Origin of the sequence: Salinispora vitiensis (genome assembly GCF_000378825.1) — a bacterium.
In the GTDB taxonomy this organism is placed as follows: Bacteria; Actinomycetota; Actinomycetes; order Mycobacteriales; family Micromonosporaceae; genus Micromonospora; species Micromonospora vitiensis.
This window is the reverse complement of sequence record NZ_KB900388.1, coordinates 3851114-4074537: the sequence shown is the minus strand read 5'-3', so window position 1 is coordinate 4074537 and position 223424 is coordinate 3851114. Positions and strand designations below refer to the sequence as shown.

The 223424-nt window shown below is 70.3% G+C and carries 222 protein-coding genes, 1 tRNA gene, 1 pseudogene and 1 riboswitch (1 of these 225 cut by a window edge); of the genes and pseudogenes, 95 read left to right on the top strand and 129 right to left on the bottom strand.

Annotation, left to right across the window (positions count from 1 at the left end; all coding sequences use genetic code 11):
• Positions 1–3607 carry the 5' portion of a glycoside hydrolase domain-containing protein gene (locus SALPAC2_RS0119320; protein WP_018218283.1) on the bottom strand. 290 nt of this gene lie to the left of the window's left edge, so 3607 of the gene's 3897 nt are visible here — the first part of the coding sequence; it begins with the start codon at positions 3605–3607; its stop codon lies beyond the left edge, outside the window.
• A gap of 116 nt (positions 3608–3723) precedes the next feature.
• On the bottom strand, positions 3724–4521 hold the full coding sequence (locus SALPAC2_RS0119315; protein WP_018218282.1) for a class I SAM-dependent methyltransferase: 798 nt from the start codon (positions 4519–4521) through the stop codon (positions 3724–3726).
• Positions 4522–4682: 161 nt separating this feature from the next.
• Between SALPAC2_RS0119315 and SALPAC2_RS0119310 the strand changes: the two genes are divergently transcribed.
• A complete protein-coding gene (locus SALPAC2_RS0119310) occupies positions 4683–5726 on the top strand; it encodes a sodium:calcium antiporter (RefSeq protein ID WP_018218281.1) in 1044 nt (347 codons plus the stop codon).
• Between the two features lie 94 nt (positions 5727–5820).
• Here SALPAC2_RS0119310 and SALPAC2_RS28235 read toward each other — a convergent pair whose 3' ends face one another.
• The 4 genes from SALPAC2_RS28235 to SALPAC2_RS0119290 all read right to left on the bottom strand — a co-directional run bounded on the left by SALPAC2_RS28235 (position 5821) and on the right by SALPAC2_RS0119290 (position 8880).
• Entirely contained in the window at positions 5821–5943 is a 123-nt protein-coding gene (locus SALPAC2_RS28235; protein WP_263404660.1) for a hypothetical protein, read from the bottom strand.
• A gap of 239 nt (positions 5944–6182) precedes the next feature.
• Positions 6183–8426, bottom strand: a complete 2244-nt coding sequence (locus SALPAC2_RS0119300) for a heavy metal translocating P-type ATPase (RefSeq protein ID WP_018218280.1) — start codon at positions 8424–8426, stop codon at positions 6183–6185.
• A gap of 8 nt (positions 8427–8434) precedes the next feature.
• Positions 8435–8647 carry a hypothetical protein gene (locus SALPAC2_RS0119295; RefSeq protein WP_018218279.1) on the bottom strand — a complete coding sequence of 71 codons (213 nt, stop codon included), beginning with the start codon at positions 8645–8647 and terminating at the stop codon, positions 8435–8437.
• 23 nt (positions 8648–8670) lie between these two features.
• Entirely contained in the window at positions 8671–8880 is a 210-nt protein-coding gene (locus tag SALPAC2_RS0119290; RefSeq protein WP_018218278.1) for a heavy-metal-associated domain-containing protein, read from the bottom strand.
• A 97-nt stretch (positions 8881–8977) separates the two neighbouring features.
• On the opposite strand from SALPAC2_RS0119290, the gene SALPAC2_RS0119285 reads away from it, so the two are divergent.
• The 3 genes from SALPAC2_RS0119285 to SALPAC2_RS0119275 all read left to right on the top strand — a co-directional run bounded on the left by SALPAC2_RS0119285 (position 8978) and on the right by SALPAC2_RS0119275 (position 12000).
• Positions 8978–9280 carry a metal-sensitive transcriptional regulator gene (locus SALPAC2_RS0119285; RefSeq protein ID WP_018218277.1) on the top strand — a complete coding sequence of 101 codons (303 nt, stop codon included), beginning with the start codon at positions 8978–8980 and terminating at the stop codon, positions 9278–9280.
• Between the two features lie 43 nt (positions 9281–9323).
• Positions 9324–10676, top strand: coding sequence for a YibE/F family protein (locus SALPAC2_RS0119280; RefSeq protein WP_018218276.1), 1353 nt, complete (start codon positions 9324–9326; stop codon positions 10674–10676).
• Positions 10677–10974: 298 nt separating this feature from the next.
• Positions 10975–12000, top strand: coding sequence for a coiled-coil domain-containing protein (locus SALPAC2_RS0119275; protein WP_026184904.1), 1026 nt, complete (start codon positions 10975–10977; stop codon positions 11998–12000).
• Between the two features lie 70 nt (positions 12001–12070).
• Here the strand turns inward: SALPAC2_RS0119275 and SALPAC2_RS0119270 are convergent, their stop codons facing one another.
• Positions 12071–12811: a carbonic anhydrase gene (locus tag SALPAC2_RS0119270; protein WP_018218274.1), complete on the bottom strand. Its 741-nt coding sequence runs from the start codon at positions 12809–12811 to the stop codon at positions 12071–12073.
• Between the two features lie 311 nt (positions 12812–13122).
• On the opposite strand from SALPAC2_RS0119270, the gene SALPAC2_RS0119265 reads away from it, so the two are divergent.
• Complete coding sequence (locus SALPAC2_RS0119265) at positions 13123–13659, top strand: C39 family peptidase (protein ID WP_018218273.1); 537 nt, start codon at positions 13123–13125, stop codon at positions 13657–13659.
• An 85-nt stretch (positions 13660–13744) separates the two neighbouring features.
• On the opposite strand, the gene SALPAC2_RS0119260 is transcribed toward SALPAC2_RS0119265, so the two are convergent.
• Both SALPAC2_RS0119260 and SALPAC2_RS0119255 read right to left on the bottom strand, forming a co-directional pair.
• Positions 13745–13927 (bottom strand): antitoxin, encoded by a 183-nt coding sequence (locus SALPAC2_RS0119260; protein ID WP_018218272.1) that lies wholly within the window; start codon positions 13925–13927, stop codon positions 13745–13747.
• Positions 13928–14024: 97 nt separating this feature from the next.
• Positions 14025–14672: a dienelactone hydrolase family protein gene (locus tag SALPAC2_RS0119255; protein WP_018218271.1), complete on the bottom strand. Its 648-nt coding sequence runs from the start codon at positions 14670–14672 to the stop codon at positions 14025–14027.
• 150 nt (positions 14673–14822) lie between these two features.
• On the opposite strand from SALPAC2_RS0119255, the gene SALPAC2_RS27600 reads away from it, so the two are divergent.
• Complete coding sequence (locus tag SALPAC2_RS27600) at positions 14823–14999, top strand: hypothetical protein (RefSeq protein ID WP_018218270.1); 177 nt, start codon at positions 14823–14825, stop codon at positions 14997–14999.
• A gap of 47 nt (positions 15000–15046) precedes the next feature.
• On the opposite strand, the gene SALPAC2_RS0119245 is transcribed toward SALPAC2_RS27600, so the two are convergent.
• The 14 genes from SALPAC2_RS0119245 to pdxH all read right to left on the bottom strand — a co-directional run bounded on the left by SALPAC2_RS0119245 (position 15047) and on the right by pdxH (position 31657).
• On the bottom strand, positions 15047–17422 hold the full coding sequence (locus tag SALPAC2_RS0119245) for a glycoside hydrolase family 65 protein (protein WP_026184903.1): 2376 nt from the start codon (positions 17420–17422) through the stop codon (positions 15047–15049).
• Positions 17419–18174, bottom strand: a complete 756-nt coding sequence (locus tag SALPAC2_RS0119240) for an HAD family hydrolase (RefSeq protein ID WP_018218268.1) — start codon at positions 18172–18174, stop codon at positions 17419–17421. Before SALPAC2_RS0119240 ends, SALPAC2_RS0119245 begins: the two co-directional genes overlap by 4 nt.
• A gap of 58 nt (positions 18175–18232) precedes the next feature.
• A complete protein-coding gene (locus SALPAC2_RS0119235) occupies positions 18233–18697 on the bottom strand; it encodes a DUF4442 domain-containing protein (RefSeq protein WP_018218267.1) in 465 nt (154 codons plus the stop codon).
• Between the two features lie 96 nt (positions 18698–18793).
• Complete coding sequence (locus SALPAC2_RS0119230; RefSeq protein ID WP_018218266.1) at positions 18794–20101, bottom strand: ABC transporter ATP-binding protein; 1308 nt, start codon at positions 20099–20101, stop codon at positions 18794–18796.
• A gap of 160 nt (positions 20102–20261) precedes the next feature.
• Positions 20262–22457: a bifunctional glycosyltransferase/CDP-glycerol:glycerophosphate glycerophosphotransferase gene (locus SALPAC2_RS0119225; RefSeq protein WP_018218265.1), complete on the bottom strand. Its 2196-nt coding sequence runs from the start codon at positions 22455–22457 to the stop codon at positions 20262–20264.
• An 8-nt stretch (positions 22458–22465) separates the two neighbouring features.
• Entirely contained in the window at positions 22466–24451 is a 1986-nt protein-coding gene (locus SALPAC2_RS0119220; protein WP_018218264.1) for a DUF5941 domain-containing protein, read from the bottom strand.
• Positions 24448–25197 (bottom strand): ABC transporter ATP-binding protein, encoded by a 750-nt coding sequence (locus SALPAC2_RS0119215; protein ID WP_018218263.1) that lies wholly within the window; start codon positions 25195–25197, stop codon positions 24448–24450. The genes SALPAC2_RS0119220 and SALPAC2_RS0119215 overlap by 4 nt, the downstream gene beginning before the upstream one ends.
• Position 25198: 1 nt before the next feature.
• Positions 25199–26026: an ABC transporter permease gene (locus SALPAC2_RS0119210; protein WP_018218262.1), complete on the bottom strand. Its 828-nt coding sequence runs from the start codon at positions 26024–26026 to the stop codon at positions 25199–25201.
• Positions 26027–26080: 54 nt separating this feature from the next.
• Positions 26081–27478, bottom strand: coding sequence for an L-serine ammonia-lyase (locus SALPAC2_RS0119205; protein ID WP_018218261.1), 1398 nt, complete (start codon positions 27476–27478; stop codon positions 26081–26083).
• A 182-nt stretch (positions 27479–27660) separates the two neighbouring features.
• Complete coding sequence (locus SALPAC2_RS0119200) at positions 27661–28821, bottom strand: acyl-CoA dehydrogenase family protein (RefSeq protein ID WP_018218260.1); 1161 nt, start codon at positions 28819–28821, stop codon at positions 27661–27663.
• A 35-nt stretch (positions 28822–28856) separates the two neighbouring features.
• Positions 28857–29162, bottom strand: coding sequence for a type II toxin-antitoxin system VapB family antitoxin (locus SALPAC2_RS0119195; protein ID WP_018218259.1), 306 nt, complete (start codon positions 29160–29162; stop codon positions 28857–28859).
• 200 nt (positions 29163–29362) lie between these two features.
• The gene (locus tag SALPAC2_RS0119190; RefSeq protein ID WP_018218258.1) at positions 29363–29965 is read right to left on the bottom strand and encodes a nitroreductase family protein; all 603 of its coding nucleotides are present in this window, start codon (positions 29963–29965) and stop codon (positions 29363–29365) included.
• A gap of 13 nt (positions 29966–29978) precedes the next feature.
• Complete coding sequence (locus SALPAC2_RS0119185) at positions 29979–30905, bottom strand: aldose 1-epimerase family protein (RefSeq protein ID WP_018218257.1); 927 nt, start codon at positions 30903–30905, stop codon at positions 29979–29981.
• An 89-nt stretch (positions 30906–30994) separates the two neighbouring features.
• A complete protein-coding gene (gene pdxH / locus SALPAC2_RS0119180; RefSeq protein WP_018218256.1) occupies positions 30995–31657 on the bottom strand; it encodes a pyridoxamine 5'-phosphate oxidase in 663 nt (220 codons plus the stop codon).
• Between the two features lie 239 nt (positions 31658–31896).
• On the opposite strand from pdxH, the gene SALPAC2_RS0119175 reads away from it, so the two are divergent.
• The 3 genes from SALPAC2_RS0119175 (at position 31897) to sepH (ending at position 35654) form a co-directional block, all read left to right on the top strand.
• The gene (locus SALPAC2_RS0119175; protein WP_018218255.1) at positions 31897–33003 is read left to right on the top strand and encodes a citrate synthase 2; all 1107 of its coding nucleotides are present in this window, start codon (positions 31897–31899) and stop codon (positions 33001–33003) included.
• A 265-nt stretch (positions 33004–33268) separates the two neighbouring features.
• Positions 33269–34396, top strand: coding sequence for a phosphoserine transaminase (gene serC, locus SALPAC2_RS0119170; protein WP_018218254.1), 1128 nt, complete (start codon positions 33269–33271; stop codon positions 34394–34396).
• 184 nt (positions 34397–34580) lie between these two features.
• Positions 34581–35654, top strand: a complete 1074-nt coding sequence (gene sepH, locus SALPAC2_RS0119165) for a septation protein SepH (protein WP_018218253.1) — start codon at positions 34581–34583, stop codon at positions 35652–35654.
• A 1-nt stretch (position 35655) separates the two neighbouring features.
• Here sepH and thpR read toward each other — a convergent pair whose 3' ends face one another.
• From thpR to SALPAC2_RS0119140, 5 genes are all read right to left on the bottom strand, one after another.
• Positions 35656–36225 carry an RNA 2',3'-cyclic phosphodiesterase gene (thpR, locus tag SALPAC2_RS0119160; protein ID WP_026184902.1) on the bottom strand — a complete coding sequence of 190 codons (570 nt, stop codon included), beginning with the start codon at positions 36223–36225 and terminating at the stop codon, positions 35656–35658.
• A gap of 31 nt (positions 36226–36256) precedes the next feature.
• Positions 36257–36763: a hypothetical protein gene (locus SALPAC2_RS0119155; RefSeq protein ID WP_026184901.1), complete on the bottom strand. Its 507-nt coding sequence runs from the start codon at positions 36761–36763 to the stop codon at positions 36257–36259.
• 84 nt (positions 36764–36847) lie between these two features.
• Positions 36848–38128, bottom strand: coding sequence for an MFS transporter (locus tag SALPAC2_RS0119150; protein WP_018218250.1), 1281 nt, complete (start codon positions 38126–38128; stop codon positions 36848–36850).
• A gap of 61 nt (positions 38129–38189) precedes the next feature.
• The gene (locus tag SALPAC2_RS0119145) at positions 38190–38639 is read right to left on the bottom strand and encodes a MarR family winged helix-turn-helix transcriptional regulator (RefSeq protein WP_018736822.1); all 450 of its coding nucleotides are present in this window, start codon (positions 38637–38639) and stop codon (positions 38190–38192) included.
• A gap of 114 nt (positions 38640–38753) precedes the next feature.
• Positions 38754–40265 (bottom strand): NCS2 family permease, encoded by a 1512-nt coding sequence (locus SALPAC2_RS0119140; RefSeq protein ID WP_033661797.1) that lies wholly within the window; start codon positions 40263–40265, stop codon positions 38754–38756.
• Positions 40266–40315: 50 nt separating this feature from the next.
• On the opposite strand from SALPAC2_RS0119140, the gene SALPAC2_RS0119135 reads away from it, so the two are divergent.
• Positions 40316–40561 carry a DUF2530 domain-containing protein gene (locus tag SALPAC2_RS0119135; RefSeq protein ID WP_018218247.1) on the top strand — a complete coding sequence of 82 codons (246 nt, stop codon included), beginning with the start codon at positions 40316–40318 and terminating at the stop codon, positions 40559–40561.
• 18 nt (positions 40562–40579) lie between these two features.
• Here SALPAC2_RS0119135 and SALPAC2_RS0119130 read toward each other — a convergent pair whose 3' ends face one another.
• The gene (locus tag SALPAC2_RS0119130; protein ID WP_018218246.1) at positions 40580–41428 is read right to left on the bottom strand and encodes a DUF3027 domain-containing protein; all 849 of its coding nucleotides are present in this window, start codon (positions 41426–41428) and stop codon (positions 40580–40582) included.
• A gap of 85 nt (positions 41429–41513) precedes the next feature.
• On the opposite strand from SALPAC2_RS0119130, the gene SALPAC2_RS0119125 reads away from it, so the two are divergent.
• Positions 41514–43103 carry an MFS transporter gene (locus SALPAC2_RS0119125; protein ID WP_018218245.1) on the top strand — a complete coding sequence of 530 codons (1590 nt, stop codon included), beginning with the start codon at positions 41514–41516 and terminating at the stop codon, positions 43101–43103.
• Positions 43100–43750 (top strand): futalosine hydrolase, encoded by a 651-nt coding sequence (locus SALPAC2_RS0119120; RefSeq protein ID WP_018218244.1) that lies wholly within the window; start codon positions 43100–43102, stop codon positions 43748–43750. Before SALPAC2_RS0119125 ends, SALPAC2_RS0119120 begins: the two co-directional genes overlap by 4 nt.
• On the opposite strand, the gene SALPAC2_RS25080 is transcribed toward SALPAC2_RS0119120, so the two are convergent.
• Entirely contained in the window at positions 43646–44704 is a 1059-nt protein-coding gene (locus tag SALPAC2_RS25080; RefSeq protein ID WP_223874075.1) for a GNAT family N-acetyltransferase, read from the bottom strand. The two genes, SALPAC2_RS0119120 and SALPAC2_RS25080, sit on opposite strands and share 105 nt — an antisense overlap.
• 1108 nt (positions 44705–45812) lie before the next feature.
• Here SALPAC2_RS25080 and SALPAC2_RS0119110 point away from each other — a divergent pair.
• The gene (locus SALPAC2_RS0119110) at positions 45813–47027 is read left to right on the top strand and encodes a hypothetical protein (RefSeq protein ID WP_223874076.1); all 1215 of its coding nucleotides are present in this window, start codon (positions 45813–45815) and stop codon (positions 47025–47027) included.
• On the top strand, positions 47024–47710 hold the full coding sequence (locus tag SALPAC2_RS26430; RefSeq protein ID WP_080636954.1) for a GNAT family N-acetyltransferase: 687 nt from the start codon (positions 47024–47026) through the stop codon (positions 47708–47710). The genes SALPAC2_RS0119110 and SALPAC2_RS26430 overlap by 4 nt, the downstream gene beginning before the upstream one ends.
• A 420-nt stretch (positions 47711–48130) precedes the next feature.
• Here the strand turns inward: SALPAC2_RS26430 and SALPAC2_RS25070 are convergent, their stop codons facing one another.
• Both SALPAC2_RS25070 and SALPAC2_RS0119100 read right to left on the bottom strand, forming a co-directional pair.
• Entirely contained in the window at positions 48131–48433 is a 303-nt protein-coding gene (locus SALPAC2_RS25070; RefSeq protein ID WP_050563132.1) for a cyclic-phosphate processing receiver domain-containing protein, read from the bottom strand.
• A 156-nt stretch (positions 48434–48589) separates the two neighbouring features.
• The gene (locus tag SALPAC2_RS0119100; RefSeq protein ID WP_033661798.1) at positions 48590–49135 is read right to left on the bottom strand and encodes a hypothetical protein; all 546 of its coding nucleotides are present in this window, start codon (positions 49133–49135) and stop codon (positions 48590–48592) included.
• 350 nt (positions 49136–49485) lie between these two features.
• On the opposite strand from SALPAC2_RS0119100, the gene SALPAC2_RS26420 reads away from it, so the two are divergent.
• Complete coding sequence (locus SALPAC2_RS26420; protein ID WP_223874077.1) at positions 49486–49875, top strand: hypothetical protein; 390 nt, start codon at positions 49486–49488, stop codon at positions 49873–49875.
• 344 nt (positions 49876–50219) lie between these two features.
• Here the strand turns inward: SALPAC2_RS26420 and SALPAC2_RS26415 are convergent, their stop codons facing one another.
• Positions 50220–51038, bottom strand: a complete 819-nt coding sequence (locus SALPAC2_RS26415) for a glycosyltransferase family 2 protein (protein WP_080636953.1) — start codon at positions 51036–51038, stop codon at positions 50220–50222.
• Between the two features lies 1 nt (position 51039).
• Complete coding sequence (locus SALPAC2_RS26410) at positions 51040–51867, bottom strand: GntR family transcriptional regulator (protein WP_080636952.1); 828 nt, start codon at positions 51865–51867, stop codon at positions 51040–51042.
• Between the two features lie 684 nt (positions 51868–52551).
• Here SALPAC2_RS26410 and SALPAC2_RS0119080 point away from each other — a divergent pair.
• The 22 genes from SALPAC2_RS0119080 (at position 52552) to SALPAC2_RS0118965 (ending at position 66733) form a co-directional block, all read left to right on the top strand.
• Positions 52552–52788, top strand: coding sequence for a DUF6284 family protein (locus SALPAC2_RS0119080; protein WP_018218237.1), 237 nt, complete (start codon positions 52552–52554; stop codon positions 52786–52788).
• Between the two features lie 28 nt (positions 52789–52816).
• Complete coding sequence (locus tag SALPAC2_RS27595) at positions 52817–52960, top strand: hypothetical protein (RefSeq protein ID WP_018218236.1); 144 nt, start codon at positions 52817–52819, stop codon at positions 52958–52960.
• Positions 52961–52977: 17 nt separating this feature from the next.
• Positions 52978–53280, top strand: coding sequence for a hypothetical protein (locus SALPAC2_RS0119070; protein ID WP_018218235.1), 303 nt, complete (start codon positions 52978–52980; stop codon positions 53278–53280).
• On the top strand, positions 53277–53453 hold the full coding sequence (locus tag SALPAC2_RS27590) for a hypothetical protein (RefSeq protein ID WP_018218234.1): 177 nt from the start codon (positions 53277–53279) through the stop codon (positions 53451–53453). The genes SALPAC2_RS0119070 and SALPAC2_RS27590 overlap by 4 nt, the downstream gene beginning before the upstream one ends.
• Positions 53443–54120, top strand: coding sequence for an NUDIX hydrolase (locus tag SALPAC2_RS0119060; RefSeq protein WP_018218233.1), 678 nt, complete (start codon positions 53443–53445; stop codon positions 54118–54120). The genes SALPAC2_RS27590 and SALPAC2_RS0119060 overlap by 11 nt, the downstream gene beginning before the upstream one ends.
• Entirely contained in the window at positions 54120–54611 is a 492-nt protein-coding gene (locus SALPAC2_RS0119055; RefSeq protein ID WP_018218232.1) for a hypothetical protein, read from the top strand. The genes SALPAC2_RS0119060 and SALPAC2_RS0119055 overlap by 1 nt, the downstream gene beginning before the upstream one ends.
• Complete coding sequence (locus tag SALPAC2_RS0119050; RefSeq protein WP_018218231.1) at positions 54608–55462, top strand: hypothetical protein; 855 nt, start codon at positions 54608–54610, stop codon at positions 55460–55462. The genes SALPAC2_RS0119055 and SALPAC2_RS0119050 overlap by 4 nt, the downstream gene beginning before the upstream one ends.
• A gap of 21 nt (positions 55463–55483) precedes the next feature.
• Positions 55484–55669, top strand: a complete 186-nt coding sequence (locus SALPAC2_RS0119045) for a hypothetical protein (RefSeq protein WP_018218230.1) — start codon at positions 55484–55486, stop codon at positions 55667–55669.
• Between the two features lie 79 nt (positions 55670–55748).
• Positions 55749–55907, top strand: coding sequence for a hypothetical protein (locus tag SALPAC2_RS27375; RefSeq protein WP_018218229.1), 159 nt, complete (start codon positions 55749–55751; stop codon positions 55905–55907).
• Positions 55908–55999: 92 nt separating this feature from the next.
• On the top strand, positions 56000–56167 hold the full coding sequence (locus SALPAC2_RS27585) for a hypothetical protein (RefSeq protein ID WP_018218228.1): 168 nt from the start codon (positions 56000–56002) through the stop codon (positions 56165–56167).
• A gap of 45 nt (positions 56168–56212) precedes the next feature.
• Positions 56213–56374 carry a hypothetical protein gene (locus SALPAC2_RS27580; RefSeq protein ID WP_018218227.1) on the top strand — a complete coding sequence of 54 codons (162 nt, stop codon included), beginning with the start codon at positions 56213–56215 and terminating at the stop codon, positions 56372–56374.
• A 294-nt stretch (positions 56375–56668) separates the two neighbouring features.
• Positions 56669–57136 carry a DUF3307 domain-containing protein gene (locus tag SALPAC2_RS0119020; RefSeq protein ID WP_018218225.1) on the top strand — a complete coding sequence of 156 codons (468 nt, stop codon included), beginning with the start codon at positions 56669–56671 and terminating at the stop codon, positions 57134–57136.
• 87 nt (positions 57137–57223) lie between these two features.
• Positions 57224–57361, top strand: coding sequence for a hypothetical protein (locus SALPAC2_RS27370; RefSeq protein WP_018218224.1), 138 nt, complete (start codon positions 57224–57226; stop codon positions 57359–57361).
• Positions 57362–57702: 341 nt separating this feature from the next.
• Positions 57703–58044: a hypothetical protein gene (locus SALPAC2_RS0119005; RefSeq protein WP_018218223.1), complete on the top strand. Its 342-nt coding sequence runs from the start codon at positions 57703–57705 to the stop codon at positions 58042–58044.
• Positions 58037–60244, top strand: a complete 2208-nt coding sequence (locus SALPAC2_RS0119000) for a cell division protein FtsK (protein ID WP_018218222.1) — start codon at positions 58037–58039, stop codon at positions 60242–60244. Before SALPAC2_RS0119005 ends, SALPAC2_RS0119000 begins: the two co-directional genes overlap by 8 nt.
• A 389-nt stretch (positions 60245–60633) precedes the next feature.
• Positions 60634–60906, top strand: coding sequence for a hypothetical protein (locus SALPAC2_RS0118995; protein ID WP_018218221.1), 273 nt, complete (start codon positions 60634–60636; stop codon positions 60904–60906).
• Positions 60903–61715 (top strand): adenine nucleotide alpha hydrolase family protein, encoded by an 813-nt coding sequence (locus SALPAC2_RS0118990; RefSeq protein WP_018218220.1) that lies wholly within the window; start codon positions 60903–60905, stop codon positions 61713–61715. Before SALPAC2_RS0118995 ends, SALPAC2_RS0118990 begins: the two co-directional genes overlap by 4 nt.
• A 45-nt stretch (positions 61716–61760) precedes the next feature.
• A complete protein-coding gene (locus SALPAC2_RS0118985) occupies positions 61761–62525 on the top strand; it encodes a DUF5131 family protein (RefSeq protein WP_018218219.1) in 765 nt (254 codons plus the stop codon).
• A 147-nt stretch (positions 62526–62672) separates the two neighbouring features.
• Positions 62673–64628, top strand: a complete 1956-nt coding sequence (locus tag SALPAC2_RS0118980; RefSeq protein ID WP_018218218.1) for a DUF3987 domain-containing protein — start codon at positions 62673–62675, stop codon at positions 64626–64628.
• A 268-nt stretch (positions 64629–64896) separates the two neighbouring features.
• On the top strand, positions 64897–65094 hold the full coding sequence (locus SALPAC2_RS25060; RefSeq protein WP_018218217.1) for a hypothetical protein: 198 nt from the start codon (positions 64897–64899) through the stop codon (positions 65092–65094).
• Positions 65091–65291, top strand: a complete 201-nt coding sequence (locus SALPAC2_RS0118970) for a helix-turn-helix transcriptional regulator (protein WP_018218216.1) — start codon at positions 65091–65093, stop codon at positions 65289–65291. Before SALPAC2_RS25060 ends, SALPAC2_RS0118970 begins: the two co-directional genes overlap by 4 nt.
• Positions 65288–66733: a tyrosine-type recombinase/integrase gene (locus SALPAC2_RS0118965; protein ID WP_018218215.1), complete on the top strand. Its 1446-nt coding sequence runs from the start codon at positions 65288–65290 to the stop codon at positions 66731–66733. The genes SALPAC2_RS0118970 and SALPAC2_RS0118965 overlap by 4 nt, the downstream gene beginning before the upstream one ends.
• A 63-nt stretch (positions 66734–66796) precedes the next feature.
• On the opposite strand, the gene SALPAC2_RS0118960 is transcribed toward SALPAC2_RS0118965, so the two are convergent.
• A tRNA-Tyr gene (locus SALPAC2_RS0118960) sits at positions 66797–66880 on the bottom strand.
• A 147-nt stretch (positions 66881–67027) separates the two neighbouring features.
• Between SALPAC2_RS0118960 and SALPAC2_RS0118955 the strand changes: the two genes are divergently transcribed.
• Together SALPAC2_RS0118955 and SALPAC2_RS0118950 are read left to right on the top strand one after the other, a co-directional pair.
• Positions 67028–67522: a YajQ family cyclic di-GMP-binding protein gene (locus SALPAC2_RS0118955; RefSeq protein ID WP_018218214.1), complete on the top strand. Its 495-nt coding sequence runs from the start codon at positions 67028–67030 to the stop codon at positions 67520–67522.
• A 267-nt stretch (positions 67523–67789) separates the two neighbouring features.
• Complete coding sequence (locus SALPAC2_RS0118950) at positions 67790–68548, top strand: DUF5131 family protein (protein ID WP_026184898.1); 759 nt, start codon at positions 67790–67792, stop codon at positions 68546–68548.
• A 31-nt stretch (positions 68549–68579) separates the two neighbouring features.
• Here SALPAC2_RS0118950 and tcmP read toward each other — a convergent pair whose 3' ends face one another.
• Entirely contained in the window at positions 68580–69761 is a 1182-nt protein-coding gene (gene tcmP, locus SALPAC2_RS0118945) for a three-Cys-motif partner protein TcmP (RefSeq protein WP_018218212.1), read from the bottom strand.
• 258 nt (positions 69762–70019) lie between these two features.
• A complete protein-coding gene (locus SALPAC2_RS0118940; protein WP_018218211.1) occupies positions 70020–70736 on the bottom strand; it encodes an SDR family oxidoreductase in 717 nt (238 codons plus the stop codon).
• 241 nt (positions 70737–70977) lie between these two features.
• Here SALPAC2_RS0118940 and SALPAC2_RS0118935 point away from each other — a divergent pair, with 241 nt between their 5' ends.
• On the top strand, positions 70978–71817 hold the full coding sequence (locus SALPAC2_RS0118935; RefSeq protein WP_018218210.1) for a YoaK family protein: 840 nt from the start codon (positions 70978–70980) through the stop codon (positions 71815–71817).
• Between the two features lie 48 nt (positions 71818–71865).
• Here the strand turns inward: SALPAC2_RS0118935 and htpX are convergent, their stop codons facing one another.
• The 7 genes from htpX to SALPAC2_RS0118900 all read right to left on the bottom strand — a co-directional run bounded on the left by htpX (position 71866) and on the right by SALPAC2_RS0118900 (position 79670).
• On the bottom strand, positions 71866–72735 hold the full coding sequence (htpX, locus tag SALPAC2_RS0118930) for a zinc metalloprotease HtpX (RefSeq protein WP_026184897.1): 870 nt from the start codon (positions 72733–72735) through the stop codon (positions 71866–71868).
• Between the two features lie 123 nt (positions 72736–72858).
• Positions 72859–74427, bottom strand: coding sequence for an NADH-quinone oxidoreductase subunit N (locus tag SALPAC2_RS0118925; protein WP_018218208.1), 1569 nt, complete (start codon positions 74425–74427; stop codon positions 72859–72861).
• A 19-nt stretch (positions 74428–74446) separates the two neighbouring features.
• Entirely contained in the window at positions 74447–75958 is a 1512-nt protein-coding gene (locus tag SALPAC2_RS0118920; protein WP_018218207.1) for a complex I subunit 4 family protein, read from the bottom strand.
• Entirely contained in the window at positions 75955–77904 is a 1950-nt protein-coding gene (locus SALPAC2_RS0118915; protein ID WP_018218206.1) for an NADH-quinone oxidoreductase subunit 5 family protein, read from the bottom strand. The genes SALPAC2_RS0118920 and SALPAC2_RS0118915 overlap by 4 nt, the downstream gene beginning before the upstream one ends.
• Positions 77905–77962: 58 nt before the next feature.
• On the bottom strand, positions 77963–78346 hold the full coding sequence (gene nuoK / locus SALPAC2_RS0118910) for an NADH-quinone oxidoreductase subunit NuoK (RefSeq protein WP_018218205.1): 384 nt from the start codon (positions 78344–78346) through the stop codon (positions 77963–77965).
• A complete protein-coding gene (locus SALPAC2_RS0118905) occupies positions 78343–78942 on the bottom strand; it encodes an NADH-quinone oxidoreductase subunit J family protein (protein ID WP_018218204.1) in 600 nt (199 codons plus the stop codon). The genes nuoK and SALPAC2_RS0118905 overlap by 4 nt, the downstream gene beginning before the upstream one ends.
• Positions 78939–79670, bottom strand: a complete 732-nt coding sequence (locus tag SALPAC2_RS0118900; protein ID WP_018218203.1) for a NuoI/complex I 23 kDa subunit family protein — start codon at positions 79668–79670, stop codon at positions 78939–78941. Before SALPAC2_RS0118900 ends, SALPAC2_RS0118905 begins: the two co-directional genes overlap by 4 nt.
• A gap of 238 nt (positions 79671–79908) precedes the next feature.
• On the opposite strand from SALPAC2_RS0118900, the gene SALPAC2_RS0118890 reads away from it, so the two are divergent.
• The 3 genes from SALPAC2_RS0118890 to SALPAC2_RS0118880 all read left to right on the top strand — a co-directional run bounded on the left by SALPAC2_RS0118890 (position 79909) and on the right by SALPAC2_RS0118880 (position 83060).
• Positions 79909–80970, top strand: coding sequence for a glutathione S-transferase family protein (locus tag SALPAC2_RS0118890; protein ID WP_018218202.1), 1062 nt, complete (start codon positions 79909–79911; stop codon positions 80968–80970).
• A gap of 264 nt (positions 80971–81234) precedes the next feature.
• Positions 81235–81861, top strand: a complete 627-nt coding sequence (locus tag SALPAC2_RS25055) for a hypothetical protein (protein ID WP_018218201.1) — start codon at positions 81235–81237, stop codon at positions 81859–81861.
• 488 nt (positions 81862–82349) lie between these two features.
• Positions 82350–83060: an SDR family NAD(P)-dependent oxidoreductase gene (locus SALPAC2_RS0118880; RefSeq protein ID WP_026184895.1), complete on the top strand. Its 711-nt coding sequence runs from the start codon at positions 82350–82352 to the stop codon at positions 83058–83060.
• 11 nt (positions 83061–83071) lie between these two features.
• On the opposite strand, the gene rarD is transcribed toward SALPAC2_RS0118880, so the two are convergent.
• From rarD to SALPAC2_RS0118865, 3 genes are read right to left on the bottom strand one after another with little or no spacing between them, the layout of a single operon-like run.
• On the bottom strand, positions 83072–84019 hold the full coding sequence (gene rarD, locus SALPAC2_RS0118875) for an EamA family transporter RarD (protein ID WP_018218199.1): 948 nt from the start codon (positions 84017–84019) through the stop codon (positions 83072–83074).
• Positions 84020–84048: 29 nt separating this feature from the next.
• Positions 84049–85011, bottom strand: coding sequence for a complex I subunit 1/NuoH family protein (locus SALPAC2_RS0118870; protein WP_026184893.1), 963 nt, complete (start codon positions 85009–85011; stop codon positions 84049–84051).
• Entirely contained in the window at positions 85011–85616 is a 606-nt protein-coding gene (locus SALPAC2_RS0118865) for an NADH-quinone oxidoreductase subunit C (protein ID WP_026184892.1), read from the bottom strand. The genes SALPAC2_RS0118870 and SALPAC2_RS0118865 overlap by 1 nt, the downstream gene beginning before the upstream one ends.
• 177 nt (positions 85617–85793) lie before the next feature.
• On the opposite strand from SALPAC2_RS0118865, the gene SALPAC2_RS0118860 reads away from it, so the two are divergent.
• Complete coding sequence (locus SALPAC2_RS0118860) at positions 85794–86840, top strand: glucose 1-dehydrogenase (RefSeq protein WP_018218196.1); 1047 nt, start codon at positions 85794–85796, stop codon at positions 86838–86840.
• 81 nt (positions 86841–86921) lie between these two features.
• On the opposite strand, the gene SALPAC2_RS0118855 is transcribed toward SALPAC2_RS0118860, so the two are convergent.
• The 4 genes from SALPAC2_RS0118855 to SALPAC2_RS0118840 all read right to left on the bottom strand — a co-directional run bounded on the left by SALPAC2_RS0118855 (position 86922) and on the right by SALPAC2_RS0118840 (position 91001).
• Complete coding sequence (locus tag SALPAC2_RS0118855; protein ID WP_018218195.1) at positions 86922–87488, bottom strand: NADH-quinone oxidoreductase subunit B; 567 nt, start codon at positions 87486–87488, stop codon at positions 86922–86924.
• Positions 87489–87660: 172 nt separating this feature from the next.
• The gene (locus SALPAC2_RS0118850) at positions 87661–89163 is read right to left on the bottom strand and encodes a pyridoxal phosphate-dependent decarboxylase family protein (protein ID WP_018218194.1); all 1503 of its coding nucleotides are present in this window, start codon (positions 89161–89163) and stop codon (positions 87661–87663) included.
• Complete coding sequence (locus SALPAC2_RS0118845; RefSeq protein ID WP_026184891.1) at positions 89160–90653, bottom strand: MFS transporter; 1494 nt, start codon at positions 90651–90653, stop codon at positions 89160–89162. The genes SALPAC2_RS0118850 and SALPAC2_RS0118845 overlap by 4 nt, the downstream gene beginning before the upstream one ends.
• A gap of 42 nt (positions 90654–90695) precedes the next feature.
• Positions 90696–91001: an MGMT family protein gene (locus SALPAC2_RS0118840; protein WP_018218192.1), complete on the bottom strand. Its 306-nt coding sequence runs from the start codon at positions 90999–91001 to the stop codon at positions 90696–90698.
• A gap of 13 nt (positions 91002–91014) precedes the next feature.
• Between SALPAC2_RS0118840 and proB the strand changes: the two genes are divergently transcribed.
• Both proB and SALPAC2_RS0118830 read left to right on the top strand, forming a co-directional pair.
• Positions 91015–92172, top strand: coding sequence for a glutamate 5-kinase (proB, locus tag SALPAC2_RS0118835; protein WP_050563129.1), 1158 nt, complete (start codon positions 91015–91017; stop codon positions 92170–92172).
• Between the two features lie 51 nt (positions 92173–92223).
• Positions 92224–93465, top strand: a complete 1242-nt coding sequence (locus tag SALPAC2_RS0118830) for a glutamate-5-semialdehyde dehydrogenase (protein WP_018218190.1) — start codon at positions 92224–92226, stop codon at positions 93463–93465.
• 31 nt (positions 93466–93496) lie between these two features.
• Here SALPAC2_RS0118830 and SALPAC2_RS0118825 read toward each other — a convergent pair whose 3' ends face one another.
• The 3 genes from SALPAC2_RS0118825 to SALPAC2_RS0118815 all read right to left on the bottom strand — a co-directional run bounded on the left by SALPAC2_RS0118825 (position 93497) and on the right by SALPAC2_RS0118815 (position 97490).
• Positions 93497–94342 (bottom strand): prenyltransferase/squalene oxidase repeat-containing protein, encoded by an 846-nt coding sequence (locus SALPAC2_RS0118825; RefSeq protein ID WP_317889014.1) that lies wholly within the window; start codon positions 94340–94342, stop codon positions 93497–93499.
• Between the two features lie 39 nt (positions 94343–94381).
• Complete coding sequence (gene moeZ, locus SALPAC2_RS0118820; protein ID WP_018218188.1) at positions 94382–95563, bottom strand: adenylyltransferase/sulfurtransferase MoeZ; 1182 nt, start codon at positions 95561–95563, stop codon at positions 94382–94384.
• A 145-nt stretch (positions 95564–95708) separates the two neighbouring features.
• On the bottom strand, positions 95709–97490 hold the full coding sequence (locus SALPAC2_RS0118815) for a hypothetical protein (protein ID WP_020493366.1): 1782 nt from the start codon (positions 97488–97490) through the stop codon (positions 95709–95711).
• 511 nt (positions 97491–98001) lie between these two features.
• Between SALPAC2_RS0118815 and SALPAC2_RS0118810 the strand changes: the two genes are divergently transcribed.
• From SALPAC2_RS0118810 to SALPAC2_RS0118790, 5 genes are all read left to right on the top strand, one after another.
• On the top strand, positions 98002–98661 hold the full coding sequence (locus SALPAC2_RS0118810) for a TetR/AcrR family transcriptional regulator (protein ID WP_018819709.1): 660 nt from the start codon (positions 98002–98004) through the stop codon (positions 98659–98661).
• Between the two features lie 63 nt (positions 98662–98724).
• Entirely contained in the window at positions 98725–98952 is a 228-nt protein-coding gene (locus SALPAC2_RS0118805; protein WP_018218186.1) for a DUF3107 domain-containing protein, read from the top strand.
• A gap of 538 nt (positions 98953–99490) precedes the next feature.
• The gene (locus SALPAC2_RS0118800) at positions 99491–101158 is read left to right on the top strand and encodes a DEAD/DEAH box helicase (protein ID WP_018218185.1); all 1668 of its coding nucleotides are present in this window, start codon (positions 99491–99493) and stop codon (positions 101156–101158) included.
• A gap of 142 nt (positions 101159–101300) precedes the next feature.
• On the top strand, positions 101301–102515 hold the full coding sequence (locus tag SALPAC2_RS0118795; RefSeq protein WP_018218184.1) for a class I SAM-dependent methyltransferase: 1215 nt from the start codon (positions 101301–101303) through the stop codon (positions 102513–102515).
• A gap of 128 nt (positions 102516–102643) precedes the next feature.
• Positions 102644–103060: a helix-turn-helix domain-containing protein gene (locus SALPAC2_RS0118790; RefSeq protein WP_018218183.1), complete on the top strand. Its 417-nt coding sequence runs from the start codon at positions 102644–102646 to the stop codon at positions 103058–103060.
• A gap of 4 nt (positions 103061–103064) precedes the next feature.
• Here SALPAC2_RS0118790 and SALPAC2_RS0118785 read toward each other — a convergent pair whose 3' ends face one another.
• Positions 103065–105239 carry a RecQ family ATP-dependent DNA helicase gene (locus tag SALPAC2_RS0118785; RefSeq protein WP_018218182.1) on the bottom strand — a complete coding sequence of 725 codons (2175 nt, stop codon included), beginning with the start codon at positions 105237–105239 and terminating at the stop codon, positions 103065–103067.
• 102 nt (positions 105240–105341) lie between these two features.
• Here SALPAC2_RS0118785 and SALPAC2_RS0118780 point away from each other — a divergent pair, with 102 nt between their 5' ends.
• On the top strand, positions 105342–106175 hold the full coding sequence (locus tag SALPAC2_RS0118780; protein ID WP_018218181.1) for a hypothetical protein: 834 nt from the start codon (positions 105342–105344) through the stop codon (positions 106173–106175).
• Positions 106176–106202: 27 nt separating this feature from the next.
• Here SALPAC2_RS0118780 and SALPAC2_RS0118775 read toward each other — a convergent pair whose 3' ends face one another.
• Positions 106203–106949 carry an SDR family NAD(P)-dependent oxidoreductase gene (locus tag SALPAC2_RS0118775; RefSeq protein WP_018218180.1) on the bottom strand — a complete coding sequence of 249 codons (747 nt, stop codon included), beginning with the start codon at positions 106947–106949 and terminating at the stop codon, positions 106203–106205.
• A 179-nt stretch (positions 106950–107128) separates the two neighbouring features.
• On the opposite strand from SALPAC2_RS0118775, the gene SALPAC2_RS0118770 reads away from it, so the two are divergent.
• Positions 107129–108463, top strand: coding sequence for a TrkH family potassium uptake protein (locus SALPAC2_RS0118770; RefSeq protein ID WP_018218179.1), 1335 nt, complete (start codon positions 107129–107131; stop codon positions 108461–108463).
• A complete protein-coding gene (locus tag SALPAC2_RS0118765; RefSeq protein ID WP_026184889.1) occupies positions 108453–109121 on the top strand; it encodes a potassium channel family protein in 669 nt (222 codons plus the stop codon). The genes SALPAC2_RS0118770 and SALPAC2_RS0118765 overlap by 11 nt, the downstream gene beginning before the upstream one ends.
• Before the next feature lie 30 nt (positions 109122–109151).
• On the opposite strand, the gene SALPAC2_RS0118760 is transcribed toward SALPAC2_RS0118765, so the two are convergent.
• The 3 genes from SALPAC2_RS0118760 to SALPAC2_RS0118750 form a co-directional block, all read right to left on the bottom strand.
• Positions 109152–110705, bottom strand: a complete 1554-nt coding sequence (locus SALPAC2_RS0118760; protein WP_018218177.1) for a fused MFS/spermidine synthase — start codon at positions 110703–110705, stop codon at positions 109152–109154.
• A gap of 36 nt (positions 110706–110741) precedes the next feature.
• Positions 110742–111755, bottom strand: a complete 1014-nt coding sequence (locus tag SALPAC2_RS0118755) for a coiled-coil domain-containing protein (protein ID WP_026184888.1) — start codon at positions 111753–111755, stop codon at positions 110742–110744.
• Between the two features lie 177 nt (positions 111756–111932).
• Positions 111933–112745 carry an inositol monophosphatase family protein gene (locus SALPAC2_RS0118750; protein WP_018218175.1) on the bottom strand — a complete coding sequence of 271 codons (813 nt, stop codon included), beginning with the start codon at positions 112743–112745 and terminating at the stop codon, positions 111933–111935.
• A gap of 337 nt (positions 112746–113082) precedes the next feature.
• Between SALPAC2_RS0118750 and SALPAC2_RS25050 the strand changes: the two genes are divergently transcribed.
• From SALPAC2_RS25050 to SALPAC2_RS27365, 3 genes are read left to right on the top strand one after another with little or no spacing between them, the layout of a single operon-like run.
• Positions 113083–113433 (top strand): type II toxin-antitoxin system RelE/ParE family toxin, encoded by a 351-nt coding sequence (locus SALPAC2_RS25050; protein ID WP_018218174.1) that lies wholly within the window; start codon positions 113083–113085, stop codon positions 113431–113433.
• 55 nt (positions 113434–113488) lie between these two features.
• Positions 113489–113881, top strand: coding sequence for a helix-turn-helix domain-containing protein (locus SALPAC2_RS26390; protein WP_080636949.1), 393 nt, complete (start codon positions 113489–113491; stop codon positions 113879–113881).
• The gene (locus tag SALPAC2_RS27365) at positions 113878–114363 is read left to right on the top strand and encodes a hypothetical protein (protein ID WP_162561367.1); all 486 of its coding nucleotides are present in this window, start codon (positions 113878–113880) and stop codon (positions 114361–114363) included. The genes SALPAC2_RS26390 and SALPAC2_RS27365 overlap by 4 nt, the downstream gene beginning before the upstream one ends.
• 85 nt (positions 114364–114448) lie before the next feature.
• Here the strand turns inward: SALPAC2_RS27365 and SALPAC2_RS0118740 are convergent, their stop codons facing one another.
• The 3 genes from SALPAC2_RS0118740 to SALPAC2_RS25045 all read right to left on the bottom strand — a co-directional run bounded on the left by SALPAC2_RS0118740 (position 114449) and on the right by SALPAC2_RS25045 (position 116423).
• Positions 114449–115288: an alpha/beta fold hydrolase gene (locus SALPAC2_RS0118740; protein WP_033661823.1), complete on the bottom strand. Its 840-nt coding sequence runs from the start codon at positions 115286–115288 to the stop codon at positions 114449–114451.
• A gap of 63 nt (positions 115289–115351) precedes the next feature.
• Positions 115352–115897, bottom strand: coding sequence for a GNAT family N-acetyltransferase (locus tag SALPAC2_RS0118735; protein WP_026184887.1), 546 nt, complete (start codon positions 115895–115897; stop codon positions 115352–115354).
• Between the two features lie 106 nt (positions 115898–116003).
• Positions 116004–116423, bottom strand: coding sequence for a winged helix-turn-helix transcriptional regulator (locus tag SALPAC2_RS25045; RefSeq protein ID WP_018218170.1), 420 nt, complete (start codon positions 116421–116423; stop codon positions 116004–116006).
• Between the two features lie 120 nt (positions 116424–116543).
• On the opposite strand from SALPAC2_RS25045, the gene SALPAC2_RS0118725 reads away from it, so the two are divergent.
• Entirely contained in the window at positions 116544–117428 is an 885-nt protein-coding gene (locus tag SALPAC2_RS0118725) for an NAD(P)-dependent oxidoreductase (protein ID WP_018218169.1), read from the top strand.
• Positions 117429–117518: 90 nt separating this feature from the next.
• On the top strand, positions 117519–118415 hold the full coding sequence (locus SALPAC2_RS0118720) for an NAD(P)-dependent oxidoreductase (RefSeq protein ID WP_018218168.1): 897 nt from the start codon (positions 117519–117521) through the stop codon (positions 118413–118415).
• 124 nt (positions 118416–118539) lie between these two features.
• On the opposite strand, the gene SALPAC2_RS0118715 is transcribed toward SALPAC2_RS0118720, so the two are convergent.
• Together SALPAC2_RS0118715 and SALPAC2_RS0118710 are read right to left on the bottom strand one after the other, a co-directional pair.
• The gene (locus tag SALPAC2_RS0118715; RefSeq protein WP_018218167.1) at positions 118540–118794 is read right to left on the bottom strand and encodes a Smr/MutS family protein; all 255 of its coding nucleotides are present in this window, start codon (positions 118792–118794) and stop codon (positions 118540–118542) included.
• Between the two features lie 105 nt (positions 118795–118899).
• Positions 118900–119262 (bottom strand): tetratricopeptide repeat protein, encoded by a 363-nt coding sequence (locus SALPAC2_RS0118710; protein WP_018218166.1) that lies wholly within the window; start codon positions 119260–119262, stop codon positions 118900–118902.
• 212 nt (positions 119263–119474) lie between these two features.
• On the opposite strand from SALPAC2_RS0118710, the gene SALPAC2_RS0118705 reads away from it, so the two are divergent.
• Positions 119475–120200 carry a methyltransferase domain-containing protein gene (locus SALPAC2_RS0118705; RefSeq protein WP_018218165.1) on the top strand — a complete coding sequence of 242 codons (726 nt, stop codon included), beginning with the start codon at positions 119475–119477 and terminating at the stop codon, positions 120198–120200.
• A 2-nt stretch (positions 120201–120202) separates the two neighbouring features.
• On the opposite strand, the gene SALPAC2_RS0118700 is transcribed toward SALPAC2_RS0118705, so the two are convergent.
• Positions 120203–122989, bottom strand: a complete 2787-nt coding sequence (locus SALPAC2_RS0118700) for an ATP-binding protein (protein ID WP_033661801.1) — start codon at positions 122987–122989, stop codon at positions 120203–120205.
• A gap of 117 nt (positions 122990–123106) precedes the next feature.
• Entirely contained in the window at positions 123107–123319 is a 213-nt protein-coding gene (locus SALPAC2_RS26385; RefSeq protein WP_026184886.1) for an FmdB family zinc ribbon protein, read from the bottom strand.
• Between the two features lie 38 nt (positions 123320–123357).
• On the opposite strand from SALPAC2_RS26385, the gene SALPAC2_RS0118690 reads away from it, so the two are divergent.
• From SALPAC2_RS0118690 to SALPAC2_RS0118680, 3 genes are all read left to right on the top strand, one after another.
• Positions 123358–124632, top strand: coding sequence for a lytic transglycosylase domain-containing protein (locus SALPAC2_RS0118690; protein WP_033661802.1), 1275 nt, complete (start codon positions 123358–123360; stop codon positions 124630–124632).
• A gap of 71 nt (positions 124633–124703) precedes the next feature.
• A complete protein-coding gene (locus tag SALPAC2_RS0118685; protein WP_018218162.1) occupies positions 124704–125720 on the top strand; it encodes a GNAT family N-acetyltransferase in 1017 nt (338 codons plus the stop codon).
• Positions 125721–125808: 88 nt separating this feature from the next.
• On the top strand, positions 125809–129084 hold the full coding sequence (locus tag SALPAC2_RS0118680) for a lamin tail domain-containing protein (protein WP_018218161.1): 3276 nt from the start codon (positions 125809–125811) through the stop codon (positions 129082–129084).
• A gap of 295 nt (positions 129085–129379) precedes the next feature.
• Here the strand turns inward: SALPAC2_RS0118680 and hemB are convergent, their stop codons facing one another.
• Genes hemB through SALPAC2_RS0118655 form a run of 5 tightly spaced genes read right to left on the bottom strand, consistent with a single transcriptional unit; the run spans position 129380 to position 135057 of the window.
• Complete coding sequence (gene hemB / locus SALPAC2_RS0118675) at positions 129380–130363, bottom strand: porphobilinogen synthase (RefSeq protein WP_018218160.1); 984 nt, start codon at positions 130361–130363, stop codon at positions 129380–129382.
• A gap of 14 nt (positions 130364–130377) precedes the next feature.
• The gene (locus tag SALPAC2_RS0118670; RefSeq protein ID WP_018218159.1) at positions 130378–131958 is read right to left on the bottom strand and encodes a bifunctional uroporphyrinogen-III C-methyltransferase/uroporphyrinogen-III synthase; all 1581 of its coding nucleotides are present in this window, start codon (positions 131956–131958) and stop codon (positions 130378–130380) included.
• Positions 131955–132923 carry a hydroxymethylbilane synthase gene (gene hemC / locus SALPAC2_RS0118665; RefSeq protein WP_018218158.1) on the bottom strand — a complete coding sequence of 323 codons (969 nt, stop codon included), beginning with the start codon at positions 132921–132923 and terminating at the stop codon, positions 131955–131957. Before hemC ends, SALPAC2_RS0118670 begins: the two co-directional genes overlap by 4 nt.
• Positions 132923–134290: a glutamyl-tRNA reductase gene (locus SALPAC2_RS0118660; protein WP_018218157.1), complete on the bottom strand. Its 1368-nt coding sequence runs from the start codon at positions 134288–134290 to the stop codon at positions 132923–132925. The genes hemC and SALPAC2_RS0118660 overlap by 1 nt, the downstream gene beginning before the upstream one ends.
• A complete protein-coding gene (locus tag SALPAC2_RS0118655) occupies positions 134287–135057 on the bottom strand; it encodes a redox-sensing transcriptional repressor Rex (RefSeq protein ID WP_018218156.1) in 771 nt (256 codons plus the stop codon). Before SALPAC2_RS0118655 ends, SALPAC2_RS0118660 begins: the two co-directional genes overlap by 4 nt.
• A gap of 411 nt (positions 135058–135468) precedes the next feature.
• Between SALPAC2_RS0118655 and SALPAC2_RS0118650 the strand changes: the two genes are divergently transcribed.
• Positions 135469–136785, top strand: a complete 1317-nt coding sequence (locus tag SALPAC2_RS0118650) for a sensor histidine kinase (protein WP_018218155.1) — start codon at positions 135469–135471, stop codon at positions 136783–136785.
• A 10-nt stretch (positions 136786–136795) separates the two neighbouring features.
• On the top strand, positions 136796–137437 hold the full coding sequence (locus SALPAC2_RS0118645; protein ID WP_018218154.1) for a response regulator transcription factor: 642 nt from the start codon (positions 136796–136798) through the stop codon (positions 137435–137437).
• A gap of 13 nt (positions 137438–137450) precedes the next feature.
• On the opposite strand, the gene SALPAC2_RS0118640 is transcribed toward SALPAC2_RS0118645, so the two are convergent.
• Together SALPAC2_RS0118640 and SALPAC2_RS0118635 are read right to left on the bottom strand one after the other, a co-directional pair.
• Positions 137451–138098, bottom strand: coding sequence for an HAD family hydrolase (locus SALPAC2_RS0118640; protein WP_018218153.1), 648 nt, complete (start codon positions 138096–138098; stop codon positions 137451–137453).
• 22 nt (positions 138099–138120) lie between these two features.
• Positions 138121–138372: a glutaredoxin family protein gene (locus tag SALPAC2_RS0118635; RefSeq protein ID WP_018218152.1), complete on the bottom strand. Its 252-nt coding sequence runs from the start codon at positions 138370–138372 to the stop codon at positions 138121–138123.
• An 806-nt stretch (positions 138373–139178) separates the two neighbouring features.
• Here SALPAC2_RS0118635 and SALPAC2_RS0118630 point away from each other — a divergent pair.
• The 3 genes from SALPAC2_RS0118630 (at position 139179) to SALPAC2_RS0118620 (ending at position 142282) form a co-directional block, all read left to right on the top strand.
• Complete coding sequence (locus SALPAC2_RS0118630; protein ID WP_018218151.1) at positions 139179–140114, top strand: ECF subfamily RNA polymerase sigma factor, BldN family; 936 nt, start codon at positions 139179–139181, stop codon at positions 140112–140114.
• A 263-nt stretch (positions 140115–140377) separates the two neighbouring features.
• A complete protein-coding gene (locus tag SALPAC2_RS0118625) occupies positions 140378–141262 on the top strand; it encodes a DUF5667 domain-containing protein (protein ID WP_018218150.1) in 885 nt (294 codons plus the stop codon).
• Between the two features lie 147 nt (positions 141263–141409).
• A complete protein-coding gene (locus SALPAC2_RS0118620; protein WP_018218149.1) occupies positions 141410–142282 on the top strand; it encodes an HAD family hydrolase in 873 nt (290 codons plus the stop codon).
• 29 nt (positions 142283–142311) lie between these two features.
• Here the strand turns inward: SALPAC2_RS0118620 and SALPAC2_RS0118615 are convergent, their stop codons facing one another.
• The 7 genes and pseudogenes from SALPAC2_RS0118615 to SALPAC2_RS0118590 all read right to left on the bottom strand — a co-directional run bounded on the left by SALPAC2_RS0118615 (position 142312) and on the right by SALPAC2_RS0118590 (position 147513).
• Positions 142312–143589: an MFS transporter gene (locus tag SALPAC2_RS0118615; RefSeq protein WP_033661803.1), complete on the bottom strand. Its 1278-nt coding sequence runs from the start codon at positions 143587–143589 to the stop codon at positions 142312–142314.
• Positions 143590–143658: 69 nt separating this feature from the next.
• Positions 143659–144519, bottom strand: a complete 861-nt coding sequence (locus SALPAC2_RS0118610) for a lysophospholipid acyltransferase family protein (RefSeq protein WP_018218147.1) — start codon at positions 144517–144519, stop codon at positions 143659–143661.
• Positions 144520–144527: 8 nt separating this feature from the next.
• On the bottom strand, positions 144528–145604 hold the full coding sequence (locus tag SALPAC2_RS0118605) for an NAD-dependent epimerase/dehydratase family protein (protein WP_018218146.1): 1077 nt from the start codon (positions 145602–145604) through the stop codon (positions 144528–144530).
• A 119-nt stretch (positions 145605–145723) separates the two neighbouring features.
• Positions 145724–145825, bottom strand: a complete 102-nt coding sequence (locus tag SALPAC2_RS26375) for a 30S ribosomal protein bS22 (RefSeq protein WP_007465623.1) — start codon at positions 145823–145825, stop codon at positions 145724–145726.
• Between the two features lie 202 nt (positions 145826–146027).
• The gene (locus tag SALPAC2_RS0118595) at positions 146028–146237 is read right to left on the bottom strand and encodes a helix-turn-helix domain-containing protein (RefSeq protein WP_018218145.1); all 210 of its coding nucleotides are present in this window, start codon (positions 146235–146237) and stop codon (positions 146028–146030) included.
• A 164-nt stretch (positions 146238–146401) separates the two neighbouring features.
• Positions 146402–146581 (bottom strand): annotated as a pseudogene (locus tag SALPAC2_RS26370) (ABC transporter ATP-binding protein); the annotation flags it as partial.
• A 14-nt stretch (positions 146582–146595) separates the two neighbouring features.
• Positions 146596–147513: a proline dehydrogenase family protein gene (locus tag SALPAC2_RS0118590; protein ID WP_026184884.1), complete on the bottom strand. Its 918-nt coding sequence runs from the start codon at positions 147511–147513 to the stop codon at positions 146596–146598.
• A 99-nt stretch (positions 147514–147612) separates the two neighbouring features.
• Between SALPAC2_RS0118590 and SALPAC2_RS0118585 the strand changes: the two genes are divergently transcribed.
• Entirely contained in the window at positions 147613–148200 is a 588-nt protein-coding gene (locus SALPAC2_RS0118585) for a CGNR zinc finger domain-containing protein (protein WP_026184883.1), read from the top strand.
• Between the two features lie 32 nt (positions 148201–148232).
• Here the strand turns inward: SALPAC2_RS0118585 and SALPAC2_RS0118580 are convergent, their stop codons facing one another.
• Both SALPAC2_RS0118580 and SALPAC2_RS0118575 read right to left on the bottom strand, forming a co-directional pair.
• Positions 148233–149081 (bottom strand): sugar phosphate isomerase/epimerase family protein, encoded by an 849-nt coding sequence (locus SALPAC2_RS0118580; RefSeq protein ID WP_026184882.1) that lies wholly within the window; start codon positions 149079–149081, stop codon positions 148233–148235.
• Positions 149082–149156: 75 nt separating this feature from the next.
• A complete protein-coding gene (locus SALPAC2_RS0118575; RefSeq protein ID WP_018218141.1) occupies positions 149157–150101 on the bottom strand; it encodes a Ppx/GppA phosphatase family protein in 945 nt (314 codons plus the stop codon).
• Between the two features lie 73 nt (positions 150102–150174).
• Between SALPAC2_RS0118575 and SALPAC2_RS0118570 the strand changes: the two genes are divergently transcribed.
• Positions 150175–150972, top strand: a complete 798-nt coding sequence (locus SALPAC2_RS0118570; protein ID WP_018218140.1) for a hypothetical protein — start codon at positions 150175–150177, stop codon at positions 150970–150972.
• 103 nt (positions 150973–151075) lie between these two features.
• Here the strand turns inward: SALPAC2_RS0118570 and SALPAC2_RS0118565 are convergent, their stop codons facing one another.
• The 3 genes from SALPAC2_RS0118565 to SALPAC2_RS0118555 all read right to left on the bottom strand — a co-directional run bounded on the left by SALPAC2_RS0118565 (position 151076) and on the right by SALPAC2_RS0118555 (position 153978).
• Entirely contained in the window at positions 151076–151759 is a 684-nt protein-coding gene (locus SALPAC2_RS0118565) for a response regulator transcription factor (RefSeq protein ID WP_018218139.1), read from the bottom strand.
• Between the two features lie 20 nt (positions 151760–151779).
• Positions 151780–153063, bottom strand: coding sequence for a sensor histidine kinase (locus SALPAC2_RS0118560; RefSeq protein WP_026184881.1), 1284 nt, complete (start codon positions 153061–153063; stop codon positions 151780–151782).
• Between the two features lie 147 nt (positions 153064–153210).
• Positions 153211–153978, bottom strand: coding sequence for a phosphoglyceromutase (locus SALPAC2_RS0118555; RefSeq protein ID WP_026184880.1), 768 nt, complete (start codon positions 153976–153978; stop codon positions 153211–153213).
• A 186-nt stretch (positions 153979–154164) separates the two neighbouring features.
• Here SALPAC2_RS0118555 and SALPAC2_RS0118550 point away from each other — a divergent pair, with 186 nt between their 5' ends.
• Positions 154165–155427, top strand: coding sequence for an MDR family MFS transporter (locus SALPAC2_RS0118550; protein WP_018218136.1), 1263 nt, complete (start codon positions 154165–154167; stop codon positions 155425–155427).
• A 387-nt stretch (positions 155428–155814) separates the two neighbouring features.
• Here the strand turns inward: SALPAC2_RS0118550 and SALPAC2_RS0118545 are convergent, their stop codons facing one another.
• The 3 genes from SALPAC2_RS0118545 to mshA form a co-directional block, all read right to left on the bottom strand.
• Complete coding sequence (locus SALPAC2_RS0118545) at positions 155815–156513, bottom strand: hypothetical protein (RefSeq protein ID WP_026184879.1); 699 nt, start codon at positions 156511–156513, stop codon at positions 155815–155817.
• A gap of 80 nt (positions 156514–156593) precedes the next feature.
• Entirely contained in the window at positions 156594–157199 is a 606-nt protein-coding gene (locus SALPAC2_RS0118540) for a type III secretion system chaperone family protein (RefSeq protein WP_018218134.1), read from the bottom strand.
• A 79-nt stretch (positions 157200–157278) separates the two neighbouring features.
• Positions 157279–158625: a D-inositol-3-phosphate glycosyltransferase gene (mshA, locus tag SALPAC2_RS0118535; RefSeq protein WP_018218133.1), complete on the bottom strand. Its 1347-nt coding sequence runs from the start codon at positions 158623–158625 to the stop codon at positions 157279–157281.
• A gap of 167 nt (positions 158626–158792) precedes the next feature.
• Here mshA and SALPAC2_RS0118530 point away from each other — a divergent pair, with 167 nt between their 5' ends.
• Together SALPAC2_RS0118530 and SALPAC2_RS0118525 are read left to right on the top strand one after the other, a co-directional pair.
• A complete protein-coding gene (locus tag SALPAC2_RS0118530) occupies positions 158793–159557 on the top strand; it encodes an SDR family NAD(P)-dependent oxidoreductase (RefSeq protein ID WP_018218132.1) in 765 nt (254 codons plus the stop codon).
• A 5-nt stretch (positions 159558–159562) separates the two neighbouring features.
• On the top strand, positions 159563–160360 hold the full coding sequence (locus SALPAC2_RS0118525; protein ID WP_018218131.1) for a methyltransferase domain-containing protein: 798 nt from the start codon (positions 159563–159565) through the stop codon (positions 160358–160360).
• An 81-nt stretch (positions 160361–160441) separates the two neighbouring features.
• Here SALPAC2_RS0118525 and SALPAC2_RS0118520 read toward each other — a convergent pair whose 3' ends face one another.
• Positions 160442–161539 (bottom strand): UDP-N-acetylmuramate dehydrogenase, encoded by a 1098-nt coding sequence (locus SALPAC2_RS0118520; protein ID WP_026184877.1) that lies wholly within the window; start codon positions 161537–161539, stop codon positions 160442–160444.
• 64 nt (positions 161540–161603) lie between these two features.
• Here SALPAC2_RS0118520 and SALPAC2_RS0118515 point away from each other — a divergent pair, with 64 nt between their 5' ends.
• The 4 genes from SALPAC2_RS0118515 (at position 161604) to SALPAC2_RS0118500 (ending at position 165836) form a co-directional block, all read left to right on the top strand.
• The gene (locus SALPAC2_RS0118515; RefSeq protein ID WP_026184876.1) at positions 161604–162365 is read left to right on the top strand and encodes a maleylpyruvate isomerase family mycothiol-dependent enzyme; all 762 of its coding nucleotides are present in this window, start codon (positions 161604–161606) and stop codon (positions 162363–162365) included.
• 72 nt (positions 162366–162437) lie between these two features.
• Entirely contained in the window at positions 162438–163838 is a 1401-nt protein-coding gene (locus SALPAC2_RS0118510) for a GH1 family beta-glucosidase (RefSeq protein ID WP_018218128.1), read from the top strand.
• A 43-nt stretch (positions 163839–163881) separates the two neighbouring features.
• Positions 163882–164889, top strand: coding sequence for a LacI family DNA-binding transcriptional regulator (locus tag SALPAC2_RS0118505; RefSeq protein ID WP_018218127.1), 1008 nt, complete (start codon positions 163882–163884; stop codon positions 164887–164889).
• A gap of 56 nt (positions 164890–164945) precedes the next feature.
• A complete protein-coding gene (locus SALPAC2_RS0118500; protein ID WP_018218126.1) occupies positions 164946–165836 on the top strand; it encodes a GNAT family N-acetyltransferase in 891 nt (296 codons plus the stop codon).
• Between the two features lie 12 nt (positions 165837–165848).
• Here SALPAC2_RS0118500 and SALPAC2_RS0118495 read toward each other — a convergent pair whose 3' ends face one another.
• Positions 165849–166670: an EI24 domain-containing protein gene (locus tag SALPAC2_RS0118495; RefSeq protein WP_018218125.1), complete on the bottom strand. Its 822-nt coding sequence runs from the start codon at positions 166668–166670 to the stop codon at positions 165849–165851.
• A 21-nt stretch (positions 166671–166691) separates the two neighbouring features.
• Positions 166692–166934 (bottom strand): cellulose-binding domain-containing protein, encoded by a 243-nt coding sequence (locus SALPAC2_RS28230; RefSeq protein ID WP_263404656.1) that lies wholly within the window; start codon positions 166932–166934, stop codon positions 166692–166694.
• Between SALPAC2_RS28230 and SALPAC2_RS27050 the strand changes: the two genes are divergently transcribed.
• A complete protein-coding gene (locus SALPAC2_RS27050; RefSeq protein WP_263404657.1) occupies positions 166924–167337 on the top strand; it encodes a hypothetical protein in 414 nt (137 codons plus the stop codon). The two genes, SALPAC2_RS28230 and SALPAC2_RS27050, sit on opposite strands and share 11 nt — an antisense overlap.
• 521 nt (positions 167338–167858) lie before the next feature.
• Here the strand turns inward: SALPAC2_RS27050 and SALPAC2_RS0118475 are convergent.
• The 8 genes from SALPAC2_RS0118475 to SALPAC2_RS0118440 all read right to left on the bottom strand — a co-directional run bounded on the left by SALPAC2_RS0118475 (position 167859) and on the right by SALPAC2_RS0118440 (position 174251).
• On the bottom strand, positions 167859–168746 hold the full coding sequence (locus tag SALPAC2_RS0118475) for an alpha/beta fold hydrolase (protein WP_018218122.1): 888 nt from the start codon (positions 168744–168746) through the stop codon (positions 167859–167861).
• On the bottom strand, positions 168743–169069 hold the full coding sequence (locus tag SALPAC2_RS0118470) for a DUF2516 family protein (protein ID WP_018218121.1): 327 nt from the start codon (positions 169067–169069) through the stop codon (positions 168743–168745). Before SALPAC2_RS0118470 ends, SALPAC2_RS0118475 begins: the two co-directional genes overlap by 4 nt.
• 79 nt (positions 169070–169148) lie before the next feature.
• Positions 169149–169820 (bottom strand): hypothetical protein, encoded by a 672-nt coding sequence (locus SALPAC2_RS0118465; RefSeq protein ID WP_018218120.1) that lies wholly within the window; start codon positions 169818–169820, stop codon positions 169149–169151.
• Positions 169821–169924: 104 nt separating this feature from the next.
• Positions 169925–170572 carry a helix-turn-helix domain-containing protein gene (locus SALPAC2_RS0118460; protein ID WP_018218119.1) on the bottom strand — a complete coding sequence of 216 codons (648 nt, stop codon included), beginning with the start codon at positions 170570–170572 and terminating at the stop codon, positions 169925–169927.
• A gap of 138 nt (positions 170573–170710) precedes the next feature.
• Complete coding sequence (locus SALPAC2_RS0118455) at positions 170711–171670, bottom strand: asparaginase (protein WP_018218118.1); 960 nt, start codon at positions 171668–171670, stop codon at positions 170711–170713.
• Between the two features lie 93 nt (positions 171671–171763).
• Complete coding sequence (locus SALPAC2_RS0118450) at positions 171764–172606, bottom strand: BKACE family enzyme (RefSeq protein ID WP_018218117.1); 843 nt, start codon at positions 172604–172606, stop codon at positions 171764–171766.
• A gap of 110 nt (positions 172607–172716) precedes the next feature.
• The gene (gene ygfZ / locus SALPAC2_RS0118445) at positions 172717–173826 is read right to left on the bottom strand and encodes a CAF17-like 4Fe-4S cluster assembly/insertion protein YgfZ (protein WP_018218116.1); all 1110 of its coding nucleotides are present in this window, start codon (positions 173824–173826) and stop codon (positions 172717–172719) included.
• On the bottom strand, positions 173823–174251 hold the full coding sequence (locus tag SALPAC2_RS0118440; RefSeq protein WP_018218115.1) for a Fur family transcriptional regulator: 429 nt from the start codon (positions 174249–174251) through the stop codon (positions 173823–173825). Before SALPAC2_RS0118440 ends, ygfZ begins: the two co-directional genes overlap by 4 nt.
• 132 nt (positions 174252–174383) lie before the next feature.
• Between SALPAC2_RS0118440 and SALPAC2_RS0118435 the strand changes: the two genes are divergently transcribed.
• The gene (locus SALPAC2_RS0118435) at positions 174384–175250 is read left to right on the top strand and encodes an aminotransferase class IV (protein ID WP_018218114.1); all 867 of its coding nucleotides are present in this window, start codon (positions 174384–174386) and stop codon (positions 175248–175250) included.
• Between the two features lie 57 nt (positions 175251–175307).
• Here SALPAC2_RS0118435 and SALPAC2_RS0118430 read toward each other — a convergent pair whose 3' ends face one another.
• Positions 175308–175901, bottom strand: coding sequence for a nitrobindin family protein (locus SALPAC2_RS0118430; RefSeq protein WP_018218113.1), 594 nt, complete (start codon positions 175899–175901; stop codon positions 175308–175310).
• Positions 175901–176002: a small membrane protein MtfM gene (mtfM, locus tag SALPAC2_RS28385; RefSeq protein WP_018218112.1), complete on the bottom strand. Its 102-nt coding sequence runs from the start codon at positions 176000–176002 to the stop codon at positions 175901–175903. Before mtfM ends, SALPAC2_RS0118430 begins: the two co-directional genes overlap by 1 nt.
• A 13-nt stretch (positions 176003–176015) precedes the next feature.
• Here mtfM and SALPAC2_RS0118420 point away from each other — a divergent pair, with 13 nt between their 5' ends.
• Positions 176016–176390, top strand: coding sequence for a DsrE family protein (locus SALPAC2_RS0118420; RefSeq protein WP_018218111.1), 375 nt, complete (start codon positions 176016–176018; stop codon positions 176388–176390).
• On the opposite strand, the gene SALPAC2_RS0118415 is transcribed toward SALPAC2_RS0118420, so the two are convergent.
• The 3 genes from SALPAC2_RS0118415 to SALPAC2_RS0118405 are packed head-to-tail and all read right to left on the bottom strand — an operon-like array spanning position 176387 to position 178578.
• The gene (locus SALPAC2_RS0118415; protein ID WP_026184873.1) at positions 176387–177166 is read right to left on the bottom strand and encodes an MBL fold metallo-hydrolase; all 780 of its coding nucleotides are present in this window, start codon (positions 177164–177166) and stop codon (positions 176387–176389) included. The genes SALPAC2_RS0118420 and SALPAC2_RS0118415 overlap by 4 nt on opposite strands.
• 51 nt (positions 177167–177217) lie before the next feature.
• Complete coding sequence (locus SALPAC2_RS0118410; RefSeq protein WP_026184872.1) at positions 177218–178069, bottom strand: hypothetical protein; 852 nt, start codon at positions 178067–178069, stop codon at positions 177218–177220.
• A 53-nt stretch (positions 178070–178122) separates the two neighbouring features.
• A complete protein-coding gene (locus tag SALPAC2_RS0118405; protein ID WP_018218108.1) occupies positions 178123–178578 on the bottom strand; it encodes a winged helix-turn-helix domain-containing protein in 456 nt (151 codons plus the stop codon).
• A gap of 254 nt (positions 178579–178832) precedes the next feature.
• Between SALPAC2_RS0118405 and SALPAC2_RS0118400 the strand changes: the two genes are divergently transcribed.
• On the top strand, positions 178833–183185 hold the full coding sequence (locus SALPAC2_RS0118400; RefSeq protein WP_018218107.1) for a S8 family serine peptidase: 4353 nt from the start codon (positions 178833–178835) through the stop codon (positions 183183–183185).
• A 440-nt stretch (positions 183186–183625) separates the two neighbouring features.
• Here the strand turns inward: SALPAC2_RS0118400 and SALPAC2_RS0118395 are convergent, their stop codons facing one another.
• Positions 183626–185698 (bottom strand): HelD family protein, encoded by a 2073-nt coding sequence (locus tag SALPAC2_RS0118395; protein WP_018218106.1) that lies wholly within the window; start codon positions 185696–185698, stop codon positions 183626–183628.
• A gap of 127 nt (positions 185699–185825) precedes the next feature.
• On the opposite strand from SALPAC2_RS0118395, the gene SALPAC2_RS0118390 reads away from it, so the two are divergent.
• Positions 185826–186440, top strand: coding sequence for a TetR family transcriptional regulator (locus tag SALPAC2_RS0118390; protein ID WP_018218105.1), 615 nt, complete (start codon positions 185826–185828; stop codon positions 186438–186440).
• A gap of 368 nt (positions 186441–186808) precedes the next feature.
• On the opposite strand, the gene SALPAC2_RS26360 is transcribed toward SALPAC2_RS0118390, so the two are convergent.
• Together SALPAC2_RS26360 and SALPAC2_RS0118380 are read right to left on the bottom strand one after the other, a co-directional pair.
• On the bottom strand, positions 186809–187810 hold the full coding sequence (locus SALPAC2_RS26360) for a pentapeptide repeat-containing protein (protein ID WP_033661805.1): 1002 nt from the start codon (positions 187808–187810) through the stop codon (positions 186809–186811).
• Positions 187785–188210 (bottom strand): hypothetical protein, encoded by a 426-nt coding sequence (locus tag SALPAC2_RS0118380; protein ID WP_026184869.1) that lies wholly within the window; start codon positions 188208–188210, stop codon positions 187785–187787. Before SALPAC2_RS0118380 ends, SALPAC2_RS26360 begins: the two co-directional genes overlap by 26 nt.
• Before the next feature lie 1405 nt (positions 188211–189615).
• Here SALPAC2_RS0118380 and SALPAC2_RS0118375 point away from each other — a divergent pair.
• Together SALPAC2_RS0118375 and SALPAC2_RS0118370 are read left to right on the top strand one after the other, a co-directional pair.
• Positions 189616–189969: a hypothetical protein gene (locus SALPAC2_RS0118375; protein ID WP_018218102.1), complete on the top strand. Its 354-nt coding sequence runs from the start codon at positions 189616–189618 to the stop codon at positions 189967–189969.
• A complete protein-coding gene (locus tag SALPAC2_RS0118370) occupies positions 189962–190744 on the top strand; it encodes a hypothetical protein (RefSeq protein ID WP_033661806.1) in 783 nt (260 codons plus the stop codon). The genes SALPAC2_RS0118375 and SALPAC2_RS0118370 overlap by 8 nt, the downstream gene beginning before the upstream one ends.
• Positions 190745–190783: 39 nt before the next feature.
• Here SALPAC2_RS0118370 and SALPAC2_RS26725 read toward each other — a convergent pair whose 3' ends face one another.
• Positions 190784–191428 (bottom strand): hypothetical protein, encoded by a 645-nt coding sequence (locus tag SALPAC2_RS26725; RefSeq protein WP_223874079.1) that lies wholly within the window; start codon positions 191426–191428, stop codon positions 190784–190786.
• A gap of 296 nt (positions 191429–191724) precedes the next feature.
• On the opposite strand from SALPAC2_RS26725, the gene SALPAC2_RS25035 reads away from it, so the two are divergent.
• Complete coding sequence (locus SALPAC2_RS25035) at positions 191725–192108, top strand: hypothetical protein (protein WP_018218099.1); 384 nt, start codon at positions 191725–191727, stop codon at positions 192106–192108.
• A gap of 93 nt (positions 192109–192201) precedes the next feature.
• On the opposite strand, the gene SALPAC2_RS0118355 is transcribed toward SALPAC2_RS25035, so the two are convergent.
• Complete coding sequence (locus tag SALPAC2_RS0118355) at positions 192202–192441, bottom strand: winged helix-turn-helix domain-containing protein (protein ID WP_018218098.1); 240 nt, start codon at positions 192439–192441, stop codon at positions 192202–192204.
• A 133-nt stretch (positions 192442–192574) separates the two neighbouring features.
• Positions 192575–192814: a winged helix-turn-helix domain-containing protein gene (locus SALPAC2_RS0118350; protein ID WP_026184867.1), complete on the bottom strand. Its 240-nt coding sequence runs from the start codon at positions 192812–192814 to the stop codon at positions 192575–192577.
• Between the two features lie 20 nt (positions 192815–192834).
• Here SALPAC2_RS0118350 and SALPAC2_RS0118345 point away from each other — a divergent pair, with 20 nt between their 5' ends.
• Positions 192835–193161, top strand: a complete 327-nt coding sequence (locus SALPAC2_RS0118345) for a hypothetical protein (RefSeq protein ID WP_018218096.1) — start codon at positions 192835–192837, stop codon at positions 193159–193161.
• Between the two features lie 27 nt (positions 193162–193188).
• On the opposite strand, the gene SALPAC2_RS0118340 is transcribed toward SALPAC2_RS0118345, so the two are convergent.
• The 5 genes from SALPAC2_RS0118340 to SALPAC2_RS0118320 form a co-directional block, all read right to left on the bottom strand.
• Positions 193189–193524, bottom strand: coding sequence for a DUF1416 domain-containing protein (locus SALPAC2_RS0118340; protein ID WP_018218095.1), 336 nt, complete (start codon positions 193522–193524; stop codon positions 193189–193191).
• Positions 193521–194369, bottom strand: coding sequence for a sulfurtransferase (locus SALPAC2_RS0118335; RefSeq protein WP_018218094.1), 849 nt, complete (start codon positions 194367–194369; stop codon positions 193521–193523). The genes SALPAC2_RS0118340 and SALPAC2_RS0118335 overlap by 4 nt, the downstream gene beginning before the upstream one ends.
• Before the next feature lie 183 nt (positions 194370–194552).
• Complete coding sequence (locus tag SALPAC2_RS28380) at positions 194553–194651, bottom strand: Ms5788A family Cys-rich leader peptide (RefSeq protein WP_317889013.1); 99 nt, start codon at positions 194649–194651, stop codon at positions 194553–194555.
• Between the two features lie 109 nt (positions 194652–194760).
• On the bottom strand, positions 194761–195552 hold the full coding sequence (locus SALPAC2_RS0118325; protein ID WP_018218092.1) for an LmeA family phospholipid-binding protein: 792 nt from the start codon (positions 195550–195552) through the stop codon (positions 194761–194763).
• A gap of 101 nt (positions 195553–195653) precedes the next feature.
• Positions 195654–196685, bottom strand: coding sequence for a hypothetical protein (locus SALPAC2_RS0118320; protein ID WP_026184865.1), 1032 nt, complete (start codon positions 196683–196685; stop codon positions 195654–195656).
• A 242-nt stretch (positions 196686–196927) separates the two neighbouring features.
• On the opposite strand from SALPAC2_RS0118320, the gene SALPAC2_RS0118315 reads away from it, so the two are divergent.
• From SALPAC2_RS0118315 to mshD, 3 genes are all read left to right on the top strand, one after another.
• Complete coding sequence (locus SALPAC2_RS0118315; protein WP_018218090.1) at positions 196928–197647, top strand: winged helix-turn-helix transcriptional regulator; 720 nt, start codon at positions 196928–196930, stop codon at positions 197645–197647.
• A 122-nt stretch (positions 197648–197769) separates the two neighbouring features.
• Entirely contained in the window at positions 197770–198639 is an 870-nt protein-coding gene (locus SALPAC2_RS0118310) for a polysaccharide deacetylase family protein (protein ID WP_018218089.1), read from the top strand.
• A gap of 25 nt (positions 198640–198664) precedes the next feature.
• Positions 198665–199588, top strand: a complete 924-nt coding sequence (mshD, locus tag SALPAC2_RS0118305; RefSeq protein WP_018218088.1) for a mycothiol synthase — start codon at positions 198665–198667, stop codon at positions 199586–199588.
• Here mshD and SALPAC2_RS0118300 read toward each other — a convergent pair.
• From SALPAC2_RS0118300 to SALPAC2_RS0118250, 10 genes are all read right to left on the bottom strand, one after another.
• Positions 199585–200313, bottom strand: a complete 729-nt coding sequence (locus SALPAC2_RS0118300; protein ID WP_026184863.1) for a winged helix-turn-helix transcriptional regulator — start codon at positions 200311–200313, stop codon at positions 199585–199587. The two genes, mshD and SALPAC2_RS0118300, sit on opposite strands and share 4 nt — an antisense overlap.
• A gap of 17 nt (positions 200314–200330) precedes the next feature.
• Positions 200331–201197, bottom strand: a complete 867-nt coding sequence (gene pstB, locus SALPAC2_RS0118295; protein ID WP_018218086.1) for a phosphate ABC transporter ATP-binding protein PstB — start codon at positions 201195–201197, stop codon at positions 200331–200333.
• A gap of 61 nt (positions 201198–201258) precedes the next feature.
• Entirely contained in the window at positions 201259–202179 is a 921-nt protein-coding gene (gene pstA / locus SALPAC2_RS0118290; RefSeq protein ID WP_018218085.1) for a phosphate ABC transporter permease PstA, read from the bottom strand.
• Positions 202176–203123, bottom strand: a complete 948-nt coding sequence (gene pstC / locus SALPAC2_RS0118285) for a phosphate ABC transporter permease subunit PstC (protein WP_018218084.1) — start codon at positions 203121–203123, stop codon at positions 202176–202178. The genes pstA and pstC overlap by 4 nt, the downstream gene beginning before the upstream one ends.
• A 1-nt stretch (position 203124) precedes the next feature.
• The gene (locus SALPAC2_RS0118280) at positions 203125–204081 is read right to left on the bottom strand and encodes a PstS family phosphate ABC transporter substrate-binding protein (RefSeq protein WP_018218083.1); all 957 of its coding nucleotides are present in this window, start codon (positions 204079–204081) and stop codon (positions 203125–203127) included.
• Positions 204082–204368: 287 nt separating this feature from the next.
• Positions 204369–205013, bottom strand: coding sequence for a phosphate signaling complex protein PhoU (phoU, locus tag SALPAC2_RS0118270; RefSeq protein WP_018218081.1), 645 nt, complete (start codon positions 205011–205013; stop codon positions 204369–204371).
• Between the two features lie 180 nt (positions 205014–205193).
• Entirely contained in the window at positions 205194–206066 is an 873-nt protein-coding gene (locus tag SALPAC2_RS0118265) for an NUDIX hydrolase (RefSeq protein WP_026184862.1), read from the bottom strand.
• 52 nt (positions 206067–206118) lie between these two features.
• Entirely contained in the window at positions 206119–207123 is a 1005-nt protein-coding gene (locus SALPAC2_RS0118260) for an inorganic phosphate transporter (RefSeq protein WP_018218079.1), read from the bottom strand.
• A gap of 3 nt (positions 207124–207126) precedes the next feature.
• Positions 207127–207753 (bottom strand): DUF47 domain-containing protein, encoded by a 627-nt coding sequence (locus SALPAC2_RS0118255; RefSeq protein WP_018218078.1) that lies wholly within the window; start codon positions 207751–207753, stop codon positions 207127–207129.
• A gap of 535 nt (positions 207754–208288) precedes the next feature.
• Positions 208289–208795: a DUF402 domain-containing protein gene (locus SALPAC2_RS0118250; protein WP_018218077.1), complete on the bottom strand. Its 507-nt coding sequence runs from the start codon at positions 208793–208795 to the stop codon at positions 208289–208291.
• Positions 208796–208932: 137 nt separating this feature from the next.
• Here SALPAC2_RS0118250 and SALPAC2_RS0118245 point away from each other — a divergent pair, with 137 nt between their 5' ends.
• The gene (locus tag SALPAC2_RS0118245) at positions 208933–210993 is read left to right on the top strand and encodes an ATP-dependent DNA helicase (RefSeq protein ID WP_018218076.1); all 2061 of its coding nucleotides are present in this window, start codon (positions 208933–208935) and stop codon (positions 210991–210993) included.
• Positions 210994–211014: 21 nt separating this feature from the next.
• On the opposite strand, the gene SALPAC2_RS0118240 is transcribed toward SALPAC2_RS0118245, so the two are convergent.
• A complete protein-coding gene (locus SALPAC2_RS0118240) occupies positions 211015–212301 on the bottom strand; it encodes an AI-2E family transporter (protein WP_026184861.1) in 1287 nt (428 codons plus the stop codon).
• A gap of 178 nt (positions 212302–212479) precedes the next feature.
• Between SALPAC2_RS0118240 and SALPAC2_RS0118235 the strand changes: the two genes are divergently transcribed.
• Both SALPAC2_RS0118235 and SALPAC2_RS27570 read left to right on the top strand, forming a co-directional pair.
• Positions 212480–212818 carry a GroES family chaperonin gene (locus SALPAC2_RS0118235; RefSeq protein ID WP_018218074.1) on the top strand — a complete coding sequence of 113 codons (339 nt, stop codon included), beginning with the start codon at positions 212480–212482 and terminating at the stop codon, positions 212816–212818.
• 87 nt (positions 212819–212905) lie between these two features.
• Entirely contained in the window at positions 212906–213073 is a 168-nt protein-coding gene (locus SALPAC2_RS27570; RefSeq protein ID WP_018218073.1) for a hypothetical protein, read from the top strand.
• Between the two features lie 48 nt (positions 213074–213121).
• Here the strand turns inward: SALPAC2_RS27570 and SALPAC2_RS0118225 are convergent, their stop codons facing one another.
• Positions 213122–214633 (bottom strand): PrsW family intramembrane metalloprotease, encoded by a 1512-nt coding sequence (locus tag SALPAC2_RS0118225; RefSeq protein WP_018218072.1) that lies wholly within the window; start codon positions 214631–214633, stop codon positions 213122–213124.
• Between the two features lie 24 nt (positions 214634–214657).
• Positions 214658–214777, top strand: a riboswitch (SAM riboswitch).
• 40 nt (positions 214778–214817) lie between these two features.
• On the opposite strand from SALPAC2_RS0118225, the gene SALPAC2_RS0118220 reads away from it, so the two are divergent.
• Positions 214818–216062 (top strand): aminotransferase class V-fold PLP-dependent enzyme, encoded by a 1245-nt coding sequence (locus SALPAC2_RS0118220; protein WP_018218071.1) that lies wholly within the window; start codon positions 214818–214820, stop codon positions 216060–216062.
• 39 nt (positions 216063–216101) lie between these two features.
• Here the strand turns inward: SALPAC2_RS0118220 and SALPAC2_RS0118215 are convergent, their stop codons facing one another.
• A complete protein-coding gene (locus SALPAC2_RS0118215; RefSeq protein ID WP_018218070.1) occupies positions 216102–217409 on the bottom strand; it encodes an FUSC family protein in 1308 nt (435 codons plus the stop codon).
• 188 nt (positions 217410–217597) lie between these two features.
• Here SALPAC2_RS0118215 and SALPAC2_RS0118210 point away from each other — a divergent pair, with 188 nt between their 5' ends.
• On the top strand, positions 217598–218992 hold the full coding sequence (locus SALPAC2_RS0118210) for an FAD-binding oxidoreductase (protein WP_018218069.1): 1395 nt from the start codon (positions 217598–217600) through the stop codon (positions 218990–218992).
• Positions 218993–219078: 86 nt separating this feature from the next.
• Here the strand turns inward: SALPAC2_RS0118210 and SALPAC2_RS0118205 are convergent, their stop codons facing one another.
• Positions 219079–220890: a glycerol-3-phosphate dehydrogenase/oxidase gene (locus SALPAC2_RS0118205; protein ID WP_018218068.1), complete on the bottom strand. Its 1812-nt coding sequence runs from the start codon at positions 220888–220890 to the stop codon at positions 219079–219081.
• Between the two features lie 112 nt (positions 220891–221002).
• Here SALPAC2_RS0118205 and SALPAC2_RS0118200 point away from each other — a divergent pair, with 112 nt between their 5' ends.
• Positions 221003–223414 (top strand): S8 family serine peptidase, encoded by a 2412-nt coding sequence (locus SALPAC2_RS0118200; RefSeq protein ID WP_026184860.1) that lies wholly within the window; start codon positions 221003–221005, stop codon positions 223412–223414.
• Positions 223415–223424 lie beyond the last annotated feature (10 nt).

The window sequence follows — 223424 nt, the reverse complement described above, 5'->3', positions numbered from 1 at the left end:
CGACCGCGCGGGCCTTCTCCAGCTCCTGTCGGAACACCCCGAAGTCGATGCTGCCGTACCGGTCCTCGCTGTCGACGTACTTCTGCGCCTCGGTGATGGCGGCGTCGAGCGCCGTGGTGTCCACCGGCCCGTCCCCCGGGTCGTCGGGCTGCGGACCGAACTGGAACCAGTCGAAGTTCGACACCCAGTCCTGCCCGTCCGGGGCGTGGAAGACGAAGGTCACGTCGCGGGCCTGCACGAGCGCCTCGGGATCGGTGATCTCCGCCTGGGTGGTGACCCAGTTACCCCAGCTACCGGTGCCGGGCAGCAGCGCCTCGCCCACGACCGGGCCGTCCTGCGTGCCCGCGCGCACCTCCAGGGAGCTCGGGGCGCCGTCGGGCGAGTACTTGCTCGCGTAGTGGATCGCCAGCGTCGTCGGTGCGACGTCGAAGGCGAGATTCCGGTACTGGATCCACGAGCCGTCCCGCACCCCACCGAGGTTGCCGCTGCCGGAGTTCGTCTCGTTCTTCAGGTCGCCGCCCGACCACTCATCGGACTGCTCCCCCTCCAGGACGCGCTGGCCGCCCTCGTCGATGGCCAACGCGGCGGTCATGCCGGTCAGCGACTCGGCGGCGCTGCGCAGCGTCGCCGTGCTGGCGGAGGTGTCGGCGAGCGCCGCCTGGGCCCACCGCACCGCGGCGTCGAACACCCGATAGGAGGCGTAGGAGTAGTTTCCCTGGCGGACCAGAACGGCCTCGGCAACGAGCTCCCGCAGCTGCTGGCGCTCCGCCGCGGCCACCGAGATCGCCAGCGGGGTGCGCGCGGACAGCCCGTCGCCGGTGACCTGGGCGGCGGAGACGCCGCGGGCGAAGGCCGAGTCGGTGAAGGTGAGGTAGAACCGGGCACTCGTCGTGGTCGAGCCGGTCAGCGCCACCCGGACCGTCTTCGCGTTGACGACCTCAACCTTCGCCGAGACGCCGGCCGGCAGCCCGTGGATCGAGGCCGCGCCCGTCTTGAGGTAGTTCGTGCCGGGACGGCCGGCGAAGCGGGCGCCCCCCTCCAGCCCGAGCTTGATCGAGCCATCCAGGGCACCATCGGCGCGAGCGGCGATCGTCGTGTCCGACGCGCGCACGGTGTAGTCGCTCGGCGCGCCGCCGTCGTCGTCACCCGCGGTGCTCATCGAGTACGCCGGCTCGCTGTCGGCACCCCAGTCGGAGGGGGCGGCCCCCATCCGTACGTCGAGGGCGCCGCCCTGGACGAGGGTGTGGTAGTCGAGCCAGGTGTTGTCGAAACTCGCCCCGTTCAGCGCGGCGGACTGGATGTAGTAGTCGTCGGCGGAGACGCCGTCCGCAGAGACGGTGAAGGTGCGCCCGTCCGCGTACGAGATGGTCGTGCGGTCGAAGAACGGCGAACCGAGCTGGTACTCGGACGAACCCGAGGTCACCGGGAAAAGGCCGATGGCCGCGGCGACGAACATCGTCGACATCGTGCCGGCGTCGTTGTCCATGGTGGGCAGGAAGCCACGCGGGTCCAGCTGGTAGACCCTGGTCTTGATCGGCGGGCGAAACTCACCGTCGCTACTCGGGAAGTCGGCGGTGCTGCTGGAGGCGAGGTAGCGGTTCCAGCTCTCCTTCGTGTAGATCGTGCGCACCCACTTCTGGGTGAGGCTCGGCAGCCCCACGTAGTTGAAGAGGTAGGGCGCGTGCAGGTCGACCTCGTTCGCGTTCGAGTGCAGCATGCCGAGGCCGTTGTCCGGGTCGTCCTCGCCGAGGAAGTGCACGGCGCCGCGTTGCCCCGCCGTCGGCCCGCCCATCGCGGCGACGACGCCGGCCAGGTCGTAGACCGGGTACCAGTTGTACTGCCAGAGCGTGCCCTGGTAGAGGTTCGCCGCGCCGAGCCGCTCGTAGTCGGCCTCGATCCAGTCGCCTTCCTCCGCGCGCGGAGTGAGCAGCCCGACCTGGGTGCCGTCCGCCGCCGTCCACGCGTCCGGCTTGTAGAGGTTCGCCATCGGCAGCGCGGCCGCTTCGCGGAGCTCCGTCGCCTCGGCACCGTGACCGAGCGCGTCGGCGATGATCGCCAACGCCCACTGGTCGTAGCCGCGCTGCACCGAGTCGCCGGGGCGGTCTCCCGGGTGCCCCTGGCCCAGCTGGTCGCCGTCGGAGAAGCCGACGTACTCCTTCAGCGCCGGGTACGCCTGATCGAGCCGTTCGAAGCCGGTGAAGCCCTTCGAGATGGCGTCGGCGACGATGACCGCGGAGCGTTCCCAGCGTACGGTCGGCACCGAATGGGTGAGCCCGCCGATGCTCTTGCCGGTGCTAGCCACGTCGGCGAAGAGGTAGATGAGCGACTGGATCATGTCGCGGTACAGCTCGGGGTCGAGGTACGCCAGGACGGAGTACTTGCGGAAGTCGTCCCAGGACGCCCAGCCGTCGTAGTAGGTGAAGTCGTCCACCTGGTGCACCATGCCGTCCACGCCCCGGTAGGTGCCCGAGGTGCTGGTCGCGTTCACCGGGAGCGCGAACATGCGGTAGAGGTGGGTGTAGAAGAGGCGACGCAGGGTGCCGTCCGGGTCGGCCACCGTCGAGGCGGAGATGTCGACCCGGCCGAGACGCTCGTTCCAGACCGCCTTCGTTCCCGCGCGTACCTCGTCGAAGGTCCGGCCGCCGACCTCGGCGACCTGGTCGATCCGCGCCTGCTCCACGCTGATCGGCGACAGCGTGATGCGCAGGCCGATCTCGTCCGCGTCCTCGGGCGCGAAGGCGAGGATGGCGCCGGTGTCGACGCCCTGCCGGGACGCCGCGTCGCCGAACTCGTCCGCTGCCCAGGTGGTGACCGAGGTGACCGGCTGCTCGGTCTCGGCGTGGTAGTGCAGGGCGTAGGAGGCGCCGTAGAAGCTGCCCCGAACCTCACCGGTGAGCGCGACCCGACCGTCGTCGAGCTGCGTGACGTGCACCGACGAGCCGGTCCGGTTCGTGAAGTTGTTGTGCAGGTCGACGACGAGTTCCGGGGTGGCTCCGGCGGGGAAGGCGTAGCGGTGCAGCGCGGTACGCGTCGTCGCGGTCACCTCAGCGTTGATCTCGCCCGGGCCGTTCTCCACGGCGCCGTCCGGGCCCGTGATCTCGCCGAGACTCACCTGGTAGTACCCGGGTGCGGCCGTCTCGGCCTCGTGCGTGAACGGATGTGCATAGGATTCGGTCGATGGCCGGGCGCTGTACTCGACCTGGGTCGGCACGACGAGGATGTCGCCACCGCCGCCGGAGCCGCCGACCCCGTCGAGGTTCGTCTGGGTGAAGCCGGCGATGTGGGTCTGGTCGTGGTCGTAGCCCGCGTGGTTGCGCTCCGGCATGGTCAGCGGGCTGACCTTCGCCAACCCGTTCGGCGCCTGCGCCCCGGGCAGGTCGTTGCCGTAGTCACCGGCGGTCGACACGAACGGGTTGACGAACGAGGTGTAGTCGACCGATGCGTCCTCGACCAGGGTGGCCGTCGCCGGCGCGGCGACCACACCGGTGGACGCAACGGCCAGGACCGCGGTGATCGCGGTGGTACGCAGGCCGTGGCGCCCGCGGTTGGCCCGCCGCCACGGCACGGTGGCGGTTCCACCCTGGGGGTCGGGTGAACGTGGTGGCACAGCAGAACTCCTCACGCCGACAAGGTTTGTCGGCGCTATCCTGCCGGCCCCGGGTGTTCATCCGGTGAACCGCGTGCAGCCACCCAAAAAAGCCGAGGTCACCTGGTCCGGCCGGCTTACCGACTCGCGTTCGGCCGCCGGCCCAGGTGGATGAGGAATTCGTTCTCCTCGACGAAGGTGTCGGTGTCGCTGTACCGGGCCAGGACGGCGCGGACCGCCTCGTCGAACTCGTGGAGCCGGTCGCCGAAGAGTTCCGGTTCGGCGAACGTGGTGGAGTGCAGGTAGCCGAGGATGCTGTTGGCCGTCCAGGTCCGGTGCACCGGTACGACGGTCTCCTCGACCCGGTTGAACGGCGAGTCGCGTAGGGCCTGCAGGTCTGGGCGGCGCTGCCCGTGGAACGTGCCACCACCCGCCCGACGTTGTTCGCCGAGAAATTCTTGGATGACCGCCCGGACCGCCAGTTCCCACTCGTTGTCGGCGACCCAGAAGCTCTTGTCGGCGAAGATGGCGACGGCGCCGTCCCGGCTGATCTGTGCGTCCAGTTGGTTCAGGACCCGCGCCTGATCGAGCCAGTGGAACGTCCGGCAGATCGTCACCAGGTCGGCCTGCCACCCGGCTGGCGGGGTGTACTCCTCCGCGGTGGATTCCTGGAGGCGCAGCTGGGCCTCGGCGGGTAGCCGCGGGCGGAGTGCGCTCTCGGCCGCGGTGAGCATCTCGGCGTCCGGGTCGATGCCGATGATGTCGTCGAACCGGTCCCGCAGCGCCTCCACCACGAGGCCGGTGCCGGTGCCGATGTCGAGCAGCCGTCGTGGCGAACCGGCGGGGACCGCGGCGTCCAGGACATCGGCCACCTCCGTCGGTATGTCCGGCCGGAACTGTCGGTAGAAACCGACAGTTCCATGGAAGATACTCATAGCTGCCTCCTTACGGCAAAGACGTAAGAACCATAGGCATTTGGCTGTTCCGGTAGCGGCGAAACGCACCAACCCGTTCCGGCCAGCCCGCCATCGGGGTTTGCGATCCGGACATCGGCCACCGCGGGATTCGATCGGGCAGATCGGGGAATCCCCGGCCGGTGCCGGACGTACTGACCAGCCTGCCGTGGCCCACCGGGCCGAGCATCGCCGTCTTCGGGGTGGCGGGGATCCTCACGGTGCTGGGCAGCATCCGCCTGGTCGCCCTCGGCGACACACTCGCCGACCGAACCGGCTGGGGTGAGGCGTTCTTCGGCGCCGTCTTCATCGGGCTGGCGACCTCGCTGTCCGGCATCGTGATGACCGCCGTCACCGCGGCGGCGGAGCAGCCGCAGCTCGGCTACAGCAACGCGGTCGGCGGGATCGCCGCCCAGACCACCGCGGTCGCCGTGGCGGACGCCTTCCACCGCCGGGCCAACCTGGAGCACGCCTCGGCATCGCTGTCGAACGTGCTCTTCGGGGTCCTGCTCATCGTGCTGCTCTCGCTGGTCCTGCTCGGCCGCTACGCACCGGATGTCACCGTGGCCGGCCTGCACCCCGCCTCAATCGCCCTGGTCGCCGCCTACCTCGGCGGCCTGCATCTGGTCCGCCGCTCCGGAGCCAGTCCGCTGTGGCGAGCCGTCGCCACCGCCGAGACCCTGCCGGACATCAGCCACGAGCACGGCAGCCTCGACCGGACCAGCTCCAGCCGGCTCTGGGTACGCTTCGCGGCGGTGGGTCTGCTGGTCGCGATGGGAGGGTGGGCGATCGCCCGGGCCGCCGAGAGCCTGGTCCTGGGCACCGGCCTGAGCGCGGGCTTCGTCGGGGCGATCCTGATGGGCGCGGTGAACGCCCTCCCGGAGACGGTCACGGCCGTGGCGGCGGTCCGCCGGGGCGCCCCGACCCTTGCCATCGCCGCCGTCCTCGGCGGCAACAGTCTGGACGCCCTCAACCTGGTCGTCGGCGACGTGGCCTACCGGGGCGGCTCGATCTACCACGCTGCCGGTGACGCTCAGCTCTTCGTGACAACCAGTGCGCTGTTCATGACGGCGATCCTGCTCGGCGGTCTGCTGGTGCGGCAGGCGTACGGCTGGGGGCGGCTCGGCTTCGAGGGCATCCTGCTGCTGACCAGCTACGCGGTGATGACCGTCATCCTGGCCACCTGACCGGCGCCCGGACAGCCGGACCGTCGAAGATGCGGAAGCTGTCGGCCGCGGCCCGGGTGGCGTCGCCGTCGCCGTCGCCAGGGGGCGGTGCGGGTCAGCGGCTCGTCGAGACCGGCGGGGGCGGCGTGGTTGGGCTGCCAGCATCGTGCTGCTCACCGTGACCGCCCAACACCAGCACGGCCAGCGCCGCTACCGCGGCCGCCCGCCGCGCGATCACCACACACCTCGACACCCTGACTCACCCCCGTTTCGCACCGCGACATCCCCGGCTGATGTCACGCCGCCGGACGGCGTTTTCCCTGGCAACGAGTGGACTCGACCAAGGGACACGTTCCGCCGCACGGCGGGGCGGTCCCGGCGACAACTGCCCCAGCGACACAGCAGTCCCGGCAGAACGCGTACCCGCCCGGCAGCGCCGCAAAACGGGCTGGCCGGGCGGGCTTGGGATGCTCCTCGCTACCGGAAACCCCGCAGCCGGAGACTGTTGGCGACCACGAAGACCGAGGAGAAAGCCATCGCGGCCCCGGCGATCATCGGGTTGAGCAGACCGGCCGCGGCCAGGGGAAGCGCCGCCACGTTGTAGGCGAACGCCCAGAACAGGTTGCCCTTGATGATCGCGAGGGTCCGCCGGGACAACCGGATGGCGTCGGCCGCGGCGGTCAGGTCCCCCCGCACGAGGGTCAGGTCGGACGCCTCGATCGCCACATCCGTACCGGTGCCCATCGCCAAGCCGAGGTCGGCCTGGGCCAACGCCGCCGCGTCGTTGACCCCGTCACCGACCATCGCCACCACCCGGCCCTCCCGCTGGAGCCGCTGGACCACCGCCACCTTCTCGGCGGGCAGCACCTCCGCGACCACCTCGTCGATCCCGACCTCGGCGGCGACCGCCCGGGCGACGGTCTCGTTGTCGCCGGTGAGCAACACCGGGTTCAGGCCCAGCTCCCGCAGTTGTCGGAGCGCGAGCGCGCTGGTCGGTCGGACCGCGTCGGCGACCGCGAGCAGCCCGCGGGCCCGCCCGTCCCAGGCCACCAGCACCGCCGTCGCACCGGCGTCCTGCGCCGTGGCACCGGCCGTCACCAGCTCCTCCGGTACGTCCAGTCCCCGCTCCCGCAGCAGTCGGAGCCGGCCGACCAGCACGCGGTGGCCCGCCACCACGCCCTCGACGCCCAGCCCTTCGAGGTTGGCGAAGTCGGTTACCGGCGGCAGGGGCCCCGCCTCGGCCGCACCCGTCGCGACCGCCTGGGCGATCGGATGCTCCGAGGCGGCCTCTAGGGCGCCGGCGAGCCGGAGCAGCTCGGCCCGCTCCACACCGCTCGCCGCGACCACGTCCACCAGGGTCATCCGGCCAGCGGTGACGGTCCCGGTCTTGTCCAGCACGACCGTGTCCACCGTCCGGGTGGACTCCAGCACCTCCGGCCCCTTGATCAGGATGCCGAGCTGTGCGCCCCGACCGGTGCCGACCAACAGCGCGGTGGGGGTGGCCAGGCCCAGGGCACAGGGGCAAGCGATGATCAGCACAGCTACCGTGGCGGTGAAGGCGGCGGTCGGGCCGGCGCCACTGCCCAGCCACCAGCCCAGGGTGGCGGCGGCGAGGGCGATCACGACGGGAACGAAGACCCCGGAGATCCGGTCGGCGAGCCGCTGCACGGCCGCCTTGCCGGACTGCGCGGCCTCCACCAGCCGGGCCAGCTGGGCGAGCTGCGTATCGCTGCCGACCCGGGTGGCTTTCACCACCAGCCGCCCACCGGCGTTGACGGTGGCGCCGATCACGGCGTCGCCGGCCCTGACCTCGACCGGCACGGATTCACCGGTGAGCATGCTGGCATCGACCGCAGAGCTGCCCGCCACCACCATCCCGTCGGTGGCGACCTTCTCACCGGGGCGCACCACGAACTGATCCCCCACCACCAGCTGGTCGATCGGGATGCGGGTCTCCACGTCACCGCGCAGCACCGCCACGTCCTTCGCACCCAGCTCCAGCAGGGTGCGCAGGGCGGCGCCGGCGGTGCGCTTCGCGCGCGCCTCGAAGTACCGGCCGGCGAGGATGAAGGTGGTGACGCCGGCCGCCGCCTCCAGGTAGATGTGGCCCGCACCGCCGCCGGAGACGATGGCGAAGCTGAACGGGTGGGTCATTCCGGGTACGCCGGCCGTACCGAGGAAGAGCGCCCAGAGCGACCAACCGAACGCGGCGAGGGTGCCCAGCGACACCAACGTGTCCATGGTCGCCGCGGCGTGCCGGAGGTTGACCCAGGCGGCCCGGTGAAACGGCAGGCCGCCCCAGACCACCACCGGGGCGGCCAGCGTCAACGACAGCCACTGCCAGTAGGTGAACTGCCACGGCGGCACCATCGCCAGCAGGATCACCGGGACGGTGAGCACGGCCGAGACCCAGAGCCGGTTAGCAAGCCCGCGCAGCTCGTCGGCCGGTTCGGCGGCGGGGGCCGCCGCGGCTGCCGGTGGCGGCGGTACGACGGCGGTGTAGCCGGTCTTCTCGACCGTGGCGATCAGGTCGTCCGGGGTCACCCCGTCGGCGTACGCGACCCGGGCCTTCTCGGTGGCGTAGTTCACCGTGGCGGTGACACCGGGCATCCGGTTCAGTTTCTTCTCGATGCGGGCGGCGCAGGAGGCGCAGGTCATCCCGCCGACCGACAGCTCGATCTGGTTGACGGCCCGCGGTTTCGGGCTGCTCGTGGTGGTCATCGCACTCCCTACCGGTCGGGCCCGCGCTCCGGGGGGTGGGACCCGGGGCCGGGGGCGTCATGCTCGGGGGCGTCGTGCTCTGGGTTGGCGGGCCCGGGTTCGTCGTGGTGAATCTCGACGGCTGGGCTGCCGGGGCCGGTCACCTGACCGACCCCGTACGCCGCGCCGAACACCACCGCGAGACCGAGCAGGAAGGCGGTGAGCTTCGTCGCCGTTTTCATGGGGGCCTCGGTCTCGACGCGGGTCAGGCGTCGACGAGGTCGTAGCCGGCCTCGTCGACCGCGGCGCGTACGGTCTCGGCCTCCATCGGGTGCTGGCTGGTGATGGTCAGCCGGCCAGCGGCCAGGTCGACCTGGACCTGCTCCACCCCCGGCAGCTCACCCACCTCGGCGCTGACCGCGGCTACGCAGTGCCCGCAGGTCATGCCCTGCACCTGGTATGTGGTGGTGACCATGGAAACCTCCCCTTCTGCACCCCCCGGGGTAATACCCCCCAGGGGTAACTATCAGCGACAGTAACATACCCCGGAGGGGTACGTTATTCTGATCCGCATGACCAGACCTGACCCCGCCCCGGTCCGCGGCTACACCGCCAGCAAGGACCAGCTACTCACCCGGCTGCGCCGGGTCGAGGGGCAGGTCCGGGGGATCGAGAAGATGGTCGAGGAGGATCGATACTGCATCGACGTCCTCACCCAGATCTCGGCGATCCAGGCCGCGCTGGATAAGGTGGCGCTCGGGCTGCTCGACGGGCACGCCCGGCACTGCCTGCGCGAGGGGGCGGCCGAGGGGCGGGCCGACGAGATGGCGACCGAGATGATGGCTGCCGTCGGGCGCCTGATGAAGCGCGGCTGACCGCCCCGTCCCGTTACTCGCCCGGTAGTCGTTGGGAGAATAAATGGGCGCCGACCACACCCGACCCGCTCCGTCCACCCCACCACGGGTGCGACGGATTCTCGTCGCGACGGTGGTCCCCCTACTCCTCGCCACCCTGGTCACCGCGGTGGCCCTCTGGCCGCGCGACACCCGCACGGCCGAGGCGGGCAGCGAGCCACCCCGCTACCACGGCACCGTCACGAAGGTGGTCACCGAGCCCTGCCCTCCCAGCCCGGAGGCGGCCGATCTCGGGCTGGGCACCGACGTCGGGCCCTGCGGCGAGGTGACCGTCCGCGTCGAGCAGGGGCCGGACGCCGGCCGGACGGTCAGCACACCGATTCCCGCTGGCCCGGGCGCCCCCGACATCACCGTCGACGACGAGATCATCCTGGTCGAGCTGACCGATCCCACCGACCCGACCACGAGCATGTACACCATCGCGGAGCACCAGCGGGGCAAGGCACTGCTGTGGCTGGTGGCGCTCTTCGCCGCCGCGATCGTGGCGTTCGGCCGCTGGCGGGGGCTCGCCGCCCTCGCCGGCCTGGCGGCGAGCTTCGCCGTCCTCCTGACGTTCGTCCTGCCGGGGATCAGCGCCGGTCAGTCGCCGCTACTGGTCGCGGTGGTCGGCGCCGCCCTGATCATGTTTGTGGTCCTGTACCTCACCCACGGCGTGACCGCGCAGACCTCGGTGGCGGTTCTCGGCACCCTGGGCAGCCTGATCCTCACCGGCCTCCTCGGCTCACTCGCCACCGCCGCCACCCGGCTGACCGGGTACGGCAGCGAGGAGGCGATCACGCTGTCGATCTTCCAGACCAACGTCGACCTACACGGCCTGCTGCTGGCCGGAATCATCATCGGCTCGCTCGGGGTACTGGACGATGTCACCGTCACCCAGGCCGCCACGGTGACCGAGCTGGCGAACGCCAACCCGGGGTTGTCCCGTCGCCAGCTCTACCGCTCCGCCACCCGGGTTGGTCGGGCGCACATCGCCTCCACGGTGAACACCATCGTGCTGGCGTACGCCGGAGCCTCCCTGCCGGTGCTACTCCTGCTGACCGCCGACTCACGGCCGGTGGGCCAGATCCTGACCAGCGAATTCCTCGCCCAGGAGATCGTCCGCAGCGCGGTGGCCACACTGGGGTTGATCGCCGCGGTCCCCCTCACCACCGGGCTCGCCGCCATCGTGACCACCGCCGGTCGCACCGCTGGTGGCATCGCCGGTGGCGAGTCGGGCGGGAGCACCGCGCCAGCGCCGCGACCACGCACCGCTCGCGTCGAGGTGCTGGAGGCGCTCAGCACCGCCCGGCCCGGCCCGGTCGCCTCCGGCGGCGATCGACGGACCGGCGGGGACCACAACACGGAAGACCCATGGTAAAAATACGCGGCGTAACGAACAGAACCCACGGGCCGACTAAACGGGGCCCATATCACCCAACGTGTCGACAATTTCGTGCGATAAGTCGAGTTTGGGGCGTAGCTCGACCAGATGACCGTCAGGTAACCTCGCTGCCGGTCACCGGCAAAGGCGCGTACCGGCACCTGCGGGACCACCGCCCAATCGCCGCGAGGCGAGCCGGGGATGCGGGCAGCCGGAGTACTGCTGCCCCATCAGGGCGCACCTACCGCCCCAACCCGTCAGCTCGCCCAGCCGGCGGTCAACGGAAGGGATCATTGTGACGGCACCCCTACGCCGCTGGTTGACGCCCGTGGCGGCCGTGCTCACCGCGCTGGCCGTGTTCGCCGGGCCGATCCCGGTGTCCGCCACCCCCACCACTCCCCCGCAGCCCTCGGGGCACGACGAGGAGGACGAGGAGCCGGAGTTCCTCGGTGAACTCATCGAGGTCCGCAACCGCGAGTACGTGAAGGCGAAGTCGCAGTTGGCGGAGTCCGAGGAGCGCCAGGTCGCCCTCGAGAAGGAGATCAAGAAGGCGGAGGCCGAGCTGAAGGAGCTCGCCCCCCAGGTGGCGGAGATCGCGACCCAGTCGTACAAGACGGGACGGGTCGGGGCGATATCGACATTGCTGGAAGCAGACACCCCCGACTCCTTCATCGCCCGGGCTACCGCGCTGGATGAGCTGAACCGCGTCAACGACCAGCGCATCAAGGAAGTCAACACGGTCAAGGTTCGCGCCGAGCAGGCCAAGGTGGGAGTCGACGAAGAGGTACGCAAGCAACAGAAGCTGGAGAGCGACCTCGAACGCGGCAAGCTCGAGGCGGAGAAGGCGCTCCGCCTCGTCGGCGGCACCGGGCTCACCGGCGGCCTGGTTGACGCGGAATCGCCGGTCGCCCGGGTCGCCCCGGGACGCAACTCGGACGGCAGCTGGCAGTCGCTGGGCTGCACCGAGAATGACCCGACCACCAGCGGCTGCATCACCGCGCGGACACTGCACATGTACAACGAGGTCAAGCGAGCCGGTTTTGACCGATTCGTCGGGTGCTACCGCTCGGGTGGGCCGTACGAGCACCCCAAGGGCCGGGCCTGTGACTGGTCGCTCCAGAACAGCGGGTTCAGCCCTTGGTACAACAACGACATGCGCATCTACGGCAACAACCTGACGGCATTCCTGGTCCGTAACGCCGACCGGCTCGGCATCTACTACGTGATCTGGAACCGGCAGATCTGGTTCCCGGCCAGTGGTTGGAAGTCGTACAGCGGCCCGTCGAACCACACCGACCACGTCCACGTGTCGTTGCTGTAGGACACCGACGACCTCGGGCCGGTGCCGCGTGATGCGCGGCACCGGCCCGTTGGCGTTTCTTGGGGACGGCTCAGGCGGGAGCGGACGCCTCCGCCCCGGCGCCGCCCGCCGGGGGTGCGCTCGGCGCCGCGAGCCCGACCTCCGTCACGGTCCGCACCGCGCCGGTGGTGAGCTGGTACGACATTCCCACGACCGCGCAGGTCCCGGCAGCCACCGCGGTAGCGACCGCCGCGGAGCGGTCCAGCAGCACGGCCACGGTCCGCTCGACATGGTGGTCCACGATCTGGTTGAGGTCGGTAACCCCGGCGGCCTCGGCCTCGCGGACGCTCGGCAGCACCGCCTCCACGACCGCACGAAGGTGCCCGGAGACCGGTGCGCCGGTGGCCTCAGCCGACCGGGCCGCCTGCACCGCGCCACAGGAGTCGTGCCCGAGCACCACCACCAGCGGGGCCCCCAGCGCGGTGACCGCGTACTCGACGCTGCCGAGCACCTCCGGCCCGATAGCCTGCCCGGCCGTGCGTACCACGAACAGGTCACCCAGCCCGCGGTCGAAGATGAGCTCAACCGCGAGTCGCGAGTCCGAACAGCCGAGGATCACCGCGAAGGGCTGCTGGCCCTCCGCCAGCGCGATCCGGCGGCCGGCGTCCTGGTGCGGGCGGTCCGGAGTTCCGGCGGCAAACCGCCGGTTACCGGCATGTAGCTCGGCGACCGCTGCGTGGGGGTCGACCGGCCGCTTCCGTAGATCGCCGGATTCACCGGCGGACCGCTGAGCTGCACCCGACTGCGCATCGGGTGTTTCGGGGCGATTCATGCCCTTACCTCATCCCTGTGGGAGGCCCCAACCTAAGGCCCGGAGTACGGGACCCTGGGCCGCATCCAACGCTCACATGAAGCAGAAAGCACGTCAAGGCATGCGTGATCTGCGCTTCATATGTTGACCGCGAAAGCCCCCCTCGGGCCGAGGAATGCCCACCGCTTCCGGCCCGTTGTAGCTCCGGAACCCGGAAAACTCCGGCGCCCCAGATCCCCGGACCGTCCGGGCCCCGGCCCGCCGTTCGTGCCGAGCGCCACGCGGTGCTTGCCGTCCCCCACCGGACGTCAGACCCCCAGAGGAGCCCGACCATGAGCACGATCACCCCCACCGACGGCCGCGCGGTCGCCGGGCTGCTGGTCACCGTCGATTATCAGGCCCAGCCCAACTTCTACTACTGCGGTCCGGCGGCGACCCGGATGGCGCTCTCCGCGCTGGGCCGGCAACTCCCGCAGGACGAGGTGGCCCAACGGCTCGGCACCACCCAGGCCGGCACGGACTCCCCCCTGGACGTCACCCGCGTCCTCAACGAGCTGGCCGGAGACACGTACCGAACCACCGAGATACCGGACACGACGGCCAAACCGGATGAGGTTCACCAGCTCCGCGAGGACATCCGGCACGCCCTGACACAGGGACGCGCGGTCGTGGCGAACGTCCGGGGAACCACGGTCGACACCGACGGCACCCCGCACTCGTACGAGGGAGGCCACTACCTGACGCTGGTGGGTTACCGCCCCCAGGACGACCTCCTCCGGGTCGCCGATCCGGCCGCACCGAAGCGCGAATACTGGATGGCCGTACCGAAAGTCGCCAACTGGATCGCCGAACGCGGCTACTCGTCCTGATCGTCGTCGGGCCGGCCTCCCCAGCGGGGAGACCGGCCCGTTCGGCGCGCACCGCGCCGAAACTTCGGATGCGTCAGTGTCAGCGTCAGCGGTTCTTGTCGCCCTCGCCGGTCCGGGACCGCATCATGTCCACGCCGCGATCGACGTGCTCCTTGTACCGGCCGCCGGTGCGCTCGTTGACCATGTCGCCGGCCTTCGCTATGCCCCGGTCGACCTGCTCGTCCTGCTTATCGACGTACTCCCTGGCCTGGTCCATGAATTTCTTCATGTCTCCTCCTAGGGTCGAGGTCTTGCACGTACGGCGTTCCCCGGCGCCCGGGAGCACAAACACGGACCGTGCCGGGACAACGCGCACCGGCCACGGGTCACCCAAGGTGATCGGTGAACCAGGTCGCCGCCGCTCGAGCCACCTCTTCCAGCGCACCGGGCTCCTCGAACAGATGCCCGGCGCCGGGGACCACCGTCAGCTCCGTCAACCCCGGCAGCGCCGCCCGAGCCTGCTCGTTCAGAGTGAGCACCTGATCGTCGCGGCCGCCCACCAGCAGTAGCGTCGGTGCTCGCACCCGGCCCAGCGCCGGGCCGGCAAGATCCGGCCGACCGCCCCGGGAAACCACCGCGCCAACCCCGTCCGGGCGCTCGGCGGCGGCCACCAGGGCGGCCGCGGCGCCGGTGCTGGCCCCGAAGAGCCCGATCGGCACCGCGCCCACCGGCTCTCCGGTGGCCAGCCAGTCGACGATCGCGGACAGCCTGCCGGCCAACCGGCCGATGTCGAACCGCAGCTGCGCGGTGCGCGCGTCGGCCACCTCCTCATCCGGGGTAAGCAGGTCCACCAGGACGGTGCCGAGCGCGCGACGATTGAGGAACTGCGCCACCGCGACATTCCGGGAACTCCGCCGCGAGCTGCCGCTGCCGTGTGCGAAGAGCACCACTCCGGCCGGCTCCGGCGGCACCCGGAGGTCAGCCGTCAGCTGGACGTCCCCCGCCGGAACCGACACCTCACTCCGTACGTCCACAACCCCGGTCCTTCCCACCCGTTCGCCTGCCATGCGTACGCCTCGGGGCCGGTCCGGTCCCGTTTCGCCAAGGCGGGCATCGGGTACCCGGCTGGTGCGGGCAGACCGTACCGGCGCGGGCAGTGCCGGTGATCGATCGGGAGGATCCCCATGGCGCAGCAGCGGGAGTCTCGGCAGCAGGCCGCCGAGCGGGAACAACGAAAGCGCGACGCGAACCGGAACCGGGACTGGGCGGACGAGGCGGCGCGGGCGCGTACCGCCGATGATCCGCGGGCGATGGCGCCGCGGGACGCCGGCGGCCGGCCCTCCCAGGGCAGGAAGCTGTGAGGTGCTGACCCCGGCCGGGTCCCGATCCGGTCCGGCCGGGGCGGGCCCTACGGTTCCCGCTCCGGGAGGCGGATCAGCGGGTCGCGGCCGGGCGGCTGCTCCGGGGTCTGGCTCGGCTCACTGACCGGTGGGGTTGGCCGGGTCGCCGGTTCGGCGCCCGTGAGCTCGACCCGCTCGCCGTGGTGCAGCACCACCAGCGTCTCCTTCGGGTCGCTGTGCTGCAGCGCGTAGGTGGTCTGGTGCGGCTGGATGTCCACCCGAAGCTGGCTCCGGCGCCAGTGCAGGGAGAACTCCAGCCGGCCCAGGCGGCCGGAGAGCCGGGGCGTGAAGCAGAGCGTTCCGTCGTGCTCGCGCAACCCGCCGAACCCGGCGACCAGGGCGATCCACGCACCGGCCAGGGAGGCGATGTGGACGCCGTCGCGGGTGTTCTCGTTCAGGTCGTGCAGGTCCATCAACGCCGCCTCCCGCAGGTAGGTGTGGGCCAGCTCCGGATACCCCACCTCAGCCGCCAGGACGGACTGGGTACAGGCCGACAGCGACGAGTCGCGGACGGTACGGCGCTCGTAGTAGAGGAAGTTGCGCAGCTTCTCCTCCGGAGTGAACGCGTCCCCCCGCCAGTGCATCGCCAGCACCAGATCGGCCTGTTTGATCACCTGCCTGCGGTACAGATCGAAGTACGGATAGTGCAGCAGTAGCGGATACTTCTCCGACGGGGTGTGCAGGAAGTCCCACTCCTGGAACCGGGTGAAGCCCTCAACCTGCGCGTGTACGTCGATCTCCGGGTCGTAGGGGACATGCATGGACGCGGCGGCGTCCCGCCACGCCGCCGCCTCCTCCTCGGTGACGCCCAGATGCTCGGCTTCCTTCCGGTACCGCATCGCCGTCTCCGCGGCGGTGATCAGATTCCGCTGCGCCATCAGATTGGTGTAAACGTTGTCGTTCTTGATCGCGGTGTACTCGTCCGGGCCGGTCACCCCGTCGATGTGGAACTTCCCGTGCCGGTCGTGGTGGCCCAGCGACCGCCACAACCGCGCGGTCTCCACCAGCAACTCCAGGCCGATCTCCCGCTCCAGGTCGGTGTCCTGGGTGGCCTGCACGTAGCGACGTACCGCGTCGGCGATGCCGGCGGCGATGTGAAAGCCGGCGGTACCGGCGGGCCAGTAGCCGGAGGATTCTGGCCCCTCGATGGTGCGCCAGGGGAAGGCCGCGCCCTTCAGGTTGAGCGTACGGGCCCGTTCCCGCGCGATCGACAGGGTGTGATGCCGCCAGTGCAGGGCGTCGCGCACCGCGGTGGGGTGGGTGTAGGTGAGCACCGGCAGCACGAACATCTCGGTGTCCCAGAAGGCGTGGCCGTCGTACCCCGGGCCAGTGAGACCCTTCGCCGAGATCGGCCGGCGCTCGGCCCGGGCACCCGCCTGGAGCACGTGAAAGAGCCCGAAGCGTACCGCCTGCTGCACCTCGGGGTCGCCCTCCACCAGCACGTCGGCGGAGTCCCAGAACTCCTCCAGGTACTCCCGCTGTTCCTGCAGCAACCCGTCCCACCCGTCCAGCTGGGCGGCGGCCAGCGCGGCACCGACCTGGTCCCGCAGTGCCGGCAACGATCGGCGGCTGGACCACCCGTACGACAGGTGTTTCACGACCCGTAGCGTCTCGCCGGGCTTGAGCACGCAGGCGATGGTGGTCCGCACCCAGTCCTCGTACCCCTCGGACTCGATGTTGGTCCGTGCGGTGGTCTGCACCTCGTGCTCCATCGCGGCGGCGAGGCGCAGGCCGGAGACCTTCGTACGGTGGATCAGCAGTCCACCGTCGTGGGTGGTCAGCTCCTCCTCGGCAGATAGCGGCGACTCCAGCACCGCCGCCACCCGTGGGTCCTTGCTCTGGGCCGGCAGGGTTTCGTTGGCCACCAACTCCGACTGGACGATCAGCCGCAGTGGCTTGCCGTCCACCACCTCGACCTCGTAGTTGATGGCGGCGGCGGAGCGCTGCCGGAACGAGACCAGCCGGGTGCTGCGGACGCAGACCTCCCGACCGGCCGGCGAGCGCCAATGCACCGTCCGGCGCAGCGTGCCCTCGCGTAGGTCGAGCACCCGCTCGTGGGCGAGGAGCTCGCCGTATCGCACGTCGAGCGGCTCATCGTCGACCAGCAGCCGGATGATCTTCCCGTTGGTCACGTTGACGAGGGTCTGTCCGGACTCGGGGAACCCGAAGCCGGCCTCCGCGTGCGGCAGGGGGCGTAACTCGTAGAAGGAGTTCAGGTACGTTCCCGGCAGGCCGTACGGCTCGCCCTCGTCGAGGTTGCCCCGCAGGCCGATATGCCCGTTGGAGAGGGCGAACACCGACTCGGACTGAGCCAACACGTCCATGTCCAGCCTGGTTTCTCGGACATGCCACGGCTCGACCGGGTATGCGCGTTCTCGGATCATGCCCCCGGCTCCCGATTCTCGATCAGTTCCGCGAGATCCCGCACGACGATGTCCGCGCCGTGCGCCAACAGGGCATCGGCCTGCCCGACCCGGTCCACGCCCACCACGTACCCGAAGTCACCGGCTCGACCGGCGGCGACTCCGGCGAGGGCGTCCTCGAAGACAGCCGCGTTTCCCGGAGCCACCCCGAGCCGCTCGGCCCCGGCCAGGAAGGTGTCGGGTTCTGGTTTGCCGCGTAACTTCTCGGCGCGGGCGACGAGACCATCAACCCGCACCTCCAGCAGTTCCGCCAGCCCGGACGCGGCGATCACCTCGCCGCCGTTGGCGCTGGCGGTGACCACCGCTCGGCGCAGCCCGGCGTCAGTCACCGCCCGGAGGTACCGCACCGAGCCGGGGTAGGCGTCCACCCCGTGGGTCCGCAACTCCTGGAGCAGCCGGACGTTCTTGCAGTTGCCGAGGCCGTGGACCGTCTCGGCCTCGGGCGGATCGTCCGCTGTCCCCTCGGGAAGCACGATGTCGCGGGAGGAGAGAAAGCTGCGGACCCCGTCGTACCGGGGCCGGCCGTCAACGTATCGCCGGTAGTCCTCATCCGGGTCGAAGGGGGTGAACGGCTCGTCGTTTTCGGCGGCGCGACGCCGCAGGAACTCATCGAACGTCGCGCGCCACGCGGCGTTGTGCACCCGAGCGGTCTGGGTGAGCACCCCGTCCAGGTCGAACAGGCAGGCGGTCACGTGCGCAGGCAGACCCAGCATCGTTCGAATCTATCCAGCCTGGTCGGGGCGCAAACCGTTTCGGCGCTCAACGCGCCGATCAGTGCGGACGAAGCGTCCAGACGATGGTCATCTCCCCGGTGGGCTTGCCCTCCTCGGTGGCGATCTCCACGCCGACCCGAAACTCGGGTCGCTCTCCGGCGTCCAGCTCCGCGAGCACGTCGGCGACCGGCCGATCGAGCCGTGCGGTCGCCCGCACCGGCCCCATGGCGAGCTTCCGGTACGCGATCTCAGCGCTGACGGCGAGCGGCGTCGCCCGGTCGAGCACCGCCGCGAACGCGGCCACCACGACCGCACCGGAGGCCGTCTCGCCGAGGGTGAACATGGCGCCGGCGTGCGGCCCACCGACATGGTTGTGGGTGGCCGGCGTGTCGGGCAGCCGGACCACCGCCCGGATCGCGCCGTCGGCTTCGGGGACCACCTCGACGAATTCGAAGCCCAGCGTACGGGCGAAGGGCACGGCCGCCAGCATGCTGGCGGCCACCTGGCTCGAATCGATGCTCATGCCCGGACATGTTACCGGCCGGTAACCAGGGCGACAAGGCGCCGCCCGCGCCCCGGCCAACGCCGGGGCCACCGTGTAAGCGCCGGGGCGCCCGCGTCAGCGCCAACCGACATCGATCCGGTCGCCATGCTTGTCGAAGAAGTGCAGCGCGTCCATCCGGACCTGGATCGCCAGCTTCTGCCCCGGAGCTACCGCGGGGTAGGGCGCCAACCGCACCGCCAGCTCCGCCGGCCGACCGTGGTGCCGGCCCGGATCGCGAAACACGCTGGCCGGCGTACGGCTCGCCCCGGCCCGCCGCCCCTCGTCCGCCGTACCGGCCCGACCGGTGATCCGCCGCATCACCCGGCCGAACTGACGCCGATCCCGTTGCCCGACCACGCCTCCGTCCGCTGGCACCGCCGCATCGTCCACGACGACGGCGGTAGCGCCGATGTCGAGAAAGGCAAGCGACTCGTGCCCGTGATGCTCCAGGTGGCGGAGCCGGCCGTGCAACACCGGGCCGAGGGCGTTCGGAGTGGTCGGGGTCAGCGCCTCGGCCCGCATGCCGACCACGATCCGCTCGCCGTGATAGCGGCCCACCGCCCGGGCGCGCATGTCGTCCCACGGGAGGTGCAGCGTCTGTTCGCCGAGGTGGAGCGCGACGTGTTGGTCCAGGTGCACGTGGACCGCGGCCTCCAGCAGGTTCATCCGCGGGGCGCCGAGAAACGCGGCGACATAGAGAGTGGCCGGGCGGCCGTAGACCTGGGTCGGGGTGCCGACGTCCTGCAGGACCCCTTTGCGCATGATCGCCAACCGGTCGGCCATCGTCAGCGCCTCGGTCTGGTCGTGGGTCACGTAGAGGGTGGTGACCCCCAGCTCCCGGGTCAGTCCAGAAATCTCCGCACGCAGCTCGGAGCGGAGCCCGCTATCGAGATTCGACAGTGGCTCATCCATCAGGAAAAGCTCCGGCCGACGCACGATCGCACGCCCCATGGCGACCCGCTGACGCTGACCACCGGAGAGCCGTCCGGGCCGACGATCGAGAACGTCGCCGATACCCAACGCGGAGGCGACATCGGCGACCTGCGCACCGCACCGCTCCGCCGCCAGGCCGGCCAGACGCAGCGGAAAGGCGATGTTGTCGCCGACGCTCAGGTGCGGATAGAGGGCAAAATCCTGGAAGACCATCGCCACCGACCGATCCCGGGGCGGCAGGTCGTTGGCGAACTCACCGTTGAGCAGGACCGCACCGGAGGTCGGATCCTCTAGGCCGGCGACCATCCGCAGCACCGTCGACTTGCCGCAGCCGGAGGGGCCGAGCAGCACCATGAACTCACCGTCGTTGACGTCAAGGTTCACCCGGTCAACGGCGAGGGTGCCGGAGCGGAAGACCTTGGTCACATCCTTGAGCGCGACGGTGGCCACCGTTCCTCCCCCACCTCACCAAACTCGGACCTGAACGACTGTGACGAGCCCCACTCGGCATGCCTATCGGATGAACGTTCAATCTTCGCCGCGGGACGCCGCCCCGGCGGGCCCGAACCGCGCAACGCCGGGGAGTGCGTCCGTCCGGCGCGGCGGGGCGCTAGCTGGCCGGGCTGGCTTCGGCGGCATCCACGCCGAAGATCCGGCGGACCACCCGTTCCGCGGCGTGGCCGTCGTCAAGCCGGCAGAACCGGTTCCGGAACCGACGCCGCGCCGCCTCCGCCGACGGCGCCCGCAGCGCACCGGAGCGGAAGAGGTCGAGCAGACCGGCGAAGTCCGTCGCCACCGCCCCCGGCGGCTCGGCGAGCACATCCAGGTAGACGCCGCGGGTCAGCCGGTACGCCGCCCAGTCCGGTGCGTACACGACGATCGGCCGGTCCAGGACGGCGTAGTCGAACATCGCCGACGAGTAGTCGGTGACCAGCACATCGGCGGCGAGATAGAGGTCCTCGACCCGGGCATGGTCGCTCACGTCACGCAGTCGGTCCGGACCGGCCGAATCCGGAGCCGGGGCGGCTCGGTCGTCGAAGTAGTGACTGCGCACCAGCAACCGACCGGCGGGCCCCAACGCGGCGAGGAGCCGGTCCGGGTCGAACGGTGGCCGGTACCCCGGCAGGTGCTCCCGGTGCGTCGGCGCGTAGAGAACCACCTGCTCGCCGACCCCCAGGCCCAGCTCGGCCCGGATCCGCAGCACCTCCTCGGTGGTGGCGGTGGCCAGCCGGTCGTTGCGCGGGTACCCCACCTCCAGCGTGGTGTACGCGGCCGGGTAGGCCCGCTCCCACATCTGGGTGGAGAAGCTGTTCGAGGTGATGCTGTAGTCCCACCGGTCCACCCGGTGCAGCAGCCCCGGGAAGTCCATCAGCGCCCCGACCGGGTAGCGCTGCTGGTCCAGGCCCATCACCTTGACCGGCGTGCCGTGATGGGTCTGCACATGCACGGTGCCAGGTCGTTTCCGGACGAAATTGGGAAAGTTGACGTTGTTGACCAGCCATCGGGCCTGCGCCAACGCCCGGTAGCCCGCGGGGGTGCCGGAGACCACGTAGTCCACGCCCGCCGGCAGCGAATCCACCCGGTCCCGCCGCACGATCCACACCCCCCGCACGTGCGGGGCGAGTCGCCGGGCAGCCTCATAGATGGCCGCCGGATTGCAGGCGTAGCCGCGGTACCAGTAGGCGGCGTACACCGCCAACCGCGGGTCGACCGGCCGCAGCAACTCGGCCCGGTAGTACTCGCGCAGCCCGGCGTCCCGAACCCGCCGGAGGAGCGGCACAGCCCCGCGCCGGGCCTGTCTGGTGGCGTGGGCGGCGATACCCCGGATCCGAGCGGCACCGCGCAGCGCGTTGTACGTCCGCCACCGGCCGGTGGCGACCAGGCGGTGCTTCAGCCCTTCGATCCCGGGCGGGACCGGCTGGCCCTGCGCCGGACGCCAGCGGGCATGGTCGGCGGCGATCCGGACGAAGAAGGCGGGCCGCAGGTCCGCCGGGATCCGCTCCCCGGTCCCGAGCACGGCCAGGTAGTGCCAGATCATCCGTTCGAAGAGGGCCGGGCGGAGGTCGTCTTCGCCCGCATCCACCTCGTCCAGGAGCGTGAACACCCGGTGCCACTGCGCGAAGACCTCGAAGTGCCGGTCCCCCCGGGTTCGGGTGATCGCGCCGGCCCGACGCTGCCGATAGTTCACGCAGACCCGATCCAGCACCCCGATCCGCTGGGCGCGGAGGAGCAGCGGGTAGGTGAACGAGACATCCTCGTACCAGCCGGGGGCGAAGCGCAGCCCGTGCTCGAGCAGGAACTCGCGGCGCAGCACCTTGTTCCACGCGGTGTGCAGCAGGCGGATCAGTTCCGGCCGCTCACGCAGCCGGAACGTCGCCGTCCCGGGCGAGGACGGAAAGACCTCGCGCATCCCGCTCTGGGTGCTGTCCCCGTTCCACCAGGCCCGTACGTGGTCGACGACGAGGACATCCGGGGCGGTGGCGCGCAGCCGCTCGACCACCTCGACGAGGCAGTCCGGGGCCAACCAGTCGTCGCCGTCGACGAACCACACGTACTCCCCGCCGGCCTGGTCCAGGCCGGCGTTGCGGGCTGGGCCGAGCCCCCCGTTCGCCGGCAGCGCGATCGTCCGTACCCGTTGGTCGCGGGCCGCGTACTCGGCCAGGATCTCGCCGCTGCTGTCCGGCGATCCGTCATCGACACCGATCACCTCGATCCCGGCCACCGGCTGCCCGAGGATCGAGTCCAGGCATTCGCGCAGGTAGCCCTGCACCCGGTAGGCCGGGACCACGAAGCTGATCAGTGCCACCCGGCCCCCTAACCCGGTGGGCGACCGCCAACGGCATCTGTCGATCCCACCGTTCGTACGGCGCGGGCCGGCCGAATCACCCAGGCGAGGGCCACGCTCCCCACGAAGACCACTAAAAGGTATATACCGAGTGTAGCCATGCCGATAGCAGCAATTCCGGTGATCGCGGAGAGCGCCAGCACCGCTGACCGCCCTTCCCAGCCCAGCGTGGCATCGTGCAACGGCGGGGCCAGCTTCCGCTTCTCCAGCCGCGCGGTCAGGTCGTAGTGATGCAGGGTCAGCACGAAGACGTACCCGAAGACCAACCCGGCGGGGACTCCCCCGAGCACCCCGACCGCGATCGCGAAGAGATACTCCGCCGCGCGTAGCGCCGCCGGCACCAGCCAGTCCAGCGCCCCGCCGTGCCCGGACCGCGCCCCTGCAGCAGCCAGCAGCAGGCCACCGAGCCCGACCAACGCCGTCCACCGCGGGAGGGACTCCGGACCGAAGAGTGCGAGCCCGAGCAGCACCGCCGACACCAGCACCGCCGACACCGCCAGCCGCAGCGGGCCCGGCCAGCGCGGCGCCGCCCAAGCGCGGGCCAGTGGGCCGTCGTCCCGATGCAGGGAGGTGTCCACTGTGTTCAACACTCCGACCCGCATCGAGCGGGCCCGCAGCAGCCGCAGCGCCGCGGTGTACCCAAGCGCCAGCACCATCCCGGTCAGCACCGCGAACAAGGCGACCCGCTGGTCGAACAAGGCTGCCGCCAGGGCCATCAGCGCCCATCGCTCACCGATCGGGAAGACCACCGTCCGCTTCAGCCAGTAGGTCACCGAACCAACGTCGGCCTGCACCCGGTTGGAGGCGGCACTGAGCCGGGCACCGAACCCACCCCCCGGGGTCACCTGCGGCAGACGGGCTGCCTCGTCGTGCATCGCGCCGTACCAGGTGTCGCTCATGTGGCGGACGGTCTGCAGGGTCATCGCGGCGATCGCCAGGGCCCACCCGTAGCGGAATCCGGCCTGGGTCGCGCCGTAGCCGAGGCCGGCGTAGACGATGAACTCCTTCGCCCGGTCGGCCATGGTGTCGAGCCACCCGCCCCAAGCACTGAAGGTACGGGTGTAGCGGGCGAGTTGCCCATCCACGCAGTCCAGCACGAAACCCAGGTAGAGCAGCACCGCGCCAGCGACCAACGCGGGCCGCCCTCCGGCGCCGAACAGCAGCGCGGCCGCCACCGCGAACGCCACCGAGATCATCGTGACGGTGGTGGGGCTCAGCCGGAGCCGGGCCGCCACCTTCGTCACGTACGGCGACCAAGTACTGACAAAGAAAGTGGTGAAGAAATCGTCTCGTTCCTTCACCGACAGCCGCAGCTCGGCCCGGTCCGGATCAACGGCGGCGACGGCCGCCTCGGCGGCGGCCCGGTCGTCGGCGGCGGCCGGGTCGTCGGCGGCGGCGACCCGGTGCGCGACGAGGAGCCGTACCCGGTGGGCGAAGGTCACCACGTCGCGGGCCACCAGGTTGGCGAAGAGCCGGTCAACGGCGGGCCCGTCGTCCACGGCACCGTGGACCGCGGCGGCTCCCACCGGTACGACCTCGGCGGCGATCGCGCGCGCGGCGGCGACCAGGACCGGCAGGTGGGCCGGATTGACCCGCAGTGCACCGCCGAACACCCCGGTGGCCTCGCCGTCCAGGGCCGCCGGCGCGCCAGCGGCGACCACCTGCCCGCGGTCCTCCCGAACCGCCGTCCGACCGGGCACCGGTGGACCGGCGAGCACCAGCGCCACCGTCGGCTCCGCCGGGCTGGTGGCGAGGTGCCGCAGGACGGCCGTGTGCGCGACCAGATCAGCGCCGGTGACGAGGACCGGACCGGTTGCCGACTCCGCCAGGTCAGCCAGGGTGGCCAGGTCACTGACCAGCCGTACCTCGTCGATCCCCGCGTGGCGGCACTGTTCGGCCAGCCGATCGGCGAGGTCCGCTGATCCGTCGGTGGTCAACACGAGCGCGAGCGTCACCGGGCCACCGCCCCGTGGTACGCGGCCAGCGCCTCGGCCATCGTCCCGTCCACAATCATTCGGCCGGCGTCGAGGTAAAAGCCGCGCCGGCAGAATCGGGTCAGGTCCTGTTCGTTGTGTGATACCAGCACCAGGGTGCGCCCCTCTCCGAGCAGACGGTCGATCGTCGCATAGCACCGCTGGCGGAATTCGGCGTCCCCAACCGCGGTTACCTCGTCCATCAACAGGACGGGGTGCGGCAGGTGCGAAATGATCGCAAATCCGAGCCGGACCTTCATGCCGGACGAGTAATGGCGCACGGACGTGTCGAGGGCCTGCTCCACCTGTTTACCCGCGAACGACACGATTTCGTCCACCCGGCGCCGCAGGTAGCTCGGCGAGAGGCCGTGTAGGCCACCGACCAGGTAGAGGTTCTCCCGGCCGGTCAGGTCGGCGGAGAAGCCGGCGGAGAGCTCCAGCAGCGGGGCGACCGCGCCGCGCACGGTGATCCCACCCTCGTCGGGGATCAGCACGCCGGCGATGAGCCGCAGCAGGGTGCTCTTGCCGGTGCCGTTGCGGCCGATCACGCCGACCGTGTCGCCGGCCTCGATCGAGAAGGAGAGATCCCGTAGCGGCCAGAACCGACCATCGGTACGACCACCGCGCCGCCCCCGGTGCAGGGCGAGGTCCCGCAGCCGCAGTTGCCGACGGCGGTTCCGGACGAAGCGAATGCCGAGCCCCGCTGCTTCGATGATCGGATCGGCCATCTCACAGCTCCTTGAGGACCGCCGGTTCGAGGCGGTGAAACGTCCACCAACCAATGGCGAGTACCAATAGACAGCCGGTAACCGTGGTGCCGAGTAGCCCGGCGTCGGGGAACTCGTCGGGGTACCAGACCGCGTGGTGCAGCTGGAATATCCCGACCAGGGGGTTCAGTTCGTATCCGACCTTAAGCCAGTCGGGCAGGCTGGAGTCCCGAACCAGGCCGAAGGGGTAGATGATCGGCGTGGCGTAGAAGAGCACCCGGACGACCAACCGCATGACCCGCTCGACATCGCGCATCAGCACGTTGGCCGCGGAGAGCAGCAGCGCCAGGCCGACCAGCAGAACGCCCTGGAGGGCGATGGCCAGCGGGAGAGCGAGCACCGACCAGCCCGGGTGGATCCGCCCCGCCACCGCGTACGCCGCCGCGGCCGCCACCAGGAGGGGCAGGCCGGCCAGGTACTCGGCGACCCGCCCGGCGACCCGCCCGATCGGGAAGAACTGGCGGGGCAGGTTCATCGTGGTGATCAACCTCGCCTGGCCGGTCAGCGCGTTGGTCGCCTCGCCCAGCGCCGAGTTGGCCCACATCCAGGCGAAGATCCCGGTGAACAGGAACAACGGGTACGAGTCAGCCGCCTCACCCAGATACCGATCGGTGTCCCGCTCGTACAGCACCCCGAAGACGAACCAGTAGATGGCGCCGAAGCCCAGCGGTTCGATCAGGGACCAGAGATAGCCCAGCGCGGACTGCTGGTACTTGACCGCGAGGTCCCGCCGCACGAGGATGCGCAGCGCGCCCCGGTTTGACCAGAGCGTCCCGACGCCAGCGGCCACCGCGTCGCCTCCTGCCCGGTCCGCGCCACACCCCGCGCGGCGGGCCGGTGGCTTTCAGCACTCGATCACGTTGACGGCGAGGCCGCCGCGTGCCGTCTCCTTGTATTTGACCTTCATGTCCGCCCCGGTCTCCCGCATCGTCTTGATCACCTTGTCGAGCGAGACGTGGTGCACGCCGTCGCCCCGCAACGCGAGCCGGGCAGCCGTGATCGCCTTGATGCTAGCCACCGCGTTCCGTTCGATGCAGGGGATCTGCACGAGGCCGCCGACCGGGTCACAGGTCAGCCCCAGGTTGTGCTCCATACCGATCTCGGCGGCGTTCTCCACCTGCTCCGGGGTGCCCCCCAGCGCCTCGGCCAGCCCGGCCGCCGCCATCGAACAGGCCGAACCCACCTCGCCCTGGCAGCCCACCTCGGCGCCGGAGATGGAGGCGTTCTCCTTGAACAGCACACCGATGGCGCCGGCCGCGAGCAGGAACCGCACCACACCTTCCGCGGTGGCACCCGGCCCGAACCGGTCGTAGTAGTGCAGGACCGCCGGAATGATGCCGGCCGCGCCGTTGGTCGGTGCGGTCACCACCCGGCCACCGCCGGCGTTCTCCTCGTTGACCGCGAGGGCGAAAAGGGTCACCCAGTCCATCGCACGCAGCGGATCCACCGCACCGCGGCCCGCCGTTGACCGCATCGGGTCCGCATCCATCATCAGGCCGCGGTACAGCTCGGCGGCCCGCCGCCGGACCTGCAACCGGCCGGGGAGCACACCGTCGCGTTCGCAGCCGCGGGCCACGCACTCCCGCATCACCCGCCAGATCTCCAGCAGCCCGGCGCGCACCTCCCGCTCGCTGCGCCAGGACAGCTCGTTGGCGAGCATCACCTCGCTGATCGACAGCCCGGTCTCCCGGGTCACGGCCAGCAGCTGCGTACCGGTCGAGAAGGGGTAGCGCACCGGGGTGGTGTCCGAGGTGATCCGGTCCGCCCCCGCCGCCGCCTCGTCCACGACGAACCCACCCCCGACCGAGTAGTAGGTACGGGCCCGGAGCTCGGCCCCGGTCAGGTCGTAGGCGGCGAAGGTCATCCCGTTCGGGTGGTACGGCAGCGACCGGCGGCGGTGCAGCACCAGGTCCCGAGCCGGATCAAAGTCGATCTCGTGGGTGGCGAGCAGCGAGATCCGCTGCTCGGCACGGATCTTGTCGATCCAGCTCTCGACGGCGTCGGTGTCGACCGTCTCCGGCTCCGCACCGGCGAGCCCGAGCAGGACCGCACGATCACTGCCATGGCCGCGGCCGGTCGCCCCCAACGAACCGAAAAGCTCGGCGCGGATCCGTACCGTCTCGCTGAGCAGCCCGTCTGCCTTGAGGCCGGCGACGAACGTCCGGGCGGCACGCATCGGCCCGACGGTGTGCGAGCTGGACGGCCCGATACCGACACTGAAGAGATCGAATATACTGATCATGGCTGCACTTCCTCGCCGTCCTACCCACCGCGCGGATCACCGGCCCGGGTTGACCGCCGACACGGCAGGCCTTCCCGGGTGCCCGGAAACTGTCGGGCCGGCCGGCCAGCCTACCCGCCCCGGCCCCGACCTCCACCCGATACCACAGCCCGCACCGGGGCCATCCCCACGCCGGGGAGCATTCAGGCGAAAGCGGACAGGCCGGTCAGCCGCTGCCCGATCACCAGCTGGTGGATCTCCGAGGTGCCCTCATAGGTGAGCACGCTCTCCAGGTTGTTGGCGTGCCGCAGCACCGGGTAGGCACCGGAGACACCGTTGGCCCCCAGGATCGTGCGGCACTGCCGGGCGATCGCCAACGCCTCCCGAACGTTGTTGAGCTTGCCCACGCTGACCTGGTCGGGGCGGAGCCGGTCGACGTCGGCGAGCCGACCGAGCTGCAACGCCAGCAGGTAGCCCTTGCTCCACTCCACCGCCATGTCGGCGAGCTTCGCCTGGGTGAGCTGGAACCCGGCGAGCGGGCGGCCGAACTGGGTACGGCTGCCCGCGTACTCCAGCGCCGTCTCCAGGCAGTCCCGGGCCGCGCCGAGCGCTCCCCAGACGATCCCGTGCCGCGCCTCGGTGAGGCAACCCAGGGGCGCCTTCAGCCCGACGGCCTCGGGCAGGCGGGCCGATGCCGGCAACCGCACGTCGTCCAGGGATATCTCCCCGGTCACCGATGCCCGCAGCGACATTTTGCGCCGAATCTCGCGCACCGTCACCCCGGGCGTCCTGGTCGGCACGGCGAAGCCGCGGATCCCCTCGTCGGTACGGGCCCAGATCACCGCGACATCCGCGATCGTCGCATTGGTGATCCACATCTTGGTGCCGTGCAGCACCCAGTCGTCGCCGTCGCGGCGGGCCCGGGTGGCCATCGACGCCGGGTCGGATCCGTGGTCCGGCTCGGTCAGTGCGAAGCAGCCGATCGCCTCCCCGGCAGCCATCGTGGGCAGCCAACGCTGCTTCTGCTCCGCGCTGCCGTAGCGCCAGATGGCGTACATCGCCAGCGCCCCCTGCACCGAGACCAGGGAGCGGATGCCCGAGTCACCCGCCTCCAGCTCCAGGCAGGCCAGACCGTAGGCGACAGCCGAGGAGCCGGCGCAGCCGTACCCGGTCAGGTGCATGCCGAGCAGGCCCAGCTTGCCGAACTCCCGGGCCAGCTCGCGGGCGGGCACACGGCCCTCCTCATACCAGCCGGCGACGTGCGGCCGCACCTGATCGTCCACCAGCTGGCGGACGACGGCGCGAATCTGCCGCTCCTCGGCACTCAGTGACGAATCGACGTCCAGCAGGTCGAGAGGGCTCATGGAGACACCTTAACGAAGGCTCAGCCCGCGCCGCTTCAGTCGACCGTCGCGGAAAAGGCGAACACCCGGGCATGGATCTGGTTGCGCTGCTGCAGCGCGGCTCGCAGCGCCCGGTGCAGCCCGTCCTCCAGGTAAAGCCCGCCGTCCCACTGCACCACGTGCGGAAACAGGTCGCCATAGAAGGTCGAATCCTCGGCGAGGAGTTTGTCCAGCGCCAACTCACGCTTCGTGGTGATCAGCTGATCCAGGCGCAGCGGACGCGGAGGGATCTCGGCCCACTGCTTGAGCGTCAGGCTGTGCTCGGGGTACGGACGCCCATCCCGGACCGCTCTGAAGATCACGACGGTTAGCTCCCCTCCCCGCGACCGGCCGCTCCCGGCCCGGCGCCGCTGCTCGCGGCGCCGCTGCTCGCGGCGCCGCGAGCAGCGGCGCCATTGACCGTGTCAGCCTAACCGGCCGAGTCACGCCGCGTTCTACCGCTTTATGACAGTTTCGCCCTGACAGTTCGCTTCCACCAACCGGACAAACGGAGTTTTTCAGACTAACTCCACCGCCCACGTCGGACCACCTCCTCCACCGGGCGACGCCCGCGGCGCAGCGACGAGGATCGTTGATCCACCGCACGGTAGCCGACGGTGACCGCGCCAACCGGCTCATACTCCAACGGCACCCCGAAAGCCGCCCGATAGTCCGCCAGCCGCTGCGGCGGAATACCGAAAAAGCACGCCCCCAGCCCCTCATCAACGGCGGTGAGCAGCATCAACAAGGCGGCGAAGCCGGTGTCGATGTACCAGTAGGGCATCGACCAACGCTCCGCTGACCGGTCCGCCCACCCCTTGTCCGGCTCCGCGTACCGGTCCAGGTACGCCGACCGGTTGGCGTGCGGCACGATGATCAACGGAGCCTGACGCATTCCGGCCAACCAGCGTTCCCGGCCACCCGTGCCCGGCGTGGTCGCCGCCCAGAACCGATCCCGATCCTCGGCGGCCTCCAGCACCAGGAAACCCCACCCCTGGGAGAAGCCCGCCGACGGCGCCCGGATCGCGTGCGCCAACAGCCGGTCCACCACCTCCGGCGGTACCGGCCGATCCGGGTCGTAGTTGCGGACCATCCGACGCCGCCGCACCACCTCGACGAACTCCATCACGCCTCCTCGACTACGCCGGCCGGATGCCCCAGACGCCGCGCCAGGTGTCGCCCGGCCGCAACGTCAGCAGATCCCGGCCGGAGCGGAACGCGTCCGGCGGGCAGGTCATCGGCTCCAGCGCCACCGAACGTCGACGCCGCGACCCGGAGCGGGTGTCCCCGGTAAAGACCTGCCACCAGCCAAACCGCCGGTCCGCCCAGACCCGAATCCGGGTCCCGCCGTCCGGGGCGGCCAGCTCCACCACCGAACCGCCGTCGCCGTCCCGCACCACGTCACCGAAGGTGTCGTCGAGCACCGCCCGGCCGATCCGACGCGACACGGTCCAGTCGTACTCGGTGCCCACGACCGAGGACTGGGCGATCGGAAGTAGCCGCCCGTCCACCTGCAGCCGGCTTCGCGCCGGCAACCGCAGCAGGACATCGTCAACCGAGCCGCCCGGCACCCGCAGGTACGGGTGCACCGCGAAGCCGAAGGGCGCCGCCTCGCCGCCGCTGTTGGTCACCTCATGCTCGGCGCGCAGCCCGTCCGGGCCGACCGACCACCGACTCCGCAGCCGCAACGACCAGGGATAGCCGGGGGTGGCCGCCAACTCACAGCCGAGCGTCACCGCCTCGGCCGACCGCTCCAGCAACTGCCAGGGCACCCAGTTGACCAGCCCGTGGAAGGCCGCGTCGTGCTCCGGATCGCTGATCGCCAGCTGGAGGTCACGGCCCGCGAAGTGGTACTTACCGTCCCGGAGCCGGTTCGGCCAGGGGGCGAGCACCTGGCCGGCGGAGTCCGGGCACAGCTCGGCTGAGGTGTACCCGTCCAGGTGCTCCACCCCGCCGGATCGATAGGTCCGAATTCCGCCACCGACCTCGACGATCACCGCCTCGTGGCCGGCGGCCGCGATGGTCCACTGTGCCCCCGACGGGGCCCACTGCCCGGGGAAGTCCATCCCCGGACCCTAACCGGTCAGACCCGCTACTCGCTGGCGACAGCACCGGTGCGACCCGCTACTCCGGTGCCGGGCCAGCCGCACCTCGGTCACGGCGCCAGCCGCTCGACAACCCAGCCCCCGTCGGTGGCGCGGAACCGCAGCCGGTCGTGCAGCCGACTCGCCCGGCCCTGCCAGAACTCCACCTCGTCGGGGCGGACCCGAAAGCCACCCCAGTGCGGCGGCGCCGGGATCGGCGCCCCGGCGACGAAGCGCTCCACCGTCGCCCGGTAGGCGGCGTCCAGCGCGGCCCGGTCCGGGAGCACCCGCGACTGCTCACTCGCCCACGCCCCGAGCTGGGAGCCGCGCGGCCGGCTGGCGAAGTACGCCTCGGTCTCGGCCCGGTCGAGCCGCTCCACCCGACCGGTCACCACCACCTGGCGCTCCAGCACAAACCAGGGGAAGACCAGGCTCGCGTACGGGCTGGCGGCCAGCTCGGTGCCCTTGCGCGACCCGTAGTTGGTGAACAGGACGAAACCGTCCGACCCATACCCCTTCAACAGCACCGTACGAGCGCTCGGCCGGCCCGCCGCGTCGGCGGTGCCGAGCACCATCGCGTTCGGCTCGGGCAAACCGGCGGCCACCGCCTCGGTGAACCAGCGGTCGAACTGGGTGTACCAGTCACCAGCCAGGTTCGTCTCGGTCAGGCCCAGGTCCGCGGCGTACTCGTTACGCAGGTTCGCCGGCGGCACTGTGTCGCCTGTCACATCCACTCCCCCTCCCAGATGGCGGACCGACCCGTCGTGTCGCTGACAGCCTGCCCGTACACCCAGTGTCACCGACCCCCCGACGGCCGTTCCGTCCGGGGATGTCGGGTGAGGCACAGCGCTCATGGGTCGAAAGTCCCGTAGTCAGCAGGCAAGATGTCACGAACACATCCCTGAGGGTCGCCTAAGGCACGGGCCCGACACGGGCCCGTCCCGGGCGCACCGAGCCAGATCCAGGAGACGACATGGCCGACTTCAAACCGGGGCTGGAGGGCGTCATCGCCTTCGAGACCGAGATCGCCGAACCGGACCGGGAGGGTGGCTCGCTGCGCTATCGCGGCGTAGACATCGAAGATCTCATCGGTCAGATCTCGTTCGGCAACGTCTGGGCCCTGTTGGTGGATGGACGATTCGGCCCGGGTCTACCGCCCGCCGAGCCGTTCCCGGTCCCGGTGCACTCCGGTGACATCCGGGTGGACGTGCAGTCCGCGGTGGCGATGCTCGCCCCGTACTGGGGCCTACACCAGTTGCTCGACATCTCCGACGAGCAGGCCCGCGAGGACCTGGCCCGGGTGTCGGTGACCGCGCTCTCCTTCGTCGCCCAGTCCGCGCGGGGCCTGGGCCTGCCGGCCGTACCGCAGAAGGAGATCGACAAGGCCTCCACCATCGTCGAGCGCTTCATGAAGCGCTGGCGGGGCGAGCCGGACCCGCGGCACGTCAAGGCCGTGGACGCGTACTTCATCTCGGCCGCCGAGCACGGCCTGAACGCCTCCACCTTCACCGCCCGCATCGTCGGCTCCACCGGTGCCGACGCCGCCGCCTGCATCTCCTCCGGCATCGGTGCGCTCTCCGGGCCGCTGCACGGCGGGGCGCCCTCCCGGGTGCTGAACATGCTTGAGGCGGTGGAGCGCAGCGGTGACGCCGAGGGGTACGTCCGGGGCGTACTCGACCGGGGTGAGCGGCTGATGGGCTTCGGTCACCGGGTCTACCGGGCCGAGGACCCGCGGGCCCGGGTGCTCCGCCGCACCGCCAAGGAGTTGGGGGCGCCCCGCTTCGAGGTCGCCGAGGCCCTGGAGAAGGCCGCCCTGGCCGAGCTGCACAGTCGCAAGCCAGACCGGGTTCTCGCCACCAACGTCGAGTTCTGGTCCGCGGTCGTGCTGGACTTCGCTGAGGTGCCCGCCCACATGTTCACCTCGATGTTCACCTGCGCCCGGATGGGTGGCTGGAGCGCCCACATTCTGGAGCAGAAGAAGCTCCAGCGGCTCGTCCGCCCCTCCGCCCGCTACGTCGGCCCGGGCCCCCGCCGGCCGCACGAGGTCGAGGGCTGGGACCAGGTCCCGCACGGCGTCTGACCACCGCCCGGGGGCGGGGCCAGGTTCCACCCGGCGTCGGACCGTCGCCCGAACCGAACCGAGCCAACCGCACCGGCGAGGGTTGTGGCGTACGCCTCAGCCCCGCCGGTGGGACGGGCGGCCATCGGGGCGTCGATGGGTGTAAGGATGAGGACTGGCAGCGCCGCCGGTCGGAGGATCGGCCGTGCGCGCCCAAGGTCGCGCGCCATCGATCCCCGGCACGTCCCCGGCCTCTCCCTCGCCCCTGCGGAAGGATTCCAAGACCGTGGCTGACGCATCGACCATCCGAATTCCCGACGACCTCAAACCCGCCGACGGGCGGTTCGGCTGCGGCCCGTCGAAGGTTCGTCCGGCGGCGGTCTCCGCCCTCGCGGCGGCGGCGGGCGACTATCTCGGCACCTCGCACCGCAAGAGCACGGTCCGCGACCAGGTCGCCCGACTTCGCCGGGGGATCGCCGAGTTTTTCACCCTGCCCGACGGGTACGAGGTCGTCCTCGGTAACGGCGGCACCACCGCCTTCTGGGAGGTCGCCGCGTTCGGCCTGATCCGGGACCGGGCCCAGTTCGCCAGCTTCGGCGAGTTCGGCGCCAAGTTCGCCAAGTCGGTGCAGGACGCACCGTTCCTCGGTGCGCCCACCATCCACCAGTCGCCGGCCGGTAGCGCCCCGAGCCTGGTGGCGGAGGCCGGCGTGGACGTCTACGCCACCCCGCACAACGAGACCTCCACCGGGGTCGCGGTCCCGATCCGCCGGGTGCCCGGCGCGGACGAGGGCGCGCTGCTGTTGGTGGACGGCACCTCCGGTGCGGGCGGTTTGGAGGTCAGCGTCGGCGAGACCGACGTCTACTACTTCGCCCCGCAGAAGTGCTTCGGTTCCGACGGTGGCCTGTGGCTGGCCCTGATGTCCCCGGCGGCGCTGGCACGCGCGGCCGAGGTCAAGGCAAGCGGCCGCTACATCCCGGCCTTCCTCGACCTGGGCACGGCGATCGACAATTCGCGGCTGGAGCAGACGTACAACACCCCGGCCCTGGCCACGATCTTCCTCGCCGCGGAGCAGACCGACTGGATGAACGCGCAGGGGGGCCTGTCCTGGGCGGCCAAGCGCACCGCGGAGAGCGCCGGCATCGTCTACGGCTGGGCAGAGCGTTCCCCGGCGGTGACGCCGTTCGTCACCGACCCGGCGCTGCGCTCCAACGTGGTCGCCACCGTCGACTTCGTAGCCGAGGTGGACGCCACCGCCGTCGCGAAGGCGTTACGCGCGAATGGGATCGTGGACACCGAGCCGTACCGCAAGCTCGGTCGCAACCAGCTACGAATCGCCCTCTTCCCGGCGATTGAACCAGCCGATGTGGAGGCCTTGACCGCCGCCATCGACCACGTGGTCGAACGACTCTGAGCTATCGTCACGGTGGGTGAGCTGCCGCACCCCGGCAGCCACTCACCGTGATCATCATCGCAGCCCAGTCGGGAATCACGGGGTGTCGGTTCCCCCACCTGCGGGCAGATGGGCGTACGGTGGTACGAACGCCCGGGTGGCTCGCCTGTGGCGCGGGGCCAGCAAGGCGGGACGGAGGCAGACCATGCGCCCTGTACGCTTCGTCGCCCTCTCCGAGGACGGCCAGGCACTGGTCCTCACCGACGAGGTTGGGCGACTTCTCGCGCTCCCCCTTGACGAGCGCGTCTCCACCGCCCTGCACACCGAGCCCGGGTCCGCACCCCTGGCGGTGGCCGCCACGCCGGGCACCGATCCGGCTCCCTCGCTGGCCCCACGGGACATCCAGGCCCGGATCCGGGCCGGTGAGTCTGCCGAGGATGTCGCCCGGATCGCGGGCGTCCCCGTTGACCGGGTGCTGCGCTACGCCGGCCCGGTGCTTCAGGAGCGGGCCATGCTCGCCCAGCACGCCCGGCGTACCCGGCTGCGCGGGGCCGAGAAGCCGACCCCGCTCGCCGAGGTGGTCAACGGTCGGCTTTCCCAGCACGGCATCGACACTGAGAAGATCTCGTGGGATGCGTGGCGGCGCGACGACGGGGCCTGGCGGATCGTCGCCACCTGGCCCTCCGGCAAGGCCACCGCGCAGGCCGTGTGGGAGCTGGAGAAGTCCCGGCAGTCGGTCACGCCACACGACGACATGGCGCAGTACCTCTGCGCCGAGCGTCCCATGCCGATCCTCGGGCAGGAACCGGCCGCCGAGCGGGGTGGCCACGGGCTGCCCGGCCCGGCACGGGCCGAGCCCGGCCGCGGTGGGCACGGCCTGCCCGGCCCGCCCGAGCCCAAGCGGCCAAGCCGTGACCCAATCCGCGCCGGTCGGGACGCCCTGCTCGCCACCCTGGACCGCCCGCTCGGTGGCACGTCCGGCCGTAACCTCGAGTCCCGGAGCCCGACCAGCCCAGAGGCACCGCGGCCACGGACGGTCGCTGGCGGCGCGGCGGCGTTGCTCGGTGGCGGCCCGGGTTCGGCCTTCGACGACGACTCGGACGCGCCGAAGGAGGTGCCGGCTGTTCCGTCGCTGGCCGTGCTCCGGCCGCGCCGCACGGGTCCCGCGACGGCGGGCAGCACCGAGTCCGGCGAGAGCAGCAGTAAACCGCGTAAGCGGCTACCGAGCTGGGACGACGTGCTCTTCGGCAGCGCACCGGCCGCCCGCGAGTCCTCCTGACTCAGAGCGGCCAGGCGGCCAGGCGGTGATAGCTGGGGGGCGACCCCGGTTGGCTTCGCGTCAGCACCAGTTCCCGCGCCGGCCACCGGGGGCCCTCGTAGTCCTGTAGCGCGGCGATGTCGGCCGCGACCTCGGTCGATGTCAGTCGGTCGCCGGGCCGGGCCACGGTCAGGTGCGGGCGCAACGGCTTCTCGTCGTGGCGCAGGTCGTTGGCCCGCAGCCGGGACCGGACGAGTCGACCCAGCCGGTGCAGCTCCGCCACCTCGCCCCGCAGGTCCACCCACATGACGGTGGAGCGGCCCTGCCCGAATGTTCCGCCGCCGGCCAGGCGTAGCTGCGGCGGGACTGGCCACGAGTCGCGGGAGCGCCGCGCCGCCTGGTCGAGCGAGTCTTCCACGGCCCCCAACCGGTCCGCTGCCACCGTCGCGAGGAAGGCGAGCGTGATGTGCGCCTGGGTCGGGTCGACGAGGCGGACGCCAGCGGCGGCCCGGCCGATCTGCAGCTCGGTGATCCGCGCACGGAGGTGCTCCACCGCCGCTGGCGGCGGGTATACGGCGACGAAGAGTCTCAACCGGGCCGCCGGTGGCTTCCCCAGCTACCACTCAACGGCGGCGCTGACGGTGCACGGGACGGGCACCGGGCAAGATGAGACCTGCCCGGTGCAGCAGCCCTTCGACCCGTACCCGCTCAATTTCCCGGTCCGCCCCGGCTAGCTCGTCCAGGTGCTGCCTGATTCCGAGGGCCGCGCAGGCCAGCCGAAGCCGATTGTCGTAGCTGGCGAGCGTCGCTTCGTGCCAGACCGTGGCCCGCCCACCGCCGACCTGATGAGCCCGGAGCTGGCGTAGCTCGGTGGCGAGCTGTTCCAGCGGCTGCCGATCCGGCCGGTCCAACCGGCTCAGGTCAATGTTCCGGGTGAGCGCGTCGGCCTCGACCGCACGGTCCAGGCGGGCGACTACCCGCCGCTCCCGCCGTCGGCTCCGCCACCGCGCCCAGCGACAGGCGAATCGGTCAACGAGTTCGTCGGCGCAGATGAGCAGGGCGATCACCATGGGTATGCACACCACGGCAGCGACCATCAGGGGCACTAGTAGCGCACGTCCCACCTCCACGCCCCGACGCTAGGCCCGCTGTGATCACCCTGCCACCGATTTGCCGTAATAAGGCGTTTTGTCTCGTTCTGCCCAGCGCAGGCCTCACACCCGCTCGGTGAGGTAGAAGCGGGGCATCGGCAGCACCCGGAACCGCAGCCGGGCTCCCGAACGGCGCAGCTGCCAGGCCAGGGCGAGCAGCGCGGCGGTGAGGGAGACCAGCCCACCCATCCAGATGCTGGCCCCGGCGCCGTACGTCTCGGCGAGCCAGCCGATGACCGGCGCACCCACCGGGTTGGTACCCAGGAAAACCAGCACCCACAGCGCCATGACCCGGCCCCGGAAGGCGGCATCGGTGCCCAGTTGAATGCGCTGGTTACAGGCCTGAGCGAAGAAGACCGTGGAGAAGCCGGTCGGCAGGAGCAACGCCACCACCAGCCAGTACGTGGGCGCCAGCCCGACCAGGGTGCCGAAGGTGGCGCAGACGACGGCCGCGGAGAGCACCAGCCACACCGAGGGGCGACTGCGGCGCCCGGTGCCGGCCAGGGCCCCGGCCAGGGCGCCCACCGCGAGGGCGCTACTGAACAGACCGAACGAGGCGGCTCCGGTGTCGAAGACGGTCTTGGCCAGCGCGGCGAGGGTGAGCTGGAAATTGAAGAGTGAGGTGGCGATGACCGAGATCAGGACCATCGGCAGCAGCAGGTCCGGCCGGCCCCAGACGTAGCGCAGCCCGTCCACGACCCGGGCCGAGTCCCGCTCCTCGCGCGGCGGTAGCGCCTCGCGGTGCAGCTCGGCGGGGCGCATCCGGATCACGTTCACCAGCGGCGCGATCGAGCTGAGGGCGGTGACCAGGAAGACCGGCCCCACGTCAACGGCGGCGATGGCCAGGCCGGCGAGGGCGGGGCCGACGATTCGCGCGGAGTTGAAGGTGGCCGCGTTGAGGGAGAGGGCATTCGGCAGCAGCGGGGTGCCGACCAGCTCGGAGACGAAGGCCTGCCGAACCGGGGTCTCCACCGCGTTGGCGACGCCGAGGAGGGCAGCGAAGGCGAAAACGTGCCAGAGCTGCACCCGGCCGGTGATCACCAACAGGCTCATGGCCAGGGAGAGGAGAGTCCAGAACAGGTTGGCGGCGAAGAGCAGGACGCGCTTGTCGTACCGGTCGGCGAGGCGCCCGGAGATCAGCGTGAGCAGCAGAACGGGAGCGAACTGGAGGGCGGTGACGATACCGAGGGCGGTGGCGGAGTTGTCGGTGAGCTCGAGGACGAGCCAGTCCTGGGCGATGAACATCATCCAGACGCCGATCAGCTTGATCAGCTGCCCGGAGGCGAATAGCCGGTAATTGCGGACCTGTAGGGACTGGAATATCGTGCTCAGCTTCTTCTGCACTCTTGGTGCGCCTCCCTCGCGTACGCGTCATTGCCGTGACGGCGCAGGCGAGGCGGGCGCTTCAGGTACGGGTGAGCTGTTGCAGAATCTCTGCTGCCTGGCGCAGCGTCTCCCGTTCCTCCGCACTCAGTTCGGCCAGCCGGTGGGCCAGCCACTGGTCCCGAACGCGCTCAAACTGGTCCAGCACCGCTCCGCCCCCCTCCGTCGCGGCGAGGATCACCTGCCGGCCGTCGGTCGGGTGGGGGGTGCGCTGCACGAGGCCGCGCTCCTCCAGTTTCGCGACGATCTTGGTCATCGTCGGCGGTTGGACCCGTTCGACGTCGGCAAGTTCCCGGGGCGTCAGCGCGCCCGCCAGCCGGAGGCTGGTGAGCGCGGAGAGCTGGGTGACCGTCAGGTCCCCAACCGGTCTGGCCTGGCGGACCCGCCGGTTGAGTCGGGTAATCGCATCCCGCAGCTGGACCGCCAGCTGCACCGGTGGCACGCTCTTCGCCGTCACCGTCTGCTCCGTCACTATAGTTAGCCTAACTAATGAGCCTAGCTAACGACATGCGATATGACCAGGCTCACGTGGAGTACGCCCACGCGGGGCGCGGGGCCGGTCAGCTGACCGGCCCCGCGCCCCGCGTCACAGCAGTACCGACTCGATCGGTCCGCGCAGGAAGTACAGCACGAAGAGGGCGGCCACGCCGTACAGCAGCGGGTGCACCTCCCGCGACTTACCCCGAGCGACCTTCATCAACACGTACACGATCACGCCGGCACCGATACCGTTGGAGATCGAGTACGTGAACGGCATCAACACGATCGTGAGGAACGCCGGGATCGCGATCTCGAAGTCGGTCCAGTCGATGGTCCGCACCGCGGTCATCATCAGGAACCCGACCACCACGAGCGCGGTGGACGCGGCCTCGAAGGGCACCACCAACACCAACGGCGTAAGGAACATCGCCAGCAGGAAGAGCGCCCCGGTGACCAGGTTGGCCGCGCCCGTCCGGGCACCCTCCGCGACACCGGCCGCGCTCTCGATGTACGCCGTGTTACTGGACACGCTCGCGACGCCGCCGCCGGCCGCGGCGATCGAGTCGACCAGCAGGATCTCCTTCGCCCGGGGCGGGGTGCCCTGCTCGTCGAGCATCCCACCCTCCTGACCGACCGCCACCATCGTGCCCATCGTGTCGAAGAAGTCGGTGATGATCAGCGTGAAGATGAACATCAGTACGACCAGCCAGCCGGCTCGGCTCCACGAATCGAGCACGTTGAACCGGCCGAGCAGCGACAGATCCGGCACGTCCAGGATTCGGCTCGGCAACTCGGGCACGGTCAACGACCAGCCCTTGGGGTTCGACACCCCGTTGACCACCGACGGGCCGATGTTGCCCAACGCCTCGATGACGAGCGCCAGCCCGGTCGAGGCGAGGATCCCGATCAGGATCGCGCCCTTGACCCGGCGCACCACCAGCACCAGCGTCAGCAGCAAACCCACCACGAAGACCAACATCGGCCAGCTGACCAGCTTGCCGCCGATGCCCAGGCCGACCGGGACGGTCGTGTTCGCAGCGTCCGGGAGCCGCCGGACGAAACCCGCGTCAACCAGACCGATGATGGTCAGGAACAGCCCGATGCCGACCCCGATCGCCGCCTTCATCTGGGTGGGCACCGAGCGGAACACCGCGGTACGCAGCCCGGTCAACACCAGCACCGCGATGATCACACCTTCGATCACCACCAGACCCATCGCGTCCGCCCAGGTCATCTCCGGGGCGATCTCGTACGCGACCAGCGCGTTGACGCCGAGACCGGCGGCGACCGCCAGCGGGAACCGGCCCACCACGCCCATCAGGATCGTCGCCAGGCCGGCGACCAACGCGGTCGCCGCGGCGAGCGCCGGAATCGGCAGCCGTTCCCCGGCGCCGTCAACGGCGGAGCCGAGGATCAGCGGGTTGAGCACCACGATGTAGGCCATCGTGAAGAAGGTCGCCAGCCCACCGCGTACCTCCCGGCCTAGCGTCGAACCGCGGGCGGATATCTTGAAGTAGCGGTCGAAGCCGTTCCGCGGTGTCGCGGGCGGCGTGGCATCGTCGGGCGGGGCTACTGCCATCGGGTCCTCGCAGGTGCTCTCTCGTCTCGTCGGCCGCATCGTCGCAGATCGTCGGCCCGCCAGAAAAACTGATCCCGTACGCTGGCTCCGTGCTGAAGCAGCCGCAACGCCGGACCGAACCGCTCGACCCGCCGATGGTGCCGTTCGCCCTCGCCGGGATGGCGGGCTGGGCGATCGCCGGAGTCGTGCTGCTGTTCTTCCGCGACCAGCTGGTGGAAACCGGTCGCGAGGGCTGGCTCTGGACCTGTCTGGCTGGGTTCCTGTTGGGCCTGCCCGGTCTCGCCGTGATGATGCGGCACGACTCGCACCGACGTCGCCGCCGCGCCGGTCACTGACCCACGTCGACGATCACCTCACGGTTGGCCATTCGACTCCGCCACCTTGGCAGCCTCCGCCACCTCGGCCGACGGGTCGGCCTCGCGCACCGACACGGCCTCCACCGCGCTGTCGTCGTAGACGGTTGGTAGCTCCTCGGCGGGGGTCTCGGGGTTCCCGGCCAGAATCTCCGAGTGCGCACCGCAGCCGTGATCGGCGCTGACCACACGGCCGTCATCCGGAGCGAAGAGGTTGCCGCAGGCGCCAAAGGACTGGCACAGCGCCCCGGCGAGCGGCAGATAGAAGCCGCAGGTCCCGCAGCGGGCAGCCACCGGAGCGGCGGTGGCGATCGGTGCGGTCGGCCCGTGGTCGCCGTCGTACCACCGTTGGGCGGCTTCGCCGCGCCCCTCCCGGGACATCACCCGCGCCCGGCCGAGACCCAACTCCCAGGCGGCCTCCTCGACCGCCGGGTCGTCGGAGAGCAGGTAACCGGGCTGCAGCCGGTCGTCGTCGGGTGGGCTGGGCAGCAGGTCACCCGGGCCGAGGTCACCGGGCTGCAGCCGCTCCTGCCAGGGCAGCCAGCCCGGGGCGAGCAACGCATCCGGCCCGGGCAGCAACACGGCCTCGCACACGGTGACCGTGCGACTGCGGGGCACCCGGGTGACGGTGACAGCCCAGCGCCAGCCGCGATAGCCCGCGAGCCGACACTCGAAGTAATGCGTGACGAGGCGATCACCTTCGACAACGGTCTGGAGATGGTCGCCGACATCCGCCGGGTCAACTTCGGTGATGGCGTCGCGAGCGACCTCGACGGCGGCGGCACAGACCTGGTCGAGACGGGGGGCACGAGCGGAGGCGGACCTGGTCACCCGACCATTGTTCCCCATGCGTGGGACCACCTGACAGGGACTCCCCGAACCAAACACGGCAGTGGTGGCGCGCACACCGGGCTGATGGGTGAGACTGGTGCACATGCCGTCCTCCCTCCACCCCGAGCGCTCCTTCCTCGGGTGGACTGTCGGCACCGGCGTCAAGGCCGTTCGCATGCTGCTGCGCGGTTCGGTCAACAGCGGCCGCTGGATGACCCGGTCAGTGGGGCAGGCCCGCGCCCGAGGCGCCGGCCGGGAAGCCGGCATGATCCGCCTCTTCGACCTGCACGCGCTCTCCTGCGCCGGGGACACCCTGATCGCAATCGGTCTGGCTGGGACGATCTTCTTCAACGTGCCGCTCGGAGAGGCGCGCAGCAAGGTCGCGCTCTACCTGCTGGTAACCATGATCCCGTTCGCCCTCCTCGCCCCGGTGGTCGGCCCGCTGCTTGATCACTTCCGGCACGGCCGGCGGTACGCCCTGGCCACCAGCATGCTCGGACGGGCGTTCCTGGCGTGGCTGATCTCTGACTACATCCACGGCTTCGGCCTGTACCCGGCGGCCTTCGGAGTGCTGGCACTCTCCCGCGCGTACGGCGTTGCCCGGTCGGCTGCCGTACCCCGGCTCCTCCCGGACGGGCTCGGGCTCTCCCAGATCGGGGCCAGAGCCAGCGTGTACGGCACGATAGCCGGCGCCCTGCTCGCACCGATCGGCCTGGCCGCCTTCTGGTTCGGTCCGCAGTGGCCACTCCGGGTCGCATCGGTGATCTTCCTGGTCGGCATGGTCATCGCCCTGCGACTGCCACCCAAGGCGGACTCGGAGCCGCCCGAACGGGTACCGCGCCCGCTGCGGGCGCTCCGACGAAGTTCCAGCGACCGCCCCCTCGGCCGGGGTGGTCCGCACGGCCGACTGGTCATCGCCACCCTGATCGGCGCCGCCACGCTGCGCGCGGTCTACGGCTTCCTGCTGCTCTTCCTGGCCTTCGCGATCAAGGCCGGCGACCTGACCACCGTTGTCTTCGGCCGGGACCTGAGCGACGAGGCCGCCCTCGGGCTAGTCGGCGGGGCGCTGGCGATCGGCAGCTTCCTGGCCACCGCGATCGGCACCCGGCTACGGATCCATCGCCCGGCAGCGCTGCAGTCCAGCGGCATGGTGATCATCGCTGGGGTGGCCGTCCTCGCCACGCTCAAGTTCTCGCTGTTGATGGTCGCCCTGCTCTGCCTGGTCACCGCACTGACCAGCGGCATCGCCAAACTCGCGGTGGACGCCTCGATCCAGGAGCGCATCCCCGAACGGCTGCGGGCCAGCTCGTTCGCCCACTCGGAGACGGCGCTGATGCTCGCCTTCGTCGCCGGCGGCGGGTTGGGTCTCGTCCCGTTCGACGGCCGGCTCGGCATCGCCGTCTCCGCCGGGGTCGCGACGCTCGCCACCGCCCGCGGCATCCTGGTCGCGGGCCGGCTGCGGGCGGAACGGCTGGCTGGCCGGCCGTTGGCGGATGACGAAGTTACCCAGGACGAGTCGCCCCTGACCGAGCCCGCTGCCGACGACCCGACCCCCACCTCGCCCGCCCCGAGACCCGGCACCGGGGGCGACGATGACCCGGCACCACCTGGTTTCCACCTCTACCGCCCGTCGTCGGCGGTGGGCGGGCCGGGCAGTAGCGATGAGGAGCGCCGTCCGGGGCCGATCCCGTGACCGGGGTCCTGGTCGTCACCGCGGTTCCCGCCGAGGCCGAGGCCGTTCGTGCGGGGCGGGGACAAGCGGTCACCGTAGCGCCGGTCGGGGTCGGTCCGGCGGTGGCCGGGGCCGGCACCGCCCGGCTACTGGCCCTAGCGGAGGCCGCTGGCCGCCCGTACCGCCTGGTCGTCAGCGCGGGCGTGGCGGGCGGCTTCCCGGACCGGGTCGAGGTCGGCGGGACGGTCGTCGGCACCAGTGCGATCGCCGCCGACCTGGGCGCCGACTCCCCGGCGGGCTTCATCCCCGTGGACCAGCTCGGGATGCCGGCCGAGTTGCTGGGCGCCGGCCCCGCCATCACCGCGGACCCGAACCTGGTCGCCGCCCTCCGGGCCGCGCTTCCGGCCGCCGCGGTGGGTCCGGTGCTGACGGTCAGCACGGTCACTGGAACGGTCGCCGGGACCGAGGCGCTCCTCCGCCGGCACCCCGACGCGGTGGCCGAGGCCATGGAGGGCTACGGGGTGGCCGTCGCCGCCGCGCAAGCCGGCCTACCCTTCGTCGAATTACGCACCATCTCCAATCCGGTCGGGCCCCGCGACCGGGACGCCTGGCGCCTCCGGGAGGCTCTCGCCGCCCTCACCGAGGTCGCCGCGGCCCTGCCCGGCTGAGGGCCCGGTCGAAGCTGGTCGGGCCGGCGATTGCCGGTCGGGGAGATCGAACCGCAGCGCCAGCAGCAACCCGTCACGCTGCTGTTGATAGCCGCACGCGAGTAGAAATCCGACGCCGTTGCCGCGCGCGACCGCGTGCACGCTCCGCAGGCCGGCTCGGCTCATCTCGGCGCGGAGTAGCGCGATCAACCGGCGGCCGATGCCCATCTCGCGTAGCCGGGGCGCGACGACGACCCCATCCAGGACGAGCGACCGCAGACCACCCAGGTCGTACCCGAGGAGGAGGTCGTCGCTCTGCTCGTGCGCCCGCAACTCGCCCACTCGACGCCCGTCCGGCAGTTCGGCGACCAGCAGCCATGAACTCTCCGGTAGCCCGTCTCGTAGCCGATGTACCCGCAGGGCGTCGGGAAGCCACTGACGCAGCCGCCGATCATCCCGGCGCCGGCGATCCAGGTCGTAGGTGTAATCCGGCACCCGGAGCGGCCAGCGTTCCGGTGGCAGCGAGTACCAGTACGCCCACCACGCCCCCGGCCAGTCCGCAAGGGTGCGGACCCGGCGCACGTCCAGGTGGGCAGGGAAGCGACGTCCGCCCTCGTCGCGCGCCGCTCCGCCAGGGTCGCCGCCGAGGCGCTCAGCGGTTCCGGGTGAACGGGCGACGAGCTCAACACCGACAGCATGGAACAGGCGCTCGACCGTCCGCAGCCGCGGGTCCGCCCCGGGCTGCGACTCAATTCGCGCCAACGTGCTCTTTGGTACGCCCGAACGCTCTGCCAGCTCGCGCTGGCTCAGATCGGCCCGACGGCGCAGGGCACGCAGCGTGGCGCCGAGGTCGAGCCGCGCCGCAGGGTGGAGGCCGGAGCGCACCTCGGGCTGGAGGCCGGAGCACACCTCGGGCTGGAGGCCGGACCACACCTCGGGCTGGAGGCGGGAGCACACCTCGGGCTGGGAAGACACGGGACGATGCTCCCGGGCACGGGCGCGGGCTTCAACGGGCCCGTAAACCTGTGGATAAAGCTGTGGACAAAGAGCATCGAAGTTCAGGCGCGCGGCGGTTCGGCGGAGAGGTAGCTTGACCCGACCGCCAGACCGGTGGGTGGTGGAGCAGGGAAACCGGGGGCAATAAGGCATCCCGGAGCTGTCGAGCTGCCCCAGCAGCGAGACCAACGGCGACGACACTCCACAGCTGTACGGCGCTGCGGCCACCAAACCCAGACCCACCTGCCGCCCAGCGGCACACGCACCCGCCGCCGCACGCACGCCCGCCGCCCCATTCGCGCGCCGCCGTACGCACCCGCTGCCGCACGCACCAACCGACACACGCCCCCGCTGCCGCACCGCACGGCGGACGCCCCCAAATCCGCTGAAAACCGACCTTTCCTGCTTCCCATCGACGGGGCAGCTCGACAGCAAGGCACCGCCAATCCACCCTCGGGCCGCACCCCGGACCGGTACCCCATTCTGGACAAAACTAGCCATATCAACGCCTTTTATCACTATGTTAGGCGTCTAGCGATTAAAACCTTCCCATTCTTACCAAATACCGAAACACCTGGTAAAGCATGATGAATGCTGACACCGCCAGAAACGACAACCGTCACCTATCGATTTAAGTCGAATGCCGAGTTCCACTCCCCTCGATGAGCCACCTCGCCTACCTGCGAAAACCGCAGGGCCGGCCTGCAACAAGGCCCGACAGCACTCGATCGAGCGAGCCGGGTACAGCCACGTCCACTGGACCGCCAACCTTGGCCATTGCCATCGGTCCGACCTCCGCGCAGCCCTGGACAACGGTGAAATTTCTGGCATCCAGGGTGTATGTATCATCGTTGCCCAAGTCAGCCAGGGCAGCCCAGCGTCCGCAACGTCGAAATCAAGGTGCCTACATCTCGATTCGATACTGCAGGAAGCCGACCGGGAAGGTGATTCAAGCCCGACTGGGCAATGCAAGTGAGCAACCAAATCATGCTCGCCCAAATCAGAAACCTCTGACGGCGAGAAACCTTGGGGAGAACAGGAAGCCGTGCCTCGCTTTATTGCATACGTAAGAAGCGCCTCAACACTGATGGGCTACTTCGCGGGTGCCTTGATGTATTTCGCATACGCTTTTCCGAATCAGGACTGGCTAAATCCCAGCCTGGCGATAACGGTTTTCGTAGGCATCTTTCTTCCATACTACTCCCGCATCAGCAACAAGATAGATGAATGGCTGTGCTTTAAAACAGCCTTCGTCACACCGGGCCGACTGGGACGATTCTTGGCTCAGTGGCTCTTCAACCTGGGAGTTTTCTATGTGTTTCTTCACGGTAACGTTATCGCGTTAGCCGACGCTGACGCACTGGGCGGTATATGGGGCATTTCGCTCCTGACCACCGCCGCGTCCCAGGGAATTCAGTACGTCGCCATCACCTTGGCTAATCGGGAGATAGGCAACGTTAACCGCAACGTCGCGTGGGGACTCGCATCCAACATCGTAGTAACTGCGGTAGCGGCTGTCGGTGTGGGCTGGATGCGACCGGTCTTCATCCTCTCCGGACTACTCTTCGGCGGGCTGGTGATTGGCATCGGAATTCTCTCCGATATTCGATCGGTACGTCCACGCACCGGAGGCGTGGGTATCTTCTTTGGCACTTTCAACCCGTTCCATAACACCCACCTTGCCATAGTCAAACAGGCACTCAGTGAGCGAAAACTGGATAAGATCATTATCCACTCCACCATTATTCCGAAGCTTCACGCAGATGCACTGAGTAAGGGTGAAATCACTATTGCGGAGCGCCACAACGGCATGCGGGTGTACGGCCGGACCGAAAAAGCCGACGTCCACGTGAACTACTTCCCCACGGGGAACAAGTTTTACGAATTCGAGACACGAAAGCAAATGATGCAGTGGGCGGTCAAGGAGGAAGGGCTGGCGGACAAGGTGGAGGTACTGTCGTTCCCGGACACGTACCTGAACAGTGGCTTCTACGGCGTGATCCGGAAGATACGGGAGCAGAATCCAGGTAAACGACTACACGGTATCCACGGCAGCGACCTTGGTGGAATGTGGATCAGGCGAATCTACGACGAAGCCGGTTGGCTCTACCCCTATTCGGTTCGCCGTGTGGATCAGGTCTCGGCAACAGCTATCCGCAACGGAAAACAGGGCACCGCGCCCCGGGTGATCGAAGACATTCTTCGCTCCTTCCGCGAAGCCGAAACCACCGTACGGGTGGGAGAACGCGTCTTCCTGATACGCGATGGCCTGCTTGAGGAGAGGGTGGAAGTTTCGTCGTGACCGCCCTTCCTGACAAAACAGCGGGAGACGAGCTGCTCATCAAAATGGTGGAGAATGAGGAGGAGAAGCAAAAAGCCTTCCTGGTTCGCGCCATTGTATACATGCACGAGCAGAATTGTCCGTACCAGGAGGAGTTCGACCTCAACGACTACTCCGCGACCCACATAGTCGGACTACTGGGAGAAGAGCCGGTGCTCGCGGCCCGGATCCGCTACCTGCCAGATACGGCCAAATTCGAACGTGTGGCCATACGCACCAAATACCGAGGAAGAGGGTACGGGCACCAGCTCTTCCGCTTCATGATTGACTTTAGCAGGCAAAAAGGGTACGACCGCCTCTATCTGCATGCCCAGTCTCGATTGCAGCAATTCTACGAAGGCTACGACTTTCACACCGTCGGAAGCCCTTTCGTGTTCTCAGATCATGAGTACGTAGAAATGCTTTCGGAGCGGACCGAACCGGAGCCGCCAGCCCAAGCAACGAGTCCAACTGCATATATCGGCTCAGATCCGATGCGGTTGAACCGCCCAGAAGGGCGACTTGACCAGCCCGGGCCATTGGATGATTCGTTAGCTCGGTTAGAAGAGTCAACCGACTCAGAACGCGCTACCGCCCACGTCCAGCCATCACCATTCAAGGCGAACCTTGTTGCAAGCCTACCGGGTGACATCGGGCACAGCTAAAGGTCCGCTCGAACAACGAAAGCGTTGAGAGGTAAAAGAGCGTAGCTCCCGGTCGGGACAGCGGTTTGCCGAATCACTGTCCCGACCGGGAGACTCTGCCCAGGCTACAACGGCTGCACCTCGCCCGAACGCGAATTTCTGACATCCTTCCAATCCATGGAAAATCGACAGTGACGCACGCGGCCACTGCGCGTCTTGGTACCGTGTTTGAAGGCGATGAAAACTCACCGCCGTCGATATTTCTATCTCCGCGGAAACCCGGAGGCTGTCAGTGACCACGACAATGGAGTCGGCGGGTCATCATGCTGTCGCCGGCTATGCCAATTTTCTGGTGTGGCAATGGTCGAGATCGTTATAGGTGACCCAACCGCACCTTCCCGCAGGGCGGACGGCTTTCGAAGCCTCTTTGACGGGGACCGGTCACTGCGTGGCGGTAGGGGTGTCGAGGTAGGCGACATCCGGCGAGTTCGACGCGATGTTTACGCGGTAGCCCCAACGTCGGAGGGCCTGGGCCATCTTCGCCACTCCGGCTGGGTTGGCGGAGTGGATGTTGATCACACCCACATCGAACGGTCGACCGTCGAAGGCAGCGCGCTCCAGAACCTCGGCAACCGGCCAGATCGTGTCATCCTCGCCGAGGTCATGATCAAGCCATAGCTCGTCCAGCCGTTGATCGTGGCAACGCTCGAGCAGTTCCACGCCGGCTGTACTGGTACGGGCCACGTCCGCACTGCGGCCGTCAACGAATGAGCGTAGGGGCGTCGGCGATCTTGGCTGCTCCTTTGCCTTTGACCTGCTTGTTTTCTCCCCGTCGGTAGCGCGAGCTGGCCGACCGCCCACCATGTGCCCACAAAGGGCAGTCCTGCCCACAGCCCTCCGTCAGGCCGACTCGGAGGAAAGTTCCAGTCCGGCGGGGCGCATCGCATCCTCGTGCATCAGCCGCCCCGTTTCCGCAATGATGCGGTTAACGGCCCACACGTCCTCCAAGCCGGTCGCGTACCCGCCGATGGCGCACATCACCGTCGTGGCCTGGCTTCCGATCCGAAGCCCTCCCGAGATGACCACTTCTCTGTGACTCTTGCTCAATTCGGTCATGGCGAGGGCGAACGGAGTGCCACTCCTGTAACGAGCCGTGTACGTGACCCCAGGTGGAGGTGTGGGCATCGACGAATCCTCCAACGCCATCGCATCGCCTGCCCCTACTAGAATCCGGGCCTCCTCGAACGCGACGTGAGCGCGTTGCAGGAACTTGGCGTAGACCAGGCGCTTCTCGGCGGCCAAGCTCACAGCCAGGCTGATCGCGCCTTGGGCCTTGGTGAGGTCGATCTGATGCCGCCTGCCTGAGGAGGCAGTCCAGACGGTGCCCGCTACACCGGCGACGCCAACCACAGCGGTTGTGACGGGTCCAAGCCACTCCCATGCCATCCCGCCATCATGATGTTTAGACACAAGCTCAGCACGATAGGTGATCATCCGAGCGCATCGCCGATCTTGTCGTTCATGGTGTCGTCTCCCCCGTCGATGCAGTTGGCGTAGACCCGAAGCAGGACGGCGACGCCGTGGCCCAGGCTCCGGGCGACCTCGGTGGGGGCGGGACGCCGGCATTCAGCCAGAGCGAGGCCGCCGCATGCCGCAGGTCGTAGGGCCGGCGGACGAGCGGCGAGACGACGTGAGTTTCGGTCAGCGCCCTCTCTCGGGCCAGCTTCCACCACCGGTCGTAGACCGACTCGGAGAGCTGCCCGCCGTCTGCGGTAGACCGCCTGGTGCTGCCGGTCATGGCCGACGACTCCTCGCGCCGGAGGATCCAGAACGCGTTCTCCTTGATTTACGGCCTGAAGCTGCCGTCTGACATCTACGCGACCTACGCCTTCGCCCCCCGGCTCCAGAACGCCGGCCGTACGCTGCCGAAGGTGCACGTGATCGCGAAGAACCGGCTGACGCAGTACATGGGCCCAGCCTCCGCCTATGCAGCGGTGCTGCGCTCGATCACGGTCGACGTGAAGAAGCTCATGGCGAGCCACTCGGAGATCTCACGTTCGACGACATCGACAACGGCTTGGTCGACATCCGGGACTTCCAGACGACCGGGGTGGTGGCGTTCGCGCGCGGGTGCCCGCTCTACGCCCTCAACTCCGGGAAGTTGGATGTCATGGGACACCGCGTGACTGTCTACGAGGACTACAAACTCAACTGCGTCGAGGCTATGGACAAGCTGACCGCGAGGCTCTAGCTACCCGCCCCGCTCGACGACGCGAATACGACACGACCCGCGAGATCGAGCGGGCTGAAGCGGGACTGAGTGAGACTCACGAAAGAGGCCCCTGACCGGCGTTTGCGCTGGTCAGGGGCCTCTTTTCGCACCTGGTGGCGGGTGAAGGATTCGAACCTTCGAAGCTTTCGCGACGGATTTACAGAGCGCCACGAACAAGCCGTTGACCTGCGAAAACGCCGTTCAGCCCGAGCATGACGACGCAGACACGACGACAAGGCTCAACCAGAGCGTTCCAGGCTAGATCGGCTTCTCCCCCTTAAGCGCCGGTCCGACGTCAACCAGATGGGCGTTCGGGACGAAGCCGCAACTTCCCTGGCCTGCAAAGTTAAGCCCGGTTAGCTGAACCGCCTTGGCCCGCTGAAGCGCGAGACGGCGGCAATCCTCGCTCAGGTGCCGAGTCGCCCCTGATCTCGTAATCTGCTGCGGATGCTGCCGATATAGCCAGGTCACCTTATCTACGTTGCAACCGTCTCCGATCTCAGACAAGGCGGCAAACATTGCGATATCCTCATCCCCTGGCAACCCAACCCATCCGCCAATAGCGCGAAGCGACAATGCTCTGAGCATTAGCCCTGCGCAATGGATCGGCCAATTTCCGCCATGCGACGCAGCCCATCGATTTACGCTTCCCGCCGGAACTGTCCCATACTCAAGGGCGGAATCCCATGGAACTCTGGAACCGTCCGGCATCAGGTCATCAGCTTGCCCAACAGCCCAATGAATGCGATTGTCATCAAAAGCTGGCATGAGCGCGCCGAGCGCGCCAGGCAACAGAACGTCATCCGAATCGAGTACCTGAATCAGATCACCTGACGCCCGGGAGAGGGCAAGGTTTCGCGTCGCCGCTGCACCCAACTGAACGCCGTTCGCCTCATACAGAACTGATTTTACGGTGGCGAACTCATGCGCCAGAGATGGCGCTGCACCGTCTTCCTGAACGACCCACTCAAGCTGCCAACCAGCAGGAAGTTCTTGCTGCTCAACACCGGCGATCGTTTCCTTCAGGTACGCCGCACCCGGCGCGTAAGCGGCTGTAATAATCGATAGGGTCGGCACGCTACTCCCACCTTTTGAGTTGATGGCTATACCGGACAGCCGTACGGTCGGCCGGATAGGTTGAGTCGGCAACCTCCACTACCCGTCCGAGAGTGTCCACGGATCGACTACGCAGACAGAGCAGCGGCACCCCCGGGTCCATGCCCCAATCCTGACGCTGACGAGTGGTTGGCTGAAGCGCAATTATTGAGTTGTCAAGCCGGTCGATCTCTATACCGACGGTGTGCAGTTGATGCCAGTGCCCACCTGGCCATGGCTCGTTCTTCTCGTCTAGCAGCTCTGGGTTCTGCTCGACTAGCGCAACGGGCACATGTGAAACACTTGAGAGGACTAAGCGACCACTATCCCTGTTTACGGTTCGATAGGAACGCCTGAGTAGCTCTGTGCCAACCTTCACATCGAACTCTGTAGCCAACTCATGATCCGCCTGCACCCTTGAATACGTTGCAGTGAATCTAGTTTGGTTGATTGGCATACCGAGAGCCAACTCTACGGCACCCGTCGCTGCGCGCTCTTCTTCAGACTTAAGCGCCAGATCTTTCTGCGTTTGGGCGGCTTCCGGGCTGATCGAGATAGCAAGCTCACTGCGGGTGGGGGGAATTCGCACCCGAGCTCGCGCCCCTCGGCTACTGGTGATGCGACCTTCACCCAGCAAGATCGCGATTGCTTCGCGGACTGTGCCGTCAGCACAACCCCAACGCTCCTGAAGTTGTCGGACCGACGGCAGCGACTGCCCTGGCGCGTACTCGCCGGACGCGATTCGCGCTCGAAGATCGTCGGCAATCTGGTCATGCAAGGGGACGGTACCCAGCGTTCGATCTGGCTGCATTTGTCGGATGCTACCAGCAGGTTCGGGACCTCGGTAGCGAAGTGCTTGCGCACTGGGCCACCATGCCCTAACGTACTCCTCACCTCGGTACCGAGGTACAGAGGTAGCTAACCGGCCGGTCCTCGGGGCGTCGCTTACGCGTTGCCGTACGTCCCGAGATGCCGTGTTCGGTTGATCTTTGACACGTCCATAGAGGCAGCGTTGACCGGCTGCGCTGTAACGAACGGTCAGGCATCCGACCCGGGATCGCTGGGAAGCGACATGCGGAAGGTGCCAGCAGTAAGCGGCCCATAGCGGTCGCTGTACATCGCAGCGCTTTGGCGCTGCTGGCCCCTGACCGGTGAAGCAACACCGGTCAGGGGCACCTACGGCTCTAACAGGGCCGATTCAACGGGCGGTGGTGACGCACCGCCCCTTTTCCGATCACACCTTTTCCGACATGACCTGCCCCCAGGGTACGCCCGCGGGTTGGGTCGCTGATCTGCGAAGTGAGGGCACCGACATGCCGTCTCTTACCGATTCTGTGCGTCTGACGATCTCTGGTTCTGCCTGTTGGCGGGAGTGCCGCGGCTGCGGCGAGATCGCGCCGTTGGCACCGGATCAGACCCGCTGCCGGTCCTGCCGGCCGTCTACCTGTGTTCCCCGCCGCCGGAGCGCGGCGGGCAAGCGTCGGAGGAACCGTAAGTGACTGATCTGGATGGCCTTGATGGGCCGACCTCGACTGACCTGGCCGAGCTCTCGGCGGAGATGCCGCTGATTGAGGCCGAGGTGCTGCTGCTGGACGCGCAGATCGCGGTGTTGCGTCTCGGCCTGACTGATGTGACTCGGCAGCAGGTGCGCCGGGCGCAGCGGCAGGTGCTGCGTGAGGCCCGCGACCTGCTGGCCGCTCGTGCCCCTGGGCCGCGCCGCGATGCGGCCTAACCCCCTGAGCCCCTCTTTGGAGGTTTCGATGCGCAAGATTCTTGCCTGGGCCGTGCTGGCCTTCGTCGCGTTCTACGTAATCAGTAACCCGGGTAACGCCGCGGGCATGGTGCGGCAGGTCGCTTCGGGGATCGGCGAGTTTGCCTCCGCGCTTGCTGGGGGTGGCCAGTGACCACGCCAATCCCTGACATGTTGTTCACCGCCGCAGCGGCGATGGCCTGCGACGGTCTTCCGACACCGCAGTCGGTAACGGTGTCCGACGAGTTCGGGCTGGATTTGGCCTTTGCCACGCACGCCGACCTGCACCGGTGGGTCGTGCATATGCGGCTTTCGGGTACTGCCCGCCACACCCAGCCCTACAACCGGGATGACGTGCCGAAGGTGCTGACCAATGTGTGGGGCGTCTGGCGGGGTGTGCGGGTGCGGTTGCACTGCTGCGAACCCCTCATCGACACCCCGCCGCAGTTCCTGCCTGAGGCGGTTGCGGCGTGAGCGCCACACATCACGTGCTGCTGATCGTGGCCGGCGGCACCGGCATCCCCCTGGCCATAGCCGCGGTCGCCCGGCTGCTGGTGGAGAACCACGCCGAGTCGACCGCGGCCGTGATCCGCCGCGAGCACACCACCCACCCGACCGCCCCGACCGGAGGTAGCCGTGAGCACTGAGCGCACCTTTACCCACCCGTCCGTCCTCGCCGGCATCGCCGCCGGAGAACCGTGGGCCGATCCGACCATGGACCCCACCACCATCAACTGGAACGCCCGCCGGGCTACCGCCGCTATCCCGTTTCCCCTGGTCAATGGGCGGCCGGTCAACCCGTACGCCCCGACCGGAGTGAGGTTCGGCCGCAACGAGTTGGGCCACTGGGGAGAGGCGCAGTGCGCTGACGCCATCGTCATGGCCACCACCCGGCACGGGTGGCCGTGGCTCCTGATGGTTGAGCGCGACGACGACCACGGGTGGGCGCTTCCCGGAGGGCACCTCGACCCGGGCGAGACCGCCCTAGCTGGCGCGGTGCGGGAGCTTGCCGAGGAAACCGGCCTGACCATCGACCCCGGGCGGGAGCCCTACGAGGTGCTGCCCGCCCGGTACGTGCCCGACCCCCGGGCCTCGGACGAGGCGTGGATGGTTACCACCCCCGTCCGGTTCGACCTGGGCGAGTACCTCGGCGCGTTGCCGGACGTGGACGGCATGGACGACGCCCGCCGCGCCGTGTGGGTGCCCGCCCTGGACTACGACTGCGTGGTCGACCACCTGCACGACGGCTACGACGGCGGGGTGTTTCCGGCCCACCGGCCCATGCTCGCCGCCCTGCTGAACGGAGGTGTGTGATGCCGACCTGCCGCCTGACGACGCTGGCCGGTGTCAGCATCCGCGCTACCGGCTCTTCCACTGTCAGCACCGACCGGCGCGGCACGGTGGTGTCCTACACCGGCCACCTGATCATCAACGGCCGCAAGGTGCTCTCACCGGAGCAGATCCGCGCCGAGTGGACCACACGGGGCGCTGCCGCCGTTCACGACGCGGACCGCACCGAACATGTCGACCCGTACGGGCACGCGTGGGCTAAAGGCGTCGCCGGTGCCTACGCGACAGCGGTTTCCCTGCTGAACGCCTGGTTTACGAAGTTCGGGCCGGCTGGGCTACCGCTGGCAGATGTTGTCGCGGGGATCAAGGTCACCCGCGCGGCGATGGTCGAGCAAACCCCGGCCGACATCGGTGAGGCGGACCGTCTGAGCCTGTCGGCCGCTGCGTCGATGCTGCTGCACCTCGCCGACGACCTGGCGGTAACCGCCTCCTACACCTGGGAAGGAGCGTCATGACTGCCCCCACCATCAACGGCAGCACGTACCCGCAACCGGTGGACGACCTGCTGCCTAAAGCGCGCAAGCTGACCCAGGAACTGGAGGCGCTGCCGTCACGAAACCGGCTGATGCGCGAGTTCCGGATCGGACCAGACAAAGCCAAAGCCCTGTTGCAGCTACTCGCCGATGAGCGTGCCCGGCAGGAACAGACGGACACACTGCACACCGCGATGGTGGTACGCGGCAGCCTCGCCGACCGGCCGATCCTGTTCCCGACCGACCCCACCCCCGCCGCCAACACCACCAACACGGACCCGGGCACGCCGCCGGACGAATCGCAGCCCGCCCCAGACACCACCCCCACCCAGCCGGCACCGGCCGATGAACGCAAAGAGCAGCCAGCCCCGGTCGAATCCCCGGACACCAACATCACCGACCCGCCGGCCCGGCCGGCGGTCGTGTGGCCGGTGATCCTGCTGGCCCTGCCGGCTTTCGTAGCGATCTGGTCCGGGTGGGTCGGCCTCGGCGGACTCACCGGGTTCGGCGTGGTCCACCCACTACCGGGCATCTGGGACTCACTGTCCCTGGACACCGCGATCACCCTGCCGATCGGGGTAGAGACCTACGGCGCATACGCCCTCTACGTGTGGCTGTCCGGCCGAGTACCGCCCCGGGCACGCACATTCGCCAAATGGTCCGCGCTCGGCTCCCTCGCGATCGGCGCGCTCGGCCAGGTCGCCTACCACCTACTCGTGGCCGCCGGAGTCACCGTCGCCCCCTGGTGGATCACCACCCTCGTGTCCTGCCTACCCGTCGCCGTGCTCGGCATGGGCGCCGCCCTGGCCCACCTCGTCCGCACCCACGACTAACCCCGCCGCGAAGGAGACCAAATGCCCCGCAAGCAGACCTGGCAGTACCAGCGCAACGGCTGCCCCACCTGCAACGCCACCGGCTCCACCAAACGGTCCTGCCCTCGCTGGAACGACCCCAAGCACACCGCCCGCAACTGCTCGTGCTCCGGCGGCCAGTTCTACGACACCTGCCCGACCTGCCACGGCACCTGCAAGACCCGCTAGCCCCGCCCGGCGACACAGCACACGGCCTAGGAAACCCGCTGTGCCGCCGGCGCCCTTCACGGACAGGAGTCCGATCCGAATGGCCAAGAATACGCCCCCGGCCTGCACCTGCAAGGACACCGGCCGCTGCGGCTACTGCCCCAGCATCGCCGTGACCGCCACCCGCGAGGCCCGGCTCCCCGCCGGTAGCCGCGGCCAGGCCGCCGCTGACCGAATCGCCCGCCGCCACCGCCACTGACCCTGGCCGCCTCCGTCCGGCACCAGCCCCGCGGGTCTGGTGTCGGGTGGTGGCCGCCAGACCGCCTGGACGGCCGGAAGGGAGCGCCCGACATGGGCAAGAGCAAGGACGAGAAGAAGGCCGCGATCCAGCGTCACCGTGATGCCCGGCGTGAGCTGGAGCGGATCAGCCGTAAGAGCAAGGACGTGACAGCGGAGTACCTGGACGCCAACTCCCGCGTGATCGCCGCCGAGAAGGACATTCCCTGGTGGCGGCGCTGACCTGACCCACCGGCCCTTATCCCTCGCATCGGAAGGACCTCTCGCATGTTCGGCACCAAGAAGGAGTACGGCCACCAGGTTACCGAGTCGGGGCGGGTGGAGGTGGTCGAGACGACTCTGCCGCGGCACCTGCGCGGCTACGACGAGTACACCACCCAGACGATCACCGAAGGCCCCCTGACCCGCCTCCTGCGCCGCCGCCGCTAACCCTGACTGCCTCCGTCCGACACCACCCCGGCGGGGCTGGTGTCGGGTGGTGGCCGCCAGAACGTCTGGCCGCCGGAGAGGAACCCGTGAAGATGATCTGCCCGACCTGCGGCAACAGCAGCAACTGGCACAACGTCACCGTCACCAGCTCCGGAGTCACCGCGACCTATGGCAACTGCGGTACCCGGGTCGGCCGGTGAACACCGCCTGCGCCCCGCTCAACCGAGGACGCACCTGCCGCTGCTGCGGCGCAACCGACGCATAGCCGCACCTACCGACCTTGGGAGTCCCCTCATGTTCGCAGATCCGAGTAGCGGGCACGCTGCGACGTTCGCCGCCGTGTTCGTCGCCCTCTACGTCGCTCACCAGGTGGGTGACCATTGGATCCAGTCGCAACACCAAGCCGACCACAAAGGCCGTCCTGGCTGGCCGGGGCGGCTTGCCTGCGCCGCTCACGTCGCCACATACACCCTTACCGCCCTGGTAGCGCTGGTGATTCTGATGGCTGGCACCGGCCTGCGGCTGGACCCGTGGGCGGTCAGCGCCGGACTGACCGTCTCGGCGATATCGCACTACATCGCCGACCGGCGCACCCCCCTCGCCCGAATCGCCGCTGCCCTGGGCTTGGCCCGTTTCTACGCCCTAGGTGCTCCCCGGCCCGACCGAGGCGACAACCCCTCGTTGGGCACCGGCGCCTACGCCCTGGACCAGTCCTGGCACGTGGCGTTTCTGTTCGCCTCCGCACTGCTCTGCGCGGCCTGACCGCTCCCCGTGGCCACCGGCACCCACCGCCCGCCGGTGGCACGCGGGGACCGGTCAGACCGACCGGCCAGCGAAGGAGTGAACGACATGGCGAAGAAGACCTGCTGGTGCGGCAAGCCCGTCGCCTGGGAAGGCGCGGCCCTGTGCACCACACACGACCAGATGCTGGTAGGCGGCCTGACCGGCATCCGAGACATGGTCCAGAAAAAGACCAAAAAGAACTGATCTGACCGCCCCCGTCACCACCGGCCCATCACCCGGTGGTGCGCGGAGGCCGCCAGACCGTCTGGCCGCTGGAAGGGAACCGCAATGTTCGGTCGTACACCGCCGACCGCGTCTGCTGCCGTGCATGTCCTGAACCCCCGCAAAAAGCGCTACGTGGGCTGTGTGGTGTGGACCTCGCCGGCGAGGTGGAGATGCCGGCAGGCACCACGATCACCTGCCCGGTCTGCGCCCGCAAACACAAGTCCTAACCCCGCCCGGTGGCACGGCACCGGCCTCGACAACCACGCCGTGCCACCGGCCCCTCCCGATCTCGCTACTCACACCACAGGAGAGACCCTTTGATGCTGTCACCCATCCAGGCACTACGGCGAGCCGTCGCCCGTGTGCGTCCCCGCCCCCGCTGGTGGCTGGGCACCCCGTTACGGGCCACGATCGCCCCCGCCGCGTCAGGCGGCTACCTGCTGCTCATTCACTGCACGCAGGGAACCGAGTGGGTCAGGACCCTCCCGAGGCGCAACGGCACCCCTGACCGGCCCGATGAGGGCGAGTTCGCTGCCGTGGCCGACGCGCTGACCGCGCGTGGCCTGACGCGCACGTCGCCGTGGCACATCGATTCCGACGCCCGGCTGTGTACCGACATCACCACTACCCGCGCGACCGGCAAGGAGGACCGCCGTGGCTAGCTCCCCTGATGATGGCCGTTTCGACTGGCAGGCCGCCGAAGTGGACCTCACCGACTCCACCATCGGCCCGGACGCCGAGGTGGTGGACCTGGACGTGGCACGGTCGCGCCGTGGTGCATCTGGTAGCCCGCCTGACGAGACCGACGAGGACACCGAGGACGCGGAGAGCGTTGATGACGGTCCAGGCCGTGATGGTGGGCCGGTTGACGCTGCTGAGGACATTCCTCGGGATGTGGTGGCGCGGCAGCGTCAGCGGCGGCCGATTCTGGCTGATTGGGCGCGGTCTGGTCGCGCGTTGCGGGCGGCGGTGCGGCATCAGAGCAAGGACGCCGGCTATGTGGCCGCCTACCACTCGGTGCGGCTACCGAAGTACGCGGCGAAGACGGCCGTGTACGCGCCGATCGGCCTGGTGCGGGGTGCCGGCCGGGCGGTGCACTGGGCTACCGCCGAGGAAGGCAACTGGCATCTGCGGCAGGCCGCCGCGACCCGAGGCGACGCCGACACCTGGATGAAGCTCGACGCCCGGCGGCAACGCCAGAGCGTGTGGCGGTGGTGGGTCCTCGCCGGGGGCACCGGGGCGGTGGTCGCCGGGGTGATCGTGCTCGCGGTGGGGCCCGCCTGGTGGCGGTGGGTTGCGCTGGCGGCGTTGGTGCCGCTGTTGGCCACGCTCGGGCGGCCGGCGGACAAGCCGTTGACCGACCGGGTTACCGAGGGCAGCCGCTACCGCAAGCTCACCGCCGAGCTGGTGCGCCGGGCGCTGACCTCGCTGCAAATGTCGGCCATCAACTCGGCGGTGGCACGGGACGCGAAAGCGATCAGTTTCCCGGTCGACATTCACCGTGACGGGCCCGGCCACCTCGCCGTCGTGGATCTGCCCTACGGCGTGGAGGCCGCCGAGGTGGTGGCCCGCCGCGGCAAGCTCGCCTCAGCGATGCGGCTGCCGCTGGATCAGGTGTGGCCCGAACCGGCACCAGGGCACACGGGCCGGCTGGCGTTGTGGGTCGGGTACGAGCCGGCGTCGCAGATGAAACAGCCCGCGTGGCCGCTGCTATCGCCCTCAGCGAAGGTGGACGTGTTCAAGCCGTTCGCGTTCGCCACCACCCCGAGGCTGGACACGGTCAGCGTGGATCTGATGTTCCGCAACTGGCTGTTCGGTGGTCAGCCCGGCTCCGGGAAGACGTTCGCGCTACGCGACCTCGTGTTGGCCGCCGCGCTGGACCCGCGTACCGAGATCCGGGGCTACGAACTCAAAGGCGTCGGGGACTTCGCCGTCCTTGAGCCGGTAATGGCCGAGTACGGCAACGGCTTTGACGATGACACCCTCGCCCGGTGCTTCGCGTTCATCGAGTGGCTGTATGAGGAGTGCCGCCGCCGCTCCAAGCGCATCGAGCACTACGCCCGCCTCGGCAAGGCCCCGGAGAACAAGGTCACCCCCGAACTCGCATCGCTCAAGGGGTCCGGCCTGCACCCGCTCGTGGCCTGGTTCGATGAGCTGCAAGAGCTGATGACCAGCAAGTACGGCAAAGACGCCGGAGAGCTCCTGGAGAAGGTCATCAAGCTTGGTCGGGCGCTCGGGGTGATCATCCTGATCGGTACGCAGATCCCCGACAAGGACAGCCTGCCCACCGGCATCACCCGCAACGTCAACTCCCGGTTCTGCCTGTCCGTGGCCGACCAGACCGCCAACGACATGATCCTCGGCACGTCGGCCTACAAGAACGGCTACCGCGCCACCGTGTTCCAGCCCGTCAGCGAAGCCGGATGGGGCATCCTGCGCGGCTTCGGCCCCAAAGCCTCAGCAGTGCGCTCGTTCTACGTCGACACCACCGCCGCCGGCCGCGTCGTCACCCGCGCCGTCGCGCTGCGGCAAACCGCCGGCACCCTCCCCGCACCGGACGAGCAGACCCGCGCCGTCGCCCCGGTCGCCGACGTGCTCGCCGACCTCGCCCGCGTCTGGCCCGGTGACGAGAAGAAGGCGTGGAACGAGACACTGTGCGGTCTGCTGGCCGAGCTGCGGCCCGAGGCCTACCAGGGGTGGGAATCAGCGCAACTCACCGCCGCACTCAAGCCCCACACGATCATCAAGGTTGCCGACGTATACGGGCGGCTGCCCGACGGCAAAGAGACCACCCGGCGTGGCATCAGCCACGAACACCTCATCAAAACAATCGCGGAGCGTAACCGCAAACGGTCGAGCTGACGTGACCGCGCAGCCTGCTAGGCCTAGCACCCCAACCTGCTAGGCCTAGCAGAGCTGCTAGCACCCCATCGAAATCATGAGCTGCGGTCTAGTACCTAGCAGCTCACGGCCCCACACACCCAAAAAACCGCCCTGGAGGCCGTTGTGACCCCCCTTCTCACCGCTGCTAGCACCCTCACCGCCGCAACCCTGGCCGTTACGCTCGGTTACGCCGGGCTGTGCTGGATCTCCCCGTTCAAAACCTGCCAACGCTGCGCCGGAACAGGCCACACCACCACCCGCGTCCTTCACCGGCCACAAACCTGCCGCCGCTGCCGCCACGGCATCCGCCTTCGCACCGGCCGACGCGTCGTTAACGTCTTTCGCCGCCTCCGCGCAGAGGCCCACCGATGACCACCATCACCGGCCTGGAAGTGTGGCTGGCCGGCACCCCCGCCGAACTCGACGCCGCCACCCACGCCCTAACCGCCGCCGGCCGGCTCGCCCAGCGTGGCCAACACCACCCGATGGCCGGCGCCGACACCGGCCGATCCCGCCTCTACCTACGCCTCACCATCACCACCACCAACGGCCGACCGGCACGCCTCGCCCGCCGAACCACCACCAGCGACCAGGGCGCGACCGTGCTGCCGTTCCCGAACCGAACCGGAGGTGCCGCGTGAACGTGTTCTCCTACGGCGGCGGGGTGCAGTCAACCGCAGCCCTGGTGCTGGCCGCCACGGGGCGGATCGACTTCCCGGTGTTCCTATTCGCCAACGTCGGCGACGACTCCGAAGACCCCGCAACCCTGGACTACCTAGAGCAGTACGCCAAGCCCTACGCGGCGCTGCACGGCATCCAGCTTCACGAGCTGCACCGTGTCCGACGCGACGGCACGCGGGAGACTCTGTACGGCCGGCTAACCCGCCCCGGTAGCCGGTCACTACCGATACCGGTACGCATGTCCAACGGGGCACCCGGCACCAGATCCTGCACGGCGGACTTCAAAATTCGGGTAATCGGCAAGTGGCTCAAAGCCCACGGCGCCAGTGCCGACACCCCGGCCACCGTGGGCATCGGCATCAGCCTTGACGAGATCGAGCGCGTCAACAACCGCCGGGCCATGCCCTACGAGCAGCCCACCTACCCACTACTCGACCACGACCCGCCACTACGCCGACACGACTGCCAGCAGATCATTCGCGCCGCCGGCCTACCGGTACCACCCAAAAGCGCATGCTGGTTCTGCCCGTTCCGGCGGCCCTCTACATGGGCAGAGACGCGCCGCGACCGACCGGAGCTATTCGCCCGCGCGTGCGCGCTGGAAGACCTACTCAACGCCCGGCGCGGCGTGCTGGGCAAGGATCCCGTCTACCTCACCCGATTCAACCAGCCCCTAGCCACCGCCATCACCGCCGCGCAACACATGCTGCCCGGCTTCGACCCCACCGACAACGACGCGCTGTGTGACAACAGAGCCTGCTTCACGTGACCGCACTGAACGTATGTACGACAAATGTCGATCATAAGAGAGGGGATGGCCGTGGCTAATCACAGTGCGATCGAGTGGACCGAGGCCACGTGGAACCCCACCACCGGCTGCGACCGCATCTCCACAGGCTGCGACAACTGCTACGCCCTAACGCTGGCCAAGCGGTTAAAGGCGATGGGTTCGACGAAGTACCAAAACGACGGTGATCCCCGCACGTCCGGTCCTGGATTCGCGGTGACGTTGCACCCGGACGCGGTAAGGCTTCCGCTGCGGTGGCAGCAGCCGCGGATGGTGTTCGTGAACTCGATGTCGGACCTGTTCCACGCCCGCGTGCCGACCTCGTTCATCCAGGAGGTCTTCGACGTAATGGCGGCAACGCCGCAGCACACCTATCAGATCCTGACCAAACGGGCCGCGCGGTTGGCCAAGGTGGCGCACCTGTTCGACTGGCCCGCCAACGTGTGGATGGGCGTCAGCGTGGAAAACGCCGGGCAGCTCGCCCGCCTAAAGCATCTGCGTCAAGTTCCCGCAGCGGTGCGGTTCGTCTCCGCCGAACCCCTACTCGGACCGTTAACCACCATTGATCTGACCGGAATGCACTGGGTGATCGTCGGAGGCGAGTCCGGGCCGTCCGCCCGGCCGATGGCCCCGGACTGGGCGCGCACAGCGCGGGACCGCTGCGCCGAAGATGGTGTGCCGTTCTTCTTCAAACAGTGGGGCGGCCGCACTCCAAAAGCTGGCGGGCGAACCCTCGACGGACGCATCTGGGACCAGATGCCCTCGACAGACCGGGTACCGGTAGCGGTGTAAGTCAGCAGCGCCGAGTAACCCCAAAACCCTGACTGGCGCGCTTCGCGCCCTCACCACCTGGTGGCCAGCGCCCCGCACGGGGCGCTGGCCACCAGGTCGTCATCACCGTCTTGCCCAGTTCTCACCCCTGTTGGAGGTGGCTTTGCTGTGACTCGACCACCCGCGCATGACCTCGCGGCCGAACGAGCCGTGATCGGTGCCGCTCTACTCGCGCCGAAGGTGGTTGCCGACCTGGCAGCCACCCTCACCCCGGCCGACTTCTACCGGCCCGCACACACCCGACTCTGGGAAACGCTGTGCCACATGCACGCCGCCGCACAGCCGATCGACCCGATCGCGGTAGCGGGCCGCCTCACCGAAACCGGCGACCTCGGCATGGTGGGTGGAGCCCCGTACCTGCACACCCTCATCGCCACCGTGCCCACCGCCGCGAACGCCCCGCATTACGCGCGGATCGTGGTCGAGCACGCCCGCCGCCGCCAGGTCGCCGACCTCGGCACCTACCTCGCCCAACGCGCCGACGACGGCACCGACGTAGCCGACCTCGTCGCTACTGGCCGGGCGATACTCGACCAAGCCTCCAACGGCGCGCAATGGCCGCCGCTGATCCCGCTCGGCGACCACCGACACCTACCCGACTTCCCCAGCCACGCCCTACCCGCCTGGGTCGCCGAGATGGTGCACGGCGTCGCCGAGTTCACCCAAACCCCCGTCGACCTGGCCGGATGCATCGCCCTCGCCGCGCTGTCCACCGCCGCCGGAGGCCGCGCCGAAGTCGAAGTACGCGGGTCGTGGCGGGAACCAACCAACCTGTTCACCGTCGTAGTCTTACCGCCCGGCTCCCGCAAGTCCGCCGTGTTCGCCGCCATGACCGGCCCCCTGCTCGCCGCTGAGAAGGCCCTTGTTGAGCGGACCAAACCGGCGATCGTGGAAGCGCAGCTGGCCGCCCGCGTGGCCGGGAAAGCCGCGGAGAAAGCCGCCATCGCCGCCGCGAACGCCGACGCCGCCGGCCGTGACACCCTCCTCGCCGAAGCGACCGACGCCGCGATGACCGCCGACGCCATCACCGTGCCCGTCCTACCGCAACTCGTCGCCGACGACGTGACCAGCGAAGAAGCAGCCTCCCTGCTCGCCGAACAGAACGGACGCCTCGCCGTCCTCTCCCCAGAAGGCGGAATCTTCGCCACCATCGCTGGCCGCTACTCCGGCACCCCCAACCTCGAAGTCTTCTTGAAGGGCCACGCCGGGGACATGCTGCGGGTCAACCGCCGCTCCCGCCCCTCGGAGCATGTCGAGCACCCTGCCCTCACCCTGGGCCTGGCCGTGCAACCCGACGTGCTGCGCGACATCGCCGACATGCCAGGCTTCCGAGGCAAAGGCCTACTCGCCCGCATCCTGTTCTCCCTGCCTGAGAACACCGTCGGACGACGCAAAATCGGAGCCGACCCCGTACCTGACACCGTGACCGACACCTACACCAGCAACCTCGGCGCGCTGGTGGGCAGCCTCGCCGACTGGACCGACCCTGCCGTCTTGTGCCTCACCCCCGACGCCAACGAACGGGTGCTCGACATCGAACGCGCCGTAGAGCCACGCCTCGCCCCCGGCGGCGCCTGGGGACACATCGTGGACTGGGGCAGCAAATACACCGGCGCCATCGTCCGCATCGCCGGACTAATCCACCTCGCCGAACACCTCCGCGACGGATGGGGCAACCCCATCGCCGCCGACACCATCGACCGCGCCGCACTCCTCGGCACCTACTACGCCACCCACGCCCTCGCCGCGTTCTCCGACATGGGAGCCGACAAGACCACCCACAACGCCCGACACGTCGCCGCATGGATCGAACGAACCGGGGCGACCACCTTCACCAAACGCGAGGCCTTCCGCGCACTCAAATCGGCCCAGCTACCCACCGCCGCAGACTTCGACGCACCACTGGCAGCCCTCGAATCACACGGCTACCTCCGACAGACAGAAACACCAGAGCGTCCCCGAACCGGAGGCCGACCACCCTCCCCGACCTACCTAGTACACCCCCACATACACCAACCCGCCGCACCCGTCCAAGAGCTACCCACACCCCGGCAAACGGCGTAACCGGCCTGCCAGAACTGCCAGAACCGTCACAACCCCCACCCCTCACAGGTTCTGGCAGTTCTGGCGGTTCTGGCAGGCCACATCCACCCCCGCACCAACACGAACCACCACCCCCGCAAGCAAACAGCCACTCACGCCACCCCACTGAGAGCCCCTAAACGAAACAGTCCCAACCATCCACACCAAGACACCCCCGATCTTGGCTCTACGGCGCTCTCCGCGGGCCACCCTGCGCTGCACTGCGACAAATCCTTCCCACCTTGCACAAATGACCCGTGGCAACCGAAAGGCCCTCACCGTGCGAATCAGACTCCACGGCACCCCCGCCGAAACCGCCGCCGCCCTCGCCGCACTCGCCCACGTGCTCGACATCCACCGAATGAGCCGGCCCTACCTCGACCGACCACCATCCACCCACCACCGCATCTACCTGCACGCCACCCCGAGGGAGGAACCCCGCCCATGACCACCCGCCGCACCCCCACCGGGAACCTGCTCACCCTCACCGAAGTCCTGGACGAACTACGCGTACCCCGCTCCACCTTCTTTCGCTGGAAGGCCACCGGCCGCGCGCCCCGAACCATCAAATACCCCAACGGCAGCCTGTATGTCCGCCGCCGCGAACTGGACAACTGGCTCAACGACCACGAAGAGGCAGCGTGAACAGCTACGAGGTACGGGTGTGGAACATCCTGTCGAACCGCAGCCAGAAAAAGCCCAGCTACTCCATCCGCTGGTTCGTCGCAAACAAGCCGTTCCGAAAGACCTATGCCACGCGGGCACTCGCCGAAAGCTTCCGCGCAAAGCTGATCGTCGCGCAGCGGGAAGGCGTTGCGTTCGACAAGGTCTGCGGCCTGCCCGAGCCAATGGCGCGAGCGCTTAACACCCGGTCGTGGTACGAGCACGCCGTGGCCTACGTCGACATGAAGTGGCCCCGCGCGTCGGCAAAGCACCGCAAGGGCATCGCCGAGACGCTGGCCACCGTTACCCCGGCACTGCTCGCGACCGACCGGGGCGTGCCCAGCCACAAGGCGCTACGGGCCGCGCTCTACGGGTGGGTGTTCAACAAGACCCGCCGAGACGCTGGGGAGCCACCTTCCGACCTCGCCGCCGCCGTGCGCTGGCTCAAGGCCAACACCGTCGACCTGGCCGCGCTCGCCGACGCCGCGTTGGTGCGGAAGGCTCTCGACACGCTCGCCCTGCGAATGGACGGTGCCGCCGCGTCAGCCAGCACGATCGCCCGCAAGCGAGCCGTCTTCTCCGGTGCCCTCAAGTACGCGGTTGAGCTGCGGCTACTCGACGCGCACCCAATGACCCTGGTGAGCTGGACCGCCCCGAAGACGGCCGATGAGATCGACCGAGGAGCGGTTGTCAACCCCGATCAGGCACGAGCACTGCTCGCCGAGGTGGGGCGCACCGTGCCCGAGTTGGAAGCGTTCTTCGGGTCCATGTACTACGCCGCGCTGCGGCCCGAAGAGGTGCTTCACCTTCGGGAAGACGAGTACGAGCGGCCCGCCCAGCCTAAGGGGTGGGGCGTACTGCACCTGACCGGCTCGACGGTGGCCGTGGGCCGGGACTGGGGCGACGGAGACGACACCGCCGAGGACCGAGAGCTCAAGCACCGAGCAAAGGCAGCGACCCGGGACGTACCCGTGCCGCCGCCGCTCGTGCGGCTGCTCGACCACCACGTCAAGGAGTACCCGCCGGGATCGAACGGCAAGCTGTTCGTCACCCGGCGCGGCCCCGGCGGGCGGTACGTGCCCACCGCCGGCCAGCCGATCCCGAACAACACCTACGGCAAGGCGTGGCGCGACGCGCGGGCAAACGTGCTCACCCCGGCTCAGCAGCGCTCACCCCTGGCCCGGCGACCGTACGACCTGCGACACGCCGCCGTGTCGCTCTGGCTCAACGCCGGGGTGCCAGCTACCCAGGTCGCCGAGTGGGCCGGACACAGCGTGCACGTCCTCATGCGGGTCTACGCGAAGTGCGTCTACGGACAGGAGGAAGCCGCCCGCCGCCGGATCGAGGCCGCGCTAGGAATCGCGGAAAACGCCGACGCGAATACGACGCGACCCGCGAGATCGAGCGGGCTGAAGCGGGACTGAGTGAGACTCATGAAAGAGGCCCCTGACCGGCGTTCGCGCTGGTCAGGGGCCTCTTTTCGCACCTGGTGGCGGGTGAAGGATTCGAACCTTCGAAGCTTTCGCGACGGATTTACAGTCCGCTCCCATTGGCCGCTCGGGCAACCCGCCAGGGCACCCGCCGCGTCGCGACGCGGCGGCGAGAGCAAGGATAGCGGCTCGCCCCGACGCGGCCGCAACCGGGTACCGTCAGGGGGCGCACGGCTGGCCCGTAGTGCACGTAACAGGACAGACCGCCAGGACAACAGGAGTATCAGCATGGCAGCCAACCCGTCGTTCGACATCGTGAGCAAGGTCGACCGTCAGGAGGTTGACAACGCCCTCCGCCAGACGGAGCGGGAGCTCTCGACGCGGTTCGACTTCCGGGGCACCGGCGCCGAAATCTCCTGGTCTGGTGAGGAGGCGATCAGCCTTCGGGCGGAGACCGAGGAGCGGGTCCGAGCCGCGCTCGATGTCTTCAAGGAGAAGCTGGTCAAGCGGAACATCTCGCTGAAGTCGCTGGACGCCGGGGATCCGCGCGGGTCGGGTAAGGAGTTCAAGGTCGACTGCAAGGTGATCCAGGGCATCGAGACGGACAAGGCCAAGGCCATCAGTAAGAAGATCCGCGACGAGGGCCCGAAGGGTGTCCAGGCGCAGATCCAGGGCGACCAGCTCCGCGTGACCGGTAAGAAGAAGGACGACCTGCAGGCCATCATCGCCATGCTGAAGGGCGAGGACTTCGGCGTAGCGCTCCAGTTCACCAACTACCGGTAAGAAGGCACGCAAGCCTGGTCACCACCCCGGCTACGCAGTGTCACCTGGGCAGGGTCGTCGCCAGTTGTCGTCGTTGGTCGCCCAAGATCGCCCTCCGACGGCCTGGTGGCGGCCGAGCCGCGTCCCACTCTGGGCCTTGCGCGTTGGTCGATTCGGGCGGCGACACCTGCTGTCCCTGTGTTGCTCGCCCGACAGAAAGATCGCCTCTACGCCTTTCATTTCGTACGCACGTTCGACAGAATCGTTCCAACCGGCCGGGGAGTGGTGATGGCAGACAAGAGCTCTATCGAGTGGACCGAAGCCACATGGAACCCGACAACTGGCTGCGATCGCATCTCGCGCGGCTGCGACCACTGCTACGCGTTGACCCTGGCGAAGCGGCTGAAGGCCATGGGGTCGGGCAAGTATCAGACAGACGGTGACCCTCGTACGTCAGGACCGGGCTTCGGAATCGCAGTACACCCCGGTGAGCTGACGTTGCCTCTTCGATGGCGAGAGCCCCGCGTCGTGTTCGTCAACTCGATGAGCGACCTGTTCCACGCAAAGGTTCCCTTCGAATTCGTCGAGCAGGTCTTTGGAGTCATGGCGGCGACCCCGCAGCACACCTACCAGGTACTCACCAAACGAGCCGCGAGGCTTGCAAAGCTCGCTCCCCGACTGACCTGGCCAGCCAACGTCTGGATGGGTGTCTCCGTCGAGGACGACGAACAGACGGAGCGCATCGATCATCTCCGCCGAGTGCCCGCTGCCGTCCGGTTCATCTCGGCCGAACCGCTACTCGGCCCGCTGGACGACCTGAACCTGGAGAGCATTGACTGGCTGATCGTCGGTGGTGAGTCTGGTCCCGGTTGCCGGCCGGTCGATCCCGCTTGGGTGCGATCCCTGCGCGGCCAATGCACTGCCGGCGGTACGGCATTCTTCTTCAAGCAGTGGGGCGGCAGAACGCCAAAGGCCGGCGGTCGCGAGTTGGACGGCCGGACATGGGACGAGATGCCGACAGCGCGGGAACTCACACCGATCGGGTAGAAGCCAGCCTGCGGACAACGGACCACAACCCCTACGGGCGCCGCAGCTGCTCCTTCCAGAAATCGCCCTTGCCCGTATTGGCCACAGATATTCCGCTCAGTTGCTTTACGGCGCTCCGGACGTGAGGGGTGCTTGCCTGGCCTAGAGTCGCGCCGTAGACATCCGGCACGTAATCGGCAGGGCAGAAGGATCCCACCTCGTCCAGCAGCCGTTCGAGGTTCCCCGCTATGATCCTCGTCCACTCGGAGCCGTGATTACTGCTGTGGCTCTCGGGAGTCGGCAACTCGTCATCGCCAAACAACGAGCCCTGCCCGTACCTCTCCCCCTTACGGAGCATGTCCGCCTGCCACGCCACCGACCACTCCACGCCCGCCTTGCCCAGCGAGTCCGCGAAGTGCCAGGCTCCCTCGCTACTGGCCGTGAACAGCGCCAGCACGTACTTCGGTAGAAGATCGGGCCTGGGCCGCACCGGCATCTTGACCGCTCGGTATCTCGTTCCGGCTGTCAAGCGCTTCTCGTACGTGTCACAGACCTCCAGGGCAATCTCGGTAGCTCGCTGCTCGTCGCCTTCGTCCCGAACACCGACAAAGTGTTCTTGCCACCAGTCGCCGCCGAGGAAACGGTCCAGGCGGCCGGCGGTCTTCTGATCCGCCGGCGAAAGCTCCCCGCGCCTGGACCGAGCCACATGTACAGCACGGCCCATCCGAGCGACGCTCAACACGCTGAAGTGGAGCAAGACCTCAGTGGGCGGCCACGACGGCCGACCGAGCAGGGCGGCCTTAAGGAGGTCAAAATCCAACGCGGGGCCGAACGGGTCGAGAAAGACGAACAGCGACGCGCCCTGGGCTCGCCTTAGGACTTCGGAAAGGTGCTCGTCAACCGAACCGGGCCGGAGGACCCGTTCAGCGTCGCCACCCTTCTCGTCGAGCACGCGCTCCAGGTTGGCAAAGTTGTCCGGATTCTGCTCGATGAAGAACCCGAGGACATTGCGGTAGCCCTTGACGAACTCAGCACACCGCGACAGCAGCAGCGGCGAACCCGGCTGCCCGTCGCCGTACTCGCCCCTACCGGCGTAGCCATCGAGGAACACAACCCGGTTACCATCGACGCTTTTGCCCGTCTTCGACGCGAAGACGACCGGGTAGCGGCTCAAGATGCCATGCTTGAAGACGGCAGCCGCCTTCTTTGACTCGAAGAAGTCAGTCCCGGCCACAAGCCCTCCCCGGCGACTACCGCTGGTAGCGCCACGCTAGCGGAAGGTCGCGATAGACGGAAGGTGATGAACCGCCGTGGTGACGCCTTGCACGCCTCGCCAGGAGGGATCGACGCAATGGGCCGAGCCGAATGGCATCCTGGACGGGACGCGTGAGATGGGGCCTCGCTACCCGGCCTGTCGTTGACACACCCCCGCTGGGGAGCCACCGTCGGACGGGCCTGGCGGCGGCCGGACTCTCCGTTGGGCTCGCCACCGTCAGCGCTCCGGGCCCACGACCTGCTCGAAGCGAAACTCGCGGATGAAGCAGTCCCGTGGCTGACTGACCGCGAAGAGTACGCAATCCACAACAGATTGTGCGGTCAGGTCGTCGGATGCCGCCCGTGGACCGTGTTGCACGAAGTCCGGCGGGAAGAGGGAGATGACGCGAATTCCTTCGGCCCGTAGCCGATGGGACATGATCTCGGCGAAGCCGGCCTGGGCGTGCTTGGCGGCATAGAAGGCGGGATGGGCCTCCGAACGGTGGTGGCCGACCTCGCCGCAGGCGGAGACCATGTTAACGATGTCCGGCCGCGTTGAGGCTCGCAGCAGCGCCAGCAGGTGTTTGGTGAGCAGGACCGTGCCGGTCGCGGCGCCGCCGATCGTGGCGATGATGTGATCGTCCTCAGCGTCGCCGAGGTCCGCGCCGGGCAGGTAGCCCGCACCGTTGTTGACCAGGATGTCGAGGTGTTCGGTGCGGTCGGCCAGCGCCGCCGCGAACGCGCGTACCGAGTCGGGGTTGGTCAGGTCGCAGCCGAAGGCCTCGCCGCTCCCCCGCCCCCGCTGTCGGATCATTTCCGTGGTACGTCTGGCTGCCGCCTCGTCGCGGGCCGAGACAAACACCTGCGCGCCATGCTCGGCGAAGGCGGTCGCCAGGAGGCGTCCGGAGTCGCGTCCGGCACCGGTAATAGCAACCCGTAGTCCGTCCAGATTCATTGCAAGATCAGAACAGTTGAAGCTGACGTGAGGTCAAAGTGGGGTCGCCGGCAGTACCACGTCAGGTCTTCGGTGCCCGGCCTGGAGCATGAAAGTCGGCGGCACGGGAAGAAGCGATCCCGGCGAGGGCCGGAACGGCGACGGCCGGAAAAGCGACGGTCGGGCAGGACCACAGCCGGGCCGGACCACAGCCGGGCACAACGACAGCCGACGAGGAGCAACAGGCCGGAAAGGCAGCCGGATGCGGGGGGCGGGGGCGCAGGATGCGAAGTTCGTTCGCCCGGACCTATCCCACCGGGCCGTGGCCCGGCTGCTCGTCGTGCTCGCCACCGCCTCCGGCTGCCTCGACGTCTTCTGTGTGACCCAGCTGGGCGGGTTCTTCGCCAGCGTGATCACCGGAAACCTGGTCCAGCTCGGCCACCATATCGTCGCCATGGACTCCCGCCTGCTCAGCGGCGGGTCGGCAGCGGTCGGCGGGTACGCGATCGGCGTCGCCAGCGGCACCCTGCCGCTACGCCACGCCAAGTTGGGCTGGCGTTCCCGTACGCATCTGGTCATGGTGGTTCAGGTGCTGCTGCTGGTCGGCGTGGCAGGTGGCTGGTGGGCCACCGGGGGGCGCCCCGGATTCGCCGCCACCCTGACCCTGCTCTTCGCCGCCGCGGCGGCCAGCGGGATACAGAGCGTGGTGACGATCAGCTCGGGGATACCGCACGCCACCACGACGTACCTCACCGGATCCCTCACCTCCATGGTGCGGGGGGTGGTCTTCGACCCGCACCGGTTCGCGGCGGGTGCGGCCGGGGTGACCCGGCTGCTGGGGCTCCTCGGCGGCGCGGTGCTCGGCGCGGCGGTACTGCGGGTCGCGCCGCTCTGGGCGCCGGCGCTGGCCGCGGCGCTGGTGGCCTCGGTCTTGGCCACCGCGACGGCCATCAGCCGGTCACGCCGCCGGCTGCCGTCGCGCTCACCGGGCGAAGATGAGCAGCAGGATCACCGTGAGGATCGCGCTGATCAGCACCGAGCCGAGGCAGCCGAGTCGGTTGGAGAAGAAGACGAACACGGAGGTCGTGGTACCCACCGATGAGGGGGTTCAGGCACCGACCCGGGAGGAGGGTGCCTGAACCCCGCCGGTTCAGCGGTGCTGGATGGGGCCGGTGCTGCGGGCCATCTGTTCCAGCCGGGCGACCCGCTCCTCCATCCGGGGGTGGGTGGAGAAGAGCGCCGCCATCCCGCCGCCCTTGAACGGGTTGTCGATCATCAGGTGGGCGGCGCTGGTGAGCTGCCCCTGCGGCGGCAGCGGGCGCGCCTGGGTGCCCTTGTGGATCTTCTGGAGGGCGCTGGCCAACGCCAACGGATCCCGGGTGAGCTGGGCGCCGGAGGCGTCCGCCTGGAACTCGCGGCTACGGCCGATCGCAAGCTGGATCAGCGTGGCGGCGATCGGGCCCAGGATCATGGTCAACAGCAGCACCAGCGGGTTACGCCCCTCCTCGTCGTCACCCCCGAGCCGGATGAAGAACGCCAGGTTGGCCAGGGCGGTGATGATGCCGGCCAGGCCGGCGGCCACGCTGGAGATGAGAATGTCCCGGTTGTAGACGTGCGACAGCTCGTGCCCGATGACTCCACGCAGCTCGCGGTAGTCGAGGATCTCGACGATGCCCTGGGTGACACAGACGGCCGCGTTCTCCGGGTTCCGACCGGTTGCGAACGCGTTGGGCTGTCTGGTCGGACTCACGTAGAGCCGGGGCATCGGCTGCCGGGCCTTGCTGGCCAGTTCCCGCACCATCTGGTAGAGCTCGGGGAACTGTGCCTCATTGACCGGTTGCGCCCGCATCGCGCGCAGCGCGAGCTTGTCGGAGTAGAAGTAGCTGACGCCGTTCATCCCCAGCGAGATGAGGACGGCGATCACCAGTCCGCCACTGCCGCCGAACCAGTAGCCCACCGCCAAAATCAGGGCGGTGAGCAGGCCGAGCAGCGCGGCGGTCTTCAGACGGTTATGGTGCACGGTCACTCCTTCGGTGCGCGGACCGCGTTGGTCCGCTGACCGGTTCAACACCACCGGTACCCGTCAACCATCCGTCATATGGCTGTGAAATGCCTGGTAACGAGGGGTGTAGGCCCGCTGGGGTCAGCGGGCGGCGAGGTCGAGCACGAGCTGCGGGGCGAAGCCGACCACCAGCGCCACGACCGTCGCTACCGCCAGGACCGCCGCGACCGGCTTGGCCCGGACCAGCACCGCTGCCGGTTCGGCCGGCGCCACCGCCGGACCCGTCACCGCCGGACCCGTCGCCGCTGCCGGGTCAGTCGGCGCCGCTGCCGGGGTCGGGTCAGTCGGCACCGCTGCCGGCCGGTCGGTGGACCAGAGCGCGGCGACAACCCGCAGGTAGTAGGCCAGGCCGAGCACCGCGTTGACCGCCACCACCAGGGCCAGCCAGCCGGCGCCGCCGTCAAGCAGCGACCGGACCACGGTGACCTTCGCGAAGAGTCCGGCGAGACCGGGCGGCAGACCGGCGAGCCCGACCAGTGCCAGCGCCAGCCCCACCGCCGCCCACGGCCGGCGCCGGGCCGCGCCCCGCAACTCGTCGAGGGTGCCGCCGTCCGCGCCCGCCGGCCGCAGCGCGACCACGGCCGCGAACGCCGCCAGCTCCAGGACCACGAAGAAGACCGTGTACGCCACCGCTGCCGCGTACGCGGCGGCGCGGGCGTCGCCGGTGCGGCCCGCGGCGAGGGCCAGCGCGCCGAGCGGCGCGAGGATGTAGCCCGCCTGGGCCACCGAGGACCAGGCGAGCAGCCGTACGGTGCGGCGCTGGCGCAGCGCCACCAAGTTGCCGACGGTCATGGTCAACACCGCGAGCAGCGCGAGCACCGGGCCGGTGGTCCGGGCCGGCAGGGCGTGCTGCACCACCGCGAGCAGGGCGACCACCCCGCCGAGCTTCGAGACCGTGGAGAGGTACGCGGCCACCGGCAGCGGCGCGCCGTCGTAGGTGGTGGGCGCCCAGGCGTGGAAGGGCACCGCCGCCACCTTGACCGTCAGCCCCACCACGACCAGCGCCACGGCGACCGTGGTCAGCGGGATGTCGAGCAGCTCCGGCTGCTCGGCGAAGAGCACCCCGAGCCGGCCGAGGTGCAGCGCGCCGGTGGTCGCGTAGAGCAGGGCCGCCCCGAGCAGGCTCAGCGTCGTGGCGACCACGCTGACCACGAAGAAGGTCACCGCCGCCTCGATGCTGGCCAGGCTGCCCCGGCGCAGGCCCACCAAGACGTACAGCGGCAGGGTTAGGGTCTCCAGCGCCACGATCAGGGTGATCAGGTCACCGGCCGCGCCGAGCGCCACCCCGCCGGTCATCGACGCGGCGAGGAGGAAACAGTACTCGCCCACCGGCGTCGCCCCGGCCCGCAGCAGCGGCCCGGAGAGCCCCAGCACGCCCAGGGTGAGCAGCGCGACAAGCACGGCGACCAGGGCGGCCCGGCCCCCGAAGACGTACGAGCAGTCGGCGCCGACGCAGAAGGTACGGCGTTCGCCGCCGCCGCCGACGAGGATCGCGCCGGCGGCGGTGGCGAGCGCACCGAGCGCGGCGGCGGAGACGGTGACCCGCGCCCGGGCCACCAGCAGGTCGGCGAGGAGCACCAGCACCGCCGTCCCGGCGGCCAGGTACGCCGGCAGCAGCGCGATGTTGTCGACGGTCTGCACCATGCTCATGCCCGTACCTCCAGCCAGCTCACGGGCGCCCCGGCAGCAGCGCGTCCACCGGCGCCTGGGCCACGCCCAGGACCAGGATCGGGGCCAACCCCACGGCGAGCGTGAGCAACACCAGCGGCGCCCAGGTCAACAGTTCCGCCCGCGCCACACCCGGCCCGAGCCGCGCCACCGCCGAGCTGGCCCGGCCGTGGGTGACCTGGCGGAGCAGCCGCAGGAGGTAGGCGGCGGTGAGCGCACCGCCGAGCGCCGCCAGGACGGCGAGGGTCAGCCAGAGGGGACCACCGACCTGGACCGCGGCGACCACGGCGAAGGCCTCGCCCCAGAAGCCGGCCAGGCCGGGCAGGCCCAGCGAGGCGACGGCGGCGAAGCCGAGCAGGCCGGCCAGCCGGGGCGCGGTCTCCCGCAGCCCGGACAGGTTGGCCAGGTCACCGGTGTGCGTTCGGTCCTTGATGGCGCCGGCGAGGAAGAACAGCAGGCCGGTGATGATCCCGTGCGCGATGTTGCCGATCAGGGCTGCCCGCAGGCCGGTACCGGTGAGCGTGGCGACACCGAGGAGCACGAAGCCCATGTGCCCCACGCTGGAGTACGCGATCAGCCGCTTCAGCTCGGTCTGCGCCAGGCAGACGAGGGAGCCGACCAGGATCGCCGCGACCGCGAGCACGCCGAGTACCGGCGCGGCCCACTCGGCGCCTTCGGGGGCGACGCCGACCGCGACCCGGATCAGCCCGTAGGTGCCCATCTTGAGCAGCACCCCGGCGAGGATCACACTGCCGACGGTGGGTGCCTGGGTGTGCGCGTCGGGCAGCCAGGAGTGCAGTGGCCACAGCGGGCTCTTCACCGCGAAGGCGAGCGCCAGCAGGGTGAACGCGGCGAGCTGCGGCCCCCGGGAAAGCCCAGTGCCGCCGGTCAGCGCCACGATGTCCGCGGTGCCGGCGGCGGTCACCACCACCAGGACGCCCACCAGCAGCAGCACCGACCCGAAGAGGGTGTAGAGGGCGAACTTGCGGGCCGCCCGGTGCCGGTCCGGCCCACCCCAGCCAACGATGATCGCGTACATCGGCAGGAGGACGACCTCGAAGAAGACGAAGAAGAGCACCAGGTCGAGGGCGAGGAAGGTGCCGAGGATGCCCACCTCGACCACCAGCAGCAACGCCACCAGGGCCCGGCCGCTCCCCCCACTGGGGACCTTCCACAGGGTGAAGCCGCAGCAGAGCAGGGTCAGCAGCGCGGTCAGCACGACCAGCGGCCAGGAGATGCCGTCCACCCCGAGGTGGAAGCGGAGATCCAGACCGGGCACCCAGGGCAGGTCCACCTGATGCCAGGGGCGGAGCGCGGGGCTCGGGTCGGTGCCCGCCCCGCCGGCGTCGCCCCCCGTGACCAGCGGCAGCGCGGCGAGCAGGGTCAGCCCGGCGGCCACCGTACCGACCAGGCGGGCGGCCCGGTCGTGCCGGAGCGCGGCGACGACCACCGCGCCGGCCGCCGGTACCGCCAGCACCGCGACCAGCAGGACCTGCCCCACGACCCCGCTCATGCGTCGCCTCCGATCAACACGGCCGCCAGCCCGATCAGCAGCGCGCCGGCCAGCACACCGGCGGCGGCCCGGGGCAGCGTGGCGCGGTGCCACGCCGCCAGCCCGCCCCCGAGCCACCAGGCGACCCGGCCGCTGCCGGTGACCGCGCCGTCCACCACCACCTCGTCGGCGGTACGCGCGCCAGCGGCGAGCCGCACGATCGGGCGTACCACCAGGGTGTGCTGGAGGTCGTCGAGCCAGAACGCGCGAGCCGAGAGCGGTCGCAGCGGACCCAGCAGCACGGCCGGGTCACCGCCCGGATCTCGTCGCCAGCGGGCCCAGGCGAGCCCCGCCCCGAGCGCCAGCAGGGCGAGCGGCAGCAGCACGGTCGGGCCGACGTGCACCAGCGGGTCGGCGGGCAGCAAGTCCGACGGGCGCTGCCGGGTGGCCGACCCGTACGGCTCGAGCCACCGGGCGAAGGTTCCGGAGAATCCGGCCAGACCGAGCAGCGCCGCCGGGACGGTCAGCAGCAGCACCGGCCAGCGCAGCACCGCGGGCGGGTCGTGCGGCTGACGGAGCGGGCTGCGGGGTGCGCCGAGGAAGGTACGCAGCAGCAGCCGGGTGGCGTACCCGGCGGTGAGGGCGACCCCGACCAGCCCGGCCAGCCACACCGACCAGCCCACCCAGGCCGGCGCGGGGCCGCCGTGCCGGGCGGCTTCCTCGGCGGCGTACAGCACGGAATCCTTGCTGAAGAAGCCGGACAGCGGCGGCAGCCCGGCCAGCGCGCCGAGGCCGATCAGCATGGACCAGAAGGTCACCGGCATCGTCCGGCGCAGGCCACCGAGCTGGGACATCAGCGCGGTACCCGCGGCGTGGATCACCGCCCCCGCGGCGAGGAAGAGCAGCGCCTTGAAGGCGGCGTGGGTGAGCAGGTGGAACAGGGCCGCCGCGGGCGCCCCCACGGCCAGCGCGCCGGTCAAGTAGCCCAGCTGGGAGACCGTTGACCAGGCGAGGACCCGCTTGAGGTCGTCCTGGGCGATGGCGGCGAACGCGCCGAGCAGCAGGGTGATCGAGGCCAGCACGCCGAGCACCGCCAGGGCGACCGGCACCTGCCCGAAGAGGGGGAAGAGTCGGGCGACGACGTAGACCCCGGCGGCCACCATGGTCGCCGCGTGGATCAGGGCGGAGATCGGGGTGGGGCCGGCCATCGCGTCGGGCAGCCAGGTGTGCAGCGGGAACTGGGCGCTCTTGCCGGCCACCCCGGCGAGCAACAGCAGGCAGGCGGCGGTGAGCAGGCCGGTGGCGTGGTCGTGGCTGAGCACGTCGGCGATCCGGAAGCTGCCCGCGGAGACGCCGAGCAGCGCGATCCCGAGCAGGAAGCCGACGTCACCCACCCGGGTCACCAGGAAGGCCTTCATCGCGGCGCCGGGTGCCGCGGGCAGCCGTCGCTCATGGGCGATCAGGAGGTACGAGCAGAGGCCCATCACCTCCCAGCCGATCAGCAGCAGGATGAGGTCTCCGGCGACCACCACCAGCAGCATCGCGGCGGTGAAGAGGCTGATCTGGGCCGCGTACGGCGGGTAGCGGTGGTCGACGTCCACCTCGTCGTGCGGGCCGTTCCGGAGGTAGCCGATCGAGTAGACCTGCACGGCGAGGGCCACCGCGGCGACGGCGACCGCCACCAGCGCCACCGTCGAGTCCAGCCGGACGCCGAGGGTGACCGTCAGGCCGCCGAAGTCGACCCAGGTCCGGGTGGCCTCGGTCGGCGCGTCGAGGGTGGCCAGCAGGGCGACGGCGAGGAGTAACGACAGGGCCGCGCCGGTCGTCCCGAGGGTGATCGCCGCCCGGCGGGCCCGCCGCCGGGCCGTACCGGCTTCCGGGGACGCCGGCGGCAGCAGGAGCCCGAGCAGGCCAGCCACCAGGGGTACGGCCGGCAGCAGCGTGCCGAGCAGGACGGGCGTGCTCACCGGTCTGCCTCCCCAGGGGTGGCCGCCGTGGTGGGCGGGGCGGCCGTGGTGGGCGTGGTCACCGGTCTGCCTCCCCGGTGGTGGCCGCCGTGGCGGGCGGGGGCGCTGACGGCTCGGCCGGGGCGTTCGGCGACGGGGGCTCGGCCAGCGGCACCTCGTCCACGGCCACGCTGGCGCGCATCCGGTAGAGCTGCAGCACGATGGCCAGCCCGACGCCCACCTCGGCGGCGGCCAGCACGATCACGAACAGCGCGAAGACCTGGCCGCCGTGCGGCAGCTGGGACCGAACCGTGGTGTCGGCGGTGACCAGGATCAGGTTCACCGCGTTCAGCATCAGCTCGACCGCGATCAGCACCAGGATGGCGTTCCGGCGGCGCAGCACTCCGTAGGTGCCGAGCCCGAACAGCAGGGCGGCGGTGACGTAGGGGATGACCGGCCTCAACGGGACCGCCTGCCTTCGGTGGAGGTCCCGGTTGGGGTCTCGGTGGGGGTTGCGGCGGGGGTCTCGTCCGCCCCGCTGCCGCCGGCCGGGCCCACCGGTGACCGTCCGATGTCCGGGCGGGACAGGATGATCGCCCCCACCAGGGCGGCGAGCAGCAGCACCGAGAGCACCTCGAAGGGCAGCACCCAACTGCCGAAGATCTGCTCCCCGATCCGTTCGGCGCTACCGGCCGTGGGTAGCGGCACCGACGACCACCGGTACGCGTCCACCAGCAGCGCGGCCAGCCCGAGCCCGGTGCCGCCGCCGATCAGGGCAGCCGGCCAACCCGGTCGGTCCAGGTCGGTGGAGGCGCCGATCGGGGCACGGGTGAGCATCACCGCGAAGAGCAGCAGCACCACCACCGCCCCCACGTAGATCAGCACCTGCACCCAGGCGACCAGCTCGGCGGTGAGGACCAGGTACATCCCGGCCACCGCGGCGAGGCAGAGCACCAGGTAGAGGCCGGCCCGGACCAAGTGCCGGGTGGCTACCGCCAGGGCGCCGGAGCCGACCGCCAGCGCGCCCAGGGCGAGCAGCAGCGCGTCGGTGCCGGTCACGGGGTCGGGCCTTCCCCGGTTGCGGTGTCCCCGGCTGGTCGGGCCCCGGGTCGGGGCGGGGGGCGATCCGCGGCACGGGGCGGGGCGGCCGCCGGGCGTTCGGTGGAGCGGGGCGGGGCGGCCGTCGGGCGCTCGGTGGAGCGGGGCGGAGCGGCCGTCGGGCGCTCGGCGGGGTTGGTCGGGATCGCGGCTTTCCGCGTGGCGGCGGTCTCTTCCTTGGCCGGCTCGCCGTTCGGGTCGTGCGCGGGCGGCGGCGGTACGGTGCCCATCCACTCGCCGAGGTGCTCCTTGTCGTGCAGGAGGTCCTTGATGTCGTACTCGGCGTACTCGAACTCCGGGGACCAGTAGAGCGCGTCGAACGGGCAGACCTCGATGCAGATCCCGCAGTACATGCAGAGCGAGAAGTCGATGTCGAACCGGTCCAGCACGTTGCGCTGCCGGGCGCGGGCCGCCCCGGGCACCACCACCTCCTCCTTGTGCGAGTCGATATAGATGCACCAGTCCGGACACTCGCGGGCGCAGAGCATGCAGACCGTGCAGTTCTCCGCGAGGAGTGCGATCACACCGCGCGAGCGCGGCGGCAACGCCGGGGCGACATCCGGGTACTGCTGAGTGGCCGAGCGGCGGGTCATCGTCTTCAGCGTGACCGCGAGCCCCTTGACCAGGCCCGCGCCGGGAAGGCTGCGCTCACCGTCGGCCGGGTCGCTGCGCTCGCTGGGGTCGGTCATGCCGACCATCCTGCCCTGTGCCCCCCGGCGGGCGCGACCACCACCCGGGTGCGGGCTGCGGCGGACGGCCGGTGCGGGTGGCGACCGTCGGCCGGGGCCAGCTGCGGCTGTCGGCCACCGCCGGCGGGTGACCCATCGGTCGGGCGAGGCGCGGCCGGGTTACGGCGCGACGCTTCGCGCACCGACTGATCCGGCGATGATGGGTGGTGGGCGCATCGCGACGACCAGAGGGGGCGGCGTGACCGAGGGCGCGACGGCGGGCAGCGGCGAGGCGGCGCCGCGCCGCACCGGCGGACGGTACGTCGAGCCGGGCGGCGAGTTCACCCGGGATCAGCGCTACATCGCCACCCGGATCACCGCCGACGGCGGGGACGGCTGGCCGGTGGAGCCGGGGCGGTACCGGCTGGCGGTGAGTCGCGCCTGCCCGTGGGCGAACCGGCTGGTCATCGTCCGACGGCTCCTCGGGCTGGAGGACGTCCTCTCGATGGCGATCGCCGGCCCGACCCACGACCGGCGAAGCTGGAGCTTCGACCTCGACCCCGGTGGCCGGGATCCGGTGCTCGACATCGAACGGCTGGCGGACGCCTACTTCGCCCGCTTCCCCGGCTACGACCGCGGGATCACGGTACCGGCGATCGTCGACGTACCGACCGGGCAGGTGGTGACCAACGACTTCGCGCAGATGAGCCTCGACCTGTCCACCGAGTGGACCGCGTACCACCGTGACGGGGCACCGGAGCTCTATCCGCAGCGACTCCGGGACGAGATCGACGAGGTGAACGCGGTGGTCTTCGCCGATGTCAACAACGGGGTCTACCGGTGCGGCTTCGCCGGCAGCCAGTCGGCGTACGACCGGGCGTACCGGCGGCTGTTCGACCGGCTGGACTGGCTGAGCGACCGGCTCGCCGAACGCCGCTACCTGGTCGGGGAGACGATCACCGAGGCGGACGTACGGCTGTTCACCACGCTGGTCCGCTTCGACCCGGTCTACCACGGCCACTTCAAGTGCAACCGCAGCAAGTTGACCGAGATGCCGGTGCTCTGGGCGTACGCCCGGGACCTGTTCCAGACCCCCGGGTTCGGGGACACCATCGACTTCGATCACATCAAACGGCACTATTACGCGGTGCACGGGGACCTCAACCCGACCGCGATCGTCCCGCTCGGCCCAGACCTGGCGAACTGGCTGACACCGCACGGTCGGGGGGAGCTGGGTGGTCGCCCCTTCGGCGACGGCACCGCCCCACCGCCGCCCCCTCCGGCCGAACGGGTCGAACCCGCACACACCCCCCTGCGCTGACGGACCACGGCATTGTCCTTGGTGATGCCGGCGGCATCACCACACCAGGAGCCCACACCGCCTCGGCGTGGGCCGGACCGGGCCCCCGTCCCGGATACCTCTGCGTTGGCCCAGGTGTCTTCGGGGAGAGCGCGGCGGTATTCCATGGCATCTAGACCAGACAGCCGATTTCAAGGTATGCGTGCCGCTTCTCGCGGGGGCGTAGCTGAGCCGCAACACCCGCCACACTAATTGCTACCCTGCCCGTGGAGAGATCGGAGCACAGTGGGCTATCGGTACGAGACGACCCGGGACGACTACGGCGACTTCGCAAGCGGGGCGGTACTCCGTTCTGCACCCGGCTTTCCCGCCTTCCCCGTGCGGCTCGCGTCCGAGGTGTTCCAACACGCGCTTGACATACGCGGTGGCACCAAACCAATGGTCCTGTGGGATCCGTGCTGCGGCAGCGGTCACCTACTGACCGTGCTTGGGATTTTGCACCGACGGTCGATTGAGCGACTGTTGGCCTCGGACATCGACGCCGCCGCGGCCCTGCCGTTGGCGACAGCCAATATGGATCTGCTCGCCGACGGCGGTCTGGCGGCACGGGCCGTGCAGTTGACCGAGCGGGCGCAACGCTTCGGCAAGCCCAGCTACGCCGCGGCCTCGGCCGCGGCGGGACGGTTGAGCCTCCGACTCAAGGCTGCTGGCGGGCCCCTGCCGTATGCCGTTCGGCAGGCCGACGTCTTCGACCCTACGGCGCTGGCCGCAGCGGTCGGAGACAGCGAACCGGATCTCGTCGTGACCGATGTCCCATACGGCGAACAGACGGAGTGGACCGGCGATCATGCTGGTCGTGGCCTGCAGGAATGCTTTCCGCCGTCGCTTCGGTGCTTCGGCCGGCTGCGGTGATCGGGGTGATCGTGCGGGGGCGCCGGGTTCCGCCGATCGGGGCGGCACGCCCCCGACGGAAACTGAGGGTTGGCACCCGAGCAGCTGCCTTCTTTGTGGCGGCCGACCTCAACGGAACCGGGCCGCCTCACCCATGAACAGTGCGGATTCGACGCGAATACATCAGTAGCGGCGTTTCTGCCGCAGGCACGCGACCCGCAAGTACCTGCGGCACCTGCGGCACCTGCGGCACCTGCAGATAATTTCGTCAATCGTTTCCGGCAGATGGCCAAACTCCTACTCCCACACGAGCAGCAGGTCCGGCGACGCAATCGCCTGCCGCGGCCACCCACCCGCAACCCCGGCCCCACCCAAAGGCTCTCGCCCAAGGCGGCCAAACCCTTCCGACCGTAGCCGCACCCCCAGCACACTGTGAAGCACGACGCCCGCCTCCATTCCCGAGCACACCGTTCTGGACGATCAGCTCCACGGTTTGATCACATAGTCGGATGAACAACGTTGGGAAGCGCGTAGCGGTCGTTACGGGAGCCAACCGAGGACTCGGCTACGCGATCGCGCGGCGACTGGCCGCGCAAGGCCTACATGCGGTGCTGACGGCCCGAAGTGAACAGGCCGCCGAACAGGCTGCGGCGAAGCTTCGCGAGGAAGGGCTGTCGGTTTCGTCGCACCAACTCGACGTGACCGACCCGGCGAGCGTCGTCCGCGTCATGGCAGATACTGGAGTCACTTATGGTCGGCTGGACGTGCTGGTAAACAATGCCGCCATAGCCATCGACCGAGGCCAGCAAGCAAGTGCGGCAGACATGGAGAAGGTTCGAGCAACCATTGATGCCAACCTGATGGGAGCCTGGCGTTGCTGCACGGCGGCCATACCCGAAATGCGCAAACTCGGGTATGGCCGCATCGTAAACGTCACTACCCATATGAGCACCTTCGGGCAGATGAATTCTGGCAGCGTGGCCTACCGAATCTCCAAAACCGGGCTGAACGCCTTGACCTGCATCCTGGCCGCGGAGCTCCATGTGGCGAACATCCTGGTGAACGCCGCCTCACCAGGCAAGGTAGCCACCCGAATGGCCTACGGGAAGGCAGAGCAGACTCCGGACGAGGCTGCCGACACCTTCGCTTGGCTGGCGACACTGCCAGACAGCGGTCCCACCGGGCAGTTGTTCTACCGACGGGAGCCGCTGCAATGGTGATCGTCGAAGGATTAACGACGCAGGGACGGTGAAGTGCCTGCTCCGGGTTGAGCCGCGGCCAAAGCTCCTTCCGCAGGGTGCGGGGGGAAGCGACGGGCGGCGCGGACGGCATCGACGGTGAAGACGGCGAGCGCGAGCCAGACCAGGGCGAAGCCCGCCAGGCGAGCGGGGGGCATCGGCTCGCGGAAGATGATGACGCCGCAGCCGAGTTGGAGGATCGGGGCGAGGTACTGAAGCATCCCGAGACTGGTGAACGGCAGCCGGTTGGCCGCGCCAGCAAACATCAGCAGGGGAATCGCGGTTGCCGCTCCGGCCGAGACCAACAGGGCGGTATGTCCCGCCGACACCGCCCCGAACGCGGCCCCGCCGGTGCCACCCAGCCACGCCAGGTATACGAGCGCGGGTAGGGCGAGGACCGCCGACTCCACGAAGAGCCCCTCGGCGGCGGGTAGGCCGAGGCGCTTCTTGACCAGCCCGTACCCGGCGAAAGTGAACGAGAGGACCAGCGCCAGGTACGGTGGGCGGCCGTAGTCGACGGTCAGCACCACGACCGCCGCCCCACCCACGCCCAATGCCGCCCACTGCGCGGGGCGAAGCCGCTCCCGCAGTACGAACACTCCGAGCAGCACCACCACCAGCGGGTTGACGAAGTATCCGAGGGAGGTCTCCACCACCCGCTCGGAGTTGACCCCGTAGATGTAGGTGCCCCAGTTGAGGGCGACCAGCGCGGCGGCGATGCCGAGCGCGGCCAGGGCCCGCGGTCTGCGCAGCAGCGCGCGCAGGAAACGGTGGTTGCGCATCGCCGCCAGCACCAGCGCGACGAAGACCACGGACCAGACGATCCGGTGGGCCAGGACTTCCAGGGGGCCCGCCGGCCGCAGCAGTCTCATGTAGAGCGGGGAGAAGCCCCAGAGCACGTACGCGCCGATGCCGTACAGGTAGCCGAGCTTGCGGGGCATCACTCCGCAACGCTAAGGGACAGCATGCGCTACAGGGCGATGCGGACGGTGACGGTCAGGACGAGCTGGGCCAGCGACACGGGGACCAGCACCAGCCAACAGAGTCGCTGGAGCTGATCGGCACGCAGGCGTGGGTAGCTGACCCGAAACCAGATGATCACGAAGCTGACCGCGGCGACCTTGAGCAGCGTCCAGAGCCAGCCGAGCTGCGCGTCGGCGAACGGCCCCTGCCAACCGCCGAGGAACAGCACGGTGGTGAGCGCGGCGATCACCACGACCCCCACGTACTCGGCGAGCAGGAAGAACGCGAAGCGCAGGCCGGTGTACTCGGTCAGGTAGCCGAACACCAGCTCCGAGTCGGCGATCGGCATGTCGAACGGCGGCCGCCGGATCTCGGCGAGCCCCGCCACGAAGAAGACAATCATCGCGGGGGCCTGCCAGATCAGCCACCAGGGCTGCCACGCCTCGACAATGCCCGGCAGGCTCAGCGTGCCGGCCGCCATCGCCACCGACGCGGCGGCGAGCACGAACGGCAACTCGTAGCCGAGTAGCTGGGCCGCGGCGCGCAGACCGCCGAGGAGGCTGTACTTGTTGGCGGAGGCCCACGCCGACATCAGCACCGCGACCACGCCGACGCCGACCACGGCGAGCACGAAGAAGAGCCCGATGTCCAGCGGTTGCCCGACCAGGTCGCCGGGCCCGAGTGGGATCACCAGCAGCACCAGCAGGTAGGGCACCAGGGCCACCACCGGGGCGAGCCGGAACACCGGGCGGTCCGCCCCGTCGGGGGTGATGTCTTCCTTCTGGGCGAACTTCACGCCGTCCGCGATCAGCTGCGCCCAGCCGTGGAAGGCGCCGGCGTACATCGGGCCCAGCCGGCCCTGCATGTGCGCCATGATCTTGTGCTCGGCCTGGCCGACCAGCAGCGGCAGGGTGAGGAAGGCGACCAGCACCGCGCCGACCCGGAGCAGCAGCTCCACCCAGGGCGACATCAGGCCGTCCCCCCGCCCTCGGGGGGAGTCGGCGTCGGGCCCCACTCCCCCGGCGCCGGCACGCCCGGTGGGCGCATCGGCCGGCGACCGCCACCGGCCTTGGCCTCGCCCGGCTCCTTCGCCCCCGGCCAGGGTTTGGCCACCCGGGAGGCGAGGACGAACTCCTTACGCAGCGGATGCCCCTCGAACTCCGGGGGCAGCAGCAGCGGCTTGAGGCCGACGTGGTTGACGAAGTCGATGCCGAACATCTCGTGTGTCTCGCGCTCGTGCCAGGCCGCGCCCGGAAAGATGTCGACCACCGAGGCGACCCGTGGCGCCTCGCGGGGCACCCGGGTGCGCAGCAGCAGCCCGTGCCGACGCGTACTGGACCAGAGGTGCACCACCACGTCGAACCCGGCGGCCAACTCGTCCACCGCGGAGAGCCAGTCGAAGAAGTCACAGGCCAGCTCGGCGTCGTCCCGGGCCGCGCGCAGCGCGTCGGTCCAGCTCTCCGCGGGTACGTCAACGGTGGCGCGGGCGTAGGCCTGACCGCCGGAGACCGAGGTGGTGACCTCAACCGGGGCGAGCAACGCGGCCATCCGCTGGCCTACCTCGTCCAGAGTCATGTCGCCGATCCTATGACCCGCTGGGGTCGGTGTGCGTTGCCCAGCGGGGGCCATTCTCCACCGCGCGGGCGGACGGCCGATGGCTCGACCGGGGCGCCGCCGGCCGGTGGGGCTCGACCGGGGGTCCGCGGTGGCATTCGGCGCCAGCGCCCGCCGCCCTCCGCGAAGATGAGGATCATGCGCGCGGTGACGGTCTCTCCCCAGGTCCCCGGCTCGCTCCGCCTGGTTGAGGAGTGGCCCGAGCCGGCCGCCGCGGAGGGCGCGATCCTGGTCGAGGCGCTGGCGGTGGGGATCTGCGGCACCGATCAGGAGATCATCGCCGGCAAGTACGGCGAGGCGCCCCCCGACCAGGAGCGGCTGGTTATCGGGCACGAGTCGCTGGGCCGGGTGCTGGCGGACCCGACCGGCACCCTGCGCCGCGGGGACTTGGTGGCCGCGGTCGTACGGCATCCCGACCCGGTGCCCTGCCGGAACTGCGCCGTGGACGAGTGGGACATGTGCCGCAATGGGCTGTACACCGAGCACGGCATCAAGGGGCTGCCCGGCTTCGCGCGGGACCGGTGGCGGGTGCAGCCACGTTTCGCCGTGCCGCTCGATGCCGCCCTCACCCAGGTGGGGGTGCTGCTGGAACCAGCCAGCGTGGTCGCCAAGGCGTGGGAGCAGATCGAGCGGGTCGGCCACCGCGCCCGGTGGGACCCGCGGAACGTTCTGGTCACCGGAGCCGGGCCGATCGGCCTGCTCGCCGCGCTGTTCGCCACCCAACGTGGACTGACCGTGCACGTACTGGATCGAAACACGACGGGGCCGAAGCCGGACCTGGCCCGGGCGATCGGTGCCAACTACCACGCCGGGTCGGTCAACGAGGTGGACCTCCAGCCGGATGTGCTGGTGGAGTGCACCGGCAACCCGACGGTGGTGCTGGACTCGATGTGCAAGGTCGGCCCGACCGGCATCGTCTGCCTGACCGGCGTGTCCAGCGGTGGGCGGACCATCGACTTCGACGCCGGCGCGCTGAACCGGACGCTCGTGTTGGAGAACACCGTGGTCATCGGGTCGGTCAACGCCAACCGCCGGCACTGGAAGCAGGCCGCGGCGGCGCTGGCCCAGGCCGACCGCTCGTGGCTGGACTCCCTGATCACCCACCGGATACCAATGTCCGACTTCAGGGCCGCGTACGAGGTCAGCGAAGGGAAAATCAAGGTGGTCCTGGACCTCACCGCCTGAGCTGGGGCCGCCCCGGCAGGGAACCGGCTCGGGGCGGCTCGGGGCGGCTCGGGGCGGGGCCAGGACGGGGTCGGGGCGGGGTCAGGACGGGTCGGGCGGGCGGACCGGCGGGGCGGTCAGCGACTCGGTGGAGCGGGGGGCGGGGGCGTCGGCCGGCGCGGCCAAGGCGTCCGGGCGGGGAACCCCGCCGACACCCGCCTCCTCGGCGGCGATCTTCTCTTGCAGCCGCAGGATGCCGTGCAGCAGCGCCTCCGGCCGGGGCGGGCAGCCCGGGACGTACACGTCGACCGGGATGAGCTGGTCAACGCCCTTGGTCACCGAGTACGAGTCCCAGTACGGCCCGCCGCAGTTCGAGCAGGCGCCGAAGGAGATCACGTACTTCGGCTCCGGCATCTGGTCGTAGAGCCGCTTGATGGCGGGGGCCATCTTGTCGGTGACCGTGCCCGACACCACCATGAGATCGGCCTGCCGGGGGCCGTGCGCGAACGGGATCACCCCGAGGCGCATGAAGTCGTGCCGACTCATGCTGGTGGCGATGAACTCGATGGCGCAGCAGGCGAGGCCGAAGTTGAAGACCCAGAGCGAGTAGCGCCGGCCCCAGTTCAACACGAATCGGATCGGCTCGCCCAGCACAGCCGGCACCTGCACCTCGCAGCCTCCCTCGTCCGTTCCCGGTACGACAGTCAACCACAGCGCCCGCGGCGGCGCCCGGCGCAACCGGGCCGGCGTCGAGCATGGCGGCGCCCGACGCAACCGGGCCGGCGTCGACCCGGTTGCGTCGGCAGCAAGCCGGCTGCGCCGCTCGGGAACGTCCCCGCCGTCAGTCGTGAGACCAGGTGGGTCGTTGCAGCAGGCCGACGAACTCCATGAGCAGGCGCTCCTGCAGCGCCGCCGGAACCGCCTCGAGCAGGGTGTTCACCATGGCCATCCGATCCGGCACCGGCTCGGCCGACCCGGCGTCCGCCGTCTCGCCCAGGCCGAGACCGAGCCCGCCGGCCAGGCCGGCGACCAGGTCCGAGGTCAGCCCTTCCGGGGTCAGTGAGCGGGCGAGGGCGAGCAGTTCCGCGGGGAGCGTGACCGGACCGGCCGCCCGGGTCGCCGCGATGGCGTCGGCTAGGTCAACGCCGAACTTCGCCACCGCCGGCGCCACCGACGCGGTCACCGTCAGGTGCACGGTGCGCGGCAGACCGGCGTGGGCGAGCTGCGGTTGGGTGTGCCAACCCCGCGCGGCCAGCTCGTCCACGAGCACGAGCAGGTCCAGCTCCGGATCGGTCGCGGTGAAGCAGATCACGGTCGACTCGGGCTCGGCCACGAGCCGCAGCCCGTCCGCGGCCCGGACGACGTCGGCCAGCTCCCGCACCGCGTCCCGGGTCGCCGCCGCCAGCCGCAGGTAGCCGTCCTCGCCCAGGTGACGCAGGGTCGCGTAGGCGGCGGCGATCGGCCCGCCGGAGCGGGTGGAGGCGATCACCGGGTTGATCATCGTGTAGCCGGGCCAGTCGGCGTGCACGAAGTACTGCGGCTTGCGCAGCTCCGGGTCCCGGTGCAGCAGGATCGACACGCCCTTCGGGGTGTACGCGTACTTGTGCAGGTCCACCGAGATCGAGGTGACCCCGGGTACGGCGAAGTCGAACGCCGGCACCGGTTCGCCGAGGCGACGGAGCCAGGGCAGGGCCCAGCCACCGAAACAGGCGTCCACGTGGCAGCGCACCCCGGCGTCGGCGGCGACCGCCGCGATCTCGGTGACCGGGTCAACGACCCCGTGCGCGTATCCCGGGGCGGAGGCGACGACCAGTACGGTTTCGGGGCGGATCGCGGCGGCGATGGCGGCCGGGTCGGGGCGCAGGGTCTCCGCCGACACCGGCACCATGTCCACGGCCACCCGCAGGTAGTGGCCGGCTTTGGCGAACGCGGCGTGGGCGGTCACCGGCATCACGATCCGCGGTTCGGTGATCTCGGGGTGGGCGTCCCGGGCCGCCTTCACCGCCAGGATCAGCGATTCGGTGCCCCCGCCGGTGACCGAGCCCACCACGTCCGGCGCGGCGGTGCCGGGCCCGCCCCCGAGTAGCTGGGCGGCGGCACCGACCAGAGCGTTCTCCATCGCGAGCAGGGACGGGAAGGCGGTCGGGTCGAGCCCGTTGACGTGGGCGCTCTCCGCGTGCGCGGCCGCGGTCAGCTCATCCAGCCCGGGAACCGCCGGGTCGTAGACGTACGCGAACAGCCGCCCGCCGTGGGTGGGCCGGTCGCCGCTGCGCAGTGCCCGGATGCCGGCCAGAACGCGCTCCGCCGGCAGTCCGTGGGCGGGCAGCCCCGCTTCGTCGATCATTCAGTGGTGCCCTTTCCGTGGGGGTCGGCGACCGTGGTCGCCGCCGAAGGTCCGGATTCGCGAGAAGGTAGCTCCTCCGCGACGGCGTCGAGATCAGCGGGGGTGAGGGAGTAGGGGCGCAGCAGCAGGGTGGCGGCACCGACCAGGATGGCGGGGAGGACGGTGAAGCCGAGGAGGATGCCGAGCCGCGCGGAGTCCGGCTGGGTGGCGGCGGCCCCGGTATCCGACGAGAGGTAGCCGGAGAGCTGGAGCACCAGACCGAAGATGCCCGGCCCCAGCGCCAACCCGAAGGTCTCGCCGGCGGTCCACACCCCGGTGAAGACGCCCGCCTGGCGCCGGCCGGTACGGGCCTCGTCGTAGGCGATGCAGTCGGGCAACATGGCGAGGGCGAAGACCTGCTGGCCGGCGTACCCGACGCCGACCAGCGCGACCAGCAGGTAGATGCCGACGGCGGGGAGCACCTCGGCTCCGACCAGGGCCAGCGCGCCGGCGGCGAAGAGGAGCGCGGCGGTGACCAGACCGGTGCGCTTGCCGAACCGCTGCCCGACCCGGCTCCACAGCGGCATGACCAACAGCGCCGGCCCGACGAAGCAGGCGAACAGGACGGTGGGCCCGCTCTCCGGGTTACGCAGGATCTGGGTGGCGAAGTAGTTCACCCCGGCCAGGATCGTCGCCACCCCGGCGGACTGGATCACGAAGCAGGCCAGGAGCACCCGGAACGGCCGGTTGCGGACGGCGGTCCGGAGTTGGACCCGCAGCGACGGCTCGCTCTCGTGCACGATGCCGACCGGCGCGGACCGGGTGCCGACGAACGCCCCGACCGCGCCCAGCAGGATCAGGGCGGCGACGAAGAGCCCCATCCAGCGGTGCCCGGTGATACCGCCGCCGCCCGCGTCCCGCACCAGTGGGGCCACCGCGCCGGAGACCAGGATGGCCAGCGCCAGCACCGCGATCCGCCAGGTCATCAACCGGGTGCGCTCGGTGTAGCCGGTGGTCAGCTCGGCCGGCATCGCCACGTACGGAACCTGGAAGAAGGCGAACGCGGTCGCGGTGGCCAGGAAGGCCAACGCCACGTAGCCCCCGGCCGCCGCCCCGGCGCCGAACGGCGCTGCGAAGATCGCGGCGAAGCAGACGGCGAGCGCGATCCCGGCGCCGAGGAGGTACGGGCGGCGGGCTCCCCACCGGGAGCGGGTGCGGTCGGAGATCCGGCCGGCGACCGGGTTGACCAGCACGTCCCACGCCTTCGGCAGCAGTACGAGCAGGGCGGCGATTCCCGCCGTCACGCCCAGCGTGTCGGTCAGGTAGGGCAGGAGCAGCAGCCCGGGCACGGTGCCGAAGGCCCCGGTGGCCAGCGACCCGGTGGCGTAGCCCAGGTGCACCCGGCGGGGCAGCGCCTCGCCTCCGGGGAGGCCGGCGGGGTTGCCGGCTGGCGCCGGGCGGGCGGTGGAGCCAGCAGCAGGTGGACCGGTTCCAACCGGCGGCGCGTCCATGGCGCCGAATATTACTCACAAGTATGGCGGCGGTCACATCCCCTACTCCGGCGACCAGCCCGCCGCGCGCAGGTCAACCCGGTCGCCGCGCAGCGGTGTCCCCTCGGCGAGCAGCCGGGCCCGGGCCGAGAGCTCATGCCCGGGCGGCAGCCGGCCGGCCGAGTTCACCACCCGATGCCAGGGCACACCCCCACCGTGGCGGGCCAGGATCGAACCGACCAGCCGGGGGGACGCCCGCCCCGATCGTTCGGCGAGGGCGTCGGCCACCGCCCCGTACGACATCGCCCGGCCGGGCGGGATGCGCTCGACCAGTTCCAGCACCGCCTCGACGTACTCCTCGGGTTCCACGACGCGCCACGATATGGGAACCGGGACGGGCATTGACCGACCGACATCGCAGAATGGGCGGGTGCGCGACAGGGTGACGGCGGCTCGGCGGGTGGTCGTCAAGATCGGTTCTTCCTCGTTGACCACGGCCGCCGGCGGCCTGGATGACGGGCGGGTGGACGCGCTCGTGGACACTCTCGGCGCGCTCGCCACCCAGGGCCGGGAGGTCGTGCTGGTCTCCTCCGGCGCGATCGCCGCGGGGCTGACTCCACTGGGGCTGGCCCGACGCCCCCGGGACCTGGCCACCCAGCAGGCCGCCGCCAGCGTCGGCCAGGGGCTGCTGATCCGGCGGTACGCCGCTGCCTTCGCCCGGCACCGGCGCACCGTCGGTCAAGTCCTGCTCACCGTGGACGACCTGACCCGGCGGGCGCACTACCGCAACGCGTACCGGACCCTGCGCAAGCTCCTCGACCTGGGCGCGGTGCCGATCGTCAACGAGAACGACACGGTCGCTACCGAGGAGATCCGGTTCGGCGACAACGATCGGCTCGCCGCCCTGGTGGCTGCCCTGGTCGACGCCGATCTGCTCCTGCTGCTCTCGGATGTGGACGCGCTCTGGACCGGGGATCCGGCCCGCCCCGGATCGACCCGGATCGCCGAGGTCCAGGACGAACGGGACCTGTCCGGGGTGGCGATCGGCGGTGCCGGCCGGGCCGGGGTCGGCACCGGGGGCATGGTGACCAAGGTGGAGGCAGCTCGGATCGCCACCGGCTTCGGCATCCCGGTAGTCCTGACCTCCGCCGACCAGGCGGCCGCGGCGCTGGACGGCAAGCCGGTCGGCACGCTCTTCCACCCCAGTGAGAGCCGCCCGGCCGCCCGGCTGTTCTGGCTGGCGCACGCCACCACACCGCGCGGCCGGCTGCAGCTGGACCCGGGCGCGGTCGCGGCCGTCGTCAGCCGACGCAAGTCGCTGCTCCCCGCGGGGATCACCGCGGTGCGGGGCGCCTTCACCGCCGGCGATCCGGTTGACCTGGTTGACGTCGATGGGGTGCCGGTGGCCCGCGGGCTGGTCAACTACGACGCGGTGGAGTTGCCCGGTCTGCTCGGACGCTCCACCGCTGAGCTCGCCACGGCCCTCGGCCCCGGCTACGAACGGGAGGTCGTCCACTGCGACGACCTGGTGCTGTTGTAAGGCCGGGCGGCGGCCCGGCACGAGTCCGTCCCCAGATCCCGAGGAGTGCAGATGAGCGTGGTCGAGCAGGCACGACGAGCCCGGACGGCGGCGGCCGAGTTGGCTGTCGCCACGCGGGCCGGCAAGGATGCCGCGCTGCATGCGATGGCTGACGCGTTGGTGGCGCGGACCGCCGAGATCCTGGCCGCCAACAGCGCGGACCTCACCGCCGGAGAGGCCGCTGGGCTGAGCGCGGCCAGCTTGGACCGGCTCGCCCTCGACCCGGCGCGGGTGGCCGGCATCGCCGACGCGCTCCGCCAGATGGCCGCGCTCCCCGACCCGGTCGGCGAGGTGGTCCGGGGCTCTACCCTCCCCAATGGCCTGCAGTTGCGGCAGCTTCGGGTGCCGTTCGGGGTGGTGGGGATCGTCTACGAGGCGCGGCCGAACGTTACCGTTGACGCGGCCGGCATCTGCCTGAAATCCGGCAACGCGGTGCTGCTGCGGGGCTCCTCCTCCGCGGCCCGGTCGAACGCCGCGCTGGTCTCGGTGCTGCGGGACGCGGTCGCCGGCACCGGCCTGCCAGCGGACTCGGTGCAGCTCCTCGACGCCACGACCCGCGACTCGGTGAAGGAGCTGATGCGCGCCCGGGGCCTGGTTGACGTCCTGATCCCGCGCGGCGGTGCGGCGCTGATCCGCGCGGTTGTCGAGGAGTCAACCGTCCCGGTGATCGAGACCGGGGTGGGCAACTGCCACGTCTACGTTGATGCTGCCGCGGACGTGGCAAAGGCCGTAGCGATCACCCTGAACTCGAAGACGCAGCGCCTCTCCACCTGCAACACGGCCGAGTCGCTGCTGGTGCACGCCGCGGTCGCGGACGCCTTTCTCCCCCCGGCGCTGGCCGCTTTCGCCGCGGCCGGGGTGACCGTACACGGCTGCCCGCAGGTCGCCCGGCACTCCACCGCCGTGCTGCCGGCCACCGACGAGGACTACGCCACCGAGTACCTGGCGGCGGAGATCTCCGTCGCCGTCGTCGAGTCGCTGGACGCGGCAGTCGCCCACATCCAGCGGTACGGGACCGGCCACACCGAGGCGATCGTGACCGACTCCCAGTCGGCCGCCCGCGAGTTCGTGGCCCGGGTTGACGCGGCGGCGGTGATGGTGAACGCCTCGACCCGGTTCACCGACGGCGGGGAGTTCGGCTTCGGTGCCGAGATCGGCATCTCCACCCAGAAGCTGCACGCTCGCGGGCCGATGGGGTTGCCGGAGCTGACCAGCACGAAGTACGTGGTCACCGGCGACGGTCAGCTGCGCTGACCGCCCCCGGGACCACGCCCGAGCTGACCGGTCAACGGCAGGCGCGGATCGCGGTCAGCGTCGCGTGGACGTCGAACTGGTGCCCGTCCGCACTCTCCCAGCCCCCATCGCTGCGCTGGGTCTCGGCGAGCCGGCGGCGGGCGCGCACCAGGACCCAGTCCTGCGGGTCCACGCCGACCCGGCGCAGCGTCGCGGCCAGCCAGGCGACGTTGGTCGGGGCCATGTCGCCGATCCGCTCGGCGAGCGCCACCTGGATCCGGGCGGACTCCTGGTACATCTCCTGCCGGAACAGCACCGCCGCGCTCAGCCACCCGGCGGCGAGGAACGACGGCCAGCTCCCGTCCGGGTTCAGCCGGGCCGCGAGGGAGAGCGCGGCGCCGTGCACGACGCCCGCGTACGCCCCGCCGACCCGGGCGTCCAACGGCCCGGCCGCCCGAGCGTCCAGGCCGGCGACGCTGAGCCAGAACGCCGCGCTCGCCGTCAGGTAGAAACCCGCCTCCGGGTCCCCCGGTCGGGCCCATTCGGGGGCGGTGTCGGCCAGCGCGGCGTCCTCTTCCCAGCCCCCCTCCGGTAGCTGGCGCGCGGCGAGCCAGTCCAGCGCCCGTCGGGCCGCCGACCGGCCGAGGGCACCGAGATCGTCGAGCTCGCCGAGGCGGAAACAGGTCGCGTCAACGGAGGCGGTCTCCCCCTCGACGTATGCCGGCCAGCCGCCGGCCGGCAGCTGCCCGGCCTCGGCGACGGCGAGCACCTCCTCGGCCGGCGCCGCGCCGGTGCGTATTCGGGCAAGCCGGGCACGCTCCACCACGTCTCCCCGCGCCACCACGTAACCGATCGCGGCCTCGATATCCACCACGGCGGTCACGCTACCTGGGCAGATGCGTTACGGCTCCAGGGAATCGGCCACCCGCCGGCCCGATCAGTACGCGGGCAGCGATGGATCGACCTGCTTGATCCAGGAGAGGACACCTCCCTGGAGGTGCACCGCGTCCCGGAATCCAGCGGATTTCAGCGCGGCGAGCGCCTCCGCGGACCGGACGCCGGACTTGCAGTGCAGCACGATCTGCCGGTCCTGCGGGAGCTTGACCAGCGCCTGCCCGGAGATGATCTCCCCCTTGGGGATCAGGGTGGCGCCCGGGATCCGGACGATCTCGAACTCGGCCGGCTCCCGCACGTCAACCAGGAAGAGCTCCTTGCCGGCGTCCTGCCACGCCTTCAGCTCGCCTGCGGTGATCGTCGCGTCCGCCGCGGCCTCCTGGGCCTCGGCCGACACCGCACCGCAGAAGTCCTCGTAGTCGGCCAGTAGGTCAGTGACCGTGGGATTCTCGCCACAGAGCGCGCAGTTCGGGTCCTTCCGCACCTTGATCTTGCGGTAGCTCATCTCCAGAGCGTCGTACACCATGAGTCGGCCGACCAGCGGCTCACCGACACCGGCGAGGAGCTTGATCGCCTCGTTCACCTGAATCGAGCCGATCGACGCGCAGAGCACGCCGAGCACCCCGCCCTCCGCGCAGGAGGGCACCATGCCGGGCGGGGGCGGCTCCGGGTAGAGGCAGCGGTAGCAGGGGCCGTGCTCGGCCCAGAACACCGACGCCTGCCCGTCGAACCGGTAGATGGACCCCCACACGTACGGCTTGCCGAGCAGCACCGCCGCGTCGTTGACCAGGTACCGGGTGGCGAAGTTGTCGGTGCCGTCCACAATCAGGTCGTACTGGGCGAAGATTTCCCGAACGTTGTCCCGGTCCAACGCGGTGTTGTGGATCTTCACCTCGACCAGTGGGTTGATCTCACGGATGCTGGCGGAGGCGGACTCGGCCTTGGCCCGGCCGACATCGGAGACGCCGTGGATGATCTGACGTTGGAGGTTGGACTCGTCAACGGTGTCGAAGTCGACGATGCCGAGCGTGCCCACGCCGGCAGCGGCGAGATACATCAGCGCCGGAGAACCGAGACCACCGGCGCCCACACAGAGCACCCGCGCGTTTTTCAACCGCTTCTGCCCCTCGACCCCGATGTCCGGGATGATCAGGTGGCGCGAGTAGCGACGGATCTCGTCAACGGTCAGCTCGGCGGCAGGCTCGACGAGCGGGGGCAGCGACACGGTGAACTCCCCGAGGATCGGCGGTGGCGAACCGCGCCATTGTCGCTCGCCGGGCCGGCAACGGCCATGAGCGGGGACACGTCGCCCGAACTGCGGGAACGGGAATAACCCGCCAACCCGGGGACCGGCCGCCGGAGCGGGTGCGCTACCCGGCGTTCCCGGTGTCGGCGAGCAACGCCTCGAGGCGACGATTCACCGCGGCCAGGGTGGCCCGTACGACCGCCTGGTGGGGGTCGCCGGCGACCAGCGCGGAGCCGGCGAGCTGCTCGACCCAGCCGTCGCAGACCAGCAACACCACGACCGTCGCCACCTCGCAGCTGCCCAGTGGCACCAACGTGGCGTGCTCGACGAAGCAGCGTCCCCGGTCCGGCGGCGACCCCGCCGCACGCAGCAGCTGATCCACCGCGGTGGCGGCCGCCGCCGCGCTGAGCCGGAGCAGGTAGCCATCCACCGCCGGCCCGGTCGCAGAGCCGGCCGCGGGTGCCCCGGCGGCGAGCAGGCGGACCTCGACGGTCGCGTCGAGCCCGAAGGTGCTCACCTGCACATGGTCGAGCACCACCCGAGGTCCGGGCTGGCCACCGGTGTCAAGCGGGCGGGACGGGGTCAGTTCCGTCGCGCCGACCTGCCCCCCGCCGTACGACGTCTCGGCTCTCGCCGGGCCATCGGCGGCCCCGCTGACCGGGGTGGCCGGCGGGTCCACGGCGGCGGGCCGGACCCGATGCGGTCCGTCGGAGTGCCATCGGCGACGCGGCTCCGACCGGGCCGCATCCCGGCGCTCGTTCCGCGACGGCAGGCCAGCCCGGGCCGCTGGCCGGTCGTGGGCCGGCCCGTCCGGCTGCCGGTGGACGGACGACACCACGTCGGCGGGCCCCTCGGACATAGTCTGCGGGGCGGCGGCGAGGCCCATCCGTTCCTGGAGGAGCCGGGCGACGTGCCGACTCACCTCGGCCGGGTCGGCACCGTCGGCGAGGTCCAACCGCAAGCTGTGTGCGCCGGACTTGGTCCGGCGCAACGCCGCGTCGCGGACACCCGCCACCCCACGGACCGCACCGAGAATGACGTCCACGTCGAAGACCTCTGGACGTTCGCGCGGCCCAGCGGGCTCGTCGGCTTGGCGGAGGTGGGTGGCGATCCGGGCGAGTTCCGGGGTCTGGGTGGGCGCCTCGGTAGCTGTCAGCTCCGACACCACCGGCACATCCGGTTCAGCCGGGACACGCTGCGGCAACATCGCGGACGCGGACTCCGGCTGTCGGTCGACGTCGGGCAACGGCGCCGGCCCGGCCGGCTGCTCCGCGATTCGAGGCGCGGGGGCGTCCGTTGGCTGGTGTGCCGACTCGGTGCTGGACTGATGCTTCGGCCCGATGCCGGAGCGATGACCCGGCTCGGTCCGGACCGGCTCGTAGGCCCGCTGCGGCTCGGCCGCCCAGGCTGGACGCGGAATGCTCGGCTGGCGACCCTGGCCCGCATCGGTCGCGTCCGGGTCCGGGACCGGGTCCGGACGGAGCCGGCGCCCGGAGGACTCCCGCTGCTCCCCCGCTGCTTCCCGGGGAGTCCCGCCCTGGAACCGCCGGCCGGTCGGCTCCGCTTCGTCCCAGCCATCCGATTCCGCCCGAGCCCGACGCCCCGGCGGCTCCAGTTCGTCCCATCCATCCGATTCCGCCCGAGCCCGACGCCCCGGCGGCTCCAGTTCGTCCCATCCATCCGATTCCGCCCGAGCCCAGCGGTCGGGCGACGGCGGCTCGGCGTCGGGCTGCGGCGGCGCCCACTCAGCTCCCCAGCTCGGGCCGGACCAGCCCTCCGGTGGCGGTGCGGGCTGGTCGACCATCGGCCGAGGGCCGAACTCGGCGGGCGGATCTGGCCGATCGTCCCGGCCCGCCTCGGATGACCGGCCTCCGGCCAGCGTGGGCGGCTGCTCAGCGGCGGGCACGGGCGCCGACGGCCGGCCGCCACCCGCTTCCTGGGCTGGCGCGCCGGAACGACCCGGCGGCGCACTCACCGGGCCGGGCCGGCTGGTCGGCGCCTCCGGCTCGGGGTGTGGATATCGGTGACCATTGGTCCGGTATCCGGTGCGGTGGGGCCGAGAACCGGTCTCGGCCGCGCCGGGCAGCGGAGCTGGCAGGTCGCCATGACGCGGAGAGGAGTCGACCCAACCAGCGGACGAGTCAGACCGACGCCAGGGTGTGGTCGACTCCGGCGCCCAGCCTCCGGTGGGGGGAACCCACGGACTGTCGGAACGGGGGTGCACCGGCTGTGAACCGGCCTCGTCACCGTGCTCTCCCGGGGTGGCGGCACCGGGTTGCTCTGCATCACTCACCGCGCGCTCCTTGGTCGCCCCCGCTGAGGCTACCGTGTGGTGACAGTGGCGATAAGTTACGGCGGCGGGCCAATTCCGGGACAGGCGGTAACCCTTGACCGGTTCGGGTGATATGCCAGCTCGTATGAAGAACTCGGAGGCTCCCATGACCGCTGTGGGGAACGGCACCCAGACCGCCGGCCGGCCCACCCGCCTGCCCCGTTCCGCCCGCCGCAGACAACTGCTCGCCGCGGCGCAGGAGGTGTTCGTCGCACAGGGCTACCACGCGGCCGCGATGGATGACATCGCCGAACGCGCAGGGGTCTCCAAGCCGGTGCTTTACCAACACTTCCCCGGCAAGATGGAGCTCTACCTGGCGCTCCTTGACACCCACTGCGACACGCTCGTGGCCAAGGTGCAGGAAGCGATGCGCGGGACCCTCGACAACAAGGAGCGGGTCAGCGCCTCGGTCCGCGCGTACTTCGACTTCGTCGACCACGAGAGTGAGGCGTTCCGCCTGGTCTTCGAGTCCGACCTGCGCAACGACCCCGCGGTACGCCAGCGGGTCGAACGGGTCGAGCAGGGCTGCATCGCGGCGATCACTGACACGATTATCTCGGATACCGGTGTGAGCCGGGCCCACGCCGAGTTGCTCGCATCCGGCCTGGTCGGGGCGGCCGAGACGGCGGCACAGTTCTGGCTGGCCAGCGGGCGACAGGTGGCGAAGGCGGAGGCGGAGGCGCTGGTCGCCGCGCTCTCCTGGCGAGGCATCGCGAGCTTTCCACTGCAAGGTGAGTCAGCCTGACCGCCGCCCCCGTGATCGGATAGCCTTCGCAAGGCGGCATTCTCGCCCAGTGGAGGAGGCACAGTGGAGGTCAAGATTGGCGTGCAGTACGCGCCGCGCGAGCTGGTTCTGGAGAGCGCACAGTCGCCGGCCGAGATCGAGCGGATCGTGACCGACGCCATCGCCGGCGACGGCGGCACCCTCTCCCTAACCGACGAGAAGGGGCGACGGGTCATCGTCCCGGTCGACAAGGTCGCCTACGTCGAGATCGCCGAGGCGTCCTCCCGGGCGGTCGGGTTCACCGTCCGCTGACCCGAACCCTGCCACGGCAGGTGCCGAGGCGCTTGCCGTGGCGTGCGTGTGTCCGGCAGGCCGCACGCGACGCCACGCTTCGTACGCCGGGCGCCGGATAGCGGCGAGCCAGCCCTGGAATGGCCCCGGTCCGCCCCGAGAGCCGGCGGACGACCGGCGCCGCCTCGCCCAGCGTGGCTCCTCCGTAGTCGTGGCCACCCCGCCGACCACCTGCTGCTCGGCGTCGGCTCTCCCCGGCCTTTCCCAAGCCTTTCCCGGCCCCACCTGCCGGAATCTAACCAGCGCCGGGGAGGTTCAGGTAGAATAGAACAGTTGCCGTGGGCACCGACCGACGTTCGATCTCGATCCTGGTCCAACAATCGATCTCGTCCAACGATCGATTAGTTCCCGTTTCGATCTGGTCGCAGCCGGCCCGCGGCGCGCGTGCGGCCCGGTCCGGCTCGGCGATTTCGCCACCCGACCGTGTGGCCCGCGCCACACCGTCCGCGCCTCGAGGACTCAACGGGGCGCACCCACGAGAGGGCACCCCCACAGCGAAATGAGCGAACTCACCCACAACCTCATGGACGGCACCGAACTCGCCGCCACCGCACCGGTAAGCCCGGAAGCGCCCACCTTCGCCGAGTTGGGCGCCCGGCAGGAGACCGTTGACGCGCTGAAGGCCGCCGGAATCACTCGGGCCTTCGCCATCCAGGAGTACGCGCTGCCGATCGCGCTGCGCGGCGTCGACCTGATCGGTCAAGCCCCGACCGGCACCGGCAAGACCCTCGGCTTCGGCGTGCCGCTGCTGGAGCGGGTCTTCGCGCCCGCCGAGGGCGGCGACGGCACACCACAGGCGCTGGTCGTCGTACCCACCCGCGAACTGGGCATCCAGGTCGCCAAGGACCTCAAAGCCGCGGGCAGTACCCGTGGTGTACGAGTGCTGCCGATCTACGGCGGGGTGGCGTACGAACCGCAGATCGAGGCACTCCGCACGGGTGTGGAGATCCTGGTCGGTACCCCCGGCCGCCTGCTCGACCTGGCCAAGCAGAAGCAGCTACAGCTGAACCGGGTCCGCGCGCTCGTCCTGGACGAGGCCGACCGGATGCTGGACCTGGGCTTCCTCGACGATGTCGAGAAGATCCTGGCGATGCTGCCGGAAGAGCGGCAGACGATGCTCTTCTCGGCCACGATGCCGGACCCGATCGTCGCGCTGTCCCGGCGCTTCCTGCGCCGACCGATGACGATCCACGCCGGGCACACCGCCGAGACCGGCCCTTCACCGCAGACCCAGCAGCTGGCCTACCGCACCCACTCCCTCAACAAGATCGAGATTGTGGCACGGATCCTCCAGGCCAAGGGGCGCGGCCTGACCATGATCTTCACCCGGACCAAGCGAGCGGCCGACCGGGTCGCCGCGGATCTGGACTTCCGCGGCTTCGCCGTGGCTGCCGTCCACGGCGATCTCGGCCAGGGCGCCCGGGAGCGGGCGCTGCGGGCCTTCCGCACCGGCAAGATCGATACTCTGGTCGCCACCGACGTCGCCGCCCGGGGCATTGATGTCAGCGGCGTTACGCACGTCATCAACTACGACTGCCCGGAAGACCAGGACACGTACACCCACCGGATCGGCCGGACCGGCCGGGCGGGGGCGAGCGGCGTCGCGGTGACCTTCGTTGACTGGGACGACATGCCCCGTTGGCGGATCATCGACAAGACCCTCGGCCTGGAGATGCCGGAGCCGCCCGAGACCTACCACACCTCCCCGCACCTCTACGCCGAGCTGGACATCCCCCCAGAGGTCACCGGCACTCTGCCCACCGGCGCGCGTACCCGGGCCGGGCTCTCCGCCGAGGCCGAGGAGGACCTCGGCGGACGGTCCCGCCGTGGCGATGGCCGCGGGCCCCGCCGGGGCACCGGCCGAGACCGTCGCCGGGGCCGCGGCGGTGACGCCGGTTCGGGCCCTGGTGCCACCACCGAGCCGGGCGAGGCAGCGGAGCGTACCCCCCGCCGGCGGCGCCGCCGCCGGGACGGCGAGGTGGTCACCCCGGGCGAGCCGGCAGTGCCGGCCACCGAGACCAGCGAAGCGGCCACCGCCGACTCGTCGGCCGGTGCGGCGCCGAAGCCACGACGCCGTCGGCGGCGCCGCGGCGGCGGTGGCTCCGACACCGGCACCGCGGCCAAGCAAACCGACACCGGCACGGCGGCCGAGCCAACCGCCGACTGAGCACGCCGCGCCACCGCCGACGTCCCTCGCTGGCACCAGCGGGGGACGTCACGCGCTCAGCCAGCTCCCGCCAGTAGACGGCCCGCGCGACCGCCTGCTGTTGAGCGCCCACCGCCCACCCCCCCCCCCGGAGGATGACACCATGCCGGACTCCCTGCCCGCCGCGCTCGCCGAGGTGCGGACCCTGCTGCTCGACGCCGGGCTCAACCGGGCGGTGGCCGCTGGGCGTCGCCGAGGGCTTCGCCCGTCGGTGCACCGTGCGGAGCTACGGCCGGTCGCCCTCAAATCCGGGCCCCGCCTCCAAGTCATCACCGCGAACGGGAGTGCGCCGCGGACCCGCAACCTCGCCCGGGGCACGGAAGCGGAGGCGGCGGTGGACGCGCTGCTGGCCGAACCCTTCGGCAACTGGCACGTCGAGACCGCAACGACGACCCTGCAGCTCCGGGTCACAAAATCGGGTGCGGCGCAGGTGCACCGTACGGCGGCCCCGCCGGTGACCGAGCCGGTATCCGAGCCGGTCGGCCACGACCGGACGAAGGCCCACCTGCTCGATCCCGGTGACCCGATCTTCACCGTGATCGGTGGGTCGGCGGCCAAGCGGCGGCAGGTGGACGCCTTTCTGCGTGCGCTCGCCGCGACGCTACCGGAGGGGCTCCACGGGCCGCTGCGGGTGGCCGATCTGGGCTGCGGAAACGCCTACCTGACCTTCGCCGCGTACCGCTGGTTGACCCAACAGGGCATCGATGTCCACCTGGTCGGCGTGGATATCCGCGAGGACCAGCGCCAACGCAACACCGAGTTGGCGCGCCGGCTGGGTTGGGCCGATCAGGTGCGTTTCGTGGCGGGAACGATCACCGACGCGGCCGTTGGGCCCAACCCTGATCTGGTGCTGGCCCTGCACGCCTGTGACACCGCCACCGACGAGGCGCTCGCGCGGGCGGTGCAGTGGGGGTCTCGCTGGGTGCTCGCGGCTCCCTGTTGCCACCACGACCTCGCCGCCCAGCTCCGCTCCGAGCCCACCCCACCCCCGTACGAGCTGCTGACTCGGCAGGGCATCCTCCGCGAGCGCTTCGCCGACGTGCTCACCGACGCGGTCCGGGCCGGGCTGTTGCGGCTGCACGGCTACCGGGCCGAGGTGGTCGAGTTCGTCGACTCCCGCCACACGCCGCGCAACCTACTCATCCGGGCCCGCCACACCGGGGCGCCCCCGACTGGTGAGCACTGGTCGCAGTACCGGGCCCTGGTCGACGGTTGGCGGGTCACTCCGCGGCTGGCGACCCTGCTCGGCGAGCCGGCCGGCGCGACGGCGACCAGTGCGACCAGCCGCCCGGCCCCCACCATCAAACCGGCCGACTGACTCTTCCATCCACAGTGGCCGGTCCTCAACCGGGGACTGGCGTACTACCCTCAGACCACGCACTGTCGAATGTCGATTCTCGATGATGCGAAGGCCGCGCCAGGCCGAGGGAAGGAAGATCAGCTGGGATGGCTTCGGGAAAGGGAACCGCGCAGGCAGCGTTCGCCCGCTTCGTCCGGCGCGCCATCGACAATGCCCGCGCCGAGCGCGGCTGGACGGTGACCGACCTGGCGGCCCAGACGGGGGTCGGCCGCTCCACCGTCTTCCGCTGGCTGGCCGGTGACTGGCACGACTACCCCGAGTTGGCCAAGGTACGGGGCTTCTGCGTCGCGCTCGGCCTACCCGTCGCCGCCGCCTTCCGCGCTCTCGGTCTGCCGGAGGTCGGCTCCACGCCGCCCCGGTGCGGCAACGACGGCCCGCTCGAGGCAGATATCCGGGCGATCCTCGAGCGCCTCGCCGACCCGGCGGTGTCGGTCGAGGAGAAGCACCACATCCGGGACCTGCTGCGCTACCTGGCCCAGCGGCCGATCCACCAACCGGACTGAGCCCTCAACCGGCGACCGCCAGGGCAAGCGGAAGCACCTCCGGCGCTCCCGCGCGACGCAGTTCCCGGGCCACCATCGTCATGGTCCACCCCGAGTCGACGAGGTCATCAACGAGCAGCACCGGCCCGGCCAGTCCGGCCAGGGCGCCGGCCAGCTCCGACGACAGGGTCACCGAGCCGTACAGGGCGCGTACCCGTTGGGCGCTGTTGCCGCGTGCTCCGCCCCCGGCGGCCACCGCGACGGTGCCGAGCAGTGGCATTCGCCCCACCGCGGCGATCCGCCCGGCGAGCGAGGAGACCAGTCGGGTGTGACGGGAGCCGACCGCGACCACCCCGACGGGGCGACGCGGCCAGGGGTCAGTGCCGTGCGCCCATTCCCGGAGCACCTCCACCACGGCGGCAACCACATCGTCGGGCGCCGCCACGTCGACCGCGCCCGGCCCGACGAGTTCGCGCAACCGCCCGCCCCAGCCGAGGTCAGAGAGGCGCCCGATGGCCCGACCTGGCAGCGCCTGCTCGGGTTGGGCGATCCGCCCCCGCAGGGGGACATCCACCGCGGCGAGGCCGGTCGGCCAGAGTTTTTTGGGGGCGATCCCGACGCCGGAGCGGCCGAGGAACGCCTCGGCCGCCCGTAGGGTGTCCTCGGAAAGCCCCACGGCGAAGGTCGGTGCGGCACACCGGTCACATCGACCGCAGTCGGTTGCCGCAGCGTCGTCCAGGCACTCCCGCAGATAGCGAAGGCGGCAGCCGGCGGTGGTCGCGTACTCCCGCATCGCCGCCTGTTCGGCGGTACGGGCCGCGGCGACCCGACGCAGCCGGGCCTCGTCGTAGGTCCAGGGTTCACCGGTGGCGATCCAGCCACCCCGTACCCGGCGGACCGCACCGTCAACGTCCAGAACCTTGAGCATCAGCTCCAACCGGGTACGGCGCAGATCCACGATCGGCTCGAGCGCCGGTGTGGAGCGGGGGCGGTCGGTGGACAGGGCGGCCAAAACCGACCGCACCTGATCCTCTGGCGGGAAGGCCAGCGCGGCGAAGTACCGCCAGATCGCGGCGTCCTCGGCACCGCCGGGCAGCAGCAGTACCTCGGCGTGGGCGACGGCGCGGCCGGCCCGGCCGACCTGCTGGTAGTACGCGATCGGCGACGGTGGCGCACCGAGGTGTACCACGAACCCGAGGTCGGGCTTGTCGAAACCCATCCCGAGCGCGCTAGTGGCCACCAACGCCTTGATCTTGTTGTCGAGAAGATCCTGCTCGGCGGCGCGGCGATCCGCGTCGTCGGCCTGGCCGGTGTACGAGGCCACGGAGTAGCCCCGGGACCGGAGGAACTCGGCGGTCTCCGCCGCCGCGGCCACCGTCAACGTGTAGATGATGCCGGAGCCGGGAAGTTCATCCAGGTGATCGGCGAGCCAGGCCAGCCGGTGCGCCGGGCCGGGCAGGTCAACCACACCGAGTCGCAGGGACTCCCGGTCCAGGCTGCCGCGCAGCACTAGGGTCTCGGGCCCCGCACCGGCCCCGGACGCCGCATCAGGCCCGGACGCCATCTCGGCCCCGGACGCCGCACCAAGCTGCTCGGCGACGTCCTGGGTGACCCGGGCGTTGGCGGTGGCCGTGGTGGCGAGCACCGGCGTACCGGCCGGCAGGTTACCGAGGAACGTCCGCAGCCGGCGATAGTCGGGGCGAAAGTCATGCCCCCAGTCGGAGACGCAGTGCGCCTCGTCCACCACGAGCAGCCCGGTGGTGGCGGCCAGCTTCGGCAGTACGGTGTCCCGGAAGTCCGGGTTGTTGAGCCGTTCCGGGCTGATCAGGAGCACGTCCACCGCCCCCGCGTGGATCTCCCCGGTGATCTCGTCCCACTCGTCGATATTCGCGGAGTTAATGGTCCGGGCTCGGATCCCGGCCCGGGCGGCCGCGTCGACCTGGTTGCGCATCAACGCCAGCAACGGGGAGACGATCACCGTCGGTCCGTGTCCGCCGGCGGTCCGCAGCAACGCGGTGGCGACGAAGTAGACCGCCGACTTACCCCAACCGGTGCGCTGGACGCAGAGCACCCGCCGTCGGTCCACCACCAGCGCCTCAATCGCCCGCCACTGGTCCTCACGGAGCCGGGCGTGCGCTCCGGCCAACCGCTGCAGGACTGCCTCAGCCTGCTCGCGTACCGCCGTTCGATCCTGGCCCATCCGGCATTTCTACCAGTGTCCCCGCGCTGGCCGGCGGCCGTCGGCCTACCCGGCTATGTGAGGATCGACTGCGGTAGTCCCTTAGCTGGAGAGGCAGCACGCATGACGCGGCGAACCTGCGCCACCCCCCGGGCCCGGCGGGTCACCGTCGGCTCAGCCACCGTCCTGGCCGCCGGTGTTCTGCTGGCGGGGTGCGGATCGGTTGGTAGCGAGCCGCCACCGCCCCCCGAGCCGAAGGACGCCCTGCTCGCCGCGGTGCCGGGCGAGGAGACACCGGCGTTCCGCTTCTCGGGCGTGGACGCCGCCGGCCGGCGGATCACCGGGGCCGTCGACCCAACCGGCAAGGGGATGGAACTGAACATCGCCCCGGCCGAGGCTGAGGCCGGGGCCGAGAACGAAGACGAGGCCGAGAACGAGGCCGATTTCAGCCTGGCGATGTCCTTCCGGGTAGTTGACCAGCGCTCCTGGTTGAAGGTGCACTTCGAGGACGCGGCCGAGCTGAACGAACTACTCGAGTTGCCGCAGCAGTGGATGGAGCTGGACCAGAGCAAGCTGTCGAACCCGCAGGTGTATGACGGCGCCGACATCGGCAACGCCGGCGTGATCATTCGGGCGGCCGATGCGGTGCAGCAGCAGGCCGATGGCGCGTACACCGGCACGGTCGACCTGACCGCTGGGCCGGAGGTCGCCGAAGCGGTGGCGGAGGTGGACGTCGCCGCGTTGGGCGAACAGGCGACGTCGATCCCGTTCACCGCGGTGGTCGGAGGCGACGGACACCTCGACACGCTGACGATGGAACTCCCCGCCGTGGACGAGCAACCGGCCGTCGAGTACCTGGTGCGGTACTACGACTACGGCGACGCCCCGGCGGTCGCCTCCCCCACCGGCGACGTGACGCCGGCGCCGGACGCGGCGTACGAGATCCTGGGCGAGTGAGCGGACGGCGACGAGGGTCTGCCGCCATCACCGGCCCAGGACCGACCCGCCGTTGACCCCGAGTACCTGCCCGGTGACGTAGCCGGCGGATGGGCCGGCGAGGTAGCGGACCGCCGCGGCGACGTCGGCCGGGGTACCGGCCCGCCCGACCAGCGTGTCCGCGACCCGCCGGTCGTGCCCCTCGGGCGTGATCCGGCCACCGAAGAACTCGGTGTCGGCGACGTACCCGGGGCTGACCACGTTGACCGTGATCTGCTCCGGCCCGAGCCGCACCGCAAGGTCGTACGCCCAGCCGTGTAGGGCGGCCTTCGCCGCGGAGTACGGCCCACCGCCGCCCCGCTGCGCCGCGCTCGAGCTGACCAGAACCACCCGGCCGCCGGGGCGCCGCAGTGCCGGCCGCAGCGCCTCGGTGAGCAGGACGGCGGTGAGCAGGTTCGCCTCGAGGTTGGCCCGCCACTGCTCGGCGACCCCGGCCAGGCTGTCGGGCTCCCCACCGAGATAGCCGCCGGCGTTGTTGACAATCGCGTCGACGGCCCGGCCTTCGACCGCCTCGACGACGCGGGGAACCTGCTGCGGGTCGGTCAGGTCCGCCACCACCGCCCGGACTGCGCCGGGTCGGGCGAGATCCCAGGAGAGTCGAGCCGTGGTGGCCCGCAGCGCCTCCTCCCGCCGGCCCACGACGAGCACATCGAAACCGTCAACGGCGAGCGCTTCCGCGGTGGCTGCCCCGATCCCGGTGCCGCCCCCGCTGATCACGGCCAGCCGTTCGCCCATCCACTGCCCCCTTCGAAGCCGCCGTCGATCAGGAGATTAGCGGGGTCCGCGCGTACCGGGGGGCCACCGGCCACAGGTCAGCCTGAAGCGCCCGCAGAAGACCGATTTATCGGCGCCGGCCGGCCCTCCTGACTGCCATTTCCACCCCACCGCCGACGGCGAAAAGTGAAGATTGTCGGGTGCATTGGCTGTTGCGGCGCCCCGTTCGGCTGGTGCCGATCGGGTTCGGCACCACGATCCTCATCGGCACCCTCGTGCTGATGCTGCCGTGGGCGACCGGCCAGCAGCGGTACACGCCCTTCGCCACCGCTCTCTTCACCTCGGCCTCCGCGGTCTCGGTGACCGGCCTGGCCGTGGTGGACACGCCAAACTACTGGAACGGCTTCGGCCTGGCGGTGATCACCATCCTCACCCAGATCGGCGGCCTCGGCATCGTGACCGGGGCCACCCTGGTCATCCTGCTGGTATCCCACCGACTCGGGCTGCGTAACCGGCTACTCGTGCAGGCCGAGACCGCCCAGTTCGGCCTCGGTGATGTCCGCCGGCTGCTGTTTCGGATCGCTCTCGTCTCACTGACCGCCGAAGCGATCATCACCATCATCTTGACCCTGCGCCTGTGGGGCCGGTACGACCACCCCTTCGGCGAGGCGCTCTGGGTCGGCCTCTTCCATGCCGTACAGGCCTTCAACAACGGCGGCTTCACCCTCTACAGCGACGGGCTGATCGGGCTCTCCAGCGACGCCTGGCTCATCCTGCCGATGGCGTTCGGGGCGCTCCTCGGCGGGCTCGGCTTCCCGGCCCTGTTCGAGGCCGTCCGCGGCCGGCGGCGGCCGGGGCACTGGTCGATCTCCACCAAGCTCACCATCTGGGGCGGCGTGACCCTGCTGGTCGTTGGCTTCCTCGCCCTCCTGGCCGCCGAATGGTCCAACCCGTACACGCTGGGCATCCGCTCGTGGCCGGAGAAGCTCCTCGCCACGTTCGCCCAGAACGCATTCTTTCGTACCGGTGGATTCAATGTGATCAACGTGGAGGCGCTCGGCGAGGAGGGCATCCCGTTGATCATCGCGTTGATGTTCATTGGCGGCGGGAGCGCCAGCACCGCCGGCGGCATCAAGGTCAGCACCTTCTTCCTCCTCGCCTTCGTGATCTGGGCCGAACTGCGGGGCGAGCCCGATGTCACCATCCGCCACCGCCGGGTCGCCACGGCCAGCCAGCGGCAGGCGGTCACGGTGGCGCTGCTCGGCGTGGCCATCGTGACCCTCGGCACGGTGATGTTGATCCTGCTGACCGAGGGGATGCCGCACCATGTGGCGCTCTTCGAGGTGACCTCGGCCTTCAGTACGGCGGGCCTCTCCCTCGGCACTGCCCCCGACTTACCCGACGGTGGACAATATGTACTTATTGTCCTGATGTATATCGGCCGGGTCGGGTCACTCACCCTGGGGTCGGCACTCGCGCTGAACACCCGACGACGGATGTACCGCTACCCGGAGGAGCAACCCCTTGTCGGCTAGGACAGATCAACACAGCGGGGTCATCGTGGTGGGGCTCGGACGCTTCGGCTCCCAGGTCGCCGACACGCTCGTGCAGCTCGATCATCCGGTACTCGCCATCGACCATGATTCGGAGCGGGTGCAGCGGTGGGCCAACCGAATCGACCGGGTGGTGCAGGCCGATGCCACCGAAGAGGGGGCACTGCAACAGCTCGGCGCGGAAGACCTCGAACGCGCCGTGGTGTCCATCGGCGCCTCGCTGGAGGCGAGCGTCCTGTCCGTCCTAGCCCTCGTGGACCTGGGGATACCACAGATCTGGGCGCGGGCCCGCTCGCCGGAGCACGCGAAGATCCTCACCTCGGTCGGTGCGCACCACGTGATCTTCCCCGAGGCGGAGGCCGGCGAACGGCTGGCCCATCTCATCGTCAGCCGGATGCTGGACTTCATGGAGTTCGGCGACGACTTCGCGCTCGCCAAGGTCCGCACCCCGGAGAGCCTCACCGGCCGCCCACTGCGCGAGCTGAACCCGGAGGACCGCCACGGAGTACGGGTGGTGGCGGCGAAACTGGCCGGGAAGCGGTTCCAGGCGGCCACCGACGACACCGAACTGACCTCCGGCAGCATGCTAATCGTGGAGGGCAGCATCGAGCAGGTGCAGTCGTTCGCTGCGCTCGACTGACTCCGGCCAGGGCCCACCGGCCGGCGGCGATCACGCGGTCGCGAGCAGCTGGTCCACCGGGGCGTAGTCGTCGGTCAACACCAGGGCGTCGCCGACGAACTCCTGCAGCGCCGCGCCGTCCAGCACGACCGCGCCCGGGTCAACCTCGCTCAGCCGCTCCCGGATCGCGGCCAGCGGCAACGGCGCGTCCGAGGCGACAATGACGAAGTTGGAGCCCTGCTCACCGGCGAGCGCGGCCGGCGGGGCGATCAGGGCCACCTGCCGGAACTCGGCCGCGACGGTGGCCACCTCACTGCGGATGAAGCGCAGGGGTGGATAGTCGATGACGTTCTGCACGTACCCGCCGCCGGGACGGATCACCCGGCGGATCTCAGCGGCCATCTCCCGGGTGGCGAGATGCCACGGCACCACCAGATGCCCGAACGCGTCCCCCACCACCAGGTCTTGACTCTCCGCCGCCTCCGCCGCGACCAGCATCCGGGCGTCCCCCACCACCGCGCGCAGCTCCGGCCCCTGCCGCAGGCCGAGCTTCTCCTCGCCCAACTCGACCAGCCCGCCGTCAATCTCGAAGACCACGTTCTCGGTGCCCGGCCGGGTGGCGGTCAGATACCGCGGCACGGTGAAGCCCCCTCCGCCTAGGTGCAGCGCGTCCAGCCGGCGCCCCGCCGGTGCGATGACATCGGCGACCGCCCCGATCCACCGGGTGTACGCGAACTCCAGGTGGGTCGGGTCGGCCAGGTCCACGTACGAGTGCCGGGCCGAGTTGAGCAGCAGCGTACGCCCGCCCGGCCGGCCCGGGTCGGTCTCGACGCGGGCGCAGTGGTAGGCCGTCTCGATGTCACACGGGTTCGGGGCAACCGTGGTCAGACCGGCGCCGAGGAGGCCGAGCACGGCCAGGCTGGCCGACAACCGGGCCGGGCCGGTCAGCTGCTCGCCCGCCGTCCGTCGGAGCCACCCGCCGAGGATCAGCCCGCTCAGTCCCAGGGAGACCGCCAGGCCGAGCAGGATCACCGTGCTGGGCAGCGCGGCCACCAACACGAAGCCGGTGACCAGGGTGGCGGTGACCGCACCCAGGGTGCCGATCGAGGAGAGCCGGCCGACGACCTGGCCGGTGCGGCGCAGGTCGGACAGCTGCAGTTTGACCACCATCGGGGTGACCGCCGACAGCAGCATCGCCGGCACGAAGACGGCCAGCGCGACGAGCAGCAGGATCGCGGACGCCGCCCCGCCCCGCAGCACCTCCCCGGCGTACCGGACCGCGGGCAGGGTCACCGCGGTGGCGATACCGGCCAGCACCAGCGCCGGGGCCAGCAGGGTACGCGGGTCCCGGCGGTCTGCCAGCCATCCGCCGGCCCATGCCCCGTACGCGATCGCGGCTAACGCGATGCCGATCACCGAACTGGTCACCTGGAGGGTCACCCCGACGTACGGGCCGACCAGGCGCAGCGCGGCCGTCTCCAGCACCAGAACCGCGCCGCTGGAGAAGAAGACCAGAAACGCGGCCAGCCCTTTGGGCAGGGCGGGACCGGTCGCCGGCCCGAGTCGGGTCGACCGGACGGGAGTCTGGGACGAGGCAGAGTTCACCCGCGCGATAGTACGCAGCGAGGCTGGCCGACCGAGTCAGTACATCGAAACATGAACATGATTGGTGTGGTCAGCGGCGGGGCTCCCGCCGCCGCTATACGCTCGCCAACCGGTATTTGGCATCCATATTTGTCGATACCAGATGACGTACATCACGCCGAGTCGGCTCGCATTGTTCTTCAGGTAGGTCGCCAGCTGGTCACCGTACGCCTTGTCGCCGCCGGTCGCCGTGACGTTCTCGAACCCACCAGAGGCGGCGGAGAAGTCACACGCCCTCCCCTTCGGGTGCTCGCCACCGCCGCCGCTGCGGTAACAGGAGACATACCGTTTGAAACCGTCCGCCTGGGACTGCTTGAGCATGTGCAAGGTGCGCGGAGAGATACAGCCGGAGGTGGTCGGGTCGTTGACCGAGCAGGACTCCGACGGCCAGGAGCCGTCCGAGTTCCGGGGCGCCGGCTCGGCACTGGCCGAACCGCCACCGAACCCGGAGCCGCCACCCGAGCTGACCGCGGCGAGCGCCGTCTCCGCCGCCTTCTTGTTCTTGGCCAGGACGTCGAGCTGCTTCTCCTGCTCGCGGATCTCGGAGTCAATCGCGATCGTGGCGTTCTCCGCCGTCTCCCGGACCTCGGTCAGCTCGCGCACCCGCCGGCCGTCCCGCTGGGCCATCACGTCCAGGTTCATCGCCCGATTCAGGAACTCGTCGGGCGACGTGCTCTCCAACAACGTCGCCACCGGGCCGAGCCGACCCAACCGGTACGACTGTGCGGCCACCTCGCCCACCTGGGCGGTCAGGTCAGCCAGCCGCACCTCGACCGCCTTCAGCTCCGTGGTCAGCTCCTCCTGCCGACGCTTGGAGTTCTTCAGCTCGGCGGTGGCGTCGATGTGCGCTTTGGCGGCGGCCGTCAGCGCATCCCGCAACTTCTCGCTGCCGCCCTCATTGGGCTCGGCCTGGGCCGGCACCGCGCCGAGCAGCACCGCCACGGCCACCGCGGCCGCCACCGCGAGGACAGTCAGCGAACGGGAACCCTCACGGGGCAGAACTATGCGCACGGTGGATCCTTCCCGGCTGCCGTCAGCCCCCACGAACCCCGCTGGTCGGCGGTCCCACCGGCGCCGCGCGGCGGCCAGCGGGCGGAGACCGTCGGTCACGATACCGGACCGACCGCCGCTGCGAGGACCCCTCAATCGGCAGGTTCGATACGTGCTGACGCTGGGTGGTGCAGGTCGTCACGCGCCGCCGAAGAACGCCTCCCGGACCGCTGCCCAGACCCGCTCATCCACCGCGACGAGCAGGCCCTGCCCCTCGACGCCCGGATGGTACTCAGCCCCGTCGAAGCGCCGGGCGACCCCACCCGCGGCCCGGACCAGATGAGTGCCGGGTACGTGGTCCCAGGGCAGGGTGTGCCCGTAGAGCACGAACTGCTGCACCCCGAGGAGCAGGTCCAGATACTCCCGCCCGGCGCAGTGCTGGCCGGGCAGGAGCTCGCCCAACCGCGCCCCGGCCGCCTCCACCCGTGGACGCAGGGCCGCCGGCAGGTAGCGGGACATCGCCGCACCCCGTAGCTGGCCCAGGTCAGCCGGCGCTCCGGCCGTACGCACCGCACGCCCGTTCACGTACGCCCCCGTTCCGGGACGCGTGGCGGCGAGCGTGCCGACCAACGGGTCGAGCATCCACGCGGCGCTCGGTTCTCCGTCTATCAGCAGGGCCACCATCAACACGAACGGCGGGCGACCGGCCGCGAAGTTACTGGTGCCGTCGATCGGGTCCACCAGCCAGACCGGACCGGCCCGGTCCAGGTGCCGCAGCAGCTCCGGGTCCTCGGCGACGGCCTCCTCACCGACCACCACCGAGTCGGGCCGCAGCCGGCGCAGACCCGCGGAGATCAGCTCCTCCGCCCGCCGGTCGGCGACGGTAACGAGGTCGCCGGGGGCCTTCTCCTCGATATCGGCTTCGTCCAGCCGCCGGAACAACGGCAGCACAACCTGGTCAGCCGCCGTACGCAGGAGCGTGCCGACCTCGTCGAACAGGTTCTCAGGCACGGGCGGGACGTCGCTTCTCGACCGCCTCCCGGGCCACCGTCTTCCTCATGCCCCCGTTCTACCGCCTCCCGGTGCCCGCCGGGCCCGTCCAGGAAATCCCCCGCCAACCGACGGCGACAGCCGGGCCGCCACCGCTTGACCGCGGTCCACTACTTCCGGCGGTCACGACCCCGATCTCTGCCTTCACGGCAGTAATCGGCCCTGGCCTTTGCCTACGTCACCAGACCGGACCGAGTTGGACACTCAGCGTTCTATCGACGAAGCTGTCGGCCATGCCTTGTGCATGGTCTAGTTCACACTTCCAGGCCTGGTTGACCAGGGCACCGGGCCCTGGCACATGAGCCGACACTGGGACTTCTACGAGGCGCCCGGCGCGGGTGATCCGGTGCGCCGAGAGATCCTTAAAGCCAGGCTCACGAAGGCGGAGGCCGCCAAGCTCCAAACGATCATGGATCGGGTTTCCGAAGGGCGCACCCGACCTGGCGACGTCAAGCCGCTGCGCGATGGGGTGTTCGAGGTGCGCGTCCGGGTAGGCAAACGGCGACTGAGGTTGGCCTACGGCGAGGGGGCGACCAACCTGGTACTACTGGCGCTCCACTTTTTCCAGAAGCAGCGCCAGAACGAGAGTCGCCACGTCGACATCGCGGTAGATCGTTTCCGTGACTGGCAATCACGACACGACAAGTAGTGTCATTATCGCTTCTAGGCGATACGCTGGGCGGCAACCAAGGGGAGCCAACGACATGGGGAACGAACTTTTCGGTCTACTCGGCCTAGATTCGGACAATCCTCACATTCGGGCCGCCCTGGAAGACGCCCGAGACGTCGAACGCCTGATCGACACACTCGTCGGTCTGCGGGTTGGTCAAGGCCTTACCCAGGCGGACGTGGCCAGCGAGATGGAGACAACTCAGTCGGCCGTCTCGAAATTTGAACGAGCCGGCGGGGATCCAAGAATCTCCACCGTCCAACGCTACGCGAGGGCGTCGGGCGGCCGAGTGCGACTGATAGTAGAGGTTTCTGGCCTTGCCGCATCCTGGAAGGCGAGCTACCACATACCAGCATCCGTCGACAGCGAAAGCGACGAGATGGAAACTCCCGCCGAATTTCACCCCGTGATCAAACTGGCTTCATGACCCCAAAAACTGTCACCACCGCCGCAGAATTCACCTCGCTTCTCAGCCTCGAGAACGTGCGCGTTTACGAGGTAACAGCACGGCGACGTGACGGCTTTGACATGCAAGAGATACCGGTCGACGGTGACTCCTCAGATTTACATGTCCAGCAGGCACTATCCAACGGTGAGTTCATCTTCCGCGCGCAGATAGAGCTACGCGGAAGCAAAGCAGTGATCAAGGTCGACGTTGCGGCGGTATTCGGCCTGACCACACCGGTCAACAGGCCGACGGATCAGGTTCTTGACGACTTTGCTCACCAGGCCGGCCTCCCGACCATAATGCCGTACCTCCGGGTACATGTACAGCAAGCAGCAAGACTGATAGGCGTACCCGCTCCATTACTCAAGCATTACTGGGGCAATGAGTTGCGGCAACTTGAGATCCGCCAGCATCAGCACGAGGAGGGTAAAGAGGCAGGCCGCCCCGAGCCCTCCGCTTAGCGACAACTCTCCCCTTGCCTACCTTCAGACAAGGAACTCGGTGAGGACCAAGCCGACGACGATCCAACGCCCTTAAGAAGCGGCATCAGCTGGCCAGGAACGCCTCGACTGATGCCACGAAGGCCGCCGGATCGTCGACCCAGGGGAAGTGGCCGCATCCCGACTGCGTCACCAGCTCAACGTTGTCGAACAGAGTGGCGAGCTGCCGTACCGCTGCGACGGTCGGCCAAATGTCGTACTCACCGGCGAGCAGCAGGGTCGGTGCGCTGAGTTCCGCCAGGCGCGCGGGCAGCGTCGGGTCGGGTTGGTACTCCTCGTAGAACCCGTCGGTGGCGGCCTGCGCGAACTGGACCGGCTCGGCCGCTGCCTGCGCCTGAGCCGCCGAATTCCAGCGGCCGTACAACAAGGGCGCCGCCTGCCAGCGGTACCGCTCAAGCTCTTCCCGGCTCTTCGCCTCCGCATGCAGCGCCGTCACCGCGGCATGGTGCCACGGCTCATGCGCCCGCCCGGCCAGCACGCTGTCAACCTCGATGTCCGACTGCAACCCGACCACCCGCAGCGACGGGGCGACCAGCACCAGATGGTTCAGCCGCTCCGGATGCCGGGCGGCATAGAGCAGGCAGGTCCCGCCGCTGGCGGAATGCCCGAACAGGTCAACGCTGTCGAAGCCCAGGTGTTGCCGTAGTGCCTCGACGTCGTCAACCAAGCGATCGACACGATAGGTGGCCGGGTCAGCGGGGACGCTCGAGGCGCCAGTGCCCCGGTTGTCCAGCAGGATCAGGGTGCGACAGCTGCTAAGCCCACCCAGCTCTCCCAGGTACTCCACCGCCTGCCCCGGGCCACCAGGGATGCAGACCAGCGGAGGACCGGAGCCGACTGACCGATAAGCCAGCTCGGTGCCGTCATAGGAGCGAAAGCTTTCCACGGAGGAGATACTGCCATAGGTTCCGCGTCCCATGGGGACAGTCCGGACCTTGTCGGCCCATCGTCACAGCGGGTTGAGCATCATCAGCACTTCGTCTCTCGTATCGTCGGGTGCCAAGCGCAGCTTGTTCGGCCATCGGCCGACCTCGCGCCACCCAAGCCGACAATAGAAGTCCTCCAGCCCCATCCGACCCCGGACGGCCAGGTGGAGTTGCTCCAGTCCGAGTTCGTCACGGGCGACGCGGTGCAGTTCGCGCATCAAGGCCACACCGATCCCCCGGCCGCGATAGCCAGGACGGCTCTGTAGGTGGTGGACGCTTCCCCAATGGCAAATCAAGGGGTTCGGGTCGCGACGGAGCAGCACCCATCCGGTGAGCGCGCCCTTGCAGGAGGCAATCAATAGCCGGCCACGCTGTGGCTGGAGTTCAGCAAGTATGGCGTCGGTGGCCGCCGCGACCTCGACGGCCGTCACCGGCGGAAATGGGAAGCCAGCGGCCCCACCCGCGTTGGTCACCTCCACCCAGCAGTCGATTAGATCCTGCCTGAGCAGCGGCGTGACATCCTGCCGCCGCCGAAAGTCGGTAAAGCTGAGTTCCTGGTGTTCGGTCACTCCGGCACTGTTCCAGATCGCCGCGCTGCCGCCAGTCCCTTGCGCCATGCCCGACCACAGCTAAGATCATCTGGAGCCACGTGAGACTCTCCACGCTCCCGTGACGTCATCGCCGGGATGGTGAAACCCGGTTGCCGGAGTGGGACCCCGCGATGGCGGTGTCCTGTGAGGCGTCAATATGGACCGTGTCGGCACCGATGCGGCGGATCCGCTCGGCGCCCCAGTCGCCGAGTGCCTCGAGCGCGGCGTTGAGTGAGACGCCGTGCTCGGTCAGTGAGTATTCGACCTTGGGTGGCACTTCGCGGTAGACCTCCCGATGCACGAGTCCGTCCTGCTCCATCTCGCGCAGGTGCTGGATGAGCATTTTCTCGCTGACGCCGGGCAGCCCTCGGCGCAGCTCGCCGAAGCGCCGGGTGCCGTGACTGTGCAACTCCCACAGGATCAGCGATTTCCACTTGCCCGTGACGACGTCCATGGCGGCATCGATGCCGCAGATGTACGGGCCGCGGCGGTCGACCGTTGCCATGAGTTCCAGCCTCCCTTGGCACTTACCGGAAGGTGAGTACCGCACTTTGAAGTCGGTACTGGTCGACAGTAGCGGTCAAGGCAAGGATCGAAACAGGACAAGCACTGCAAGGAGCACAACATGCGATTGCACTCGGAGCACGTGAGCGTGCTCGGCCTGGGCGCGATGGGCGGCGCGCTGGCAGCGGCCGTCGTCAAGGCCGGGCACCCAACCACCGTATGGAACCGCAGCGCCGGCCGCGCCGGCTACCTCGTCGCGGCCGGCGCGACCGAGGCCGGCACCGCAGCCGAGGCGGTACGGGCTGCCGACCTGGTGGTGGTGTGCCTGTTCAACCACGCGTCGGTCCACGAGGTTCTCGATCCGGTTGCCGCCGACCTCGCCGGCCGAACCATCGTCAACGTCACCACGACCACCCCGGACCAGGCGCGGGAACTGGCCGGATGGGCCGAGAACCTGAACGCCCGCTACGTCGACGGCGGAATCATGGCCGTGCCGGAGATGATCGGCGGCCCCGGCTCCCTGGTGCTCTACAGCGGCGCGCAGGAGGCCTTCGACCGGCACCGGCACGTGCTGGACCACTGGGGCGAGAGCGACTTCCAGGGACCGGACGCCGGTCTCGCCTCGCTCGTCGACCTGGCGATGCTCGCCGGCATGTACGTCATGTTCGCCGGGTTCCTGCACGGCGCGGCGATGGTCGCCCCGGCCGGCATCCCTGCGCGCCGCTTCGCGGCACTCTCCGCACCCTGGCTGACCGCGATGACCGCCGCGTTCGACGGCTACGCCGAAGTCGTCGACGGCGGCGACTACACCGTCCCCGGCCAGCAGAGTCTGACCTTCTCCGACCTCGGCGACATCGTCGACGCGAGCGTTGCGCAAGGCGTCGACCCGGCTGCCGTCGCGATGGTCCAACAGCTCATCCAGCGGCAGATCGACGCGGGTCACGGCGCCGAGGGGTTCGCCCGCATCTACGAAAGCCTGCGCGGATCAGAGGCTGCAGCCCCCTGACACCGCACGAGCGGCGTAAACCACCCGGCCAAGGGTGCCACCGCTGTCGCCCCCTCGACCGGCCCGGTCACAGAGAGCAAAGGAATCACCATGAACACTACCGATCCGCACCAGCCGGTCACCGTCATCGGGCTGGGCCCCATGGGGCGGGCCATGTCCGCCGCGCTGCTGCGCGCCGGACATCCGCTCACCGTCTGGAACCGAACATCCGGCAGCGCGAACGAACTGGTCGCCGCGGGCGCGACCCTGGCCGCAACGCCTGCGGACGCGGTCGCCGCGAGCCCGCTGACCGTCCTCAGCCTGACCGACTACCCGGCGATGTACGCGATCCTCAACGATGCGGCGCAGGAGGGCGCGCTGGCCGATCGGACCGTCGTCAACCTCAGCTCGGCCACGCCCACAGCCTCACGGGACGCCGCCGTCTGGGCCGCCAAGCACGGCACCGACTTCGTCACCGGCGGCGTCATGGTTCCCGCGCCCGCCGTCGGCACCCCTGACGCATACGTGTACTACAGCGGACCACGAGACACCTACGACCGGCACGAGCCGGTGCTGAGCGTGATCGGCAGGCCGAAGTACCTCGGCGAAGACCCGGGCCTAGCGCAGTTGTTCTACCAGGCGCACCTCGACGTGTTCCTGACCTCCCTGTCGAGCCTGCTGCACGCCACCGCGCTCGTCGCCTCGGCCGGAGTCGACCCGGCGGACTTCCTGCCCGACGCGTTGCAGACGCTGACCGGCATTCCGGCGATGGTCGGCGACGGAGCGACCCTAGCCGGCGAGCTCGCGGCAGGCGAACACCCGGGCGACCTCAGCACGGCCCTCATGATGGGTGCCACCGCCGAGCACATCCTGCGCACCAGCGAGGCGTCCGGCGTCGACCCCGAGCTGCCGAAGGCAATCAAGTCGCACTATGACCGGGCGATCGCCGCCGGTCTGGGGAACAAGAACTGGACCGCGCTGTACGAGGTGATCCGGCCGCAACAATGAACCACTCGGTGAAGACCAGGGCAGCGACAATCCTCCGCAAGCCTCTGACGGCCTGGACGCGTCATGATCATGGCTCAACGGCCCTGGTAGCGGCCTGCGGAGCAGGTCAGAGGGCATGTCGTCGCTACTTCCAGCGGAAGTGCACGAAGACCCGGCCGAAATTCTTCGAGTCCTTCTCCACCCGGTGATAGAGCGCCTTGACGTCCTTCTGATCAAGGAACCGCAGCACCCGCTTCTTGAGCTGGCCGGACCCCTTGCCTGGGATGATCTCCACCAGGGTGGCCTTCTTCGCCACCGCCTCGTCGATGATTCCGCGCAGGGCCCGGTCGATGTCGGTGCCCCGGTTGTAGATGTCGTGTAGGTCCAGCTTCAGCTTCACCGCCGGGCCTCCACCGGGTCGATTCCGTTGCCAGCACCATCGTAGGTGGCGGGGCGGGCGAAGGGCCGCCCGGTGATCGGCGCGCAGTAGCCGGACGACTGAGGGTCAGCGGCCGACCCGGGCCTGCACCCGTTGCAGCGCCGTCTGATAGTCGGCGTTGCCGTGGTGCATCGCCGCCGCGATCCGCAGATGCCGAAGCGCGTCCACCGGCCGATTCAGCCGCTCCAGCGTCCGGCCCAACACGTGGTGGGCGTAGTGGTCACTCGGGTCCCGATCCACCAGCTCGCGTAGCTGCTCCTCGGCACGGCTGAGCTGCGCCGAGGAGAAGTACGCCCGGGCCAGCAGTTGACGCACGGCGGTGTTGCCGGGCTCGGCCGCGAGGATGGGCTCGAGCAGCCGAGCCGCTTCGGACGGGTCCCCAGCTTCGAAGTACCGGGTCGCCCGTCGATACTCGGCCAGTAGATCCATCCGACCCCACCCCCTCACGTCGTGTCGGCACCCCGGCACCGGCACCACCACCGGCACGGTGGGGCACCCTGCGGCAGCCAGCCGGCCTACCGGTTGAGGATAGGTTCACCGGCCCGAGGGCGGGAACCCGAAGCGCTCCACGGCCGGTCTCCGCCCGCAAGACCGGGGGCATACCGGGGCGGTTTTCGGGTAACGGGCGGCCGGAGGTGGCCATGGTCGCGCTGACGCTGACCCCGCCCTCAGCCCAACGGCTGCGGGCGGTTGACGAATTCCTCGCCGAGGCCTGGGCAGACCAGGCGCGGCACGACAGCCGGCTGCGGGATCTCGCCGTCGGGGTGGAATTCGACCGGGGAGTAGCCCACCTGACCGGAGAGGTCGACGAGCCGGATGACCTACGTCTGGTACGGGACCAGGTCGGCCGGCTCGCCGGGGTCCTGGCCATCTGGGCGCGGGTCCGGGTCGGGGACCGGGATCCAGTCGTGGTGGACCTGGGCTGCGGGGGGACCAAGCAGTGGCCGGACAACCTGGGCCTGGACATCTTTCCCGCGGTCGGGGTGGACGCGGTAGCCGACCTGTCGCGCACCCTGCCGCTGGCCGACAACTCGGTGGACGTCTTCTTCGCCGTCCACATCCTGGAGCATTTGATCGACTTCCTGCCGTTGGTGGACGAGGCGCACCGGGTGCTCCGACCCGGGGGCGTCCTGCACGTCATGAGCCCCTGGTGGGGACATGTCAACGCGGTCGCCGACCCCACCCACGTACGGCTGCTCGACATCCAGACCATCAAGGGCATCTGCCTGCAACGCCCGCCGGACGCTCCGCGCTGGTACCCCCTGCACGCCGGCTGTGACGGGGCCAGCGTCTTCGCCGACCTGACCCTCCTACCGCCCGGTGCGCCCGCCCCCACCCAGGCCCACCTAGCTCGCTTCTTCGCCTGAGCTCAGTCGGGCTCGGGACCGACCCGGGTGGGATCCGGCGTGCTCGGGGCGCGAAGTGGCCGCTCCAAGGGGCTGGTGAGCGCGGATGGGGCGACTCCAGCGGCGAAACGGGTCGAATCAGCGGCTAGGTCCGGGTGTTCGACGCCGAGGGCGACCGCCGCCGCCTCCCGAATGCCCAACCCCGCGCCCTCGCCGTACGTCCGGTCGAAGGCGACATCGCCGAGCGCCGCGCGCACCTGCGCCTGCCACCGCGCAAGGTAGTCGCCGTTGATGCCCGGCGCCGCGCCCAGGTCGGCCCCCCGTGCCTGCGCCGCGCCGAAGAGACGGGCGGCGGTCAACGGATCACCCCCCGCGGCACAGCGCACCGCGATCGCCTGCATCGTGTCGCAGGCACGGCGGTGGAAACCGTGCGCCATCCGGGACCGCAGCGAGGCCAACAGATGCTCGTGCGCGGCGATCAGGTCGCCCCGGGCGAGCGCCACCAGGCCGAGCAGCATGTCCACCGTCCGGCGGCCCCGTTCCACCGGGCGTCCCGCCTCGACCGGGCGGGCCGCGCCGAGCAGCTCTGCCGCCTCCTCCAAGGCACCCCGACGCCACAGCAACTCCGCGAGGCTGAGGACGGCGAAGAGGGCGTCCTCCACCACGTCCTGCCGCTGCGCCCAGTCGATGACCTCCCGGCACACCTGTTCCGCCTCGGCGAACTGCCCCAGGTCAACCAGGGGAGCCGCCCGGCTGGCCAGCACCCGGGCCAGCAGTTTGGCGTCGCCGGCCCGACGGGCCACCGTCTCCGCCCGCTGCGACAGGAGTAGCTCCGCGCCGAAGTCGCCGTCCGCCCCCGCATGCAAGGAATGGGTGTGCTGCGCCGCCGCCAGCTCCGCGTCCGGGATGCGCTCATCGGTCTCGACGCTCCGGTCGTACAGCCGGGACAACCAGAGCCGGCCCTTCCCGGCCAGGCCCCGCTCCCGCCACCACTGGTCCATCCCGACGACGAGCGCGAGCCCCGCCCGGGCGCTACCGCCCGTCGCGCACCAACGAAGTGCGGCTCGCAGCTCCCCGGCGAGCGGGTCGAACGCGTGCAGCGAGAGCGTTACCGGCCGGCCGTCCGGCCCCAAGCCCAACCGCTGTAACGCGTGTGCGGACCAGGCCACGTGTCGGTTCCGCGCCGCCTGCTCCTCACCCGCCGCCACCAACCGGCCGGCCGCGTAGGCGCGAATCGGGTCGAGCAACCGGTAGGTGCTGCCACCGGCCTCCGGCTCGGCCACCACCATCGACTTCTCCACCAGCACCGACAGCGGATCGAGCTGGTCGCCGCCCAACAGCCACTCCACCGCCGCCAGATCCACCGGCCCGGCGAACACCGCCAGCCAGCGCAGCAGCCGGGCCGCCCCCGGGCCCAACCGCTGGTACGACCAGCGGAGGTTCGCCCGCATGCTGTAGTGCCGCACGACCAGACCGGTCTCGGAATCACCCCGGCCGGCGTCGAGGGCACCCAGAACGTCGTCGAGCCGGTCGGCGAGCTGCCCGACCGAGAGCACCCGCAGCCGGGCCGCGGCCAGTTCGATGGCGAGCGGCAGGCCATCCAACCGGCGTACGACCCGACGCAGGTCCACCCACTCCGCCGGGTCGGGCCGCCGACCGCCCCGCGCCGCCGTGGCGCGGTCGAGCAGCAGGGCAACCGCGTCGCTCTCCGCTCCGGCCACCGGTGGGTCGACCGAGAGTGGAGGAATGCGCCACACCACCTCGCCGGGAAGTCCGAACGACTCCCGGCTGGTCGCGAGCACCCGCACCCCCACCCCACCGGCGAGCAGCTGGGAGATCACCTGGGCGGACGCCGACAGCTGGGCGTCCCCGGTGTCCAGCAGCATCAGCATCCGGCGGGCGGCGGTGTACTCCACCAGGGTGTCCACCATCGAGCGGCCCGGCTCCGGACGGAGGCCGAGCCCGGCGGCGATCGCGTACGCCACCAGCCCCGGCTCTGTCACCGTGGCGAGGTCAACGAACCAGACACCGTCCGGATGGGACTCGACCAGGTCGGCGGCGAGCTCCACCGCCAGCCGGGTCTTGCCGGATCCCCCCGCGCCGACCACCGTGACCAGGCGGTAGCTCTCCACCAACCGGCGCAGCTCGGCCCACTCGGCCTGCCGGCCAACGAACGAGGTGACCGGGGTGGGCAGGTTGTGCGCCGCCGCGTCCGCGGTGCGCGGACGTGGGAACTGCCGCTCCAGACCGGCGGCGGCCAGCTGGAAGAGCCGTTCCCGGTCGTCGAAGCCACGCAGTCGGTGCAGGCCCAGGTCGACTAGGGAGGTGCCGCCGGGCAACGGGTGGGCGTGCCGCACGGTCGCCGCGGAGCAGAGCACCTGTCCACCGTGCGCGGCGGCGGCGATCCGAGCGGCCCGGTGCACCTCCGCACTCACGTACTCGCCGTCGCGGGGCTCGGCCCACCCGGTGTGCAGCCCCATCCGTACCCGCGGGGTGGCCTCCGGGGTTGGCCAGTCGTGGCTGGTCAGGGCACGTTGGGCAGCCAGGCAGGCGGCCAGCGCGGCGGACGCGTCGGCAAAGGCCAAAAAGAACGAGTCGCCCTCGGTGAGCAACTCCGCCCCCTTGGTGGCGACGATGGTCCGGCGCAGCAGGCGCCGGTGTTCCCGCAGCACTGGCCGGTAGGCCGGCCCGAGCAGCTGGGCCAGCCGGGTGGAGCCCTCAATGTCGGTGAAGACGAAGGTCACCCACCCGGTCGGGAGGTGGATCCGTGGCGACATGCGTGGAACCTCCGCCCAGGACGTCTGGTTCATGCTGCCTGAATCCAGTCCGTCACATATCGCGAGAATGACGGCCCGGTTCTGCTCCAACGTGCCACTCCGCGCCGACGTCGGCAAGCGCGGGTGAGACGTTGACGAATCGAAACCGGTTTAGCAGCCGCAGCCCCCACCGCAGCAGCCCCCACCTGCGCTGGGAGCGGTCCCGCCCGATCCGCTACGGCCGATTGTCGCGACTGTGGACAGGAGTTTGACCGTCTCGTCGTGCCCCTGCGGGCAGCGGGCCGGCTCGGCGGCCTGGGCCATGGGTCGATTGACCTCGAAGGTGCCGCCGCAGACGCGGCAACGAAACTCGTACCGGGGCATGCTTCCAGCCTACGACCGCTCCGGACGACCGACCGAACATGGGTAATACTCAACGGGTGGTGGACGGCGAGGAGAACCAGACCATCCCGCCCCTGCGTCCGGCCGCACCGGACGGGGGAGCATCGAGTGGATCCGGCGTGACCGCCGGTCGCCGGCCCCGGCCGGCGCCCCGGCCGCGCCGACCATGGCTGCAACCGCCGACGGACCCGGACCCAGAGCTGACGCGGGTCGACCCCACCGGTCCGGCGACAGGTTCCCACGCGCCCGCCCGCCCCGACGCCGACACCGACACCGACACCGACACCGACACCGACGCGGCCAACGAGAACGAGCCGTCAAGTCCCAGCGAACCGACGGATCCGGCCAACACGAACGAGCCGCAGAGTTCCAGCGAACCGACGGAGCCGGCGCGGGCCGCGAGCACCCGGCGCCGCCGGACCCCCTTCGCGCACGCCCTCCGGGTCTCACCCACCCGACTGACGGTCGGCGCGGCCCGATCGATTGGCCGCTGGTCACGCCGCCCCAGCGGCCAGCTCACCCTCCCTGGCGTTTCCCTGCTGCTCCTGGTCGCGGCGACCGTGACGGCCGGCGCTCTGCTGTTGCCCGCCGTGGTGCCCTCCGGCCCGAACAACGCCGCCGCCACCGCCGACGCGTCGGATCCCGCGCCGGACGGGCTGCCATCCGCTGGCGCCCTGCCCCCCTCCGACGCCACGTTGACCGCCCCGCCCCCCAACCTCGGCCGTCCCGCCGACACACTCACGGGTTGGGCAGCCCAGACCGGCGCGAAGGTCGACATCGCACCGGTCGCGTTACAGGCCTACGGCTACGCCGAGCTGGTCCTCGCCCAGACCAACCCGAGCTGTGGTCTGAGCTGGACCACGCTCGCCGCGATCGGGCACGTCGAGTCGGCGCACGGGCAGGCCAACAACGCCCGGCTCGGCACGGACGGGCGGGCGGCCCCGGAGATCATCGGCCTGCCGCTGGACGGGCAGGGCGGGCGGATGCTGATCCGGGACACCGACCACGGCACGTTGGACCAGGACGCCACCTACGACCGGGCGATCGGGCCGATGCAGTTCATTCCGACCACCTGGGAAGAGATCGGGGCCGACGCGGACAACGACGGCCGCAAGGACCCACACGACATCGACGACGCCGCCCTAGCCGCCGGCAACTACCTGTGCAAGGGCGGCCGGAACCTGACCATCGCCACCGACTGGTGGAATTCCATCCTGTCGTACAACAACGTACGGCAGTACGCTCAGGACGTCTTCGACAAGGCCAACCAGTACGGGCAGGCAAGCCGGAGCTGACGTGATCATCCAGGTTTCCGGGGATTCCCCTACTTCCCCCGAGCAGCGGTAGACGGCAAGCTAGACGGGTGATGATGCGCGAATGGGATCTTAAGACCGCGTCGTCCGCCGAGATGTCGTCCCTGCTGGACACGTTGAACGCGGTCCTCGCCGCCGATCTGCCGCAGGACCCGCCCTGGCAGGGGAGCTTCCTGCGGGAATATCTGACCGAGATGATGCCGGGCGAACGACGAATCGCCTGGGTGGCCGAGGCCAACCCGGTCGAGCCCGGCGGGGTGGCCATCCCGGGGATGGTCAACGTGCTGCTGCTCGGCAGCATCGGCGTGCTCGAGGTGCTGGTGCACCCGTCGGCCCGCCGCAGCGGCCTCGGCCGCGAGCTGGTCCTGGCCGCTGCCCGCCGGGTCTACCAGGAGGGATTTGAGACCATCGGCGTGGAGGTGGTCGGCGACACGCCGGCCGTCGCCTTCTTTCAGACGCTCGGTTTCACCCGAGAGTTCGTCGAAACCCGCGGCGTGCTGGACCTGGCCGGAGTGGACTGGGCGGAGCTGGGCAAGACCGCCGACGGCATCAGCCCGGGGTACGACATCCAGTTCCACCCCGGTGGGCTGCCCGACGAGCTCATCGACGCGTACGCGCGGGCCAAGGCGGAGGCGCGCGATGTCGAGGAGGGCGAGCTCCGCCCCAGCTCCTACGACCCGCAGCGGCTCCGGGACAGCCTCGACTGCCTGCACCGACGGGGGATGACCCCGTACATCGTCCTCGCGCTGCACAAACAGACCGGGGAGGTGGCCGGCCTGACCGAGGTGGTGGTGCCGGCGCAGCATCCGACCCGGGCCGACCAGTACGACACGATCGTCGTACCGGCGCACCGCGGGCACGACATCGACCGGGCGATGAAGGCCCGCATGCTGTTGGAGCTACGCTCTGCCGAGCCGACGCTCACCGAGGTCCAGACCTGGAACGCGCAGGACAACGAGGCGATGCTGAAGGTCAACGCCGAGCTGGGCTACCGCCCCGACCGGGAGTGGTACGAGTACAGCGTTGACGTCGCCGAGTTGGTGCACCGGCGCGACGCCACGCGCCAATAGTTCACCATCAGGACCTTCAGGGGATAGAGCGAGGTAGGGCGCAGCCTCTACCCTTCGCTCGTTCCCATCCACCCACCGTGGAGGCTCCATGCGCCCGCGTCGCGCACTCGCCGTCTTCGCCACCGTCACCGTCACCGCGAGCCTCGCGGCCGTCGGGGTCACACCCCACGCCGCCAGCGCCGCCCCAACCGACCTGTTCATCTCCGAGTACGTCGAAGGCTCGTCCAACAACAAGGCGATCGAGCTCTTCAACGGCACCGGCGCCCCGGTCGACCTCGCCACCGGCGGCTATCAGCTGCTGCTCTACTTCAACGGCTCCACCACGCCGACCACCTTCGCCCTGACCGGCACGGTTGCGGCGGGAGACGTCTTCGTCTTCGCCCACTCATCGGCGAACGCGGCGATCCTCGCCCAGGCCGACCAGGTCACCGGTGCCGGACTCTTCAACGGCGACGACGCGGTCGTGCTGCGCCGCGAGGGCACCGTGCTCGACGCGATCGGCCAGGTGGGCGTTGACCCGGGCAGCGGGTGGGGCACCGGCCTGACCAGCACCGCCAACCACACCCTCCGCCGGCTGGGCAGCGTCGCCTCGGGTGACACCGACCCCGGCGACAGCTTCGACCCGGCCACCGAGTGGGTCGGCTTCGACACCGACACGGTGGACGGGCTCGGCGCGCACCACCTCGGCGGTGATCCGGGAGGCACCCCCGCCACCATCACCTGCGGCGATCCCCTGGTCACTCCGGCGGGCACCGCGGCGTCCCGGGAAGTCACCGCGACCGACCCGGACGATGAGATCGTGGACCTGGCGGTCACGTCAGTTTCCCCGCCGCCGGCCACCGGCGCGATCAGCCGGACGGCGTTCACCCCGGCCGGAGCGGTCGGTGGCACCGCCCGGGCCACCGTCAGCGCGAGCGCCGACTTGGCCGCCGGGGCGTACTCGGTGGTCCTGACGGCGACCGACACCGACGGCAGCACCGCGACCTGCACGCTGCCGGTGCAGGCCACCCGGGAGCTGACGGTGGGCGAGGTGCAGGGCCCGACCACCGACGCCGAGGAGGGTGACACTGACCGCTCGCCGTTCGCGCCGGCCAGCGGCAACGGTTCCAGCAGCGCGCGGTACGACGTCCGCGGAGTGGTCACCCAGCGCACCCTGGCCCGCGACTCCGCCGGCCAGGACCAGCACGGGTTCTTCCTCCAGAGCCGCGCCGACGCGACCGACGGCGACCCCACCAGCTCCGACGGCATCTTCGTCTTCATGGGCTCGAACACGTCGCTCATCGGCGGTTACGTGCCGACCGTCGGCGACGAGGTGGTGCTCCACGCCCGGGTCTCCGAGTACTACCAAATGACGCAGCTCTCCAGCGCCTCGCTGGTCCGGCGGATCTCCACCGGTCTGGACGTGGACCAGGTGGTCGCGGTGACCGACGCGGTACCCCCGGCCGACCTGGCCGACGCGCAACGCTTCTGGGAACGGCACGAGGGGGCCCGGCTGCGGGTTCGCGCGGGCAGTCAGACCGTGAGCGGGCGCACCGTCTTCGCCTCCAGCGCCGACGCCGAGACCTGGCTGGTCGACCGGGATGACCCGCTCCTGGACCGGGGCGACCCGGACACCCGCCGGGTGTTCCGCGACGCGCACCCGCTGGACAACGACCCTACCCAGCTCTTCGACGACGGCAACGGCCAGCGGATTATGCTGGGCAGCCTGGGTGTCAAGGCCGCCAGCGGCGACAACACCACACTGCTGCCAGCGGCGCGCACCTTCGACACGCTGACCGCCGACGCGGTGGGCGGCCTCTACTACTCGTTCCAGAAGTACGGCGTCCAGGTCGAGTCCGCGGCGTTCGCGGCCGGCTTCGACCCGGCGACGAACCACCCGCCGCAGCCGGCCCAGCGGTCGACGGAGTACGCGGTCGCCGCGTACAACGTGGAGAACCTCTACGACTTCCGCGACGACCCCTTTGACGGCTGCGACTTCGCCGGAAACGACGGCTGCACCGGCGTACGGCCGCCGTTCGACTACGTGCCGGGCAGCGAGCAGGAGTACCAGGAGCAGCTCGCCGCGCTCGCCGACCAGATCACCAACGACCTGCACTCCCCCGACCTGATCCTGATCCAGGAGACCGAGGACCAGGACATCTGTGTGGTTGACGGCGGCACGCTGGTCTGTGGTGACACCGATGACGCCGACGGCGCTCCGGACTCGCTCCAGGAGCTCGCGCTGACCATCGCCGACAACGGTGGCCCGGCCTACGCGGCCGCCTACGACCGCAGCGGCGCCGACGACCGGGGCATCACCTCGGCCTTCCTCTACCGCACTGACCGGGTCGCGCTGGCCGAGGCGACCGCCGACGATCCGCTGCTCGGCGCCGCCCCGACCGTCGAGTACCGCGCACCCGGGCTGCCGTCCAACGCCGACGTGCAGAACCCCAAGGCACTCAACGCGGTCCTGCCACCCGATGTGGACACCAGCACCGGCAAGGACGGCGACAACGTCTTCACCCGCGCGCCGCAGCTCGGCCGGTTCACCATCGAAGCCGCCCCCGGTTCGGGAGAACGGCTGACGCTCTGGGCGGCCAGCAACCACTACTCGTCCGGCCCCGACCGCCGGGTGGGGCAGCGCCGGGAGCAGGCCGCGTACGGCGCGGCGATCGTCTCCGCGGTCACGGCGGCGGACCCGGACGCCCGAGTGGTGTTCGGTGGGGACCTAAACGTCTTTCCCCGTCCCGACGATCCGATCGCGACGGCCGCGGATCCGACCCCGTCGGACCAGCTCGCTCCCCTGTACGAGGCGGGGCTGCGCAACCTCTGGGACGATCTGCTCGCCGACGCGCCGTCGTCCGCCTACTCGTACAGCTTCGCCGGCCAGGCCCAGACGCTGGACCACCTTTTCGTCACCGCGTCGCTCCACACTGATCTGGTGCAGATGCGCGCCGCGCACATCAACGCCGACTGGCCGGCGGAGTACGCGGGGGACGGCTCGCGCGGCGCCAGCGACCACGACCCGCAGGTGGCCCGGTTCCGGTCCCGCGCGACACTGACCGTCGCCGACGCCTCGGTGGTCGAGGGCGATCAGGGCCGCGGCGAGCTGGCCTTCACCGTCACCGCCTCGCGGCCCCTCTCCGAGCCGACCCTGGTCTGCGCCCTGACCCTGGGCCGAAGCGCACGGCCGGGCGTTGACTACCGGTCGTACGCCGGGTGCCAGACGCTGCCGGCGGGCCAGACAACGCTGACCTTCCCGGTGTCGGTGTATGGCGACCGGAAACGAGAGACCGACGAGAGGTTGACTCTGCTGGTGGTGGGGGGCCCTGGGCTCCAGATCGCCGATCCGTTCGGCACCGGGACCATCGTCAACGACGACTGACCGCCCACCGACGTCGCCACGGGCGACCTTGTAAGCGTCGGCGACCTTGTAAGCGTCGGCGACCTTGTAAGCGTCGGCGACCTTGTAAGCGTCGGCGACCTTGTAAGCGTCGGCGACCTTGTAAGCGTCACGGCCCGCCGGCCCGGTACTCGACCGGGCCGACGGGCCGTTCCGGTGCTGGGGACCGGGCTGCCGGCGGCCGGACGCGACGGCGGGCCGGCCGGGCGCGACGGCGGGCCGACCGGGCGCGACGGCGGGCCGACCGGGCGCGACGGCGGGCCGACCGGGCGCGGCGTCAGTAGCGCTGACGCAGCAGCTGCGCGGCCTCGACCGCCCAGTAGGTGAGGATGATCTCGGCTCCGGCCCGACGGATCGAGGTGAGCGTCTCCAGCATCGTCTGCTCGCGGTCAATCCAGCCGTTCGCGGCAGCCGCCTCGACCATCGCGTACTCGCCGGAGACCTGGTAGGCGGCGACCGGCACGTCAACGGCGGCCCGGACCGCGGCGACCACGTCGAGGTACGGCAGCGCCGGCTTGACCATCACCATGTCGGCGCCCTCGGCCACGTCCAGCGCCACCTCGCGCAGGGACTCCCGCAGGTTCGCCGGATCCTGCTGATAGGTCCGACGGTCGCCGTCCAGCGTCGACTCCACCGCGTCCCGGAACGGGCCGAAGAACGCGGACGCGTACTTCACCGCGTAGGCGAGGATGGCCACGTCCTGGTGACCGGCGGCGTCCAACGCCCGCCGGACCACGCCGACCTGGCCGTCCATCATTCCGGACGGCCCGACCACGTGTACCCCGGCCTGCGCCTGCGCCACCGCCATGTCCGCGTACGCGGCGAGGGTGGCGTCGTTCGCCACCGACCCGTCGGGCGCCAGCACACCGCAGTGCCCGTGCGAGGTGAACTCGTCCAGGCAGAGGTCGCTCATCACCACGGTGGCATCGCCCACCTCGGAGACGACGTCCCGGATGGCGGCGTTCAGGATGCCGTTCGGCTTGGTCCCGCCGGAGCCGAGCTCGTCCCGTTCGGCCGGCACCCCGAAGAGCATGATCCCGCCGACCCCGGCCTGGACCGCCGCGACCGCTGCCTTGCGCAGCGACTCCCGGGAGTGCTGGAGCACCCCCGGCAGGGACGGCACGGACCGGGGCTCGGTCAACCCCTCCTTGACGAACAGCGGCACGACCAGCTCGGCCGGGTCGAGCCGGGTCTCGGCGACCAGCCGCCGCAGGGCCGGGCTGCGACGCAGCCGCCGGGGTCGATGCTCGGGGTACGGCACGGGGTCCTCCAGGGTCAGCGGAACCGGAGGGCGGTCGGCCCCTGCACCTTCGAGCCGCGCCGCTGCTTCGCCGGCATCGCGGCGAGCTTCTCGCGCAGCTCGACGGCGTAGCCGGCCAGCTCCTCCACCAGGTCGGGGACCGAGGCGTGCGGCGGCTGCACATCAACCCGAAGGCCGAACTCGGTAGCGGTCTCCGCCGTCTTGGGCCCAATAACCGCAACAACGGTACGCGCGTGCGGCTTCCCGGCGATGCCGACCAGATTCCGGACCGTGGACGAGGAGGTGAAGAGCACCGCGTCGAACCCACCCGACTTGATCGCGTCGCGGATCTCGGCCGGCGGCGGCGCCGCCCGAACCGTCCGGTAGGCGGTCACGTCGTCAACCTCCCAGCCGCGCTCGGTGAGCCCGGCGGCAAGCGTCTCGGTGGCGATGTCGGCGCGCGGCAGCAGCACCCGACCGACCGGGTCGAGCACCTCGTCGTGCGGCGAGAACTCGGCCAGCAGCCCCTCCGAGGACTGCTCCCCGGTGGGGATCAGCTCCGGCCGGATCCCGAAGGCGCGCACCGCGTCGGCGGTCGCTTCGCCGATGCAGGCGATCTTCACGCCGCCGAAGTGACGGGCGTCGAGGCCGTGCTCGGCGAACTTCTCCCAGACCGCGCGGACCGCGTTCACCGACGTGAAGATCACCCAGGCGTACCGGCCGTCGACCAGTCCCTTGACCGCCCGCTCCATCTGCGCGGGGGTACGCGGCGGCTCCACCGCGATGGTCGGCACCTCGCAGGGGATCGCGCCGTACGCGCGCAGTCGGGCGCTCATCACCCCCGCCTGCTCCTTGGTCCGCGGGACCAGCACCTTCCAGCCGTACAGCGGGCGGTTCTCCCACCAGCTGAGCTTGTCCCGCTGGCCGACGCCCTCGCCGAGGGTGAGCACCACCCGGCCGGTGAACCCGAGCGCCGCCGCGACGAAGGAGTCCACCGTTGACGTGGTCGTGTACTGGGTCTCGCCGGTGCCGTCCCCGGTCACGCCGACCACGGTCGCGTCGTCGACTCCGGCGGCGAGCAGCCCGTCCCGGATCGCGGCGAGATCCCCGGCGTCCACCGCGAGGGCCAACGGTCCCCGGGTGACGGCGGCGGCCAGCGCCTCGAAGTCGAGCGTGGTGACGTCTTCGACGTCGGCCGCCGTCCGGACCCCGGGCAGCGGCACCCCCGCGTAGGTCGCCACTCCCTCAGCCTGGCCGATGCCCGGGACCACCTCGAACTGGCCGGCGGTTCGGGCGACCGCCTGCACCTCCCGGACCACCGCCTCGTGGCCGAACGGATCACCGGCGACTAGGTGCACCGCGTTCAGCCCGGAACGGGCCGCCGAGATCAGGGCCTTCGCCACGTCGCCCGATCCGCCCTCGGCCAGGGTTAGCTGAGCCTCCTGCTTCGCCTGGGCGCGGACGACGTCGAGCAACGCCTCGGGGACTCCCCGGTCGTATACCACCTGGTCGGCGCTGACCAGGGCGTCGTATCCCCGGCGGGTCAGCAGGCCCGGATCGCCGGGGCCGGCCCCGACGAACGCGATGCGGCCTACGGGCTTACGGGTGCGGGTCATACTGTGCTCCCAAATTGCTGGGTCCCCGGGCCAAGGTTCCGTTGCTGGCCGAGGATCGAGTCGGCGCCGAGGTCGAGCAGATCAGTGGCGAGGGCCTTACCGATCTCCACCGCGTCGGCGGGCGTTCCGGTGCGGGACAGCCGGAGGTCACGAGTGCCGTCCGGACTGATCACCGCCCCGCGCAGGTAGATCTCTTCACCGACGTCGCCTTCGGCGAGTTCGGCGTAGGCGGCGACCGGGGCACTGCACCCGGCCTCCAGGGTGGCGAGCAGCGCCCGCTCCGCCACGACCGTGGCGCGGGACGGTGCATGGTCGAGTACCGCGAGCAGCTCGACCAGAGCCGAATCGTCGGACCGACACTCCACCGCCAGCGCGCCCTGAGCGGGAGCGGGCAGCATCAGCATCGGGTCGAGCGTCTCGGTGATCGTGTCGGCGCGATCCAGGCGGGCCAGCCCGGCCCGCGCCAGGACCACCGCGTCCAGGTCGGCCTCCGGCCCGAGCACGCGCGCCAGCCGGGTACCGACGTTACCCCGGATCGGCTGGACCTCGAGCTGAAGCCCGAGCGCGTGCAGCTGGGCGATGCGACGCAACGCACCGGTGCCGACCCGGGCGCCGGGCGGCAGCTCGGCGAGGGTACGGCCGCCGGTGGCCACGAGCGCGTCCCGCGGGTCCTGCCGGGGTGGGACGGCCGCGACGTACAGACCGGGGGCCGCCGCGCTCGGCAGGTCCTTGTACGAGTGCACCGCGAAGTCGATGGTGCCCGCGGCGAGGGCGTCCCGCAGCGCGGAGACGAACACGCCGACACCGAGCTGGTGCACCGGGGCCGCGGAGCGGTCGCCGGTGGTCACCACCTCGACCAGCTCCACCGGGGTGCCGGTGGCCGCGGTGAGGGCCTTCGCGACCTGCCCGGACTGGGCCATCGCCAGGGCGCTGCCCCGAGTACCGAGGCGTAGGGGGACCTTCATCACTCACCTCCGGTGGGGAGCGGATCGGCGTCACCGCCGAGTTGGGGGTCAACGTCGGGCGCCATCACGTCGGGGACGGTGCCGACCGGGGAGGTCTGCGGCACCTCCAGGTCGAAGAGCTCACGCAGCAGCGCCGCGTACTGGTCGCCGCCGGGCTCGGCAGCGAGCTGGCGGACCCGTACGGTCGGCTGGTGCAGCAGCCGCTGGACGACCCGGTGCACCGTCCGGGCGACCTCGGCCCGCTGGTTGTCGGTCAGGTCCGGACAACGCTGGGCGAGCCGCCCCAACTCGGCCGTGACCACGTCGTCGGCACGGCCCCGCAGGGCGGCCACGGTCGGCGCGACGTCAGCCCCCCGCAGCCAGGTGAGGAAGGCGTTGACCTCGGCGGCGACGATCTGCTCCACCGCGGCGACGTCGGCGGCGACGGGGCCGTCGGCGACCAGTGCCGCCATCCGGTCGATGTCGATCACCCGGACGCCGGGCAGGTCGGCCACGCCGGGCTCGACGTCGCGCGGGACAGCCAGGTCCAGCAGGACCAGCGGCCCCCGGGACGGGTCTCGACCAGTGAGTGCCGGAGCCACCACCGCGCGGGTGAGGACCGCCTCGGGGGCGGCCGTGGCAGCCACTACGATATCCACTGTGGAAAGCGTCTCGGTGAGGTCGGCGATCGGTACGGCAGTCGCGCCGTACGAGCCGGCCAGCCGGGCGGCCCGGTCGGCGCCCCGGTTGGTCACGGTGACCGGCCCGGCACCCAACCGGGTGAGGGTGGCCACGCCCAGCGAGCCCATCGCTCCCGCCCCCACGACCAGCGCGGGACGGCCGGCCAGGTCACTGTCGAGCAGCTCGGTGGCGTGGCCGAGCGCGGCCGTGACGACGCTCTGCCCGGCCCGGTCGATGCCGGTCTCGGAGCGGGCCCGCTTCCCCACCCGGAGCGCCTGCTGCATCAGCTCGTGCAGCAGACGGTCAACGGTGTCGGCCTCCGCTGCCCGGTGGTACGCCTCGCGGAGCTGGCCGAGGATCTGGGCCTCACCCACAACCATGGAGTCCAGCCCGGTGACGACCCGGAAGACGTGGTTGACCGCCGCGACGTCGAAGTGCACGTACAGGTGGTCGGCGAGGGCCGCCGGCTGGCAGCCGGTCGACTCGGCCAGGACAGTGCAGATGTCACCCAGGCCGCCGTGGAATCCGGAGACGACGGCGTACACCTCCACCCGGTTACAGGTGGAGACGAGCACCGCCTCACTCACGTACGGCTGCGCCACCAGGCGGGTCAGGACACGGGGAAGGTCGGCGGGGGCGACCGCGAGTCGCTCCAGGGCGGCGACCGGGGCGGTGCGGTAAGACGCGCCGACGACGAGCAGTTTCACGTGCCGATCGCCTCCTGGGGGTTGGTGGCGGCGAGGCTACCCGGCAATGGGGGGAGGGCGGCCTCGCCGACGGCGGGGAGTGCGGTCCGGGACGCCTTGCGGTGCTCGTGGAAGGACAGGATCTGCAGCTCGATGGCGAGGTCGACCTTACGGACGTCAACCCCGTCGGGCACGGTCAGCACGCAGGGCGCGAAGTTCAGGATGCTGGTGACTCCGCCGGCGACCAGTCGGTCGGCGACCCGCTGCGCGGCGGCGGCCGGGGTGGCGATCACGCCGATCGCGATCGACTCCTCGGTGGCGACCCGGGACAACTCGTCCACATGCCGGACGACCAGACCGTTGATCTCCTCACCGACCCGTACGGGGTCGGCGTCGAAGAGCGCGGCGATGCGGAAGCCACGGGTGGCGAAACCGTCGTAGCCAGCGAGGGCATGACCGAGATTACCCACCCCGACCAGGGCGACGGACCGGCGCTGAGTGAGCCCCAGTACGTACTCGATCTGATCGATCAGCAGGGCCACGTCGTAGCCGACGCCCCGGGTGCCGTAGGAACCGAGGTGCGAAAGATCTTTGCGGAGCTTGGCGGAGTTGACTCCCGCGGCCCCGGCCAACCACTCACTGGAAACTGTCTCGTGACCGTTTTCGGCCAGGTTGTGCAGGGCGCGGAGGTACTCGGGGAGCCGGGCGACGGTCGCCTCCGGCAGGTCCGGCAACGCCGGCACGGCGACCGGGCGTTCGGGCGCGCCGGGCGGACGGTGCTGACTCATGAAACTCCGTGCAGTGGGATCCTGGGCCAACTCCGCCGGGCCGGGTCGGGACTCCCGCTGGCCACCGAGGAGACCGGCTGTGCTAGCGGGGCGGGTCGGAACTACAGAGTAAGCGCTTGTGAAGACACGCACAAATCGCGATCTTGGTCGCCCACGACGCGACTCCACCCGTCCCCCCGTTCCACAAGATCAATGTCTCGACTCCGCCCACGCCGTCCGGCGATTATTGCTCAATTACGACTTCTCTGACCAATCACACGGGCGCGCGTCGCCCACTTCCCGACCGGCGTGGTAGCACCCGCAACCTCCCCGGCCGTGCTAGCCCTCCCCCGGGGTGGTAGCGCCAGCACCTCCAGACATTCGGCGGCGTGCAGGATGGGCGGGTTCGGTCCCACTGCCTAGCCTCGGGGCATGACCGCTGCACGCGTGGCCGCCACCCCCACCTCCAGCCCGCCACGCACCCTGCTCCGCCAGCTCCTGCGCGACGTCGGCTACGTCCTCTCCGGCTTGCCCCTCGCCCTGGTGGGCATCGTGCTGGCCGCCACCGGGATCTCCCTCAGCCTCGGCCTGCTGGTGACCACGCTGGGCCTGCCGATCCTGACCGGAACGCTCTACGCCGTACGGGTCCTGGCCGATCTCGAACGACTCTGGCTGCCCTCGGTGCTGAGGATGCCCCGGGTCCGCCCGGTCTACCGGAGCCCCGATCCTGCTGCCGGCTTCTGGGGCCGGGCCCTGACGCCGGTACGCGATCCGCAGTCCTGGCTCGATCTGCTCCACGCGTTCAGCAAGCTACTGGTGGCGGCTCCGGCCTTCGTCATCCTGGTCACCTGGTGGGCGGTGGCGCTCGCCGGCGTGTCGTACGGGGTATATGACCGCTATCTGCCGTATGGCCCGGACAGTATGTCCCTCAGCGAGCTCCTCGGGATGGGCGACGGCACCGGCGCCCGGATCTTCCTGAACACCGCCATCGGTCTCTTCGCCCTGCTCACCCTGCCGCTGGTAGCCCGCGCCTGCGCGCGGACCGAGGGTGGCCTGGCCCGCGCCCTACTCACCGGCGTGGCCGAGTTGCGCAACCGGATCACCACCCTCGAAGAACAGAAACGAGCATTCGCCTCCGCTGAGGCGCACGCGCTGCGCAAGCTGGAGCGCGACATCCACGACGGGCCGCAGCAACGGCTGGTCCGACTGGCGATGGATCTCAGCCGGGCCCGCGAGCAGCTCACCAACAACCCGGTAGCGGCCGGGCACACACTCGACGAGGCGGTTGACCAAACCCGGGAGACCCTCACCGAGCTGCGTGCGCTGTCCCGGGGCATCGCACCGCCCATCCTGGTTGACCGCGGGCTACCGAGCGCCCTCGCGGCGCTGGCCGGACGCGGACTGATCCCGATCGAGCTACAGGTGGACGCCGGGCTCGGCGAACCCGGCGGCCGGCTCGACCCGGCCGTGGAGAGCACCGCGTACTTCGTGGTCGCCGAGGCGCTCACCAACGTCGCCAAACACAGCCGGGCCACCGAGTGCCGGGTGTTCGTGGAACGGGCCGGGCGGCGGCTTCGGGTCGGCATCGCCGACGACGGCCAGGGCGGCGCACACCTGGCCAAGGGGCACGGGCTGGTCGGCATCGCCGATCGGGTCCGGGCCGCCGGCGGGCAACTCCAGGTGACCAGCCCCGCCGGCGGCCCCACCGAGCTCCGCGCCGAACTCCCCGCGACGACCGGAAAGTGGTAGGACTGCAGCCATGCGGATCGTGATCGCTGACGACGCCGTCCTGCTCCGAGAAGGGCTGATCCGGCTCCTCACCGAACGCGGCCACCAGGTGGTGGCCGCCGTCGGTGACGGCGACGCCCTGGTGCAGGCGGTGGTCACCCACCGCCCCGACGTGTCGATCGTTGACGTACGAATGCCGCCGTCCCACACCGACGAAGGGCTCCGCGCCGCCGTGCAGGCACGTGCGCTGGTGCCAGCGACGCCGATCCTGGTGCTCTCCCAGTACGTCGAGGTCTCCTACGCCGACGACCTGCTGGCCACCGGGGCCGGGGTCGGCTACCTACTCAAGGACCGGGTGGCCGCGATCGGCGAGTTCCTCGACGCGCTGGTCCGAATCACCGCCGGGGGCACCGTCCTCGACCCCGAGGTGATCACCCAGCTCTTCGCCCGCCGCCGCCGCGACGATCCCCTGCGGGACCTGACCCCGCGCGAACGCGAGGTACTGGGCTTGATGGCCGAGGGCCACTCCAACACCGCGATCGCCCGCACGCTGGTGGTGACCGACGGGGCGGTCGAGAAGCACGTCCGCAACATCTTCACCAAGCTCGATCTCCCACCGGACGTCGAGCAGCACCGCCGGGTCCGTGCGGTCCTGGCCTACCTGCGCGGCTGAGTCGAGCGCATGATCAGTGCGGGCGGGCCAGCGCGACCGCCTCGGTGAGGGTCTCCGCGACCGGATGGCCGGAGGCCCGCAACCGGGTGGGGTCGGTGAGACCCCCGGCGTAGAGGACCGCGCGGCCACCCACCGATCGGGCCGCTTCGGCGTCGTCGAGCGAGTCGCCGATCAGCACCACGTCCCGGCCGTCCAGCCCCAGCTCGGCCAGGTGCCGGGTCAGGGACTCGGCCTTCCGGTCCCCACCCACCTCGGTCCGGAGCCCGTCCACCCGCAGGAAGTGCCGGGTCAGTCCGTAGGTCTGCACGGTCGGCACCAGCTCCTTGTGGAACCACATGGACAACAACGACTGGTTGCCGGGCCAGGACGAAATCGCGTCCACCGCGTCATGTGCCAGCCCGCAGGTGGTCAGCTCGTCCAGGTACGCCTCGTGGAAGATCTTGTCCAGCTGGCCGAACGCCGCCTCGTCCACGGCCTGCCCGAGCACCTCGGCGTAGTAGTCGGCGATCGGTCGACGAAACCGAACCCGGTGCTCGTCGGCGGTCACCGCCGGCCCACCGACGCTGGCGAAGGCGACATTGGTCGAAGCCACGATCAGGTCCAGATCGTTGAGCAGGGTTCCGTTCCAGTCCCAGACCAGGTGCGGGTGCGCAGAACTCATCGCCGCACCCTACCGGGCAGCCTCAGAGCTGAGGAGTGGTCAGATCGCGGAGCAACCGCTCCTCCTCGACCCGCCAGTAGCCGTGCTCCTTGCCGTCGAGCAGCACCACCGGCAGCCGGTCCCCGTACTCGCGCTCCAGCTCCACATCGCCGGTGACATCCTTCTCCACCCACCGGTCGTTGGTGACCGACACCACCCGTTCCAGCGCCGCCTTCGCGTCTTCGCAAAGGTGGCAACCAGGCCGGGTTAGCAGGGTGAGGCGGGGTTCACGCATCGGTCTCCTCCGTGGGGACGGCCCCGGCCCGACGGCCGGAGCAGGGTCTTGCGGCGCGTACGCGTGGACAGTTTCGCCGTTGGCGGGATGCGGCACACCCAGTACCGCCCTGCGCCACACCTCGGTGACCCGGCAGGCACCAGCTTCACCGCACGCGGGGAAGCATTCGCACCGGCGCCGACCACCTCCTGCCCAGCCGTCGAGTGTGGCACAACGGGCAACGACCCCCGGCACCGGCGCCGAAGAGCGCGGCACGGGGCGGCTACCCGGCGGCGCGCCGGGCGTCGCGGCCACCCTCGGCCCGTCCTACCAATGGGACTTTGACCGTCACGTGCCGTACAAGCAACCGTCACCTGCCGTGAGAGAAATAGCACCCTTCACCTGCCGCCGCGAGCCACCGCTGCCGCACATCTCGTCCCCTCCGCCGGCCGGCACCCACCCTGCCGCGATCATCCACACCCCGAACTACCTGGGCGTCTCCCCAAACACCGGGGAATCCGAAAGTCAACCGCACACGACGGACAACTGGTCCGGCAGGAGTGCGACACGACCGGAAATACTTTGGCCCTGTGTAACGGACTTGCCACGCGCGGGTGACGTTGACCCCTATCATCACTCGGGTCGACTCACCCCGTTTTCCGTGAGTCGACAACCCCTCAGCCCGAGGAGGCCCCCGTGCCCGACAGCGCATTGGACCAGCACCTCAAGGGGAGCTGCCGCGTACCGGCAAACCCCCTACCCACACCATGCGTGCCCGACCGGCCCCCACTCACCGGGGACCCGGGCCGCGGGACGGAGGTGCCCCGATGACGACCTTCGGCTACGCGCAGCGGCCAATTGGCCTGGGCGACCCGCCCGCCCGACCCGCGACGAATGAACGGCTGACACCCCGCGGGCCCCGGGACGACGGCCGGCTCGCCGCCTGGAGCGAAAACGGGGTCCGCAGCCGTCCGCACCCCAACGAAACCCCCGTTCGGAGCGGGACACCGGGTGCAAACGCCAAACCGATCGAGGCCCGGGTCGCCTCGCCAGCCCGGCCGGCTATGCCCGTACAGGGCCGCCGGAGTACCGACCCACCCGCCAGCGCCGACTCCACCGGCACCGACACGGCGGTGCTGCCCGCACTACCCGCCAGCACACCCGCCACCGGCTATCCGAGCCGCCCCGACCCGTCCGACCCGGCGATCGAGATCTGGACGCTGGTCGAGCGTGCACAGGCCGGGGAAGCCGAAGCCTTCGGCCTGATCTACGACCGGTACGTGGACACCGTCTTCCGGTTCGTCTACTTCCGGGTCGGCAACCGCCAGCTGGCCGAGGACCTCACCTCCGACACCTTCCTCCGGGCGCTGAAGCGAATCGGTAGCTTCACCTGGCAGGGCCGAGACCTCGGGGCGTGGCTGGTGACGATCGCCCGCAACCTAGTGGCGGACCACTTCAAGTCCGGGCGCTACCGGCTCGAGGTGACCACCGGCGACGTCCTCGACGCCGAACGCGAAGACCGGGGGCCGGAAGGCAGCCCCGAGGCGGCCGTGGTCGAGCACATCACCAACGTCACCCTGCTCGGCGCGGTCAAGCAGCTCAACCCGGAGCAGCAGGAGTGCATCGTGCTGCGCTTCCTCCAAGGCTTCTCGGTGGCGGAGACGGCGCGGGCCATGGGCAAGAACGAGGGCGCGATCAAGGCCCTGCAGTACCGGGCGGTTCGTGCCCTCGCCCGGCTCCTCCCGGACGGCTTCCGGGCATAACCACGCTGGCAGCGGCGGTGACGCCCGGGCGCATCGAGCTCCAATGACACCGATCACTTGCCGGGCTTTCTCCACCACTGGCCCCGTAACCCCGACCCGGCGCGGCGCGTTCATCCGGGTGCGACCGATGCAGTCCCGGCGTCCCCCGGGTTCTCGGTTCCGGCCCCGCTGCCGGCCCCGAGCCGCCCGCGACGCCCACCCGTCCTCGGTCGTCGGTGACGATCGCGGCCAACCGGCCGCGCCCAGCGAGGGAGGTGCCAGCGGTGAACAGCGACCTCTTTGTCTCCCGTCGGCGCGCCAAGCGTTTCGCGCAACTACTCGACGAAGCGAACGGCGGCCGACGACACCACGTCCGATCCCGGCTTGACGAACAGCTCACCGACCTCGTCGCGGTCGGGCACCAACTCGGTGACGCCGCCCCGACGGTCGAGGTCAGTGCCGAGTTCCGGACCGGCCTACGGGCGATGCTGCTGGCCACCGCCGAACGCGAGGGCCTCGGCCGACCCGCCCCGGCGGCCACCACCGACCAGACGGAAGACCGCCAGGGGCCGAACCGCTCCTTCCTCCTCCCCTCCGTCACCGCGCGGCGAGCCCGGGCCCGCGGCGCGATCCTGATCGGCGTCGCGACCGGCGCCGTCGCCGTCTCCGGCATCTCCGCGGCCAGTGAGAACGCGGTACCGGGCGACGCGCTGTACGGGATGAAGCGGTCGACCGAGCGTGCGCAGCTCGCGTTGACCGGCTCGGACCACAGCCGGGGGCAGCTCTTCCTGGACTTCGCGCGGACCCGCCTGAGCGAGGCGGCCCAGCTGCGCGACGACCGGGCCGGCTACAGCGGGGTCCTGGACGATATGGACGCCGACACCCGCCAGGGCGTACGCCTGCTCACCACCGCCGCGGTGCAGGCTTCCGACCGGACCGCGCTGGACGTGGTTGACGCCTTCGTCGCCGCGCAGCGTACGGCGGTCGGCGAGCTCGTGGGCGAGCGGCCCCGCGCGGACCGCGACCGCACCGAGCATTCACTCACGCTTCTCGATGATGCCCTCGAGCGCTCGGACGCGCTGCGCGCCGCCATCGACTGTGGCCTGCCCGTGCCGAGCGGCAGCGACGCGCTCGGTCCCACTCCGACGAGCTGCCCCGCCAACCGCTGACGCCGGCCGAGACGGGCCGCCAACCGCTGGCACCGAACCACCGCACACCCGGGTCGATTGCCTGATTGCGGGCCCGCCCCGATGCGCCACCCGGCTACCCTCGCCAGGTGGCGCACGGTGTGCGCCGGTCGTCCGGAGGGGGAGCGCGTGGCCAGCCGAAAGGTGCCGGTGAGCACCGACACCCGCAGTCCCAGCTCCGAGGGAGGTTCGGCCAGCGCCGCACCGACTCCGCCGCCGGATCGGGCCGCGGCCGCCTTCTTCGACGTGGACAACACCCTGATGCAGGGGGCCTCGATCTACTGGTTCGCCCGCGGACTCGCCGCGCGCAACTACGTCACCACCAGCGACCTACTCCGATTCGCCTGGCAGCAGCTGCGGTTCCGGGTACTCGCCACCGAGCATGTCGGCGACATGTCGCAGGTCAAGGAGGCCGCGCTCGCGTTCGTCGAGGGCTGGCAGGTGGAGGAGGTGGAGCGCCTCGCCGAGGAGATCTTCGACGAGCTGATGGCGCCCCGGATCTGGGCCGGCGCGCGGCGGCTCGCCCAGGGCCACCTCGACGCCGGACAACGGGTTTGGCTGGTCAGCGCCGCGCCGGTGGAGATCGGCCGGGTGATCGCCGCCCGGCTGGGGCTCACCGGTGCCATCGGAACGGTGGCCGAGGTGGTTGACGGCGCCTACACGGGGCGGCTGGTCGGTGACCTGATGCACGGGCCCGCGAAGGCGGAGGCGGTGACCCGACTCGCCGCGGCGGAAGGGCTGGACCTCTCCCGCTGCACCGCCTACAGCGACTCCGCCAATGATCTGCCGATGCTCGCGGCGGCCGGCCGCGGGGTCGCCGTCAACCCGGATTCCGCGCTGCTGCGGGAGGCCCGCCGACGCGGATGGGAGGTACGGGACTTCCGCACCGGGCGTCGGGCGGTCAAGATCGCCGTCCCGTCCACCGCCGCCGTCGGGCTGGTCGCCGGAGCGGTCACCGCGGGGCTGGCGCGGCACCGCCGCCGTTCGTCCGTCCGGACGTGAGCACCCCCGCCAACCCGCTCGCGCCGCCGTCAGTGGGTGGCTGACCCGACCGGCACCGGCGTTGGCGTCGGATCCTCGGTGTGGGCGAGGTGGCCGAACTGGCGCCACAGTACCGCGACGAGCAGCGCCGAGCCGGCGAAGGCGAACCAGAATGGACCGGTCATCCCGAGCAGAGCGACCAGCGGGCCGCCGAGCGCCGCGCCGACAACCAGTCCGCCGTACGCGCTGATGCCGTAGATGCTGTTGACCCGGCCCTGGAAGTAGATCGGAACCGCCCGCTGCCGAATGGTCAGGGCGGTGGTGCCCCAGGCGAACGCGTGCGCCCCGAAACCGAAGAGGATGGCCGAGGCGACCCAGGGCGAGGTGGTGACGGCGAGACCGAGGTGGGTGAGCGTTTCGATGATCAGCCCGGCCCGCATGATGTCCCCGAGGCTCACCCGACGGGTGAGCCAGCCGTACCCGACGGTGGCGAGCAGCCCACCGGCCGCCATCGCCGTACTGATCAGGCCGAAGCCGACGGCACCGAGGCCGAGCCGCGCCTCGGCGTAGAGCACCAGGATGGACCAGACGGCGCCGTAGGTGATGTTGAAGAACAGGGCGGTCAGGCAGAGCGTCCGAACGGCCGGATGACGGACGGCCCAGCGGAACCCCGCCCCGATGTCACCGCGCAGATCACGGTGCTGACCCGCCGATTCCCGCTCCCGCGGCGGCAGCGACACCCGGGACACCAACAGCAGCCCGGCCGCGAGGAGAAGCGTGTTGGTGGCGAAGGGCCAGGACCGACCGGCCGCGAAGAGCACGGCCCCGAGCGCCGGGCCGGCCAGCTTGTTCAGCGTGATGCCCCCGGCCAGGACGCGGGCGTTGGCGATCGCCAGGTCCTCCCGGCGCACCAGCATCGGCGTCAGCGTCCCGGTCGTGTTGTCCACGAACACCTCGGCGGTGGCGAGCAGCGCCAGCGTCAGCAGCACCACCGGCACCGACACCCGGTCGGTCACCAACGCCCCGAACAGCACGCCCAGTGCGCCGACCCGGACCGCGTTCCCCACCAGCACGATGCGCCGCCGGTCGAGACGATCGGAGAGCACCCCGGCCCAGAGGCCGAAGACCAGCTGCGGCGCCCACCGCAGCAGGGCCGCCAGGGCGACCAGGAGCGGGTTGGTGGTCAGCGACGCCACCAGCAGCGGCCCGGCCGCCACCGCGATCCCGTCGCTCAGGTTCGTCGCCCACGACGACGCCAGCAGCCAACGGAACCCATTACCCAACCGAGCTGGTACGACCGCCTCGACGACTCTGCGCACAACGAGCACCGTACGAGGGCACCAGTCGATCGCAACCGAATTTGCCCGCCCGCGGGCTCGCCGCCGGTGGTGCCCCGGTCAGGGGCCGAACGGGTCCGGCCGCTGCTCCAGCAGCCGGTGCAGGGTCTGCTGAATGGTCTCCCGCACCTGGTCGGCGAGGTTGAACACGACCAGCGGGTCGTCGGCCGAGTCGGTCAGGTGCTCGGTGGCGATCGGCGGGCAGAACTCGATCAACCATTTGCTCGGCAGCGGCACCGCGCCCAGCGGGCCGAGCCAGGGGAAGGTCGGCGTGACGGGGAAGTATGGCAGCTTCAGCAGCCGGGCGAGGGGCTTCACATCGGCGAGCATCGGGTAGGTCTCCTCGCCACCGACTACCGCCACCGGCACGATCGGGGTTCCCGTCCGCAACGCCGCGGAGACGAAGCCACCCCGACCGAACCGTTGTAGCTTGTAGCGCTCCGCGTACAGCTTGCCGGTGCCCTTGAAGCCCTCGGGGAAGACGCCGACCAGCTCACCGGAGTCGAGCAGCCGCTCGGCGTCCGGGTTGCAGGCGACCGTGCCGCCGCCCTTGCGGGCGACCGCCGACACCACCGGCATCCGGAAGACGAGGTCCGCGCCGAGCAGGCGAAGAAACCGGCGCTGCGGGTGCTGGTCGTGGATTATCGCCGAGAGGATCAGCGCGTCCAGGGCCACCGTGCCGGAGTGGTTGGCCACCACGAGGCCGGCTCCCACGTCGGGCACATGCTCCAGCCCGGTGACCTCGGTGCGGAACCAGTCGCGGTAGAGCAGCCGCACCAGCGGATGAAACACGGAAGTGGTGAGCTGCGGGTCGAAGCCGAACTCGTCGATCTCGTAGTCGCCGGCGAGGCGACCGCGCAGAAACGCCAGCCCGCTCGCCACCTTCCGGTCCCAGTGATCGCCGGGCTGTTCGGAGATCATCCCGCCGGTCAAGACCGCTCCCCAGCGGCAGCGGAGCGGACCTGCCGGACCCCGTCGAGCACCAGCTGCTCGGCGGCGGCGAGGCGTTCCCGGGTCACCACGATCCCGTTCCGGTGGGCGCGGATGAAGTCGTCGAAGGCGGCGGCGGTCGAGCGTGGGGTGAAGCCGTACTCCCGCTGGAGCCGGCTGGTGTCCACGACCCGACCGTGCACGAAGAGGTCGACCTGGTCCAACCCGTAGCGGCCGAAGCCGAGCGTACGGGCCAGCGCGGCCGCCCCGGACAGACCGGGCTCCAGCACCGGCACCCCGACCCGGCCGGCCCGTCGAATGGCCTGGGAGAGCGCCAGCACCCCGGAGCCGGCGACGTTGTAGGTGCCCGGATGGTCCCGCACGACCGAGCGGTGCAGCACCTCCAGCGCGTCCTCGAAGTGCAGGAACTGCAGCCGCGGGTCGCGGCCGAACACGGTGGGCACCAGCGGTTGGGCGAAGTAGCGGGTGAGTGTGGTGTCGGCGGTCGAGCCGATGAACGGCGCGAACCGCAGCACGGTGGCGGTGACGTCGGGGCGGCGGCGGCGAAAACCTCGCACGTACCCCTCGATGTCCAGGATGTCCCGGCCGAAGCCACCGCGCGGCACCTCCCGCGGCTCGGTCTCCTCGGTGAAGACCGCCGGGTCACGGAAGGACGCGCCGTAGGCGGCGGTCGAGGAACGGACGACGAGCTTGCGCAACCGGGGCGCGTGCTGCGCGGCGGCCAGCAGCTGCATCGTACCGATGATGTTCTGCTCCTTCATGGCCGCGCGGCCCCCGTGCTGTGGATCGGGAGCGCTGACCAGGGCCAGGTGCACGACGGCGTCAACGTCGAGGTCGGCGAGGAGACCACCGATCGAGCCCGCGTCCACCCGGACCCGCTCGACCCCGCTGAGCAGGTCGGTGAACTCCCCACCCGCAGCGGGTGGATCGACTCCGATCACCCGCCCGACCCGCGGGTCGGCGGCGAGCCGCGCGGCGACGTGCGCGCCGAGGTAGCGGCTGACCCCGGTCACGACAACGACCCCCGGGGCGCCGGAGGGGCCACCGGGGGTCATGCCGCACACCGTCCCCGGCAGGCGGGATCGAGCCGGAACATCCGCGGCTTGATCACCCGAGCCTCCGAGGGTCGACAGCTGGCAAGTGATAACGGTGCCGGGACCAGCCCGGCACCGACTCACTTGCCGAGACGGCGACGCTGGACGCGGGTCTTGCGCAGCAGCTTGCGGTGCTTCTTCTTAGCCATGCGCTTGCGGCGCTTCTTGACCACCGAGCCCATACGACAGCCTTTCGATGCAATGTGCGGGGCGGACCGGATGACACCGGCGTCCGCTTGCGGACAACGGACCGGACCTGCGGGACGGGCGGCGGAGCGCATCTGTGGTCACGGTCGGGTCCAGGGTAGCCGGGAAGCATCAGCAGGACCAACGCGGCCCCTCGATGCCGGTCAGCATGGCCGCTTCCCACCCGCGAACACCGACTCAGGCGGTTTCCTGGAAGGCGCCACGCAGGTACTCGTGCACCGCGTGCTCGGGGACGCGGAATGACCGGCCGACCCGTACCGCGGCGAGCTCGCCGCCGTGTACCAGGCGGTAGACCGTCATCTTCGACACCCGCATGACCGTCGCCACCTCGGCGACGGTGAGAAACCTGACCCCCGAGAGCTGACCGTCGGACCGCAACCCGGCCATGGCTCACCGACCCAATCCCATGCCCGGCGCGTGCAATCCCGACGGGGCTTCCGCCGGACCGGCGACGCGCGTGTTATCAGTACGGTAACGGGGCCGATGTGACCAGCGCGATCCCTTCGGACAAACCGTGCTGATTCACACCAGCGGAGTCCTGGCGGCCCACCTCAGCTGCCGAGCGGCGCCGCTCGGTCCCCACGGAGCCCGGTGGCGCCGGTGGCGCCACCGGTGCCACCGGACGAGCGCCCCGGGCCGCTTCCGGACGCGGACCGGGGCTCCGTGCTGGGAGCGGGCACCAGTGTGTCAGGGCGCTCGCCGGGGCCCGACACCGGTAGATCATGACCCCCCGCCGCGGGCCTGGCTATCGGCCCATCAGGGCGCGGGCGAGAAACCCCAGATTGGCGGGGCGCTCGGCCAGGCGACGCATGAGATAGCCGAACCACTCCTCGCCGTACGGCACGTACGTGCGCACGGTGTATCCGTCGCCGATCAGGCGGGCCTGTTCGGCGGAGCGGATGCCGTAGAGCATCTGGAACTCGAACTGGCCCGGCCCCCGGTCGAACCAGCGGGCCCGGTCCTCGCCGATCGCGATCAGGCGGGGGTCGTGCGTGGCGAGCATCGGGTAGCCGGCCCCGGCCAGCAGAATGTTCAGGCAGCGTACGTAGGACCGGTCCACGTCCCGGGCGGACTGGTAGGCAACCGACTCGGGCTCCCGGTACGCGCCCTTGCAGAGCCGAACCCGGGAACCGGCGCCGGCCAGCTGCCGGCAGTCGGACTCGGTCCGGCGCAGGTACGCCTGGAGCACTGCCCCAGTGGACGGATAGTCCGCGCGCAGCTGGTCGAGGATGTCCAGGGTGGAATCGGTGGTGGTGTGGTCCTCCATGTCGAGGGTGACCGTGGTGCCCCCGGCCTCGGCCGCCGCGCAGATCGCCCGGGCGTTGTCGTAGGCGAGCTGCTCGTCGAAGGTCTGCCCGAGCGCGGAGAGCTTGACACTCACCTCCGCGGCGGGGGTGAGCCCGTTGGCGGCGAGCACCGCCAGCAGGTCCAGGTACTCGTCGCGAACGGCGCTGGCCTGCTCGGGCGTGACCGTGTCCTCACCGAGGTTGTCGAGGGTGACCGTGAGCCCGTCGGCGACGAGGGCGCGGGTGACCCGCAACGCGTCCTCGGGCCGGGGGCCGGCGACGAACCGGTGCACCACGTCGCGGGTGAAAGGGGATGTCGCAACGAGCCGCTCGCACCGCGATGATCGGGCCGCAGCGAGAATTACGGTACGCAGCATGGATCGAAGAGTAACGCTGTTAGCGGCAAAACGGTGGTGCCGTCACATCGCGCTACATCGACACGCCGCATGCCCGGGAAGTCGTCTACGGTGGGTGACGTGAACTTCGACGCGTACGCCCGGACCGGAGTCGATTTGATCAATATCCGGCTGGACGACCTCGACGCCCTCCGTTCGCTCTTCCCCGACGACATCTCGTGGATGCGGGACGCGGTGTCGGAGCGAGATCTCACCATTTTTCGACGGGCACAGAAGCGACTTCGCGACGTCTTCGAATACGGCACCTCCGGACGGGACATCCACGCGGTCGCCGAGCTGAACGCCCTGCTGGAGGCGTACCCGGTGCAGCCGCGCATCTCCGGGCATGACTCCAGTAACTGGCACATGCACGTCACCAGCCGCGGCGCCTCGGTGAGTGCGGAGTACCTGGCCGGTGCGGTCTGGGGGTTGTCGGTGTGGCTCTGTGAGTACGGCAGCGCCCGCTTCGGGGTCTGTGCGGACGAGCGGTGCGGCAACGTCTACCTGGACACCTCGTCGAACTGCTGCCGGCGGTTCTGTTCGGAGCGCTGCGCCACCCGCTCCCACGTCGCGGCGCACCGGGCCCGCAAGCGGGCCGCGATCCGCGACCGGGTCACGGTGGCGGCGCAGTCCACCGCACCGGCCGACGACCTGACCGCGATCAGCTGAGCGTCGGCCTTCCGCCGGGGACGCTCCGCCGGCTAGTCATCGGCTTCCCGGTCGCCCGGCCGTGTCGGTTCCGACCCGGTGTGGGTTGCGGCCGGGAAGTCGAGGTGCTGACGGGCGAAGGCCAATGCCGCCCGTAGGTCCGCCTCCCGGACCGCGCGGCTCTTCGCCCGCCGGGTTGCCACCTCCACCGCCACCGAGCCGGTGAAACCTCGGCCGGCGAGCGAGCGCAGTAGCTCGGCGCAGGGCTGGGTCCCGCGCCCGGGGACGAGATGCTCGTCGCGCCCCTCGCCGGTGCCATCACCCAGGTGAACGTGGGCCAGGCCGGCGCCCATCCGGTCGGCCAGCTCCAGCGCGTCGGTGTGGGATGCGGCGCAGTGCGACAGGTCAAGGGTGTAGGTGGGGAATCCCGTCCCGGTCGGGTCCCACCCGGGGGCGTACGGAACGAACTGCCGCCCCGCCATCCGCACCGGATACATGTTCTCGACCGGAAAGCTGATGCCACTGAACCGCCCGGTGACCTCGGCTAGGCCCTCGGCAAAGTTGCGGGCGTAGTCCCGCTGCCAGGTGAACGGGGGGTGCACCACCACGGTCGGCGCGCCCAGCGCCTCGGCCAGCTCACCGGAACGGCGCAACCGCTCCCACGGGTCGGCGCTCCACACCCGCTGGGTAACCAACAGGCACGGGGCGTGCACGGCGAGCACCGGCACGCCGTAGTGCTTGGCGAGTCCGGCGAGCGCGTCTGCGTCCTGGCTGACGGCATCGGTCCAGACCATCACCTCGACGCCGTCGTAGCCGAGTGTCGCGGCCAGCTGAAAAGCCGCCGCGGTCCGCTCGGGGAAGACCGACGAGGTAGACAGGAGAACCGGAACTCGGGAGGGCACGGTATCGAGGGTAGCGGGCACCGATAGGGATCTTCAGGACGAACCCTGGCAAATACCGCGGATGCCGAGAAAGTGTCACAGCGGTGCGAGCTGATCCAGGCGGCGCAGGATCACCCCCTCCCGCAACGCCCACGGGCAGATCTCCAGGGTGCTGATGTCCAGCCGGCGCATCGCCGCCTCAGCGACCACCGCACCGGCCAACAGCTGATGCGCCCGGCCGGCGCTGACCCCACCCAGCTCGACCAGCTGCGCCGGGGGAATGTGCCGGATGAACCCGAGCACCTGCCGTAGCCCGGACCGGGTGAGCCGACGGCGGGCCCAGACGCCCGCCCCGGAGGGAGCCGCCCCCGCGAGGCGGGCCAGGGTCCGGAAGGTCTTCGAGGTGGCGACCGGGCGCTCCCAGCCCACCTTGTTCAGCTCCCCGGCCACCGCGTCGAGCTGCCCGTCCACGTACGCCCGCAGCCGCTCCACCTGCTCGGCCCCGGGTGGGGTGGTGCTGCCCGCGGCGACCTGGAGCTGGCGGCGGGTGAGCCGGCCAGCGCCCAGCGGCAACGACACCGCCGCATCCGGATCCTCGTCGATGCCCGCCGCGATCTCCAGCGAGCCCCCGCCGATGTCGAGCACCAGCAGCCGTCCGGCCGACCAGCCGAACCAGCGGCGCACCGCGAGGAAGGTCATCCGGGCCTCGTCGGCGCCGGTGAGGACCTCCAGCCGAACCCCGGTCTCCGCCTGGACCCGGGCCAACACCGCCACCGAGTTGGTGGCGTCCCGAACCGCGGAGGTGGCGAACGCGATCAGATCGTCGGTGCCCAGCCCCAACGCGGACTCCTTCGCGGACGCGACCGCCCGCACCAAGGAATCCGCACCGGCGGTGGTGAGCGCGCCGTCCGGGCCGATCTGCTCGGCCAGGCGTAGCACCGCCTTCTCGGAGTGCGCCGGCCAGGGATGTGCGCCCCGGTGCGCGTCCACCACCAGCAGGTGCACCGTGTTGGATCCAACATCAAGGACGCCCAGCCGCATGAGGCAAACCCTAGAGGCAACACCCGGCCGCGGCGCGCCGGGCCAGCCATCCGCTGACGCGTACGCTGGTCAGGTGAGAGGGCAGATCGAGCTCCGTACCCGGCCGAACGATCCACGCGGCCGGGAGGTCCCGCTGGACTTCCCCCGGGAGTGGATCGAATTCGGCGACCCGGCCGACGACACCCACCTGATCCGGGCCGACCTGACCTGGCTGCTGTCCCGGTGGACCTGCGTCTACGGGCGTGGCTGTCACGGCATCAGCGCCGACCGCCCGGCCGACGGCTGCTGCTCACACGGCGCGTTCTTCACCGACTCCGACGACGAACAGCGGGTCCGATCGGCGGTCAAGCGGCTGACCCCGGAGACCTGGCAGCACCACCGGCGGGGCTTCCAGAACTGGACCGAGACCGACACCGTTGACGAGAAGACCCCCGGTCGACGGACGGCCACCCGGCCCGACGGCCCCTGCGTCTTCCTCAACGACGCCGACTTTCCCGGCGGGACGGGCTGCGCCCTGCACGCCCAGGCGCTCCGCGACGGCGCCCACCCGCTGGAGTACAAGCCGGATGTCTGCTGGCAGCTGCCGGTCCGCCGCGAGCAGGAGTGGGTCCAGCGCCCGGACGGCACCAAAGTGCTGCTCTCCACCCTCGGGGAGTTCGACCGTCGCGGCTGGGGCGCCGGCGGGCACGACCTGGACTGGTGGTGCACCTCGTCCCGGGACGCGCACGTGGCGACCGAACCGATGTACGTCTCGTACGCCCCCGAGCTGACCGCCCTGATCGGTGCGCCCGCGTACACCGAGCTGGCCGCGTTGTGTGCCGCCCGCGCCCGCCGCGGGCTGGTCGCCCCGCATCCGGCCGACCCGGACTAACCACGCACCACGACCACGCGCGGGAGGGGGGCGCGCCCGTTCAACGCGAGGCCCGGCCGCGCCCGGGCCGTTCAGCGCCGCCGGGCGCCGCGGGGGTGTCCGGTCACGGCTCGAACTTGTAGCCCAAGCCCCGCACGGTGACGATGTAGCGGGGAGCGGACGGCTCCGGCTCGACCTTGGAACGCAGCCGTTTGACGTGCACGTCGAGGGTCTTCGTGTCGCCGACGTAGTCGGCCCCCCAGACCCGATCGATCAGCTGGCCCCGGGTGAGCACCCGACCGGCGTTGCGCAGCAGCAGCTCCAGCAGCTCGAACTCCTTCAACGGCAGTTGCACCGGGGCGCCGCCAACGGTGACCACGTGCCGCTCGATGTCCATCCGCACCGGGCCCGCCGCCAACGTCGCCGCGCCGGTCTCCACCGTCTCGCCGCTCTTGCGGCGCAGCACCGCGCGGATCCGGGCGACGAGTTCCCGCGGCGAGTACGGCTTCGTCACGTAGTCGTCGGCGCCGATCTCCAGCCCGACCACCTTGTCGATCTCGCTGTCCCGGGCGGTGACCATGATGATCGGCACGTGCGACCGCTGCCGGAGCTGCCGACACACCTCCGTGCCGGACATCTCGGGCAGCATCAAGTCGAGCAGCACGATGTCGGCACCGGTCCGGTCGAACTCGGTGAGGGCGGAGGTGCCGGTCGCGGCAACCGAAACCTCGAAGCCCTCCTTACGGAGCATGTACGACAGGGCATCGGAGAACGACTCCTCGTCCTCGACCACCAGAACGCGGCTCAACGGAGGTTTCCTTTCAACTGTCACGGCTGCTGGGACCCGGCCGGTTCGGCCTCGATCTCAGCCGAGGGCGGTATCACCAAAAGATCGTCCGGGGGGCGGGCGGGGAGCCGGAGGGTGAACGTCGAGCCCTCGTCGGGAGTGCTCGCGACCTCCACCCGCCCGCCGTGGTTACTGGCGATGTGCTTGACGATGGCGAGCCCGAGACCGGTGCCACCGGTCGCCCGGGATCGGGCCTGGTCGGCCCGGTAGAAGCGCTCGAAGATCCGGTCCACGTCGCTGGGGCCGATCCCGATGCCCTGGTCGGTGACGGAGATCGTGACGTGTTCGTCGTCGCACCGGGCGGTGATCCGGACAGCGGTGTCCTCACCCGAGTAGTTGATGGCGTTCTCGACCAGGTTCGACACGGCGGTGGCCAGCTGAGTGTCACTGCCGTACGCCGTCAGTCCCCGCTCGCCGTCCACCACCACGTCGATCCGGCGGGCGCTGGCAGCGGTCCGGGTTCGATCCACCACCTCACCGACCACCCAGTCCACGGCGACCGGTTCCGGCGCGGGCTGCGGGTCTGCGCCCTGGAGCCGGGTCAGCTCCAGCAACTCCTGCACCAACCGTCCCAGCCGGGTCGACTCGTGCCGGATCCGCTCGGCGAACCGGCGAGTGGCGACCAGATCCTCGGAGAGGTCCGGCCCCTCCTCGTCGACCGGCTCGGTCGCGTCCAGCAACGCCTCGGCGAGGAGTTGGAGCGCCCCGATCGGGGTCTTGAGCTCGTGACTCACATTGGCCACGAAGTCTCGCCGGACCCGGGCCAGCCGGTGCGACTCGGTCACGTCAACGGCTTCCACGGCGACGTGGCCGCCGCCGAGGCCGACCGCCCGCAGGTGCACGCCGAGCGGGTTCTCCGCGGCGACGCCGTCGTTCCCCCGGGGCAGGTCCAGCTGGATCTCTCGCCGTACGCCGGTCCGCCGCACCTGCCCCGCGAGGGTCCGGATCAACGGATGGGCGACGACCGCGCCCGGCGCGCCACCAGCACGGAGCAGGCCCATCGCCCGGGCTGCCGGATTGACCAGGACGGGCCCGTCGTCGTCGGCGAGCACCACGACACCGACCCGGAGGGAGTCGATCGCCCGACGACCGAGGCCGGACGGTGAGCCGTCGGTGATCACGGGCCTCCCACCGGGTCGAGGAGAGCCGGATTGGTGACTCCCGAACCCGGTCGATCCACCTCGGCGCGCCAGGACGAGCCGGGTCAGCAGCGCACCGACCACCAGTCCCGCAGCCACCGCCACGACCACCACTACCCACTCCACCGGGCGATCCTAGGTCCTGGTTAATCCAGCACCCGAACAGACCAGGACGAAACATCCTCGCTTCCGCGGGTATTCACCGCTCCGTCCGGCCCCGTTCACCAGGGCGTTCCCTCCGGGCCCCGGTGCCGCTGGCTCACTCGGGCCGCGTCAGCGACCCTGGTTCGCCACCGCCGCAGCAGCCTCCTGCGCCGCCGACGGGTCCAGGTAGGTGCCGCCGAGCGTCATCGGACGCAGCTGCGGGTCGAGGTCGTACCGCAGCGGGATCCCGGTCGGGATGTTCAGCTTCGCGATGGCCTCGTCGCTGACCTGGTCCAGATGCTTGACCAACGCGCGCAGCGAGTTGCCGTGCGCCGCCACCAACACGGTCCGGCCGGCCAGGATGTCCGGCACGATCGAGTCGTACCAGTACGGCAGCATCCGCTCGACGACGTCCTTCAGGCACTCCGTCCGCGGCATCAGCTCGGTCGGCAACAGCCGGTAGCGCGGGTCACCGACCTGCGACCACTCGTCCCCGTCCGCGATCGGCGGGGGCGGCGTGTCGTAGGAGCGGCGCCAGCGCATGAACTGCTCCTCGCCGTACTCCTCGAGGGTCTGCTTCTTGTTCTTGCCCTGGAGCGCGCCGTAGTGGCGCTCGTTGAGCCGCCACGACCGACGCACCGCAATCCAGTGCCGGTCCGCGGTGTTCAGCGCCAGCTCCGCGGTGCGGATCGCCCGGCGCAACAGGCTGGTGTGCACCACGTCCGGCGACAGGTTGTGCTCCCGCAGCAGCTCGCCGCCACGACGCGCCTCGGCCTCTCCCTTGGCGGTCAGGTCCACGTCGACCCAGCCGGTGAAGAGGTTCTTGGCGTTCCAGTCGCTCTCGCCGTGTCGCAGCAGAACCAGCGTCCCGATGGTGGGCCCTTCACTTGCAGTCATGTCGGCCATCCTCCCCCACCGGCCTACCCGTTGCGCGGGAAGGGGTGCTGACCAGCACCGGAAAACCGGATGGCGGAGGGCCGCGGCGGGCCACCCCGTCCCCCCGCTCGGCTCCGCCCCAGCACTAGTTTGTAAGGCGTTGCGCGGACACTGATCATTACGGAAGCGGGGCGTTGGGTGCGAACGATGCGAGGTTGGTTAATCGAGACGGCCGGTGGCCTCCCCCGCTCCTTCTGGTACCTCTGGACCGGCACCCTGATCAACCGGCTCGGCTCGTTCATCCTGATCTTCCTCGCCATCTACCTCACCCAGGAGCGGGGCTTCTCCGCCGCCCAGGCCGGCCTGGTCCTGGGGCTGTGGGGGGTCGGCGGCGCGGTGGGCACCACCGTCGGTGGCATGCTCGCAGACCGGTGGGGCCGCCGGCCCACCCTGCTCACCGCACACCTCGGCGCGGCGAGCATGATGCTCGCCCTCGGCTTCGCCCGGGGCATCTGGGCCATCGCACTCGGCGCCCTCCTGCTCGGGCTCTTCGCCGAGGCCGCCCGGCCCGCCTTCGGCGCCATGATGATCGACGTGGTGCCGGCGAAGGACCGGCTGCGTGCCTTCAGCCTGAACTACTGGGCACTCAATCTCGGCTTCGCCTGCGCCGCGATCCTCGCGGGGTTCGCGACCGGGGCCGGCTACCTGCTGCTCTTCGTGGTTGACGCGGTCACCACCCTGATCATGACGCTGGTCATCTTTCTCAAGGTGGGCGAGACCCGCCAACCGCTGGTCGCCACCGGCGGGCCGAAGGCCCCGGCCGGGGCGCTGCGCGTCATCCTGACCGACCGGATCTACCTCGGGTTCGTGGCGTTGAACCTCTTCGCCGCGATAGTCATGCTCCAGCACATCTCGATGCTGCCGATCGCGATGGCCGACTCGGGACTGAGCCCCGCCACCTACGGCTCGGTGATCGCACTCAACGGGGTGCTGATCGTGGTGGGCCAGCTCTTCGTACCACGGTTGATCAAGGGCCGTAGCCGGTCCCACGTGTTGGCACTGTCGGCGGTGGTACTCGGGGCCGGATTCGGGCTGACCGCGTTCGCCGAGACCGCCTGGTTCTACGGGCTGACCGTCCTGATCTGGACCGTCGGCGAGATGCTCAACTCGCCGTCCAACGCCACCCTGATCGCCGAGCTCTCCCCGAGTGAGCTACGCGGCCGCTACCAGGGGGTCTTCTCGCTCTCCTGGCAGATCGCCGGCGCCGCGGCACCGGTACTCGGCGGGCTCGTCCGGGAGGGGGCCGGCAACGCCACGCTCTGGCTGGGCTGCGCCCTGCTCGGCGGACTGGTGGCGGCGGCACACCTGATCTCCGGGCCGGCCCGGGAGCGCCGGGCCGCCGCGCTGCGGGCAGTCGACCAACCGCCGCCAACGCCGGCCGGGCAGCGGCAGACGACCGAGGTGGGGTGAGCTCTCCCAGCCGGAAGCCACGGCCACCGGAATACGCGAACGCCCATCGCGAGCTCCTCACGATGGGCGTTTCGCTACGTACGACCGGCGGCGGCGGGCGACACTCACCCCCGTAAGCGGCGCCCGCTCACGCCGCCGGTCAACAGGTGGACACCGTCCCCCAACGGTGTTGTTCCACCCGTCCCCGCGCCACACTCGATGCTCGGATCTGATTGATCCTCCGCTCCCCCGAACGGAACCGAGCGTCGCACGGTGCAATAAAGTTAGTTCGCCCGGAATGCGGATACAAATCGACCGGCTGTCTCACCGGTCACAAACCGGCTACCCGCGGTCCGGCCCGCCCTCCGGCCACCAGCGGTCTACCCGCCGGCAACTCCGGCAAACAGCTCATCCGTCCTCCCGATCGGGTGATTCGGTACGGAAAAAGTTGCTCATTCTGCCGTCCCGCAGCCGCTCCTGATAGATCAAGTTCAGCTTCCGCAGGTCAAAGGTCCGGAACCACTCCTTCCATGTGATTTCGCGCACCCGCGAACTCTCCCGATACCCCGGCATGTTGAACGTCAGCACCCCGGCCCGGCCATCCCGCTCAGTGCCCCGGATCGTCGCCGGCTTCGCGTTGCGCTCCCGCGCCCACCGCCGGATCACATCGTGGTTGGTGGTGACCAGGCTCCGGCCCGGACGCTCCGGGCGGTCGGTCAGGGTGGCGATGACCTGCGAGGACCGCACCGACCGCGAGGTACGGGGCCCGGTACGCACCGCGGCGCCCCCCGCCGACCTTCCGCCCGACGTGGATCGCCCACCGGACGTCGACCGCCCGCCGGACGTCGCCCCACGGCCCGGCCCCTTCGTCCCGCCCGATCGGCGCTCCGCCCGCAAGGTCTTCACCAGCGTCCGCACCAGCTCCGGCTTACGTAGCGCGGAGGTGCCGGAAACGCCGTGCCGGCGCAACTGCCCCCGAATCTCGTCCACCCGCATCCGGGAGATCGCGGCTTCGGACACCTCCGGCGTGTTCGGGGTCTGGTTTCCTGGCCGGCGTCCGGTCCGGGTCGCCGTACCACCGCGGCCTGCGCTGCTTCGCTGAGCCATGGAACGCTCCTCCGCCAGTCCGTCCTCGGCGCGCGGCCGGTCCCAATACCGCACCGCACCGCACACCGGGCGCGTACCCGTCAGGACAGCGTCGAATCCCCGCGGGCAGCGGTCGGGTTCGCGGCAGCGGACGTCCCGGCCGCGGTCGGGTTCGCGGCAGCGGACGTCCCGTCAGCCGGCTCGGACCCGCCGTCAGCCGGCTCGACCAGGTGGGCGAAGGCCGCGAGGTTGGCGGTCGACTCGCCCCGCCTGACCCGCCACTCCCACTCCCGTCGGATCGAACTGCCGAAGCCGATCTCCAGCATCGTGTCGAAGGACTCGTCGGCGTACGTGAGCACCGACCCGAAGAGCCGATCCAACTCATCGGCGTCCACGCCCGCCGAATTCACCCGGCCGGTCAGGTAGACGTCACCGACCGCGTCGATGGAGAACGACACCCCGTACATCCGGGCGTTGCGCTGCAGCAACCACGCCCACAGCTCCTCGCGGCGCTCGTCGGGCTGGCGCATCACGAACGCCTCGACCCGCAGCGCGTACTCGCCGATGATCAGGTTGCAGATCGTCCGCAGCTTGTGGGTGCCCGGCAGGGTCACCGCGTACGAGTTCGGGCCGGTGGCCTCCCAGGCCAGGTCCCGCTCCGCGCAGACCGACTCGATCAACGCCCCGAGCTCGCTTCTCCCGTTCACCGCCCCACTCTACGACCGCTCCCGCCCCGCCGCGGCCCACGCCGGTCCGGCCTCCGTCGCTGACGGCCGTTGCTGGTTCTCACCGGGAACAGGTGGCGAAGTCCGACGATCGGGTTTGGTACTCAGCGACGGCCCCGCCGTAGACCTCCAGCAGGTCGCGCACCGTCCGATCCCAGGAGAAGCTGCGGGCGTGGCGTTGCGCGCCGTGGGCCAGGGTCGCGCGCCGCCCAGCGTCCGGCAGTAGGCGACCCAGGGAACGGGCCCACGCGACCGGGTCATGGCCCTCCACCAGGACCCCGCTGACGTCGTCGCGTACCGCGGTGATCAAACCGCCGACGGCGGCCGCCACCACCGGCGTGCCACAGGCCTGCGCCTCCAACGCGACCAGCCCGAAGCTCTCGTTGTAGGACGGGACCGCCACCAGGTCGGCCGCCCGGTACAGGGCAGGCAGGTCGTCGCCGGTCTGCGGCGGCAGAAACCGAACCCGATCGGCGATCCCCAACTCGACGGCCAGTTCGATCAGGCGGGTCGGCCGCTCAAGCCCGCTGCCGCTGGGGCCACCGCAGACCACCACCGTCATGTCGTCGGCCAGCGCCGGGTCCCGCTGGCGCAACGCCGCCGCCGCGCGGATCAGCACGTCGGGTGCCTTGAGCGGCTGGATCCGGCCGACAAATGCCACCACGTACCCACGCTCGGGCAGACCCAGCCGACGCCGGGCGAGGACCTGCGCCCGGACCCGATCGCCGGTTGGGGGGCAGAACCGGTCCAGATCCACCCCGGGCTCGACCACCTCGACCCGGGTCGGGTCGGCGTCGTACCGCTCGATCAGGTCACCGGCCTCGGTCTTGGTGTTGGCGACCAGCCGATCGGCCTCGCACACCACCTGCTCCTCACCGATCACCCGGGCCTTGGGTTCCGGCCGGTCCCCGGCGGCGAGCTGCGCGTTCTTGACCTTGGCAAGGGTGTGCGCGGTGTGCACCAGCGGAACCCCCCAACGGTCCTTGGCCAGCCAGCCGACCTGCCCGGAGAGCCAGTAGTGCGAGTGGATGAGGTCGTAGTGCCCCGCGTCCCGGGCGGCCTCGGCCCGCAGCACCCCCGCGGTGAACGCGCAGAGCTGGCCGGGCAGCTCCTCCTTGGTCAGCCCACCCAACGGTCCGGCGGTGATGTGCCGGACGTGCACGCCCGGCACCATCTCGACCACCGGCGGCAGGTCGGCGGCGGTCGCCCGGGTGAAGATCTCGACCTCCACGTTGGCCTCGGCCAACCGCCGGGCGACTTCCAGGATGTAGACGTTCATCCCGCCCGCGTCACCCGTGCCGGGCTGGTGCAGCGGCGACGTGTGCACGGAGAGGGTCGCGATCCGGCGGGGCCGGGGCCACGGACGGGCACCTCGCTGACGACCGACACCGGTGTGCTGTTCCGCCACGTCCGCTCCTTCTGTCACGGTTGCCGTCCCGCACGACCGGCGCTTCTCGGTCAACCTCCACGCCGAGTGTCATCTTCCCGATCGGGGTTCGGTAATTCCTCCCGGCCATCCCCGGGCGTGACGGACCTCATCGCCCCCGCGCTCAGGCTCGGGGTCAGAATGGGCGGATGAATTCCGTCGCCGTCGTCACCGGAGCATCCAGCGGGATCGGGGCGGCCACCGTCCGCCGACTCGCCGCCGAGGGGTTCCACGTGCTGGCCGCCGCCCGGCGTACCGACCGCCTCGCCGACCTGGTCCGGAAGGTCGAAGCCGACGGGGGCTCAGCCACCGCGGTCGGCTGCGATGTGACCTCGGACGAGTCGGTGGCCCGCCTCGCCGCCGCAGCGGCGGCCGCCCCCGGTCCGGTCACCCTGCTGGTCAACAACGCCGGGGGAGCACGCGGCCTGGATCCGGTGGAGACCGGCGCGGTCGGTGACTGGCAGTGGATGTACGACGTGAACGTCCTGGGCACGCTGCGGGTCACCCAGGCGCTCCTGCCGGCGCTGGTCTCCTCCGGAGCCGGCACGATCGTCGTCGTGTCGTCAACCGCCGGCTTCACCGTGTACGAGGGTGGGGGCGGCTACGCCGCCGCCAAGCACGCGCAGACCGCGGTCGCGGGCACCCTGCGGCTGGAGCTGTGCGGCCGGCCGGTTCGGGTCGTCGAGATCGATCCCGGGATGGTACGGACCGAAGAGTTCTCGCTGGTCCGTTTCGGCGGGGACGCCGACCGGGCGGACGCCGTCTACGCCGGGGTGTCCGAGCCGCTGGTCGCCGACGACGTGGCCGACTGTGTCGCCTGGTGCGCGACCCGCCCGCAGCACGTGAACGTGGACCGGCTGGTGGTCCGGCCGTTGGCGCAGGCCGCGCAGCACAAGGTCCACCGGGCCGGCTGAGCCGGGTGGTGGCGGTGCCGGCAGGACGCCCGCTCGGCGTCGTAACCCGCGGGACGACGAACCCCAACCGGCTACGCCGGGTGGACAACTGGATCGCCACCACCTGCGGGGACGTGCTCCGTACGGCAACGGATCCGCTCGTGGTGGACCTGGGCTACGGCGCCACCGGGGTGACCGCCGTTGAGCTGCGCTCCCGATTGGCCCACGCGGTCCGCCCCGACGTACGCGTGGTCGGGCTGGAGATCGACCCGGTCCGCGTCGCCGCCGCCCAACCGGTCGCCGACCCACCCCGGCTCACCTTCGCCCGGGGCGGCTTCGAGCTGGCCGGTCTCCGCCCCGCCCTGGTCCGCGCCTTCAACGTGTTACGCCAGTACGACGAGGGTGCGGTGGCGGACGCCTGGGCGACCATGACCGGCGCGCTCGCCCCGGGCGGACTGCTGGTCGAGGGGACCTGCGACGAGTTGGGGCGGCTCGGCGGATGGGTGCTCCTCGACGAGGGCGGCCCCCGCACCCTGACCCTGGGTGCCCGACTGGCCACCCTGGAGAGCCCGGCCCGGCTCGCCGAACGGCTTCCCAAAGCGCTGATCCACCGCAACGTCGCGGGGGAACCGATCCATGCCCTGCTCCAGGCCCTGGAGAACGCTTGGCGGGCAGCCGCTCCCTACGCCCCCTTCGGTCCCCGCCACCGCTGGCTGCGTACGGTGACCGCCGTTCGGGACGGGGGCTGGCCGCTGGCGTACCAACCCCGCTGCTGGCGCCAGGGCTTGGTCACCGTCGACTGGGCGGCGGTGGCGCCCCGCTGACCCGACGACTGGGCGGGGATGGCGCCGGGCGGGCCGTCGCTGGGCGGCGGCACTCCCCCGCCGGCCCGCTGCCCGGTCGGGTCAGAGGGCGCAGTTGATCAGGACTGGTTCAGGGTGCAGGGTCACGTCGAAGCGGGCCTGCACCCCATGGCGAATCTCGCGGGCCAGACGCACCAGGTCCTCGGTCCGGGCGGTGCCGGAGCGGTGGGTCAACGCCAGCGTGTGCTTGGTGGAGATGGTGACGACGCCTTCCGGGCCCGGATGGCCCTTGCCGAAGCCGGCCTTGTCGATCAACCAGGCGGCACTGACCTTCACCGTGCCGTCGGCACCGGGCCAGGACGGTGGCTCACCGAGCTCGCCGGCCCGGTCCCGCAGCCGCTCGTAGTCGGCCTGGTCCAGTACCGGATTGGTGAAGAACGAGCCCACCGACCAGGTGTCCGGATCGTTCGGGTCGAGCACCATGCCCTTGCCCCCGCGCAGCCGCAGCACGGCGGCGCGGGCCTTCGCCAGTGGCACCTGGTCACCGACCGCCACGTCGAGCGCCCGAGCGAGCTCGGCGTAGCGAACCGGGCCGGACAGCGGCGACCGGGCGAGACGGAAGTCGACCGACAGCACCACCCACCGGTCGCTGTACTTGAAGATGCTGGACCGGTAGCTGAACCCGCAGTCGCGGGCCTCGATCCGACCGGTGGTGCCGGCCTCCCGGTCGTACACCTGCACCCCGGTGATGGTCTCGGCGACATCCTGCCCGTACGCGCCGACGTTCTGGATCGGCGTGGCGCCGGTGGAGCCGGGTATCCCGGACAGGCACTCCAGGCCGGACCACCCGTTGGCCACGGTGTGGGCGACCAGGTCGTCCCAGGGCTCGCCGGCCTCGACCCGCACGGTGACGCTGTCCGGGTCGGACTCCACGACTTGCAGCCCCCGGGACCGGACCAACACCACTGTCCCCGGGAAGCCCGCGTCGCCGATCACCACGTTGCTGCCCCCGGCGAGGACCAGGATCTGCTCGCCGCGCTCCCCGGCCTCCCGCACCCCGCGGACGAGCTCATCCGCGTTGGTGGCGGTGACCACGCGGGTCGCCCAGCCGCCGAGGCGCAGTGTCGTGTATCGCGACAGTTGACACTCTGCGTCGCGTTGGGCGCCGGATGTCGACTGGAGAACCTCTGCCACGCCCATCACCCTAAGCTGAGGGGTAGCCGCGGCACCCACTGGTGGCCCGGTCACCCCCGGGAGGATGGCGATGAACAGAACGCATGGCACGAAGGACTTCTGGATCGGGGCGCTGCGGGCGGAAGGGCCGGCCTTCGCCGCGGCGATCGCCGAAGCGCCCACCGATGCTCCGGTGCTCTCCTGTCCCAGCTGGACGGTGACCGACCTGACCCGGCACCTGGCAGGTGTCTACCGCTGGGTGTGCGGGACCGTTTCCGCCAATTCGGTCACCCCGCCGGACCTCCGCTCCGAGCCGGTGGAGCCGAATCCGGGCGAGACGGACCTCCAGCTGTGGCAGCAGGCGTACGACGAGCTGCTGGTGCGTTTCGACGCGCTGGACCCGGAGGCGCCGGCGTGGAACTGGGCACCGCAGCCGAAGAAGGCCGGCTTCTGGCCTCGCCGGATCGCGCACGAGACGGCGCTGCACCGCTGGGATGCCCAGCTCGCCATCGGTGCGGGTGACCCGATCGAGACGAAGCTCGCCGCCGACGGGGTGAGCGAGGTGCTCGACACCTGCCTGCCGGCCGGACGGCGTCCGGATCATGGGCAGTGGCACGGGGTCGTACACCTGTCGGCCTCCGACGCCGGACAGGAGTGGTTCCTGCGGTTGCGCGGCGAAGGGGTCGCCCTGCTGGATACCGCCACGATCTTCGATGATCATGATCACCACGCCCGGGTCCAGGTCGTCGGCACCGCCAGCGACCTGTTGCTCGCGCTTTGGGGCCGGGTCAGTTTCGACACTTTGGCGGTGACGGGCGAGCGCGCGCTCCTGGCGGGCCTCCGGACCGGTTGAGGCCGGGGAGAGCGCTCTCTTGACATTCGGTGACGCCCCGGGAGACGCTGCGCGAACGGAGGGAGCTGTCCTATGAGCGCGCTTCACTTTCCGGCGAACTTCCGCTGGGGCACGGCCACTGCGGCGTACCAGATCGAGGGTGCGGCCCACGAAGACGGCCGGGGGCCGTCAATCTGGGACACCTTCAGCCGTACGCCGGGCAAGGTCTACCAGGGCCACACCGGTGATGTCGCCTGCGACCACTACCACCGGTACGCCGACGACGTGGAGCTGATGGCCGGGCTGGGGATCCAGACGTACCGGTTCTCGGTGTCCTGGCCCCGGGTCCAGCCAGACGGCACCGGCCCGGTCAACCCGCGCGGGCTGGACTTCTACGACCGCCTAGTGGATGCCCTGCTGGCCCGGGGGATCGACCCGATGGTCACGCTCTACCACTGGGACCTGCCGCAGACCCTGCAGGACGGGGGCGGCTGGGCAGCCCGGGCGACCGCGGAGCACTTCGCCGGGTACGCCGCCGCCGTCCACGGTCGGCTCGGTGACCGGGTGCACTCCTGGACCACCCTCAACGAGCCGTGGTGCTCGGCCTACCTGGGCTACGGCAACGGGGTGCACGCCCCGGGCATCGCGGACCCGGGCGCCGCCTTCACCGCCGTGCACCACCTGCTGCTCGGGCACGGCCTGGCGGCCCGGGCACTGCACGCGGCCGGGGCGGCGACCGTCGGGATCACGCTCAACCCGGCCGACGTCCGCCCCGCCGACCCGGACAGCGCCGCCGACGCCGCCGCGGTACGCCTGGTCGATGGGCTCCACAATCGGATCTTCCTGGATCCGCTGTTCCGGGCCGCGTACCCGGAGGATGTGCTGGAACACGTCGCCCAAATCGTGCCGCCGACGTTCCTCCGGGACGGCGACGAGAAAGTGATCGCCACCCCGATCGACCTGCTCGGCGTCAACTACTACGCGCCCCTCTACGTCGCTGGTAAACCCGAGGGCGCCGGCGGCGGCGGGGCGTTCCCCGGCACCGACGGGGCGGTGGAGTTCCTGCCGCCCGCCGGACCGCTGACCGACATGGGTTGGATGATCGAGCCGGCCGGGCTCACCCGGCTGCTGGAACGCCTCGCCACCGACTACCCGGGCGTACCGCTGATGATCACCGAGAACGGGGCGGCCTTCCCGGACCAGGCCACGGCTTCGGGCGGCCCGGGGCGGCCGGCGACGGAGGGGGACAGCGGGGTGTTCGACACCGACCGGATCGCCTACCTCGACGGGCACCTCCGCGCCGCGCACGAGGCCATCGCCCGTGGGGTGGACCTACGCGGCTATCTCGTATGGTCGTTGCTGGACAACTTCGAGTGGGCCGAGGGCTATCGGAAACGGTTCGGGATCGTCCACGTCGACTACCGGACCCAGCGACGTACCCCGAAGGCGAGTGCCCGCTGGTACCAGCAGGTGATCTCCCGGAACGGACTCTGAGCCGGAGGGCGATCCGGGGAACGGACTCTGAGCGGGGAGGACGATGACGACGGCGCAACGGCCGACGCTCGAGGCGGTGGCGCGCCGCGCCGGTGTCTCCCGAGCCACCGTCTCCCGGGTGGTGAACGGCTCCACCACAGTGGGCGAGCCGATCCGCGCGGCCGTCCGTCGAGCCGTCAGCGAGCTGGGGTACGTGCCGAACCTGGCCGCGCGCAGCCTGGTCACCCAACGAACGGACTCGGTGGCGCTGGTCATGCCGGAGGCGGCCGCCCGGGTCTTCTCCGACGACCAGTACTTCCCCGGCATCATCCGCGGCGCCGCCCAGGAGCTGGAGGCGGCTGACAAACAGTTGGTGCTGATGCTGGCCGGTTCGCCGGCCGGGCACGAGCGGGTGGAGCGGTACACCACCGGCCGGCACGTGGACGGGGTGCTGTTCGCCTCGCTGCACGGCGCCGACCCGCTCCCCGGCCGGCTGGCCCGGCTCGGCATTCCGGTGGTGTGCAGCGGCCGGCCGCTCGGCGGCACCCCGGTCCCCTACGTCGACGTGGACCACATCGGCGGGGTGCACCGGGCCGTCCAACACCTGATCGACAGCGGCCGGCGGCGCATCGCCACCATCGCCGGTCCACAGGACATGGTGGGCGGGATCGAGCGGCTGACCGGCTACCGGGCCGCGATCACCCCGGCCGGGCTGCCGGAGTGGGTGGCGTACGGCGACTTCACCCGCGAGTCGGGGGTGGCCGCGACCTGGCAGCTCCTCGCCGCGCACCCCGACCTGGACGCGATCTTCGCCGCCTCCGACCTGATGGCACACGCCGCCCTGCGGACGCTACGCGCGACGGGGCGACGGGTGCCCGACGATGTCGCGGTGATCGGCTTCGACGACATCGAGACCGCCGCGTACACCGACCCGCCCCTGAGCACCGTCCGCCAGCCGATCCAGGAAATCGGCCGGCGAATGACCCGCCAGCTGCTGCGCCTCGCGGCCGGTGAGTCGATCGAACCGGCGCTGGTGCTCCCCACCGAGCTGATCCTCCGCGACTCTGGTTGAGCCCGCCAACGAAAACAGCTCGAGCAACCGTCGGGACTGCACTACCGTCACGCCGCATGGAGATCCGTGCCGCGCAGCCCGCCGACGCGCCCGCCGTGGTGGCGCTCCGCACCCGAGTCCTTCCACATCTGGTTCGTGGTGTGGCGTCGACCCGTCAGATGCTCTCCCAACCACCCCCGGGCCAGCACTGGGCCGCCTTCGTCGCCGAGGCGGACGACGAGATCGTCGGTTGGGTTTCGACCTTCCGCAACGCCAGCTCCTCCCGAAGCGTCGGCGAGATCTCGCTCCTGCATGTCCACCCGGACCACCGGGGACACGGCATCGGCAGCGGGCTGCTGACCGCCGCCCTGGACCACCTCGCCCCGCTCCGGCTCCCGCTGCTGCGCGGGCGGGTGCTACCCGAGTCGTTGCCGTACGCGCGGCGGCGCGGCTTCCTACCCAGCCGCGAGGAACGTTTCTCCGCGCTCGAACTGACGGCCCTACCGCCCCTGACCGTCCCCCCGGGCGCCCGGCTGGTGCCGCTGTCCGAGGTTGACCCCCACCACGTGTACGAGGTGGAGCGCGACGCCAGCGCAGACGAGCCGGAAGACGTCCCCGCCGACGCTCTCACCTACGAGCACTGGCGGGCCGATACCTGGGACAACGTCGGCCTGGACCGGGAGGCCAGCACCGGCGCCGAGGTCAACGGCGTCCTGGCGGCGATCAGTCTGGTCAAGCGGGACGGTTCACGGATGTGGTCGGACTACACCGCTTCCCGCCCGGAGTACCGGGGTCGAGGGCTCGCGACGGCGGCGAAGCTGGGTGCCCTACGTCGGGCCGCGGCCGGCGGGGTGACGGTCGCGTACACCGGCAATGACGAGACGAACAAACCGATGCTCGCGATCAACGAACGGCTCGGCTACCGGCCGGTCGCGGCCCAGTGGAGTTGCCTCCGGGAGATGAGCTGAGCGACAGCGCCTTTACGCGCCGTCCTGGGTGGTCCCGGTCGGCCCCACAGTGGTGGGCTGGCCGAGCACCCGGCGGGCCAGCAGGGCGGCGCCCGCGACGGCCGCCGGCATGAGCAGCACGGCGCCGAGTGGGATCAGGAAGCTGACGAACACCGCCACCCCGAAGCCGAGCGTGGTCGGCCGGTCGGCCCGGAGGGCGGCCCGCCGGTCGGACAACCGCAGCCCACGCCGGTAGAAGGGGGCACCTGCCAGCTCCACCGCGAGGAGCCAGCCGCCGATGGTCGCACCGAGCGCCGGCACCACGGTCTGACCGACCACCGGGATGAAGCCGGCGACAAAGAGGGGTACGCCGACCAGCACCGCCAACCCCACCAGCCGCAGCGAGTCGACGAGGCTGTGCCACAGCGACGACCAGAACGGCACGTCCACCGCGTTGGGTGTACCACCGAGGCCATCCTCGACCCGTTCGGAGATCTTCTCGTAGAACGGGTCCCCGATGACCAACGTGACGGCGGTGAACGCGACCACCGTGAGCAGGCCACCCAGCCCGAGCAGCGCCAAGCCGGCGACTACCCGCGTCAGACCCCGCCCGGCGCCGGACCAGTCGTCGGCGAACGGCGTGATCAGCGCGGCCAGCTCGTCCACGAAATAGCCGAGCGTGCCGAACGCGGCGACGAAGAACGCTCCGGAGATCAGTGCCGGTAGGACGCCGAGCAGCATCAGGCCAGGGCTGCGGAGGTAGAGGCCGATGCCGCGCAGGTAGAGGCCGACACCGGCGAAGAAGCGGCCGGCCGCCCCGGTCCGGGGCGCGGCGAGAGCGGGGGATGCGTTCATGGTCGCCGAGCCTAGGTCGCGTCAGCGGTTGGCGCAGGTCACGGTCGGCGTCTGGTTCGTGCCGGTGATGTCGGCGAGGAAGCCGAACGTGGTCGTGCCGTTCGGAGCCAGCGTGCCGTTGTACGACATGTTGGTCACCGTCACCGAGGCCCCCGAACCACTGTGCGAGCCGTCCCACACCTCGGTGATTTTCTGACCGCTGGGCCAGGTCCACTCGACTCTCCACCCGGACCAGGAGGTGGAGGAATTGTTTTTGATCTTCACTTCGCCCTTGAAGCCGCCCGGCCACGACTCGATAATCGTGTATTTCGCTGTGCAGGCTGACGTTGGGTCCGGAAGCGTCGGCGGCTCACCTGGGATGGGTGCTGTCGGTGGCGTGGAGCTCTGCGTCGTGTTCTTGGGCGGTGTCGGAGGCACGGTCGCATCCATCGCGATGGGGGTCGAGGTCGATATCGGTGTCGAGGTCGGTGTCGAGGTCGAGGTCGGTGTTGGGGGCAGGGACTGGGCCGGCGAAGACTCCGACGGCACGGCTGTCGGCCCGGCTTCGGCGTCGGCGACCTGCTCGGTGGCGGGGGGAGACGATGGGTCCGCCGGCGAGCGTTGGAGCGCGTTCAAGGCGACCGCGGTCAGGATGACCCCCAAGAAGCTCGCCACGATGATGCCCTGACTCCGCATACGTGCCGGGATCGAACGGCGAGTATCCGCCGGCCCCTTGTCCGGGTGGAGGGCCTGGTGACCGGAGCTGTCCGTTCCGCGCTCGGCGTCCTCCGGCTGAGACCCGCCGTGCGGCTGGGACCCGCCGTCCGGCTGAGGCCCGCCGTGCGGCTGAGGCCCGCCGTGCGGCTGCTGGGGTAGGCCGTCGGAATGCGGTGGGTCGCCCAGTCTCCAGGGTGCTCGTCCTGGCACTTCGGTGGGCTCGTCGTAACTCGCCAGCGGTGGCCACTCTGGCAGCCGGACGCCGGGCTCGTCGGCAGGGGTATCGCCGGACTTGGACGATTCGGTCATGGTCTCCGATCCCGGGTAACGAGGTCACGATCAGCGACGATGCGGGATCATTGTGGGCTCAACGTGAGGTTCGGTCAAATGATTCCAGTGCGGGACAGGAGAGAGTATCCGAGGCAACCACCCACACCCGAGACTCCTCCCACGGCAAGACCAGCGCAACGCAGGTCGCCGAGGCGCCCCGGGCTACTCGTTGAAGAAGGAGGAGATGCGCTCCCGAAGGTCGGCGCGCTTGGCCCAGAGGACCCCAGGCCGGTCGTACACGTGCAGGGTGGCCTGGGGTAACGCGGCAGCGAGCCGCTCGGCGACCTCGACCGGATGCAGCTCGTCGCCGACGCACCCGATCACCAGAGCCGGCGCCGCGACCTCGGCGAGTTCCGTGGCGTCGCGAACCGGCACCGACTCGGGTAGGCCGACCAGTCCCGAGCCGAGACCGTCCCGCAAAAGCTGATCGAGGCGCTGCCGGAGGTACGCCCAACCGGCCGGCGTGTTCCGGACGGCCGGTGGAAGCTCCAGCTGGACCACCTCCGCGAGCTGACCGACATCACCGCTGCCGACCGCGTCGAGCAGTGCCGTCAGCCGGCGGCGGGCGGCATCGCCCCGCGGCCGGTCCAGCACCGCCGGGAGGTAGAAGACCAGCCGGTCGAACCGCGTCGGGTTGTCGGCGAGTAGCCGGCAGAGCGCACCCGCGCCCAGGCTCGCGCCGAACGCCCGGGTCGCGAGGCCCTGGTCGGCGATCGACCGCAGGTCGCGCGCGAGGTCGTGGTACGTCCACGGCCCGGTCGGGGCGGCGGAGCGACCATGCCCACGGAACTGGAAGAAGAGTCTGCGGCCGGTGACGCCACTGCCGAAGGGACGGGTGGTGGCGATGCCGCTGCCCAGACCGTGCGCGAAGACGGTGACCGGATCGCCTGCCCCGGTGGCCAACTGCTCCAGGTCAACGCCGTGCGGAGTGGCGACCAGCTCGGTCTCCGGCTCCGGCAGTGCCGGTCGACCGGTGCGGGGAGCACTCGGCCCGGGACCCCAGGTGCGGGGGCCACCATCCGGTGGGGGCGGCCACCGGAAGCCTCTCACCAGGAGTTCCCCCGGCCACCCCGGAGATCGCGCAGACCCGTCCGGACGTCGAGCAGATAGATCAACCCAGCGGCGATGCCGACCAGGCCAAAGATGCTGAGCCGGCCGGAGGTGAGCAGGGTGAACACCAGGCAGACGGCGAGGATCGCCACCCAGGCACCCTTCGGCATGGTGCCGACCGCAGCGAACGCGTCGGACCGCTGGGTGATGACGTGGACCAGGGCGACTCCCTGCACGATGAGCGCGAAGACGAGCAGGATCAGCTCTATAACGTAGCGAACCTCAAAAGCGAACGGCGCGGCGATGGCCATGCCGGCAAGCATATGCCGAAGACCCCGGAGGCGTCCGTCAGGCCGCCCCCAGGGTCTTCGGCGTCACCGGGCTCTCGCCCGGCGCCGCAGGTCAGCTACCGGCCGGCGGGGTCCGCTTCGTCGCGCGCGGTGACTTCGGTGCCGAGGAGGCCGGCTTGCCGGCGGCCTTGGTGGCACGCTTCGCGACGGCCGCCGCCGGCTTGGCCTCGGCGGCCTTGGTGGCACGCTTCGCAACGGCCGCCGGCTTGGCCTCGGCGGACGAGGTGGCACGCTTCGTGACAGCGGGTGGCTTTACCTCGGCGGCCTCGGCGAGCTGCGCCGGGGTCGGCGCCGGGGCCTGCTCGGTCGTCTCGATGTCGGTGTTCACCGTGTCGGCGGCCTCGAGCACGCCGGCGCCGACGACCCGCTCCCCGTGACCGACGAGCGCGCCGTAGGTGGCGACTGCCCGCTCCTGCGCGGCCTGGGCGCTGGCCACCACGACGGCTGCGTTGCGGGTGGCGGTCTCCCGAAGGCGGTCGAGGTCCAGGTCGCTGGCGGCCCGCCGGCGCAGGTTCTCCGCGGCAGCGGTCGCCGTACGCAGCGTCTCGGTGGCCTTCTGACGCAGCTCGGCCCCGTCTACCGTGCTGAGGTCGGCAGCGACCCGGTCGCGCAGCTCACTCACGGCCGCGGGGAGCTTTCGCAGCTGCTGGTACGCCAGGTCGCCGGCACCGGCGGCGGCGTAGAGGGGGGCGGGGATACGACTGGTTTTAGGCTGACTAGTCATCGTTTCTCCTCTTCAACCGCGTCGGCGGCTTCGGGGTCGCCCTTCGGGCGGACTGCTGCACTGGCGTCGGAACAGGAACGGAGTCGGGTCGATGGCGGTGCGACTCACGCACCGCCGGTCGGCGTGCCCCCGGTCGTCGTCGGGCCGGTGACCGCGATGTTGGCTAGGTCGGCGGAGGCACCCGGCGGCTCGGCTGGGCTCGGCTCCGGTTCGGTTGCGGACGGGCCGGCGACCGAACCGGTGGTGACCGTGCCGGTCGCAGCCTCGGTGGTGGGTGCGGCGGCGACCGATTCGGTGGTGACCGCGCCCGTCGCAGCCTCGGTGGTGGGCGCGGCGACCGATTCGGTGGTGACCGGGCCGGTCGCCGACTCGGCCGACGCCGCGTCGGCGGCGGCGGTCGCCTCCGCGAGCCGCGCGTTCTCGCGACGGAACGTCTCGTAGATCTGGGTGAGCGACTGCTTCTGTGCCATGGTCAGGTCGGGGTCCACGGCTATCGCGGCGAGAACGCCCTGCCCCTCCCGGTCATCCAGCAGCCCGGCCCGCAGGTACATCGCCGGAGTGGAGACCCGCAGCGCGCTGGCGAGCTGCTGCAGCACCTCAGCGCTGGGCTTGCGCAGCCCGCGCTCGATCTGACTCAGGTACGGGTTGCTGACTCCCGCCTGCTCGGACAGCTGCCGGAGGGAGATCTTCGCACTCCGGCGCAGGTCGCGAATGAACCCGCCGATGTTGGGAAGGTCTTTACCACTGGCCATAACTCAACGCTAGCTCGCGGCGCTAACTCCTGCAAGCAAAATGCTAGCCAGAGTTAGCGCCGGGCGCGCCCCGCCGTCGTGGTGCTGGCCGCCCAGTCGCAGCCAGCACCGCACCAAACCACCTTCCGGCGAAGCGGGTTACCAGAGCGATCGCACCGCGCCCACCGGCCGTCCCCCGCCGAGGAGCGGGACCTCAGCGAACTCCGCCAACGCCGGTGCCCGCACCCCGAGCCGGCGCAGCGCGGATACCAGCACCGGCATCCGGGCCCGGCCGGCGCCATCGTCGATCTTCATCGCCACCGCACCGACGCCCGGGACCGCCGCGGCGATGACCCCCTCCACCCCGATCTTCGCGAGCAGCCCCGACACCGCCCGCATCACCCGGCTGTCGTCGGCCCGCGTACCGCCGACGATCTCCGGATGCGCCCGCATCGAGTCCGCCACCGCCCGCTCCGGCGAGCCCGGCTCCGCCTGCACCAGCCGCAGGTACGCCAGGGCAAGGCCGGACAACGACACGGCCAGCACCGGTGCGCCACAGCCGTCGATCCCGACCGCCGCCGCCGGCTCGTCGGTGAACTCCTCGACCGCCGCTCGCAACCGCTCCTGCAGCGGGTGCTCGCTGCGCCAGTACCCCTCCTCGGGCCAGCCCGCCGCCTGGCAGGTCAGCAGCATTCCGGTGTGCTTTCCGGAGCAGTTCATCTGGATCCGGGTCGGGCCACCACCGGCGCGCAACACCGCCTCCCGCGCCGCTTCGTCCGCCGGCAGGTCGGGCGGGCAGTGCAACGCGGACTCGTCGAGCCCGGCCCGCGCCAACAACCCACCGACCCGGGCCCGGTGGAAATCCTCCCCCTCGTGGCTGGCCGATACCAGGGCGAGGTCAGCCGAGTCGCCCAGCCGCAGGCCCGCCCGGATCATTCCCACCGTCTGCAACGGCTTGTTCGACGATCGGGGGAAGATCGGCGACGTCACATCCCCCGCCCTCGCCACCGCCGCGCCAGTCGCGTCGAGCGCCACCACCGACCCGCGATGCACACCCTCGACGAAACCCGACCGGACCACCTCAGCGAGCGGCACGCCGCCCTCGTACGTCTTTCCCACGGGGTGGACGTTACCGCCCTTCGGGAACGTCCAGCCGACGGGTGACCAGGGAATTGGGAACGCGACGTCAGGGGGCTACCCCCAACACACCACTTACCGGCGAAGGGCCGGCACGCCGAGTAGTTCCCGGGCCTCGGCGGTGGTGAGCGGAGGACGCTGAGCGAGCTGGGCGAAGCCGACCGCGCGGGCCACGAGCTGCATGTTGGACTCGACCGGCTGCCCCTTGGCGTAGGTCACCGTGTCCTCCATGCCCACCCGCAGGTGGCCGCCGGCCGAGAGCGAGGCCAGCAGGACCGGGATCGTGCTCCGACCGACGCCGGTCGCCGAGAAGGTGGTGCCGGTTGGCAGGTCCCGCAGCATCTGCTCGGCGGCCACCAGAGCCGCGGGAGTGCCGGGCATTCCGCCGGGCACTCCCATGACGAGGTCAACGTGCACATGCCCGCCGGCCGGCAGGCCGTACTTGCCGAGCAGGCGCTGCAGGGCGGTGAGATGCCCCAGGTCGAAGATCTCGTACTCCGGGACGATGCCGCGTTCCTGCATCCGGGTGTGCAACTCGACGATGAACTCCCACCGGTTGAGAAACACGTCGGTGCCGAAATTGACCGTGCCCATCGTGCAGGAGGCCATGTCCGGAGCGGCATCGAGTACGGCGAGCCGGTCGGCCTCCGGGTCGCTCACCGCGCCCCCCGAGGAGAGCTGCACCACCAGGTCGGTGCGCTCGCGGAGCGCCGCGACGGTCTCGCGCAGCCGCCGCGGGTCGAGGGTCGGCTGCGCCGCGGCGTCCCGGATGTGGACGTGGACCACGGAGGCGCCCAGGGCCTCGCACTCCTTCGCGGTCAGCAGCAGCTCATCGAGGGTGACCGGCAGCGCCGGCACCTCAACCTTGGCCGACTCGGCCCCGGTCGGGGCAACCGTGATCAACGTCCCTGTCGTCATTACCGGATCCTAGTCGCCCGATCGACGACCGTCCGGCCGGAAGTCTTCCGGCATGCCGGCCGGAAAACCTGAATCCTTCCGCTGCGAACGACGTCTGACCGGGTTCCTTGCTAGCTATCGATCATCGCGGCGGTCTCCCCGACCAGTAGCCGGGCGTCGTCGGGCACGTTGCGCTTGACCACCGCCAGGGCGACCTGGCCCAGCTCGTGGTGGTGCACGGCGGTGCCGACGAAGCCGACCGTCCGCCCATCCCGAGTCACCGGAGTGCCGGCCGACGGTGGCTGGTCCGTGGTCACCCCGTCCAGGTGCAGGAGGACCAGCCGACGCGGCGGCCGACCCATGTTGTGCACCCGGGCCACCGTCTCCTGCCCCCGGTAGCAGCCCTTCTCCAGGTGTACGGCCGGCCCCACCAGGCCCACCTCCGCCGGAATGCTCCGGTGGTCGGTATCCAGCCCGACCCGGGGCCGACGGGCGGCCACCCGCACCGCCTCGTACGCCCAGAGCCCGGCGACCGGCACGTCCGCGCCGCGCAGCTCGGCCACCACCCGGCCCATGGCCTCCCGAGCCACCAGCAGGTCAACGCCGAGCGGGCCACGGCGGGCCCAGCCCCCGATCGGTAGCGCACGGACGTCGTAGCGCACCGTCGACCGGGGCGGCACCGAGCCGGCCCGGAACTTCGGGCCGGGCACCTCGAGCAGGTCCGGCTCCGCCAGGCCGGCGACGCCGAGCGTCGCCACGGCGTCCACCGCCGCCGGGCCGACCAGCGAGAGCAGGGCGTGCTCCGGCGTCACGTCGCGCGGCTCCACCTTGCTGAAAAAGCGCATCCGCTCCAGATACCCGAGCAGCCCACCGGTGTCGCCCGGCTCGGTGTCCAGCCAGGTCGTGCCGCCCTCCTCGGCCACCATCGCGTGCTGCTCGACGTGCCCGTGCGGGGAGAGCACCAGCAACTCGGTGCCCTGCCCAGCGGGCAGGTCCGCCAGGTGCTGCGTGGTGAGCGTGTGCAGCCAGCCGAGACGATCCTCGCCCGGCACCGCGATCACCCCCCGGTGCGAACGGTCGACCAGGCCGACCGCCGTCTCCAGGGTGCGCTGCTCGCGCAGCGGGTCCCCGTAGTGCGCCGCCACCGAGCGGACCCCCGCCGCGGCGTGCGCCGGCTCCGGTTGATCCCGGCTGTCCTCGTCGATGCTCTCGACGGAGACCGCCCCGGCAATGTCGATCATTCTTGCTCCCCGTTCGCGCAGCGACTACAGCGGCCGAAGAGGGAGACATGGCCGACGTCCACCCGGAACCCCCGCTGCTCGGCAAGCTGGTCAGCCAACGGGCGCAGCAGGGCGGGATCGATCTCGTCGATCGCGCCGCACTCCCGGCAGACCAGGTGCACGTGCTGGTCCTCGCCGGCCGCGTGGAAGGTCGGCGAGCCATGCGAGAGGTGGGTGTGCGTCACCAGGCCGAGCCGTTCCAGCAGCTCCAGCGTGCGGTAGATGGTAGTGATGTTGACCCCGGCGGCCACCTCCCGGACAGCCGTGTGGACCTGCTCCGGGGTGGCATGCCCCAGATCCAACACCGCCTGGAGGACGAGCTGCCGCTGCGCTGTCAAGCGCAGCCCACGGGCCCGGAGGAGTTCCGCGAGGGAGGATTCGGACACCGTCCAAGCATAGTTCGCTCGGGCCGAACAGTGCTCTCCCGTCCTACCGGCCCCGTTCTGCCGGCGCCCGTGTCGGTGGTGCCGGGCCAGACCCCACCCGGTGCAGCCCGCTGGGCCCTATGCTCGGCGGCCATGACGACGGCGAGGATCGCGGTGCTCGGGCGGGGCCGGGTGCCGGTCACAGAGCCAGTGCTGCGCGGCGATGACCTGGGCGTGCTGCACGGTGACGGCCTCTTCGAAACGATGCACCTGCGGGCGGGCCGACCCTGGCTGCGGGAGGCGCACCTGGAACGGATGACCCGGGCGGCCCCGGTGCTGGGTCTGACCCTGCCGCCGGCCGACGCCCTGATCGCACTGCTCGAGGAGATCTGCGTCGACTGGCCCACCGAGGTCGAGGGGGCGCTGCGGCTGGTCTGCACCCGTGGCGCGGCCGGCGGCGAGACCCCGACCGTGTACGCCACGCTGGCCCCGGTGCCGCCGTCGGCGCGGGCGGCCCGCCGGGACGGGATCACCGTGGCGACCTTGCCGCTGGGCGTGCCGGCCCACGGCCGCGCCGGCCTGGACTGGCTGCCCACCGGCAGCAAGACCACGTCGTACGCGGTGCACAACGCCGCCCGCCGGTGGGCGGCCCGCAACGGCGTCGACGACGCGCTCTGGACCTCCACCGACGGGTACGTCCTGGAGGGGCCGACCGCCAACGTCCTCTGGCTCACCGATGGGGCGCTGCGCACGGTGCCCGCCGCGGCCGGCGTCCTGCCCGGTACCACCGCCGCCTGGCTGCTGGCCAACGCCGCACAGGTGGGGCTGGGAGCGCACGAGCAGCTGGCGACCCCGCCCGAGCTGCATGCCGCGGACGCGGTCTGGTTCAGCTCGTCGGTCCGGGGCCTGGTCGAGGTCCGCGTCCTGGACGGCATCGGCCGGCCCCGGTCGGCCTACACCCGGCGGCTACAGGCGCTACTCGGCTTCCCCGTCCCGCCCGACGACGACCAACCGGACTGACCCGCCGCGGATCAGCCGGACTGGCCTCCGCCGCCCGCCCGGAGTAGCCGGACTGCTTCAGCCACCCACCCGGATCAGCCGGGCGGACAGGTGCGGGGTGAGGCCGTGACCGACCGCGGCCATCTCCTGCGCGTAGAGCAGGGCGCCCTCCACGATGCCGAAGAGGCGGTGACCGGCGGTCACCTCCTTCGCGGTGGGGGTGCGGACCACCGCGTCGGTGGCGAACTCGAGCTGGGTGCCGGTGCGCTTGCCGATGTGTAGCTCCATCACGCCGGTGGGTGTGCTCATCAGCGCCTCCCACTCGTTGGTCGCCCGGTCGTCACCGTCGAGTACCGGCCGCCACCAGCCCATCTCCCGCCCGGCCGGGCGGACCGGGCGACTCTGCTCGTCCAGCAGCCACGCCCGCGACTCGTAGCAGAGGAACGGTCGGCCGTCGTGGCTGATCCGGATCTCCTGCGCGTAGTCGAAATCCTCGATGGTGGGGTAGCCGCCCCGGCCCCGACCCCGCCACACCCCGATGTACGGCAGCAGGCCGTCCAGAGTGGGGTGCAGCTTCGGGCCGGTACGCAGGTCGTGGCTCTCCTCGTAGGGGTACGGGTCCACCGGAGGCGCGTTCAGCCACGGCGGCTGAAGCGGATTCTCGTCACTCACTAATGCCCTCTCGAAATGCGTACGGCGAGGTAGACCAAGCCGCCGGCGAGCCCGCCCAGCGCGGCGACCAGCAAACTTACGAACCCTATCTCGGTGACCATCGGCGCCTATCCTATGCTGGCGCTCGTGGGCCGAACCCTCGTCGTCAAGGTCACCGCCGGAGCGGATTCCCCGGAGCGGTGCGCGCAGGCCTTCACGGTTGCGGCCACCGCAGCCGCCGCTGGAGTTGACGTCTCGCTCTGGTTAACCGGCGAGGCGACCTGGTTCGCGCTGCCCGGCCGGGCACAGGAGTTCGAGCTGCCGCACTCGGCCCCGCTGGGTGAGCTGCTACACGTGATCCTGACGACGGGCCGGGTGACCGCCTGCACACAGTGCGCGGCCCGCCGGGACATCGGGACCGGCGACGTGCTGCCCGGCGTCCGGATCGCCGGCTCGGCGGTCTTCGTCGAAGAGGTCATGGCCGAGGAGACCCGCGCGCTCGTCTACTAGCGCTCCGCGAACACCGTCCGGGTGGCACCGGGGACGGCGTAGTCGATGGGGCCATCGAACCGAGTCGAGGCACGTGCCACCGCCTGTTCTGGGGTGAGGAACCTCCCGATGTGCGTGACGATCAGGCGCCCCACCCCGGCCGCTCGAGCAGTCTCACCGGCATCCTCCGGCGTGTGGTGAACCCGTTCTCCCGCGCTCGAGACCTGCGCGCTCTCGGCCTCACACAGCAGCACATCGCAGCCCTCGGCCAGACTCGTCAGGCCAGGACAGGGGGCTGTATCCCCGGAGTACACCAACGACCGCCCCCCAATATCGACACGCAATGCGAAGGCGGGGATACCGTGTGCCACCGAACGGCTGGTCAACGTGAGTGCGCCGACCGCCACCCGATCCCCGTCGTGTAGCTCCTCAATGGCGAAGGCGGATTCGATCGGGCTGCGGGTCGCGGTGTTGGTCAAAAAGTGCGCCAATCGGTCGGCGATGCCGGGCGGGCCGTACAACGGGATCGGAGCCGCAAGCTGGATATCGGCGTACAGCGCACCGTAGTAGGCGGTCAGGAGGTCGGCGCTGTGATCAGCGTGCAGGTGCGAGATCCAGATCGCGTCCAGTTCGTCCAGCCGGACATGTCGTTGCAGCTGAGCCAGCGTCCCGCTGCCCGCGTCCACCCACACCCGGGCACCCCCACCCGACACCAGGTAGCCGGAACAGGGATTGTCCACACTCGGGTAGGGCGTTGCACAACCCAGAACCGTGAATTGGAGATTCTCGCTAGTCATCCGCGAAAGGCTAGGAGACTCGGCCGACACATCGTGACGATTTCTCCCTCGTCAGTCAGCGCACCCGGTCGAGAACGCCAGGTGCAGCTGGTCGCCGGTGGCGTCGGCGATGATCAGGTCGGTGCCGCTCCGGTACGCGTACACCTCGGGGGTGTCGATCACAACGGTGCCGGCGGCGGCCAACGGGGCCAGGGCGCTCAGTGATGCCGGCTCGGGGCCGGCCGCCACCCGCTCGGTCCGGGCCTTCGCGCCGCCGGGGCACGAGGTCCAAATCTGATCCACCTGCTCCGGCACCGGACGGCCCAGCGCCTGCAGCGCGGCACGGAGCGCCGGTTCGGGCGGGTTCCCCAGCAGCAGATCACCGGACCCGGCGTCGGTCGGGCGACAGCCGGTCAGTACCTCGAGCCGAACCCGGCCCGGACTCGTCGACTCCCCCTCGACCAGGACGAACTCACCGGCGTCGGCGCGCAGCAGCGGGCCCTCGGCGGCATCCCGCACGCCGGCCCGCCATCGCGCCGGCAGCGCGTCGGCGACCTGGCGGAGTAGGTCGCGCTCACCTCCCTCGGCTACCAGGACGCCGATCCCGCGGGTCAGTTCCGCGCCCGCGCTGACCGGGGTGACCCGGCAGCCCCGCTCCACGCGGGACGGCGTCATCGCCCACGCTGTGCCGTCGAGCGCCGCGACGAGCTGGCCGACCGCCGCGTCGACCACCGGCGCCGCCTGCTCGATCGTGCGCTGCTCCCGCACTGTCGGCTCGTCGGTGCGGGCCGACCACCAGGCCAGCCCGGCCAGCAGCACCGCCCAGACCGCCGTGCCCACGAGTAGCCAGCGCCGGACCCACGACCCCGACGGCGGGCGATCAGGCCCGGAGGGCGGGGCGTACCCCGGATGGACGGCGCTCACCGCACCATCGTGTCATGTCCCGAACCGGGGTCAGCCGCCGCCGGACGGCCGCACTATCCGCCCGAGTCGTCGGGGCCCAGGACGAGCCGGTAGCCGACGCCACGCACGGTCAGCACCCGTGGGCCGCCGGAGAGCAGGCGCAGCTTGCACCGGAGCCGCTTGACCGCCGAATGCAGGATCGCGGTGTCGCCGAGGTAGGCGCCGCCCCAGACCGCGGCGAAGAGTCGCTCATAGCTCCAGAGCCGGACCGGCGGGGTCACCAACCGGGTCAACAACCGCCGTTCGGTACGGGTCAACGCCAGTGGGCGTCCCCGCCAGGTGACCAGGTGCCCCGGCGGGTCAACCACCAACTCGCCGTAGCGGACCAGGGTCTCCGGTGGACCGGTGCCCCGCTCCTCGGTGACGGATGGTTCAGGAAAGAGCATCGCCCGCAACTCCGCGAGATCGGCACAGCTCAACACCGGCCCCACCCCGTCGAGGCTACGCAGCACGCGCTCGCGCACTGCCATGTCGGGGCTCACACAGACCACGATTGGACCTTTCCGCTCAGACACGCTGCCTCCCCAGGCACCCGCGTAACCCGACGGGCATCCCCCCGCCGAGATGATGTCCGGCTGAACACCGAGTCAGCGTACGACCAGAAGCGCGCCCAGTCACTGATCGAATACTGACCGAGACATTTTATTGATCAGCGTCGGTGTTTTCACAAGCATGGCTGGCGCGGGCTCGGAACAGCCCGGGCCCGCGGACGTGGGGAGGACACGTGTTCGTACGACCATCCGCGCGGTCACGCCTGGGGCGTCTGGCCGTCGCGTTCGGGGCGCTGGTGTTGGGGCTGAGTGCCCAGCCAGCGCTCGCCGCGTCGCCGCCCGGCGCAGCAGAGCGGGCAACCGTCGCGTCCGAGCTGCTGGAGACCAGCGACAGCACCAGTTTCCTGGTCTACCTACGGGAAACCGCACCGCTGGCCACCACCGCGACGCTGCAAGAGCCCGACGACCGGGCCCGTGCAGTCCACCAGCTCCTGACCAACACCGCCGACCGCACCCAAGCCGACCTGCTGCGGATGCTCGACGCGCGGAAGGCGGAGCACACCTCCTACTGGATCGCCAACGCCATCCAGGTCCACGGTGACCGGGCCCTGATCGACGAGATCGCGAACCGGCCCGAGGTCGAGCGGATCGAGCCGGTCGGCAGCCGCCAGCTGATCGAGCCGACGCCCGCCGAGGCTGAGGCCCGCACCGACGCCATCGAGTGGGGTGTCGCCGAGATCGGCGCCCCCCAGGTGTGGGACGAGTTCGGCGACCGCGGCGAAGGCATCGTGATCGCCAACATCGACACCGGGGTGCAGTACGACCACCCCGCCCTGGTCAACTCCTACCGGGGCAACCTCGGCGGCGGCAGCTTCGACCACGCCTACAACTGGTTCGACCCGACGGGCATCTGCTCCGACTCGGAGCCCTGCGACAACAACGACCACGGCACGCACACGATGGGCACGATGGTCGGTGACGACGGGGCCGACAACCAGATCGGCGTCGCACCGGGTGCCCGGTGGATAGCGGCGAAGGGCTGCGAGGTCAGCACCTGCTCGGACGCCGCGCTCCTCGCCTCCGGCCAGTGGATCCTGGCCCCGACCGACGCCAACGGCGAGAACCCCCGCCCGGAGCTGCGCCCCGACATCGTCAACAACTCGTGGGGCGGCGGCGGCAACGACCCCTGGTACCAGCAGACCGTCGACGCGTGGCGGGCCGCCGGGATCCTCCCGGTCTTCTCCAACGGCAACAGCGGCCCGGGCTGCGGCACCGCCGGTTCCCCCGGGGACTACGAGAGCTCCTACGCCGTCGGCGCGTACGCCTCGAACGGCGCCATCGCCGGCTTCTCCAGCCGTGGCTCCGGCACCGATCTGATCAAGCCGAACATCGCCGCGCCGGGCGTGGCCGTGCGCTCCAGCATCCCCGGCGGCGGGTACGCCGCGTTCAACGGCACCTCGATGGCAGCCCCACACGTCGCCGCCACTGCCGCTCTGATCTGGTCGGTCGCCCCCAGCCTCCGCGGGGACCTGCCGGCGACCGAGGCGCTGCTGGACCGTACCGCCCGTGATGTCGATGACACCACCTGCGGCGGGACCGCGGCCGACAACAACGTCTTCGGCGAAGGCCGGCTCGACGCGTACGCGGCGGTCAACGAGGCCCCCCGCGGCCCGGTCGGGCGGGTCACCGGCACCGTGACCGCAGCCGAGGACGGCGAGCCGCTCGCCGGGGTGACCATCGACGACGGCACCCGCGACACCACCACCGGCACCGACGGCCGGTACTCGCTGACCGTTCCGGCCGGTGAGACCACGGTGACGGCCACCCTGTACGGCTACGAGTCGCAGTCGGACACCTTCACCGTGGACGAGGGCGGGGCGGTGACCCGGGACTTCGCGCTCGTCGAGAGCCCCATGGTCACGGTGAGCGGTCAGGTGACCGACGGCTCCGGACAGGGCTGGCCGCTCTACTCGAAGATCAACATCGCCGGCAAGCCCGGCGACCCGGTCTTCACCGACCCGGTAACGGGAGAGTGGTCGGCCACTGTGGCCGGCGACAACACCTACTCAATCACCGCCACCCCGCAGTACCCGGACTACCGGACGGTGACCCGGGAGGTACCGGTCGGTAGCGATGCCACCACCGTCGACATGGCTGTTCAGATCGCGGAATCCTGCACGGCGGCCGGCTACAACGCCAGCTACGACGACCCGCTCCTGACGGAGGACTTCGCCGACAGCACCACGCCGGAAGGCTGGTCGGTGGTCAACCGCACCGATGAGGGCGGTTGGACCTTCGAGGACCTCGGCGGACGGGGCAACCTGACCGGCGGCAGCGGCGGCTTCGCGATCATCGACAGCGACGATCTCGGCCTCGGCAACAGTCAGGACACCGACCTGGTGAGCCCGACGGTGGATCTCTCCGGGACCCCCGCGCCGGTGCTGCGGTTCAACACTGACTGGCGGGCAATCGGCGTCACCGACAGCGCCGACATCGACGTCACCACCGACGGCGGCGAGACCTGGACCAACGTCTGGCACCAGACCAGCAGCCTGCGCGGGCCGCGGGTCGAGGAGGTGCCGTTGACGCCGGCAGCCGGCGCGTCGGAGGTTCAGGTGCGGTTCCGCTTCGCCGGCTCCTTCGACTGGTGGTGGCAGGTCGACGATGTCATGCTGGCCAACCGGAACTGCACCCCGGCGCCCGGTGGCCTGGTGGTCGGCACGACCAGCGACCAGAACACCGACGCAGCCCTCAACGGCGTCGCGGTGACCAGCGTGGATCAGCCCGAAGATAACGCTGTCTCGGCCGGCACGGACGACCCAGCGGAGTCGAAGGGCTTCTACTGGCTCTTCTCCAGCCTCACCGGAACGCACCCGTTCACCGCGGAGCGGGCACCGTACCCGGTGGCCACCCAGGACGTGACCGTCGTCGCCAACGACGTGCGACGGGCCGACTTCGCGCTCGCCGCCGGAAAGCTCACGGTCACCCCGACCGAGGTGGAGTCACACCAGCCGTACGGCAGCACCCGGAGCACCCAGGTGACGGTGAAGAACACCGGCACCGCCCCGGCCGACGTCGAGGTGTTGGAACGGTCCGGCGCGTTTGATCTGTTGGAGGCGCCGGGGGCCCCGCTGCGCGAGGTCACGGTGAAGGGCATCAGCACGGCCCGGACCGGGACCACGTTCGGTGGAGCACCGGCCGAGGCCGACGGGTCGACGGACAACAGCTGGACCCGGGTCGCGGACCTCCCATCGAACGCCTTCGACAACTCGGCCGCCATCCTGGACGGCAAGGTGTATTCGATCGGCGGCGGTAGCGCCACCGGCAACGAACGCGCGACCTGGGCCTACGACCCGGGCGCCGATTCCTGGTCGGAGCTGCCGCCGCTACCCACCTCCCGGTCGAAGCCGGGCGTCGCGGCGGTCGGCGGCAAGATCTACGTGATCGGCGGGTGGGGCAACGAGATCGACCCGGACGCCACGGTTAATGTCTTCGATCCGGCCAGCGAAACCTGGAGCACTCTGGACGGGGTCACCAACCCCGCGCCGACCGCTGCCCCCGGAACCGCCGTCGTCGACGGCAAGATCTACCTGGTGGGTGGCTGCGCCAACTCGAGCTGCACCGCGACCGACGACACGGTGGTCTTCGACCCGAAGGCCGCGACCTTCGCCACCGTTGCCCCCTACCCGCAGCAGGTCTCATGGATGAGCTGCGGTGGCGTCGGCACCCAGATGTACTGCGCCGGCGGCTCGGGCGCCGACACCGCCGCCCACAAGTACGACCCGGGGACGGACACCTGGACTCCGATCGCGGACATGCCGCTGGACCTGTGGGGTTCGTCGTACGCCACGGCCGGCGGGATGCTCGTGCTGGCCGGCGGGGTCACCAACGACTCCGCCACGGTGACGAACCAGACGATCGCCTACGACCCGGCGGCCGGAACCTGGCAGGACCTGCCGAACGCCGAGTTCGCCCGGTACCGGGGGGCCGGCGCGTGTGGGGCCTACCGGATCGGCGGCTCATTTGACCCGTTCCTCGGAACGGCGGAGGTCGAACAGCTCAGCGGGCTGGAGTTGTGCGTCCAGGAGACGGAGCTGCCGTGGCTGAACACCGAACCGGCCAGCTTCACCCTGGAGCCGGGCGAGTCCCGCAAGGTGCAGCTGACCCTCACGGCCACCGCTGAGGCCGGGGTTGAGCAGCCCGGTCGCTACAGCGGCGAGCTGGCCTTCGCGGCCGACGTGCCGTACCCGACCACGCCGGTGAAGGTGGAGATGAACGTGTCTCCGCCGAAGAGCTGGGGCAAACTCCAGGGCACGATCACCGGGGTTACCTGCGGCGGGGAGACGGTCGGCGTACCGGCCACCGTCCGGGTGAACGCGACCGGCAGCGGCGCCGGCTACACCCTGACGGCGGACAACTCCGGCAAGTACACGGTCTGGCTGCCCAAGGGCCGCTACGACGTGATCGTCGCCAAGGACGGTTGGATTCCGGAGTTCGACCGCACCAAGGTTGACGCAGGGTTCGTCGCAACCCTCGACTTCAGCCTGGAACCGTCGTCGGACTGCACGAAAGCAAGCGGCATCTGAGTAGGTCGGTGACCGGCGACCCGAGCGGGTCGCCGGTCACCGACACCGCGGGCTAGCGCAGACTGGCCAACGACCGGCGCCCCACCCCTTCCCGGGGTGGGGCGCCCTTTTGCCACCCGCCACAGCTCGCCGTTGCGCAGCAGATGGCGGGTGGCGCGGCCGGCGGTACGGCGTGCAGGTCCGGAGTGGTCATGATGGTCACCGCCCGCCGGCCCCGCGTATAGGCGCCGGATTTCTCCCATGCCAACCTACGGAAACCTGGAGGAGAAGCCGGGGAGTTCCCTCTGGCTCGACTCGCTCCAGTCTGGGACGTCTTCGCCAGACTGGTGGTCTCGGGGTTCTGAACCCAGGCGGCGGATGCCGCTAGGTGCAACCGGTGGTCAGCCGCAAAGGCCTCCGGCATTCGCCGGAGGCCTTTGCCTCGATAATTGTCGCTAGCGTTACGGGGTGTCATCGCCTGCGGTGAGTGGTTCGGGTAGGGGTGCGCTGTGCACGACGTCCAACCGGGAGACGGCTCGAGTGAGGACGACGTACAGGCGGTGCAGTCCACGGGCCTCGGCCGCGACGATCTCCGCGGGCTCGACCACCACGACGTGATCGAATTCGAGGCCCTTGGCGAGGATCGCGGGCACCATGGTGACCCGTGGGTCGGGACTGTCGGAGCCGGCATCCGTCACCTCGATGCCGGCCTTGCGCAGCGCCTCGGCGAGACTGTTCAGTCGATCGCTCGTCGAAATCACCGCGACGGAGCCTTCCCGGGACAGTGCCGCCTGCACGCGGGACACGGTCGCGGCAACGGGCTCGGGCGAGTGGTGCACGTGGAGCTCGCCGTCGCGCCGTACTGACGTGGCTGCCGGCACGGCGATGTCCAGGTGTGGCAGCAGTTGGTTGGCGAAGCCGAGGACAACCGCGGGTACGCGGAAGCCCATAGTCAACGCGGTGACCGGGGCGTCCGGCTTGCCCAGGTGGCCCATCTGCTCTTCCCAGGCGGACGCCGCCCACGCGCTGGTCCCTTGGGCGAGGTCACCCAGCACGGTCAGCGAGCCGTGTCGGCTTCGCCGGGCCAGCACCCGGCACTGCAGCGGAGACAGGTCCTGAGCCTCGTCCACGACGATGTGCCCGAAGCCGTCGGGGTGGTCGATGGCCCCGGCGATCTCGTCGAGCAGCACCAGATCCGCAGCGGACCAGGAGGCGCTCTTGAAGCTACGCGGGGGCCGAGCCCAGAGCAGTGCCGCCTGCTCGTCCGGGGTCAGGATGCCGTCAGCGGCGGCGGACAGTGCCGTAGCGTCGCTGAACAGGGTCGCCAGCAGTTGTTCGGGGCGCATCTTGGGCCAGCATGAGTCGAGCACTGCCGTGAGAGGACGCGCCCGGCCGGTCTTGTCCAGCCACTTCCGGTTCGGTGATTCAGCGTGGTATTCAAGCTGCCGTTGCAGCAGGGCCACGAAACGCGTCCGGAGGCGCTCGCGTCCGACGCCGTAGGGAAGGTCTTCGCCGCGCACCACCTGCAGTTCGCGTACCAGGGCATGGACCGGCACTCGCAGGCGGAGCGAGCCGTCGGGCAGGACGATGCCGTCGGTGGGTTCGCTGATCAGACCGGTGAGTGCTCGTTTGATCACATCGGCCATGCGGATGTCGTGTTTCACCGCAGCGGCTTCGTCGCTGTCCGTGGCCCGCGCCGGCTCGTCGTTCAATACGCCTTCCAGGGTGCGCTGTTGGACCTCGACCTCGCCGAGAGCCGGCAGGACGGCTGAGATGTACTGCAGGAACGCCGGGTTGGGGCCGACGACCAGTACACCTGTGCGCTTGAGTTGCTTACGATGCGCGTACAGCAGGTATGCGGCACGGTGCAGGCCGACGGCCGTCTTGCCGGTACCCGGTCCACCTTGGATGCACAGCGACTGGTCCAGATCCGTACGTACCAGGTCGTCCTGCTCGGGCTGGATCGTCGCGACGATGTCCCGCATCGGGCCGACACGCGGGCGCTCGATCTCCCGTGCGAGCAGCTGACTCGTGGTGCCCAGCTCCTCACCGTTGTCGAGCCACTCGTCCTCGAAGCCGGTCAGCTCGATCGGCGGCCGTTTGCTCCAGCCGAACCGGCGGCGCACCGACACGCCGTGCCGATTGCGGACACTAGCCTGGTAGAACAGCGAGGAGACGGGGGCTCTCCAGTCGATGACCAGCGGTTCTCCCTGTTCGTCGACCACTCTCCGTCGCCCGATGTAGTAACGCTGGCTCCGGTGGTCGCCGGCGTCCGGCTCGTCGGTGAACGCCAGACGTCCGAAATAGGGTGCTCCCTCGGGCTCTTCGGACAACTCCTTGGCGTATGTCTTGAGCATCGTGCCGAGTGCCTCCGCGGTGTAGCGGTCGCCGGCCACGTCCTCTCCGGTGAAGACGCGCATGTGCGCATGGTCGACCATCCAGCTCAGGGCATGGCGGGTGCGGGCGAGGAAAGTCTGCTCCTCGGCGATGTCGTCCGAGCGCTCGGCGGACCCGGTGGAAGCTGGCGAAGACATGGGCATCCCTTCGAGACGAGCGTGAGCCCTCATGGCGGTACCGCAATACTGTAACCAGGTCACATACTTGACATTGTCGCAAGTATGTCGTGGTATCTTTTGGTGCGATCGCGCGATGGGAGATCAGATGGGCCTGCGAGAGCGCAAGAAACAACGCACGTTCGACGCGGTGTCCACCCTGGCGATCGACATGTTCCTCGCTCGTGGCTTCGACAACGTCTCGGTCAGCGACATCGCCGCGGCCGCCGAGATATCCAGGCCCACTCTCTTTCGTTACTTCCGGTCCAAGGAGGATCTGGCGCTGAACCGGCTCGCCGACCATGCCGGTGAGCCGGCCCGGGTCGTCGCCGCCCGAAGTGCCGGGCAGTCTCCCCTGGACGCGCTGCACCAGCATTTTCTCGACGGACTGACCCGCCGGGATCCGGTGACAGGGCTCAACGACAACCCGGACGTCCTGGCGTATCACAACATGGTGTTCTCGACACCAGCCCTCTCGGCGAGGGTCGAGGAGTTCCAGATCCGCGACGAGCAGAGCCTCGCGGAAGCGCTCGCACCCGCAGCCCCGGACACCATGATGGCCCGGCTCGCGTCTGCGCAGATCCTCGCGGTGCAACGCGTCCTCGCTCGCGTCAACTGGCAGAGGCTTCGCGAGGGTGAGTCGGCGGCGGCCCTGTACCCTTCGGCGACCGAATCAGCAGACCGGGCGTTCGAGCAACTGCGTACAGGCATCAGGGCTTCCTGAGGCGTCGTTCGCGAGCAGCTGGGCAAGCGCGATCTCGGCCAACGTGCCGTACGGTACGCGTTGCGTCGGTCGTACCTCGTGGGAAACCGGTCGACGGCCGCCATCGCACCTCCTGGCCGCAGCCCGGCCGACCAGGCGCAAGGGCTTCGGTGCTTCGGGCGGTTTTTCCCGTCGCGTCGTGGCGATCGTGGCCGGGCCGGCCGCGGGGCTTCGGTGCGACTTCCGGAACCCCCCTCTGAAGCGATGTTTCGCAGTTCGTGCCCCCATTCCCCCAGGGTGGTGCTGACAGATGAATCATGGGGTTAAGTGGTTAGGACACCCAGCCGCTTCGTTACGGCGGTAGCGCCCATCCGACGCCTACGTGTCCGTCACACGGCAACGGGTGGGCGATCCCGACCATCGGCTTCCGGTAGCACGACGTAAACGCCTGGTTGATCCGGTCGTTCCGCCGACCGGAACCAGATTTCCGCCGCCCGCTCGGGCGGCCAGATGGTGGCCCAATCCCACCGTGCCCCCGCGAGTTTGGTGCTGGTGAGAACGGCACCGTAGAGGTTGGCCTCGCAGAGGTTGACGCCGGTGAGGTTGGCGCGGTCGAGGTTGGCCTCACGGAGATCGGCGCTGGTGAGATTGACGCCGGTGAGATTGACTCCGCGAAGGTCGATGCCGGCAAGGTCCACGCCGGCGAGATCCACACCGGTCAGGTTGGCACCGATGAGAAACGCGCCGGAGAGATCGGCCCGCTTCAGGTCAGCCGCCGTGAGGTTGGCTGCGGCCAACTCGACGCCAGCGAGGTCAACACCGGCAAGGTCAACGCCGCGGAGGTTGGCGGCGGTCAGGTCGACGCCGGCGAGGTTGGCCCCGGCAAGGTTGGCACCGATGAGGAGCGCGCCGGTGAGATTGACGTCGGTGAGGTCCGCCCCACGGAGGTCACCACCAGCGAGGTTCGCGCCGGCGAGGTCGACTTCGGTGAGGTCCGCCCCACGGAGGTCGACATCGGTGAGGTCCGCGCCACGGAGGTCAACACCGGCGAGGTTCGCACCGGTGAGGTCGACGCCGGCGAAGTTGGCGCGGGCGAGGTTGACTCCGACGAGGTCGGCCTCGCGAAGATCCCTGTTGTCGAGCTCCGCGCCCGCCAGGTCGTTCTTCCGAAAATCAGCGATGCGCGGGGTGTCCTGGCGGAGATCGGCGCTGGGCAGGCTACCGGGTTGGTGGCTGGTAAAGGCTGGGGTACGCCGGGTCAGGGCAGCTATGAGGTTTCTTAAACGGCCAGGTCGGGCTCCTCGTGGTGAGTGAAAAGCGGGGGTGGAACGACCGAGCGCGAGCACGAGTTGGCGGCGGAAGGAGTCAGTCGACATCGGGGGAATCCGCATCTTCCGGGGCCAGCTTCTGGTCCTTTACTAGCGGCGGTGGTAGGGAACGACGGAGGGGTAGGGTCGAGTGGCGGTGCGGTGCGGTGGCTTCGGTCGGCGTCAGATCAACCTGGCGCAGAATTTTTTCGATCAATAGCGGCGCCGTGATGCCGAGGAGCCCGGCGGCGAAGGGGCTGGCTAGTTGCCCGTCGGCTCCGATGAGCGCGGCGAGTCCCGCACCAGCGGCAAGCCGGAGCACGACCGAGGCCAGGTATGCGGGGAGTCCCGGCTCGTCGGGTCGTTTCCAGGGCAGGGTTTTCGCGCGGCGCAACGCAGCGCCGAGTTCGAGCGCTTCCACAATGAAGCTACCTAGCAGCCCCCAGAGGGCCGACTCCATAGTAGAAAGGGGCTCGAACGGCATAGGCGAACAATAGTCGCCCCCTTCCTTGTGCCACCGGTTGGCTGGCGACGAACAACCAGCCGACCAGAAGCTACGGGAGAACACCGAAGTCGGCGAAATCTTAGAACCTGGACCGACGCTAAATCAACACCGCGTGATGAATACGGTGAACAATCACACTGGGCCGGCTGGTCCACAATGTTCAAATTCACGTTCGATTTGTCATCGTCTCGGGACATGAGCCCCAGGGGCGCCGCCAAGGACGCGGGACCGGACTTTTACCTGTAACCATCGTAAAAACATTCTATCGGGCATTTCGGGCGTACCAAACGATTGGGTGGGCAACCCTTGGCAGTGCACTCCACAGCCGCCCGACCATCGCCAGCCGCCGTCAGCGGTAGAACCGGCCGCGAACACGTGCACGGGTGTCAAGATCATGGTGTGAGTTCGAGGATGGTGAAGGACCGTCCTACCGGAGCTTCGTCCCAACCGTCACACCACAAGGGACATGAAGATAGCCACTGTGGCCGCAACATGACCGGACGCTCAAACCACACTCACGCCCTTGAAACGCCCGGGTACTGCCTCCCTGCTGGAGAGCGGCTGTGTCTCGTTGGCCGGCCGCACGGCTTCCGGAGGGCTTCCAGGGGGAGCCGTGTCGGGTGCCGGGGCCCACGAGTCGGGTGGTCTGCCGTACGGTGACTGTCTAGTCGCGGGAGTTCAACCGGTGACCCGATGCAATGGATCTGGGGCAGATGCAAGCAGATAGACCGAGGGTGCGCCCGTTGCTGGCCAGGATCGATTTCTTTGGTGATGACGCCGAGTTGCGGAGGCGGGCGGAGGATGCCCTTGCCGAGGCAGACGCCATGCCGCAACCCAGTACGTTTACCGGCCAGGACCGTGCAGGGTCGGTCACCGTTGTCGTTGACCACAGCGGTGACGTCCAGGACGTAAACATTGCGCGAGAGTGGCGCAGCCATGTGGGTGTTGGTGGGGTCGGGGATGCGTTGTTCGAGGCGTACACGGCAGCTTCATCTGCGGTAGTTGAATCGGTAGCCCTGCAGCAGCTGCGTCGAGGCCCTTCCGCCGCACCCGCTCGGACCGCGCCGTCGAGGGGCGTGAACGCCGATGACGCCGATGACGCCGATGATCGGGAATGGTTGCGTCGGACTTGGCTTTCTTTGAACGATATTGACTCTCACCTGGAGCGAATGCGTCGTCCGCCAGACCCCGTATCCGATGAGGAGATCCTGAGCCCTTCGGGTAGTCTGACACTTCGGCTGCGTGGAGGTAGGGTCGCGGCAATTGTCGCCGATGTTCGGCGAGTTGCCCTGCTCGACGCCGGCAAGCTGCGGTTTGAGGCACGCACCCTCTTTCAGGCTTTCGCTGAGTCCCGCTCCCGACGCTGAATGTAAGGGTATCTCGTATGCAGGAACTAAATGTCATCACCGAGGCCATCTACAATGAAGGCGGCAAGTGGTTCAAGCTGGCGGATCAAGCTGCTAATATCAAGAGAGCGGTGGAAGGCCTTGAACTCGACGACTCGGCTTTCTTTATCGGTGACGCGAACGCCCTCCTCCACTCCGATGCATACCGGAAATTCCAGTCTTTTTTGGCGGGAGTCCTCGGTGGCGCGGCGCCGGAGTTCGAGCAAATCGGGGAAGCCCTGCGGCGCATGGCCGACGAGTACGATCGGGCAGACGAGGTGATTTCCCTGAAGCTAAACCAGATTTACACAGCGGCTGAACCTGAGGCCGAAGAAGCTTTCAGAATTGAGTGAGGGGCGCGAGCGGGTGCAGCAAGTACTTGTCGAATCGGAGTTCATTGAGCCTTTCAACAAGGCATTTGACCAAATTCGCGAGGGCATTGACAAGGCGGTCGAGTCTTTCGACAAAATTGTCGACTTTGCACTGGACTGGAAGGGAGCGCTCGGTGGCCCGACGGTTTGGGCTGCACAATGGTGGATGAAGAACAATCTTGACGAAGTCCGCGATGCTTTGAATGCCGTCATCGAGCGGGTGAATCATGCCCTCGAGAGGCAGCTTCCGGTAGTGTCACTAATCGTTGCTAGTTTTCGATGGCTACACGAGGTCTACACACCCGCTTCCGCACTTCCCTCCGGTATTAGCAAATCGGCTAGCGAAGACTTCACCTACTGGACCGGCGCAGCGGCAGAAGCCTACTCGGTCAAGGTGGCCACCCAGGCGGCCGCAGCCAAAGATGTCGTGGAGAAGTCGGACTTCATCAGCCAGTGGCTATACAATATCGCCCAGAGAAACGTCGATTACGCCATCGGACTCGCTAAGGTCGTGACTGACATTGCCGGCGAGTTGACGAAGGCCGCGATCGAGGCACTCACAGTGATTGACATACCTTGGGCTATCTCCACCCTCGCCGAAATAGTGGGTGGTCTTGTGACTGCCGGTCTTGATAATTTGCTTGACATTGGGGCACGTTTCGTGGAGGCCTTGGGCAATGTGCGGGATATCCATGCTGAGGTTGGAGACCACATGAATTTCCCCGACGGGATGTGGCCACAAGCTGTCCACGGATGAGAGGCCTGCCACAGAGGGGGCGTAGTGTTCTCGGTTGATTCACACCTCAGGTACTGCCGCCTGGGTGTCTGTGAGGATGGCCAGGGCTTTCGGGGCCAGGGTTGACATCGGGAGGTATGAATCATCGCCGACGGAAATCCACACTTCCACCACTAGGTTTCCGGTGCGGGAATGTACCAGGTATTCAGTATATTTATACTCGGTGCCCGGTGCGGACTTCTTGTAAAACGCCTCGGCCTCGTCGCCTAAGCCAGCAATAGCTCCCACCGGCGTCATGACGGTGACTTGCTGTGTAGCTTGGTAGCGTAGGCGGGCCTGGTCAGCGCTGACGGGCGTGTACACCTCGACTTTCAGGCTTACTGGGCGCTCCGTCTCGGTGCGCATCTCGAACAGACACGCAGCGTCAGGGTTCCCCATGAATGGTCCCGGGTTGGTGCCTGTCACCGTCACCGCCAGGTCGGCGATGTGGTCCAGGTCCGTACGTGCACAAAGGTCCAGCTTCGCCGCATCGTAGGAAGGGCCGGTAGGCGAAGGGTCGCTGTCCATGGCATCGGTTGAGGTCTGCGGCGGGCTGGGAGGCGTGGCCACGGGTGTGAGCTCGGGTCTGCTCCCGGCGCAGCCGCTGAGGGCGAGAACAATGACGAAGGCGGCGGCCAGGCGGGAACCGACGGACGAGTCAGGCATGAGCTCAAATATAATCATTGTCCCTGGCCGGCGATGACCGTGCACTCTCGATGGCTGGTGCTCCAGCCGGGTGTTGGCCTGTGCTGAGTATCGGCCGATGCGGTGTGGGCACATGCCGGTCAACGTCGTCTGCGGCACGCCGGCCGTCCAACCCGCCATCGCCGCGTACCCGGTCATCCCCCGCCACCGTCGCCGCCAGCGGTAGAACCGGCCGCGAACACGTGAGACGGTAGTGGTCCCGTTGATCGGTGTGGTCAAGATGGCGGTGTCGAATGCGTCCGGGGGATGGAGCCGAAGTGAGCTACTACGCCAACCTCGCCTTCCAGCTCCGACTCCGTCGCCTCCCGGAGCCGCAGATCGCCGAGATTCTGCGGGAGGTACGCCGCCGCTCCGACGACTCCGGGCAGGAGCCGGCCCACCAGTTCGGCTCGCCGGGTGCGTATGCCGCTCAGTTCCCCAAGGGAAAGATCCGGTCGCTGCCCACCCGGACGGCTATCGCCACTATCGGCCTGGCCGCTGCGGTGACGGCGGTCGACATGGGGATGAACCTGTTCGCCAACTCCCGCCTCCAACTCGGCGGCGTACGCGTGATCTTTGTGCTACTCGCGGTGGAGGCCATGGTCGTGATCGCCGCGATCGCCGCGGACCATCGGCTACCCCGCTCGTTCCGTGACGCCTAGGCTCGTCGTTGATCTACATCGGATCCCGATCGACCGTTGGATAGCCGGAGGAATTCGGTTCCGCCTCGTCCAATGGCCGGGCGAGCCACTGACTCAGGGTTTACGGAGCCACGTCTTCGGATCAGTCACGAAGACACCCTTGCCCTGGTGGCGGTTGATCACCTCCAGCGCCTCCAGCCGTACGTTGACGAGCTGGATCGTGGACGGACTTACGCCGTACCGCTCGCAGAGCTGAGCGATCGAGGGCAGCTTGTCCCCCGCTCTGTATCGGCCTGACCTGATGTCATCAATGATCTCATCGGAGATCCGGATGTAGTCCGGTGTCGCTGGCATCTCACTCCTCGCGTGGCAATGAGTAAGGGCTCGATCCCCCGGTCGGGGTGGCTGGGCACGGCTCACCCCGACCCGTTCAGCCAGGAAGAATGGTTGACGTGCCGGCATCGGATAGCCAGGCAAAGCCGGTGGCTCAGGGCTTCCGGAGCCACGTCTTCGGATCGGTCACGAAGACACCCTTGCCCTGGTGGCGGTTGATCACCTCCAGCGCCTCCAGCCGGATAGACACTTGGCGGATCGTGGACGCGCCGACCTGATACAGCTCGCAGAGCTGGGCGATCGACGGAAGCTTGTCACCCGGCTTGAGCTTGCCGCTCTCGACGTCCGACATGATTCGGTTAGAGATTCTCAGGTAATCCGGTACAGCAGGCATGGCGCTCCTCGCGTGGCTCGTTGATTCGATCACGCATCCCGGCACCTCTACAAGCCGATGCTCACCCGACCCTGCACGCCGACGACCTCGCCGGCGCGCGCCTGCTCGCCCGCTCGTTGGCCCGCTCCCTGGGCTTCCTGCCCGAGCTGGTGCTCGGCGAGACAACCGTCTCCGTCACCGGCGCACCCGACGTACACCATCAGGTCTGCTGTGACCGGCTACTGGAACACGGCTGGCGCTGCCGGCTGCGGCCCGAGCACGACGGCGGCTGTTCCCGACGGTTCCTCCAGCCCATCGCCGGCCGCGCCCGACGCGACCGGACGGCTGCGGCCCGCCACCAGAGGTAACGGGCCGCAGGCAGACAGCGCGGGGTGTCAGTCGAGGGCTACCGGGACGGTCGTCTCGTTGATGCCCCGGCTGGCGGTGATGACGAGGTCGCCGTTGCCGTGCCGGGACAGTGCCCGCAGTCGCCACGTGCCCGGCGCCGCGAAGAAGCGGAACTGCCCGGCCGGCGAGGTGACCACCTCGGCGGTGAACTCGTCGGTGGAGTCGAGCAGGCGGACGTACGCCCCGGCCACCGGCTCACCCGCGGCGTCGCGGACAAGGCCGGTGATCACGGTCTCCTTCTCCAGGTCGAGGCTGGCCGGCAGCGGGGCGGCCTGATCGGGGGCGGCGCACCCGGCCGTGGTCGAAGCAGTCACGACGTTCACTCCTTCCCCGGCTCGTCGCCGAGCGCCACCGGCACGCCGACCAGCGAGCCGTACTCGGTCCAGGAGCCGTCGTAGTTCTTCACGTTCCGGTGGCCGAGCAGCTCCTGGAGCACGAACCAGGTGTGCGAGGAGCGCTCACCGATCCGGCAGTAGGCGATGCTCTCCCGGCTGTCGTCCAGCCCGGCAGCGGCGTAGATATCCCGCAGCTCCTGGTCGGACTTGAAGGTGCCGTCCTCGTTGGCCGCCCTGGACCACGGCACGCTGATCGCGGTGGGCACGTGGCCCGCGCGCTGCGCCTGCTCTTGCGGCAGGTGGGCGGGGGCGAGCAGGCGGCCCGCGTACTCGTCGGGGCTACGCACGTCGACCAGGTTCTTCGTACCGATGGCGGCGACCACCTCGTCGCGGAACGCCCGGATGGTGTGGTCCGGCTGCTGCGCCACGTACCGGGCCGCCGGACGGGACACCACCTCGGTGGTCAGCGGGCGGGCGTCCAGCTCCCACCTCTTGCGACCGCCGTCGAGCAGCCGGACCTCACGGTGGCCGTAGAGCGCGAAATACCAGTACGCGTACGCGGCGAACCAGTTGTTGTTGCCGCCGTAGAGGACGACGGTGTCGTCGTTGGCGATGCCGCGCTCGGAGAGCAGCGCCGCGAACTGGTCCTTGTTCACGAAGTCCCGGCGGACCTGGTCCTGTAGGTCGGTCTTCCAGTCCAGTTTGATCGCACCGGGCAGGTGGCCGGTGTCGTAGGCCGAGGTGTCCTCGTCGACCTCGACGAAGACGACACCCGGGGTTTCGAGGTTCTTCTCGGCCCAGTCGGCCGAGACGAGTGCGGTGTCACGACTCATCAGATCACTCCTGGTGAGGATGGATGGTGAGCCAGCGCGCGGGAAGTCATGGTGCGTCAGTGGTTCACCACGCGCGGGACCCATGGCTCGGATCGGGATCACGGGTTCGTGCGACGGCGCCGCTGCTTGGCGCAGGAGGGGGCACCGGTCAGGTGCGCAGGCCCTGGACGCTGGGAGGCCGCGTCAGGCGACCGAGAACAGCCCCGCCGTCAACCGGACAGGGCAACACAGGCAGGTGGCCACACGGCACAGGTCGACCGCGCGCCGTTTGGTGAGGAACATCCCCATGGGCAGCGAGACTACCAGCGATGTCGCCGTGCGCCACCGCTCAACCACCATCCGGGACGAGTACGCGACTCAACTCGCCACGTGACTCAGCTCGCCACGTGACTCAACTCGCCGCGTGGATCGGCACCTCGGCCGCCTCCGCGGTGACCTGGAGCCCTTCGGGTAGCGGCCGGACCTCACTGACGGTGAGGTCGAACGGGAGCACCGGCAGCGGCAGGTCAACGGAGATGCCCTCGGCGAAGGTGCTCAGCAACGCCCGGACCAGCGAGCCGTTCGGTATGCCCTCGGCGGTCAGGTCGGTGAACCGCAGCGACACCTGGCCCTGGTCAACCGTGATGTCGGCGATGCCGCTGACCGGCACCCGCTGCCCGAGGAGCTCCACCGGGGCGGTCACCGCGAGTCGGCCGTCCCGCTCCCCCAGCGTCAGCCCCTCCTGGTCGAGCCGGGCGGCGAGGCTCTCGTAGCTGATGGTGCCGGTGCCGGTGACGCTCCCGGCGGTCACCCCGCCCCGTCCGGAACGAAGGGTGTCCAGCGAGGCGGTCACGTCGTAGGCGTCGATGTCGAGGGTCGGCAGGGCCAGCACGTCGCCCTGGACTGATCCCCGGACCTCAGCGAGCCGGATGGAGATGCGCTCGTAGTGGCCGTCGAGGACCTGGGTGACGAAGGGAAAGCCGCCGATCTCGACCTCGGGCGGCCCGGCCTGAACACCCTCCTTGACGAGCTCCTCGCGAACCTGCTCGGTCAGTGCGCGTTCGGCGACCCCCGCTGCCACCCGGTCAGCCACCACCACCAGCCCGACCAGGCCCAGAAGCAGGACCAGGAGCACGACGAGTACGCGTCGCCCACGCCGGGATCGGGGGCGTTCGTCCTGGTACGGGCGCTCCTCGGTCGTCACAGCTCCTCCTGGCACCGCCATCGCTTCTGTCACCGCCGTCGTCCTCCCCGGCACCGCCGTCGCTGCGGCGAGGCTACCCGGACCGGTGGCGCTCCGACCGCTCAGAGGACCAGATGACACAGGATGTACGCGGCCGGCGCGGCGAGGGCGAAGCCGGTGAGTGGACCCTGGATGTGCTGAATGGCCCACCCGGGGGTCGGCTCACCGGCCATTTCCCGACCCACCTCGGCAAACCCGACGGCGAGGTCGGCCAGGACGGCGACGACCGCCGCGACGAGCCCCATGATCGCAGCCCGGGTCGGGGTGAACGGGGTGACGAGGTAGCTGCCCAGGACCGCGCTGATCATGGTGCCGACCATGGCGCCGCCAACCACGCCGACGGCGCCCCGTGGCACCTGGGGGGCCAGCCGGGGCCAGGCGGCGAACGCGTCGGCGATCCGGGCTACGGCGAGCGCGGCCCCGGCCGCGACCAGGCAGACCGTGAGGACCTGGGTGCCCATCGGGATCCGGGTGAGCACGATCATGGTGGGCAGGGCGACGGACCCGGCGACGATGAGCACGGTGCCACGCAGCGATTCGAGAACCTGCGCCCGGTCCACCCGCCGGATGAACTGCCCCGCGACCGCAGCGACCAGGCCGACCAGCAGGACCTGCACCAGCGGCATCAGCCGGGCCGGATCACTGCGGACGGCGACGGTGTCGGCGACGATCGCGGCGGCGGCACCCACCCCGGCCACCGTCATCAGCGCTGGTGGGCGAAACGCCATCGTCCAGGCCAGCACCGAGAGCGCCTGGACGCCGAAGATGACGACCGTGAACGGTATCCGGTGCCCCGGGCCGCTGGTCTGCGCCGCCAGCGCCAGGCCCATCCCGAGCAGCACCGCGAAGCCGGCGACGGCCAACGCGACGGATCGACGCACCGCGACCGGCGGGGTCTCCTCCGCGTCCTGGTCCTGGCCGTCACCGGGATCGCCCGGAGCCCGACGGCCCGGGTCCCCGTCCCGTCGGGCTCGGCGTGGGCCGCCGCGCTCCGGCCGCCCGTCGTCACCGCCGGCCCGCGGCGCGGGCGGACCGCTGGAAGGCTGTTCGGGCCAGGGCTCACGGCCGGTCTCGGGCCTGCTGGAGGGAAGCACCCACCGATCGTGCCAGACCGCACCGGCGCCGCGGGCGCATGGTTTCGGCGACGTTAAAACCTACCCCCCAGTTGTGGATATAACGGACAAAACAGATTCGCACCGAAGGTTGACGCAGGGCGATCGGTTAGGCTCAACCTGTTTACCCGCCCGTCAGTGACGCCGGGTCCACGCAGTACCCCAGTGCCCTCAGTGCGGAGCGTGCGCTGGTCACGCGCGGCCGCCGCGCCGCCGGGACGGAGATGATCGTGGAGATCCTGCTTCTGGTAACGGCACGCGCAGGTGAACCATCCGCTGTGCTGCCAGCGCTCGACCTACTACCCCACTCGGTCCGCACCGCCCCCCGCGACGTACGCACCCTGGTCGCCGGCCCCAGCCCAGACGTCGTGGTGATCGACGCCCGCTCCGAGCTGAGCGAGGCCCGGGACACCTGCCGCATGCTGCACGCCACCGGGCTCAACGCACCCCTGCTCGCGGTCGTCACCGAAGCCGGACTGATCGCACTCAACGCCGACTGGGGCGTCGACGATGTAATCCTCGCCTCAGCCGGCCCCGCTGAGGTCGAAGCCCGGTTACGCTTAGTGATCGGCCGGTTGGCAGACACCGCCACGGGGGCCGACAGCTCGATCCGCGCCGGCGAGTTGACCATCGATCCGGACACCTACGCCGCGAAGCTGAAGGGCCGCCCCCTCGACCTGACGTACAAGGAGTTCGAACTGCTCAAGTTCCTGGCGCAGCATCCGGGGCGGGTCTTCACCCGGGACCAACTGCTGCGCGAGGTGTGGGGCTACGACTACTTCGGCGGGACCCGCACCGTGGACGTGCACGTCCGAAGGCTGCGCGCCAAGCTCGGCTCCGAGTACGAGTCGATGATCGGCACTGTCCGCCAGGTCGGCTACAAGTTCGTTGTTCCGCCCGCCCGGGCGCTACCGGAGTCGGAGCCCGCCCCGATTCCCGTCTGATCCGCTGTTAACTATTTGCCCGATTATTACCGATAATCGGGACTATCCTCATGTTCGAGAACCGCTTACCGGTAAGTACGGGGGTACATACGGTGCAGATGAAAGGCGGCGAACCCGCCCGGATGGGCGGGTTGAGACAGCTCACCCCCGCCACCCGCTCCCTCGCCATCGCGGCAGTCGTCGTGATCGCGCTGCTCGGCTCCGCGTTCGCGATCGGGCGCGGCATAGCGCCGACAGGGGACGACATCACCAGCAACGCCACCACACCGCACTCGCCCGACCAACTCGCCCCCTCCGGGGCACCAACACCCGACGGCAGCACCACCACACCGCGGGAGCGCGACGGCGACACCGCAGCCGCCCCAGAGCCGACCCCGAGTAGCGACTACTACGACGAAGGCACCCAGCGCACCACCGAAACCTCGGCCGTGGCCCTGACCTTCGACGACGGACCAGACCCCCAGTACACCCCACAGATCCTCAGGTCCCTGCGGTCGTACGGGGTCACCGCCACCTTCTGCCTGACCGGCGAGAACGCCAGCGCCCACCCGGAGCTGGTCCAAGCGATCGTGGCCGACGGGCACACCCTGTGCAACCACACCTGGAACCACGACATCGCCCTCGGCTCCCGGTCACCGGCCGAGATCCGGGCAGACCTGATCCAGACCAGCAACGCGATCCACGCCGCCGTCCCCGACGCCCCCATCGCGTACTACCGCCAGCCCGGCGGCGCCTGGACCTACTCGATCGTGTCCGCGGCCGAGGAGCTGGGAATGACCCCGCTGCACTGGACGATCGACCCACGGGATTGGGAGAGCCCCGGCGCCGATCACATCACGACGACCGTGCTCGACGGGGTGGAACCCGGCTCGATCGTGCTGCTGCACGATGCGGGTGGGCCCCGGCAGGACACCGTGGACGCCCTCAACCGAATCCTGCCCGAGCTCACCGCCCGGTTCCTGGTAACGGGGCTTGCACCCGGCATCACCTGACCGGTGTCCGGGCTACCGTGACCGGATGAACAGCACCGAACCCGCCAGCGACCGGGTGACCCGGACCGACCGGCTCCACCCACCGGAGATCACCGACGTACTGGCGCTCGCCCGAGCCGCCGGAGATGCCGACGGCGCGGACCCCTTCGACGAGCACACCCTGCTCCGGCTCCGCGACCCGCACGCACCGACCTGCCACCTCACCGCCCGTACCGCCGACGGCGCCCTGACCGGGTACGCGCACCTGGACACCACCGACCCCGCCACCGGCACCGGAGTGGAGCTGGCGGTCCACCCCGCGTACCGACGCCGGGGAACCGGAAGAGCCCTGGCCCGGGCCGTACGCGCCGCCGTCACCGGCCCGCTCCGCGCCTGGGCGCACGGCGACCACCCCTCCGCCGCGGCGCTCGCCGTGGACCTGGACTACCGGCGGGCCCGGGTGCTCTGGCAGCTCCGCCGGCCCCTCACCGCCCCGATCCCGCAGCCGCCCCTACCGGACGGGGTGACACTGCGCGCGTACCGGCCCGGGGCCGACGACGACGCCTGGCTGGCACTCAACGCCAAATCCTTCGCCGACCACCCGGAACAGGGCCGCTGGACCACCGCCGACCTGCGGGCCCGCCGCGCCGAGCCGTGGTTCGACGCGGCCGGCTTCCTCCTCGCCGTCGACCCGGCCGGACGGCTGCTCGGCTTCCACTGGACCAAGGTCCACGACCGGCCCGGCTCCGCCCGCATCGGCGAGGTGTACGTGGTGGGTGTTGACCCGACCGCCCACGGTGGAGGGCTCGGCAAAGCGCTCACCGCGGCCGGGCTGGCGTACCTCCGCGACCAGCGAGGCCTGGACCGGGTGATGCTCTACGTGGACGAGTCCAACACCGCGGCGGTGGCCCTCTACGAGCGGCTCGGCTTCGCCCGCTGGTCAGCGCACGTCAACTACCAGCTGGGCTAACGCTCCGGCGGGGTGAAACGGTAGCCCAGCCCTCGCACCGTGATGATGAGCGGCTGCTGCTCCCCCTCCGCCTCCAGTCGCCTGCGGAGCCGCTTGATGTGCACCGTGAGGGTGTTCGAGCTCTCCCCGGTCGACCCGTCCCACACCGCCGACAACAGCTGCTCCCGGCTGACCGTCCGGTCGGCATGTGTCATGAAGAAGTACAGGAGCCGGAACTCCTTCAACGGCAGCGACACCGGCCGGCCGTGCAGCGTCACCTCATAGGTGGCCGGCTCCATCCGGAGACCGCCCAGCTCGACCGGCGGATCCAGACTGCCGGCGGTCTCCGGTCGGATCCCGCGCAGGATCGGCACCACCTCGTCCACCCGGTACGGCCGCCGGACGCAGGCGGTGGCGCCGGCCCGAAGGGCCCCGACAACCACCGACCCGTCGTCATCCCCCACCCCGACCAGGGTGGGGATGCCGGCCTGCCCGACCAGCAGTCGGACCAGCTCGGTGCTGGCCATGGTGGTGAGCCCAGCCGACACGACAGCCGCGTCCGGTTGCAGGGCACCAGCGGCCAGCAGCGCCTCGGCGGCGTGCGGGAAGTAGCGCCCCTGCACCCGGAGGGCGGACAACTCCGTCACCAGCTCTGGGCCGGCGACCTTGTCGTCATCCACCACAAGTAGTTGAAAGCGTCCCTCCGCTCGGTAGTCACCCCTGGTGTTCTCGACGACGTTATTCATCGACACCGGCCGCGGGCTCAGCCGAAGCGGCCGGTGATGTAGTCTTCCGTGCGCTTGTCCGCTGGGTTGGTGAAGAGCTTGCCTGTCTGGCTGAACTCGACCAGCCGACCGTGCCGCTCCTGCCGCTCGTCCAGCTCGGCGGTGAAGAAGGCGGTGTGGTGGCTCACCCGGGCCGCCTGCTGCATGTTGTGGGTGACGATGACGATCGTGTAGTCATTCGACAGCTCCGCCATCAGATCCTCGATCTTCGCCGTGGCGATCGGGTCGAGCGCCGAGCAGGGCTCGTCCATGAGGATGATCTCGGGCCGGACGGCGATCGTCCGGGCGATGCAGAGCCGCTGCTGCTGACCGCCGGAGAGGGCCAGACCGCTGGTCTTGAGCTTGTCCTTGACCTCGTCCCAGAGGGCGGCGTCGCGCAGCGCCTTCTCCACCAGGTCGTCCATGCTGGCGACCTGCATGCCGGTGACCCGCGGCCCGTAGGCCACGTTGTCGTAGATCGACTTGGGGAATGGGTTCGGCTTCTGGAAGACCATGCCGATGCGGCGCCGGACCTCGATCGGGTCAACGTCCTTGGCGTACAGGTCCTGGCCGTGGTACGTCACCGCCCCGGAGACGCGGGCTCCGGGGATGAGGTCGTTCATCCGGTTCAACGACCGCAGGATGGTCGACTTGCCGCACCCGGAAGGGCCGATCATCGCCGTGATCTGCTTCTCCTGGATCGGCATCGACGTGTCCCGTACGGCCTCGTAGGCGCCGTAGTACACGCTGACGCCGGAGAGCTCCATCACCGGGTCCGCCGCGTCAGGCTTGGTGGTTCCGGTCGACTGGGCGCCAACGCTGGCGATGCTGACGCCGGGCCGGTTGGTGGTGTCGGTGGGGTTCACGGTGCTCACCTCTGGATGGGGTGGGTGGGACGGTGGAGCCGGTGATCCGTCATCGGACTACTCACCAGCGCTTCTCGAACCGATTACGCACGAAAATCGCGATCGAGTTCATCGCGAGCACAATCGCCAGCAGCAGGACGATGGCACCGGCAGCGAGCTCCGTGTACTCCGACTGCGAGCGGGTGATGAAGGTGTAGATCTGGATCGGCAGCGCGGTGTACCCGCTGTCCAGCCCATCCGGGTTGAAGGTGATGAAGGTGACCGCGCCTAGGACGATCAGCGGGGCGGCCTCCCCGATCGCGCGAGACAGGGCCAGGATCGATCCGGTGGCGATCCCCGGAACCGCCGACGGCAGCACCTGCCGCGACACGGTCTGCCACTTGGTCGCACCAAGGGCGTAGGAGGCGTGCCGGATCGACTGCGGTACCGCCCGGATGGCCTCCCGGGTGGCGATGATGACCACCGGCAGGACCAGCAGCGACAGGACGATCGCCGCGGTGATGACCGTGAACCCGAGGCCGAGCGCCCGGGCGATGATCCCCAGGCCGAGGATACCGAAGATGATCGATGGTACGCCGGCGAGGTTCTGGATGTTGAGTTCCAGCAGCCGGTTGTACCAGCGGGTGTTGTCCGCGTACTCCTCCAGGTAGATCGCGGACAGGATCCCGATCGGCAGGCAGATCAGCGCGACCAACGAGATGATCCAAAGCGTGCCGACCAGCGCGGACTGCACACCAGCAGTGTCCAGCCGGCTCACCAGGCCAGTGGGCATCTCGGTCCACAGCCGGGAGTCCAGCCGGTTCCAGCCCTTGACGAGCACCCAGGTCAGCAGGGCGGCGAGTACACCGAAGGCGATCAACAGGCAGGCCTGCATCGCCAGCCGGAACGCGACCTCACCCGGCCGGCTACGGCGCTGGGTCAGCGCGTTACCCGACGCGGACGGGTCCGGTCGGGTCTCGGTGGTGATGGTGGGGGTGCTCACTCGTAGACCTCCCGGAAACGACGGACCATCCGGATCGACACCGCGTTCAGCGCGAAGGTGATGAGGAACAGCAGCGCACCGACGGCGAAGACCGAGTCGTAGTCGAGCGACCCGACCGGGATGTCGCCCGAGGAGATGTTGGCGATGAAGGCGGTCATGGTCGCCGCCCCCTCCAGCGGGTTGAGGACGATCCGGTCAGAGGTGAGGCCACCCGCGATCGTAACGATCATGGTTTCCCCCACCGCGCGGGAGATACCCAGGACAACCGCGGCGACGATGCCGGACATCGCCGCCGGCACCACCACCCGGGTGGACACCTGCATCTTCGTGGAGGCCAGCGCGTACGCGCCCTCGCGCAGGCTGCGCGGAACGGCGGCCATCGAGTCCTCGGAGATGCTGGCGATGGTCGGCACGATCATGATGCCCATCGCGATACCGGCGATGAGCAGGTTCTGGAAGGCCGGCCCATCGTCGGTCGGCCACCACTTCTGCAGCAGCGGGTTGAGCGCGAAGAGCGCGACGAAGCCGTACACGACAGTCGGCACGCCGGCGAGCAGTTCGATGATCGGCTTGAGTACCTTGCGGGTACCCGGGTTGGCGTACTCCGAGAGGTAGATCGCCGAGCCGAGGCCGAGCGGAACGGCGATGGTCAGCGCGACGCCGGTCACCGTCAGCGTGGCGGCGACGAGGGGCAGGACGCCGTATGCCTTCTGCGCGAAGGTCGGCGTCCAGCTCGTGCCGGTGATGAACTCAACGACGCTGACCTGCTGGAAGAACCCGATCGTCGGCTGTACCAGCGCGATGACGATCCCGATCGTGGTGGCGACCGAGACCAACGCGGCAGCGACGAGCAGGACCCTGACGGTGCTGTCAACGGGGCGACGCCGGCCCCGCCGCAGGGCGCTGCCTGCGGCGGAACCGGCGTTCGAGGTACTGGTGGACACGTCAGGCTGCAGCCTTCAGGGCGTCGAACTCAGCCTGGAGGGTGCTCTTCTGCTCCTCGGTGAGCGGGACGTACTTCGCCTCCAGGACGATGTCGTCGATCTCCTCGATGTAGAAGTTGACGAAGTCCGCGACCTGCTCCTTCTTGACAGCGGTGTCGCTGACGTAGATGAACAGCGGCCGGGAGAGCGGCTGGTAGGTGTTCTCCTGCGCGGTCTTCAGGCTCGGCTCGACGCAGCCGGAGCCGCCGTCGACCTTGAGCGCCTTGAGCTTGTCCGCGTTCTCCTCGAAGTAGGTGAAGCCGAAGTAGCCCAGGCCGCCCTTGGTGCCGGCGACGCCCTGCACCACGACGTTGTCGTTCTCCGACGCGGTGTAGTCGGTGCGGCTGGCGCCCTCCTCACCGTTGATCTCGTCGGTGAAGTAGTCGAAGGTGCCGGAGTCGGTGCCCGGGCCGAAGAGCTTCAGCGGCTCGTCCGGGAAGCTGGGGTCGACCTGGTTCCAGTTGGCGACCTTGGAGTTCGGCTCCCAGATCGCCTTGAGCTGGTCAACCGTGAGGCAGTCGGCCCAGTCGTTGTCCTTGCTGACGACCACCGTGAGGGCGTCGTTGGCGACGACCAGCTCCTTGAACTGGATCCCGGCCGCCTCGCAGGCCTCGATCTCCGACTCCTTGATCGGACGGGAGGCGTCCGAGATGTCGGTCTCCCCCTTGCAGAACCGCTCGAAGCCGCCACCGGTGCCGGAGGTACCGACGGAGACGTTGACGCCGTTCTGGACCTCCCGGTAGAAGGTGGCCGCGGCCTCGCTCAGCGGAGCGACGGTGCTGGAGCCGTTGACCTTGACCTCACCCGAAAGCTGGTCGCCACCATCGGCGCTTTCGTTATTGCTGCTGCAGCCGGTAAGCGCGAGCGCGGCGAGCGCGGTGCCGGCGAGGACGCGCCGCGAAAGCACGTTGCGGTTCACCAGAAAGCCTCTCTATCGGGGTGTGCCAGCCCGTCCGGGCCGTACGAGAAGTCAAGGTAGAAGGCCCAGGTAGCCGCGCGACCGGCGCTAAGTGAACGAAAAGTGAACTCCACGACGAAAATCGTGGCGGGGAACATCAGCATTGTGACTTTCCAGCCGCCAACTGCCCAGATGTCCCAATCGCAGCCCCAACTCTGGGGTCGTGTCGGGTGCCCGCCCCGGGTCTGCGGGGGCGGGCGCCGACGCGACCGGGCCCCGGTCCGCGAGCCGGCGCCGACGCGACCGGCCTAGAGCCGAATCGTGCCGGTGACCAGGTAGACAACCTGACGCGCCACGTTGACCGCGTGGTCCGCGTACCGCTCGTAGTAGCGACCGACCAGGGCGAGGTCGATGGCGCTCTCCACCCCGTACTGCCAGCTGGCCAACAGAAGCGACAACAGGCGCGACTGGGCCGTGTCGACCTCGTCGTCGTCGAGCCCAATCTGCATGGCGGTCAACGGATCACGGGTGGTGAGCACGGTCGAGGCCTTCTCCGCGATCCGCGCCGCCGCCTCGGCCATCTCCGTCACCACGGCAGCCGCCGGCGGCGGGACGACCATGACCGGGTACCGCATCTGCACGACCTTGGCAATGTGAACGGCCAGGTCACCCATCCGCTCAAGGTCGGCCGCGATCCGGATGGCGCAGAGCACCAGGCGCAGGTCCGAGGCGACCGGCTGCTGCCGGGCGAGCAGTTCCGGAACGGCCGCCTCAATGTCCCAACGAAGCTGATCGAGGACCTCGTCATTCCGAACGACCTGCTCGGCCGCCTCCCGGTCCACATCCAGCAGCGCGGTGCCCGCACCCCGGATCGCCGCCGCGGCCTCCCGACTCATCACCGCCAGGGCGCCAGTCAACCGATCAAGCTGCTCGTCGTAGCCGCTCCGGACCATCGCGCCTCCACCTGCTCGCCTCGCGGCTCCGCCGTCGTCCCGAGGGCGGGTACGCCGTGGCGAACCACGAGTCAGCCACATCGCATAGACAGCAACCTACCGGCTGTGGCCCGAATCAGCCGAATCCGGCCACCGGCGCCGGCACCGGGCAGGGCAGGGCAGGGCAGGCTGATTAATCAGTCAGCGCAGGAGGAACCTCGGCGGGCCGGCGCCAGAGTCCTCCAGCCGAGGCAGCACCGGAGTCGCCGGATCACGGGTCGCCGCGGCGGCGATGACACCAGCCAGATCCCGGCAGGCTGCCACCTGCCCGAGGGTGACCAGGGTGGGCGGGAGCATGGTCAGCTCCCCGGCGGCGCAGGCGTCGGCCGGGGAGATCCAGAGCGTGCGGTCCGCCTCACCGGAGACATCCCGGGTACGCTGCCCCGCCGGTAGCCGGGCGACGAAAAAGTACGTGTCGAACCGACGCGGCTCGAACTCGGGTGTGATCCACCGGCTCCATGGCAGCAGCAGATCCGAGCGGAGCGTGAGCCCTCGCTGGGCGAGCAGGTCGGCGAAGCCCACCTCCCGCCGTTCCAGAGCTACTCGGGCGGCCTCCCAGTCACCGCCGGCCACGTCGCCGATGACCGTGTCGGCGTCCGGGCCGGCGAGCAGGACCCCGGCCTCCTCGAACACCTCCCGCGCGGCGGCGCAGACAACCGCCTGCGCCGCCGTCGGCGCCAGCCCCAGCCGGGTTCCCCACTGCGCCGGGGTCGGACCGGCCCAGTCGACGTGCGCCATCGAATCCGAGGGGTCCACGCCGCCACCCGGGAAGGCGTACACGCCGCCGAAGGCCATCGCCGCGACCCGGCGGATCAGGTACGCCTCGAAGCCGTCCCGGCCGGCGGACGGCGGGGCGGCAGACGGCGGGGCAGAGAACGGCGGGGCGGCGGGCCGAAGCAGCAGGACCGTGGCCGCTACCCGGGGTGCTGCCGGGGTGTTCCCCTGCTCGCGGAACCGGCGGGCGTGCTCCACCAGCGCCGATGGGGCAGGGAAACCATCGCCGTCGCTCATCATGGAGCGAGCCTAGATCCCGGCCGGCAGAACGCCCAGTGCCCCTGCCCGCACCTCAGCTGAACAACGGACGAACCAGGAAATACGTCAGGGCGCCGATGCTGCCGGCCGCCGGGAAGGTGAGAATCCAGGCGCCCACGATGTTGCCGGCGACCCCCCACCGAACGGCGGAGAGCCGCTTGGTGGCACCAACACCCATGATCGCCGAGGTGATCGTGTGGGTGGTGGAGATCGGCGCGCCCAGCACCAGCGCGTTGAAGTAGAGCACCGAGCTGGCCACGGTCTCAGCGGCGAAGCCCTCTGGCGGCCGCAGGTCGATAATCTTCCGGCCGAGGGTCCGGATGATCCGCCACCCACCGGCGTACGTGCCGGCGGCGAGCACCGCGGCAGAGGTCCAGAAGGCCCATTCCGGGATGTGCGTCGCACTGTCCTGGAAGCCACCCACGAAGAGGGCGAGCACCACGATACCGATCGTCTTCGCCGCGTCCTGCATGCCGTGGCCGACCGACATGGCCGCGGCCGAGGCGCTCTGGGCCCAACGGAAGCCCCGGTTGAGCTTGCCCGGGTGCCCCCGCCGGAAGATCCACTGCACCGCGACCATCACAAAGTAGCCGAGCAGGAGACCGACTATCGGCGACAGGACCATCGGAATGATGACCTTCTGGCCGATGCCGCTCCACAGCACGGCGCCGGACGCCGCCACCGTGGAGCCGACCAGGCCCCCGATCAGGGCGTGCGACGAGGACGACGGCAGGCCGAAGTACCAGGTGACAAGGTTCCAGACGATGGCACCGACCACGCCGGCGAAGACGATCGCCAGGCTGGCCGTACCGGTGGGCAGCTCCACCAAGCCGCTGCCGACGGTCTTGGCGACCTCCGCACCGAAGTGCGCACCGATGAAGTTGCCGATCGCCGCCATGCCCAAGGCGACCCGGGGGGTCAGCGCCCGGGTGGAGATGCTGGTCGCGATCGCGTTGGCGGCGTCGTGGAATCCGTTTGTGTAGTCGAAAACCAACGCAACTGCAATCACCGCCAGCACGGCGATGAGTTCAGGGGTCACGGATCAGGACTCCTTGACGGCGATTGTCTCGACTGTGTTCGCCACGTGCTCGAAGGCGTCGCAGGCGGCCTCAAGCTCGTCGGCGACCTCCTTCATCTTCAACACGGTCAAGGCGTCGTACTCGCCGGAGAAGAGCCGAACCAGGAGCATCCGGTACGCCTGGTCGCCGTCGTTCTCCAGGCGGTTGCACTCAATCCAGTAGTCCTCGAGGTCCCGCATCGACCTCAGTCGGGGCATCGCCTCAGCGGTCAGCCTCGCCTGCTGGTCCAAGACGTTGACCAGCTCGTGCATTTCCCGCGGCAGCGACGGCAGCTCGGTCAGGCCGTACAGGTAGAGCAGGTTGCCGACCGCTTCCAGGTGGTCCATGACGTCGTCGAGCAGCGAGCCGAGCCGGTAGATGTCCTCGCGGTCGAACGGCGTGATGAAGGTAGAGTTGATCTTCTTGTACAGCTCGTGGGTGATCTGGTCGCTGTCGTGCTCCACCTCGGTGAGCCGCTCGCTGACCGACTGCACCACCACGCCAGGCAGAGCCAGCTCGTTGAGGAGTTCGGTGCCCCGCACCAAGTTCTGCGCGGCCCTGGTGAAGAGCTCGTAGAAGGCACCCTCGTTCGGGCGGAAGGAAAACTTCACAGGACGGACCTCGTCGTGTCGGCGGGGGGGGGTGGTAGCCACCTCGCGGGTGGCCCGAGTGGGAATGCTAGGTGCCGCCGAAATGCCAAATGAACCGGCCCACCACTAGCCTACCCACATTCACACTCAGTTAACCATCTGTTCACCTTCATCGGTTGCAGCCTGCTGGTCCGGGTGCCGGGCCGGCCAGCGGGCCGACAGGCGGCGATTACCCCAGGCGTCCGAAGCCGAACCTGCCCCCACCACCCCACCACCCACGGGGGCATGAACAGGCTGTTATGCACACTGTCGAGCTGCACTCAAGGGTGGGGCAGCGATATACCTCACACTGATCCGGCTCCGGGCCACGACTGGCCCGGAGACATACGGAGTTTTCGGCTGGCTCGGCGGAGCATCTCGGCTGCATGAGACGCCCGGTCTCACAGCTGGGGCAGCTCGACAGCAGCAACACCGGCAGCACCGCCCACCCCGCGAAACCGGCAGCACCGCCCACCCGAAAACGGGTCGGTGGAGGGGCATGGTCCAGCCAGCCCGTTCAGATGACCAGCGCCAGCCACTTTCGGTACGACGTAGCGAACGGCTCGGTGCCATCGCCCAACGCAGCGAACAGCCAGTGGGCTGCGGTGCGCGCCTCGGTAACCACCTCGTCCGGGTAGCCGAACCGCTTACGGTGCTCGGCGAACTCATCCTCGTCCAGCAGCTCCACCAGGCCGGAGCCACGCCGGCGCACCACGTCCAGGTCAAGGTCGAAGAGGTGCACGGTGTCGTCGTTCTCCCAGCGGGCGGGACTGGCGATGTCGCAGTAGACCTCGCTGGTCCGCGGCGGCGGGTTGAACATGCCGGTCCACCACGCGTGATGCGGCACCAGGAGCACGAACGGGATCTGTTCGACGGAGGGGCGGCCGTGGTAGACCGAGGCCGTGCCGACCGGCACGCCGAGCCAGACGCCAAGATCATCCTCGGCCAGCCGGCGAGCCGGGTAGTCGCGGTGGGCGCTGCCGTCGTACTTGCGGTAGATCACGCGGACCGTGTCGCTCGGCATGACTGGCACCCTAGCCGATTCCGGCGATCCGACGTAGCAAGGAGATAACGGGACGCCACCGGTCAGATGCCGGACCGTGACGACGCCGCGCCGCCCGCCGGAAGCCGGCAGTCGGTGCCGACCGGTACCGTCACACGGTGACCCCTCCCCGCACCGCCACCGACTCCGCCAGCCCAAAGCCCCGAGCCGGCGGCCGGCGCTCCGGCGGTGAGGTGACCGGCGCCGACCTACTCGCTGCGGCGGTCGAGGCGGTCCCCGGAGGCGCAGCACGCCCGGGTCAGCAAGAGATGACAACAGCGATTGAGACAGCGGTAACCGCCCGCGAGCACCTGCTGGTGCAGGCCGGCACCGGCACCGGCAAGTCCCTGGCGTACCTGGCGCCCGCGCTCACCGTTGACGGCCCGGTGGTGGTCTCCACCGCCACCCTCGCGCTCCAGTCCCAACTGGTTGACCACGACCTCCCCCGGCTGGCCGACGCGGTGGAGCCGCTGCTCGGCCGGCGACCCACCTTCGCGGTGCTCAAGGGGCGGCACCACTACCTTTGCCTGGCCCGGCTCGACAATGCCACCGAGGAGGAGCCCGGCGACACCCTCTTCGACGCGCCGAGGCCGGGCGGCACGACCTGGCTCGGCGAGGCCGGCCGCCTCGGCCGGCAGGTCCAACGGCTCCGCGACTGGGCCGAGAAGACTGACACCGGCGATCGGGACGAACTTGATCCCGGCGTTGACGAGCAGGCCTGGCGCCTGGTGTCCATGCCGGCGCGGGAGTGTGTCGGTGCGGCCCGTTGCCCGTTCGGCGCCGAGTGCTTCGCCGACGCCTCCCGGGCCCGAGCCCGCGAGGCCGATGTCGTGGTGACCAACCACAGCCTGCTCGCGGTGGACATGCTCGCCGGGCGACACATCGTTCCGCCACACCAGCTGCTCATCGTGGACGAGGCACACGAGCTGGTCGATCGGGTCTCCTCCGCCGCGCAGGCCGAGTTGGTGCCGGAGTCAGTCGACCGGTCCACCCGTCAGGCCCGCCCACTACTCCGCCCCGAGACAGCCGAGGCGCTCACCGCGGCCGGCGACGCCCTGGCCGTCGGGCTCGCCGAGGCCCCCGCGGGTCGGCTCACCACCGGTCTACCGACCCCGCTGCGGGAGGCGTGCACGCTGCTCGACGCCGCGACCCGCGCGGCGCTCGACGCGATCGGTGAGGTCAAGGCCGACGACCCGGACCCGGTCCGCAAACAGCAGGCCAAGGCGGTACTCGACGAGCTGTCCGGCACCGCGCAGCGACTGCTGGAGGAAGCCGACCACGACGTGGCCTGGGTGGAGCGCAACGACTCCACCGGGCGGCGGGCGCTGGTGGTCGCCCCGCTCTCGGTGGCCGGCACCCTCGCCACCCACCTTTACGAAGACCGCACCGTCGTCGCCACCTCGGCCACCCTGACCCTGGGGGGCCGCTTCGACAACGTCGCCCGGGCGCTGGGCCTGGAGGTTCCGGCCGCCACGACCGAGGCGCCGGTCACCTCAGGTCCGGACTGGCAGTCGCTCGACGTCGGCTCTCCGTTCGACTATGCCCGGCAGGGGATCCTCTACGTCGCCGCGCACCTACCCCGACCCAGCGTCTCCGGGCTGCCCGATGCCGCCGGCGCGGAGCTTCTCGAACTGGTCGAGGCGCTCGGCGGACGGACGCTCGGGCTCTTCTCGTCCCGGCGGGCCGCGCAGCAGGCGGCGGAGCTGCTCCGGGAACGCACCGACCTGCCCGTACTACTCCAGGGCGAGCAGGCGCTGCCACTGCTGGTCCGCCGATTCCGCGAAGAACAGGCGAGCTGCCTGTTCGGGGTGATGTCGCTCTGGCAGGGGGTGGACGTGCCGGGCGACGCCTGTCAGCTGGTGGTCGTTGACCGGCTGCCCTTCCCACGACCGGACGAGCCGCTCGCCGCTGCCCGTGCCGCCGCCGTTGACGCCGACGGGGGGTCGGGTTTCGCCGCGGTCAGCGTGCCGATCGCGGCCGTCCGGCTCGCCCAAGGCGTGGGCCGGCTGATCCGCGCCACCGGCGACCGGGGGGTGGTCGCGGTGCTCGACTCCCGGCTGGAGACCGCCCGGGGATACGGCCCCTTCCTCCGCCGGTCGCTTCCGCCGTTCTGGTACACGACCCGCCCCGACGTCGCCCGCGGCGCCCTCGAACGCCTGGCGCAGGGCAGGACCGGGTAGCCCCCGATTCCGGTGGACGGGTCAGGGTGCCTTACTCGCGACGACCACAGCGTCCGACGGGGTCTCCGGAACGGTACGGGTGGCGAGGCGGCGTACGGCTGTGTTGAGCACCGCGATCAGCGGCACCGCGATCAGCGCCCCGGTGATCCCGGCGAGTACCACGCCGGCGGCGATACCAACGATCACCGCGAGCGGGTGGATGGCCACCGCCCGCCCCATGATCAATGGCTGGAGTACGTGACCCTCAAGCTGCTGCACACCGATCACCACACCCAAGATGATCAAAGCGGTGATCGGTCCGCTGTCCACCAGGGCGACGAGCACCGCGACCCCGCCGGACAAGGTCGCACCAATGATCGGAATGAACGAGGCGAGGAAGATCAGCGCGGCGAGCGGAAACGCGAACGGGATTTCGAAAATCACCAGGAAGATACCGATGCCGAGCGCGTCGATGAAGGCCACCAACACGGTGGCCCGTACGTACGCGCCGAGGGTCTGCCAGGACGCCCGACCGGCGTCGTCGATCTTCCAGCGGGCGTTGACCGGCACGATCCGAACCAGGAAGCGCCAGATCCGGCTGCCGTCACGCAGAAAGAAGAACGTCGCGAAGAGCACCAGGACCGTGCCCGTCAACACCTCGGCCAGCGTGGCCGCGGTGGAGAGCGCCCCGCTGGTCAGCCCATCGACGTTCTCGTTGAGCCACGCTTCGGCATCGTTGATGTAGTTGTCCAGCTGCTTGTCGTTGAGGCCCAGCGGGCCGGTTTGCAGCCAGTTCTGGATCTGGCGTACGCCCTGGGACGACTTCTCGCTCAGCACCGGCACGCCCTGGATGAACTCATTGACCACCATGGTCAGCGTGCCGATCACCGCGGCCAGCCCGCCCACCAGCACCACGCCGGTCGCCAGCGAGCGCGGGAACCGGGCCCGAAGCAGCCAACCAACGGCCGGGGCCAACAGCGCCGACAGCAACAGCGCGATGGCCAGCGGAATGATCACGATCCGGATCTGACCCACGATCCGCAGCAGGGCCCAGGCGACGATCCCGATCGCGAGCAGGCGCCAGGACCAGGCGGCCCCGATCCGGAGCGCGTGCGGCACATCTGCGTCGTCCCGGCTGGTGGTCGAGCTGTGCAGCGGCGGGGATACCGCCACGCCGCTGACCGCCGGTGCTGGCGGCGGGGCTGGTGCCGGGCCGGGTGCTGGGCGGGCCGCATCCGTCGAGGTGGTACCGGGCGTGCCGGCGCGCAGGCCCGCCGATCGCCGCCGGGACCGATACGACTCGTACGCGTGCCGAAGCCCCCCACGCATCCGCTCGAATCGGCTCAAGCGCACCTCCTAGCGTCACGCGTTCCGGCTTCACCGGTAGGTCGGACAGGATACGCCGTCAATCCAATCACCGTGGGGCTAATCCGCCACCGGATGCCCGCGGTCACCACCGGGGAACCATGGCCGGACGGCGGAGCGGGACACGGTAGCGTCTGGCCCCGTGAGCAACGACGAGACTCTCGACTCCGGCCTGCCGATCCGGCTGCTGCACGATCGGGTGCTGGTCCGGATGGAGGGCAGTGAAGGTGAACGTCGCTCCACTGCCGGCATCGTGATTCCGGCGACCGCCGCCGTCGGTAAGCGGTTGGCCTGGGCAGCCGCGGTGGCGGTGGGGCCGAATGTCCGTTCCATCGTCTCCGGTGATCGAGTGCTGTTCGACCCGGACGACCGCTCCGAGGTCGAGCTACACGGCCGCGGGTACGTGCTGCTGCGCGAGCGGGATGTGCACGCCGTCGCTGCCGAACGCGTCGAACCCGACTCCACCGGCCTCTACCTGTAGCCTCCGAGCCCACCGGCCGCCACCGGTAGCCGTTTGCTCCGCTCCTTCCCGGGAAGTTAGCCGCACCAGGTGCCCTGGGGAGGGACGATGCCGGTACTGCTCAAGAAGTTGCTGTTCTGGGGCTTCATCGCGTTCCTGATCTACTTCATGGCGTTCCGACCCGATGGCGCGGCGGAAATGGTCAAAGCGATCGGGGGAGTGCTGATGGCGTTGGCACAGGGCCTCGGCGACTTCCTCACCAGTCTGATGACGTGACCGTTTCGGTCCTGCCGGCCGCCGTTCGGGCGTCCGGCAGGACCGGGGTCAGCGCTGCCCCCGGGGACCGGAGGCGGGCGGCCCGTACCAACCGGGCGGCGGCGGATAGCCGGGCGGAGCGGGGTGGCCAGGCGGTGGCGGATAACCGGGCGGCGCGGACGGCGAAGGCGGCGCAAGCACGATCGGGATCGGTACCACCGGCTCCTCCGGCGCCGCCACCGCGCGCTGTGACCCGTCCGGGAACCGCAGGTGGTAGCGGTGCCCGTCCCACACACCAGCCGGGACGCGCGGATCCCGGCCGACGAAGAACGCCCGATAGCCGCTGATCAGCTCCAGCAGGTACCGCTCCTCGGCCAGCGCCCGGTCCCGCTCCGCCGGGCGGTCATCCAGCCCACGACGCATCCCGTCGCGCAGCAGCGCGAGCCGGGTGGCGGCGAACTGGTAGCCGGCCATCGCCTTCCGCCCCTGGTCGCCACCGACCCGCCTGGCCCACACCCGGGCGGCGTGCCGCCGGCCGAGACTGCTCAACGTCGCCACCTCCGGCGGGGTGAGCCAGCCGGAGCGGACGTAGGCGGGCAGGATCCGCTCGGTGAGCCGCCCCTCCCAGGATCGCAGCCAGATCGCCAGCCCCACCATGCCGAAGAAGATCGGCACCATCACGCCGATGAGGCCGTAGAGCTGAATCAACAGCTCCCCGGTGGCCTGAGCCAACGTCGGCAGCAGGTTCCAGGCACCGTGCAACATCATCGCCAGCAGCAGGCCGGCCGCCGGGGCCAGCACCCGCACCCGCCGGTCGGCGCTACGGGCGGCGATTCCCAGCCCCACCCCGGTCATGGCGGTGAACAGCGGGTGGGCGAACCCGAAGAGCAGAATCCGGAGAATGAAGATCGCGATAACCTGCTGCGTGCCAGTCGCCGGGCCGTACTCATCCGCGCCCGCTCGATATCCGAGCCCGCCGATGTAGAGGATGTTCTCCACCATGGCGAAGCCGATCGCGGAGAGCCCGCAGTAGACCAGGGCGTCGGTGATTCCGGAGATCTGCCGCCGCCGGAAGATCAGCAACAGGATCGGCCCCAACGCCTTGGTCAGCTCCTCGATGAAGGGCGCGACCAGGACCGCCGTGAGCGCGACCGGCAGACCCGCCGCCTCAAACCGGTCCGCGGAGAATTCGTTGACCGTCGATGACGCCGCGGTGGAGACGAAGGCACCCCAGGCGAAGCAGAAAATTAGGTACCGCAGCGGCTCCGGCTCGTACCGATCGAGCCAGAGGAAGCAGGCGACCAGCACCGGGACCGGAAGAATCGCCGCGATCACGCCGATCAGCAGCGCGTCCGGACCGAGGCTGTCGCCAAGTCTCCACAGCATGAACACGGCGCAGGCCGCGATCAGCAGGATCCCCCCGGCGAAAACGAATAGGCGACGCCAGTTCCAGCGACGGGACGGCATCTGCGGAGCAGCCGTCGGTGCGGCGCTGGTCGGCGGCGGCGGCGGGGGCGCGCCGGGCGGGGTGTCGGCCATGCCGTCAGCGTAGTCACCACCGACCCGCCCGGCCGGCCACACCGCTGCCCGCTAGACTGCGGAGCAGGTCACGAGCGCCAGCGACAAGCCCCGGCTTGCTGGCCGGCAACCCTCGTCGAGGTTCGCGGTGGGGTGCCCCGGGTGATGACCGGGCCGGGCGCGGCGCGCGTCGGGCAAGCGCGGACCCCACCCGCCCGGGGTCCCTGACTCCGGAGAAGCCACCCTGATGACCTGCGCCCTCACCCCGTCGCCGACCGTCGCCGGCCCACTCGCCGTGCTCGGCGTCCCCGGTCAGATCAACCTGGACTACGCGGCCAGCGCACCGTGCGCGCAGGCCGCGGCGGACGCCGTGACCGCGCTGCTGCCCTGGTACGCGAGTGTGCACCGGGGCGCCGGGGCCCTGTCGCAGCACTGCACCCTCGCCTACGAGCAGGCCCGGCAGACGGTCGGTGACTTCTTCGGCGCCCGCCCCGACGACCACGTCGTCTTCACCCGGAACACGACCGACGCGCTCAACCTGCTGGCCCGCGCGCTGCCCACCGGCACCACGGTGGTGACATTCGGCGGCGAGCACCACGCCAACCTGCTCCCCTGGCCGCGCGGACCGGTCCGGCTGCCCATGCCGGAGCACCCCGCCGGCGCGGTCCGCGCGCTCGACGCCGCCCTCGGGGAGCTGCGCCGCGGCGCCGACCGCGAGCCACCGGTGCTGGTCGCGGTGACCGGCGCGAGCAATGTGACGGGCGAGCGGTGGCCCGTGGCCGAGCTGGCGCAGGTGGCCCGGCGGCACCGGGCCCGGATCGCGGTGGACGCGGCGCAGCTCGCCCCGCACGCCCCCGTCGATGTCCGCGCCCTCGATCTGGACTATCTGGCCGTCTCCGGTCACAAGCTGTACGCGCCGTTCGGCGCGGGAGTGCTCCTCGGGCGGGCCGACTGGCTGGACGCCGCCCCGCCGTACCTGGCCGGTGGGGGCGCGACCAGCCACGTCGGCGGCGCGACCCACGACGTCCGGTGGGTGGACGGGCCGGCACGGCACGAGGCCGGAACGCCGAACCTGCTCGGCGCGGTAGCGCTCGCCGCGGTGTGTGACGCCCTGGCCAGCGCCGACCGGGCTGCGCTACACGACGCCGAGCAGCGGCTGTTGGACCGGCTGCGGGCGGGCCTCGCCGAGTTGCCGCACGCGGTCGAGCTGCACGCCTTCGGGCCGGCCGCGCCGCGGGTGGGGATCGTCTCGTTCGTGCTGGCCGGCCGGGACTCGGCCGAGGTCGCCACGTACCTGGCCCGCCGGCACCGGATCGGGGTACGCGATGGGCTGTTCTGCGCCCACCCGTTCGCCCGACGGTTGCTTTCGGAGGCGTCCGCCCGCAGCGGTCGGCGGGACCTGCCGGCGACCGCACTGCGGGCGAGTGTCGGGCTGGGTAGCACCCGGGAGCACGTGGACCAACTGCTGGCTGCCCTCGCCGCGCTTGGGTGACCGGCGGTTTCGCGACGGCTGTCGTGCCGGCGGCAGGGATCATGACCACGCCCCACCGGGGTCGCCCACCGTGGGCGGGGGCCCCGATTTCCGCTCGGACTGCTCCGACTTCCCCTCGGACTGCTCCGACTTCCCCTCGGAGTGCTCCGACTTCCCCTCGGACTGCTCCGGCTTCCCCTCGGACTGCTCCGGCTTCACCGCGCGCTTGTTCTTCTTCAGGTCACCGAAGGCCTCGCGAACCAGGCGGTTCGCCTCCTCCTGGGTGACACCGGAGGCGACCAGGAGGTCGCTGGCGACGGTACGCACCTGGGCAACCACCACGCTGCCGGAGAAACCCACCCCCTCGGTGTACGCCCGCGCGGCCACGCTGACCGCGCGCAGTGACCGCTCGCGGGACCGCTCCGGCTCCTCGCCGACAGCGAACTCGTGCCGGAGCAGCCGCACCGACTCAGCGAGGTGAACCATCGAGGCCGGCATCGGGTCGGGGATCGGCTCCGCGTCCTCGATCAGGGTGATCGCACGCCGGGCCAGCGTGGTGCTGTTTCGGATCGCCCGTTCCACCGGGTCGGCCGCCTCCGCGTAGTGGGTCAACTCGTCGCGGCGGTGCCAACGCGCGGGGGACAGCGTGGCGGTCTCCTTCGCGCCCTGGATCGCCTCGTCGAACGACGCCAGTTCTTCCTTGTGGTCGCGGAGCTTCTCCAGCGAGCGTTGCGCCTTGCCCCGGTCCCGTTTTCGCAGCCCGTCCGCGGTCGCGTCGAGCTGGTTGGCGAGCAGGTCCAAGGCCGGCTGGGCGGCCCGGTTAAGCACCCGTACCGGGTTCAGTGGTAACAGCAGCGCGGTCACCAATAGCGCGGCACTACCGCCGATCAACGCGTCGAGGAACCGCGGAATCTCCAGGTTGTGCCCGGCCGGGCTGAGCGTGACGATCAGGACAGCCGTCGCCGCCGCCTGGATCAAAATCGCTACGCTCCCGCCCGCGAAGACGGTCAGCAGAATCGCCGAGGTCACCACGAGACAGAGCTGCCACGGTCCGGTGCCCAGCAGAAAGATCAAAAGGTCGCCGACCGCCACCCCGACCGCCACCCCGACGATCAGCTCCACCGTTCGACGGAAGCGCTGCCCGACCGAGACGGCGAGGGTACCCACCGCCGAGATCGGCGCGAAGACGGGCTGCGGGCTGCCCAGCAGTTCATGCGCCACCAGCCAGGAGATGCCCGCGGCGAGTCCGGCCTGCACGGAGAGCACCAACGTCGCGCGGACCCGGGACACCCGATCATTGAGAGTCGCCCGGCCACGACGACGCAGCCGCCGTGCCGTCGCCGCGATCTGGGCGCCGTCGAAGTCCATTCCACCGCCATCCCGCGACCGGGTCGCTACCCCAGTGCAGGTCGCTCGTCCCAGGCCACGGCGGGTACTACCCACCCCGTACCCGGTCGAATCCTCTTCCCGGCAGTTCCGTACCGCGCCCGGAACGAAACGGACGGGCACCGGAGGGCGGGGTGGGATCAGGGGCGGACGGGTCGTAGCCTCGGCTCATGGGTCCCCTCCTCGACGAGCTGCGTGCCGCGCTCGGTGCCGACGCGGTGTTGACCGACCCGGATCTGCTCCGGGCGCACCAGCGGGACGAGGCAGATCTCTGTGCCGCCGGCACGCCACTCGTGGTCACCCGCCCCCGGGACACCGCCCAGGTGTCGGCGGTGGTACGCGCCGCGGCGCGGCACGGGGCGCCGGTGGTGCCGCAGGGCGCCCGGACCGGGCTGGCGGGTGCGGCGAACGCGGTGGAGGGCGCCGTCGTGATCAGCACCTCGGCCCTGACCACCATCCTGGAGATCGACCCGGTCAGCCGAATCGCGGTGGTACAACCGGGAGTGATCAACGCGGCTCTCGGCGCCGCGGTCGCCGAACACGGGCTGTGGTACCCGCCGGACCCCGGCTCCTGGGAATCGTCCACCATCGGCGGGAACGTCGCCACCAACGCCGGTGGCATGTGCTGCGTGAAGTACGGCGTGACCACCGAGTACGTGCTCGGCCTCGAGGTGGTGCTCGCCTCCGGCGAGGTGCTGCGCACCGGACGGCGTACCGCGAAGGGAGTGGCCGGGTACGACCTGACCCGCCTCTTCGTCGGCTCCGAGGGCACCCTCGGGGTGCTCACCGAGGTGACCGTCGCGCTGCGGCCCGCTCCGGCGGAGTCGCTGACCATGGTGGCGGTCTTCCCGAGCACCACCGCCGCGGGGGCCGCGGTGGCGAGGATCGCCGCCCAGGGCCTCTCCCCCAGTCTGCTGGAACTGCTCGACCAGACGCACCTGCGCGCCATCGAGGCGTACCGGCCGATGGGCCTGCGCCAGGATGCGGCGGCGCTGCTGTTGGCCGCGGTTGACACGGGTGCGCGCGCCGCCGACGACCTGGCCGCGCTCACGGCGGTCTGCACGGCGGCCGGCGCCGACGAGGTGTACGCGGCCACCGACGCCGCCGAGGCAGCGGCGCTGCTACAGGCACGACGACTGGCGCACCCGGCGATGGAACGGTTCGCCGCTGACACGTACCCGGACGGCAACGGCGGCCTGGTCATTGACGACGTGGCGGTGCCGCGCGGATCGCTGGCCGCCATGCTCGACGGGGTGGCGCGGATCGCCACCGAGTGCGACGTACCGATCGGTGTGGTGGGGCATGCCGGGGACGGCAACCTGCACCCGAACATCGTGGTCGACCGGGCGGACCCGGCGAGCCTCGACCGGGGACGACGCGCGTTCGACGAGATCATGCGGTTGGGGCTCGAGCTGGGAGGCACCTGCACCGGCGAACACGGAGTCGGCCTACTCAAACGCGAATGGCTGGCCGAGGAGGTCGGTCCGGTCGGAATCCGGGTGCACCAGGCGATCAAGGCGGCGCTGGACCCGACGGGCCTGTTCAACCCGGGCAAAGTGCTCTGACCCGACGGGCCCGCGTAACCCGGGCAAGGTGCGGCGACCGACGGGCCCGCGCAACCCAGGCAAGATGCGGCGACCCCGCGCCCCGGCTACGGGGAGGGGGTGGCGCGCTCCACCGGGTCTCCCTCCCCCCGGTCGGCGGCGAAGCCACGGACATCGGGTGCACCGAGCCGGGCCGTGTCGGCCGTCGCGTCATCCGGCATCAGCTGCGAGTTGCGCTCCGCCGCCACCCGCGCCCGGTAGTGCGCCACCTCCCGGGCGCGGGTCGCGGCGTCCCAGCCCAGCACCGCGCCCATCAGCTCCGCCGTGTGCTCGGCCGACTCCAGGCCACGGTGCGCTGTCTCGATGGAGATCCGGGTCCGCCGGTCCAGCACGTCCTCCAGGTGCAGCGCCCCCTCGGCCTGGGTCGCGTAGGTCACCTCGGCGGCCAGGTACTCCGGCGCGCCAGCCAATGGCGAGCCGAGCAACGGATCGGCATCGATCAGGGCCAACAGCTCCAGGGTGAGGCTGCCGTACCGTTCCAGCAGATGCTCGACCACGCCGACCGGCACCCCGTGCCGGCGGGCCAGGTCCGCCCGGTCCCGCCACATCGCCGAGTAGCCGTCGGCGCCGAGCAACGGCAGGTCGGCCGTACGCGACCGCGGCGCCGCGCCGAGCCGGCGGGCCGCCCGGTTCACCACGTCCGCGGCCATCACCCGGTACGTCGTGTACTTGCCCCCGGCGACCAGCAGCAGCCCGAGCATCGGCTCGATCACCGCGTGTTCCCGGGACAGCTTGGAGGTGGAGTCCGCCTCGCCGGCCAGCAGCGGCCGCAGACCCGCGTACACGCCTTCGATGTCGGCGGTGGTCAGCGGCCGGTCCAGGACGGTGTTGACCTGCGACAGCAGGTAATCAATGTCCCGGGCGGAGGCCGCGGGGTGGGAGCGGTCCAGCCGCCAGTCGGTGTCGGTCGTACCGATGATCCAGTGCCCGCCCCAGGGGATGACGAAGAGCACGCTGGTGGCGGTCCGCAGGATCAGCCCGGTCTCGCCGGTGATCGCCGATCGGGGCACCACCAGGTGCACGCCTTTCGAGGCCCGGACCCGGATCCGGGGGCGTAGCCCGACATCGTCGAGCATCCGCGACATGTCGTCGCTCCACACCCCGGTCGCCGCGATCACGGTGCGGGCCCGTACCTCGAACTCGGCGTCCGGGGAGTCGGCCGGCGCCTCCAGGTCCCGAACCCGAACCCCGGTCACCTCGCGGGCCTGCCGGATCAGACCGACGGCGCGGGCGCTGTTAACCACGGTCGCGCCGAGGCTGGCCGCGGTCCGGGCGAGGGTGACCACCAGCCGCGCGTCGTCGACCTGGCCGTCGTAGTAGCGGATCGCGCCGGCCAGCCCTTCCGCCTTGAGGCTCGGGAAGGTCCGGCGGGCCCCCTCCCGGGTCAGGTGCCGGTGCAGCGGCATCCCTCGGCCGCCGCCGAAGACACCGGCGAAGGCGTCGTACGCCGCCACGCCCGCGCCGTAGTAGGAGCGGCGCAGCATCCGGGCCGGCAGGTCCCGGAGCCCACCGCCGGGCAGCGGCACCAGAAACGGCACCGGGCGGACCAGGTGCGGCGCGAGCCGGGTGGCCAGCAGGCCCCGCTCGGTGAGCGCCTCGTGGACCAGGCCGAACTCGAGCTGTTCGAGGTAGCGCAGGCCACCGTGGATCAGTTTGCTGGACCGGCTGGACGTGCCGGCCGCGTAGTCGCGCGCCTCGACGAGGGCGACCTTCAGGCCACGCGAGGCGGCGTCCAGAGCGGCGCCGGCGCCGGTGACCCCGCCGCCAATGATCAGGACATCGAAGTGCTCGACCGCCAGGCTACGCAGGTCGGCGGTGCGCCGTTGCGGAGAGAGCTGGCTGGCCGTCGCTCGGGACACATTCGGGTCTCGCACGCCTCCACGGTAGCCCTCCCCGTCTCGGCCAGAGCAGCAGCGCATTCCGGGACACTCCGTCCCACCGCCGACCGACAGTGGTTCAACGTCGTACGGTGTGCCGGTGCAGCCCTGGCCAGTCCACCCCCTCCCGAGTCCGGCCGGCCCACCGCGGAGCAGCCCGGTGCCGGTGGTCGCCGCCGTCTTCCTCGGCCTGTGGATCGTCGGCCTCACCGTGGTCACCCAACTCGGCGGCTGGTTGACCGACCAACTCCTCCTCCTGGTCGGCGTGGACCGGCTGGTCTGGCTCTGGCCGGTGGCCACCGTCGCGGTGGTGGTCCTGGCCGGCATCCCCACCCTGCTGCTCGCCCTGCTGCCCCGCTCCCGGGTGGTTCGCGCCGTCGGCCAGCTCTGGCTGGTGGGTCTGCTGGTGTTCGGCGCGCTGAGCCTGCCGCGGGCACTGCCACTCGTGCAGCACGAGGCGTATCTGGCGACGCTCGCCGGCACGGCCGGGCTGGCCGCCCTGGTCATCCACCGGCTGGTCAGCCACCGGATCGCGCCGACCAGCAAGGAAGGCGAGCCGGGCCGGCGCGCCCCACGCCCCGCCCCGGTGACGCTGCTGGGGCTCGCGGGCGGGCTGGCCCTGCTGTTGCCGTGGGTCTGGGTCGGTGCGCTCGGCGGGCTGCTGGAGACGCTGCTCGCCGCGCTGGCCGCCGCCGCCGTCGGTGGGCTGGCAGCCGCGCTCCTGCCCGCCGCGTTCTGGTCCCGCCGCAGCGCCGACGCCCCGCCCCGACCAGGCCAGCTGGTGCTGGTGGACGGTCTGGTCGCCGGCGTCGTTCTGCTGCTGCTCGGGGCGGGGGTCGGGCAGTCCGGCGCCCAGCTGCCGCTGCTGCTGACGCTGCCGCCGGCCGGGTTCGCGCTGGCGGCGTTGGCCGCCACCGCCCGACGGAGCGCGACCGGCGTCGGGCCCGCCATCGCCGGGTTGGTGGGGCTGAGCGTCTTCGGCCCGCTCGCCTGGGCCGACCCGGAGGAGGTCAGCTTGGTGCTGGCCACCGCCCGGGACGTGCCCTTCTGGGTGGCGGTCGCCGCCGGTGCCAGCGGCATCGTCGCGGTCCTACTCGCCCTCGGGTACGGGGTGGTGCTCGGCCGGCGTCCGGGCCGACCCAGTCGGACGGTGGCCGGAATGGCGGCGGCCACCCTGTTGGTGGCGACCGGGGCGGTGGCTGTCGGGCCAGGGCAGCCCGGGCTGCACGGTGAACGGCTCTTCGTGGTGCTCCGGGAGCAGGCCGACCTGAGCGACGTACCCGCCGCCACCGGGCGGGCCGGTCGCGACCGCCGGGCCGCCGAGGTCTACCGGCGGCTGGTGGAGACCGCCGAGCGGACGCAGGCCGGCCTGCGCCGGGAGCTGCGCCGGTTCCGGCTGGACCACACGCCCTACTACCTGGTCAACGCGATCGAGGTCGACGGCGGGCCACTGGTGCGGGCCTGGCTGGCAGGCCGTCCCGAGGTGGATCGGGTACTGGTCAGCCAGCAGGTCCGCCCACTGCCCGCGCCCGCCCCCGTCACCGGGGGTGACGCCGCACCGCCGCCGGGCGCGGAGTGGAACATCCGGTTGATCCGCGCCGACCGGGTCTGGTCGGAGCTGGGGATCACCGGTACGGGGGTGACCGTGGGCAGCTCCGACTCGGGGGTGGATGGCACCCATCCGGGGCTGGCGGCCGGCTTCCGCGGCGGGGACGACTCGTGGTTCGATCCCTGGAACGCCACCTCGGCCCCGCGGGACCGGGGCGGGCACGGCACCCACACCCTCGGCAGCGCGGTCGGGCGGGACGGGGCCGGGGTCGCCCCCGGGGCCACCTGGACCGGCTGCGTCAATCTGGACCGTAACCTCGGCAACCCCGCGCTCTATCTGGACTGCCTCCAGTTCATGCTGGCGCCCTTCCCCACCGGCGGGGATCCGTTCCGCGACGGCCGCCCACACCGTGCGCCGGAGATCCTCACCAATTCGTGGGGCTGCCCCGCGCTGGAGGGCTGTGATCCTGGGGCATTGCAGCCGGCCGTCGCCGCCCTGACCGCCGCGGGGATCCTCGTGGTGGTCGCCGCCGGCAACACCGGGCCCCGTTGCCGCTCGATCGAGGATTCCCCGGCTTTCCACCCGGATGTCCTGACTGTTGGCGCGGTCGACCAGCAGCGACGGGTGGCCGACTTCTCCTCGCGCGGCCCGGGGCTCGGCGGTGTCGCCAAGCCGGACCTGGTCGCCCCGGGCGCCGATGTGCTCAGCGCGCTGCCGGGTGGCGGGTACGGCGCGCTCAGCGGCACGTCGATGGCGACTCCACAGGTGGCCGGGGTGGCGGCGCTGATGTGGTCGGCCAATCCGGCGTTGATCGGCGATCTACCTCGGACGCGCCGGATCCTGACCGAGACCGCCACCGCGGTCCAGGTCGAGGGCGACCGGTGCGGCGACGAGGCGCATGTCGTCGGCGCCGGCCTGGTGGACGCGTACGCCGCTGTCCGCGCCGCCCGCGGCTGAACGTCGTACG

Excerpts from the sequence above, each read along its gene's own strand:
- SALPAC2_RS0119315 (WP_018218282.1), bottom strand. The coding sequence starts at position 4,521 with ATGAGTATCTTCCATGGAACTGTCGGTTTCTACCGACAGTTCCGGCCG.
- SALPAC2_RS0119300 (WP_018218280.1), bottom strand. The coding sequence starts at position 8,426 with ATGACCACCACGAGCAGCCCGAAACCGCGGGCCGTCAACCAGATCGAG.
- SALPAC2_RS0119295 (WP_018218279.1), bottom strand. The coding sequence starts at position 8,647 with ATGAAAACGGCGACGAAGCTCACCGCCTTCCTGCTCGGTCTCGCGGTG.
- SALPAC2_RS0119290 (WP_018218278.1), bottom strand. The coding sequence starts at position 8,880 with ATGGTCACCACCACATACCAGGTGCAGGGCATGACCTGCGGGCACTGC.
- SALPAC2_RS0119285 (WP_018218277.1), top strand. The coding sequence starts at position 8,978 with ATGACCAGACCTGACCCCGCCCCGGTCCGCGGCTACACCGCCAGCAAG.
- SALPAC2_RS0119280 (WP_018218276.1), top strand. The coding sequence starts at position 9,324 with ATGGGCGCCGACCACACCCGACCCGCTCCGTCCACCCCACCACGGGTG.
- SALPAC2_RS0119270 (WP_018218274.1), bottom strand. The coding sequence starts at position 12,811 with ATGAATCGCCCCGAAACACCCGATGCGCAGTCGGGTGCAGCTCAGCGG.
- SALPAC2_RS0119265 (WP_018218273.1), top strand. The coding sequence starts at position 13,123 with ATGAGCACGATCACCCCCACCGACGGCCGCGCGGTCGCCGGGCTGCTG.
- SALPAC2_RS0119260 (WP_018218272.1), bottom strand. The coding sequence starts at position 13,927 with ATGAAGAAATTCATGGACCAGGCCAGGGAGTACGTCGATAAGCAGGAC.
- SALPAC2_RS27600 (WP_018218270.1), top strand. The coding sequence starts at position 14,823 with ATGGCGCAGCAGCGGGAGTCTCGGCAGCAGGCCGCCGAGCGGGAACAA.
- SALPAC2_RS0119245 (WP_026184903.1), bottom strand. The coding sequence starts at position 17,422 with ATGATCCGAGAACGCGCATACCCGGTCGAGCCGTGGCATGTCCGAGAA.
- SALPAC2_RS0119240 (WP_018218268.1), bottom strand. The coding sequence starts at position 18,174 with ATGCTGGGTCTGCCTGCGCACGTGACCGCCTGCCTGTTCGACCTGGAC.
- SALPAC2_RS0119235 (WP_018218267.1), bottom strand. The coding sequence starts at position 18,697 with ATGAGCATCGATTCGAGCCAGGTGGCCGCCAGCATGCTGGCGGCCGTG.
- SALPAC2_RS0119215 (WP_018218263.1), bottom strand. The coding sequence starts at position 25,197 with ATGGCCGATCCGATCATCGAAGCAGCGGGGCTCGGCATTCGCTTCGTC.
- SALPAC2_RS0119205 (WP_018218261.1), bottom strand. The coding sequence starts at position 27,478 with ATGATCAGTATATTCGATCTCTTCAGTGTCGGTATCGGGCCGTCCAGC.
- SALPAC2_RS0119200 (WP_018218260.1), bottom strand. The coding sequence starts at position 28,821 with ATGAGCCCTCTCGACCTGCTGGACGTCGATTCGTCACTGAGTGCCGAG.
- SALPAC2_RS0119190 (WP_018218258.1), bottom strand. The coding sequence starts at position 29,965 with ATGGAGTTCGTCGAGGTGGTGCGGCGGCGTCGGATGGTCCGCAACTAC.
- SALPAC2_RS0119185 (WP_018218257.1), bottom strand. The coding sequence starts at position 30,905 with ATGGACTTCCCCGGGCAGTGGGCCCCGTCGGGGGCACAGTGGACCATC.
- SALPAC2_RS0119175 (WP_018218255.1), top strand. The coding sequence starts at position 31,897 with ATGGCCGACTTCAAACCGGGGCTGGAGGGCGTCATCGCCTTCGAGACC.
- sepH (WP_018218253.1), top strand. The coding sequence starts at position 34,581 with ATGCGCCCTGTACGCTTCGTCGCCCTCTCCGAGGACGGCCAGGCACTG.
- SALPAC2_RS0119140 (WP_033661797.1), bottom strand. The coding sequence starts at position 40,265 with ATGCGGCCGACGAGACGAGAGAGCACCTGCGAGGACCCGATGGCAGTA.
- SALPAC2_RS0119130 (WP_018218246.1), bottom strand. The coding sequence starts at position 41,428 with ATGGGGAACAATGGTCGGGTGACCAGGTCCGCCTCCGCTCGTGCCCCC.
- SALPAC2_RS0119125 (WP_018218245.1), top strand. The coding sequence starts at position 41,514 with ATGCCGTCCTCCCTCCACCCCGAGCGCTCCTTCCTCGGGTGGACTGTC.
- SALPAC2_RS0119110 (WP_223874076.1), top strand. The coding sequence starts at position 45,813 with ATGGGCTACTTCGCGGGTGCCTTGATGTATTTCGCATACGCTTTTCCG.
- SALPAC2_RS0119100 (WP_033661798.1), bottom strand. The coding sequence starts at position 49,135 with ATGGCATGGGAGTGGCTTGGACCCGTCACAACCGCTGTGGTTGGCGTC.
- SALPAC2_RS26420 (WP_223874077.1), top strand. The coding sequence starts at position 49,486 with ATGGCCGACGACTCCTCGCGCCGGAGGATCCAGAACGCGTTCTCCTTG.
- SALPAC2_RS26410 (WP_080636952.1), bottom strand. The coding sequence starts at position 51,867 with ATGCAGCCAGATCGAACGCTGGGTACCGTCCCCTTGCATGACCAGATT.
- SALPAC2_RS27595 (WP_018218236.1), top strand. The coding sequence starts at position 52,817 with ATGCGCAAGATTCTTGCCTGGGCCGTGCTGGCCTTCGTCGCGTTCTAC.
- SALPAC2_RS0119070 (WP_018218235.1), top strand. The coding sequence starts at position 52,978 with ATGTTGTTCACCGCCGCAGCGGCGATGGCCTGCGACGGTCTTCCGACA.
- SALPAC2_RS0119055 (WP_018218232.1), top strand. The coding sequence starts at position 54,120 with ATGCCGACCTGCCGCCTGACGACGCTGGCCGGTGTCAGCATCCGCGCT.
- SALPAC2_RS0119050 (WP_018218231.1), top strand. The coding sequence starts at position 54,608 with ATGACTGCCCCCACCATCAACGGCAGCACGTACCCGCAACCGGTGGAC.
- SALPAC2_RS0119045 (WP_018218230.1), top strand. The coding sequence starts at position 55,484 with ATGCCCCGCAAGCAGACCTGGCAGTACCAGCGCAACGGCTGCCCCACC.
- SALPAC2_RS27375 (WP_018218229.1), top strand. The coding sequence starts at position 55,749 with ATGGCCAAGAATACGCCCCCGGCCTGCACCTGCAAGGACACCGGCCGC.
- SALPAC2_RS27585 (WP_018218228.1), top strand. The coding sequence starts at position 56,000 with ATGGGCAAGAGCAAGGACGAGAAGAAGGCCGCGATCCAGCGTCACCGT.
- SALPAC2_RS27580 (WP_018218227.1), top strand. The coding sequence starts at position 56,213 with ATGTTCGGCACCAAGAAGGAGTACGGCCACCAGGTTACCGAGTCGGGG.
- SALPAC2_RS0119020 (WP_018218225.1), top strand. The coding sequence starts at position 56,669 with ATGTTCGCAGATCCGAGTAGCGGGCACGCTGCGACGTTCGCCGCCGTG.
- SALPAC2_RS27370 (WP_018218224.1), top strand. The coding sequence starts at position 57,224 with ATGGCGAAGAAGACCTGCTGGTGCGGCAAGCCCGTCGCCTGGGAAGGC.
- SALPAC2_RS0119005 (WP_018218223.1), top strand. The coding sequence starts at position 57,703 with ATGCTGTCACCCATCCAGGCACTACGGCGAGCCGTCGCCCGTGTGCGT.
- SALPAC2_RS0118995 (WP_018218221.1), top strand. The coding sequence starts at position 60,634 with ATGACCACCATCACCGGCCTGGAAGTGTGGCTGGCCGGCACCCCCGCC.
- SALPAC2_RS0118985 (WP_018218219.1), top strand. The coding sequence starts at position 61,761 with ATGGCCGTGGCTAATCACAGTGCGATCGAGTGGACCGAGGCCACGTGG.
- SALPAC2_RS25060 (WP_018218217.1), top strand. The coding sequence starts at position 64,897 with ATGACCCGTGGCAACCGAAAGGCCCTCACCGTGCGAATCAGACTCCAC.
- SALPAC2_RS0118970 (WP_018218216.1), top strand. The coding sequence starts at position 65,091 with ATGACCACCCGCCGCACCCCCACCGGGAACCTGCTCACCCTCACCGAA.
- SALPAC2_RS0118955 (WP_018218214.1), top strand. The coding sequence starts at position 67,028 with ATGGCAGCCAACCCGTCGTTCGACATCGTGAGCAAGGTCGACCGTCAG.
- SALPAC2_RS0118950 (WP_026184898.1), top strand. The coding sequence starts at position 67,790 with ATGGCAGACAAGAGCTCTATCGAGTGGACCGAAGCCACATGGAACCCG.
- SALPAC2_RS0118940 (WP_018218211.1), bottom strand. The coding sequence starts at position 70,736 with ATGAATCTGGACGGACTACGGGTTGCTATTACCGGTGCCGGACGCGAC.
- SALPAC2_RS0118935 (WP_018218210.1), top strand. The coding sequence starts at position 70,978 with ATGCGGGGGGCGGGGGCGCAGGATGCGAAGTTCGTTCGCCCGGACCTA.
- SALPAC2_RS0118925 (WP_018218208.1), bottom strand. The coding sequence starts at position 74,427 with ATGAGCATGGTGCAGACCGTCGACAACATCGCGCTGCTGCCGGCGTAC.
- SALPAC2_RS0118920 (WP_018218207.1), bottom strand. The coding sequence starts at position 75,958 with ATGAGCGGGGTCGTGGGGCAGGTCCTGCTGGTCGCGGTGCTGGCGGTA.
- SALPAC2_RS0118900 (WP_018218203.1), bottom strand. The coding sequence starts at position 79,670 with ATGACCGACCCCAGCGAGCGCAGCGACCCGGCCGACGGTGAGCGCAGC.
- SALPAC2_RS0118880 (WP_026184895.1), top strand. The coding sequence starts at position 82,350 with ATGAACAACGTTGGGAAGCGCGTAGCGGTCGTTACGGGAGCCAACCGA.
- rarD (WP_018218199.1), bottom strand. The coding sequence starts at position 84,019 with ATGCCCCGCAAGCTCGGCTACCTGTACGGCATCGGCGCGTACGTGCTC.
- SALPAC2_RS0118870 (WP_026184893.1), bottom strand. The coding sequence starts at position 85,011 with ATGTCGCCCTGGGTGGAGCTGCTGCTCCGGGTCGGCGCGGTGCTGGTC.
- SALPAC2_RS0118865 (WP_026184892.1), bottom strand. The coding sequence starts at position 85,616 with ATGACTCTGGACGAGGTAGGCCAGCGGATGGCCGCGTTGCTCGCCCCG.
- SALPAC2_RS0118860 (WP_018218196.1), top strand. The coding sequence starts at position 85,794 with ATGCGCGCGGTGACGGTCTCTCCCCAGGTCCCCGGCTCGCTCCGCCTG.
- SALPAC2_RS0118850 (WP_018218194.1), bottom strand. The coding sequence starts at position 89,163 with ATGATCGACGAAGCGGGGCTGCCCGCCCACGGACTGCCGGCGGAGCGC.
- SALPAC2_RS0118845 (WP_026184891.1), bottom strand. The coding sequence starts at position 90,653 with ATGGACGCGCCGCCGGTTGGAACCGGTCCACCTGCTGCTGGCTCCACC.
- proB (WP_050563129.1), top strand. The coding sequence starts at position 91,015 with ATGGGAACCGGGACGGGCATTGACCGACCGACATCGCAGAATGGGCGG.
- SALPAC2_RS0118830 (WP_018218190.1), top strand. The coding sequence starts at position 92,224 with ATGAGCGTGGTCGAGCAGGCACGACGAGCCCGGACGGCGGCGGCCGAG.
- SALPAC2_RS0118810 (WP_018819709.1), top strand. The coding sequence starts at position 98,002 with ATGAAGAACTCGGAGGCTCCCATGACCGCTGTGGGGAACGGCACCCAG.
- SALPAC2_RS0118800 (WP_018218185.1), top strand. The coding sequence starts at position 99,491 with ATGAGCGAACTCACCCACAACCTCATGGACGGCACCGAACTCGCCGCC.
- SALPAC2_RS0118795 (WP_018218184.1), top strand. The coding sequence starts at position 101,301 with ATGCCGGACTCCCTGCCCGCCGCGCTCGCCGAGGTGCGGACCCTGCTG.
- SALPAC2_RS0118790 (WP_018218183.1), top strand. The coding sequence starts at position 102,644 with ATGGCTTCGGGAAAGGGAACCGCGCAGGCAGCGTTCGCCCGCTTCGTC.
- SALPAC2_RS0118785 (WP_018218182.1), bottom strand. The coding sequence starts at position 105,239 with ATGGGCCAGGATCGAACGGCGGTACGCGAGCAGGCTGAGGCAGTCCTG.
- SALPAC2_RS0118780 (WP_018218181.1), top strand. The coding sequence starts at position 105,342 with ATGACGCGGCGAACCTGCGCCACCCCCCGGGCCCGGCGGGTCACCGTC.
- SALPAC2_RS0118775 (WP_018218180.1), bottom strand. The coding sequence starts at position 106,949 with ATGGGCGAACGGCTGGCCGTGATCAGCGGGGGCGGCACCGGGATCGGG.
- SALPAC2_RS25050 (WP_018218174.1), top strand. The coding sequence starts at position 113,083 with ATGAGCCGACACTGGGACTTCTACGAGGCGCCCGGCGCGGGTGATCCG.
- SALPAC2_RS26390 (WP_080636949.1), top strand. The coding sequence starts at position 113,489 with ATGGGGAACGAACTTTTCGGTCTACTCGGCCTAGATTCGGACAATCCT.
- SALPAC2_RS27365 (WP_162561367.1), top strand. The coding sequence starts at position 113,878 with ATGACCCCAAAAACTGTCACCACCGCCGCAGAATTCACCTCGCTTCTC.
- SALPAC2_RS25045 (WP_018218170.1), bottom strand. The coding sequence starts at position 116,423 with ATGGCAACGGTCGACCGCCGCGGCCCGTACATCTGCGGCATCGATGCC.
- SALPAC2_RS0118725 (WP_018218169.1), top strand. The coding sequence starts at position 116,544 with ATGCGATTGCACTCGGAGCACGTGAGCGTGCTCGGCCTGGGCGCGATG.
- SALPAC2_RS0118720 (WP_018218168.1), top strand. The coding sequence starts at position 117,519 with ATGAACACTACCGATCCGCACCAGCCGGTCACCGTCATCGGGCTGGGC.
- SALPAC2_RS0118710 (WP_018218166.1), bottom strand. The coding sequence starts at position 119,262 with ATGGATCTACTGGCCGAGTATCGACGGGCGACCCGGTACTTCGAAGCT.
- SALPAC2_RS0118705 (WP_018218165.1), top strand. The coding sequence starts at position 119,475 with ATGGTCGCGCTGACGCTGACCCCGCCCTCAGCCCAACGGCTGCGGGCG.
- SALPAC2_RS0118700 (WP_033661801.1), bottom strand. The coding sequence starts at position 122,989 with ATGAACCAGACGTCCTGGGCGGAGGTTCCACGCATGTCGCCACGGATC.
- SALPAC2_RS26385 (WP_026184886.1), bottom strand. The coding sequence starts at position 123,319 with ATGCCCCGGTACGAGTTTCGTTGCCGCGTCTGCGGCGGCACCTTCGAG.
- SALPAC2_RS0118690 (WP_033661802.1), top strand. The coding sequence starts at position 123,358 with ATGGGTAATACTCAACGGGTGGTGGACGGCGAGGAGAACCAGACCATC.
- SALPAC2_RS0118685 (WP_018218162.1), top strand. The coding sequence starts at position 124,704 with ATGATGCGCGAATGGGATCTTAAGACCGCGTCGTCCGCCGAGATGTCG.
- SALPAC2_RS0118680 (WP_018218161.1), top strand. The coding sequence starts at position 125,809 with ATGCGCCCGCGTCGCGCACTCGCCGTCTTCGCCACCGTCACCGTCACC.
- SALPAC2_RS0118670 (WP_018218159.1), bottom strand. The coding sequence starts at position 131,958 with ATGACCCGCACCCGTAAGCCCGTAGGCCGCATCGCGTTCGTCGGGGCC.
- hemC (WP_018218158.1), bottom strand. The coding sequence starts at position 132,923 with ATGAAGGTCCCCCTACGCCTCGGTACTCGGGGCAGCGCCCTGGCGATG.
- SALPAC2_RS0118655 (WP_018218156.1), bottom strand. The coding sequence starts at position 135,057 with ATGAGTCAGCACCGTCCGCCCGGCGCGCCCGAACGCCCGGTCGCCGTG.
- SALPAC2_RS0118650 (WP_018218155.1), top strand. The coding sequence starts at position 135,469 with ATGACCGCTGCACGCGTGGCCGCCACCCCCACCTCCAGCCCGCCACGC.
- SALPAC2_RS0118645 (WP_018218154.1), top strand. The coding sequence starts at position 136,796 with ATGCGGATCGTGATCGCTGACGACGCCGTCCTGCTCCGAGAAGGGCTG.
- SALPAC2_RS0118640 (WP_018218153.1), bottom strand. The coding sequence starts at position 138,098 with ATGAGTTCTGCGCACCCGCACCTGGTCTGGGACTGGAACGGAACCCTG.
- SALPAC2_RS0118635 (WP_018218152.1), bottom strand. The coding sequence starts at position 138,372 with ATGCGTGAACCCCGCCTCACCCTGCTAACCCGGCCTGGTTGCCACCTT.
- SALPAC2_RS0118630 (WP_018218151.1), top strand. The coding sequence starts at position 139,179 with ATGACGACCTTCGGCTACGCGCAGCGGCCAATTGGCCTGGGCGACCCG.
- SALPAC2_RS0118610 (WP_018218147.1), bottom strand. The coding sequence starts at position 144,519 with ATGATCTCCGAACAGCCCGGCGATCACTGGGACCGGAAGGTGGCGAGC.
- SALPAC2_RS0118605 (WP_018218146.1), bottom strand. The coding sequence starts at position 145,604 with ATGACCCCCGGTGGCCCCTCCGGCGCCCCGGGGGTCGTTGTCGTGACC.
- SALPAC2_RS26375 (WP_007465623.1), bottom strand. The coding sequence starts at position 145,825 with ATGGGCTCGGTGGTCAAGAAGCGCCGCAAGCGCATGGCTAAGAAGAAG.
- SALPAC2_RS0118595 (WP_018218145.1), bottom strand. The coding sequence starts at position 146,237 with ATGGCCGGGTTGCGGTCCGACGGTCAGCTCTCGGGGGTCAGGTTTCTC.
- SALPAC2_RS0118590 (WP_026184884.1), bottom strand. The coding sequence starts at position 147,513 with ATGCTGCGTACCGTAATTCTCGCTGCGGCCCGATCATCGCGGTGCGAG.
- SALPAC2_RS0118575 (WP_018218141.1), bottom strand. The coding sequence starts at position 150,101 with ATGCGGCTGGGCGTCCTTGATGTTGGATCCAACACGGTGCACCTGCTG.
- SALPAC2_RS0118555 (WP_026184880.1), bottom strand. The coding sequence starts at position 153,978 with ATGACTGCAAGTGAAGGGCCCACCATCGGGACGCTGGTTCTGCTGCGA.
- SALPAC2_RS0118550 (WP_018218136.1), top strand. The coding sequence starts at position 154,165 with ATGCGAGGTTGGTTAATCGAGACGGCCGGTGGCCTCCCCCGCTCCTTC.
- SALPAC2_RS0118545 (WP_026184879.1), bottom strand. The coding sequence starts at position 156,513 with ATGGCTCAGCGAAGCAGCGCAGGCCGCGGTGGTACGGCGACCCGGACC.
- SALPAC2_RS0118530 (WP_018218132.1), top strand. The coding sequence starts at position 158,793 with ATGAATTCCGTCGCCGTCGTCACCGGAGCATCCAGCGGGATCGGGGCG.
- SALPAC2_RS0118520 (WP_026184877.1), bottom strand. The coding sequence starts at position 161,539 with ATGGGCGTGGCAGAGGTTCTCCAGTCGACATCCGGCGCCCAACGCGAC.
- SALPAC2_RS0118515 (WP_026184876.1), top strand. The coding sequence starts at position 161,604 with ATGAACAGAACGCATGGCACGAAGGACTTCTGGATCGGGGCGCTGCGG.
- SALPAC2_RS0118510 (WP_018218128.1), top strand. The coding sequence starts at position 162,438 with ATGAGCGCGCTTCACTTTCCGGCGAACTTCCGCTGGGGCACGGCCACT.
- SALPAC2_RS0118505 (WP_018218127.1), top strand. The coding sequence starts at position 163,882 with ATGACGACGGCGCAACGGCCGACGCTCGAGGCGGTGGCGCGCCGCGCC.
- SALPAC2_RS0118500 (WP_018218126.1), top strand. The coding sequence starts at position 164,946 with ATGGAGATCCGTGCCGCGCAGCCCGCCGACGCGCCCGCCGTGGTGGCG.
- SALPAC2_RS0118495 (WP_018218125.1), bottom strand. The coding sequence starts at position 166,670 with ATGAACGCATCCCCCGCTCTCGCCGCGCCCCGGACCGGGGCGGCCGGC.
- SALPAC2_RS0118470 (WP_018218121.1), bottom strand. The coding sequence starts at position 169,069 with ATGCTTGCCGGCATGGCCATCGCCGCGCCGTTCGCTTTTGAGGTTCGC.
- SALPAC2_RS0118465 (WP_018218120.1), bottom strand. The coding sequence starts at position 169,820 with ATGACTAGTCAGCCTAAAACCAGTCGTATCCCCGCCCCCCTCTACGCC.
- SALPAC2_RS0118460 (WP_018218119.1), bottom strand. The coding sequence starts at position 170,572 with ATGGCCAGTGGTAAAGACCTTCCCAACATCGGCGGGTTCATTCGCGAC.
- SALPAC2_RS0118450 (WP_018218117.1), bottom strand. The coding sequence starts at position 172,606 with ATGACGACAGGGACGTTGATCACGGTTGCCCCGACCGGGGCCGAGTCG.
- ygfZ (WP_018218116.1), bottom strand. The coding sequence starts at position 173,826 with ATGATCGACATTGCCGGGGCGGTCTCCGTCGAGAGCATCGACGAGGAC.
- SALPAC2_RS0118435 (WP_018218114.1), top strand. The coding sequence starts at position 174,384 with ATGACGACGGCGAGGATCGCGGTGCTCGGGCGGGGCCGGGTGCCGGTC.
- mtfM (WP_018218112.1), bottom strand. The coding sequence starts at position 176,002 with ATGGTCACCGAGATAGGGTTCGTAAGTTTGCTGGTCGCCGCGCTGGGC.
- SALPAC2_RS0118420 (WP_018218111.1), top strand. The coding sequence starts at position 176,016 with ATGCTGGCGCTCGTGGGCCGAACCCTCGTCGTCAAGGTCACCGCCGGA.
- SALPAC2_RS0118415 (WP_026184873.1), bottom strand. The coding sequence starts at position 177,166 with ATGACTAGCGAGAATCTCCAATTCACGGTTCTGGGTTGTGCAACGCCC.
- SALPAC2_RS0118405 (WP_018218108.1), bottom strand. The coding sequence starts at position 178,578 with ATGGCAGTGCGCGAGCGCGTGCTGCGTAGCCTCGACGGGGTGGGGCCG.
- SALPAC2_RS0118395 (WP_018218106.1), bottom strand. The coding sequence starts at position 185,698 with ATGTCTTCGCCAGCTTCCACCGGGTCCGCCGAGCGCTCGGACGACATC.
- SALPAC2_RS0118390 (WP_018218105.1), top strand. The coding sequence starts at position 185,826 with ATGGGCCTGCGAGAGCGCAAGAAACAACGCACGTTCGACGCGGTGTCC.
- SALPAC2_RS26360 (WP_033661805.1), bottom strand. The coding sequence starts at position 187,810 with ATGCGGATTCCCCCGATGTCGACTGACTCCTTCCGCCGCCAACTCGTG.
- SALPAC2_RS0118380 (WP_026184869.1), bottom strand. The coding sequence starts at position 188,210 with ATGCCGTTCGAGCCCCTTTCTACTATGGAGTCGGCCCTCTGGGGGCTG.
- SALPAC2_RS0118375 (WP_018218102.1), top strand. The coding sequence starts at position 189,616 with ATGCAGGAACTAAATGTCATCACCGAGGCCATCTACAATGAAGGCGGC.
- SALPAC2_RS26725 (WP_223874079.1), bottom strand. The coding sequence starts at position 191,428 with ATGCCTGACTCGTCCGTCGGTTCCCGCCTGGCCGCCGCCTTCGTCATT.
- SALPAC2_RS0118355 (WP_018218098.1), bottom strand. The coding sequence starts at position 192,441 with ATGCCAGCGACACCGGACTACATCCGGATCTCCGATGAGATCATTGAT.
- SALPAC2_RS0118350 (WP_026184867.1), bottom strand. The coding sequence starts at position 192,814 with ATGCCTGCTGTACCGGATTACCTGAGAATCTCTAACCGAATCATGTCG.
- SALPAC2_RS0118335 (WP_018218094.1), bottom strand. The coding sequence starts at position 194,369 with ATGAGTCGTGACACCGCACTCGTCTCGGCCGACTGGGCCGAGAAGAAC.
- SALPAC2_RS28380 (WP_317889013.1), bottom strand. The coding sequence starts at position 194,651 with ATGTTCCTCACCAAACGGCGCGCGGTCGACCTGTGCCGTGTGGCCACC.
- SALPAC2_RS0118315 (WP_018218090.1), top strand. The coding sequence starts at position 196,928 with ATGATCGTGGAGATCCTGCTTCTGGTAACGGCACGCGCAGGTGAACCA.
- SALPAC2_RS0118310 (WP_018218089.1), top strand. The coding sequence starts at position 197,770 with ATGGGCGGGTTGAGACAGCTCACCCCCGCCACCCGCTCCCTCGCCATC.
- mshD (WP_018218088.1), top strand. The coding sequence starts at position 198,665 with ATGAACAGCACCGAACCCGCCAGCGACCGGGTGACCCGGACCGACCGG.
- SALPAC2_RS0118300 (WP_026184863.1), bottom strand. The coding sequence starts at position 200,313 with ATGAATAACGTCGTCGAGAACACCAGGGGTGACTACCGAGCGGAGGGA.
- phoU (WP_018218081.1), bottom strand. The coding sequence starts at position 205,013 with ATGGTCCGGAGCGGCTACGACGAGCAGCTTGATCGGTTGACTGGCGCC.
- SALPAC2_RS0118265 (WP_026184862.1), bottom strand. The coding sequence starts at position 206,066 with ATGATGAGCGACGGCGATGGTTTCCCTGCCCCATCGGCGCTGGTGGAG.
- SALPAC2_RS0118250 (WP_018218077.1), bottom strand. The coding sequence starts at position 208,795 with ATGCCGAGCGACACGGTCCGCGTGATCTACCGCAAGTACGACGGCAGC.
- SALPAC2_RS0118240 (WP_026184861.1), bottom strand. The coding sequence starts at position 212,301 with ATGCGTGGGGGGCTTCGGCACGCGTACGAGTCGTATCGGTCCCGGCGG.
- SALPAC2_RS27570 (WP_018218073.1), top strand. The coding sequence starts at position 212,906 with ATGCCGGTACTGCTCAAGAAGTTGCTGTTCTGGGGCTTCATCGCGTTC.
- SALPAC2_RS0118220 (WP_018218071.1), top strand. The coding sequence starts at position 214,818 with ATGACCTGCGCCCTCACCCCGTCGCCGACCGTCGCCGGCCCACTCGCC.
- SALPAC2_RS0118215 (WP_018218070.1), bottom strand. The coding sequence starts at position 217,409 with ATGGACTTCGACGGCGCCCAGATCGCGGCGACGGCACGGCGGCTGCGT.
- SALPAC2_RS0118210 (WP_018218069.1), top strand. The coding sequence starts at position 217,598 with ATGGGTCCCCTCCTCGACGAGCTGCGTGCCGCGCTCGGTGCCGACGCG.